The sequence below is a fragment of the Vibrio tarriae genome (assembly GCF_002216685.1).
Lineage (GTDB): Bacteria > Pseudomonadota > Gammaproteobacteria > Enterobacterales > Vibrionaceae > Vibrio > Vibrio tarriae.
The window spans coordinates 1,211,103-1,441,788 of the sequence record NZ_CP022353.1 but is presented as its reverse complement, the minus strand read 5'-3'; the positions used below and the strand labels follow the sequence as shown (position 1 = coordinate 1,441,788).

The 230,686-nt window shown below is 46.9% G+C and carries 190 protein-coding genes, 5 pseudogenes and 1 riboswitch (2 of these 196 only partly in view); of the genes and pseudogenes, 95 read left to right on the top strand and 100 right to left on the bottom strand.

The window, feature by feature from the left end; translation table 11 throughout:
* Nucleotides 1-235, bottom strand: partial view of a CoA pyrophosphatase gene (locus tag CEQ48_RS12215; protein ID WP_089071433.1) — the beginning only. The gene continues 380 nt to the left of window position 1, outside the view; the window shows 235 of its 615 coding nt (coding positions 1-235); the start codon lies at nucleotides 233-235; the stop codon falls past the left edge of the window.
* Nucleotides 236-555: 320 nt separating this feature from the next.
* Complete coding sequence (gene pabB, locus CEQ48_RS12210; protein WP_089071432.1) at nucleotides 556-1,932, bottom strand: aminodeoxychorismate synthase component 1; 1,377 nt, start codon at nucleotides 1,930-1,932, stop codon at nucleotides 556-558.
* A gap of 175 nt (nucleotides 1,933-2,107) precedes the next feature.
* Here pabB and CEQ48_RS12205 point away from each other — a divergent pair, with 175 nt between their 5' ends.
* The 8 genes from CEQ48_RS12205 (at nucleotide 2,108) to CEQ48_RS12170 (ending at nucleotide 9,886) form a co-directional block, all read left to right on the top strand.
* Nucleotides 2,108-3,625: a fumarate hydratase gene (locus tag CEQ48_RS12205; RefSeq protein WP_000216111.1), complete on the top strand. Its 1,518-nt coding sequence runs from the start codon at nucleotides 2,108-2,110 to the stop codon at nucleotides 3,623-3,625.
* 154 nt (nucleotides 3,626-3,779) lie between these two features.
* A complete protein-coding gene (locus CEQ48_RS12200) occupies nucleotides 3,780-3,965 on the top strand; it encodes a hypothetical protein (protein WP_001137099.1) in 186 nt (61 codons plus the stop codon).
* A gap of 225 nt (nucleotides 3,966-4,190) precedes the next feature.
* Nucleotides 4,191-5,564, top strand: a complete 1,374-nt coding sequence (locus tag CEQ48_RS12195; protein WP_089071431.1) for a YcjX family GTP-binding protein — start codon at nucleotides 4,191-4,193, stop codon at nucleotides 5,562-5,564.
* A complete protein-coding gene (locus CEQ48_RS12190) occupies nucleotides 5,561-6,580 on the top strand; it encodes a YcjF family protein (RefSeq protein WP_089071430.1) in 1,020 nt (339 codons plus the stop codon). Before CEQ48_RS12195 ends, CEQ48_RS12190 begins: the two co-directional genes overlap by 4 nt.
* 113 nt (nucleotides 6,581-6,693) lie before the next feature.
* Nucleotides 6,694-8,235 (top strand): transcriptional regulator TyrR, encoded by a 1,542-nt coding sequence (tyrR, locus tag CEQ48_RS12185; RefSeq protein WP_001888682.1) that lies wholly within the window; start codon nucleotides 6,694-6,696, stop codon nucleotides 8,233-8,235.
* Nucleotides 8,235-8,810 carry a ribosomal protein S5-alanine N-acetyltransferase gene (rimJ, locus tag CEQ48_RS12180; protein ID WP_001013815.1) on the top strand — a complete coding sequence of 192 codons (576 nt, stop codon included), beginning with the start codon at nucleotides 8,235-8,237 and terminating at the stop codon, nucleotides 8,808-8,810. Before tyrR ends, rimJ begins: the two co-directional genes overlap by 1 nt.
* A 2-nt stretch (nucleotides 8,811-8,812) precedes the next feature.
* The gene (locus CEQ48_RS12175; RefSeq protein ID WP_089071429.1) at nucleotides 8,813-9,403 is read left to right on the top strand and encodes an HD domain-containing protein; all 591 of its coding nucleotides are present in this window, start codon (nucleotides 8,813-8,815) and stop codon (nucleotides 9,401-9,403) included.
* A 9-nt stretch (nucleotides 9,404-9,412) separates the two neighbouring features.
* The gene (locus CEQ48_RS12170; protein ID WP_000121069.1) at nucleotides 9,413-9,886 is read left to right on the top strand and encodes a DUF2947 domain-containing protein; all 474 of its coding nucleotides are present in this window, start codon (nucleotides 9,413-9,415) and stop codon (nucleotides 9,884-9,886) included.
* Nucleotides 9,887-9,953: 67 nt separating this feature from the next.
* On the opposite strand, the gene CEQ48_RS12165 is transcribed toward CEQ48_RS12170, so the two are convergent.
* The 3 genes from CEQ48_RS12165 to CEQ48_RS12150 form a co-directional block, all read right to left on the bottom strand.
* The gene (locus CEQ48_RS12165) at nucleotides 9,954-10,832 is read right to left on the bottom strand and encodes an EamA family transporter (protein WP_089071428.1); all 879 of its coding nucleotides are present in this window, start codon (nucleotides 10,830-10,832) and stop codon (nucleotides 9,954-9,956) included.
* A 255-nt stretch (nucleotides 10,833-11,087) separates the two neighbouring features.
* Entirely contained in the window at nucleotides 11,088-12,311 is a 1,224-nt protein-coding gene (gene alr, locus CEQ48_RS12155) for an alanine racemase (RefSeq protein WP_089071427.1), read from the bottom strand.
* Between the two features lie 64 nt (nucleotides 12,312-12,375).
* The gene (locus CEQ48_RS12150) at nucleotides 12,376-14,007 is read right to left on the bottom strand and encodes a methyl-accepting chemotaxis protein (RefSeq protein ID WP_089071426.1); all 1,632 of its coding nucleotides are present in this window, start codon (nucleotides 14,005-14,007) and stop codon (nucleotides 12,376-12,378) included.
* 382 nt (nucleotides 14,008-14,389) lie between these two features.
* Between CEQ48_RS12150 and CEQ48_RS12145 the strand changes: the two genes are divergently transcribed.
* From CEQ48_RS12145 to CEQ48_RS12130, 4 genes are all read left to right on the top strand, one after another.
* Nucleotides 14,390-15,802, top strand: a complete 1,413-nt coding sequence (locus CEQ48_RS12145; RefSeq protein ID WP_181712791.1) for an SLC13 family permease — start codon at nucleotides 14,390-14,392, stop codon at nucleotides 15,800-15,802.
* A gap of 9 nt (nucleotides 15,803-15,811) precedes the next feature.
* Nucleotides 15,812-17,161, top strand: coding sequence for an ATP-binding protein (locus tag CEQ48_RS12140; protein ID WP_089071424.1), 1,350 nt, complete (start codon nucleotides 15,812-15,814; stop codon nucleotides 17,159-17,161).
* A complete protein-coding gene (locus CEQ48_RS12135) occupies nucleotides 17,130-17,606 on the top strand; it encodes a response regulator (RefSeq protein ID WP_089071423.1) in 477 nt (158 codons plus the stop codon). Before CEQ48_RS12140 ends, CEQ48_RS12135 begins: the two co-directional genes overlap by 32 nt.
* 498 nt (nucleotides 17,607-18,104) lie before the next feature.
* A complete protein-coding gene (locus CEQ48_RS12130; protein WP_089071422.1) occupies nucleotides 18,105-21,176 on the top strand; it encodes a transglycosylase domain-containing protein in 3,072 nt (1,023 codons plus the stop codon).
* A 78-nt stretch (nucleotides 21,177-21,254) separates the two neighbouring features.
* Here the strand turns inward: CEQ48_RS12130 and nqrM are convergent, their stop codons facing one another.
* Complete coding sequence (gene nqrM, locus CEQ48_RS12125; RefSeq protein ID WP_181710875.1) at nucleotides 21,255-21,452, bottom strand: (Na+)-NQR maturation NqrM; 198 nt, start codon at nucleotides 21,450-21,452, stop codon at nucleotides 21,255-21,257.
* Nucleotides 21,449-21,931 (bottom strand): NifB/NifX family molybdenum-iron cluster-binding protein, encoded by a 483-nt coding sequence (locus tag CEQ48_RS12120; RefSeq protein WP_089071420.1) that lies wholly within the window; start codon nucleotides 21,929-21,931, stop codon nucleotides 21,449-21,451. The genes nqrM and CEQ48_RS12120 overlap by 4 nt, the downstream gene beginning before the upstream one ends.
* Nucleotides 21,932-22,427: 496 nt before the next feature.
* On the opposite strand from CEQ48_RS12120, the gene mglB reads away from it, so the two are divergent.
* The 3 genes from mglB to mglC all read left to right on the top strand — a co-directional run bounded on the left by mglB (nucleotide 22,428) and on the right by mglC (nucleotide 26,133).
* Nucleotides 22,428-23,402: a galactose/glucose ABC transporter substrate-binding protein MglB gene (gene mglB, locus CEQ48_RS12110; RefSeq protein ID WP_001891852.1), complete on the top strand. Its 975-nt coding sequence runs from the start codon at nucleotides 22,428-22,430 to the stop codon at nucleotides 23,400-23,402.
* A 204-nt stretch (nucleotides 23,403-23,606) separates the two neighbouring features.
* The gene (gene mglA, locus CEQ48_RS12105; RefSeq protein WP_089071419.1) at nucleotides 23,607-25,115 is read left to right on the top strand and encodes a galactose/methyl galactoside ABC transporter ATP-binding protein MglA; all 1,509 of its coding nucleotides are present in this window, start codon (nucleotides 23,607-23,609) and stop codon (nucleotides 25,113-25,115) included.
* 10 nt (nucleotides 25,116-25,125) lie between these two features.
* Nucleotides 25,126-26,133, top strand: a complete 1,008-nt coding sequence (gene mglC / locus CEQ48_RS12100) for a galactose/methyl galactoside ABC transporter permease MglC (protein WP_000340252.1) — start codon at nucleotides 25,126-25,128, stop codon at nucleotides 26,131-26,133.
* Nucleotides 26,134-26,416: 283 nt separating this feature from the next.
* Here the strand turns inward: mglC and CEQ48_RS12095 are convergent, their stop codons facing one another.
* The 5 genes from CEQ48_RS12095 to CEQ48_RS12075 all read right to left on the bottom strand — a co-directional run bounded on the left by CEQ48_RS12095 (nucleotide 26,417) and on the right by CEQ48_RS12075 (nucleotide 30,993).
* Complete coding sequence (locus CEQ48_RS12095) at nucleotides 26,417-27,265, bottom strand: hypothetical protein (RefSeq protein ID WP_089071418.1); 849 nt, start codon at nucleotides 27,263-27,265, stop codon at nucleotides 26,417-26,419.
* Nucleotides 27,262-27,450 (bottom strand): hypothetical protein, encoded by a 189-nt coding sequence (locus tag CEQ48_RS12090; protein ID WP_055027135.1) that lies wholly within the window; start codon nucleotides 27,448-27,450, stop codon nucleotides 27,262-27,264. The genes CEQ48_RS12095 and CEQ48_RS12090 overlap by 4 nt, the downstream gene beginning before the upstream one ends.
* Before the next feature lie 289 nt (nucleotides 27,451-27,739).
* Nucleotides 27,740-29,269: a tripartite tricarboxylate transporter permease gene (locus CEQ48_RS12085; protein WP_089071417.1), complete on the bottom strand. Its 1,530-nt coding sequence runs from the start codon at nucleotides 29,267-29,269 to the stop codon at nucleotides 27,740-27,742.
* 9 nt (nucleotides 29,270-29,278) lie between these two features.
* A complete protein-coding gene (locus CEQ48_RS12080; protein ID WP_181712782.1) occupies nucleotides 29,279-29,776 on the bottom strand; it encodes a tripartite tricarboxylate transporter TctB family protein in 498 nt (165 codons plus the stop codon).
* 245 nt (nucleotides 29,777-30,021) lie between these two features.
* Nucleotides 30,022-30,993 (bottom strand): tripartite tricarboxylate transporter substrate binding protein, encoded by a 972-nt coding sequence (locus CEQ48_RS12075; RefSeq protein WP_089071415.1) that lies wholly within the window; start codon nucleotides 30,991-30,993, stop codon nucleotides 30,022-30,024.
* A 514-nt stretch (nucleotides 30,994-31,507) separates the two neighbouring features.
* Here CEQ48_RS12075 and CEQ48_RS12070 point away from each other — a divergent pair.
* The 9 genes and pseudogenes from CEQ48_RS12070 (at nucleotide 31,508) to CEQ48_RS12030 (ending at nucleotide 45,600) form a co-directional block, all read left to right on the top strand.
* Entirely contained in the window at nucleotides 31,508-34,612 is a 3,105-nt protein-coding gene (locus CEQ48_RS12070) for an HD domain-containing phosphohydrolase (protein ID WP_373419685.1), read from the top strand.
* Nucleotides 34,613-34,775: 163 nt separating this feature from the next.
* Nucleotides 34,776-35,480, top strand: a complete 705-nt coding sequence (locus tag CEQ48_RS12065) for a GntR family transcriptional regulator (protein ID WP_198301277.1) — start codon at nucleotides 34,776-34,778, stop codon at nucleotides 35,478-35,480.
* 10 nt (nucleotides 35,481-35,490) lie between these two features.
* Nucleotides 35,491-36,387, top strand: coding sequence for a methylisocitrate lyase (gene prpB, locus CEQ48_RS12060; RefSeq protein WP_000059217.1), 897 nt, complete (start codon nucleotides 35,491-35,493; stop codon nucleotides 36,385-36,387).
* A gap of 175 nt (nucleotides 36,388-36,562) precedes the next feature.
* Nucleotides 36,563-37,696 carry a bifunctional 2-methylcitrate synthase/citrate synthase gene (gene prpC, locus CEQ48_RS12055; RefSeq protein ID WP_089071412.1) on the top strand — a complete coding sequence of 378 codons (1,134 nt, stop codon included), beginning with the start codon at nucleotides 36,563-36,565 and terminating at the stop codon, nucleotides 37,694-37,696.
* 77 nt (nucleotides 37,697-37,773) lie between these two features.
* On the top strand, nucleotides 37,774-40,380 hold the full coding sequence (acnD, locus tag CEQ48_RS12050; protein WP_089072373.1) for a Fe/S-dependent 2-methylisocitrate dehydratase AcnD: 2,607 nt from the start codon (nucleotides 37,774-37,776) through the stop codon (nucleotides 40,378-40,380).
* An 8-nt stretch (nucleotides 40,381-40,388) separates the two neighbouring features.
* Nucleotides 40,389-41,591, top strand: coding sequence for a 2-methylaconitate cis-trans isomerase PrpF (prpF, locus tag CEQ48_RS12045; protein WP_089071411.1), 1,203 nt, complete (start codon nucleotides 40,389-40,391; stop codon nucleotides 41,589-41,591).
* Nucleotides 41,592-41,595: 4 nt separating this feature from the next.
* Nucleotides 41,596-43,473, top strand: a pseudogene (locus CEQ48_RS12040) (propionyl-CoA synthetase).
* A 173-nt stretch (nucleotides 43,474-43,646) separates the two neighbouring features.
* A complete protein-coding gene (locus CEQ48_RS12035) occupies nucleotides 43,647-44,123 on the top strand; it encodes a GNAT family N-acetyltransferase (RefSeq protein WP_089071410.1) in 477 nt (158 codons plus the stop codon).
* Nucleotides 44,124-44,202: 79 nt separating this feature from the next.
* Entirely contained in the window at nucleotides 44,203-45,600 is a 1,398-nt protein-coding gene (locus CEQ48_RS12030) for a bifunctional NUDIX hydrolase/phosphatase PAP2 family protein (RefSeq protein WP_089072372.1), read from the top strand.
* A gap of 65 nt (nucleotides 45,601-45,665) precedes the next feature.
* Here the strand turns inward: CEQ48_RS12030 and CEQ48_RS12025 are convergent, their stop codons facing one another.
* Nucleotides 45,666-46,772 (bottom strand): tripeptidase T, encoded by a 1,107-nt coding sequence (locus CEQ48_RS12025; RefSeq protein ID WP_089071409.1) that lies wholly within the window; start codon nucleotides 46,770-46,772, stop codon nucleotides 45,666-45,668.
* A 459-nt stretch (nucleotides 46,773-47,231) separates the two neighbouring features.
* On the opposite strand from CEQ48_RS12025, the gene hppD reads away from it, so the two are divergent.
* From hppD to maiA, 4 genes are read left to right on the top strand one after another with little or no spacing between them, the layout of a single operon-like run.
* Nucleotides 47,232-48,305 carry a 4-hydroxyphenylpyruvate dioxygenase gene (gene hppD, locus CEQ48_RS12020; protein ID WP_089071408.1) on the top strand — a complete coding sequence of 358 codons (1,074 nt, stop codon included), beginning with the start codon at nucleotides 47,232-47,234 and terminating at the stop codon, nucleotides 48,303-48,305.
* A complete protein-coding gene (locus tag CEQ48_RS12015) occupies nucleotides 48,298-49,434 on the top strand; it encodes a homogentisate 1,2-dioxygenase (protein ID WP_089071407.1) in 1,137 nt (378 codons plus the stop codon). Before hppD ends, CEQ48_RS12015 begins: the two co-directional genes overlap by 8 nt.
* Before the next feature lie 6 nt (nucleotides 49,435-49,440).
* A complete protein-coding gene (locus CEQ48_RS12010; protein ID WP_089071406.1) occupies nucleotides 49,441-50,460 on the top strand; it encodes a fumarylacetoacetate hydrolase family protein in 1,020 nt (339 codons plus the stop codon).
* Nucleotides 50,460-51,104, top strand: a complete 645-nt coding sequence (gene maiA / locus CEQ48_RS12005) for a maleylacetoacetate isomerase (RefSeq protein WP_181712785.1) — start codon at nucleotides 50,460-50,462, stop codon at nucleotides 51,102-51,104. The genes CEQ48_RS12010 and maiA overlap by 1 nt, the downstream gene beginning before the upstream one ends.
* On the opposite strand, the gene CEQ48_RS12000 is transcribed toward maiA, so the two are convergent.
* Entirely contained in the window at nucleotides 51,086-52,225 is a 1,140-nt protein-coding gene (locus CEQ48_RS12000; RefSeq protein ID WP_089071404.1) for a response regulator, read from the bottom strand. The two genes, maiA and CEQ48_RS12000, sit on opposite strands and share 19 nt — an antisense overlap.
* 120 nt (nucleotides 52,226-52,345) lie before the next feature.
* Here CEQ48_RS12000 and CEQ48_RS11995 point away from each other — a divergent pair, with 120 nt between their 5' ends.
* Nucleotides 52,346-56,332 carry a PAS domain-containing hybrid sensor histidine kinase/response regulator gene (locus CEQ48_RS11995; RefSeq protein ID WP_089071403.1) on the top strand — a complete coding sequence of 1,329 codons (3,987 nt, stop codon included), beginning with the start codon at nucleotides 52,346-52,348 and terminating at the stop codon, nucleotides 56,330-56,332.
* 93 nt (nucleotides 56,333-56,425) lie between these two features.
* Here the strand turns inward: CEQ48_RS11995 and CEQ48_RS11990 are convergent, their stop codons facing one another.
* Nucleotides 56,426-56,899 carry a peroxiredoxin gene (locus CEQ48_RS11990; protein WP_089071402.1) on the bottom strand — a complete coding sequence of 158 codons (474 nt, stop codon included), beginning with the start codon at nucleotides 56,897-56,899 and terminating at the stop codon, nucleotides 56,426-56,428.
* A 599-nt stretch (nucleotides 56,900-57,498) separates the two neighbouring features.
* Here CEQ48_RS11990 and CEQ48_RS11980 point away from each other — a divergent pair.
* Nucleotides 57,499-60,429, top strand: coding sequence for a diguanylate cyclase (locus tag CEQ48_RS11980; RefSeq protein ID WP_089071401.1), 2,931 nt, complete (start codon nucleotides 57,499-57,501; stop codon nucleotides 60,427-60,429).
* 42 nt (nucleotides 60,430-60,471) lie between these two features.
* Here the strand turns inward: CEQ48_RS11980 and CEQ48_RS11975 are convergent, their stop codons facing one another.
* Nucleotides 60,472-61,665: a class I SAM-dependent methyltransferase gene (locus CEQ48_RS11975; protein WP_089071400.1), complete on the bottom strand. Its 1,194-nt coding sequence runs from the start codon at nucleotides 61,663-61,665 to the stop codon at nucleotides 60,472-60,474.
* A gap of 224 nt (nucleotides 61,666-61,889) precedes the next feature.
* Between CEQ48_RS11975 and yccX the strand changes: the two genes are divergently transcribed.
* Nucleotides 61,890-62,165, top strand: a complete 276-nt coding sequence (gene yccX / locus CEQ48_RS11970; RefSeq protein ID WP_089071399.1) for an acylphosphatase — start codon at nucleotides 61,890-61,892, stop codon at nucleotides 62,163-62,165.
* Between the two features lie 65 nt (nucleotides 62,166-62,230).
* Here the strand turns inward: yccX and CEQ48_RS11965 are convergent, their stop codons facing one another.
* From CEQ48_RS11965 to CEQ48_RS11940, 6 genes are all read right to left on the bottom strand, one after another.
* Nucleotides 62,231-62,560, bottom strand: a complete 330-nt coding sequence (locus CEQ48_RS11965; protein ID WP_000895407.1) for a TusE/DsrC/DsvC family sulfur relay protein — start codon at nucleotides 62,558-62,560, stop codon at nucleotides 62,231-62,233.
* Nucleotides 62,561-62,673: 113 nt separating this feature from the next.
* The gene (locus tag CEQ48_RS11960; protein WP_089071398.1) at nucleotides 62,674-63,345 is read right to left on the bottom strand and encodes a Bax inhibitor-1/YccA family protein; all 672 of its coding nucleotides are present in this window, start codon (nucleotides 63,343-63,345) and stop codon (nucleotides 62,674-62,676) included.
* A 244-nt stretch (nucleotides 63,346-63,589) separates the two neighbouring features.
* Nucleotides 63,590-64,345 carry an amino acid ABC transporter ATP-binding protein gene (locus CEQ48_RS11955; RefSeq protein ID WP_089071397.1) on the bottom strand — a complete coding sequence of 252 codons (756 nt, stop codon included), beginning with the start codon at nucleotides 64,343-64,345 and terminating at the stop codon, nucleotides 63,590-63,592.
* A gap of 22 nt (nucleotides 64,346-64,367) precedes the next feature.
* Nucleotides 64,368-65,465 (bottom strand): amino acid ABC transporter permease, encoded by a 1,098-nt coding sequence (locus CEQ48_RS11950; RefSeq protein ID WP_000190762.1) that lies wholly within the window; start codon nucleotides 65,463-65,465, stop codon nucleotides 64,368-64,370.
* 2 nt (nucleotides 65,466-65,467) lie between these two features.
* Nucleotides 65,468-66,673, bottom strand: a complete 1,206-nt coding sequence (locus CEQ48_RS11945; RefSeq protein ID WP_089071396.1) for an amino acid ABC transporter permease — start codon at nucleotides 66,671-66,673, stop codon at nucleotides 65,468-65,470.
* Nucleotides 66,674-66,798: 125 nt separating this feature from the next.
* Nucleotides 66,799-67,827, bottom strand: a complete 1,029-nt coding sequence (locus CEQ48_RS11940; protein ID WP_001284567.1) for an amino acid ABC transporter substrate-binding protein — start codon at nucleotides 67,825-67,827, stop codon at nucleotides 66,799-66,801.
* A gap of 455 nt (nucleotides 67,828-68,282) precedes the next feature.
* On the opposite strand from CEQ48_RS11940, the gene CEQ48_RS11935 reads away from it, so the two are divergent.
* Nucleotides 68,283-69,221 carry a precorrin-2 dehydrogenase/sirohydrochlorin ferrochelatase family protein gene (locus CEQ48_RS11935; protein WP_032474670.1) on the top strand — a complete coding sequence of 313 codons (939 nt, stop codon included), beginning with the start codon at nucleotides 68,283-68,285 and terminating at the stop codon, nucleotides 69,219-69,221.
* 126 nt (nucleotides 69,222-69,347) lie between these two features.
* On the opposite strand, the gene CEQ48_RS11930 is transcribed toward CEQ48_RS11935, so the two are convergent.
* Nucleotides 69,348-70,169 carry a Cof-type HAD-IIB family hydrolase gene (locus CEQ48_RS11930; RefSeq protein ID WP_089071395.1) on the bottom strand — a complete coding sequence of 274 codons (822 nt, stop codon included), beginning with the start codon at nucleotides 70,167-70,169 and terminating at the stop codon, nucleotides 69,348-69,350.
* A 362-nt stretch (nucleotides 70,170-70,531) separates the two neighbouring features.
* On the opposite strand from CEQ48_RS11930, the gene queE reads away from it, so the two are divergent.
* Together queE and queC are read left to right on the top strand one after the other, a co-directional pair.
* A complete protein-coding gene (queE, locus tag CEQ48_RS11925; protein ID WP_000464250.1) occupies nucleotides 70,532-71,182 on the top strand; it encodes a 7-carboxy-7-deazaguanine synthase QueE in 651 nt (216 codons plus the stop codon).
* 12 nt (nucleotides 71,183-71,194) lie between these two features.
* Nucleotides 71,195-71,890, top strand: coding sequence for a 7-cyano-7-deazaguanine synthase QueC (queC, locus tag CEQ48_RS11920; protein WP_089071394.1), 696 nt, complete (start codon nucleotides 71,195-71,197; stop codon nucleotides 71,888-71,890).
* Here the strand turns inward: queC and CEQ48_RS11915 are convergent.
* Entirely contained in the window at nucleotides 71,862-73,808 is a 1,947-nt protein-coding gene (locus CEQ48_RS11915; RefSeq protein ID WP_089071393.1) for a tetratricopeptide repeat-containing diguanylate cyclase, read from the bottom strand. The two genes, queC and CEQ48_RS11915, sit on opposite strands and share 29 nt — an antisense overlap.
* Nucleotides 73,809-74,059: 251 nt before the next feature.
* On the opposite strand from CEQ48_RS11915, the gene CEQ48_RS11910 reads away from it, so the two are divergent.
* The 3 genes from CEQ48_RS11910 to CEQ48_RS11900 all read left to right on the top strand — a co-directional run bounded on the left by CEQ48_RS11910 (nucleotide 74,060) and on the right by CEQ48_RS11900 (nucleotide 76,785).
* Complete coding sequence (locus tag CEQ48_RS11910) at nucleotides 74,060-74,284, top strand: hypothetical protein (RefSeq protein WP_181710871.1); 225 nt, start codon at nucleotides 74,060-74,062, stop codon at nucleotides 74,282-74,284.
* A gap of 156 nt (nucleotides 74,285-74,440) precedes the next feature.
* On the top strand, nucleotides 74,441-75,457 hold the full coding sequence (locus CEQ48_RS11905; protein WP_089071391.1) for an ABC transporter substrate-binding protein: 1,017 nt from the start codon (nucleotides 74,441-74,443) through the stop codon (nucleotides 75,455-75,457).
* A complete protein-coding gene (locus CEQ48_RS11900) occupies nucleotides 75,454-76,785 on the top strand; it encodes a GGDEF domain-containing protein (protein WP_089071390.1) in 1,332 nt (443 codons plus the stop codon). Before CEQ48_RS11905 ends, CEQ48_RS11900 begins: the two co-directional genes overlap by 4 nt.
* A gap of 50 nt (nucleotides 76,786-76,835) precedes the next feature.
* Here CEQ48_RS11900 and CEQ48_RS11895 read toward each other — a convergent pair whose 3' ends face one another.
* Nucleotides 76,836-77,516, bottom strand: coding sequence for an MSHA operon transcriptional regulator (locus CEQ48_RS11895; RefSeq protein WP_089071389.1), 681 nt, complete (start codon nucleotides 77,514-77,516; stop codon nucleotides 76,836-76,838).
* 472 nt (nucleotides 77,517-77,988) lie between these two features.
* On the opposite strand from CEQ48_RS11895, the gene CEQ48_RS11890 reads away from it, so the two are divergent.
* Complete coding sequence (locus CEQ48_RS11890) at nucleotides 77,989-79,065, top strand: GGDEF domain-containing protein (protein WP_181712786.1); 1,077 nt, start codon at nucleotides 77,989-77,991, stop codon at nucleotides 79,063-79,065.
* 146 nt (nucleotides 79,066-79,211) lie between these two features.
* Here the strand turns inward: CEQ48_RS11890 and CEQ48_RS11885 are convergent, their stop codons facing one another.
* The 3 genes from CEQ48_RS11885 to CEQ48_RS11875 are packed head-to-tail and all read right to left on the bottom strand — an operon-like array spanning nucleotide 79,212 to nucleotide 84,624.
* Nucleotides 79,212-82,031, bottom strand: coding sequence for an Hsp70 family protein (locus CEQ48_RS11885; protein WP_198301276.1), 2,820 nt, complete (start codon nucleotides 82,029-82,031; stop codon nucleotides 79,212-79,214).
* Between the two features lie 59 nt (nucleotides 82,032-82,090).
* A complete protein-coding gene (locus CEQ48_RS11880; RefSeq protein WP_089071386.1) occupies nucleotides 82,091-83,992 on the bottom strand; it encodes an Hsp70 family protein in 1,902 nt (633 codons plus the stop codon).
* Complete coding sequence (locus CEQ48_RS11875) at nucleotides 83,992-84,624, bottom strand: DUF2760 domain-containing protein (protein ID WP_053034045.1); 633 nt, start codon at nucleotides 84,622-84,624, stop codon at nucleotides 83,992-83,994. Before CEQ48_RS11875 ends, CEQ48_RS11880 begins: the two co-directional genes overlap by 1 nt.
* Before the next feature lie 392 nt (nucleotides 84,625-85,016).
* On the opposite strand from CEQ48_RS11875, the gene CEQ48_RS11865 reads away from it, so the two are divergent.
* Both CEQ48_RS11865 and CEQ48_RS11860 read left to right on the top strand, forming a co-directional pair.
* Nucleotides 85,017-86,600: a sensor domain-containing diguanylate cyclase gene (locus tag CEQ48_RS11865; RefSeq protein ID WP_181710868.1), complete on the top strand. Its 1,584-nt coding sequence runs from the start codon at nucleotides 85,017-85,019 to the stop codon at nucleotides 86,598-86,600.
* 17 nt (nucleotides 86,601-86,617) lie between these two features.
* Nucleotides 86,618-87,148, top strand: coding sequence for a 3'-5' exonuclease (locus CEQ48_RS11860; RefSeq protein ID WP_001108807.1), 531 nt, complete (start codon nucleotides 86,618-86,620; stop codon nucleotides 87,146-87,148).
* A 283-nt stretch (nucleotides 87,149-87,431) separates the two neighbouring features.
* On the opposite strand, the gene CEQ48_RS11855 is transcribed toward CEQ48_RS11860, so the two are convergent.
* Both CEQ48_RS11855 and CEQ48_RS11850 read right to left on the bottom strand, forming a co-directional pair.
* Entirely contained in the window at nucleotides 87,432-87,890 is a 459-nt protein-coding gene (locus CEQ48_RS11855) for a tellurite resistance TerB family protein (RefSeq protein WP_181710867.1), read from the bottom strand.
* A gap of 52 nt (nucleotides 87,891-87,942) precedes the next feature.
* The gene (locus tag CEQ48_RS11850) at nucleotides 87,943-88,293 is read right to left on the bottom strand and encodes a VC1380 family protein (RefSeq protein ID WP_000647616.1); all 351 of its coding nucleotides are present in this window, start codon (nucleotides 88,291-88,293) and stop codon (nucleotides 87,943-87,945) included.
* Between the two features lie 202 nt (nucleotides 88,294-88,495).
* On the opposite strand from CEQ48_RS11850, the gene hrpA reads away from it, so the two are divergent.
* The 6 genes from hrpA (at nucleotide 88,496) to CEQ48_RS11820 (ending at nucleotide 97,815) form a co-directional block, all read left to right on the top strand.
* The gene (gene hrpA / locus CEQ48_RS11845) at nucleotides 88,496-92,419 is read left to right on the top strand and encodes an ATP-dependent RNA helicase HrpA (protein WP_089071383.1); all 3,924 of its coding nucleotides are present in this window, start codon (nucleotides 88,496-88,498) and stop codon (nucleotides 92,417-92,419) included.
* 139 nt (nucleotides 92,420-92,558) lie between these two features.
* Entirely contained in the window at nucleotides 92,559-93,041 is a 483-nt protein-coding gene (locus CEQ48_RS11840) for an outer membrane beta-barrel protein (RefSeq protein ID WP_089071382.1), read from the top strand.
* 216 nt (nucleotides 93,042-93,257) lie between these two features.
* A complete protein-coding gene (gene yegD / locus CEQ48_RS11835) occupies nucleotides 93,258-94,610 on the top strand; it encodes a molecular chaperone (RefSeq protein ID WP_089071381.1) in 1,353 nt (450 codons plus the stop codon).
* A gap of 124 nt (nucleotides 94,611-94,734) precedes the next feature.
* The gene (gene lplA, locus CEQ48_RS11830; RefSeq protein WP_089071380.1) at nucleotides 94,735-95,751 is read left to right on the top strand and encodes a lipoate--protein ligase; all 1,017 of its coding nucleotides are present in this window, start codon (nucleotides 94,735-94,737) and stop codon (nucleotides 95,749-95,751) included.
* Nucleotides 95,752-96,063: 312 nt separating this feature from the next.
* On the top strand, nucleotides 96,064-97,470 hold the full coding sequence (locus tag CEQ48_RS11825) for an amidohydrolase (protein WP_089071379.1): 1,407 nt from the start codon (nucleotides 96,064-96,066) through the stop codon (nucleotides 97,468-97,470).
* Nucleotides 97,471-97,653: 183 nt separating this feature from the next.
* Complete coding sequence (locus tag CEQ48_RS11820) at nucleotides 97,654-97,815, top strand: DUF2256 domain-containing protein (protein ID WP_080285733.1); 162 nt, start codon at nucleotides 97,654-97,656, stop codon at nucleotides 97,813-97,815.
* Here CEQ48_RS11820 and CEQ48_RS11815 read toward each other — a convergent pair.
* Nucleotides 97,812-98,762 carry a LysR family transcriptional regulator gene (locus CEQ48_RS11815; protein WP_042989568.1) on the bottom strand — a complete coding sequence of 317 codons (951 nt, stop codon included), beginning with the start codon at nucleotides 98,760-98,762 and terminating at the stop codon, nucleotides 97,812-97,814. The two genes, CEQ48_RS11820 and CEQ48_RS11815, sit on opposite strands and share 4 nt — an antisense overlap.
* 86 nt (nucleotides 98,763-98,848) lie before the next feature.
* On the opposite strand from CEQ48_RS11815, the gene CEQ48_RS11810 reads away from it, so the two are divergent.
* Nucleotides 98,849-100,255: an MDR family MFS transporter gene (locus tag CEQ48_RS11810; protein ID WP_089071378.1), complete on the top strand. Its 1,407-nt coding sequence runs from the start codon at nucleotides 98,849-98,851 to the stop codon at nucleotides 100,253-100,255.
* A gap of 121 nt (nucleotides 100,256-100,376) precedes the next feature.
* Entirely contained in the window at nucleotides 100,377-100,691 is a 315-nt protein-coding gene (locus CEQ48_RS11805; RefSeq protein WP_089071377.1) for a DMT family transporter, read from the top strand.
* Nucleotides 100,692-100,745: 54 nt separating this feature from the next.
* Here CEQ48_RS11805 and CEQ48_RS19970 read toward each other — a convergent pair.
* Nucleotides 100,746-100,904 (bottom strand): annotated as a pseudogene (locus CEQ48_RS19970) (methyl-accepting chemotaxis protein); the annotation flags it as partial.
* Nucleotides 100,905-101,212: 308 nt separating this feature from the next.
* Here CEQ48_RS19970 and CEQ48_RS11800 point away from each other — a divergent pair.
* From CEQ48_RS11800 to CEQ48_RS11790, 3 genes are all read left to right on the top strand, one after another.
* A complete protein-coding gene (locus tag CEQ48_RS11800; RefSeq protein ID WP_089071376.1) occupies nucleotides 101,213-102,904 on the top strand; it encodes a methyl-accepting chemotaxis protein in 1,692 nt (563 codons plus the stop codon).
* Nucleotides 102,905-102,999: 95 nt separating this feature from the next.
* Nucleotides 103,000-104,298, top strand: coding sequence for a methyl-accepting chemotaxis protein (locus tag CEQ48_RS11795; RefSeq protein ID WP_198301275.1), 1,299 nt, complete (start codon nucleotides 103,000-103,002; stop codon nucleotides 104,296-104,298).
* Nucleotides 104,299-104,479: 181 nt separating this feature from the next.
* Nucleotides 104,480-105,676, top strand: coding sequence for a DEAD/DEAH box helicase (locus tag CEQ48_RS11790; RefSeq protein ID WP_089071374.1), 1,197 nt, complete (start codon nucleotides 104,480-104,482; stop codon nucleotides 105,674-105,676).
* A gap of 122 nt (nucleotides 105,677-105,798) precedes the next feature.
* On the opposite strand, the gene CEQ48_RS11785 is transcribed toward CEQ48_RS11790, so the two are convergent.
* Nucleotides 105,799-107,283: a carboxypeptidase M32 gene (locus CEQ48_RS11785; protein ID WP_198301274.1), complete on the bottom strand. Its 1,485-nt coding sequence runs from the start codon at nucleotides 107,281-107,283 to the stop codon at nucleotides 105,799-105,801.
* 287 nt (nucleotides 107,284-107,570) lie between these two features.
* Here CEQ48_RS11785 and hcp-2 point away from each other — a divergent pair, with 287 nt between their 5' ends.
* From hcp-2 to CEQ48_RS11755, 6 genes are all read left to right on the top strand, one after another.
* Nucleotides 107,571-108,089, top strand: coding sequence for a type VI secretion system effector Hcp-2 (gene hcp-2, locus CEQ48_RS11780; RefSeq protein ID WP_001142947.1), 519 nt, complete (start codon nucleotides 107,571-107,573; stop codon nucleotides 108,087-108,089).
* A 127-nt stretch (nucleotides 108,090-108,216) separates the two neighbouring features.
* A complete protein-coding gene (locus CEQ48_RS11775; protein WP_089071372.1) occupies nucleotides 108,217-110,268 on the top strand; it encodes a type VI secretion system Vgr family protein in 2,052 nt (683 codons plus the stop codon).
* Nucleotides 110,265-111,053, top strand: a complete 789-nt coding sequence (locus CEQ48_RS11770; protein ID WP_089071371.1) for a DUF4123 domain-containing protein — start codon at nucleotides 110,265-110,267, stop codon at nucleotides 111,051-111,053. The genes CEQ48_RS11775 and CEQ48_RS11770 overlap by 4 nt, the downstream gene beginning before the upstream one ends.
* Nucleotides 111,050-113,179 (top strand): phospholipase effector Tle1 domain-containing protein, encoded by a 2,130-nt coding sequence (locus CEQ48_RS11765; RefSeq protein ID WP_089071370.1) that lies wholly within the window; start codon nucleotides 111,050-111,052, stop codon nucleotides 113,177-113,179. Before CEQ48_RS11770 ends, CEQ48_RS11765 begins: the two co-directional genes overlap by 4 nt.
* On the top strand, nucleotides 113,176-113,907 hold the full coding sequence (locus tag CEQ48_RS11760) for a DUF2931 family protein (RefSeq protein WP_089071369.1): 732 nt from the start codon (nucleotides 113,176-113,178) through the stop codon (nucleotides 113,905-113,907). Before CEQ48_RS11765 ends, CEQ48_RS11760 begins: the two co-directional genes overlap by 4 nt.
* An 87-nt stretch (nucleotides 113,908-113,994) precedes the next feature.
* Complete coding sequence (locus CEQ48_RS11755) at nucleotides 113,995-114,633, top strand: LysE family translocator (RefSeq protein ID WP_000236673.1); 639 nt, start codon at nucleotides 113,995-113,997, stop codon at nucleotides 114,631-114,633.
* 71 nt (nucleotides 114,634-114,704) lie between these two features.
* Here the strand turns inward: CEQ48_RS11755 and CEQ48_RS11750 are convergent, their stop codons facing one another.
* The gene (locus CEQ48_RS11750) at nucleotides 114,705-116,081 is read right to left on the bottom strand and encodes an alanine/glycine:cation symporter family protein (protein ID WP_089071368.1); all 1,377 of its coding nucleotides are present in this window, start codon (nucleotides 116,079-116,081) and stop codon (nucleotides 114,705-114,707) included.
* 92 nt (nucleotides 116,082-116,173) lie between these two features.
* Nucleotides 116,174-116,273, bottom strand: a riboswitch (glycine riboswitch).
* Between the two features lie 310 nt (nucleotides 116,274-116,583).
* Here CEQ48_RS11750 and CEQ48_RS11745 point away from each other — a divergent pair.
* Both CEQ48_RS11745 and CEQ48_RS11740 read left to right on the top strand, forming a co-directional pair.
* A complete protein-coding gene (locus CEQ48_RS11745) occupies nucleotides 116,584-116,742 on the top strand; it encodes a hypothetical protein (protein ID WP_089071367.1) in 159 nt (52 codons plus the stop codon).
* A 16-nt stretch (nucleotides 116,743-116,758) separates the two neighbouring features.
* Nucleotides 116,759-117,493 carry a chromosome partitioning protein ParA gene (locus CEQ48_RS11740; RefSeq protein ID WP_071186828.1) on the top strand — a complete coding sequence of 245 codons (735 nt, stop codon included), beginning with the start codon at nucleotides 116,759-116,761 and terminating at the stop codon, nucleotides 117,491-117,493.
* A 148-nt stretch (nucleotides 117,494-117,641) separates the two neighbouring features.
* Here the strand turns inward: CEQ48_RS11740 and CEQ48_RS11735 are convergent, their stop codons facing one another.
* From CEQ48_RS11735 to potA, 5 genes are all read right to left on the bottom strand, one after another.
* Nucleotides 117,642-118,679, bottom strand: coding sequence for an extracellular solute-binding protein (locus CEQ48_RS11735; RefSeq protein ID WP_089071366.1), 1,038 nt, complete (start codon nucleotides 118,677-118,679; stop codon nucleotides 117,642-117,644).
* Between the two features lie 111 nt (nucleotides 118,680-118,790).
* Nucleotides 118,791-119,822 carry an extracellular solute-binding protein gene (locus tag CEQ48_RS11730; protein WP_089071365.1) on the bottom strand — a complete coding sequence of 344 codons (1,032 nt, stop codon included), beginning with the start codon at nucleotides 119,820-119,822 and terminating at the stop codon, nucleotides 118,791-118,793.
* A 102-nt stretch (nucleotides 119,823-119,924) separates the two neighbouring features.
* Nucleotides 119,925-120,695 carry a spermidine/putrescine ABC transporter permease PotC gene (potC, locus tag CEQ48_RS11725; RefSeq protein ID WP_089071364.1) on the bottom strand — a complete coding sequence of 257 codons (771 nt, stop codon included), beginning with the start codon at nucleotides 120,693-120,695 and terminating at the stop codon, nucleotides 119,925-119,927.
* The gene (gene potB / locus CEQ48_RS11720; RefSeq protein ID WP_198301296.1) at nucleotides 120,695-121,552 is read right to left on the bottom strand and encodes a spermidine/putrescine ABC transporter permease PotB; all 858 of its coding nucleotides are present in this window, start codon (nucleotides 121,550-121,552) and stop codon (nucleotides 120,695-120,697) included. The genes potC and potB overlap by 1 nt, the downstream gene beginning before the upstream one ends.
* Complete coding sequence (gene potA / locus CEQ48_RS11715) at nucleotides 121,536-122,669, bottom strand: spermidine/putrescine ABC transporter ATP-binding protein PotA (protein ID WP_089071362.1); 1,134 nt, start codon at nucleotides 122,667-122,669, stop codon at nucleotides 121,536-121,538. The genes potB and potA overlap by 17 nt, the downstream gene beginning before the upstream one ends.
* 324 nt (nucleotides 122,670-122,993) lie before the next feature.
* Between potA and CEQ48_RS11710 the strand changes: the two genes are divergently transcribed.
* Genes CEQ48_RS11710 through CEQ48_RS11700 form a run of 3 tightly spaced genes read left to right on the top strand, consistent with a single transcriptional unit; the run spans nucleotide 122,994 to nucleotide 125,254 of the window.
* Entirely contained in the window at nucleotides 122,994-123,800 is an 807-nt protein-coding gene (locus CEQ48_RS11710; protein WP_001058050.1) for a DUF2189 domain-containing protein, read from the top strand.
* On the top strand, nucleotides 123,793-124,593 hold the full coding sequence (locus CEQ48_RS11705; RefSeq protein WP_198301272.1) for a glucosaminidase domain-containing protein: 801 nt from the start codon (nucleotides 123,793-123,795) through the stop codon (nucleotides 124,591-124,593). Before CEQ48_RS11710 ends, CEQ48_RS11705 begins: the two co-directional genes overlap by 8 nt.
* 1 nt (nucleotide 124,594) lies before the next feature.
* Nucleotides 124,595-125,254 (top strand): DUF2987 domain-containing protein, encoded by a 660-nt coding sequence (locus tag CEQ48_RS11700; protein ID WP_089071360.1) that lies wholly within the window; start codon nucleotides 124,595-124,597, stop codon nucleotides 125,252-125,254.
* 76 nt (nucleotides 125,255-125,330) lie between these two features.
* Here the strand turns inward: CEQ48_RS11700 and ttcA are convergent, their stop codons facing one another.
* From ttcA to ccoN, 11 genes are all read right to left on the bottom strand, one after another.
* Nucleotides 125,331-126,263, bottom strand: a complete 933-nt coding sequence (ttcA, locus tag CEQ48_RS11695; RefSeq protein ID WP_089071359.1) for a tRNA 2-thiocytidine(32) synthetase TtcA — start codon at nucleotides 126,261-126,263, stop codon at nucleotides 125,331-125,333.
* A 126-nt stretch (nucleotides 126,264-126,389) separates the two neighbouring features.
* Complete coding sequence (gene uspE / locus CEQ48_RS11690; RefSeq protein ID WP_089071358.1) at nucleotides 126,390-127,337, bottom strand: universal stress protein UspE; 948 nt, start codon at nucleotides 127,335-127,337, stop codon at nucleotides 126,390-126,392.
* 129 nt (nucleotides 127,338-127,466) lie between these two features.
* Entirely contained in the window at nucleotides 127,467-128,219 is a 753-nt protein-coding gene (fnr, locus tag CEQ48_RS11685; RefSeq protein WP_000622582.1) for a fumarate/nitrate reduction transcriptional regulator Fnr, read from the bottom strand.
* An 89-nt stretch (nucleotides 128,220-128,308) separates the two neighbouring features.
* Nucleotides 128,309-128,983 carry a sulfite exporter TauE/SafE family protein gene (locus CEQ48_RS11680; RefSeq protein ID WP_089071357.1) on the bottom strand — a complete coding sequence of 225 codons (675 nt, stop codon included), beginning with the start codon at nucleotides 128,981-128,983 and terminating at the stop codon, nucleotides 128,309-128,311.
* On the bottom strand, nucleotides 128,980-129,144 hold the full coding sequence (gene ccoS, locus CEQ48_RS11675) for a cbb3-type cytochrome oxidase assembly protein CcoS (RefSeq protein ID WP_089071356.1): 165 nt from the start codon (nucleotides 129,142-129,144) through the stop codon (nucleotides 128,980-128,982). The genes CEQ48_RS11680 and ccoS overlap by 4 nt, the downstream gene beginning before the upstream one ends.
* A 3-nt stretch (nucleotides 129,145-129,147) precedes the next feature.
* On the bottom strand, nucleotides 129,148-131,520 hold the full coding sequence (locus CEQ48_RS11670) for a heavy metal translocating P-type ATPase (RefSeq protein WP_089071355.1): 2,373 nt from the start codon (nucleotides 131,518-131,520) through the stop codon (nucleotides 129,148-129,150).
* A gap of 4 nt (nucleotides 131,521-131,524) precedes the next feature.
* Nucleotides 131,525-132,001, bottom strand: coding sequence for a FixH family protein (locus CEQ48_RS11665; RefSeq protein ID WP_000240593.1), 477 nt, complete (start codon nucleotides 131,999-132,001; stop codon nucleotides 131,525-131,527).
* A 78-nt stretch (nucleotides 132,002-132,079) separates the two neighbouring features.
* The gene (gene ccoP, locus CEQ48_RS11660) at nucleotides 132,080-133,060 is read right to left on the bottom strand and encodes a cytochrome-c oxidase, cbb3-type subunit III (RefSeq protein ID WP_069731313.1); all 981 of its coding nucleotides are present in this window, start codon (nucleotides 133,058-133,060) and stop codon (nucleotides 132,080-132,082) included.
* Between the two features lie 7 nt (nucleotides 133,061-133,067).
* Nucleotides 133,068-133,232, bottom strand: coding sequence for a CcoQ/FixQ family Cbb3-type cytochrome c oxidase assembly chaperone (locus tag CEQ48_RS11655; RefSeq protein ID WP_000351118.1), 165 nt, complete (start codon nucleotides 133,230-133,232; stop codon nucleotides 133,068-133,070).
* Nucleotides 133,233-133,243: 11 nt separating this feature from the next.
* Complete coding sequence (gene ccoO / locus CEQ48_RS11650; RefSeq protein WP_000097777.1) at nucleotides 133,244-133,864, bottom strand: cytochrome-c oxidase, cbb3-type subunit II; 621 nt, start codon at nucleotides 133,862-133,864, stop codon at nucleotides 133,244-133,246.
* Nucleotides 133,865-133,877: 13 nt separating this feature from the next.
* A complete protein-coding gene (gene ccoN, locus CEQ48_RS11645; RefSeq protein WP_000076726.1) occupies nucleotides 133,878-135,305 on the bottom strand; it encodes a cytochrome-c oxidase, cbb3-type subunit I in 1,428 nt (475 codons plus the stop codon).
* A gap of 258 nt (nucleotides 135,306-135,563) precedes the next feature.
* Here ccoN and CEQ48_RS11640 point away from each other — a divergent pair, with 258 nt between their 5' ends.
* The 3 genes from CEQ48_RS11640 (at nucleotide 135,564) to CEQ48_RS11630 (ending at nucleotide 138,918) form a co-directional block, all read left to right on the top strand.
* Nucleotides 135,564-135,920, top strand: a complete 357-nt coding sequence (locus CEQ48_RS11640; protein ID WP_198301271.1) for a hypothetical protein — start codon at nucleotides 135,564-135,566, stop codon at nucleotides 135,918-135,920.
* A 239-nt stretch (nucleotides 135,921-136,159) separates the two neighbouring features.
* Nucleotides 136,160-137,206 carry an FIST signal transduction protein gene (locus CEQ48_RS11635; protein ID WP_232477897.1) on the top strand — a complete coding sequence of 349 codons (1,047 nt, stop codon included), beginning with the start codon at nucleotides 136,160-136,162 and terminating at the stop codon, nucleotides 137,204-137,206.
* A gap of 2 nt (nucleotides 137,207-137,208) precedes the next feature.
* Entirely contained in the window at nucleotides 137,209-138,918 is a 1,710-nt protein-coding gene (locus CEQ48_RS11630) for an ATP-binding protein (protein ID WP_181712647.1), read from the top strand.
* A gap of 302 nt (nucleotides 138,919-139,220) precedes the next feature.
* Here CEQ48_RS11630 and CEQ48_RS11625 read toward each other — a convergent pair whose 3' ends face one another.
* From CEQ48_RS11625 to matP, 3 genes are all read right to left on the bottom strand, one after another.
* Entirely contained in the window at nucleotides 139,221-139,532 is a 312-nt protein-coding gene (locus tag CEQ48_RS11625; RefSeq protein ID WP_089071351.1) for a hypothetical protein, read from the bottom strand.
* A gap of 158 nt (nucleotides 139,533-139,690) precedes the next feature.
* Entirely contained in the window at nucleotides 139,691-140,008 is a 318-nt protein-coding gene (locus CEQ48_RS11620) for a DUF3634 family protein (RefSeq protein ID WP_181714731.1), read from the bottom strand.
* Between the two features lie 19 nt (nucleotides 140,009-140,027).
* Nucleotides 140,028-140,477, bottom strand: a complete 450-nt coding sequence (gene matP, locus CEQ48_RS11615) for a macrodomain Ter protein MatP (protein WP_029627503.1) — start codon at nucleotides 140,475-140,477, stop codon at nucleotides 140,028-140,030.
* A 163-nt stretch (nucleotides 140,478-140,640) separates the two neighbouring features.
* Here matP and CEQ48_RS11610 point away from each other — a divergent pair, with 163 nt between their 5' ends.
* Both CEQ48_RS11610 and fabA read left to right on the top strand, forming a co-directional pair.
* Complete coding sequence (locus CEQ48_RS11610) at nucleotides 140,641-142,290, top strand: S16 family serine protease (protein ID WP_089071348.1); 1,650 nt, start codon at nucleotides 140,641-140,643, stop codon at nucleotides 142,288-142,290.
* 64 nt (nucleotides 142,291-142,354) lie between these two features.
* Nucleotides 142,355-142,873, top strand: coding sequence for a bifunctional 3-hydroxydecanoyl-ACP dehydratase/trans-2-decenoyl-ACP isomerase (fabA, locus tag CEQ48_RS11605; RefSeq protein WP_001180252.1), 519 nt, complete (start codon nucleotides 142,355-142,357; stop codon nucleotides 142,871-142,873).
* Nucleotides 142,874-142,956: 83 nt separating this feature from the next.
* Here fabA and rmf read toward each other — a convergent pair whose 3' ends face one another.
* From rmf to msrC, 14 genes are all read right to left on the bottom strand, one after another.
* Nucleotides 142,957-143,130 carry a ribosome modulation factor gene (gene rmf, locus CEQ48_RS11600; RefSeq protein ID WP_001881287.1) on the bottom strand — a complete coding sequence of 58 codons (174 nt, stop codon included), beginning with the start codon at nucleotides 143,128-143,130 and terminating at the stop codon, nucleotides 142,957-142,959.
* A gap of 166 nt (nucleotides 143,131-143,296) precedes the next feature.
* Nucleotides 143,297-145,018, bottom strand: coding sequence for a DUF3466 family protein (locus tag CEQ48_RS11595; protein ID WP_089071347.1), 1,722 nt, complete (start codon nucleotides 145,016-145,018; stop codon nucleotides 143,297-143,299).
* Between the two features lie 5 nt (nucleotides 145,019-145,023).
* Entirely contained in the window at nucleotides 145,024-146,943 is a 1,920-nt protein-coding gene (locus tag CEQ48_RS11590) for an ABC transporter ATP-binding protein (protein WP_089071346.1), read from the bottom strand.
* The gene (locus tag CEQ48_RS11585) at nucleotides 146,921-147,163 is read right to left on the bottom strand and encodes a glutaredoxin family protein (protein ID WP_089071345.1); all 243 of its coding nucleotides are present in this window, start codon (nucleotides 147,161-147,163) and stop codon (nucleotides 146,921-146,923) included. Before CEQ48_RS11585 ends, CEQ48_RS11590 begins: the two co-directional genes overlap by 23 nt.
* 8 nt (nucleotides 147,164-147,171) lie before the next feature.
* Complete coding sequence (rlmKL, locus tag CEQ48_RS11580; protein WP_089071344.1) at nucleotides 147,172-149,298, bottom strand: bifunctional 23S rRNA (guanine(2069)-N(7))-methyltransferase RlmK/23S rRNA (guanine(2445)-N(2))-methyltransferase RlmL; 2,127 nt, start codon at nucleotides 149,296-149,298, stop codon at nucleotides 147,172-147,174.
* Nucleotides 149,299-149,757: 459 nt separating this feature from the next.
* The gene (locus tag CEQ48_RS11570) at nucleotides 149,758-150,303 is read right to left on the bottom strand and encodes a cell division protein ZapC (RefSeq protein WP_089071342.1); all 546 of its coding nucleotides are present in this window, start codon (nucleotides 150,301-150,303) and stop codon (nucleotides 149,758-149,760) included.
* A 154-nt stretch (nucleotides 150,304-150,457) separates the two neighbouring features.
* Complete coding sequence (gene pyrD, locus CEQ48_RS11565; RefSeq protein WP_069216594.1) at nucleotides 150,458-151,468, bottom strand: quinone-dependent dihydroorotate dehydrogenase; 1,011 nt, start codon at nucleotides 151,466-151,468, stop codon at nucleotides 150,458-150,460.
* 73 nt (nucleotides 151,469-151,541) lie between these two features.
* Complete coding sequence (locus CEQ48_RS11560; protein WP_089071341.1) at nucleotides 151,542-156,383, bottom strand: NAD-glutamate dehydrogenase; 4,842 nt, start codon at nucleotides 156,381-156,383, stop codon at nucleotides 151,542-151,544.
* Between the two features lie 188 nt (nucleotides 156,384-156,571).
* Nucleotides 156,572-156,790 (bottom strand): DUF2835 domain-containing protein, encoded by a 219-nt coding sequence (locus CEQ48_RS11555; RefSeq protein ID WP_001110339.1) that lies wholly within the window; start codon nucleotides 156,788-156,790, stop codon nucleotides 156,572-156,574.
* A gap of 51 nt (nucleotides 156,791-156,841) precedes the next feature.
* Entirely contained in the window at nucleotides 156,842-159,448 is a 2,607-nt protein-coding gene (pepN, locus tag CEQ48_RS11550) for an aminopeptidase N (RefSeq protein ID WP_089071340.1), read from the bottom strand.
* A 198-nt stretch (nucleotides 159,449-159,646) separates the two neighbouring features.
* Nucleotides 159,647-160,318, bottom strand: a complete 672-nt coding sequence (locus CEQ48_RS11545) for a hypothetical protein (protein ID WP_000871123.1) — start codon at nucleotides 160,316-160,318, stop codon at nucleotides 159,647-159,649.
* A gap of 153 nt (nucleotides 160,319-160,471) precedes the next feature.
* Complete coding sequence (gene prc / locus CEQ48_RS11540) at nucleotides 160,472-162,469, bottom strand: carboxy terminal-processing peptidase (RefSeq protein ID WP_089071339.1); 1,998 nt, start codon at nucleotides 162,467-162,469, stop codon at nucleotides 160,472-160,474.
* Between the two features lie 17 nt (nucleotides 162,470-162,486).
* Nucleotides 162,487-163,113 (bottom strand): RNA chaperone ProQ, encoded by a 627-nt coding sequence (gene proQ / locus CEQ48_RS11535; RefSeq protein WP_000432038.1) that lies wholly within the window; start codon nucleotides 163,111-163,113, stop codon nucleotides 162,487-162,489.
* A 100-nt stretch (nucleotides 163,114-163,213) separates the two neighbouring features.
* A complete protein-coding gene (msrC, locus tag CEQ48_RS11530) occupies nucleotides 163,214-163,687 on the bottom strand; it encodes a free L-methionine (R)-S-oxide reductase MsrC (protein WP_001911403.1) in 474 nt (157 codons plus the stop codon).
* An 85-nt stretch (nucleotides 163,688-163,772) separates the two neighbouring features.
* On the opposite strand from msrC, the gene CEQ48_RS11525 reads away from it, so the two are divergent.
* The 4 genes from CEQ48_RS11525 to rsmF all read left to right on the top strand — a co-directional run bounded on the left by CEQ48_RS11525 (nucleotide 163,773) and on the right by rsmF (nucleotide 171,053).
* Nucleotides 163,773-165,569, top strand: coding sequence for an ABC transporter ATP-binding protein (locus CEQ48_RS11525; protein ID WP_001913555.1), 1,797 nt, complete (start codon nucleotides 163,773-163,775; stop codon nucleotides 165,567-165,569).
* 48 nt (nucleotides 165,570-165,617) lie between these two features.
* Complete coding sequence (locus tag CEQ48_RS11520; RefSeq protein WP_046126737.1) at nucleotides 165,618-166,862, top strand: paraquat-inducible protein A; 1,245 nt, start codon at nucleotides 165,618-165,620, stop codon at nucleotides 166,860-166,862.
* 9 nt (nucleotides 166,863-166,871) lie between these two features.
* On the top strand, nucleotides 166,872-169,511 hold the full coding sequence (locus CEQ48_RS11515) for a PqiB family protein (protein WP_069503002.1): 2,640 nt from the start codon (nucleotides 166,872-166,874) through the stop codon (nucleotides 169,509-169,511).
* 120 nt (nucleotides 169,512-169,631) lie between these two features.
* A complete protein-coding gene (gene rsmF, locus CEQ48_RS11510) occupies nucleotides 169,632-171,053 on the top strand; it encodes a 16S rRNA (cytosine(1407)-C(5))-methyltransferase RsmF (RefSeq protein ID WP_198301269.1) in 1,422 nt (473 codons plus the stop codon).
* 181 nt (nucleotides 171,054-171,234) lie between these two features.
* Here rsmF and CEQ48_RS11505 read toward each other — a convergent pair whose 3' ends face one another.
* Nucleotides 171,235-172,068: a CvfB family protein gene (locus CEQ48_RS11505; RefSeq protein ID WP_000608142.1), complete on the bottom strand. Its 834-nt coding sequence runs from the start codon at nucleotides 172,066-172,068 to the stop codon at nucleotides 171,235-171,237.
* A 101-nt stretch (nucleotides 172,069-172,169) separates the two neighbouring features.
* Here CEQ48_RS11505 and CEQ48_RS11500 point away from each other — a divergent pair, with 101 nt between their 5' ends.
* Nucleotides 172,170-173,519, top strand: coding sequence for a hypothetical protein (locus tag CEQ48_RS11500; protein WP_000633837.1), 1,350 nt, complete (start codon nucleotides 172,170-172,172; stop codon nucleotides 173,517-173,519).
* Here the strand turns inward: CEQ48_RS11500 and CEQ48_RS11495 are convergent.
* Nucleotides 173,512-173,988 carry a PaaI family thioesterase gene (locus CEQ48_RS11495; RefSeq protein WP_089071337.1) on the bottom strand — a complete coding sequence of 159 codons (477 nt, stop codon included), beginning with the start codon at nucleotides 173,986-173,988 and terminating at the stop codon, nucleotides 173,512-173,514. The two genes, CEQ48_RS11500 and CEQ48_RS11495, sit on opposite strands and share 8 nt — an antisense overlap.
* 275 nt (nucleotides 173,989-174,263) lie before the next feature.
* Between CEQ48_RS11495 and CEQ48_RS11490 the strand changes: the two genes are divergently transcribed.
* Nucleotides 174,264-175,325, top strand: a complete 1,062-nt coding sequence (locus CEQ48_RS11490) for a 3-deoxy-7-phosphoheptulonate synthase (RefSeq protein WP_089071336.1) — start codon at nucleotides 174,264-174,266, stop codon at nucleotides 175,323-175,325.
* An 11-nt stretch (nucleotides 175,326-175,336) separates the two neighbouring features.
* Nucleotides 175,337-175,819, top strand: a complete 483-nt coding sequence (locus CEQ48_RS11485) for a YajQ family cyclic di-GMP-binding protein (protein WP_089071335.1) — start codon at nucleotides 175,337-175,339, stop codon at nucleotides 175,817-175,819.
* Nucleotides 175,820-175,906: 87 nt separating this feature from the next.
* On the opposite strand, the gene cobB is transcribed toward CEQ48_RS11485, so the two are convergent.
* From cobB to CEQ48_RS11430, 11 genes and pseudogenes are all read right to left on the bottom strand, one after another.
* Nucleotides 175,907-176,668, bottom strand: coding sequence for a Sir2 family NAD+-dependent deacetylase (cobB, locus tag CEQ48_RS11480; protein ID WP_198301268.1), 762 nt, complete (start codon nucleotides 176,666-176,668; stop codon nucleotides 175,907-175,909).
* Between the two features lie 180 nt (nucleotides 176,669-176,848).
* Nucleotides 176,849-178,069 carry an ammonium transporter gene (locus tag CEQ48_RS11475; protein WP_089071333.1) on the bottom strand — a complete coding sequence of 407 codons (1,221 nt, stop codon included), beginning with the start codon at nucleotides 178,067-178,069 and terminating at the stop codon, nucleotides 176,849-176,851.
* A gap of 322 nt (nucleotides 178,070-178,391) precedes the next feature.
* Complete coding sequence (locus tag CEQ48_RS11470; RefSeq protein ID WP_089071332.1) at nucleotides 178,392-178,814, bottom strand: hypothetical protein; 423 nt, start codon at nucleotides 178,812-178,814, stop codon at nucleotides 178,392-178,394.
* A complete protein-coding gene (locus tag CEQ48_RS11465; RefSeq protein WP_055034086.1) occupies nucleotides 178,801-179,868 on the bottom strand; it encodes a formate dehydrogenase subunit gamma in 1,068 nt (355 codons plus the stop codon). Before CEQ48_RS11465 ends, CEQ48_RS11470 begins: the two co-directional genes overlap by 14 nt.
* A gap of 6 nt (nucleotides 179,869-179,874) precedes the next feature.
* Complete coding sequence (fdh3B, locus tag CEQ48_RS11460) at nucleotides 179,875-180,483, bottom strand: formate dehydrogenase FDH3 subunit beta (protein WP_000113430.1); 609 nt, start codon at nucleotides 180,481-180,483, stop codon at nucleotides 179,875-179,877.
* Nucleotides 180,484-180,494: 11 nt separating this feature from the next.
* Nucleotides 180,495-183,351 (bottom strand): annotated as a pseudogene (locus CEQ48_RS11455) (formate dehydrogenase subunit alpha).
* Between the two features lie 11 nt (nucleotides 183,352-183,362).
* A complete protein-coding gene (locus CEQ48_RS11450; protein ID WP_000711979.1) occupies nucleotides 183,363-183,560 on the bottom strand; it encodes a twin-arginine translocation signal domain-containing protein in 198 nt (65 codons plus the stop codon).
* A 77-nt stretch (nucleotides 183,561-183,637) separates the two neighbouring features.
* A complete protein-coding gene (locus tag CEQ48_RS11445; protein ID WP_089071331.1) occupies nucleotides 183,638-184,294 on the bottom strand; it encodes a TorD/DmsD family molecular chaperone in 657 nt (218 codons plus the stop codon).
* Between the two features lie 10 nt (nucleotides 184,295-184,304).
* Entirely contained in the window at nucleotides 184,305-185,966 is a 1,662-nt protein-coding gene (locus CEQ48_RS11440) for a 4Fe-4S binding protein (protein ID WP_089071330.1), read from the bottom strand.
* A gap of 198 nt (nucleotides 185,967-186,164) precedes the next feature.
* On the bottom strand, nucleotides 186,165-186,830 hold the full coding sequence (locus CEQ48_RS11435; RefSeq protein ID WP_089071329.1) for a DUF3306 domain-containing protein: 666 nt from the start codon (nucleotides 186,828-186,830) through the stop codon (nucleotides 186,165-186,167).
* The gene (locus CEQ48_RS11430; RefSeq protein ID WP_089071328.1) at nucleotides 186,757-187,233 is read right to left on the bottom strand and encodes a DUF3305 domain-containing protein; all 477 of its coding nucleotides are present in this window, start codon (nucleotides 187,231-187,233) and stop codon (nucleotides 186,757-186,759) included. The genes CEQ48_RS11435 and CEQ48_RS11430 overlap by 74 nt, the downstream gene beginning before the upstream one ends.
* A gap of 225 nt (nucleotides 187,234-187,458) precedes the next feature.
* Here CEQ48_RS11430 and fdhD point away from each other — a divergent pair, with 225 nt between their 5' ends.
* Entirely contained in the window at nucleotides 187,459-188,295 is an 837-nt protein-coding gene (fdhD, locus tag CEQ48_RS11425) for a formate dehydrogenase accessory sulfurtransferase FdhD (RefSeq protein WP_089071327.1), read from the top strand.
* A 580-nt stretch (nucleotides 188,296-188,875) separates the two neighbouring features.
* Nucleotides 188,876-190,693, top strand: a complete 1,818-nt coding sequence (locus tag CEQ48_RS11415; RefSeq protein ID WP_232477886.1) for a hypothetical protein — start codon at nucleotides 188,876-188,878, stop codon at nucleotides 190,691-190,693.
* Nucleotides 190,694-190,832: 139 nt separating this feature from the next.
* On the opposite strand, the gene CEQ48_RS11410 is transcribed toward CEQ48_RS11415, so the two are convergent.
* From CEQ48_RS11410 to CEQ48_RS11400, 3 genes are all read right to left on the bottom strand, one after another.
* Nucleotides 190,833-192,425 (bottom strand): ABC-F family ATPase, encoded by a 1,593-nt coding sequence (locus CEQ48_RS11410; protein WP_000625975.1) that lies wholly within the window; start codon nucleotides 192,423-192,425, stop codon nucleotides 190,833-190,835.
* 210 nt (nucleotides 192,426-192,635) lie between these two features.
* Nucleotides 192,636-194,669, bottom strand: coding sequence for a sensor histidine kinase (locus CEQ48_RS11405; protein ID WP_089071325.1), 2,034 nt, complete (start codon nucleotides 194,667-194,669; stop codon nucleotides 192,636-192,638).
* On the bottom strand, nucleotides 194,659-196,113 hold the full coding sequence (locus CEQ48_RS11400) for a sigma-54-dependent transcriptional regulator (protein ID WP_089071324.1): 1,455 nt from the start codon (nucleotides 196,111-196,113) through the stop codon (nucleotides 194,659-194,661). Before CEQ48_RS11400 ends, CEQ48_RS11405 begins: the two co-directional genes overlap by 11 nt.
* A 303-nt stretch (nucleotides 196,114-196,416) precedes the next feature.
* Between CEQ48_RS11400 and CEQ48_RS11395 the strand changes: the two genes are divergently transcribed.
* The 6 genes from CEQ48_RS11395 to CEQ48_RS11370 are packed head-to-tail and all read left to right on the top strand — an operon-like array spanning nucleotide 196,417 to nucleotide 201,354.
* On the top strand, nucleotides 196,417-197,232 hold the full coding sequence (locus tag CEQ48_RS11395) for an ABC transporter substrate-binding protein (protein ID WP_181716701.1): 816 nt from the start codon (nucleotides 196,417-196,419) through the stop codon (nucleotides 197,230-197,232).
* Nucleotides 197,233-197,238: 6 nt separating this feature from the next.
* Complete coding sequence (locus CEQ48_RS11390) at nucleotides 197,239-197,937, top strand: ABC transporter permease (RefSeq protein WP_000061031.1); 699 nt, start codon at nucleotides 197,239-197,241, stop codon at nucleotides 197,935-197,937.
* An 8-nt stretch (nucleotides 197,938-197,945) separates the two neighbouring features.
* A complete protein-coding gene (locus tag CEQ48_RS11385; protein ID WP_089071322.1) occupies nucleotides 197,946-198,668 on the top strand; it encodes an energy-coupling factor ABC transporter ATP-binding protein in 723 nt (240 codons plus the stop codon).
* Nucleotides 198,622-199,233 carry a molybdenum cofactor guanylyltransferase MobA gene (mobA, locus tag CEQ48_RS11380; RefSeq protein WP_089071321.1) on the top strand — a complete coding sequence of 204 codons (612 nt, stop codon included), beginning with the start codon at nucleotides 198,622-198,624 and terminating at the stop codon, nucleotides 199,231-199,233. Before CEQ48_RS11385 ends, mobA begins: the two co-directional genes overlap by 47 nt.
* Complete coding sequence (locus tag CEQ48_RS11375) at nucleotides 199,230-201,050, top strand: bifunctional molybdopterin-guanine dinucleotide biosynthesis adaptor protein MobB/molybdopterin molybdotransferase MoeA (RefSeq protein ID WP_089071320.1); 1,821 nt, start codon at nucleotides 199,230-199,232, stop codon at nucleotides 201,048-201,050. The genes mobA and CEQ48_RS11375 overlap by 4 nt, the downstream gene beginning before the upstream one ends.
* Before the next feature lie 28 nt (nucleotides 201,051-201,078).
* Nucleotides 201,079-201,354 carry a DUF2960 domain-containing protein gene (locus CEQ48_RS11370; protein WP_000124575.1) on the top strand — a complete coding sequence of 92 codons (276 nt, stop codon included), beginning with the start codon at nucleotides 201,079-201,081 and terminating at the stop codon, nucleotides 201,352-201,354.
* A gap of 78 nt (nucleotides 201,355-201,432) precedes the next feature.
* Here the strand turns inward: CEQ48_RS11370 and nagK are convergent, their stop codons facing one another.
* Nucleotides 201,433-202,341 carry an N-acetylglucosamine kinase gene (gene nagK / locus CEQ48_RS11365; RefSeq protein ID WP_089071319.1) on the bottom strand — a complete coding sequence of 303 codons (909 nt, stop codon included), beginning with the start codon at nucleotides 202,339-202,341 and terminating at the stop codon, nucleotides 201,433-201,435.
* A gap of 163 nt (nucleotides 202,342-202,504) precedes the next feature.
* A pseudogene (locus CEQ48_RS11360) lies at nucleotides 202,505-203,043 on the bottom strand (DTW domain-containing protein).
* A gap of 99 nt (nucleotides 203,044-203,142) precedes the next feature.
* On the opposite strand from CEQ48_RS11360, the gene CEQ48_RS11355 reads away from it, so the two are divergent.
* A complete protein-coding gene (locus CEQ48_RS11355; protein WP_089071318.1) occupies nucleotides 203,143-203,934 on the top strand; it encodes a sterol desaturase family protein in 792 nt (263 codons plus the stop codon).
* A 1-nt stretch (nucleotide 203,935) separates the two neighbouring features.
* Here CEQ48_RS11355 and CEQ48_RS11350 read toward each other — a convergent pair whose 3' ends face one another.
* Nucleotides 203,936-205,957 (bottom strand): methyl-accepting chemotaxis protein, encoded by a 2,022-nt coding sequence (locus CEQ48_RS11350; protein ID WP_089071317.1) that lies wholly within the window; start codon nucleotides 205,955-205,957, stop codon nucleotides 203,936-203,938.
* Between the two features lie 88 nt (nucleotides 205,958-206,045).
* Between CEQ48_RS11350 and CEQ48_RS11345 the strand changes: the two genes are divergently transcribed.
* The gene (locus tag CEQ48_RS11345) at nucleotides 206,046-206,546 is read left to right on the top strand and encodes a C40 family peptidase (protein WP_000958712.1); all 501 of its coding nucleotides are present in this window, start codon (nucleotides 206,046-206,048) and stop codon (nucleotides 206,544-206,546) included.
* 10 nt (nucleotides 206,547-206,556) lie between these two features.
* Here the strand turns inward: CEQ48_RS11345 and CEQ48_RS11340 are convergent, their stop codons facing one another.
* Entirely contained in the window at nucleotides 206,557-206,898 is a 342-nt protein-coding gene (locus tag CEQ48_RS11340; RefSeq protein ID WP_089071316.1) for a DUF3802 family protein, read from the bottom strand.
* Between the two features lie 404 nt (nucleotides 206,899-207,302).
* On the opposite strand from CEQ48_RS11340, the gene CEQ48_RS11335 reads away from it, so the two are divergent.
* The 3 genes from CEQ48_RS11335 to vcmA all read left to right on the top strand — a co-directional run bounded on the left by CEQ48_RS11335 (nucleotide 207,303) and on the right by vcmA (nucleotide 210,169).
* On the top strand, nucleotides 207,303-208,169 hold the full coding sequence (locus CEQ48_RS11335; protein ID WP_089071315.1) for a fructosamine kinase family protein: 867 nt from the start codon (nucleotides 207,303-207,305) through the stop codon (nucleotides 208,167-208,169).
* A 157-nt stretch (nucleotides 208,170-208,326) separates the two neighbouring features.
* On the top strand, nucleotides 208,327-208,530 hold the full coding sequence (locus CEQ48_RS11330; RefSeq protein WP_089071314.1) for a CPXCG motif-containing cysteine-rich protein: 204 nt from the start codon (nucleotides 208,327-208,329) through the stop codon (nucleotides 208,528-208,530).
* Between the two features lie 265 nt (nucleotides 208,531-208,795).
* Entirely contained in the window at nucleotides 208,796-210,169 is a 1,374-nt protein-coding gene (gene vcmA / locus CEQ48_RS11325; protein WP_000555127.1) for a sodium-coupled multidrug efflux MATE transporter VcmA, read from the top strand.
* Nucleotides 210,170-210,311: 142 nt separating this feature from the next.
* Here the strand turns inward: vcmA and CEQ48_RS11320 are convergent, their stop codons facing one another.
* The gene (locus tag CEQ48_RS11320; RefSeq protein WP_089069862.1) at nucleotides 210,312-211,163 is read right to left on the bottom strand and encodes an IS3 family transposase; all 852 of its coding nucleotides are present in this window, start codon (nucleotides 211,161-211,163) and stop codon (nucleotides 210,312-210,314) included.
* Nucleotides 211,160-211,468 carry a transposase gene (locus CEQ48_RS11315; RefSeq protein ID WP_004413754.1) on the bottom strand — a complete coding sequence of 103 codons (309 nt, stop codon included), beginning with the start codon at nucleotides 211,466-211,468 and terminating at the stop codon, nucleotides 211,160-211,162. Before CEQ48_RS11315 ends, CEQ48_RS11320 begins: the two co-directional genes overlap by 4 nt.
* Before the next feature lie 263 nt (nucleotides 211,469-211,731).
* Between CEQ48_RS11315 and CEQ48_RS11310 the strand changes: the two genes are divergently transcribed.
* On the top strand, nucleotides 211,732-212,715 hold the full coding sequence (locus CEQ48_RS11310; RefSeq protein ID WP_089071313.1) for a DUF3080 domain-containing protein: 984 nt from the start codon (nucleotides 211,732-211,734) through the stop codon (nucleotides 212,713-212,715).
* 6 nt (nucleotides 212,716-212,721) lie between these two features.
* On the opposite strand, the gene CEQ48_RS11305 is transcribed toward CEQ48_RS11310, so the two are convergent.
* From CEQ48_RS11305 to CEQ48_RS11270, 7 genes are all read right to left on the bottom strand, one after another.
* Nucleotides 212,722-213,570: a DNA ligase gene (locus tag CEQ48_RS11305; protein WP_089071312.1), complete on the bottom strand. Its 849-nt coding sequence runs from the start codon at nucleotides 213,568-213,570 to the stop codon at nucleotides 212,722-212,724.
* A 306-nt stretch (nucleotides 213,571-213,876) separates the two neighbouring features.
* Nucleotides 213,877-215,055 carry a tetratricopeptide repeat protein gene (locus tag CEQ48_RS11295; RefSeq protein ID WP_089071310.1) on the bottom strand — a complete coding sequence of 393 codons (1,179 nt, stop codon included), beginning with the start codon at nucleotides 215,053-215,055 and terminating at the stop codon, nucleotides 213,877-213,879.
* The gene (locus tag CEQ48_RS11290; protein ID WP_000533089.1) at nucleotides 215,052-215,672 is read right to left on the bottom strand and encodes an energy transducer TonB; all 621 of its coding nucleotides are present in this window, start codon (nucleotides 215,670-215,672) and stop codon (nucleotides 215,052-215,054) included. Before CEQ48_RS11290 ends, CEQ48_RS11295 begins: the two co-directional genes overlap by 4 nt.
* Nucleotides 215,672-216,076, bottom strand: a complete 405-nt coding sequence (locus CEQ48_RS11285) for an ExbD/TolR family protein (protein WP_001236425.1) — start codon at nucleotides 216,074-216,076, stop codon at nucleotides 215,672-215,674. The genes CEQ48_RS11290 and CEQ48_RS11285 overlap by 1 nt, the downstream gene beginning before the upstream one ends.
* Nucleotides 216,073-216,612 (bottom strand): MotA/TolQ/ExbB proton channel family protein, encoded by a 540-nt coding sequence (locus tag CEQ48_RS11280; protein WP_001083290.1) that lies wholly within the window; start codon nucleotides 216,610-216,612, stop codon nucleotides 216,073-216,075. The genes CEQ48_RS11285 and CEQ48_RS11280 overlap by 4 nt, the downstream gene beginning before the upstream one ends.
* Before the next feature lie 9 nt (nucleotides 216,613-216,621).
* On the bottom strand, nucleotides 216,622-217,998 hold the full coding sequence (locus CEQ48_RS11275) for a MotA/TolQ/ExbB proton channel family protein (RefSeq protein WP_089071309.1): 1,377 nt from the start codon (nucleotides 217,996-217,998) through the stop codon (nucleotides 216,622-216,624).
* A complete protein-coding gene (locus CEQ48_RS11270; protein WP_089071308.1) occupies nucleotides 217,998-218,756 on the bottom strand; it encodes a DUF3450 domain-containing protein in 759 nt (252 codons plus the stop codon). The genes CEQ48_RS11275 and CEQ48_RS11270 overlap by 1 nt, the downstream gene beginning before the upstream one ends.
* A gap of 316 nt (nucleotides 218,757-219,072) precedes the next feature.
* On the opposite strand from CEQ48_RS11270, the gene CEQ48_RS11265 reads away from it, so the two are divergent.
* The 6 genes from CEQ48_RS11265 (at nucleotide 219,073) to CEQ48_RS11240 (ending at nucleotide 224,871) form a co-directional block, all read left to right on the top strand.
* On the top strand, nucleotides 219,073-220,377 hold the full coding sequence (locus CEQ48_RS11265) for an extracellular solute-binding protein (RefSeq protein ID WP_001045557.1): 1,305 nt from the start codon (nucleotides 219,073-219,075) through the stop codon (nucleotides 220,375-220,377).
* A 75-nt stretch (nucleotides 220,378-220,452) separates the two neighbouring features.
* Nucleotides 220,453-221,334: an ABC transporter permease subunit gene (locus CEQ48_RS11260; protein ID WP_089071307.1), complete on the top strand. Its 882-nt coding sequence runs from the start codon at nucleotides 220,453-220,455 to the stop codon at nucleotides 221,332-221,334.
* A 9-nt stretch (nucleotides 221,335-221,343) separates the two neighbouring features.
* A complete protein-coding gene (ugpE, locus tag CEQ48_RS11255; RefSeq protein ID WP_000841539.1) occupies nucleotides 221,344-222,186 on the top strand; it encodes a sn-glycerol-3-phosphate ABC transporter permease UgpE in 843 nt (280 codons plus the stop codon).
* Nucleotides 222,176-223,348 carry a sn-glycerol-3-phosphate import ATP-binding protein UgpC gene (locus CEQ48_RS11250; protein WP_089071306.1) on the top strand — a complete coding sequence of 391 codons (1,173 nt, stop codon included), beginning with the start codon at nucleotides 222,176-222,178 and terminating at the stop codon, nucleotides 223,346-223,348. Before ugpE ends, CEQ48_RS11250 begins: the two co-directional genes overlap by 11 nt.
* A gap of 20 nt (nucleotides 223,349-223,368) precedes the next feature.
* On the top strand, nucleotides 223,369-224,130 hold the full coding sequence (locus CEQ48_RS11245; RefSeq protein WP_089071305.1) for a DeoR/GlpR family DNA-binding transcription regulator: 762 nt from the start codon (nucleotides 223,369-223,371) through the stop codon (nucleotides 224,128-224,130).
* 30 nt (nucleotides 224,131-224,160) lie between these two features.
* The gene (locus CEQ48_RS11240; protein WP_181715149.1) at nucleotides 224,161-224,871 is read left to right on the top strand and encodes a glycerophosphoryl diester phosphodiesterase; all 711 of its coding nucleotides are present in this window, start codon (nucleotides 224,161-224,163) and stop codon (nucleotides 224,869-224,871) included.
* A gap of 75 nt (nucleotides 224,872-224,946) precedes the next feature.
* Here the strand turns inward: CEQ48_RS11240 and CEQ48_RS11235 are convergent, their stop codons facing one another.
* From CEQ48_RS11235 to CEQ48_RS11220, 4 genes and pseudogenes are all read right to left on the bottom strand, one after another.
* Entirely contained in the window at nucleotides 224,947-225,417 is a 471-nt protein-coding gene (locus CEQ48_RS11235) for a NanQ anomerase/TabA/YiaL family protein (protein ID WP_198301267.1), read from the bottom strand.
* Between the two features lie 10 nt (nucleotides 225,418-225,427).
* Nucleotides 225,428-225,790, bottom strand: a complete 363-nt coding sequence (locus CEQ48_RS11230; protein ID WP_000152367.1) for a RidA family protein — start codon at nucleotides 225,788-225,790, stop codon at nucleotides 225,428-225,430.
* 134 nt (nucleotides 225,791-225,924) lie between these two features.
* Nucleotides 225,925-226,933, bottom strand: a pseudogene (locus tag CEQ48_RS11225) (LacI family DNA-binding transcriptional regulator).
* A 62-nt stretch (nucleotides 226,934-226,995) separates the two neighbouring features.
* Nucleotides 226,996-228,432 (bottom strand): 6-phospho-beta-glucosidase, encoded by a 1,437-nt coding sequence (locus CEQ48_RS11220; protein WP_089071302.1) that lies wholly within the window; start codon nucleotides 228,430-228,432, stop codon nucleotides 226,996-226,998.
* Between the two features lie 289 nt (nucleotides 228,433-228,721).
* On the opposite strand from CEQ48_RS11220, the gene katG reads away from it, so the two are divergent.
* Nucleotides 228,722-230,686: the 5' portion of a catalase/peroxidase HPI gene (katG, locus tag CEQ48_RS11215; protein WP_089071301.1), read on the top strand. 210 nt of this gene lie beyond the right edge of the window; only the first 1,965 of its 2,175 coding nucleotides appear in the window; its start codon is at nucleotides 228,722-228,724; the stop codon falls past the right edge of the window.

Sequence of the window (230,686 nt, the reverse complement as noted above, 5' to 3'; positions counted from 1 at the left end):
CGTACTTTCCGCCGGGAAAACTGATTTGCCCGGGGTGATGCCTCAAATGTGCTGCGCGCTTGGTCATGATCACTTGTAGGCCTTGCGGACGCTCTACCACGCCAATCAATACCGACGCTTTGCGTAGCTTCTCTGGCGCTAAATGCGCGACGCGCCGCAAGCTTTCCTGGGGATAGGCAGCGGGTAAATGGAGCTGAAACTGCTGGATAAACTCATGACGGCTAATGTTTTGCAAAGCAGACCTCTATACCGTGATTAACGTATAACACCTGTTATATACCCTTCCTACTTGAAGTTGCAGCGGTGTTGGCTACGTTCGTTCACCCCAATCACATAGTGTATCTATGCTCATGGGGATTCACTCACTTGCCGCCTACCTGCAACTCCAAGTTGTTTGGGTATAGCGTATTTCATAACAATGCGCTGTCGGTTACTGCACATTTGCCGGATATGATCCCTTTTATACCTGCTTGACGCTGCAAGTAGTTAGGGGGAGGTTTGTCAAGCAAACCGCCAGCGAGCATAGGCTGTGCTGACGGTGGGTCAAACTGAGGGTTAGGATTCTAGGGTTGGAAGAATTCGGCTTAATTTATCCAGTGTTTCTTGATACTCCGCAGCTCCTTCGCTGTCAGCCACCAAGCCGCCACCCGCCCAAGCGTAAAGCTGCTTCTGATAGGCCACTAAAGTGCGGATCGTGATGCTGGTATCCATTTTTCCATGACGGCTGAGATAGCCAATTGAGCCACAATAAGCGCTACGGCGATGCGGCTCGAGCTCTTCAATGATTTCCATTGCCCGCACTTTGGGCGCTCCCGTAATCGAACCGCCGGGAAAACAGGCGCGTAACAGATCTGCGGCTTGGTATTGCTCATCCAGTGTTGCGCGAATCGTGCTCACCAGATGGTGCACGGCGGGAAAGCTCTCCACATCAAACAACTTAGGTACATGCACGCTACCCGGCTTTGCCACACGACCAATATCATTACGCAGCAGATCGACAATCATTAAATTCTCGGCCTGATCTTTTTCTGCGCTGACTAAATCTTGCTTGAGTAGGGCATCTTGTTGCTTGTCGGCATGGCGTGGACGTGTGCCTTTGATCGGTTTGGTTTCAATCACTCGATCGCAGACTTGCAGAAAACGTTCTGGAGATACACTCAAAATTGCGCCTTGCGGCAAACGCAAAAAGGCGGAGAAGGGCGCTTGGTTACCTTTTTCCAGCTTCAAATACGCTTGCCATTCACTACCGGTGTAGTGAGCCTGAAAACGCTGCGCGAGGTTGATCTGGTAACAGTCTCCCGAGCGTAAATAGTCCTGCACACGAGCAAATTTATCTTGATAGGCGGTATAGCTCATATTGGAGCGCCAAGGCGACGTGAGAGCAAAGTCAGTTACTTCGCTTGGCTTTATCGCCTCTTGTTGGTTTAACCAACCCCAAGCGTCTTCAACATTTTGTCCGACCAATTGCGCGGTGTGCTGTTGGTGATCGACCACGAGCGCCCAAGAATAGATGCCCACGGCCATATCGGGCATAGCAATGTCTTGTTCTGCCAAACTAGGGAGGACTTCGACTCGGCGTCCTAAATCATAGGCAAAATACCCCAGAGCACCGCCAACAAAAGGTAACTCAGACGCATCAGTCACTTGAGGAAGATACTGCTCTTGGATGTCAGCAAGAAGCGCAAAAGGATCTTCTCGTGACAATGTCACGCCGTTCTGGGTGTGAATTTCAGTTTCATCACCAAAACTCACTAAAGTGGCGAAAGGATTGGCGACCAGAATATCAAAGCGGCTATCCATATGGGTGGTAGACGCGGAGCGTAGCAGCATTGCCCAAGGTTGCTGCTCAATAGATGTGAAAAATTGTTTAGCAATATCAGGATGATAAGTTAATTTTTTGTGTTCAATTGACAAGATTTGGTTGTTATTCATTTGTGTAATTTGTGACAGAGAAACCGTTCATTGCGTAGCATCGCAGGGAAAGCAAGAGTATCATAAAAATCTCATACAAAGCTGCTACTTAAAGAGTGAGCGTCTCCTTCGGTTTTGGAAGCAGTAATTCACCCAAGTCGCAGTACACGGAAGCATAACAATAACGAGGCGAGCAATGACGGTAATACGCAAGCAAGATGTGATCAGCAGTGTCGCTGATGCGCTGCAGTACATCTCCTACTACCACCCATTAGACTTTGTAAAAGCCCTAGAAAAAGCCTACCAACGTGAAGAAAGCCAAGCGGCAAAAGATTCGATAGCCCAAATCCTGATCAACTCGCGTATGTCCGCTGAAGGACACCGCCCAATCTGCCAAGACACAGGTATTGTCACGTGTTTTGTGAACATCGGGATGGGAGTGCAATGGGACTCGACCGATATGACAGTGCAGCAGATGGTAGATGAAGGCGTGCGCCAAGCGTACACCAACCCAGATAATCCACTGCGTGCTTCAGTATTGATGGATCCTGCGGGCAAGCGCATCAATACCAAAGACAATACCCCAGCTGTGGTGCACATCAATATGGTGCCTGGCGATAAAGTGGATATTCAAATTGCGGCCAAAGGTGGCGGCAGTGAAAACAAAACCAAGATGGTGATGCTAAACCCGTCCGATGATATTGCTGAATGGGTAGAAAAAACCGTACCCTTGATGGGCGCGGGCTGGTGTCCACCGGGCATGCTCGGCATTGGCATTGGCGGTACGGCGGAAAAAGCGGCCGTCCTTGCCAAAGAAGCCTTGATGGAACACATTGATATTCATGAGCTTATCGAGCGTGGTCCGCAAAATGCGGAAGAAGAGCTGCGTTTAGACATTTTCAACCGTGTGAATAAGCTCGGTATTGGCGCGCAAGGTCTTGGCGGTTTAACTACAGTGGTGGATGTGAAAATCAAATCGGCACCGACACATGCCGCTTCTAAGCCTGTCTGCATGATCCCCAACTGTGCGGCGACACGCCACGTACATTTCACACTCGATGGCAGCGGCCCTGCGCAGTTAACGCCGCCTAAGTTAGAAGATTGGCCACAAATCACTTGGGAAGCGGGCGCGAATACGCGTCGTGTCAATCTTGATAATATCACCCGTGAAGAGATCCAAACCTGGAAAACCGGTGAAACGGTTCTGCTGTCTGGCAAGATCCTCACCGGTCGTGATGCGGCCCATAAACGCATTCAAACCATGCTGCAAAAAGGCGAAAAATTGCCTGACGGTGTCGATTTGAAAGACAAGTTCATTTACTACGTAGGTCCTGTGGACGCAGTAGGCGATGAAGTGGTTGGCCCTGCAGGCCCTACAACTTCAACTCGTATGGACAAGTTTACCGACATGATGCTGGAAGAGGTCGGCGTCATGGGCATGATTGGTAAAGCTGAGCGCGGCCCAGCTACCGTTGAATCGATCAAAAAACACAAAGCCGTTTATTTGATGGCAGTCGGTGGTGCGGCTTACTTAGTGGCGAAAGCGATCAAGAAAGCTCGCGTAGTCGCGTTTGAAGACTTAGGCATGGAGGCAATCTACGAATTTGAAGTCGAAGATATGCCAGTCACTGTTGCTGTGGATTCAACTGGCGCGAATGCGCACCAAATCGGCCCAGATACTTGGCGGGTCAAAATCGCTGAAGCGGCCAAGTAAAGGCTTGCCTCTTCTCTTCTCAGCGAGGAACTTGGCAAAAAAATGACAAAGGTGCACGTAAGTTGCACCTTTTTAATAGGATACCCTTCCTACTCGAAGCTGTAGTTTTGGTATACAATTCATTTCGTTATCGATAGGTTAGGAGTTAGTAAGCATGCCTCGTTTTATTCAGATTCTACAAATCATTATTGCTGTGGTGATCGGTGCTGTGGTCGGTTACGACCTTATTTTGAACGGTATCAGCATTTTTAATGATAAATACGTCACCATCACCTGCGGTTTATTTGTGCTGCTTGAGATCGCACTGTTTGTCATCTACAAACTGATCGAAGAAGATTAATCCCTCTTATCGCTCCTGTGACTTGAATGGCTTATAGGCAGGAGCGAGCCATTACCCATTGTGATTTTGCTCTGTGCCTAGTACTCAGCTGAGCAAAAGCGATACCCGAATGACTTAGCGTTTCAGGTAGTCAGCACTGCTGCCACTTTAAGTAGGAAGGGTATATTCATCTCACATTAAGCTTGAGCTTATTAAGCTGTGCGAAATCCTGATTTGGAGTGAACAATGCAGCGAATTCGTCAAGAAATGAGCGATTTTATCCATCGTGGCCTCGATTCCCATGTCCGTCTTGCGGTGACGGGACTTTCGCGCGCAGGTAAAACGGCGTTTATTACCTCTCTCGTCAATCAACTGCTGCATACGTCCAGCCATCATAATCTCCCTCTGTTAGCGGCGGATCGTGAGCAGCGCTTGATTGGCGCAAAGCGTGTACCGCAAAGCAACATGATGGTGCCACGCTTTGCCTATGATGAAGCGTTAACCGAGTTGCAAAGCAGCCCTGCAAACTGGCCAGTGCCAACCCGAGATGTAAGCGAAATTCGTTTGGCGATCAAATACAAGCCGAAAAAACGGAGCAAAAAGCTACTCACCAGTAGTGCAACTCTCTATCTCGACATTATCGACTATCCCGGAGAGTGGTTGCTCGATTTACCGCTATTAGAGATGGATTACGCCACTTGGTCAGCACAGCAATTTCATGCTCTGCATGGGTTACGCAAAGAGCTCGCTAAGTCTTGGTGTGACGCTGTGGAGCAGCTTGATCTTCACCAAGAAGCCAATGAGCAAACCTTGGCGGCGATTGCCGCGAGCTACACCGACTATCTGCATCAATGTAAAGCCAGTGGACTGCATTGGGTTCAGCCGGGACGATTTGTGTTGCCAGGGGAGCTGGAAGGTGCGCCTGTGCTGCAATTTTTCCCATGTCATCCGCCGCAGGGCTCAGTGAGCAAACAGAGCTATTACGCTTTGCTGCAAGCGCGCTATCAGGAGTACCAAAACAAGGTGGTAAAAGCCTTTTATAAGGAATATTTCGCGACGTTTGATCGCCAGATAGTGTTGGTGGATTGCCTATCGCCGCTCAATGTTGGGCACGAATCGTTTTTGGATATGCGCAGCGCGCTGGAGCAAATCATGCACAGTTTCCGCTATGGGCGCAGTGGTTTGCTCAGCCGTTTATTTGCACCCAAAATCGATAAAGTCGTCTTTGCGGCCACTAAGGCTGACCATGTGACACCGGAGCAGCATGTCAATATGGTTTCTCTATTGCAGCAGATGATCCATCCGGCTTGGCAGCATGCAGCCTATGAAAATATTGAAATGAACTGCATCAGCATGGCTTCGGTGCGCGCCACACAATCGGGTTACATCATGCAGGGAGAGCAGAAGGTGGCGGCGATTCAAGGTGTCACACTGGAAGGTGAATCCATCACGCTCTTTCCCGGTGAGGTGCCGCGCAAACTGCCAGATCCCGATTATTGGCAGCGTCAGGCGTTTGATTTTACGGCGTTTCGTCCACTGCCCACGGCGATGGATGAGCCATGCCAGCACATTCGAGTCGATAAAGCCCTCGACATTCTGATTGGAGATAAACTGCGATGAGCGATCTTAAAACCAAACAGATTTTTAGCGAGCCACTGCAAGGTAGTTTAGAAACGCCGAGCTTGACGGCCCAGCAGCAGTTTAGCGCACAAGAAAAGTTTGTGCCCATGAACATGGAAGAGCCAGCAGAAGAGGCATTGGAAGCAGAGCTCGACACCATCATTCGACCCAGCAAAGGGCGCAAGTGGTTTGCGGGCGGTTTGTTTGCGGCATTCAGTGGTTTGGTGGCATGGCAGGCTGTCGATAGCGTAGTACAAGCCATTCAAAGCGCAGACTGGCTCAGCCTTGGTTGGGCCGGCTTTGTGAGTGCTTTGGCGACATTAGGCCTAGGTGCCATCGGCAAAGAGTTGTGGAAACTGCGTCGTCTACGTCAGCATTTTAGTGTTCAAGAACAAGCGCAAATCTTGATGGAGAATGATGTAGTTGGCCAAGGTCAAGCGTTCTGTGAGCAGATAGCCAAACAAGGTAAAGTGGATAAGCAGGGCTACCAACGTTGGCTATCGGCACTCAATAGTAGCCACAGTGATGCAGAAATCCTCGATTTGTATGATGCGTTGGTGGTGGGTGAGCAAGACAAACAAGCCAGCCAAATTGTCACTCGTTATGCGACTGAAGCGGCCGCATTAGTGGCGATTAGCCCACTCGCGATTGCTGATATGTTGCTGGTGGCTTGGCGTAACTTTTCCATGGTGGATCAACTGGCAAAAGTGTATGGCGTTGAACTCGGTTACTGGTCACGCATAAAACTGTTTAAAGCCGTATTGCTCAACATGGCGTTAGCGGGGGCGAGTGAATTGGCTGTCGATGCCAGCGTGGATCTGTTTTCCATGGACTTGGCCGGACGCCTTTCTGCTCGTGCAGGGCAGGGGGTAGGCGTGGGTATTCTGACGGCGCGTTTGGGCATTAAAGCGGTAGGGTTGCTGCGTCCACTGCCATGGCACCCCGATCGTCAACTCAAACTGAGTGCGGTTCGTAAGCAAGTCGTGAGTAAAGTGGCTGCTTTGCTCGCCAAATAACCTTTCATTCTCGGAAACTGCGATCCGTTATCACGGATCGCTTGACGCCGATCTGGGCTTGGGCGAAACTACTGTCAACTTTTCGTGACACTTTCAAACAGGATCCTATTAAAGTGCGTCTTGAAGTCCTCTGTGAAGACCGATTAGGTCTGACTCGCGAGTTACTGGATATTCTCGCCTCCAAAAGCATCGATCTGCGAGGGATCGAAATCGATGTGATCGGTATTATTTACCTCAATTGTCCTGATATTGATTTTGAAACCTTCAGTGAACTGATGGCGGAAATTCGCCGCATTCCCGGGGTAAAAGATGTCCGTAAAATCCAGTTTATGCCGATTGAACGGCACAACACCGAATTGATTTCTCTGCTCAATAACTTGCCTGATGCGGTATTGGCGATCAACCTCAAAGGCGCGGTGGATATGGCTAACCACGCTGCGGCTGCATTGTTCAATCGTGAAGAATCCAGCATGATCGGCCAGCAAATTTCAGCCTTGATGCCCGTCTTCAACTTCACACGTTGGCTGGAAGGCAGTAAGTCTCGTCTGCGTGAAGATGTGGTCTTGGATGGACTGGATTATGTGATGGAAATCATGCCCGTCTATATTTCGAGCGATGCCAAACAATCCACCTTAGCCAGTGCGATGATGATGTTACGTGCTGCGAATGCGGGATTGACTAGCACAACTCAAATCCCACTACAGAGCAACTTAGGCTTTGAACATTTTGTGGGTGTCTCGAATCGACACAAAAGCCTGATGAGCCAAGCGAAAAAATTGGCCATGCTTGATCAACCTCTGCTGATTGAAGGGGAAACCGGCACAGGTAAAGAGATGCTCGCTAAAGCGTGCCATAACCGTTCGGATCGTTCTTCTGCACCCTTTTTGGTCCTGAGCTGCGCGTCCATGCCAGATGATGTGGCTGAGACTGAGCTGTTTGGCCATGCGCCGGGCTCTTTTAACCATCAGCAAGGCCATAAAGGCATCTTTGAACAAGCCAATGGTGGCACTGTATTTCTGGATGAAATTGGTGAAATGAGTCCACATTTGCAAATTAAGCTGCTGCGCTTTTTGCAAGATGGCACTTTCCGCCGTGTCGGGGAGGAGCATGAAATCCACGTGGATGTGCGTGTGATAGCCTCCACGCGTCATAACTTAGCGGATTTGGCCGAGTCGCGCCGTTTTCGAGAGGACCTGTTTTACCGCCTCAATGTCTTGACGCTGCGTATTCCACCTCTGCGTGAACGCCCAAGTGATGTACAGCCGCTGCTTGAACTCTTCATCACCAAACACTGTAACAAGTTGGGCATGCTCAAACCTAAGTTGACCGACGATCTGCTGGATAAACTCAGTCAGTATCAGTGGCCGGGCAATATGCGCCAACTGGACAATATGGTGCTGCGCGCCTTAACTGAAATTGAAGGGGATGTGCTGGGTATTGAACCGTTCCACCTACCGCAAGTGGACAGCGTAAGTTCTGCGCCTAGTATCAACCTCGATGGTTCGCTCGACGACATCATGAAGGAGTACGAATCGCAAGTGTTGGATCGTCTGTTCCAATCTTTTCCTTCCAGTCGTAAGTTGGCGAAAAGACTCAATGTTTCTCACACGTCGATCGCGAATAAGCTGAGGGATTATGGAATAAGGAAGCGCTGATGAATGGATTAAACAGCGAATGCCATTTCTATCAAACCGATGGTGACATTGTTGTACGCTGCGCGCAAATCAACGACGCCGAGCGTTTAAGCCAGTATTTTGTGGATAACCGAAGCCACTTGATTGAGTGGGAGCCAAGGCGTGAAGCTGAGTTTTTTACTGAGTCCGGCTGGCTGCAAAGGCTAATTAAGCTCAATGAATTGCACAAAATGAAGCTCGGTTACTATCTACTGATTTTGGATGCGCAAAATGATGCCATGTTAGGCACCATCTCGTTTAGCAATATTATCCGCTTCCCATTCCATGCGTGTAATGTCGGTTACTCGCTGGCCTATGAGGCGCAAGGCAAAGGGATAATGACGCGTGCTTTGACGATGGCTTGTCAGTACATGTTTAGCGAGCACAACATGCATCGCATAATGGCTTCTTACATTCCGCACAATAAACGTAGTGAAAATGTGCTCAAGCGCGTGGGTTTCGTGCTTGAGGGCCATGCTAAAGATTACTTACTGATCAACGGTAAATGGGAAGACCATAACCTGACTTCGCTGATCAATCCCAATTGGAAGGAATAACCATGTCAGAACGTTTAGCCCAACAGATGGCACTGTTGATGGAGCTTGATCGCCTTAAATCAGTGTTGCGCCGCACGCGAGTGAAAAGTGCTGATGGACGTTTAGAAAACAGTGCTGAACATAGCTGGCATGTCGCGTTGATGGCGATTTTGCTACAAGAGTACGCAAACGAAGCAGTCGATATACAAAAAGTTCTAACGATGCTTTTGCTGCATGATGTAGTGGAAATTGATGCCGGCGATACCTTCGTGTACGATTCCGTCGCTTCTGCTGAGCAGGAAGAGAAAGAGTGGCAAGCAGCCCTCCGCTTGTTCGGCCTGCTGCCGAAAGAGCAAGGCGACGCCTTATTGGCGATTTGGCAAGAATTTGAAGCGGCACAGAGTGCCGAAGCCCGCTTTGCGAAAGCGTTGGATCGCCTCATTCCCATGTTGTTGAACTATCATAACCAAGGCCAAAGTTGGCAAGAACATGGTGTTACTCGTGAGCAAGCGCTGACGGTGAATCGCAAAATTGAAGATGGCTCCCAAACCCTTTGGGAGTATGCAAAACATATTATTGAACAAGCGAGCCAAAACGGCTGGCTGAAAGTTTAAGGAAACTCAATGTCTTATTTGCCTTTGGAGCAATACCAAAGAAAATGGATTTTTACCCATGCGTCGATGCCAGTGCCTGAAGCTGATCTGGCACAGATCAAACCGATGGAACCACTGCGCGCGGCGCAATTTTGGAAAGAGAACATCAGTGACATGAGCCCTGATGCTGAGCGTTTGAGTTCTCACGACTGGCCACGCAAAGCCAATAGCTGGTCTGGTGAAACAGGCTGGATGGCGGAGTGGGAGAGCGATGAACCAGAACTGCCGGAAGCACTGGCCGCTCACCTACCATGGCAAGATGATGTGACGGTATATTTCTGTTACGAGAAATACAACGTACTGGAAACCAAATGGTCAGTATTTAAGCGCCATTGGAAAAACTTCCTGTTTTACGATGATGGCCCATTTTTGCTTGGCCGCCGGCGTAAAGAAGCGCTCTGGTTTAGTAGCGAAGGCAAAGTAAAATTCGGGCAGCGCCCATAAAAAATCCGGCCGAGGCCGGATTTTTCTCTTCTTATCTCTTTCTTTCCTATGACTGACCGCGGTGGTTTTACTCTTGAGTCACTTTAGTCGGTGATTTCGCCGCGGACAGGGTAGAGCCCATCGACGCGGTAATGATCATAAAAATCGCCAGCCACTGGCTCCATTGTAGAGTTTCACCCAAAATGGCTAACCCCGCCATCGCGGCAATCGCAGGCTCTAAGCTCATTAACACACTGAAATGCTGGGTAGAGAGTCGGCTGAGTGCCACCATCTCAAGGCTATAAGGTAGGGCACTCGACATTACGGCGACCAGCAGTGCCATCGGCAGAATCGACCAGCTAAAAATCGAGGCTTCGGCCAATTGAGTGGCGATTGGGAAATAGATGACTGCGGCAACCAGCATCCCAATCGAAACCGTCATACCGCCTGAGCCTACGCTGCCAGCACGTTGTCCGAACCAGATGTAGCCAGCCCAAAAACCGCCAGCAATTAATGCGAGCGCAACGCCAATTGGATCTAACGCATCAACGCCGTTCATATCCGGTAATAAAAACACAATACCGAGAATGGCCAACGCAACCCATATCAGATCTTTCTTACGCTTAGAGGAGAGTAAGGCGAGCAGTAGTGGGCCTGAAAATTCTAACGCTACCCCAATACCCAGTGGAATACGTTCGATAGCGAAGTAAAAACTCAGCTGCATCCCACCCAAACTGGCACCATAAATGCACATAGAGCGCCATTGTGGCCAACTGAGGCGTGCACGCCAAGGGCGGAAAATAAGCATTAAAATCAGCGCAGAGAGGCTGATGCGTAGCGCTACTGTACCGCCCGGACCGACCAGAGGAAACAACTGTTTTGCAATCGATGCTCCGGATTGGATGGTGATCATAGCGGCAAGCAAGCTAAGAATAGCAATGAATAGAGGCGATTTTATTGTTGGCATAAATAATGAAAAACTCGGCAGAAAGTGCGCAGAGATTATGCCGCAAAAAGGTCTGTGGAGATAGGTGGGCGTATGCGCCCACCTCGATTGGGTGGTTTCTTTTCAGAAGCCACACCGAGTCGCATTATCCCCTTCCTACTTGAAGTTGCAGCGGTGTTGGCTACGTTCGTTCACCCCAATCACATAGTCTATCTATGCTCATGGGGACTCACTCACTTGCCGCCTACCTGCAACTCCAAGTTGTTTGGGTATAGCTTATTTCACGTAGAAACGTGGGTTACTGGTTCCCCACAGCGTATACAATTCAGGGAAAATCAGCTCAGCGTTATTTTCCATCTCACTGACCGCGATGCTTTGTTTCTGTTGTTGGCCAAACAGCGCCACTTCTTGACCGGGGAGTACGCCTTTAATCTCGGTCACATCAACCACAGTCGTGTTCATCGATGTCACTCCCACGACTTTGGCGCGTTGACCATTGATCAGCACTTCGGCTTTATTGCCCATTTTGCGCGGATAACCATCAGAATAACCCACAGGCAGGTTGGCCAACACACTGTCACGGCTGGTGGTAAACGTACTGTCATAACCTACAGTTGAGCCTTTTGGCACATGGTGCAACGAAGAGACGCGTGTTTTGAAAGAAACAATCGATGGGTATTCCGGATTGGTTGGCAAATCACCAAACAACACGCCACCCGGACGAACCATGTCCAGCTGGGCTTCTGGCACATTGAGAGCGGTGTAAGAGTTGGCGACATGCAGTGTGATCTCTTCACGTTTCAACTTGGCTTGTTGCATTAGCCAAGTTGAGCTCTCTTTGAATTGAGCCAGTTTCGCGCGAACTTCATCCGCATTGTAATTCGGGAAGTGGGTCATAATGCCAACGACACTCAACGAAGGTTGCGTCACAATAGAGACGGCTTCTTTCTTACCCGCATCCGTGGTCATATCAATGCCGTTACGGGCCATGCCACCGTCATTCAGTGCAATGTGCACTTTGATGGTTTTACCACTTTGTTTGGCAAGTTCGGCCAGATCCATCGCTTGTTGGTGGCTACCAATCAGCTCTTCGATATTGAGATCAAGCACCGCTGACATTTCACTTAAGCTGGCAGAGCGAACGCGGATCAGTTCACCTTTAAAGCCACTTTCACGCACCGCGCGCGCTTCAGCATTACTTGCTACGCCCACACATGGAATGCCTTGCGCGATAATGGTCGGCATTAAACCACGAATGCCGTTACCGTAAGCGTCTGCTTTCATGATGGCGCAAATTTTGGTGTCGCCGTTCATGTGTGATTTGAATTGTTCAATGTTGCTTTGGAATTGACCTAAGCTAATCTCCAGCCAGGAATTACTTTGTTGAATTTGGGCTGCATCCGGTAAAACGGTATCGATTTGCAACGGCGCAGCAGAGAGAGAGAAAGAAGGCAAAGTCGCCGCGATAGAGAGAGAAAGCAGCGTGGCTTTAAAATACATAGTATCTCCTGTTGTTATCATTGGTGGATCAATAGAAAAACGCCCCGATGTCGGGGCGTAGGGCTTAACGAATCTTAAATCGGCGTAGCGTATCTTGTAGAGAAACGGCGAGTTGACTGAGTTCACGACAAGCTTGAGCTGTCTGTTGTGAGCCTTGCGCGACTTCTTGTGACGCCAAGTGAATGTTTTCCACATTGCGGCTTAGTTCATCCGCGACCGAATCTTGTTCACTACATGCGCTGGCGATTTGTGTACCCACATCCGCGATATTGGCAATCGACTCTTCGATCGAAATCATCAAAGACTGAGAGTGGTTACCTTGTTCAACACACTTATCGATACTAGAGCGTGAGCGTTCTGTGGCATCTTTGGCTTGCTTAGCCATGACTTGCAGTTTTTCAATAATGGTCGTGATTTCACCCGTTGAATCTTGGGTACGACCCGCCAGAGTCCGAACTTCATCCGCAACCACCGCAAAACCTCGACCAGATTCACCGGCACGTGCCGCTTCGATAGCTGCGTTGAGTGCGAGTAGGTTGGTTTGGTCGGCAATGCTGCGGATCACATCAACCACGACGTTGATCTGGCTAGATTGCTGCTCAAGTTCACTTACCGTTTGTCCCGCCTCACCAATGATATCGGCTACTTGCTGGATCGAGTTAACCATGGAGGCATTTTCTCGAGCCCCTTCTTGTGACTTGTGATTTGCCGCCATCGCTTGGCTGGCTGAATCTTCGGTATTACGTGCAACATCTGCCACTGCCGCTTTCATTTGCGTCATTGCCGTTGCCACTTGAGTGATTTGGTATTGCTGCTCTTTCATGCCGTCGGCAGATTGGTTAGAAATCTGCGTCATCTCTTCTACTGCACTACTGAGTTGAGTTACGGCTGAAATGATCTCATCAATCAGTTGTCGCAGATTTTGCTGCATCTGTTCAGAAGCATTAGCCAACGTCCCTAATTCATCGTTACCAATCGAGGAGCGATCCATGTTTTGTGACAGATCGCCTTTGGCAATCGCATTAGATTGCTTCATCACAATAGCCAGTGGGCCGCAAATTAAACGGGTTAGCAGCCATGTCATAAATATCATGATGGCTAAAATAGTGATATTGCTGATTGCCGAAGTTGAATTAAGCGTTTTTACTGAACTTAAAATCTGGGATTTGTTGCTATCCATCGCTTGGTGCAAAATGCCAATCAGGATGGCTAAATCGCTCTCTAATGCTTCGAACGTTGTGAGTGAATTGGCTAAAATTGGGTAAGCGTCATCGGCACCTTGGGTCAAAAGGGTTTGGTTAAATTGGTCTGTGACAGCGATGTAGGCATTCCAATTGTTTATTAGACGTTTGAAGGTTTGTTCTTCTTCTCCCGGCCATACGGTTTTACCGTAAGCCGCCAAAGAATCATTAATTTCCGCTTGAACACGATTATTACGCTCGATAGTTTGGCGAATTTGCGCTTCATCTTTCACTGGTAGCACCGCAAACTGGGTACGCCGCCAGTAAGACATCTTGTCTTTTATCGCATCGACATTTTCCATTGCCGGTAAAGTGTCATCAGTGTAATTGAGTAGTTCAGATTGAATTTTACCCAACTCAGAGATGAGGTAGATGGCGAATCCTAGGCTAATGATTGCAATGACTGAAAAAGAGACTGCAATTTTTTTGCCTATCGACAAGTTTTTTAGAAACATGAATGTTTTACCTTTGATTATGTCACTCAAAGTCGCGTGAATAACAACATCCTTATCTGCGACAAAGTTATGTATGTCCCAAAGTTGGGGCATACTATCATTTCAATTGTCAATTGACGACTCTTATAGATAAAGTTAGCAAATGCCACAGAAAGCGCAGATAAATTTATTTATGTTTTTCTTATTCCTGTTTTAAGTCCCTTTTCTAGTGAGCTATTTGTTAACTGTGACTCACTTTTGTGTATTTGCCTGTTAAGAAACTTTAATCATTGATCTAACACCAAACATTTCTTTTTTAAGCATCAATAATGGCGATTGCCGCTCCGATAGCGTGCATTCTCCTCGCCAAACACATAATCGATTCTCAGGAAGAGTGAATATGATGCGCCCTTATCTTAAATATATTATTCCGTTGCTGATCCCATTCTTGGTGCTGATGCTGCCCACCACAGCTTTTCCGTTTGATGGCTTGACTGTGATACAGCAAAGGGTGATCGCGATTTTCCTGTTAGCCGCGCTATTGTGGGTGTTTGAGCCGATTCCCATTTATTCCACGTCGGTGGTGATCATCGTGCTCGAAGTGCTGATGCTGTCTGATAAAGGCTTTATTCTGTTCAGATTGGGCGAGGGGACAAGCGAATTTGGTGCTTTGCTGAAATCGACAGAAATCATGGCAACCTTTGCCAACCCTATTATCATGCTGTTTTTAGGCGGTTTTTTCCTCGCGATGGCCGCAACTAAATACCGGCTGGATGTCAACTTAGCCCGCGTACTGCTCAAACCATTTGGCAATAATCCGAAGTACGTGATGTTGGGCTTAATGATGATCACTGCGGTGTTCTCGATGTTTATGTCTAACACCGCGACTACTGCCATGATGCTCTCTATTTTAACGCCAGTGATTGCTGTTTTTGGCCCCAAAGATCCGGGGCGGGTTGCGTTCGCGCTTTGTATTCCTGTTGCGGCAAATATTGGTGGTATTGGCACACCTATCGGCACGCCACCCAATGCTATCGCGTTGAAATATTTGGTGGGAGACAACTTAATTACTTTTGCTGAATGGATGGCGTTTGGGATCCCGTTTGTGGTGATTTTAATGGCGCTGGCTTGGTTATTAATCGAGTATATGTATCGAGCAGAACAAAAAACTATTGAATTAACCATCAAAGGTAAGTTTTTAAAAACGCCAAAAGCGATCATTGTTTACATTACATTTGCTTCAACCATTTTATTGTGGATGCTCGGCTCACTGCACGGCATGAACTCTTATTCTGTTGCATTAATTCCTGTCGCGGTATTTTCGGTGACCGGTATTATTGGCAAAGAAGATTTAAAAATGATCTCTTGGGACGTGTTGTGGCTGGTTTCCGGTGGTATTGCCTTAGGTTTAGCCTTAGATAAAACCGGTCTCGCAGAACTGGTCGTTCACAGCATTCCGTTTGATCAATATTCGCCCTATGTCGTGATTCTCGGTGCCGCCATACTCTGTTTGCTAATGGCGAATTTTATGTCACATACGGCGACCGCTAACTTGCTGATGCCAATCATGGCCGCGTTAGGGGCATCCATGACTTCACTGAATCCTTTGGGCGGTGAAGTTACGCTGATTCTGGTGGTGACTTTTGCGGCGTCTTTAGGGATGTCATTGCCGATCAGTACCCCACCGAATGCGCTGGCCCATGCGACTGGCAATGTACAGAGTCAGCAAATGGCAAAAGTGGGGGTTGTCTTAGGTATTTTAGGGGTGTTGATGAGCTTTGTGATGGTGTGGATCCTCAACATGGTCGGCCATTAAGGAAAAGTTATGACCAATTTAGCGGCCGTTATTGAGCGCTATTTCAACCATACCGATCGCTGTATTACCTTGCCTGCAGGGTCAATTTTGCTTGCCCAAAATGGTTATAACGATCGGCTCTACTATCTACGAAGTGGTCACGTTTCTGGCTATTTTGCGGAAAAAGGTGAGCGGCGAATTAAAGTGTTTTCCGCCGCTTCTGGCGCATTTATTGGTGTGCACAGCTTTTTCTCCGGCTTGTGGACGGCTTCATCCACTGTGATTGCCGATAGTGAGGTCGAGTTAGCGTGGATCGACCGTGATACGCCAGTGCAGGATATGGAGCAGTATGGTTCACTCAGCACTCAATTCATGCCTGTGATTGTGGCTGAGTTATCTCAACGGCAGCGAAGAGCCACTCAAGAAGCGGTTGCCAAAGAACGCGCTTTAGAGCGGCTATATTCTGCGGAGCAGATGACGACGCTGGGCCAGCTCGCGGCGGGCATTGCTCATGAGCTCAACAATGCCATTGGGGTGGTCAGCAGTAAAACAGAACGCCTAGAAGCCTTGTTTATGGAGTTACTGGAGGAAGTACACCCAGAAGCGAGTCAGTTTTTCGATTTTGGCTTGCTGTTTGGGCAGAAAGTGTCGTCCAGTGAAGCGCGTGAACGCGGCGCTGTGTTTGAAAAGCAGTATCAGCTACCCAAAGATATCGCCCGCGAGTTAGCCCGCGCGGTTCCCGCTAATGAGCTTTCCGCTCACTGGCTGAAAAAACCGCATTTAGCGATTCGCTATTGGCAGATGGGGCGAGATTTGCATGACTTGCGATTGGCCGCAAAACATTCAGTTGGGATAGTCAAATCAGTTAAGCAGCTCGGTCGAGCGGATATTCGCTTGGATGAAGAAGTGGATTTGAACAGCACCATCAATCGCGCTTTAGCCCTGTTACAAAGTGACTTACGTCGTGTGTCCGTGCGGATGCGTCCGGGCAGTTTACCCATCATCAAAGGCTCGCAAACCGAGTGGGTACAGGTGTGGATCAATTTAATTAAAAACGCTTGTGACGCGATGGCGCAAACCGCGGAACCTACCATTGATATTCAAACCCGCTGTTCTCGCCAGCGTCTATACGTTACGGTCGCCAATAATGGACCGGAAATTGATGAGGCCACGCGGCGAAAGATTTTCCAACCCAGTTTTACCACCAAGAAAGAGGGGCTCTCGTTTGGGCTTGGGCTGGGGCTGGCGATTATCAAACGTATTGTCTCTGGCTATGGCGGAACCGTTGCGGTGAAAAGCGATCAGGACAAAACTATTTTTAGGATTAAATTACCAGTTGAGGGATACCATGGAGAAACTGAACATCATTTGCGTGGATGACCAACGCGAAGTACTGAGTGCGGTGTTACAGGATTTAGAACCCTTGAGCCGATGGATCAATATTGAAGATTGCGAATCGGCAGACGAAGCTTTGGATCTGATGGATGACCTTGATGCCCAAGGAGAATGGGTGGCAGTTGTGATTTCAGATCACGTAATGCCGGGTAAAAGTGGCGTCGAGTTGCTCAGTGAAATCAGCGCCGATCCTCGTTTCCTGCATACCAAAAAGGTTTTGCTCACCGGGCAAGCCACTCACACCGACACCATTAATGCTATCAACACGGCTGGGATTCATCACTACTTTGACAAACCGTGGAGTGCTAAAACTTTGGTGGACAGTGTACGCAGTTTAGTGACTCACTATGTGTTTGATCAGCGTTTAGACTACACCGAATGGCAAAGTGAGTTGGATAATGCCATTGTACTTTCCCGACTACGAGGGTGAGATCGGGAAAGGCAATCTGTAGCGAATTTAGTGATGTTACAGTTAAGAAGAGCGGCCATCGGCATGATAGCCTTACGTTGCGTGGTCATTTCTTCTTTGTATGTCGACTTTGATAAAATTTCCTTCCTACTGAAGCTGCAGTCGTGTTGGGTGAATTTGTTCACCCCAATCACAGAGCACTTGTCTACGCTCATGAGAATGAACTCGCTTGCTGCTTACTTGCAGCTCCAAATAGTTTTGGTATAGGGTTCTGTATATGTGGCACGATGAGCATTTTTTCTTTTCATAAGTACTGTTCACACGATCGGCATTATGCAATGATGTGCGCCATGCATAGTGTTCGAAAAATACATCAGGTACGATTTTAACCAGATAAGAAAATGCTGTTCGCTAAACTCAGTAACTTCTCTACACTTCTACACTATTATCATCGGTTATCGATGAGTTCTTCTTGTTGCTTTATGGCTACACTCTCAGTGATTAAACGGATTCAATTAAGTGGCTTCTGACTCTATTCCTCGCCGTGTGTTAAAAAAGCGTCGACGCGCACAAAAAAATAAACCTCGATACTGGCTAATTGCGGTACTGCTCATCGGTACAGCAGGTGGTGCCGCTTTGTTCCATGAAATGGAAACCTCAACACTGCAATCGCGTGAAATCAGTCGTTATGCGGCTGGTTTGACTTATCAAGTCGAGCCAGGAGCCAGTGATAAAATCGCGTTTCCGAGTTACGGGCCTTTCGATCAACGTTTAGGCTATGTGGCTTTGCCCGGAATTCAAGAACGCTTATTGCAGCGCGGGTTTACGATTCGCCAGCAAGTGCGTTTCTCCGATGAGCTTCAGCGTTATGCGCAATATGGGCTGTATGTGCCTTACACGGAAAAAGTGCAAGCTGGGCTTACCTTATTTGATTGTCGTACTGAACCCGTTTATCAATTCCGTTATCCTGGCAATCACTATGCTGATTTTAACGCGATCCCCGATTTGATTGTGCAGTCGCTACTGTTCATCGAAAACCGAGACTTGTTGAGCGATAAAAATCCGCTGGTGAACCCTGCTGTAGATTGGCCACGCTTTTTTAAAGCAGCCTTGACTCAGGTCGGTAAAGCGCTGGATTTGGATGGGCAATCTGCGGGCGGAAGTACGCTAGCTACCCAAGTTGAGAAATACCGTCACTCAGAAGATGGGTTGACTTACAGCCCACAAGAGAAAATCCGCCAAATGGTTTCGGCGAGCGTACGTGCCTATCGACTAGGGGCCAATACCCTAGAGGCACGTAAGTTGGTGGTTTGGGCTTATTTAAACTCAGTGCCGCTATCGGCTGCGCCCGGTTATGGTGAAGTGCATGGTTTAGGTGATGGTTTGTGGGTATGGTTTGCGGCGGATCCAGAGCGTGTAAATCAACTGCTGGATACTCGACTCAATCAGTCTGTCGATCTCGCCGAACAAGGTTTGGCATTGCGTCAAGTAGTAGCGTTGATGATTGCTCATCGTCGTCCTTCATATTACTTAGCCGTCTCGGGTCGTTCGGATTTAAATACCTTAACCGACAGTCACATACGACTTTTCTACCGTGAAAAAATGATTTCAAAATCATTAATGGATGCTGCACTGAACTCGACATTACAGTTCCGCGATTTTGTGCGACAACCGGCGATGACACGAATTAATACCAATAAAGGTTTATTGGCCGCCCGTACTCATTTAAGCCGTCAGCTTGGGGTGAGTTTGTATGATCTTGACCGAATGGATCTTAGCGCCTCAACCACGCTGAACTTTGAATTACAAAGTGAAGTCACTCGTTATTTGCAGAAATTGGCGAACCCTGAGTATGCGGCGGAAGTTGGCATTCTTGGTTTCCGTTTATTGGCGGCAGAAAAAACGGCGGATGTGCGTTATAGCTTCACACTGTTTGAACGAACGGATGAAGGTTTCAAAGTGCGTGTGCAAACCGACAATACCAACCAACCGTTCGACCTCAATGAAGGCAGTAAGTTGGAGTTGGGTTCTACCGCTAAGCTGCGTGTATTAACGACTTATCTTGAGATTATCGCCAAACTGCACAGTAAATATCATGACTTGTCGGTGATGGAACTTCGTCGCCATCTGGTAGAGGCACAAGACACCTTGAGCGTCTGGTCACTGGAATGGTTACTGACGAGTCCAAAACGCGATTTGGCGACCATGTTGGAAGCGGCATTGGAACGTGAATATTCCGCAGATCCGAAAGAGCGCTTTTTTACTGGGGGAGGTATCCACACTTTCAACAACTTCCGTAAAGAAGATGATGAACGTATCGTGACCCTGCGTGATTCATTGCGTGAATCGATCAACTTGCCTTTCGTACGTCTGATGAAAGATATTGAGCGCTACACCTTGTACAGTGAAGGGTATCGAGCTCAATTGATGAAGGATGATAAAGATCCACGCCGTACCGAATACTTGCGTCAGTTTGCCGATAAAGAGGGCAGAGCCTATCTGCTACGCTTCTGGCGTAAATACAAAGACAAAACAACAGATGAGCGCATGGCGACGCTACTCGAAGGTTTAAAACCGAGTGCCGAACGCCTAGCGGCTTTGCATCGCTACTTACTGCCAGACGCATCTGTCAGCGAGTTTGTGCGCTTTATGGACGATAAATTACCGCCGATAACACGCGATAAGCTCACTAATAAACAGCTTGAGAAGCTGTATAACAAGTATGGTCGCGGAAAATATTCATTGCCCGATCAAGGTTACATCGCTCGTGTACACCCACTTGAATTGTGGCTACTGGGTTACCTCAATGAACACAGTCAGACATCATTTAGTGATGTGGTTGCAGCCAGCAGTGATAAACGCCAAGAAGTGTACAGTTGGTTGTTTAAAACACGTCACCGCAATGCGCGTGACAGTCGAGTGCGTACCATGCTGGAAGTCGAAGCCTTCACGGATATTCACCAAAGTTGGCAACGCTTAGGCTATCCGTTTGATCACCTTGTGCCTTCTCTTGCTACTGCATTGGGTAGCTCGGGTGATAGACCCGCAGCTTTGTCTGAATTAATGGGCATTATTTTGAACGATGGTGTACGTGTACCGACGAAACGGATTAACCATCTGCATTTTGCGCAAGATACACCGTTTGAAACCGAGTTCACGCCTGTTGAAACTCAAGGCGTGCGTGTATTGCCTGTCGAAGTCGCAAGAGCGTTGCGCGGTGCGTTATCTCAGGTGGTGGACAGCGGTACGGCAAGGCGGATCTCAGGCGTGTTTAAACTGCCAGATGGTACGCCGATTATATTGGGCGGCAAAACCGGAACGGGTGATAACCGCTTACAAACGGTAAACCGCGATGGCACCGTGGTGCAATCTCTGGCGCGTAACCGAACCGCGACCTTCGTATTCTATTTGGGAGAACGTCACTTTGGAACATTAACCGCATACGTTGCGGGTAGTGATTCTGAGAAATTTACCTTTACCTCGGCACTGCCGGTGCAGGTATTAAAAGGTATGGCACCGATTCTATCGCCTTATCTGGCTCCGAATGAACAAGAGTGTCGACCTACGATGAAGCTCTCAAGCACTCAGTAAAATATAAACGCACGATAAGATTAAGGCAGGAGAATTCCTGCCTTAATCCTTTACACCTTTCCCACTTGAAGCTGCAGTTTATTTTTGGGGTTCGGATATTTGATACAGCTTGCGCTGATGAGCATCGCAAGTGGTTTCACAATTACACTCTTTATCAATCCCCACATTGGCAAGCCCACCGCAACTGCCCTGAATCGGTTTGCGTTTAGCCATCACCCCTAAGGTCATTAAAACTGCAAAGAGTACAAAGGCACCGAAAGCCAGTAGATACGTCATCTCTCTTCTCCTTTCCATAACCGTTTGATGGAAAAACCACGTTGAAGCGGGCGCGTCGATGGCGAAACGAATGTGCTACGCGAGCCTGACGGATTGCTACTGTGCTTACCACATTTTCGTTCACCATGGGCTTTATTTGGTGAGGTTTTGCCATAACTTAAATCCGTGATCGGCTGTAACTGCGTTAACACCAGATCGGTTAAAGCCGCTCCTCTAGGTAAAGCATAGACGCGGATCCCAGCGTTAAACAAGGCTTGCAGCATGGATTGTCCGATTTGGCGAACCGCAACTGCTTCGACTTGATAGTGGCGGAGCTGGCGTAAAATCGCAGATTTCTTGCCACAAGATTTTGATAAATCCTGTTCAATATTAAATTCAGTTTGCAGCTTTTGAGTATTGGAGTCGATGACGGAAAACGAGGGCGCTTTAGCAAAATGGTTAAACGGCATACCTTGGCGGCTAGGAACGGCTAGAATCATTTTAGTTCTCCTGAATAAGATTACGCTGCCATTTTGCGCCAATTAATAGCATATGCCAATAATGAAATCAGCAAACTTATCTGCCATCTCTGTGGATAGCTAGCAATGAATGAGTCGGTTTTTTAATCATCATGTTAAAACACCGTCTATACTTCAATCACTTCATAAGCAGTTCAATTCTTATCATCACCATTGGCTTGGTGTAAACGTTATCACATTTTATTTTTTGAGATGCAGCGTTATGCCACTGAATGAGCACGGGAGATGTCACCATATCAGGGCTAAATTGTTATTGAGTTCAAACTATTTAAACAAATGGTTACAGTTTGGCGGTTTGAAGAACAATTTTTTAACTGGTTCACATTAATTGCGTTTTTTAAAACTATACTCTTGAGTAAACGTTTTCACTGATTGTGCAAGTGGGTTTTTGTGCAAAAGGTCGAGGAAGCGTTGTTCCCTACACACGTAATACAAAACAACAAATAGGACTTGTTCAATGAGAAAGTTAACTGTTTTAGCAATGCTTTCTGCTGGTATGGGTTTTGGTACACAAGCTCTGGCAGATACCACCATTGGCTTTACCATCTACAAATACGATGACAACTTTATGTCGGTTGTTCGCCAAGCGATTGAAAAAGAAGCCGCGGCGGATAGCAACACGCGTATCCTCATGAATGACTCGCAAAATAGCCAGTCGATGCAAAATGACCAAGTCGATGTAATGTTGGCGCGTGGCGTACAAGCGCTCGCGATCAACCTTGTTGACCCCGCGGCGGCACCCACCATCATCCAGAAAGCCAAAATCGACGACGTTCCTGTGGTGTTTTACAACAAAGAACCGTCCGCTGAAGCGATGGCCAGTTATGACAAAGCTTTTTACGTCGGAACTGACTCTAAAGAGTCTGGCATCATTCAAGGTGATTTGATTTCTGCGCAGTGGAAAGCAAACCCTACGTGGGATAAAAACGGCGATGGCGTGCTGCAATACGTGATGCTCAAAGGTGAGCCTGGCCACCCAGATGCGGAAGCGCGTACTACTTATGCAGTGAAAACCATCAACGATAACGGCATCAAAACCCAAGAGCTGCACATGGATACAGGCATGTGGGATACCGCGATGGCCAAAGACAAAATGGACGCGTGGCTCTCTGGCCCGAATGGCAGCAAAATCGAAGTCGTGATCGCCAACAACGACGGTATGGCGATGGGCGCGATTGAAGCTCTGCGCGGTGCTGGCCAAAAAATCCCAGTATTTGGTGTAGATGCTCTGGCAGAAGCCTTAGCACTCATTAAATCCGGCGACATGGCGGGTACGGTGCTGAATGATGCGCAAAACCAAGCCAAAGCGACCTTTGAATTGGCGCGTAACCTAGCCAATGGCAAGCCTGCTGCCGAAGGCACTCAGTGGACGATTGAGAATAAAGTCGTTCGCGTACCTTACGTAGGCGTTGACATCAATAACGTCGAATAACCTTGGCGAGAAGAGGGGAAGGAGACTTCCCCTCTTCACAATCCCTTCTTAGTTGAAGCTGCAACGCTAAGTAATTTGGATATATTTTTGCAACATCGAAAGATTCAGCGACAGATCAACGGATTTGCCGCACAGAGATATCACGCCGTGTGTACCACGCATTGATATGGGTTGTCTGAATTTTTGCATAATAAAAGTGATGCCATGGTCAATCAAACACATGAATTCCTGTTGGAAATGACAGGGGTGAGTAAAGAGTTCCCCGGAGTGAAAGCTCTGGATAAGGTGAATTTAAAAGTGCGTCCGCATTCCGTTCATGCCTTGATGGGTGAAAATGGCGCAGGCAAATCCACCTTGTTGAAATGCTTATTTGGTATTTATGAGAAAGATGAAGGCGATATCATTTTTCTTGGCCAGCATGTGAACTTTTCCTCATCAAAAGAGGCGCTGGAATCCGGTGTCTCTATGGTTCACCAAGAGTTGAACCAAGTAAAACAGTGCTCGGTGATGGATAATATTTGGCTTGGCCGTTATCCCACCAAAGGATTTTTTGTTGATCACGACAAAATGTATCGGGATACCAAAGCGATTTTTGCCGAACTCGATATTGATATCGATCCGAAGGTCAAAGTCACGACCTTGTCGGTTTCACAGATGCAGATGCTCGAGATCGCCAAAGCGTTTTCCTATGATGCCAAAGTGGTGATCATGGATGAACCTACCTCATCCTTGACCGAAAAAGAGGTAAACCATCTTTTTACCATCATCAAAAAGCTCAAAGAGAAAGGCTGCGGGGTGGTGTACATCTCACACAAAATGGAAGAGATCTTCTCTATCTGTGATGAAATCACCATTTTGCGTGATGGCCAGTGGGTCGATACGCGTCCGTTGAAAGGGTTGGACATGGACAAAATCATTTCGATGATGGTTGGCCGTGAACTGACCCAGCGTTTCCCTGAAAAAAGCAACGAACCGAAGAATGTCATTCTTGAGGTGAAGAATCTCACTGCACTCAATCAACCCTCGATTCAAGATATTTCGTTTGAACTACGAGCAGGGGAGATTTTGGGCGTGGCGGGTCTCGTCGGTTCGCGTCGTACCGATATTGTGGAAACCATTTTCGGTGTGCGTGAACGCAGTGCCGGACATATTCTGCTCCATGGTCGTGAAATGAAAAATCATGATGCTCATGAAGCGATCAGAAACGGCTTTGCACTCGTGACCGAAGAGCGCCGCTCGACGGGGATTTACTCCAATCTCGATATCACCTTTAACTCTCTCGTTGCCAACGTCGATGAGTACAAAACGCCTTACGGTCTCCTCAGTGACAAGAAGATGAAAAGTGATACGCAATGGGTGATTGATTCTATGCGGGTGAAAACCCCGTCGCATCAAACTCATATCGGTTCGCTTTCCGGTGGTAACCAGCAAAAAGTCATCATCGGGCGCTGGCTGCTGACTCAACCGGAGATTTTGATGTTGGATGAACCCACACGCGGTATTGATGTGGGCGCAAAGTACGAAATTTACCAGCTGATTTTAGAGCTGGCCAAGAAAGACAAAGGCATCATCATTATTTCCTCTGAGATGCCGGAACTGCTCGGTATTACCGACCGGATCATGGTGATGAGCAACGGCCGCAATGCGGGCATTGTGAATACCAAACAAACTTCTCAGAACGAAATTCTAGAACTGGCCTCTCGATACCTCTAAGGAAATGACTATGGATGCTGTCAAATCATTTGCAATTAAACATTTAAAAGAGGGCGCAATCTACGCAGTGCTATTTATTCTGCTGGCGATTATTGTGATTCAAGAGCCCTCATTTCTAAGCTTACGTAACCTCAGTAATATCCTGACTCAATCCTCCGTGCGCGTGATTATTGCATTGGGGGTAGCAGGTTTGATCGTGACCCAAGGCACCGACTTATCGGCTGGTCGCCAAGTGGGGTTAGCGGCTGTGATCTCGGCCACTTTGCTGCAATCAATGGATAACGTGAACAAAGTATTCCCAAGCTTGGGCGAAATTCCCATTCTGGCGGTGATCATCAGTGTCTGCTTGATTGGTGCGATTATTGGCTTGGTGAACGGTGTGATTGTGGCTTACCTCAAAGTAACGCCATTCATTGCGACCTTAGGCACGATGATCATCGTCTACGGCATTAACTCGCTGTACTACGATTCGGTCGGTGCTTCACCGATTGCTGGCTTTGATGAACGCTTTACTACTTTCACTCAAGGTTTTATCCGGATTGGGGATTTCCGGTTCTCCTACATCACCTTCTACGCGATTATCGCGATCATTTTTATGTGGGTGCTGTGGAATAAAACCGTGTTCGGCAAAAACATTTTTGCAGTTGGTGGAAACCCAGAAGCGGCGAAAGTGTCGGGTGTTAACGTGCCTTTGACCCTGCTTAAAGTGTATGCGCTTTCCGGGGTGTTCTATGCGTTTGGCGGTATGCTCGAAGCGGGACGAATTGGTAGTGCCACCAACAACTTAGGCTTCTTATATGAGTTGGATGCGATTGCGGCGTGTGTGGTGGGCGGTGTCTCATTCGCTGGTGGTGTGGGGAGTATCGCTGGGGTAGTGACTGGGGTACTGATCTTCACCGTAATCAACTACGGTATGACCTACATCGGCGTTAGCCCTTACTGGCAGTACATCATTAAAGGCTCAATCATCATCTTCGCCGTCGCGCTAGATTCAATGAAATACGCGAATAAGAAATGAGCGATTTTTCGATTTAACACTATAAAAGCCTGACGATGATCAGGCTTTTTTGGGGGGAGAGATTTGTAGAAGCAATGGGCGTGCTCGCTTTCTTTGAGTCAATTTCTTCCCTCCCCCTTTTTTTTCGGAGAAGGATTGATTTTGCACAGTTCAACAGTTTTGTGGACATTGTGAGTAAGAGGAGCTTTCGACATATCTGAGGAGCCGAATAAGCTAACTGTAGGCGAACTCTACCAGCGAGGTTTTTAACTGTAGGTATATCGTAGAATGAGAATGTCAACGCTTACCCACTAGATGTCGAGTTGAAATCTCGATAGCTCTCTTGTACTGAGCTTGCACTGAACTCAGAGTTGGGTATACCTATACCGTTGTCAGCACCATTTTTATCACACTTTTTTTCTACTTCTTTAAACTGCTTGAAAGTAGCAATATCGAAAAACGAGTAAATTTCCACTTCCGATTTTGGAATGATCACCCTAAATTGATCTAATGTTAGATTGTCGTGTGTGCCGTCATAGAGGTCATTATCTTCATAATGAATATGATAGTTAGTAAGGATGTTGAGCGATAACTTATCTTTGTCTCGATATCCACTAAGCAGAGGTAATAGTGATATATGTTCTGAACCACCGTCATCAAAGCCTGCTTCGCCGAAGCAAATGCCAACATAGCACTTTCGGGATCCAAGAGTAACCAGTATAGGTATTTGAGTTGCAGAGGCTTCTAAGATGAATGTGTCCAAATGATCATTTTTAGCTATTTTCGCTATGTGTTTCAGTTTTTTGTCTGGGAATAAAGTGAAGTACAGTCTTGATAAAAGACCACAGATAAGCGCGATAGAAACCGATACAAAAGCAAAAGCAATAGTTCGAATATCGTCGAACTTAATGGATAGTTTTGAGACATCTTTAAGGTTGTAACCTAAATACTCTATAGTCAAAGCAACACAATTAAAGAAGTCAATTAACACACAGATGATTGCAGCAATGAAGCCCCATAGAGTTCCCCAAGCAACCACATAAAAATAAGAATCCCAGCCAGTTGTTCGCTTCTGCTTAAACCTTGCTGGGATATGTAAACTTGTAAAGACAAAACCTGATACAAGTATTAGTAGAATTAAAACTGCACTCATGCTTTAACAGCAATATCCTCAATTTTATCCACTTGCTCTCTGATGGCTTTGAGCGCATCTTTGGATGCAAGATCTATGGATATGAAACCATCACGATTAACTTTGAACTTACTTTTATTGTCTTTAAGCACTTGTTCAAGAGAGCTGTTTTTAGAGTTGTCTTTGGGTTTTGTGTTCCAGAACATAAACACCTCCATACTCCGCTTGTTTAGTGAGAGAAAAGCACACGCGGATAGCCGAATGTGCTTGGACTTTTACCAAAAGTTTAACTGCCTAGGTATAAAAGACAAGTTATTTGTTCGCAAATGCGACCAGCTTGTAACACAGCAATCAAAGGTTGCTCACAAAAGTTATAGAACAAAATGAGCAGTTGAACGATTCATTCACAACACAAAACAACTTCGAATTTCTATCTACTAAAAAGCGCCACCTAAATGGTGGCGCTCTCATCTTTTCGTAAAGAATAAGATTTAATTAGTGGGGCAGTTTGACACCAGCTGGGCGTTTTTTACGCTCCATCAAGCGGCCAAACAGTGGGCTGAGTAGCGTTACAATCGCCAATGCCGTAAAGGCTAAAGTGATTGGGCGTTCCCACAGGAAGCTGATTTCACCATCGGTAATGATCAACGCACGGCGTAAGTTTTCTTCCATCAAGCCGCCCAAAATAAAGCCGAGCAGTAGGGGAGCGAGTGGGAAGTTGGCCAGACGCAAAGCAATTGCGCCCATCGCGACCAAAATCATCACATACACATCCATCGTATTGAACGACACCAAATACACGCCGGTGATCGAGAAGAACAGAATCATCGGCAGCAATACAGTGCGTGGTACTGCTAACAGTTTGGAGATGTACGGAATCAACGGTAAGTTCAGGATCAACAGTACGATGTTACCGACGTACATAGAGATGATCACTGACCAGAAAATATCGGGATGCTCAACAAACAGACGTGGCCCTGGTTGAATACCGTAAGCGATCAGTGCACCCAACATAATGGCGGTGGTGCCAGAACCTGGAATGCCCAGCGTTAAGAGAGGGACGAATGAGCCGCTCGATGCTGCGTTGTTGGCCGACTCTGGCGCAACCAGACCACGAATAGAACCTTGGCCGAACTCTTCTTTCTTATCTTTTGGGGCGAGATTACGCTCCATGCCGTAAGCCAAGAAAGCCGCAATGGTTGCGCCTGCGCCGGGCAGAACGCCAGTGAAGAAACCAAGAATTGAGGAGCGCAGTGAAACTGGCGCGGCTTCTCTTACTTCTTCTCTGGTTAGCTTCATGCTGCCGATGTTTTTCATCTGCTCTTGTTCGTTGGCGCTGTTGTCGCCGTCCGGTTTTAAAATACCCATCAAGGTTTCGCCAAGGGCAAAAGTTGCCATGGCTAAGAGTAGGAAGCTAAAACCATCCATCAAATCGGTCAGGCCGAAGGTGAAGCGTTCGACACCAATGCCTTTATCAATTCCGACGGTGGAAAGCATTAAGCCGAGTACGGTCATCATCCATGCCTTGATTACTTGACCTTTACCAGCAAAGGCGGCCACGGCTGAAAGGCCGACCAGCATCAGTGCGAAATAGTCTGACGATTGAAAACTGAGTGATACTTTGGCCAGTGCTGGTGCGGCAAACAGCAACATAATGGCTGAGAGTGTACCGCCGGTGAAGGAAGCGTAAGCTGCTAGTGCCAGAGCTTTACCCGCTTGGCCTTTTTGCGCCATTGGGTAGCCGTCAAACGCAGTCACTACCGTTGAAGAACACCCCGGTGCGTTGATCAGAATGGAAGAGGTTGAACCGCCAAAAATAGCGCCGTAATAAACGCCGGCCATCAGAATCAGGCCAGAGGCGGGTTCCAAACCGTAAGTAATTGGGATCATCAGCGCAATGGCTGAAATTGGGCCTAAACCTGGGAGCATGCCGATGAAGGTGCCTACGAAGCAGCCGATCATCACCATCATCAGGTTGGTCGGCATTACTGCCGTTGCCAGCCCTTGTAAAATTCCGTCTAACATGATGATTTCCTATCCGAAAGTAAACAGATGACCTGGTTCAAGATACACATCAAGCCCTTTGGTCAGTAATAAGTAAAATGCGAGAACGAAGGGGAACGAAGCACCGAACAAAATGCTTTTACGTCGCTCGCCCAACAGGTAAAAACCCGCCATGAGGAACAGAGAAGTGGCAATCACAAAGCCGAGATAAGTCAAGCCAAGGCCGTACAACGCCATCAGCACCAAAAAGCCGATCAGCAATTTCCAGTTAAACTCGAGCACCGCACCACTTTTTTTATCCGGCTGACCGACCACGAGCAGCAACAAGGATAAACCGATACCGACATAAGTCAGAATCGTCGGCAAAGTTCGGGCGTTAAAAGGTTCCAGTTCATCGCCCGGAAACATGGTAATGAGCGAGGTTTGATAGCCATAACCAAGGCTGAACAGCAGGAATAGCATGGCTCCCACTCGGTCACGGCAGAGTAAGTTTTCTTTGGTGAAAATTTTGGTTGGCAGATCCGACATATCCAACTCCATTGGGTTTGTGAACGGTGTGCAAGAAAAGAGCCGAGTAAACACAAGTTAATAAATGGGGATTAACCAAACCTGTCACACTGCCAGCAAAAATGCAGGCAGCATTAAGGTATTTGGGTATTACTGCAAGTCAAAGGAGTTACCCATAACCTTTACCCATAAACAAAGGAGTGACGGTGTGTACGTTTACTCGGCAAACAGTGTGATAGAAGCGGATTGCTCCGCTTCTACTGTAATTACTTCAGGAAGCCGAGTTCACGCATTAGGTCGCCCATTTGCTTCTCTTGTTCTTCGAGGAAAGCGTAAAAATCTTTGTCGCCTTTGTAGCTGTCAATCCAGCCGTTACGATCACGAATTACTTTCCACTCTTCGCTGGCAAACATCTTCTTAAACACTTCGTTCCACTCTGCAACTTTTTCTGCGCTCACGCCTGGTGCTGCAAAATAGCCACGCCAGTTAACGAAGGTGGTTGGGTTGCCATAGTCTGCAAGTGTTGGGATATCGGGTGCGATGTCCAAACGTTTTGGAGAAGTAATCGCCAGAACGCGCACTTGACCGGATTTCGACATCTCGAGAACTTCACCCAGGCCTGTAGAAAGCACTTGAGTTTCGCCAGAGAGCAGGGCAGTCATGGCTGAGCCACCCGCATCATAAGCGACATAGCGAACTTCTTTCGGGTCTAAGCCTTGCCCTTTAAAGGCAGCCGCAGCCACTAAGTGGTCCATACTGCCGCGCGCAGAGCCGCCCGCGATTTTGATTTGCTTAGGGTTGGCTTTGAAATCTGCAACCACTTGTTCCCAAGAGGTATATTTTGAATCACCTGCCACCACAAACGCGCCGTAGTCAGAAACGATTTCCGCAACTGGCGTCATATCACGAAACGATTGAGGAAACACACCAGAGAGTGAACGGATCACAATCGGGGTAGAGTTAATCATCAGCGTATCTTGTTGGCGATCAGCGGTTTCAATCAGGTGTGCAATTGCTTTACCGCCACCGCCACCAGATAGATTTTGGTAGGAGGCATTTTCGATCAGTTTAGCTTTGATTAGCGCATCGCCAGTGGCGCGTGCAGTCATATCCCAGCCACCACCTGCACCACCGGGTACGATAAAGTGGATTTTTTCAATGTCAGCCGCGAGAGAAGAGAAAGAAAAAGTAGCGGCCAGCATGGCGGCGGTGAGTGAGGGTTTAAAAAACTTCAACATGTTTCACGTTCCTTATGTCGGCACATCATACAGCTCGTTGATGCTTATTGTTTTGTTTTATCCCTTGCTATTGTGATGTCAGCGTTTACAGCACCACAAAGCTTGGTGAAAAGTGGAAAGCACCATCGGCTTACCACGGCTACCAGTGATTTGGTATGGGTTAAGGTTAAAAAGCTGTTAATGAAATGTCTCCAATCCGTCAATAAAAACAATATTGAGCATTAAGTGGATTTTGTTCATAAAGTTCACATAAAGAATGTAGAAATATTTTTTAAAGATAGAGGTTATATGAAACACTGTAGATACTTTTTCTTTGCAATCCATGGATAAGTAGTCCCCTTCCTATTTTAAGGCGCACATATGTTGGCCGCCCCTAATAACGGCGTTTATTGGTGCTCAATGGAGTGAGTAGATTGATGAAGGGCTCATGACTTTCAATCGTTTGGATAGTGAAGTTTTATTGCTCAAATAAAGCAATATTCTGATTATGGCACTTGTCATGGGAGGACAAGTTATGAGTGTTAAACGCCAGATTAAAAAGATCTCTATAAAATATAAAGTCGGGTCACTGTTTTTGATTGCAACGACATTAACGGCGCTAGTGGCGATCTCTTTGCAGTTTTACTTTGGTAAACAAGAATCACAAGAGAAAGTCTTAAGTAAGCTGACTATGGCTTCGACGGTAATTGGCGAACATGTCAATGAGATTGCTCTGCGTGCGTCGAATAATGTGCGAATTCTAAATAACATTTCTATTGTCGATGGCCAGAAATTTTCGCAAAACCAAGTGCTTGAAATATTTGTAGAAATTCTACGCCATAATCCGCTCTTTTATAGCATCTACTATGGAAAGGAAAATGAAGATTTCTATCAAATCATTAATTTAGATTCATTCGCGAATATTCGCCAAAGTATGAATGCTTCAGAAGATGAACGTTGGGTTGTGGTCAATATTCATGGTTATGGCGATAAACGAACACGAATGACACATTATTTTAATGAGCAGTTGGTGTTGACACGTAGCATGTCCGAGCCAAGTGGATATTTTCCTACTCAGCGTCCTTGGTATGTGATGGCAAAAGCTAATGAAGTCAATAAAACTGAACCTTACTTATTTCAGCATCTCAAGGTTACCGGACAAACGTATTCAATGATGAGCAAAGATGCCGTGATTGGCATCGATATTGTACTTTCATCAATGGCTTCAAAATTGGGTGTAGAAGCGCTTGGCTTAGGACACAAAAAAGATATAGAAGCGTATTTGATCAACCGAGAGGGAGAAATTATCGCTTCTAACCGTCATCAGCTATTCAAAAATAGCGAATTACCTGAAGTTACTCCCTTACCTCTTTCTCCTGCTCAGCAACAGCTCGTGAATCAAGCCGGTTCACTCAAAGTTTCCAATCAAACCGATTGGTTTCCTTATGATTTTGCCAATGCTGGTGAGCCCCAAGGTTATACGATTGACCTTCTGAATATGGTTGCCCAAATGACAGGGTTGAAACTGGAATATATGAATGGTTTCAATATTGATGACCTTTCACAACGATTCCAGCAGGGTGACCTAGACATTCTCAATGGGGTGTCGGTAGAAAGTAATGAACATGTTTTATTTAGTGCTCCGTTAGTCTCTGATCGTCCGGCATTACTAAAAGAACAGAATAGGGCTGAGTGGCCAGAAATAGTGGGTGTGGTGCGTGGCCAGCAGTGGCATATTCAGGCGACCCCACAAGTGAAATGGGTGGAATTTGATGACATCAATCAAGCGGTAGAAGCTTTTCGTTCTGGGGTTGTCGATGGCATCTACAATACGTATTGGGTACTTAATAGTCTCAATTTGACTGGCGTTCAGCGCAAAACGGAAATTCAGATTTTAGATAACCTCCCCCAGATACCCATCGCATTAGCAATGAAGTCAGAAAATGTGGAATTGTTAAAGCTCATCAATCAAGCATTCGCCAGCATTACACCGGAACAACACACTTGGCTGCAAAATAAATGGTTCAGTAGACAATCGATAGTTTCTCGATGGGTTCCTTATTCGGTGTTGTATGAAGCAAGCCAACAGCCAGCATACCAAGGCCGCATGTTGCCAATTACCGTGTTGGATAAAAAACGCTATTTGTATGTAGTGCCTGTCAGTAATCAGCAAGAGTATTTTGCGGTTTTGATCCCGCAACAATTAGTGACTGAACAAGTGCTCACACAGCTTTGGAAATCTCTTTCTATCACAGTCGGGGTGATGCTGATTTTATTACCCATAGCATGGTGGTTCGGCACTCCGATTGTTAAGCCAATTATCCAACTCATTCACGAAACAAACAAAATCAAGCGTCGTGAGTTTGATGACGTTCAATGGGTGGATAGTCAGATTAAAGAAATTTCAGAACTTTCTACCGCAATGACCGACATGGTGAAAGAGATCATTCGTCATGAAAAAGCGCAAGAAGAGTTTGTTGAGGCCTTTATCCAACTGATTGCTGGAGCGATCGACGATAAATCTTCGTACACCGCAGGACATTGTAACCGAGTCCCTGAGTTAGGGATGATGCTTGCCAAAGCGGTGGAAGAAGCCGGTGATGGGAAGTTTAAAGATTTCCGCTTTGCCGATGCGAAAGAGTGGCGCGAGTTCCGCATCGCGGCTTGGTTGCATGATTGCGGGAAAATCACCACGCCAGAGCACATTGTCGATAAAGGCAGTAAATTGGAAGCCAACTACAATCGGATACATGAAATCCGAACTCGTTTTGAGGTGTTATGGCGTGATGCGCAAATCGAGGCTCTCCAAAGCCAGCTAAACGGGACTTCTAAAGTGCAAGCTGAAGAAGCATGCAAGCAGCGTCAGGAGAAATTACAAGAGGAGTTTGCCTTTATCGCCAATGCTAACGTAGGTTCAGAGTTTATGAGCGAAGAGTCACTATTGCGTATTCGAGAAATTGCCGCTCAAACATGGGTACGTCATTTCGATGATCGGCTTGGTTTGTCGCCAGTGGAGGAAATGAATAAACCTGCTAACACAGCAACGTTGCCAACGACTGAGCAACTCTTAATGGATCGACCAGAACACGTTATTCATCGTGAGCGAGCCGCAAATTTTGATCCTAAATTTGGTATAAAAATAGATGTGCCTGAGCATCTCTATAATTTGGGTGAGATCTATAACCTTTCTATCCGTGCAGGCACCTTAACTGCGGAAGATCGTTACAAGATTAATGAACATATGATTAGCGGAATCAAAATGCTGGAATCGCTACCATTCCCTAAAGAGTTAAGTCGAGTTCCTCGATATGCTTCCACACACCACGAGACACTGAAAGGTACCGGTTACCCGCGTAAACTGAGTGCCGAAGAGCTTTCCATCCCCGAGCGAATTTTAGTGATCGCCGATATTTTTGAAGCGTTAACGGCGGCGGATCGCCCGTACAAGAAAGCCAAACCGTTAAGTGTTGCTGTCGACATCATGTATAAAATGGCGTGTGATCAACACATCGATAAAGATCTTTTCTTGCTGTTTTTGAAACAGGGTGTACACCTTGAATATGCGCGTATATTTTTGCCAGAAAAACAGATAGATGAAGTCAATATTGAGCAGTACTTTCAGCAGGAAATAGTCGCGTAATTTCAATTTAGAATACCATTCATTCTTATCATACCTTAGTCTAAAGTGTCGACAATTCTCTTGATTGTCGACACTTTGTTGGGCTACTTTTTCATCAGACCGAATTGTTATTAATAAGTGCCTAGGTACATAGAGCTAGGTGCGAACATAAGAATTACGATTGATGAAAAGCAGTACCTTATCTCGTCAGCCGAGCACAGAAAAAGAGAGCACCAAATCAGAGAATCTCACTGAGTATCTGATTGACGCCATTGTTGAAGGTCAGCTCGCGCCGGGCAGTAAAATCTCTGAACCTGAGCTCGCCAAACAGTTTCAAGTCAGCCGTGGCCCACTGCGTGAAGCGTTAATGCGAGTGGAAGGGCTTGGGTTGATTGAACGTATTCCGCACATCGGTGCGCGAGTGATTCAGCTTTCACCCACCAAATTGGTCGAGTTGTATGCAGTGCGTGAAGCACTGGAAGGCATGGCTGCAAGGCTGGCGGCACGCAATATTACCGAAATCGAACTGGCAGGCTTAGAAAGCCTATTGTCGACACATTCCACTCATATCGATCAGGTCGAGGGCGCTTCTTACTTTCACCAGCAGGGCGATTTCGATTTCCACTACCGAATTATTCAAGCCAGCCGCAATCAGCAGCTGATTGGCTTGCTGTGTGATGAGCTTTACCACTTATTGCGCATGTATCGTTACCAATCGCCGCGCTCACATTCGCGTCCGGTAGAGGCTTTGGAAGAGCATAAATTTATTCTGCGTGCGATCCGCCAACGAGACGAAGAGTTGGCCGAAATGCTGATGCGTCGCCACATCTCGCGCAGTCGCCAATTGATCGAACAACAAATAATGCTGGATGCCCAACAACAAGGTTAAGGAGAATCCCATGAGCTTAAGCCCAGGAGCCAAATTCAGGCTGGCAGTGAAAACCCATCATCCACTGCAAATCGTCGGCACCATCAACCCTTACTGCGCCATGATGGCGAAAAGTATCGGCCATCAAGCGATTTATCTCTCTGGCGGTGGTATTGCCAATGCCTCGTACGGCTTGCCAGATTTGGGCATTACCACGCTCAATGATGTGTTGGTGGATGTGGAACGCATCACCAACGCCTGCGATTTGCCTTTGCTCGTAGATATTGATACCGGATTTGGCGGCGCATTTAACATTGCTCGCACCATCAAAGCGATGGAGAAAGCCGGAGCCGCGGCGGTGCACATGGAAGATCAGGTGGCGCAAAAACGCTGTGGCCATCGTCCGAATAAAGCGATTGTTAGCCAGCAAGAGATGGTGGATCGCGTCAAAGCGGCAGTGGATGCGCGCATCAATCCTGAGTTTGTGATCATGGCGCGCACCGATGCGCTAGCGGTAGAAGGCATGGACAGCGCGATTGAGCGTGCGATTGCTTGTGTGGAAGCGGGCGCGGACATGATTTTCCCCGAAGCCATGACCGAGCTGAAACAGTACGAGCAGTTCTCGACGGCACTGCGCAGTGCCACAGGTAAACCTGTGCCGATTTTAGCCAATATTACCGAGTTTGGTCAGACTCCCCTTTACAGCGGTGAGCAATTGGCGGCGGTGAATGTGGATATGGTGCTGTACCCCCTCAGCGCTTTCCGCGCCATGAATAAGGCGGCAGAAAATGTGTATCGCCACTTGCTGGAACACGGTAATCAGGAAGCGCTGCTCGATCAAATGCAAACGCGCAAAGAGCTTTACGCCTACCTGCATTACCACGAATACGAAGACAAGCTGGATCAGCTGTTTTCACAACCCTCTTAAGTCGAGGGAAGCCCAAGGAAAACAACCCTCTCTTAGGTTTGACAGCCAATGTGGCTGCGTGAGTAAGAGAACATTAAATCCAATAACGTGAAATTGCTCTTCTAAAACACCCGAAGGTGGACACTAAGAGGTCGGTGCGCTAGCACCAAAAGGAGAGCCAGAAAAGGAGTTCGACATGTCTGCTGCAAAAGAGTTAGGCGGAGCAGGGCTGCGCGGCCAAAGCGCGGGAAGCACCGCTTTGTGTACTGTGGGAAAAACGGGGACCGGGTTAACCTACCGTGGTTACGACATTACCGATTTGGCCCATCATGCTCAATTTGAAGAGGTCGCGCACCTGCTATTGGTGGGGCATCTACCAACGCAAGCGGAGCTGGATCAGTACAAAACTCGTTTGATTGGCCTGCGCGGTTTACCCGAAAAACTCAAACAAGCGCTGGAATTGATCCCTGCTGAGGCGCATCCGATGGATGTGATGCGCACGGGCTGCTCTATTCTTGGCAACCTTGAGCCTGAACATACCTTCGCTGAGCAACAAGCGGCGACCGAGCGTATGTTGGCGCTGTTTCCGGCGATCATCTGTTACTGGTATCGCTTCAGTCATGACGGGGTGCGTATTGATACCGCCGATCAAAGTGAAGATTCGATCGGCGGCTATTTCCTCAAAATGCTCACTGGCCAAGCGCCGATCGAGCTGTTCAAAAAAGTGATGCACTGCTCGCTCACTCTGTACGCTGAGCACGAATTCAATGCTTCTACCTTTGCGGCAAGAGTCTGCGCCTCAACCTTGTCGGATATTCACTCTTGTGTGACAGGCGCGATTGGTACGCTACGTGGGCCTTTACATGGCGGAGCGAATGAAGCCGCGATGGCGATGATTGAGCAGTGGCAAAGCGCTGATGAAGCGGAAGCGGGCATTATGCGCATGTTGGCGAACAAAGAGAAAATCATGGGCTTTGGCCACGCGATTTATCGTGAGAGTGACCCACGCAACGCCTTAATCAAAGAGTGGTCGAAGGCGCTTTCTGAAGCGGTGGGGGATACTCATCTCTACGCTGTTTCTGAGCGTGTGGAAGCAGTGATGAAGCGCGAGAAAGATCTGTTCTGTAATGCGGACTTCTTCCACGCCTCGGCCTATCACTTTATGGGCATTCCAACCAAATTGTTCACGCCAATCTTTGTGATGAGCCGTTTGAGCGGCTGGGCGGCGCATGTTTATGAGCAGCGTGCCAATAACCGAATTATTCGTCCAAGCGCCGATTATGTGGGGCCTGAGCATCAAACTTGGTTGCCGATTGAACAGCGTGGCTAACACTGAACAAGTACAACGAACCCTTCAGTGGAGGGTTCAGAGCCATTTGAATGGCCAGCAGCAATGGAAGCAAAAACATGAACAGTCTGTATCGTAAAGCCTTATCGCCAAGCCCTGCGCAATCTCAGGTCGATTTTTTTGATACGCGCGCGGCGGTTGAGGCGTTAAAACCGGGCGCGTACCAAACTTTGCCTTATACGGCGCGTATTTTGGCCGAAAACTTAGTGCGCCGCTGCCCACCGGAACAATTGAGCGACAGTCTGCTGCAAATTATCGAGCGTAAACGCGATCTTGATTTCCCTTGGTATCCCGCGCGCGTGGTGTGCCACGATATTCTCGGCCAAACCGCGCTGGTCGATTTAGCGGGCTTGCGTGATGCGATTGCCGATCAAGGTGGCGACCCAGCGCAAGTTAATCCTGTGGTGGAGACTCAGTTGATTGTTGATCATTCGCTGGCGGTGGAATATTCCGGCTGCGATCCTGATGCGTTTGAGAAAAATCGCGCAGTGGAAGACAGACGCAACGAAGATCGCTTCCATTTTATCGAGTGGTGTAAAACCGCGTTTAAAAACGTCAGCGTGATCCCCGCTGGTAACGGCATCATGCACCAGATCAACCTCGAAAAAATGTCGCCGGTGATACAAGTGAAAGAGGGGGTGGCTTTCCCTGATTCTTGCGTAGGCACGGATAGCCATACGCCGCACGTCGATGCACTCGGTGTGCTGGCAATTGGTGTGGGCGGTCTTGAAGCGGAAACTGTAATGCTTGGTCGTCCTTCCATGATGCGCTTGCCAGATATTGTCGGTGTGAAACTGACTGGAGCGCGTCAACCGGGCATTACCGCAACCGATATTGTGTTGGCTTTAACTGAATTTCTGCGCCGCGAGCGCGTGGTTTCGGCCTATCTGGAATTTTTTGGCGAAGGGGCGAAAGCGCTGACCATCGGCGATCGCGCAACCATCTCCAACATGACGCCGGAATACGGCGCGACCGCTGGCATGTTCTACATTGATGAACAGACCATTCAATATTTAAAACTGACTGGCCGCGAGCCAGAGCAAGTCGTCTTGGTCGAAAGCTATGCCAAAGCCGCAGGTTTATGGGCGGACAGCTTAGAGCACGCGGAATACGAACGTGTGCTGGAGTTTGATCTCTCTAGTGTTGAGCGCAATTTGGCGGGTCCTTCCAATCCACATCGCCGTTTACCGACCAAAGAACTGAGCGCGCGTGGTATTGCCATTCCTGCTCAGCAACGAGAAGCACAACAAGCAGAGGGCTTGATGCCCGATGGCGCGGTAATCATCGCCGCCATCACTTCCTGCACCAACACCAGTAACCCGCGTAACGTGGTTGCGGCAGGGCTACTCGCCAAAAAAGCCAATCAGTTAGGCCTTAAACGCCAGCCTTGGGTCAAAACCTCTTTCGCGCCCGGCTCGAAAGTCGCCAAATTGTACTTGGAAGAGGCTGGGCTGCTCTCTGAACTTGAACAACTTGGCTTTGGTATTGTGGCGTATGCCTGTACCACCTGTAACGGCATGAGTGGCGCGCTCGATCCCGCGATTCAACAAGAAATTATTGAACGCGATCTCTACGCTACGGCGGTGCTGTCTGGCAACCGCAACTTTGATGGCCGTATCCATCCGTATGCCAAGCAAGCGTTTTTGGCTTCGCCGCCACTGGTCGTGGCTTACGCGATAGCAGGCACGATGCGCTTTGATATTGAGCGTGACGCGCTGGGTCACGATGCGCAAGGCAAGCCGATTTATCTCAATGACTTATGGCCAAGTGATGAAGAGATTGATGCCGTCGTCGGCCGCGCGGTGAAACCGGAGCAGTTCAAGCAGATCTATATCCAGATGTTTAAACTCGATGAGACACAAAGCGCGAGCTCACCGCTGTATGACTGGCGGCCGATGAGCACGTATATTCGCCGCCCACCGTATTGGGAAGGAGCGCTCGCTGCACCGCGCACCTTGAAAGCGATGCGACCACTGGCGATTTTGGGTGACAACATCACCACGGATCATTTATCGCCCTCCAATGCCATCTTGGCGAGCAGTGCGGCTGGAGAATACCTGACCAAAATGGGTGTGCCGGAGGAAGATTTTAACTCTTATGCTACCCACCGCGGCGATCACCTGACTGCGCAGCGCGCCACGTTTGCCAACCCGAAACTGTTTAACGAAATGGTCAAAGAAAACGGGCAGATCAAACAAGGTTCTCTCGCGCGTATTGAGCCGGAAGGCAAAGTAACCCGCATGTGGGAAGCGATTGAAACCTACATGAACCGCAAACAACCGCTGATTGTGATCGCGGGAGCGGATTATGGGCAAGGTTCATCACGCGACTGGGCGGCCAAAGGTGTGCGTTTAGCCGGCGTTGAGGCGATCGTGGCCGAAGGCTTTGAGCGCATTCACCGCACCAACTTGGTTGGGATGGGCGTACTGCCGCTAGAGTTTAAGCCGGGCGTCAATCGCCACTCGCTAGCGCTCGATGGCACTGAGCTGTTTGATGTGGTGGGGGAGATCAGGCCCGGTGCAGATTTAGCCCTAGTCGTGACCAGACAAAACGGTGAGAAGATCGATGTGGCGGTGACGTGTCGTTTGGACACAGCCGATGAAGTACATGTATATCAAGCGGGTGGCGTGTTGCAACGCTTCGCGCAAGACTTTTTGGCGCAGTAGGAGGCAGCATGAACGAGACAGTGTCACAAATTCGCATTCCTGCCACCTACATGCGCGGCGGAACTAGCAAAGGGGTGTTTTTCCGTCTGAACGATTTGCCGGTTGAAGCGCAGCTTCCCGGTGCGGCTCGTGACGCCTTGTTGCTACGAGTGATTGGTAGCCCAGATCCTTACGGTAAACAGATTGATGGCATGGGCGGTGCGACATCAAGCACCAGCAAAACGGTGATTGTCAGTGCCAGTTCGCGCACTGATCACGATGTGGATTATCTGTTCGGGCAAGTGGCGATAGATAAACCGTTTGTCGATTGGAGCGGAAACTGCGGCAACCTTTCCGCTGCGGTGGGGCCGTTTGCGATCCATGCTGGGCTGATTCCTGCTGAGCGTATTCCGTACAATGGTGTGTTGGCGGTGAAAGTGTGGCAAGTCAATATCAGCAAAACCATTGTAGTGCATGTGCCGATAGTCAATGGCGCAGTGCAGGAGTGCGGTGAGTTTGAACTCGATGGCGTGACTTTTCCGGCGGCCGAAGTGCAGGTGGATTTTGTGGATCCTGCTGATGACAGCGGCGCTATGTTCCCAACTGGTAACGTGATGGATGATTTGCAAGTGCCGGGTATCGGCACGTTCAACGCGACTTTCATCAACTCGGGCATACCGACCATTTTTGTCGATGCCGAAGCGCTCGGCTATCAAGGCACTGAGTTGCAAGAGGCCATCAACAGTGATCCACAAGCCTTGGCGAAGTTTGAAACGCTACGCGCTTATGGCGCACTGAAAATGGGGCTGATTGAGCGCATTGAAGAAGCGCAAAACCGTCAGCACACTCCGAAAATTGCTTTTGTCAGTGGCGCGAAAAGTTACTTAGCTTCAAGCGGTAAGCCAGTAGAAGCGGATTCGGTGGATCTGCTGGTGCGCGCGCTCTCGATGGGCAAACTGCATCACGCCATGATGGGCACGGCCGCGGTGGCGATTGCTTCTGCCGCCGCCGTTCCGGGCACGTTGGTCAATTTGGCTGCGGGGGGCGGTGAGCGTACATCGGTCACCTTTGGTCATCCCTCCGGCACGTTAAAAGTCGGAGCGAAAGCCAAGCAAGGCGAGCAAGGGTGGCAAATTGAGCGCGCGATCATGAGTCGCAGCGCCAGAATTCTAATGGAAGGATGGGTACGCGTTCCCGCAAATTACGCTGCCCTCAGTGAGAGCAAGGAGTAATGCGATGTCTGCCTATCAAGAGCAATATCAATGGGCGAAAGAGCAGCCCGAGGCCTTCTGGCGTAAACAAGCGCAGCAGATCGACTGGTTTCAACCGCCGCAAACCATTTTGGCCAATGACGAGCACGGTATTGAGCGCTGGTTTCCTGATGGTGTACTCAATACCTGTTGGTTAGCGCTCGATTATCACTGCGAGCAAGGCCGTGGTGATCACACGGCGCTAATTTACGATTCGCCCGTGACGGGTAAAAAGCAGCGCTACAGTTACTCGGCATTGCGTGACAGTGTCGCGAAAATTGCTGGCATGCTGGCCGCACAAGGGGTGAGCAAGGGTGATCGCGTGATCATCTACATGCCGATGATCCCAGAAGCGGCGATGGCGATGCTGGCTTGTGCGCGCTTGGGCGCGATTCACTCGGTGGTGTTTGGCGGATTTGCCCCCAATGAACTGGCGGTGCGGATTGAAGATGCGGAGCCGAAAGTGATCATGACCGCCTCGTGTGGCGTGGAAATCAATAAGGTGATTCCCTACAAGCCCATGGTCGATAAAGCCATTATGGATAGTCGCTGGAAACCCGAAAAAGTCTTGGTTTATCAGCGTAGCGAATGCCGCGCCGAGCTCACTCATGCGCGTGATTTGTAATGGAACACGGTTGTGCAATCGGCCACGCCACACGGTTGCGTGCCTGTGCTCGCCACTGATCCGCTGTATATCCTTTACACCTCAGGCACTACAGGTAAACCGAAAGGCGTGGTGCGCGATAATGGCGGCCACGCGGTCGCGCTTAAGTATTCAATGCAGATCATCTACAACATGCCGCAAGATGGGGTGTTTTGGGCGGCTTCGGATGTGGGCTGGGTAGTCGGTCACTCCTACATTGTGTATGCGCCGCTCATTCACGGTTGCACCACTATTTTGTATGAAGGCAAGCCAGTACGCACACCCGATCCCGGCGCGTTTTGGCGAGTGTGTCAGGAGTATCAAGTGACCGCGCTGTTTTCTGCGCCGACCGCGTTTCGTGCCATCAAAAAAGAAGATCCAAATGGCGATTATTTAAAACAGTACGATTTGTCGGCGTTAACCACCATTTTTATGGCCGGAGAGCGGCTTGACCCGCCGACCTTGGAATGGGTACAAGCCAAAACCGGCAAGCCAGTGATAGATCACTGGTGGCAGACTGAAACGGGGTGGGCGATTGCTGGAAATCCCACCGGTCTTGAATCTATGCCCATCAAAGCGGGCTCGGCAACCAAACCGATCCCCGGTTATCAGGTGGAGATTCTTAATGAGCTTGGCGAAAACATGCCTGCCAATCAGCAAGGTTTTGTCGCACTGAAACGGCCACTGCCACCAAGCTGCCTGCCAACCGTGTGGCGCAACCATGACCGTTTTGAGTCGGGCTATTTGGCGCAATTCCCCGGTTACTACGTGTCCGGTGATGGAGGTTATCTCGATGAAGATGGATATCTTTTCATCATGGGGCGCATCGATGATGTGATCAACGTTGCGGGGCATCGACTATCGACAGGTGAGATGGAAGAGATCGTCGGTGCGCATCCGGCTGTCGCGGAATGCGCGGTGATTGGCATTCATGATGAGCTGAAAGGGCAGTTGCCACTGGGTTTAGTGGTGCTCAAAGATGGGGTGAAGATTGATGCTCAAACGCTGGAGCAAGAGTTGGTCGCCAGTGTGCGCAATCAAATTGGTGCGGTGGCTTGCTTTAAGCATGCCATAGTGGTCGAACGCTTACCCAAAACACGCTCCGGCAAAATTTTGCGGCGTATCATCCGCCAAATCGCCGATGGCGAGAGTTACACCATTCCGTCGACCATTGACGATCCCATGAGCCTCAATGAGCTGGAAAACCTGTTTCAGCACTGAAAATGGAATGAACGATACATAAAGTGCTCCTGCTGGAGCACTTTTTAATGACCCATCTCATCTCTGTGACACAGATAACAGCCTGATTGCACAAAATCCCTCCAGCGAAAGCTGATTTTTTTTCGCGCTTCCTATACAATTTCGCCCCACTATAAATTGATAAAAATCACAAAATGACCAATATCTCAATCTCACCGGCAAGTAGTGCAGATTTAGAACAACTCAATCAGTTGATGTTTGAGCTGCATGATGAACACCATCAGCAGTGCCCTGAACATTTCAAAGCTGCGGAAGAGATTGAGCAAGAGAAGAGTATTGCCCGTTATTTGGATGATCCGCAGTGTTTGGTGTATGTCGCCAAACAAGGTGAGCAGGTGGCGGGGTTTATTACCGGGCATTTTTGTGAGCTGGTTTCAACCGTCAGTCAGGCGGTTGCCATGGGAAGTGTCGATGAGTTGTATGTGCTTCCTGCATTTCGTGGCCAAGGGATTGCCAATCAGCTATGCCATAAATTAGAGCGGGTTTTCAAAGATTACGGGGTGAAACAGATGTTTGTTGAAGTTTGGGACTTTAATCAGTCGGCTCAAAGTTTTTATCAATGCGCTGGCTTTGTTCAGCACATCCACTGGTTACGTAAACCGCTGGTTTAGGTCTGTTCGTTTTTTAAAGGAAACAATCTTGTTGGCACATGTTCGCGCATTTTGGTTAGTGTTGGGTTTCACATTCTGCATAGGGCTTTCTTTTTCGGCGTTGTCTAGCCAAGAAGAAGAGGCGGCTTATCGCGGCGCTTTATGTTTGATTCGTGGCGATAATAAATTGGTGATGACCAAAGAAGTTCTCACCGGAAAACTCTCATTGCCCGGCGGTACGATTGAAGCCAGTGAAACACCCCAAATGACAGCTCAACGTGAAACATGGGAAGAGACGGGCATGGTGGTTTCTGTTGGACGCTTGATTGGCCAGACATCGACCGCGGTAGTCTATGAGTGTGTTAGTGAATCTCAGGTGATCGCTTACTCTTACCAAAATGCTCTAGGTGGATATGAATTGCCGATCTGGTTTGCGCCAGATTATGGAGTGGAAACCGTCTCTGCCATGTTGGTCAACCCAAGACACATCAAAGCTGAGCAATATCGTTATCCAGAGCAGTGGCCATTAATTACGGACTTGTTCAAAGTAAGCCAAGAGCAAGCCGTTGATTATGTTGCTGAACTGAGTAAGGCCGCTCCTCAATTTCAGCAAGTAGAATTAGAGTGGCTAGCGCAATTACAACATGGTGTCGCTCAGCTCAAAAAGAGTATGCCTTGGCTGCAAAATCTGATCTTAAGCGGGATGATTTTTAATCTTCCAGTGATGGGTTTAGTGCTATTTCCATTGCTCTATTGGCAGCTTGGCAAATCCTATTGTTACAAGATTCTGTTTGCTATGTCGGTCACGTCCTTGCTTTGCCTCGTCGCTCAGCAGGGGTTCGCGTTACCAAGGCCACATGTTTACCAACCCACATTAGAGCTGTTTCCAAGCTACGGCTTTGCCTTCCCGAATTTGCCTATCGCGCTTTGGAGCTGCTTGGGCGTTTTGCTGTGGCATGTACAGCAAGAGTTGACTCAGCGTTGGGTGATACGGGGTTGGGCTGGTTTGTTTGTATGGCTCTCGTTTGCTTCATTCTATTCAGGTAGCGCCTTCCTCAGTGATCTTGCTATTGGAGCACTGTTTGGAGCCTTAGTGGCTTGGCATATTATTCGTCTCGATTTAAAACCGGGTGTGAATGTAGATGGTTTACTCTGTTCGAAGCCGGTTTGGTGGGGACTGACATTGGCTTGCGTGCTTCTCTCTATCATCTGGCCGCAACCGATTTTTACTCAATGGCTCGCGTTATTAGTGACGATTTCTGGCTTAGTGACCTTGTTGAAACCAGTATCTTCGACTCTTTCACTGCGTGGCGTGTTGTTGATGATCGTACTGTTGCTATTAGCCGATCAGGGGATTTCGTTGTTGATTGAACCTGTCAACTACAGTTCACTCTATGTATTAATTGGTGAAGCCCTGCGCTATCCCGTGCTGATTTTACTGTTTGTGTTACTGGCTCGCCGCGGCTTAAAAGCGCCGATAGTAAGTTCCACATATTAAAATCAGTTTAAATAAAAACCGGAAGCCATTTGCTTCCGGTTTTTATTGATGACTCAAGTACTTGATTAGGCGGTAGTGTAAGCGCAGACGAATTCGGCAATTTTCACCATATCCGCAATCGCGATGTACTCTTCAGTGGTATGCACTTTAGCCATGCCCGTTGATAGGTTGACCGTAGTTAATCCTTTGGCATTGAAGTTATTGGCATCGCTGCCGCCGCCACTGAGCTTGGTTTTGGGCTCAATACCAATTGCCTCAAAGCTTGCTTTGATCGTTTGGATATGCGCGTTATCTTCTTCCAACTTAAAGGCGTTGTAAGCACGGGTCGATTCAATCTCAACGGTTGCGCCATGTTTTTCCGCGGTGCGTTCAAAAGTTTCAATCATGTGCCGAACTTGCGCTTCGAGTTTGGCATCGTTGAGTGAACGCGCTTCAGCGACAATTTTCAGCTCAGGCATCACAATGTTCGTCGCTTGACCGCCTTGCACGATACCGATGTTGGCTGTGGTTTCTTCATCAATACGCAGTAGTTTCATTTGGGTAATTGCATCTGCCGCAACAGAGATGGCGCTGATCCCATCTTCCGGAACCAAACCAGCATGAGCGGGTTTACCTTTGATCAGTGCAACGATTTTTTGCTGACCCGGCGCTGCGCGTACGATAGTGCCGATTGGGCCGCCCGTGTCGAGAACAATCGCTTTCTCTGCTTGCACCTTACTCATATCAAAATGCTCAGAACCTTTCAGGCCGCCTTCTTCATGTACAGTGAAAGCAATCTCAATGGTTTTGTGCGCTTGCTGGCTATCGCGCAGAACACGTACCGCTTCAAGGATCGCGGCAATGCCAGATTTGTCATCGCCACCCAAAATCGTGTTGCCTTTGGAGCGGATAATGCCATCTTCAATCACAGGCTCAATGCCGATACCCGGTTTAACCGTATCCATGTGGCAACTAAACAGAATACTGTCATTGAGTGTGCCTTCTAGGCGGGCATACAGGTTAAATCCGTTTGATACCTCTGCCGGAACAGGGAGTTTATGCACAGTGAATCCAAGTGCACCCAGTTGCTCCGCGAGCGTTTCAGCAATCTTTTTTTCATTGCCCGATTCGCTATCGATTTGAATCAGTTGTAGGAAGTGGTCAACAAGGCGTTGGGTATTAATCAGACTCATGGGAATACCTCATAGGGAACAGAAGTTGTTACCATGCCCGCAATTGACTTGACTGATGATGCGTTAAATCAAAAAAAGCCTGAAAACCAGAGGGAAATAGAAGCTAGAGCGCTGCAAGGCTTAATGGTGTCAATAGAGAGGCTCCAGCTACGTCTGGCATGAATCAAAAGTAACAATATCGTTACATTGTAAGCCTGGCTTTACTCCCCTTAGATGAGGGTAAACTCACGAATTGTAGACATGATTTTTTAACTATTGATTAATATTCAATGGGTTGTGTTTTATTTTTGTTGGATGAGGGCAAAGGTTTTTGTGGTGTTGCTCTTGGATGTTCTAAATGTAATAAAATTGTTACCGTTTGGTGGGTGTGCGTGAGCTAAACCATTTGCAAGACTGGGATTTTCTTTATAGAACAATTCAGCCATGGTTAGTTCAACGTAACACACCAAGGAAACGATGATGATGGAAAGCGTAAATCCACTCGGTACAGATGGCTTTGAATTTGTCGAATATACTGCCACTGATGAGCAGGGCATTGCCAGCCTCAAACAGCTCTTCACCTCTCTGGGCTTTGCCGAAGTTGCTAAACACCGTTCTAAGGAAGCTTGGCTGTATCGTCAAGGTGACATCAACTTTATTGTCAACGCGCAACCACGTAGCCAAGCTGAAGCGTTTGCTAAGCAGCATGGCCCTTCGGTGTGCGGGATGGCGTTTCGCGTGCAAGACGCGGCAATTGCTCTCAAGCATGCGCAGGCCAATGGTGCCGTCGAGTACAAAACCGAAATTGGGCCTATGGAGTTAAGCATTCCGGCGGTGATCGGGATTGGTGATAGCCTGCTCTATTTTGTGGATCGTTATGGCGATCGCAGCATCTATGATGTCGATTTTCATTTTTACCCTGACAGCAAAGAGCGCCTAGCCAAAGCGCAAGTGGGTTTGTATGAAATTGACCACCTCACCCACAACGTGAAACGCGGCAATATGAACCTGTGGGCCGGGTTTTATGAGCGGATTGGTAACTTCCGTGAAATTCGCTACTTTGATATCGAGGGCAAACTGACGGGTTTGGTGAGCCGAGCCATGACCGCGCCCTGTGGCAAAATCCGCATTCCGATCAACGAGTCCTCTGACGATAAATCGCAAATCGAAGAGTTTATTCGTGAGTACAAAGGCGAAGGTATCCAGCATATCGCGCTCAGTACCGAGGATATTTACCACACTGTGAAAACCTTGCGTGAACGTGGCATGGACTTTATGCCCACGCCGGACACCTATTACGACAAGGTGAATCAGCGAGTGGCTGGACATCAAGAAGATGTGCAAGCCCTGCGTGACTTACGTATTTTGATTGATGGTGCACCGATGAAAGATGGCATTTTGCTGCAAATTTTCACTCAAACTGTGATTGGGCCTGTGTTCTTTGAAATCATTCAGCGCAAAGGTAATCAAGGATTTGGTGAAGGTAACTTCAAAGCGCTGTTTGAATCGATTGAAGAAGATCAGATCCGCCGTGGAGTATTGACTGATGCATAAATGGATCACTTTTCCGCATCGTGAAGGCACTTGTTCAAGGCAGGCGCATGCGGATTTCCCTGAGCAGGCGATTTACGAACGTGAAGCGGGGCGCAGTGGCTTTTTTGGCCCCGCGGCGCATTTTCATCATCAACATGCACCGACAGGTTGGAGCGAGTGGGAAGGCGAATTGCGTCCACGCGCCTTCAACTTCAATCATGTGCAAGGGATCCATGCTTTGTCCCCTTGGCAAGTGCCCCTGTTACTGCACAACCATGAAGTGAAAGTGCGGGTGTGGAAGCTGGAACAAGCTATGCCAGCGTTGGCGCGCAATGCCGATGGTGATGAGTTGCTGTTTATCCATCAAGGTAAAGCGGATCTCTATTGTGACTATGGCCATATGGTCGTCAGTGATGGCGACTATGTGCTGATCCCGCGCTCGACCAACTGGCGTCTAGAGCCGATTGAGCCCTTGTTTATCTTGATGATTGAAAACACCGATGCCGCTTATGCGTTACCGGAAAAAGGTTTAGTCGGCAATCACGCGGTGTTTGATCCTGCGGTGTTGGACGTGCCTTCGATCAACGATCAATTCCGCGCACAATACTCTGAGCAGCAGACGCAAGTGCAGGTGAAACGTCATGGACAGCTAAGCACCATCACCTTCCCGTTTAATCCTTTGGATGCGGTGGGTTGGCATGGTGATCTCTCTGTCGTGCGCCTCAACTGGCGTGATATTCGCCCGCTGATGTCGCATCGCTACCATCTTCCGCCTTCGGCACATACCACCTTTGTCGGTCAAGGTTTTGTGGTGTGTACTTTTGTTCCTCGCCCGATTGAAAGTGATCCAGGCGCACTCAAAGTGCCGTTTTATCACAACAATGATGATTATGATGAAGTGCTGTTTTACCACGCTGGCGATTTTTTCAGCCGCGATAATATTGAAGCGGGCATGGTGACCTTCCACCCAGCCGGGTTTACTCACGGGCCGCATCCGAAAGCGTTTCAAGCAGGCTTGGAATATCGCAAAAAATTCACTGATGAAGTGGCGGTCATGATTGATACCCGCCATGCGCTACAGTTTAGTGAAGCGGCGCAGCAGGTGGAAAATCGCCAGTATGTGTACAGTTGGCAGAGCAAAAAGGAGTAGGGCGATATGAAGTTAGCGACCCTGAATAATGGCGCGCGAGATGGTCAGTTGGTGGTCGTCAGCCGTGACTTAACCCTGTGCGTTGCAGTACCTGAGATTGCCAGTACTTTACAGCAGGCGTTGGATAATTGGGACGCGGTGGTGGACTCGCTGCAAGATGTCTATTGCGCACTGAATGAGCGCACGATTACTGCGCGCTTATTTGATGCTGAACAGTGTCTATCGCCATTGCCTCGAGCCTATCACTGGGCGGATGGTTCGGCTTACGTTAACCATGTTGAGTTGGTGCGCAAAGCGCGTGGCGCAGAAATGCCCGCCAGTTTCTGGACCGATCCTCTGATGTATCAAGGTGGCTCAGATACGTTTTTAGCCCCGCGGGATCTGATCCTGATGGCGGATGAAGCGTGGGGGATCGATTTTGAAGCAGAAGTGGCGGTGGTAACTGCCGATGTGGCGATGGGAAGCTCAGTGCAAGAAGCGGCGCAGGCCATTCGGCTACTGATGCTGGTCAATGATGTATCACTGCGTGGTCTGATACCCAACGAGCTCGCTAAAGGGTTTGGTTTCTATCAATCTAAACCTTCTTCGGCCTTTTCACCTGTCGCGGTGACTCCGGATGAGCTTGGTGAAGCGTGGGATGGCGCGCGTCTTGCTCTCCCATTACGCACCACCTATAACCACGAGCTATTTGGCTGTCCCAATGCTGGCGTGGATATGACGTTTTCATTCCCAGAGTTAATCGCCCATGCAGCGAAAACACGAGCACTGTGTGCGGGCTCCATCATAGGTTCGGGCACCGTTTCCAATAAACAGGGAACCGATTATGGCAGCGCGATCCGTGAAGGTGGCGTAGGGTATTCATGCATTGCTGAGCTGCGGATGATAGAAACGCTGCGTGATGGTGAGCCCAAAACAGCCTTCATGCGCTTTGGTGATACGGTGCGAATTGAGATGCTCAATGCAGAGCAACAGAGTATTTTTGGTGCGATTGAGCAACGAGTGGTGCAGTACAACAAGGAAGTATGATGAGTTTAGTTCTCTATGGTTATTGGCGTTCGTCTGCCGCGTATCGGGTACGTATTGCCCTCAATATTAAACAGTTGGCTTATGAGTCACGCACCGTGCATTTGAATAAAAACGGGGGGCAGCAGCATCATGCTGATTTTCATCGCCTCAATCCTAGTGAGTTGATCCCAGTGCTCATCGATGGTGAGCTCTGCTTGAATCAGTCGCTGGCGATTATTGAGTATTTGGATGAAACTTATCCCGAACCCCGTTTGATTCCAGAGCGAGGTGCCGAGCGTTATCAAGTGAAAGCGTTAGCGTTAGACATCGCAGCGGATATCCATCCGATCAATAATTTGCGGATTTTGCAGTATCTTACCGCCAAGCTTGGGGTGGCCGATGAAGAAAAAAACCGTTGGTATCGTCACTGGATTGATAAAGGCTTTCAAGGCTTGGAAGAGAAATTGCGCTACACGGCAGGTGAATATTGTGTAGGCAATCGTTTGTCTCTAGTCGATGTCTGTTTAGTGCCTCAAGTCTATAATGCTGAGCGGTTTGATCTCGATATGAGTCGTTATCCCACCTTACAACATATCGCTGCAAGGTTACACGCTTTGCCTGCGTTTGCGCAGGCCGCTCCAGAAAATCAACCGGACGCTTGCTGAGCGAGTTGAGTGGGTAAATAAGCGGATTCTTCATCGGCAAACTGCTGTGCAATGTCGATGAAGTTCTGCTCTTCCTGTAAAAAAGCATCAATCACCATAGGATCAAAATGCGAACCTCGGCCTTGTAAAATGATCGCTTTGGCCTCTTCATGACTCATTGGTGCTTTATACACACGTCGGCAAATCAAAGCGTCATACACATCGGCGAGTGCCATTAAACGGGCGCTAAGTGGAATGGCTTCACCTCTCAAACCCATTGGATAACCAGAACCATCCCATTTCTCGTGATGACCAATCACGATCTCTTTGGCGGCATTGATGAGCGCTGTGCAGGCACCAGAAAGCTTCTCCGCTTTTTCCAGAGCAAGCTTACCCAACAAGGCGTGATTACGCATGATGGTGAACTCATCTTGGGTCAATTTCCCCGGTTTGAGCAGAATATTGTCGGGGATACCAACTTTACCTATGTCATGTAAGGGTGCCGCTTTAAAGTAAGTATCAATCACGGTCGGGCTCAATACATCACGGTATTTTTCCGTGGTGGCGAGGCGCTGTGCCAACACTTTCACGTAATGTTGAGTGCGCAGTAGGTGGTTACCTGTCTCCGGGTCGCGTGTTTCTGCAAGGCTTGCTAATGCAAACACCACCGCATCTTGCATGCGATCCAACTCTCCGGATCGGCGCAATACTTCATTTTCCAGATAATCGTTCTGATTCAATAGAATGTCTTTGGAGCGCTTATTTTGTAAGTGAGTGTGAACGCGCGATTTAAGCAGTGGAATACTGACTGGTTTAAAAACGTAATCGACTGCGCCGAGCTCAAAGCCTAATTGCTCATCTTCGGGACTACTTTTACCTGTAAGAAAAATCACCGGAATATGCTCGGTATGCGGGTTATGTTTGATTTGATTAATTACCTCATAGCCCGACATTTCTGGCATAACGATATCGAGCAGAACCAGATCAACCGGATATTGTGCCAAGATCTCAAGCGCTAATTTCCCTGAGCGCGCCGCCTTGATTCGATAGTACTGTGCTAGCCCTTGCGACATAAAGGCGATATTGTCTGGCGAATCATCGACGATCAGTATCGTACATTGGCTAAGGTCTTCCATTGACATGTGAAACATCCTATTCATCACAAAGTTTAGGTATTTATGATTAAACTGACACCGGTTGATTAAACTATAGCTAAACTTCGGGAATAAGCTGCATAAATACAATGTGTAGAAGGAGAGAACATGCGCTCGATAAAAGCGATGTTTGTACTACTGTTTTGCTTGATGGCGATATTGGCTATTGCCATGTTTAAAGTGACTCGGCAAGTCGCAGATCTCAGACTAGAGAGTCATCAGTATAGTGAACAGCTTTTTCACTTCTATCGCCTGTCTCAAGAATTAAAACAAAGCTCAGACCATTTGACTAAGTTTGCCCGAGCGTATGCTAGCACAGGCAATGAGCGCTGGTTGCGTATGTTTAACCAGGTTTTGGATGTACGCAGTGGCAAATTGCCAGCGCCAACCAACAATGATTACGAGTTTTGGGATGTGGTTGTTCTTAACGATTCGAGTGAGCTGACTCCAAATGCCAATCAGCGCTATCCCTCTTTAATTGAGCGCATTCGTCAATCTGGCATTGGGTCAGTAGAGTTTCTCGAATTACAAAATGCCTTGTCGTTATCGGATCAGCTAGTGGCATTGGAGCGTGAAGCCTTCATGGCAGTGAAGGGATGGAAAAAAGAGTTTGCGGGGGAATACCGCTACACCGGAGAATCTGATCTTAACTTTGCGCGTTCTTTGCTCTATAGCGAAAAATATTTTTTGGAGAAAGCCAAAATCATGGCGGCCATCGGTTCTGCGCACTCCAATATCGTAGGGCGTATTGAATCTCAAGTGAGAGCGGCCGATGAAAAAGCACAATATTATGAGCAAGTTAACTCAGTATTGGTCAGTTTGTCTCTGTTGGTGATCATTGTGTCTTTTGCGCTTCTTTGGGTTGTTTACGTTGCTCCGTTAAGCATTTTATTGAAAACGGTGGTTAAGCAAGTACGCAGTGAAGATTATGAGTTTACCTTGACTCAAAAAGCGTATGGAGAATTGCAACGCTTTATCGACAGTTTAAATGTGGTATTTCACCATATTGCCGAACAGTTAAGCTTTAATACCTTGGTGAAAGATTTCAACATCATCATTCGCAATCACCCGACCACGGAAGCTTTGTGCAACCAAGTTACACAGTTTTTGTTGCACCATTTTCCGGTTGAACTGATTGGCCTCTACATCTATCAAAATGGGTTACTGACCCGGATTGCAGGAGTAGGGCAGGCCGAATCCGCACAACGTGACTACAGTGATCCAACGACGACACATTTTAGTGTGCTGCGTTCGGGTAAGCCTTATGCGATGAAGTCACTCAATGGCAACTTCCAAGTGGTTTCTACCTCAGGGGTTATCACACTGAATGAGGTGTATTACCTGCCTCTGCAAGTCAACAATCAACCTATTGCGCTACTTGAGTTGGGTACTGTCGGCATGTTGACAATACAGCAATATCACTGGCTGTCGCAGATGCTCGATGATCTTTCTGTCGCGATTCAACTTAGCCAAAATGCGGAGCAGCAACGGCTAGCGGAGAGAAAAGTGCTGGAGCAATCGCAGCTCAATCAAGAGATCCTCGATGCAACTCCCAATCCGATGTACTGCTTGAGTGCGGATGGTAAATTCCTCACAGTGAATGCTAAGTTCTTAGATTTAATGGGTTTGCATAATAGCGAAGTGATTAATAAACAGCCGCAAGATATTTTCCCATCTGCAGTGGCTGATCGCTTTGCCACGGCGCACCAAGTGTTGACTCAGCAACAAAGTAGCCAAAATTACGAAGTTTCTCTGGTCGATTACACCGGTGTTCAGCGTGAGATGCTGGTATATGAAGCGTCCTTTAGCGATCGAGCAGACAAGATCAATGGCATCGTCGGTATTTTGCTGGATATGACCGAGCGCAAAGAGATGGAATACGAGCTCCGCAAGGCCAAAGAGGCGGCTGATGCGATGAGTCAGGCCAAAGGCGACTTTTTAGCAAACATGAGCCATGAGATCCGTACCCCTATGAATGCGATTTTGGGCATGGCCCATTTGGCATTGAACACCCAACTCGATACCACTCAACGTAAATACGTGACTCGGATTAATGAATCCGCCAAAAACTTACTCGGCATCATCAATGATATTCTGGATTTTTCCAAAATGGAGGCCGGCAAACTCAATGTGGAACGGATCGATTTCAATCTTGATGATGTGCTGGATAATGTGACGGCCGTCGTTTCGTTGAAAGCACAAGAAAAGGGCATTGAGTTTTTGATGGATATTGATCCACACATCCCATTAGGACTGATTGGCGATCCGCTACGACTCGGCCAAGTGATGGTGAACCTGTGTGGCAATGCGGTGAAATTTACCTCTCAAGGCGAAATTGTATTGTCTGCCCGAGTTAGCCAATTGGATGAACAGCAAGTGACGCTGCGTTTTGCGGTCAAAGATACGGGAATTGGTATCGCCCAAGACAAGCTCGACGATTTGTTCGATGCTTTCTCACAAGCAGATAGCAGCATTACTCGTCAATATGGTGGTACTGGCCTTGGTTTGAGCATTAGTAAGCAACTGGTCGAGCTGATGGGAGGACAGATTGCCGTTCATAGCGAAGAGGGCAAAGGTTCAACCTTTGAGTTCTCGGTAGTGTGTGGTCTGCAAGACGCCAAAATGCGCGATATTTCCCAACCTGTGCATGGCCTAGCGGATAAACGAGTGTTAGTGGTGGATGATAATGATTCTGCTCGTCATATCCTTGACTCTTTACTGACCGCAATGCGTTTTAATGTCGTTACTGTGAGTAATGGGTTTGAGGCGCTGTCAGAAATTCAGCAAAAACCGTTTGATATGTTGTTTGTTGACTGGAACATGCCAGGAATGAATGGCATCGAGTTACTGACTCGGGTGAAAACCCTCGGCCTTCGTGGCCACATGAAAAGCTTTTTAGTCACCGCTTATGGCCGTGAAATTAACCTTGAAGGTGAGAACAGCAAGCTGGTTGACGCTTTAATTGTCAAACCGGTTAATCCGTCGAATCTGCTGGATGCGATTGTGACCAGCTATGGTATTGAGCATGTGCGCCACAAGACGAACGAAGCGCTGCAAAACAGTCGCCCCAATTTTGTCGGGCAGAGTCTGTTGCTAGTGGAAGATAATGAGGTTAACCAAGAAGTTGCGCTTGGGCTACTGCAAGACACTGGTCTTAACGTTGTGGTCGCCAATCATGGTCAAGAAGCGCTAGATAGGCTAGAGCAGGCCGATTTTGATCTGGTGTTAATGGATATGCAGATGCCGGTCATGGATGGGATCACTGCGACTGAGCATATTCGAGCCAATCCGCGTTGGCAGAACTTACCTATCGTTGCCATGACCGCCAATGCAATGGCGATAGATATTGAACGTTGCTTGCAAGCGGGCATGAATGATCATCTCTCCAAACCGATTGAAGTGGATAAGTTTTATCAGGTACTTAGGCAATTTCTTAAAGCGGGTGATGTACAGAACTCTTCATCGTACTCCCTAGACAAACCAAGCGTATCGAAAGTCGCGAGTAGCACATTGTTTGATCTACCTCAGCTGACCGGTGTGGATCTGGAACAAGCCATCTTTCGGATCGGGGGCAATCAACAACGCTTTTTTGAAATTCTGCGCCACTTTATTGATAGTCAAACAATTGATTTACAAAGTTTAGCTGGATTAATCGAAGCGCAAGACTGGAGCTCTGCGACTCGAGTGGCTCACACTCTGAAAGGTTCTGCTGCGAATTTAGGATTGGATACCTTAGCTCAGTTAGCAGCAGAGATGGAACAGTGTTTAGAGCAACAAGTGTGCCCATCCGTTGAACAGATTCAACAGGCTCAAAGCGTACTTGCTCAAGTCGATGATGAGCTCTCAGCATGGGAAAATCAGCATAAGGGGCCGCAGCTAGCGGCAAACGTAGATTGGGGATTGTGGTATCAACAATTGCAACAGGCGATCAATGATTATGATGTCACCGCATTGAATCTGAGCAAGTCGATTCGACAAGTCACTCAGTGGAATTCAACGCAGCAAGCTGCGCTGATCTCAGCAATTGAGAATTTTGATTTTGAGCACGCAAAGCAGTTATTAGAAAGTTATCCGCGTTTAAATCATCGCTTTTAGAGCATGCATGTTTGAAAGGGTGAGTGGATCAATAAACAACATCAACCCCGGCACTTAGCCAAAAGGCAAGGTATCGGGGTTTCTTGACTAGAATTACAAACTGGCTAGCACAGTTTCCGCTTTGCTCAGTTCGAAGGTTTTTGGTGGTTCAACATTGAGTAGAGTGACTACGTTGTTTTCAATCACCATGGCGTAGCGTTGAGAGCGCACACCACCAAAGTTACCTGTGTCCATTTCGAGACCTAAGGCTTTAGTAAAGCTCGCATCGCCATCAGCCAGCATGAAAATTTCGCTCGCATTTTGCGCTTCGCCCCACGCTTTCATCACGAAAGCATCGTTAACCGAAACGCAAGCGATCATGTCTATGCCTTTCTCTTTAAATTTGTCTGCCAGTACTACATAACCAGGTAAATGCGCTTCTGAGCAGGTCGGAGTATAGGCACCCGGCACGGCAAACAGTACGACTTTTTTGTTAGCAAACAAAGTGTTCACAGAGTGAGTCAGCGTACCCTCACTGGTTCTTTGGCTCAGTTGAACATTTGGCAAGGTTTGTCCGATTTGAATCATTATTTTTTCCTTATTGAAGAGATATGCCTGTGCGATTCCGAGCTATAGCTCAGAATAGATCTAGTGGTAGTGTAGACCTTTATTAACCAAACAAATACGGAGTGTTTTTAAGGGTATATTCTAATACGCAGATAATCGACAAACGGTTTCAATATAGAATGCTTACGTTCACTCTTTCGGCTGAAATTTTGGCAAAATTCAGCAGAAAAGTTTATTTTTTATAATGAATTGTGTGCGACAAAAATGAGAGAAACATGGTGATTAGTGTGATCAGAAATTAGATAATCCATCACTTCAATTGACGACGAAAGAAAAAGTAATGAAACCTTGGCGGACAATAAAAAGGAAGAGTATAGCCAAGCATCTTGAACGGATATCGTTGTCGTCTTGCAATGTCAGTAAAACCTGAGTCACTTGTTATGACAAGTGAGTAAAGGAAAGCTAGGCTTCAAAATCAAAAAACGCTTATCATCCTCGGTGATTTGGTGTTTTGTATTACGCCCAAATGATCAGCGAATAATAAAATTATCCAGCTTAATGCTAGAAAACATTGAGACCCAGAATGGGGCGGTTTTCCAGTGTAAAGGACCATTAGAATAATGACAGGAATTAGGCTTTTAGCTTGCTGCGGGGGGCGGATTTGTTCAGTGATTTTACTGATCATCAGTTCATCTGTTTATGCCGTAGTCGAACATATTTCAGACTATTTTGTGGAGACTTGGACCTCCACTGATGGCTTACCTCACAACAGTATTAATAGTATTGCCCAGACACGAGACGGTTATTTGTGGTTTGCCACTTGGGAAGGTGTGGTGCGATATAACGGCATCAATTTTCAGGTGTTTGATCGTAGTCCGCAAACAGGAATGGCAGATTCAGGTACTCGCACCTTACTACCAATGTATAACAATGGGTTGTTGGTGGCAGGTGCTCGAGGAAGTATCACTCAAAGGCAGAGTTATGGCTGGCAATCTTTTCCCTCTGCGCCTAGCCTAGTCAATAGTGCATTGATTGATGATGCGCAAAACTTATGGCTAGCGGTTGAAGGTCTTGGTGTAATGGTTCGGCCATATTTGGGCGATAATCGTTATGGCGAAGATCGATGGCTACTGACCGATGTCAGCGCTTATCGCTTAGTCAAAAATCAACAAGGTGTAGTATTTGCGGCCACCGACAAAGGGTTGTATCGCTTTAATAATTGGCAATCGTCAGTTATGGAACTTCCTATAGGGCGCTATGAGCGAATTAACTATATTTCCATCAGTTTGAATCAAGAGCTTGTCGTGGCAACCGATCATGGAGTTTGGATCAATACTGAAGAAAGCTTTCAATCTCTGTTTTCACCGTTAGAAAAAGACATGGTGACTCTGGTTGAGCAAGATCGCGCGGGAAACTGGTGGATTGGTACTGTCAATCGCGGTATTGCTCGCCTGAAAAATCAGCAACTGCAATTCTTAGAGCCGAGCCGTGGTTTACCCGATAGCCGAGTTCTCTCTTGGTATCAAGATATCGAAGGCAGTGTATGGGTGGGTACCAACGCTGGCATCATGCGGTTGCGTGATGCGCCCTTCATCAACATCAACAGTGATAAAGGATTAGTGGGTGATTATGTCCGTACCTTGTTGCCATTAGATGAGCGACGAGTCATGGTCGGTACTAGCCGTGGATTAAGTATTATTGAAGACGGATTGGCGCATAGCGCGCTGACTCCAGATGTTACTATTCATCCATCCATATTAAGCCTGGCGAAAGCGGATCAGCAAAACGAGAGTGTTTGGATAGGTTCTGTACAAAAGGGATTACTCCTTTGGCAGAATGGCCAGTTGCGCTCTGTTCTGGATGAAAATAACGGTTTACCCAGTAATGAAGTTAGAGCCATAGTCACCGACGCAAAAGATAACCTGTGGATTGGTACGCAAAATGGCATCGTTAAGCGAACGCCTAAAGGTATGCTAACGACTTACAATAAGAAGAATTCACCACTCCCAGACGACTACATTATGGCACTTGCCATGGATGCGAAAGGCCAGCTCTGGATTGGTACAGCGGTTGGCGTTGCCTATTTTGATACTGAAGGCAAGATCCGGCCGATTGATTTAACAGCACTGGAGCAAGCACAGTATGTGTTTGGTTTCTATATGGAGCCAGACTATGTTTGGATGGCAACTGATCGAGGCATTGTTCGTTATCGATTGAGTGATGGCAGTCTATCTTTAGTGGGTCGAGCAGCAGGCTTACCGATTGATAAGTTCTTTCAAATGCTACGTGATAGTGAGGGACATGTTTGGCTGTCGAGTAACCGCGGGGTGTGGAAGCTCAACTATGATCAGATGTTAGCAGTCGCTGATGGTATGAACACGCAGCTTGAATTTGAGCATTTTGATGAAGGTGACGGAATGGCAACCAGTCAGGCAAATGGAGGTACCAACCCTGCGTCTGCAAGTTTGCCGAATGGTGAGCTTCTTTTTGCGACCGCAAAAGGCGTTTCAAGTATAAAGGTGCAACGTCTTCGGCAACTGAGTGAATTGCGTTTACCTGTGGTTTTGGAATCTGTCAGTTTTGACAGCGAAAGCATTAATCCTGATCAGCAACACCTTGCCGCGGCGGGCACAAACCGGGTGAGCTTTGGATATGTGGGGCTAGGTTTTGTGATGTCAGAGCGATTGCAATATCGAACAAAACTCGAAGGGTTTGATCGGGGCTGGTCATATCGAGGTCATAACACCCAAGCGGAATACACCAATTTAGCACCAGGTAAATATCGATTTTTTGTGAGTGCCCGTTATCCGTATGGTGAGTGGAATGATGCCACTTTTAGTTACGTGTTTACTATTGAACCTCATTTGTGGCAGCGCAAAGAAGTAATTTTTATGGCTGGCATGTTGCTGTTAGCGTTGGCGGCCTCACTTGTCATGTGGCGTATTCGAATGCTAAAACGGCGCGAACTTTACCTTGTGGAGCAGGTTGCTCTACAAACCCAAAAGTTGCGTCTGCAAGCGGAAAAGTTTGAAAGGTTATCAAAAGAAGATGCTTTAACTGGGCTTGCCAATCGCCGCGCGTTTGACATGTATCTCAAACAAGCCTTTTTACGTCTTCAATATCCAGAACATCAAGTCAGTATTGCGCTGCTGGATATTGATCACTTCAAGCAGATTAATGACCGTTATTCGCACATTATCGGCGACCAAGCCATTGTAGCGGTATCACAAGAGTTACTTGGGTATGTTGGCGACAAAACCCGAGTGGCGAGATGGGGCGGTGAAGAGTTCACCATCTTATACCTAGGGGATCCTAAGCAAGCTTGGGGCTATTTTGAAAAGCTGCGTTGTAAGATTGAGCAGGTTGATCTGTCTGCAGTAGCACCGGGATTAAATGTGACAGTGAGTATTGGGTTTGCCGATGCGCAGCAGGCGGAGAGTTATGAAACCGTTTTGAAGCTGGCGGATCATGCATTATTGACGGCGAAGAAACTCGGGCGTAACCGCGTGGTGAAAAGTGAAGAGTGGCAAGTAAAAAGCGGCCTCCATTGAGACCGCTTTTCTATGCTTGCTAACGTTCGCTCACGCCATCGCTTATAAAACCTTACAAGCAAAGCCTTTGAGATAAAAACCTTCAGGATAAGCGGTATCTGTTGGGTGATCGGCCGCTTGTTCAAAACGCTCAACAAACTTTACATCGCGTCCAGCATCGAGAGCCGCATCGGCAATGATTTTCTGAAATAGCACTTGATCCATTAACCCGGAACAAGAGTAGGTGAGCAGGGTGCCACCAGGGTTTAAGATTTGCATTGCCAGCATGTTGATGTCTTTATAGCCGCGGCATGCACCATCCAGTTGGGCTTTGGATTCGGCAAATTTAGGTGGATCCATGACAACAACATCAAAACGTGTACCTTGGTCGCGGTATTCACGCAGCAGTTTAAACACATCGGCATTCAAGAACACCGCCCGCTTTTTACTGATATCGAAACCGTTCAATTCGGCATTGAATTTGGCTGTATCTAAAGCTGGCTGAGAGACATCCGTGTTGATAACACGCTTAGCTCCGCCTTTCAGCGCATATAAACCAAAACCACCCGTATAAGAGAAGCAGTTCAGCACTTCTTTATCTTTAACGTATTTCATGGATTGGAAGCGACTATCGCGTTGATCCAGATAGAAACCCGTTTTATGTCCACCGACAATATCGACGCTGATCTTAACGCCATTTTCTTCAATCACGACCGATTTAGGTGGTAATTCACCGTGCAGTACACCTACGCGCTCTTCCAGCCCTTCTTTTTTACGCACCGCAACATCGGAACGCTCATAGATGTTGCACTCAGGGAAGCAATGTAATAATGCCTCGACCAGAGTTTGTTTTTGATACTCGGCACCGGCACTCAGTAGTTGGCAGACCAAATAGTCTTGATATTTGTCGATAGTAATACCAGGTAAGCCGTCTGATTCTGCGGCAATTAAACGGTAACCGGTTAAGCCATCACGTTCGATAATATCGTTGCGCAACAATTGTGCTTGTTCGATGCGTTTAATGAAGAAATTGCGATCAATTGGCTCTTGTTCAAAGCTCCAGACGCGAGCGGTAATTTGTGAATGCGGTGAGTAGGCCGCTTTGGCTAACCATTTGCCTTCAAAGGAGTAAACATCGACAGTTTCTCCCAGTTCAGGGGCCCCTTCGACTTTGCTGATCCCACGAGAAAAAATCCACGGATGTTTACGACGCAAAGATTTGTCTCGACCTTTGACCAAATAAATTGCAGGAGTCATTACGCTACTCAGATGGAAATAGAAATGGGCGGCTATTGTCGTGGAACTGATGAAGAAAAGCAAAAGAAAAGCCCCTTCCTTGCGGTGTGAGGGTTGGGATAACGTGGATATCGGCTATGCTTGAACCAGTTTCATTAAAGTCGTATCGATGAATATGGCTTTCTTATGCCACAGGAAAGAAAGCATTCTGTGGTCTGAACATCGGCATGAATCAGGATGAAAAGATGGAAAAACAATGCAGTAAGTTTATCGTATCAGGCCATGTGCAAGGTGTGGGATTTCGCTATCACACGTCTCATCAAGGTCTGAAGTTGGGTTTAACGGGTTACGCGAAAAATCTCAATAACGGAGATGTAGAAGTTGTGGCTTGTGGTTCACCTGACAGATTAGATGAATTATATCTATGGTTGCAGGAAGGACCTAAAACCGCCAGCGTTCGACAAGTGCGCCGCTTAAGCAGTGATACAGGTCATGACTATCAAGGGTTTGAAATTTTGTAGCATTAAGTAGGAAGAGTGTAAGAGCGAAGCCGAATACGATGACTTCGCTATGGAGTTTTTAAATCTTATAAGCACTTCGCCGGTTTTGGTAAGCCAGCCAGTTTTGTCGCTTGTTTGGCGGGGCCTTTCGGAAAGAGTTTAAACAGGTACTTACTGTTGCCTTTTTCTGGGCCGTGCTCTTTTTCCATCGCTTTGACCAACATACGAATGGCAGGGGAAGTTTTAAACTCCTCATAGAAACGACGGACAAAATGAACCACTTCTAAATGGGCATCCGTCAGTTCAATCCCTTCTTGCTCTGCTAAAAGAGCGATCATCCCTTCTTCCCATTGTGTAAAGTCAAGAAGATAACCTTGAGCGTCGGTGTCGATAGTTTTGCCTTGATATTCAAGCATGGTGAGTTTCTGTGGTTGTCAATTTGCGCATAGGGTAGCGAAGCTCAAAGTGTGGCTCAAGCATAAAAAAGCCCGATGAGTTCATCGGGCTTAACATGAAACGATCTAAGCGATTAATCGTTGTTGTTCATGATACCCAGAATGCTCAACAAGCTAGTGAACAGGTTCAGGATATTCAAGTACATAGAAATCGTTGCAGAGATATAGTTGGTTTCTTCACCACGCACAATACGGCTGGTATCAAATAGAATGAAACCCGAAAACACCAGTGCAGAAACACTGCTGATAGCCAGATGAGCCACCGTTGAGCCAACAAAGATGTTAATCAATGCAGCAACAATCACAATGATCAAGCCAGCGAATAGGAAATTACGCATGAAAGAGAAATCTTTCTTGCTGGTAATTGTATAAGCTGAGAGACCTAAAAACACCATACCAGTCAGGCCTAGTGCTTGCGCAATGACGATCGGGCCATTTGGCATCGCCGCATAGAAATTAAGCATTGGACCAAGAGCACCACCCATCAGTCCAGTAAAGGCAAAAGTCCATACTACGCCTGACGATGAGTTAATCGCTTTTGGCATCACGAAAAACAGAATGCCAATGGCAGCCAACTGCATCACTAAAGCAACGATAGGCGAAATGCCGATAGCCATAGTCGCCATTGCGGCAATCGCACTGGTGACAAGGGTCATAGAAAGCAGGAAGTAGGTATTCTTCAAAACCTTGTTGGTTTCAAGAGTACGTTCCAAGCTGGAAGTTCTGGTAAACATTGGCGTATTCATACTTTTCCTCTATTAAAAGTACTGATTGCTACAGGGACAGTTATGAGGCTCAATGCCATAAATTTCAAGCCCCTTGTGCTGTCTAACTCAATAATAATCAAAATCGGTGGTTAAGGTTATGTGCAGTTGTAACACGATGTTTCATCTCATTCACCGATTGCATTCATTTTATTTGCATGATTTTAAAAGAATTCAGAAGCGATTAACGCTTCTGAATCAATGACGATGAAGTGAGTACCGCGGATTAGTGATGCAGGATCTGTGCAAGGAAGTTCTGTGTACGATCCGATTGCGGGTTTTCAAAGAATTCTTTAGGGTTATTTTCCTCAATGATTTCTCCTGCATCCATGAAAATAACTCGGTCTGCCACTTCTTTCGCAAAGCCCATTTCGTGGGTCACACATAGCATGGTCATACCTTCTTCTGCAAGTTCAACCATGACATCCAGCACTTCACGCACCATTTCGGGGTCGAGTGCTGATGTGGGCTCATCAAACAGCATAATTTGCGGGTTCATACAGAGTGATCGAGCAATGGCAACCCGTTGCTGTTGACCACCGGAGAGCTGACCTGGATATTTATCCGCTTGCTCTGGAATACGCACCCGAGTGAGATATTTCATGGCAATTTCTTCCGCCTTATCTTTGGGCATTTTCTTGACCCAAATCGGCGCGAGCGTGCAATTTTCCAAAACTGTCAGATGAGGGAAAAGATTGAAATGTTGAAAACACATGCCGACTTCACGGCGTACTAGTTCGATATCTTTCAAATCTTCGGTTAGCTCATTCCCCGCTACCATGATTTGCCCTTTTTGGTGCTCTTCAAGACGGTTAATACAGCGGATCATGGTCGATTTTCCTGAGCCGGATGGCCCGCAAATCACGATACGTTCGCCTTTTTTGACATTCAGATTGATGTTTTTCAGCACGTGAAATTCACCATACCATTTATTCATGTCTTTAATTTGAATCATAAAATCTTGGTTGAGTTGTTGCGTCATAATACGTTCCTTGCAAAGTGACTTATCGTTTGTGACCGGTATGGAGCTTGCCTTCGAGCCAAATCGAGTATCTCGACATGCCAAAGCAGAAGATCCAGAACACTAACGCGACAAAAACATAACTTTCTGTAGCAAAACCGAGCCAATTAGGGTCGGTATTGGCGGATTGTCCGATGCCGAGCACATCAAACATGCCGATAATCAACACCAGACTGGTGTCTTTAAATAAACCAATAAAGGTATTTACAATCGATGGAATGGTGATTTTCAGCGCTTGCGGCAGAATAATCAGCCCCATTTTTTTCCAGTAACTTAGACCTAGCGCATCGGCCGCCTCATACTGACCTTTGGGAATCGCTTGCAAACCACCACGGATCACTTCCGCCATGTACGCGGCACTGAACATCACCACGCCAATCAAGGCACGCAGTAGTTTATCTATCTCACTGCCTTGAGATAAAAAGAGTGGCAGCATTACCGAAGCCATGAAAAGTACGGTAATTAAAGGCACCCCACGCCATACCTCAATGTAGACGGTACATAAGCTGCGAATAATGGGCATGTCGGAGCGACGTCCTAAAGCCAGTGCAACGCCAATTGGTAGTGAAGCGATGATGCCGACTAAAGCGATGATCAAAGTGACTAACAATCCACCCCATTTATGGGTTTCGACCACTTCCAGCCCGAAGACACCACCATAAAGAAGTAGGGCAGCGAAGAAGGGATAGAGGTTAACGAAAACCAGCCAAATCCAACCTCGCTTTGGTGTCTTTTCATAAGCCAGTAGTGCGACAAAAAGAGCCAGAGTGAAGAAGAATAGCCTTGGTCTCCATAGTTCTGCAGCGGGGTAGAAGCCGTACATGAACTGCTCCCAGCGGACACTGATGAATACCCAGCAAGCGCCCTCAAGGGTGCAGTCGTTACGCGTGGTTCCGCTCCAGTTGGCGTTAAAAATCGCCCAATCGAGGATGTTTAAGAGGCCTTGAATAGCTAAGTAACCTAACACCAAGGTTGCGATTGAGTTAAACACGCCATTAAATAAATTTTTCCGTAACCAACCGACGACCCCTGTTGTGTTGGATGGCGGCGGTAGGCTAGGTTGAAATTGATGTGTTGCCATAATTATCTCTCCACCAGTGCCACTTTACGGTTATACAGGTTCATTAAGGCTGAAGTTAATAAACTCAGCGTGAGATAGACCAACATGGTCATCGAAATGATCTCAATCGCTTGTCCTGTTTGGTTGAGGGTTGTGCCCGCAAATACAGAAACCAAGTCTGGGTAGCCAATAGCCATGGCCAGTGAGGAGTTTTTGGTTAGATTCAGATATTGGCTAGTCAGCGGTGGAATGATGATCCTGAGTGCTTGAGGAATAATGACCAGTTTTAAGGTTTTCGTACGAGTTAAACCGAGAGACATTGCTGCTTCCGTTTGCCCGTGGCTGACCGCATTAATCCCTGAGCGCACAATCTCTGCGATGAAAGATGCGGTATAGATGGTCAAGGCGACCAGTAATGCCGCCAGTTCAGGCAGTACCGAGATCCCGCCTTGGAAGTTAAATCCGCGTAGTACGGGATATTCCGTACTGATTGGCTGACCGAGTAGAAAATAAACCAAAACTGGGAAAGCAACACACAGTAAGAGTATGTATCGTCCCATCGGGGTTTGTTGTCCCGTTAAACGTTGGCGATTTCTGGCCCAAATGCTCAATACCCAACAAGCGGTAACACCAGCAATGAGAGCGATAAACACCCACATGCTGTTGGCTTCAAAAATCGGTTTAACCAAGTAAAGACCTTTAACATTTAAATAGACCCACTCACCTAAATGCATACTCTGCTTCGCCGAAGGTAAGGCTTGTAAGACAACGAAGTACCAGAAGAAGATTTGTAGCAGCAAGGGAATGTTACGAAAGGTCTCAATGTATACAGCGGCAAGACGACTAATCAACCAGTTGCTTGATAAACGTGCAATACCTAATACGAATCCCAGTAGTGTGGCGAGAATAATACCCAATAAAGAAACCAGAGCTGTATTGAGTAAGCCGACTATGAAGGTTCGACCGTAACTGTAAGTCTCATCATACTCTATCAGTGATTGGCTGATACCGAAGCCAGCCGGTTGATCTAAGAACGCGAATCCGGTGGCGATACCCCTAGACTCGAGGTTGGTTAGCGTATTGTTTACTATGGTGTAGAGAAAAAATGCTAGTACACAAACGGCGAGAAGTTGGAACACAACCGAACGGAAGGTTGGGTTATAAAGCAAATTGGTATGCTTGGAATGCGCGTCAGAATTCTCTGGCGTCGCTTTATTTGTGGGTTTCATACAACAATAACCTCTTATCCATTTTTGTGCTCGGAGCTAAGCCAAGCGCAGATTCCTTTTACTTAAAGCCGCAGTACGCACGTCTCGTACTGCAGCTTTAAGGTGGTCGGGATTATAGTTATCAATTAACGGATAGGTGGTGCGTACATAAAGCCGCCCGCATTCCAGAGTGCATTCACACCTCGGTCAATTTTTAGTGGTGAGCCAGAGCCGACCGTGCGATCGAAGCTTTCGCCGTAGTTACCCACTTGCTTAACAATTTGGTAACTCCAGTCATCACGAATGCCAAGACCCGTTCCTTTCGGACCATCAAGACCAAGGATACGTTTTACTTCTGGGTTGTCTGACTTCATCATCTCATCGACGTTTTTCGATGTGATACCGTACTCTTCAGCATTGACCATGGCGTACAGTACCCATTTAGCGACGTTGAACCACTTATCATCATCCTGACGAACCACAGGGCCTAGAGGCTCTTTAGAGATGATTTCAGGTAGAACGACCGCAGAGTCTGGTTTTTCTAAATTGAGGCGCAGTGCATACAGACCCGATTGGTCAGTCGTCAGAACATCACAACGACCGGCATCAAAGCCTTTTGAAGTTTGAGCTGCAGTATCAAATACCACAGGTTTGTAAGTCATACCGCTATTGCGGAAGTAGTCTGCCAAGTTGAGTTCTGTTGTGGTGCCCGATTGAACACAGACTGACGCGCCATTCAGTTCTTTGGCGCTTTTCACACCCAAATCTTTTTTCACCATGAAACCTTGGCCGTCGTAGTAGTTCACGCCGACAAAGTTAAGACCCAAGGCGCTATCACGTTGCAGAGTCCATGTTGTGTTACGAGACAGAACATCAATTTCACCGGATTGCAGCGCAGTGAAACGCTCTTTCGCGGTGAGTGGTACAAATTTAACTTTGGTTTTATCCCCAAGAACAGCTGCTGCCATTGCTTGACAATATTCAACGTCGATCCCTTCCCATTCCCCTTTTGCATTTGGGTTAGAAAAACCCGGTAAGCCTGTACTGACGCCACAAGTAATAAAACCTTGAGATAACACTTTGTCTAGAGTGCTTTCTGCGGCTGATGCCGAGAGGCTCAGCATTGCAGACGAGGCTGCGACGACAGAAGCAAGAACAGTGAGTTTATTCGCCATTTGTATCCTTCCTGTTTGATCCGTTTTTGACCAGGTGACACCTGATACAAGAGTTCAGCTATGTTGTGTTTCTTCAGTTATAGGTTGATGCCTATGTGGTTGCACATTGACAAATCAACCAGTTGTAAGCGTAGGTAAGGATGTCAGATTTCTCAAACAACGAGTGAAAAGAGTTGCTTAATTCCCCCATTCCTTAACTGCGCCAAGAATGGCGAAGTGTTAAATAAATGTAAATAGTGCAACTGAGTGACAGAGTGGTGCAACAGGATGGCGTGGCGGTGAGTGAACCAAGTTCTAATTAATAGTTCTATTAATTTGTTAAGGATTAGTCGGATTCACTGATTTATGGGTGAAATTTGCACAGATTTTATTTCATTCTGGTTATTAGATGCTTTTCTTGCCCCATTTTTGGTAGCATGAGTGCCAGTTAAGGATGGACAACCATAAGATGTACTATGCGCTATTTTCCTCTGTTTTTGGATTTGACCAATAAACCCGTTTTGGTCGTCGGGGGCGGCGAAGTGGCCTGCCGAAAGATTGATGCGCTATTGAGAGCGGACGCTAAAGTCACTGTGATTTCGCCGCAAGTTGCCCCCGCTTTACAGGCTTGGATTGAACAGGGGAAATGTCACTGGATTCAGCATTTTTATTCATCACACTGGTTAGATAAGCGTTATGTTCAAGTATGGGCAACCACAGATAATCCAGAATTGAATCATCAGGTGTACAAGGATGCGAAAGAGCAGGGCATATTAGTCAATGTGGTGGATGATCAGCCATACTGCGATTTCATTACCCCCTCAATGATTGAAAGAGGCCGCATTCAGCTCGCCATTTCCAGCGGCGGCGCATCTCCAGTGTTGATTCGTAATATTCGTGAAACCTTGGAAGCTGTTTTAGCGCAAAATCTTGCACTTTTGGCGGATTTCGGTGCATCAAAGCGTAATTCGATCAAAGATTTCTTACCGAGTGTTGATCTACGTCGTCAGTTTTGGGAGCGATTTTTTGCCCATCCGGAAGTCAAAAATGCTCAAGATAGAGAGTCATTAGAACGCATATATATTCATCTGCTTACTCAATCTACGGACAAGGTTTCTGCAACGACGTGGATCGAGTTTGGAGCGGATGTTGAGTTGTTGTCACTGAAAGCGCTGCGTTATATGCAACAAGCTGAGTTGGTGCTGCATACCCAAGATTGTCCATTTGCGTTTGTGGATTTGTGTCGTCGAGATGCACAGCGGCAGAGCTTCAACTCGTCGGTTGAATTGAGCACTTTACTCTTACAAGCTCAGCAAGAAACACAAAACGTGTGTGTGTTGATCCCTTCCGGAAGTAGTGAATACGCCTTGCTACAAGGCAAAGCCACAGTACTCAAAATGGCTCAGCAAGGTTAAGAGACAAGGAAAAAGAGAGCAATGGGTAAGGCATAATACGCCTTACCCATTAAAGCTTACCCATTAAAGCTTACCCATTAAAGCTTACCCATCAAAGCTTACCCATCAAAGCTTACCTATCAAAGCTTAAGCTTCGCTGAAACAGCCTAGCGCAAAGCGTTCTATCGCCACGGCCACGCCATCTTGATCGTTGCTTAGCGTAATGTGATCCGCAATGTGTTTGGTCTCTTCCATGGCATTCGCCATCGCGATACCGAGGCCTGCGTATTGCAGCATGTGGTGATCGTTTTCCGCATCTCCCATACAAATCACTTCACTGGCTTGAATGCCTAAATGCTCTGCAATCGCTTGTACGCCGATGCCTTTATTACTGCCCGTGTTAAGGAATTCTAAAAAGAAGGGTGCACTTTGTACCACAGTAAATTCTTCACGCCATTGCGCTGGTAATTGAGCGATGGCTTGAGTGAGTTTTTCTGGCTCTCCGACGATCATAGCCTTAATGATCGGGTGGTCATCTGCCAATTGTGCAAAATCCATTTCGGTAATATTGAGGCCATTTATGCTGGCTTCCACTTCGGTATATTGGCTGGTTTTAGGGGTGATCAAACCGTGAAATTGGCTAAAGGCATGGGTATTGAGCCCAAACTCTTGCGCGAGTGTTGCCACACGCTTAGCCGCTTTGCCATCAATGATTTGCTGATGAATAATCTCCCCAGTACCGACATTCGCGACCATAGAGCCGTTGTAATAGAGTACATAGTCATTTTCCGTGGTCAGATGTAACTCTTCCAATTTACTGCGCATGCCATCAAGAGGGCGGCCAGAAGCCAAAACCACTTGAATGCCTTGCTGACGAGCTTGAGCAATAGCCTGCTTGGTGCGAGGAGAGATCTGTTTTTGGCTATTGAGCAGTGTGCCATCCATATCGAGCGCAATCAGTTTGTACATCGGGTACCTACATAAAGTGGAAAAAGAGAACGAGCTCGATTATATACAGATCGTGCTTAAACTGTGAGCCACAGTAATAAAAAATGAAAATTAGAGCAATTTTACGCTTTCCATTCGCAGCAATTTGTCGCTCTAAGTCGTCTGGTCATACCCCAATGACTTGGAGTTGTAGGTAGGCGGTATATGACGAACCTAGATGCTCTATGCAATTAGGGTGAACAAAGGTCGCCAATATCGCTGAAGCTTGAACTTAGAAGGGGATAGACGCATTTAATTTGACCTCGATCGCTATCTCCATTATGGTCTGCCACCTGCAACTGTTTATCCATGTTAGGTCGTTCATCTTGTACCGAATTAATGAAATGTTTGAGACTATCCAAGGCGAAGGCGTGTTTACTGGGGTGCCCGCAGTCTTTGTGCGCTTGCAAGGCTGCCCAGTCGGTTGTGCTTGGTGTGATACTAAGCAGACTTGGGAAACATTAGACTCAGACCAAACCTCATTCTCACAAATTTTGCTCAAAACCAGTGACGCGCCAACTTGGTGTCAGGCCACTGCGCAAGAGGTGGTTCAACGCTATCAAGCTCAAGGTTATCAGGCAAAACATATCGTCATTACGGGCGGTGAGCCCTGCATTTACGATTTGACTGAGTTAACTCAAGCGTTTGAGGCAATGGGTTGCCGATGTCAAATTGAAACCAGTGGTACTTACGAAGTCTGTGCGACCGAGAACACCTGGGTGACAGTGTCACCCAAAGTCGCGATGAAAGGGAAGTTACCGATTCTGGATTCAGCCTTGCAACGTGCCAACGAAATTAAACATCCCGTGGCGACTGAGAAAGATATCGACAATCTTGATGAGTTGCTTGCACGAGCTCAGGTCAGTGCTCAAACCGCAATCGCTTTGCAGCCGATTAGCCAAAAGCCGCGTGCGACAGAGTTGTGCATCCGCACCTGTATTGCTCGCAATTGGCGTTTATCTATCCAAACCCATAAATATCTCAACATTGCTTAAAGGGAGCGCCTCATGAAAAAAGCCGTCGTCGTGTTCAGTGGTGGGCAAGATTCAACCACCTGTTTAGTTCAGGCGTTAAAAGAGTTTGATGAAGTGCATGCGATCACCTTTGATTATGGCCAGCGCCATAAATTAGAGATAGAAGTGGCACAGCAACTGGCGAAGCAGCTTGGCGTGACTGCGCATAAAGTCATGGACGTGAGTTTACTCAATGAGCTGGCCATCAGCTCGCTGACGCGTGATGACATTCCGGTTTCTCATGAGCTACAAGCCAATGGGTTGCCGAATTCTTTTGTTCCGGGACGCAATATTCTGTTTTTAACTTTAGCGGGTATCTATGCTTACCAAATCGGCGCGACCACGGTCATTACTGGGGTTTGTGAGACTGATTTTTCCGGTTATCCCGATTGCCGTCATGAATTCGTACAAGCGATGAACCAAGCGCTCGCGAAAGGCATGGATCTGCCTTTAATGATTCGCACTCCATTGATGTGGTTGAATAAAGCAGAGACGTGGGCATTGGCAGATCAACTGGGAGCACTGGATCTGGTTCGTCACCAAACGCTCACTTGTTATAACGGGTTGATAGGTGATGGCTGTGGTGAATGCCCAGCCTGTGGTTTACGTCAGGCCGGGCTTAAAGCGTATCTCGATAATCGCGATGTGATAATAAGTGCGCTTAAGAGCAAGCAGTCATCAGCGCATTAGTGGGGTCGGCGGCATCGATTAAGCCGCCATTGCCGCTCTGTTTGGCGATGCTCAAGGCGCTATCTAGCTTTGGATAAAAGTGCGTAAAACTCGCCAAACTACTCTCTACGGTTAAATAGCTTATGGTGACACTCAATCCTGCTGCTGAGTTCGAGTCGCCTTGCGTTTTACCATTTAATGCGTGATGAAGAGCATACAGCCGCGTTTCCAACAGAGTACGTCTGCAGTTTGGCATAACAACCAAGAATTCATCATCACCCAAGCGACACACAAACTCCTTGGTACGCAATTGCTGCAGCAAGATATTGATTGCGTTTTGTAAAGCAAAGTCACCACGTTCATAGCCGTAACGCTCATTAAACTGCCTCAGTTGATCAAAATCCAACAAGGCAAGCAGATGAATATTTTTCGCTTGCTGACAAGCTTCAATACGAGTTAATCGTTCTAACCCGCTGGTTCGGTTTAGCACACCATGCAGACTATCTTGCTGAGCCTGCTTACGCTCTTTTCTGCGGCTATAATGTGCAAAGGGCAGAGTCAACGCGAATAAAATAATCAACAATGAAAGTGAAACACGTTGCCACTTCAACATTTCATATTTTTCGGTTAGGGCTTCGTAACTTTCTCGCCAAAAATTGACGCCGCGCTTCTGTTCTAATTCTGCTTTAGTCAGATCTAACGCTTCAAAAGCTTTACGCTGCTCAGTGTTGCGCAGCAACAACTCACTTTCTGCATATTGACGATACCAGCTTAATGCCTGTTGGTACTGCTGTTGATCTTCTGCAATCGTGGCTAACTGTAGATAGGCTTGTGCTTTAATGCGTGGCAGAGAAGCGTTCTCGCTGATCGCTACTGCTTGATTGGCAAAATCAATCGCTTGCGGGTATTTCTGCTCTTTGAAATGGGCTTGCGCAAGTGATAAATAAATTAGTCCCTGTAAATGCTGATCTTTATGCTGACTGACATACTCCAGAGCCTGAAGTAGTTGCTGGTCGCCCTCATCAAAGTTGTTGAGTTCAGTGTACGCCTTGCCTAAACCAAGGTGAACGTAAGCCAATCCAAACAGATGATTAGCAGGTGTAAGGTGGGCTTTTGCTTGCTCAAAAAATTGGATGCTTTCTTTATATCGACCTTGCTTGAAATAAGTATCGCCTAAGCTGTGCTCCACTTGCGCGATCAGCAATGGATTGCCTTGCTCAAACCGATACTCCAATGCTTTGTTAAGATAGTCTAATGCTGATTCATGCTGGCCTAATGTGGACATCAAAAGCCCTACATCGTTATAAATACCGGATGGATCAACATAATCGGGCAGCATACTAAGTAGCAGATCGTATGTTTCTAGCGCTTCTTCATATTCTCCCAGAAACTCCAAATTATTGGCGACGAGGTGTAGGCCGCGATAGCGAGGAAATAGGGGATCGTCTGCATTGAGAAGGCGCTGATCCATCTGCGAGCAATAGAAACGAGCTTGGTAAGGACGGCCATGCCGCTGGAAAAGACGACAAAGATGATATTCAAACAGCACCATTCCATCTTGATCATTTTTTTGTTTCATCTCTGAATAAAACGTTAAGTAGATCTTCTCAGCGGACTGATAATTGAGGCTTTCTTCATGATTAAGCGCTTCTAAGAAGTGTTGCTCGATCACCGCATACGCATCTTGAGAATGGCCCAATTCACCATAATAAGGCTGACCCTTGAGAACGAAATAACCGTGTAATTTAGACGTCAAATAGAGTTTCTCTGCCCCTTCAGGAAGAGAATGGTAGCGATCCCGTAAAAGCTTTAGGGCGGTATCTGCCTGTTTATGTTGAGATTTTGCGTAAACTTCTTCCCATGCAGATCGTTCAGAGGCGATGCAGAATGAAGATATTAAGCTAAGTACAATCAGCGAGTGTTTAAAATAGAATTTCATGATTTAAATGTGTGATATTGGTTCGGAAAATATATTCCTCATTCACTTGATAAACAATGAGTTATTCTGATTACTATCACATTTTGTGATAATCGCTGCATGCAGATGCATCAATCGTGTGATTGAAACGTACATCATTTCCTTATCTATCATTTGACGTCCTATAGAACTGTATGAAAAAACAGTGTTCCGGTTGACAAGAGTACAAAGTTGACTATGCTGTAATTATGTACAGTGAAGGAGGGCATAATATGTTTTGGGACACACTCGAACGTGTTAATCGTCTGCGTCAGCAAGCGCTGAATAACCCTGAATTTCTTCAATCTGCAAAACAGCATGAGGAAACTTTGCAGCACGTAGAGCAATACTTTGAACCGAAGAAATATCGCAGAAGTACACAACCCCCCAAAAAAACCTTGGCGGATATCTATGATCAAGCCGATTTTGGTGGACGTACTGATGATGTCACTCATTAGTTAAACCTGTAAATGACCGACGAATCATCAGGTAGACACACAATCTTTTCTCAATTCAAACGCTGAGTGTTGTCCATGTGCGGCAACACTCGCGAATCACCGATTAGCAACTACACTAAACTTTAGAACAATATTCATATAGGTTCAGAGGTTGGCATGTTTTTGGCTCGGCAATCCCGGAGATGGATAGTTTACCTATCGATCCTCGCCATCGCTTTTGTAGCGTGGCGATGGCTGACTCCTTTGGCAACCGCCATTAGCGTTAGCCCTAATGCTGCACCAATCAAAATAGCGGTATCACAAACACCTCTTTCTTCCCCTTTTTATCTGGCTGATCAACTGGGCTTTTTTAAGCAGCAGGGGATTGATGTTGAGCTCGTGGCGTGCAGTGGTGGAGTGCAATGCAGTCAAGCGTTGTTTCAAGGGGAGGTTAGTTATGCCACGGCGTCAGAATCCGTGGCAATGTTTAGCAGCTTCGAGCGTCAGGATTTTCTTATTCTTGCTAGCTTTGTGCAATCAGATAACGATTTGAAGCTCCTTGCGTTAAAAAGCGAGACGATTCGCTCGGTCGCGGATTTACACAACAAACGCGTCGGTATGATCAGAGCGAGCGCCAGTGAGTTTTATTTTGATTCATTACTTTTGGCTAATAACTTGAAAGGTATTCCAATCGATAAAGTGTATGGCTCTGCGGATCAGCTTTATCAGCAGTTGTTTGATAAACAGCTGGATGCCATTTCGATTTGGGAGCCTTGGGGATACAAAATTGGGGTTGCTGCGGAATCGAAAGTGACCAACCTGAGTTTGCCGGGAATTTACACTTTATCGTTCAATTTATTAACCATGAAACCGACGACGGAAGAAGAAAAGCAACGTAGTTTTGCGATTTTAAAAGCCCTAAAACAAGCCATTGATTGGATCCATCAAAACCCAGAGCGCACTCGATACCGAGTGGCAGGGGTGTTGAATATTGACGAAAAACAGCTGAGATGGTCATGGCAAGACTATTCGTTTCGCCTTTCGCTCGGCAATACCTTATTGACTAACTTACAACTTCAAGGGCGCTGGGCATTAGAGAACAAGTTGGTGCATGGTCAATTACCCGATTATCGACAATTAATGGCTGACGACCTGTTGAGCGAAGCGGTGAAAATCGAAGGAGGTCAGCCTTGATCAACTCATTAAATCGCAAAATAACGTTACTGTTTATTGCATCTCTGCTGTTGGTGGGGTTCATTGCTTTCTCATTACTTAACTTAGATCAGCGGCAGCAGCAAACCAATGCCGAGCTGGATACGATTTTGGAAATCCAGAACAGCATTGCTATGTTACGTAGTCAACTTTGGGTCTTTCTGCAATACAACGATGCTCATAGCCTAGAGCAGGTCTATCGCGCTCAGCAGGTTTTGGCTGCACAACTAGAGATGGAGACGGCATTTGGGCAACATCTAGCTAGTATCCAAAGAATGAATAGCAGTTTAGCGGGGTTGCTAGAGCAAGAGCGCTATATGGCTGAGGAGTCAGGTATTACCAAGTTGGTTGATGGTATAGGGACTTATGAGTTACTTCATTCTCGGTACAATATTTTGGTGCAAAACATGAATGAGGAGCTGGTCTATTTTCAGCGTCAAATCATGGAAGAGAGTACCAATAATCAACGTTACGTATTGTTAACCACCATGGCGCACTTACTGATTTTTTCTTCGGTTGTCTGTGGCATCGCGTTAGTGGTGTTACGTCGTTTCCGGCATGGCTGTAAAACTCTCCAAGAAGGGATTGAGCAAATGGCGAAAGGGGATTTCACCAGTCGAATTGCCAACCAAAACAATGAACAAGAATTTGTTCAATTAACTCAGTTTTTCAATCAAATGAAGGCTTCACTGCAAAGCACAACAGTCACCAAAGATGAGTTACAAGCCGAAGTAGCGAGAAAAACTGCCAAGTTAGAGCGCCAAAAAGCAGAGTTACGCTTCTTATCAGAAAGAGATTCATTGACAGGCATTTTGAATCGCCGTGCGTTTAAACAGCAGCTTAGCCACGCGTTAATTAAAGCGAAGCGCTCAAACATGAAGTTGGCATTGCTGTTTTTTGACTTAGATAAATTTAAAGAAATCAATGACACCAAAGGACACGAAGTGGGAGATCTTGTTTTACAAGAAATCGCTCGACGGCTCAAAGGCTCAATACGAGAATCCGATTTTTGTGGACGTTTAGGTGGCGATGAATTTGTGGTGTGCCTAGATCTTCTGCAGGATCACAGTGGCGTTATTAATAAGGCTTATCAGATGTTAGATAAGCTACAGAAACCGCTCCAATTTAATCAAGACAGCTTAGACATTGGGGTGAGTATTGGCGTCGCCTTATACCCAGAACAAGCCACACAACTCCCAGAGTTATTGCGTATTGCTGATGAGGCGATGTACACCGCGAAACATCAATCTGGCAATACTGTGTATTGCGCCCATCAAGATAAGCACGATCAAACCAGTTTAGTGAGCTGATGAAAAAACGGCAGCAGCAACGGGATCATAGACCCGTTGCTGCGGTTTTGTCATGATGATGAGTAGCGAGCGTTTTTTGGCGCTGCGTGCTTAGCGTGAAATGGCTTATTTGGATTCGTTTTACGATGATAGGCAAATTTTTCGGGCTTATGCTGTGATTTTTTCTGCTCGACGGCTTTTTTTGCCGTGACATTTTCTACGACAAAATAGGGGTCTTCGTAATGCTCGGCTGGGCCAAACTCTTGTTTAACTAGGCGATTCCATAACTCACGATCAAAACCTTGTTCAGGAATTGCAGGGTAGAGTGTCTCAATTTCTTCTTGAGCATAAATCAGAAATGCAGTTTTTTGGATTTGATTAAAGCGCTGAGCAACCGCGTTATGTTTTTTAATCCACACTATTTTGAATTGACGCAATTCTGCTTCTGCCTGCTCCAAAGGTAAACGAGACAGATAAATACGCTTATAGGAAACCTTTCTATCGACCATAGTGCGCATTGCGGTTTGAATATAGTCACCGTGGTGAGTAATCGAAATGTCATCAGGATCGAATAAATTGACGCACCAACCTTTAGGTAAAAAGTCGGTTTGCTGATATTGATGATTGCGAGCCACCAATGCTTGATGGAGCACTAAATCAGACTTACCTCGAAATGTTTGCTGCCATTTGGCAATACGCACTTGGATTGAACCTGGCAAACGAAAAATATGTGTAAATTTATCTTGTTCCATTGGCTTATTTGCAACCTGAGCTTGTATACCCGGCCTATATCGGTTGCTGATGAGTGAGACATCTCAAACTATCTCGCTTATCGGCAACGTTAGGTTATCTGGGTATAGCGTCTATGTTTTATTGATACCTCGATTTTCTGTATATGAAGCCCATGCACGAAAACCGAAATTAAGCAAAAGAGCTAACTGTCACAGCAGTTACTAACCAACGACGCGAGTCTAATGTCTTTAATAAGACTATAGTTTTGTTTGGGAGGCGAATTCTACACCCGTTCAGGTCGTTAATGCGAGCTTAAGTTGTTAGATAATTTATATTTTAGTAGTTATTTCGGGAGAAGGGCGCCAAAATGTTGTTTAAGTTGAATTTTTTGTGCATTCAGGATAACCAAGCATGATGGATATTTCTTTCTTGGAAATTGCAAATACAATCAATAATATAGCTTTCAGTGCAATTGCGGCACTGTTCCTTTATATGCTGAGAAGTAAACTTTCTGAGCATAAGTTGGATACCGCGACTTGGTTTGTCCTGCTGTTTTTGGCCAGTGGACTAGGTTACACCGCCTCCTCCTTACGTTTTATCCTACCCATGGGATTTGCTATTTTTACGAATAACTTACTGTATCAACTCGGTTGTTACTGCATGTTATTTGCTGTGTTGCGTTGGTATCAAAAGCCGATAAAAGTGAGCTTATATCTCATAGCATTAGGACACTCACTGCTATTTACCTTTCTGCAATACGCCTTATATAAAATAGATCCAGAGTCTATGGGATTGCGGACTCTGATTGCATCGGTAAGTTTTTCATTAATCTATCTGGCTGCCGCTTTGATTGCTGCAAAAAATGGTCAACGTAACCGACCAGAACAAACTTTGTTAGCCACGGTATTAGCTCTCATGATGGTATTGCTCTATGTCCCGTTTGTTGCTTTTCAAACGTTACCCTTGATGAGTGTGTTTCGAGCTTCGGCGATCGTGGTACAAAGCCTCTTCTCCTTTATTACATTAGGCACCATGTTGACGCTGTTTTTATTTGAAGAAATTGAATGGCATCGCTTACGTTCTATTCACGATGAACTGACGGGCGCTTTTAATCGTCGTTATTTTAAAGAGCAAGTACAGCACAAATTGAAGCAATCTAAGCAGACGTACATGTTGGCTTTAGTTGATATTGACCATTTCAAACAGATCAACGATTCCTATGGACATGATATTGGTGATTCGGTGATCACGTATGTGGTTCGCCATTTAGAGTCATTGGCCTTAACGGAATGCTTGGTCGCTCGATATGGTGGTGAAGAGTTTGCGGTCTTTGCCCTTGAAAATGACCTAGTTCGAGTATCACAAGCCCTTGATTCGGTTCGTGATGTTATTTCATTAGGTTTTAATGTTGAACAGCAGCAGCTCAAGGTATCGGTCAGTATCGGCGCGGTGATTTTCGAAAGTTCACATGAATATGGCGAAGTATTACGCCAAGCGGATAAAGCGCTATACCAAGCGAAGCAACAAGGACGAAACCGAATTATGCTGCAAGACGTAAGCGCGAGTTAACTCAGATTGTTTATAGGATGGGAGCCGATGACTATTGAGATTAACGGCTCCTATACCTCAATACCTTCTTGCTTGAAGCTGCAGCAGCGCTGGACGCCTACCTGCAACTTCAAGTTGTTTAGGTCTATGATTGTTGTCCCTCTGGCTCAGTGAGCCAGCAAAATCAACCCGCTGGGTAAGCTTTCCCCAAACGCGCGTTGGGTTTCCGCTTCATCCAGTTCGACCACTTCGCTGACCAAATTAATCCATGAATCGGCCACGCGGCTCTGTTTGAGCTTATCCAACACCTGCGTACGCCAGTCTTCAGCAATATCTCGGCTGCGATCGCCCGTTTTGCGACACATCATCACGGTGGCGAAAGCACACATGGGTTCTTTTGACCAATCTTGCTCTAAGAGCTTAGGTAGCCATTGTTGGATTTGTTCTTTCGAAAGTGTGGCGTGCAGGCTGCCATAAAATGGCGTGCGAGCGGCCAATCGTCCTAATGCCCACCAATGCGCTTGTTGATATTGATTGTGGTTCAGTGCTTTATTCAAAAACCAAGTGGCGAGCAGTGTTTTATCTTCCACCTGTAAATGCTCTAACGAAGCGGCTAATCGTACCATGGCTTCATAGCCTTTCTCTTGCGCTTCTTTGCATGAGGCAGGAGTACGCATGGCGCTGGGGTGCAGATATTTAGCAATATCTGCCAGCAAGGTTTCTTGCTGTTCTTGATTTAAACCACCGGCAACTCGACGCCAGAATACCCACCAATCCGTCCAACCTTGAGTGTTAGCAAACTGAATGCCTTGTTGGTAAAGCGCCCAAATTTGTTCAATCCGCCAGCTGTCGGTGGCATCGCCAAAACCGGGTCGCAAGCTGAAACCCGCCAGTCGCAGCCAATTTTTTTCATGCTGTTCTGAACGGCGACGGCGCTTGCGACCAAGCGCTAGGCTGTCAAATAGGCTACGCAGAGTCGCGAAATCCCACTCCTCCCGTTTCCCTAAGCGTCTTTCTAACTCTTTGGTTAGTGTTTTGATGGCTTGCTGATCGGCATTGGTTTTGTTGGCGCTGTAGATTTTGCTGATCAGCGCTTTGGCTTCCTGCAACTTGGGAGAAATCGACGAGTTCTCACTCAATCCGTCTTGATTCGACAAGTTCTGGCGAATTTCAAACTCTACTTGCCAACGCTGATTTTCATCCTCTGGGTTCACACACACCATTTGCAGAGTACCGACTTCGGTCAATTGGCAGGCCAATTGCACTTCTACGCGCTGCTTTTGGTTAGCGGCGAGTAGAGTTTCATCCAGAGCGGGTAAAGTAACAATATAAGGCGGCAGGGGCTGAAACTTATCGGGATCGATAGGCAGTAGTGCACCATTTTGTACCTTCTGTTCGGGAACGATGTGATCGTGAGTTGAAGTTAGCAGATTAAAACGAACAGGCTCACCCACCGTGAGGGCAAAGCGGCGGCTGGTTAAACGAATTTCTTGTCCTTCTTCACTGCCTTTGGCGAGCAAACATAAGGCTTTGCCGAGTTTATTTTTTTCTTGTAGATGAAGGAAATAAGAGCGCGCTGCGCCACCACCAATTTTAAGCTGAGCACCGCGTCTTGCTTTAGCATAAGCCACTGCGCCCAAAGCGACAGACCAGTCTGGATGAGGGTTATCGAGCAAAGTAATAGGGCGTCCTAACCAGTTGCTCAGCAGCGTGATGAGCCGTTGAGTAATCAATTCACTGTTAAACACACCACCATTGAGCAGCAAACCCGTCGGTAATGCTGAGTTATTTTTTTCAGTAGCTAACGAATCTTGTTCAACCCCTTGGTGATGGCTGAGAAATTCTGCAATGTGCTTGCTGACGGCAGGATCGGCCGCATAAGGCAAGCCAAACTCCACAACTGCACTACGGCGTTTCTCTGGCAGCACGTCTTGTTCTGACAGTGGGAAAAATCCGTCAAGTGCAATGCGGTGTACTTCATCACGATGTAACGCCACACTTTGGGTTCCACCCAGTAACTTCGAGCCACTGCCCAACAAGGTGATTTTCATCTGTTCAGGTGCATTTGCCGAAAGCAGACTCTCTTTGGCTTGGCGAGTTTGTTGGATGAGCTTGGATAAACCCGCAGCGCTGAGTTTTTTATTTTGATGGAAACGGCTTTCGGCTACGTGAGCCAAGGCAAGGTCAATGTTGTCGCCACCCAGCATAAGATGATCGCCCACGCCAATCCGGTTGAGTTGCAGCGTTTCTTGTTCATCAAATTGTGCCGCAATCAGGCTTAAATCCGTGGTACCCCCACCGACATCACACACCAGAATTAGAGGGGAAGCATGCAGGATCGCGTTGGCTTGGGTGTGGTGGCGATGATGCCAGTCATAACATACCGCTTGCGGCTCTTCGAGCAGCATGATTTTCGGTAATCCGGCCAGCTGAGCGGCTTCAAGAGTCAGTTTACGCGCACCTTCATCAAATGAAGCAGGAACGGTGACAACCACTTCTTGTTGTTCTAACGGGTTTAAAGGATGGCGATGATTCCACGCTTGGCGAATATGGTTGAGGTAGCTGGCGCTGGCGACAATAGGTGATACTTTTTCAACATCGCTGGCACCTGCCCAAGGCAAAATCGGCTGAGTACGATCGACATTAGGGTGTGACAGCCAGCTTTTGGCACTGGAGACTTGCCGGCCTTCGACTTTTGCGCCCAACTCGCGTGCCCATTCGCCAATAATCACTTGCGGCAGATCGCCATTCACCAGCTGTGATTCCCAAGGCAGGGTTAAATCAGAATCGGTGAATTGCCCGTGTGAAGGGTGGTAGCGGAAAGAAGGAAGAAGCGGACGGCGAATTACTTCACCTGGACCAACCAATTGATCGATAGGAAAAATCTCGATAGGCGCTTGTTCTAGAGCATCGTTGAGTTCACAAAAAGCGACCACCGTATTGGTCGTGCCCAAATCAATGCCAACCAGAAAACGTGGTGATGACATGCGATACCTCGTATTCATAAAGGATGAGCGGCACCCCGAAGGATGCCGCTGTAGTCTTTCTAATGTTGCTGTGGTGCAGGCTCGTCTTGTGGGTTGTCACGCACATCAAATTCCACATGCCATTTCTGACCATTATCGGCGGCGATCGCTTCGAGATAGAGCGTACCGAGCTCTGTCACTCTTGATGCCAGCGTAACAGGAACCACTTCACCCGCACGGCGACCTTCAGAAACCGGCAAGGTGATCTGAATGGTCGGCAGGTCGTCGAGCTCATCATTGGCCCAATCGACAAGGTGAGTTCCTGCGACATCATCCCGGCGTACGGTGGAACCATAGAATTGGAAATGCACAGGCTCACCAATCACTAGGCCAAACTGACGATCCGCGACTTGCGCGCTTGAGCCTTCTTCCATACCAAATGGAGCAACACAGAGCGCTTCCATCGGCGGCGACATGCCCGGAATGGCAGGCATCGCACTTTCAATCCCGACATAGTAAGCCGAAGCTATACCACCACGGATGCGTACCCCTTGGCCTTGGCGCACAACGCCGTAGTAAGCCGCACCGCGTGCTACTGCCAGATCCAAATCCACTCCGGCAAGGAGTTTGGCAGGAGCCGCATTGGCCTGAGTTAACCAAGCATTGATGGTGTCGAGTAAACGATCGGCAAGCAAAGTGGATTTCAGCACACCGCCGTTAAGCAAAATGGCACTTGGCTTAATGAAATCGGCTTGTGGAGCGGCTATGCCCGGAATTCCTGCCATCGCGAAAGGCATGCTTTCTGCGTGGTTCTGACCTTGAGCATTCGCTTGCTTACTTAAAAATGCTGCGATGTGGCGAGTAATGCCGGCATCTTGCGCGTAGGGCAAGCTCATCTGAGTCAAAGCACCGCGCATCTTTTGCTGTGGATGTTCGTTGATAGAAACTGCAGGGAAGAAACCATCGACCAGCGTTTGCTGCACTTCTTCACGAGTCAGTTCGGTTTTCAATGTTGCGCCGAGCAGTTTAGAACCACGGCTTGGCACCACAATCGGCACTGCGGCCAAATCCGGTTGGCTGAGGAGTGCTTCTTTGGCATCACGGCATGCGTGTGTCATGGCTTGCACTTGCCACATTTGCAGCTCTTTACCTTCCTGCGTCAACTTCATTTTCAGACGATAGGCGAGGGCGAGATCCATGTTATCGCCACCGAGCAGAATATGTTCGCCAACGGCAATGCGCTTGAGGGCGAGGTTGCCTTCTTCTTCGGTCACTTCGACCAGTGAAAGGTCAGTGGTACCGCCGCCGATATCGATCACTAACACCACATCGCCAACACTCACTTCACTGCGCCACTGTTCGTGGCGGTTATCAATCCAGCTGTAGAGTGCCGCTTGTGGTTCTTCTAGCAACGTGAATTGCTGTAAACCGACATTGCGCGCCGCTTCTGCGGTTAAATCACGGGCGGCAGGATCAAACGAAGCAGGAACGGTAATGGTGACATCTTGCTCAGCTAATGGGGCATCAGGATGGGCGTGATCCCATGCGGCTTGCAAGTGCTCTAAATAAAGTTCAGTGGCACGCAGAGGGGAAATTTTGCTGACATCTTCAGGGCTGCCCGAAGGTAAAAAGGCTTCGCGGCGATTAACGCCGGCATGGCATAACCATGATTTCGCGCTTGCGACTAAACGAATCGGGGTTTTTGAGCCCAAATTGCGCGCAATTGCACCGACCAAGGCAGTCGGCTCACTGCTCCAAGGTAAACGGCGTGAAGCGGCAGCCATTTCATGTTCATGGGGCTGATAAACGAATGAACCGAGCTGGTTGAGGTTTTCTACTGTGCCCGGCGCTGTCATTTGCGCAATCGACATCACTTCAACACGGCTCTCTTCGCTCAGCACATCTTGATAAGCGAGTACGCAGTGGGTTGTACCAAGGTCGATGCCTACACTGTATTTGGCGGAATGAATTGGCCTCTCCATTACAGTTCTACCTCCGCAGGCGCGAGGATCGAAGTGTCGTAATTGTCCGCCAGTTTTGGCAGGGTGATGGAATCTGCGCGCCAACCTTTGTGAATCAGAGTGCCAACGAATGGCGCTTGGCCAGTGACTTGACCGGTTAGGCGAATTTCTTGCGTATTGAAGCCCGCTTCGACGCTGATGCGGCTCTCTTCTTGTTCGCTACGAATAGGTGATAGCGTGAGGTATTCGCGCAGCACTTTTTGGCCGCCGCTATGAATCACGCGAGCGGCTGCGCCCACTTCTTCATCCGAAAACTGGCTCACTTCTTCTTGTAAGAAGTCAATCAGGCGAGCTTCTTTTTGCAACAGTGCGAGAAGTTGCAGTGCTGAATCGGTTGAGGCGGTCGCGAGTTTGGATTCCACTTCAACGACTCGTTCTACGACTTTTTCAACTTCGACGAGCTTTTCCACTTCGATGATTTTTTCTACCGGCTTTTCAACCGTCACAATCTTTTCGACGGGTTTTTCTACGATCTTTTCTGTCACTTTGCCTTTACGAGCAATGGCAACAATCAATAGCAGTACTGACGAAGCTGCTAGCCCAGCATGGAGCATATCAAAAGTGGTTGGGATCAGGTTTAGGTCGATATTCATCGTGAATTCTCTTTTGCAGACTCTGTGCTCAAGGCACAACAAGTTTCAGGTGCACATTGCCTGAATGTTCCAGTGTTAACTCAGGCTTTTTTCACTAAGCAGCGTTATAGACTAAGCTCAAAATAGGGGCGGATAGTACCATATTCAAGGTAAAAGGCAGTGATGAATCCTGATTTACAGGCTGGGACAAGGTTTGATTGGTGGCTTTGTGAACAATGAATGTGATTGATTTTGCTCCGTCATCCCTACATTTCGTGAGTAAGCGCTCGGTTTATCACTGAATGGCCTGAAAATAACTTGAACCAAGCGCCTCAAGTGAAGTAATGATATTGATATATCACACATCTTCATCATGATTTTTTATGATAGATAACATAGTAAGGAAGAGGTGGATGCTCAGATGTGCGCGCGTGATAGTGCCCCTGTTAACGCTGTTGTTTTCTCTGCTTCTGACTGGGTTTGTCGTTTACACCGCATACTCATTACAGCTGCGCCATAATCGTACTCTGCTGGAAAATCTCGCGGATCGACAAACTATGGCACTACAACAGTTCATCAATAGTGACATCCATTTTATTGGCTCTGTCGCCAACTTTTTTCGTTCAAGTTCAATCGATGACTGGACCCGTTTCTACACCTTTGCTGAAGAGACTTTAAAAGGCTCACAGAGCCTTATCGCGTTACAATGGCTGGTGAAAGTTGAGCCGCCTCAAGCCGATGCTTTTGCTGCGCAAATGCAACAACGATTTCCTGAATTCACTTTGTACACGGTGCCGAACACGGGAGAGATCAAATACGGCCTCGGTTCTGATGACCAAGCGAAATACGTGTTATCCGATGTCTATCCACTCGATTATGACAATCGAAAACTATTAGGTTTCTATTCCGAACGCGAGCGATTCAAACTAATACTTACGGACATCTTTGCTAATCGTCGGCCGAATGTTTCGGATAAAGTACGCCTTCTGCAAGATGGGATTGATAAGTCGATTGCGAAAGATGGAATCCTAGTGTACCACCCGGTTTTCTCTTCAGAAGATGAGAGCAGTTTGCTTGGGGTGATGGTCGGGGTGGTTCGTTTATCAACCTACTTCGATAAGTTGGTTCAGCTCAGTCTGATGGAGCAAGATCTCTACATGCGTGTGAGCGATACTGGATTTGATTCTGAAGACAGTCCTATCCTTTACCAGAGCCCGATGTGGCGTGCCGATGAAGGACTCAAAATCGAGCGTAAATTAGTGCTGCCGAATCGTGATTGGGTTCTGGAGTTCGAGTTGCACCAGCCCATTAACCATAGCGAACAGTGGGTTTTGCTTGGCTTAGGGCTTGGTGGAGTCATCATCTCTTTCTTGCTTAGTTACATCATGCGTATGCAACTAGAAGAGAAACAACGGCTGACGGATATGATTGATGAGCGTACCGCAGAGTTACGTTATCTGGTTGAACATGATGGTTTGACTAATATCTATAATCGCCACTTTTTCAGCCAGCACATGTGCAAAATGTTAGATGAAAAACAATCCTTTACCTTGATTTCATTTGATATAGATCGCTTTAAGCAAATCAACGATAGTTATGGGCATTTAGCGGGGGATTGCGCATTAACGCATGTGGTTAATGTGGTGAAAAAAGAACTGGCTGAATCGGATATTTTTGCACGCTTTGGTGGTGATGAATTTGCTATCTTGTCATCGGTCACGGATAAAGCTGCCCTCATCTCCTACCTAGAGCGGATCCGTAAAGTGGTGGAAACAGAGCCTTTGATGCTCAATGCCGAGACGCAATTGACCTTAACCATTAGTATTGGCGCAAGTATTAACTGTGATTACAGTGAGCCGGAGATTTTGCAAAGCGTCGATGATCAGCTTTACCTGAGTAAATCGAAAGGCCGGAATCGCGTATCGATTGCACAGCAATGCAGCAAGGTAGAATCGAATTATGCCTTCATTTCAGGTAGGATGTCGGACTTTATGTAACAGAGAAAGAGCCAAGAATGAATTACAACCGTGTTGTGTGCTTCGATTTAGAAATGTGTTGTTGGAACGAAAACGGAGTGGGAACCACGGGTGAAATCATTGAAATTGGTCTAGCAGAAATCGATCTCGCGGCGGGAGAAATCGTCAAGCGCGCGCAGTACTTTGTCAAACCGGAAAAAGATGAAATCTCGCTGTTTTGCGCCGAACTTACTGGGATCACACCGCGCAAAATCGAAAAGCAGGGTCGGCCTTTAGCTGAGGTGATCCAGTCTATGGTCAAAAACTTCGGTGGTTCGAATAAAATTTACGCCTCATGGGGGCGCGATGACCTCATTTTGCTTAACGAGTGTCGAGAAAAGGGCCTTTCTGTCCCGTTCCAAGAGTTTCTGAACCTTGCCACCCTGTATCGTATTCAGCATCGTTTGAAAGACAAACGCATTGGTCATCGCGCGGCTCAGGAATCGCAAGGTATTGAATGGGAAGGGCGTCAGCACTCAGGCTATGTTGATGCCTACAACTTGGCAAAGTTAGCGTTAACCATGCTGTAATGTGATATTCAGCAAATTGTTATGCAACGCATCAGATCTTGTTCTAGGCTTTTGTATGGTTGTCCACAAAGCCGAGTACAAGAATGGAAAATACACTCTACGTCTGCTGGCTGGTGAATGCTCTAAGTTGTATCGCTGTGATGCTCTATTGGCGAATGACACCACCACTCTAGCGATTTTTTATGTAAGAAGTCCTAGATGAAAGCCCAAGTTCAAAAGCGCGAATTTCGCGCTTTTTGTCTTTCAGAAAAGGGGGACGTGTCTGAGCCGATAACGCGCGGTGTTATTCTGGTGATTGATTTTTGTCTGCGGCCATCAGTTTGGCGCGAATAAACTGACTGTGATCGACATACAGCAGCTCAGCGGCCTTACGAATCACCGCATCTTCAAGCGGATCAATCGTGCCATCGGCATTTGCCACTTCCCACATCGCTTTGATCAGCTCAAACCGTTGTGTTTGGGAGAGGCTACGTAGCTGGGAAGTAAAATCGTACAGTGACGCAGATTGTTTGACTTCTTGCTCTGCACGCATGAGTAAATCGCTGGCTTGCTCAGCCGTACATTGGAGTAAATGCTGCAACAGTGCCAGCTTAGCTTGTTGTTCGGGCGCTGAAATTTGTTGATCTGCGCCAGCCACTTCGCTGAGCAGACAAGCGATGGCCAGCTCCGGTGTGGCAGAGTGTTGAGCTAAGTCTTGGCCTTCAAGAAGCTGCTTAAACAGGGAGGTGAGTGCATTAAACATAGGCAAGCCTTGGAGATTGGGAGTCGTGGGTTAAACAATGTGGCCTTGAGCGTCACTCTTCAAGCATAGCACCTAAAATTTCGATAAATTCTGAGCTAGTGCGTTCGTGGGCAAGAGTAATCAACGCCAGTAGCGCTTCGGCTTTGGTTTTGGGGCCGCTGTCCTCAGCCAAAATCGTCATGAGCTGTGAGCGGATCAATTCCATCTCATGCTCGACAAAGCCTCGACCTTCCTCTTCACCTTCTCCTTCTTCCGGCGCGTTATCAAAGGTGAGAAACAGCATGTCGTCATCAAGCTGCGCTTCAATTAAGCGCTCTGGAAGCCACACTTCCCCCATCACCACATCAGGATCAAGGTCATCGGGGAGCTGGTTTAAAATCGTTTTCAGTTCAGAGGCTTTCACAGTCGCTTCGTTTCCTTAAGGTTCTGTCTTCATTTTAGCGGCCAATTGCGCTGAAAACGAAGCATCTTTTGATTTCAAACGCAGCAATTGCTGTTTCTGTAGACAGGTAACAGTGGCTAAAGCGTGGGATCATGGGCGTGTTGCTAAAACTCTGTGGTACAATCCGCGCAGTTTTTTTGGAAAGATAACAATAGGAAATGCTTTGACTTCGTCACAGCCCACACCCGATTCGGCAGCTCAGCCAAAAGCCAATAGTGCTGCCAGTTTAAAAAAGGCGCTCGGAGAGTGCCTGATCAAAGACCGTTTTCGTTTTAGTAAACGCATTGATGGTGCCAGCAAAATCAAAAATGAATCGGCACGCAACGCGGTATTTGACGAAATCGCGCTCGATATTGCTCAATCCATGATGGTGGTCGAGCAGCGTAAACAGCAGATGCCCAAAATCGAGTATCCTGCGCTGCTGCCAGTTAGCCAAAAACGTGATGATATTGCGCAGGCGATTGCTCATCATCAAGTGGTGATTGTGGCCGGTGAAACTGGTTCAGGCAAAACCACTCAGCTACCGAAAATTTGTGCAGAATTAGGCCGTGGTAAATACGGTTTGATTGGCCACACTCAGCCGCGCCGTCTTGCTGCGCGTTCAGTGGCAAACCGCATTGCCGAAGAGATGGAAACCGAACTCGGTGGCTTTGTTGGGTATAAAGTTCGCTTTACCGATCAAATCTCGGATCAGACTCAAATCAAATTGATGACTGATGGTATCTTGCTGGCGGAGATCCAAAACGATCGTTTCCTCAACCAGTACGACACCATCATTATTGATGAAGCGCACGAGCGCAGTCTCAACATCGACTTTATCTTGGGCTATCTCAAGCAGCTTTTGCCGCGTCGTCCGGATCTCAAAGTCATCATCACCTCGGCGACCATCGATCCTGAGCGCTTCTCGAAGCATTTTAGCAATGCGCCGATCATCGAAGTCTCAGGCCGTACTTATCCGGTGGAAGTGCGCTATCGTCCACTGGCGGGGGATGACGAAAGCGATCGCGACCAACTGGAAGGCATTTTCCAAGCTGTGGATGAGCTGTGCGATGAAGGGTTGGGCGATATTCTGATCTTCATGAACGGTGAGCGCGAAATTCGTGATACCGCGGATGCGCTTTCAAAGCGCAACCTGCGTGATACGGAAATTGTGCCACTGTATGCGCGTTTGTCAGCCGGTGAGCAGAACAAGATTTTCCAACCTCATGCGGGTCGTCGCATTGTGCTGGCCACCAACGTGGCGGAAACCTCGCTAACGGTTCCGGGCATCAAATACGTTATCGACCCAGGTACCGCGCGGATCAGCCGTTACAGCTATCGCACCAAAGTGCAGCGTTTGCCGATTGAGCCGATTTCCCAAGCCAGCGCTAACCAGCGTAAAGGCCGCTGTGGGCGTACCGAAGAGGGGATCTGTATCCGTCTCTATTCGGAAGAGGATTTCTTGTCACGCCCTGAGTTTACTGACCCTGAGATTCTGCGCACCAACTTGGCCTCGGTTATTTTGCAGATGACGGCATTGGGGCTAGGCGATATTGAAGCCTTCCCCTTTGTGGAAGCGCCAGATAAGCGCAACATTCAAGATGGTGTGCGTCTGCTTGAAGAGCTGGGTGCTATCAACGATCAAATCAAAGACCCGAAAAAACGCCTCACCGAAAGTGGTAAGCAGCTAGCGCGTTTGCCCATTGATCCACGTTTGGCTCGCATGGTGCTCGAAGCGTCGAAATTAGGCTGTTTGAAAGAAGTGATGATTATTGCTTCCGCGTTGTCGATTCAAGATCCGCGTGAAAGACCGAGTGATAAGCAGCAAGCATCGGATGAGAAACATCGCCGCTTTAACCATGAAGATTCCGATTTCCTGACGTTAGTGAACCTGTGGCATTACATCGGCGAGCAGCAAAAAGCGTTGACCAGTAACCAGTTCCGCCGTCAGTGTAAGCTTGATTACCTCAACTATTTGCGTGTGCGTGAATGGCAGGATGTGTACACCCAACTGCACCAATCGACCCGTGAAATGGGTTTCAAGCTCAATGATGAACCGGGCAGTTACCATGCGGTGCACAGTGCGATTTTGGTCGGTTTGCTGTCGCACATCGGTATGAAAGATCAGGAAAAGAACGAGTACCATGGCGCACGTAACGCGCGTTTCAACATTTTCCCTGCCTCTGGTTTATTTAAGAAGCAACCGAAGTGGGTGATGTCGGCTGAGCTGGTGGAAACCTCCAAGCTTTGGGCACGTGTAGTCGCAAAAATCGAACCGGATTGGATTGAGCCACTGGCGAAGCATCTGATCAAACGCAGCTACAGCGAACCGCATTGGTCGAAGAAAAATGCGGCGGTGATGGCGTATGAAAAGGTGATGCTGTATGGCATCCCGATTGTGCCGAAACGCTTGGTCAACTACGGCAATATTGATCCTGTGCTCAGCCGCGAAATTTTCATTCGCAGCGCGCTGGTTGAAGGGGATTGGGAAACCAAACACGCCTTCTTCAAACAAAACCGCGCTCTGCTCGCCGAAGTAGAAGAGTTAGAACACAAATCGCGTCGCCGCGATATTCTGGTTGATGACGAAGAACTGTTCCAATTCTACGACCAACGTGTTGGCACCGAAGTGGTGTCTGGTCGTCATTTTGATGCGTGGTGGAAAACCGCCAGTCGTAAAACGCCAGATCTGCTCAGCTTTGAAAAAGAGATGCTGTTCAAAGGCGATGCCAGCCACATTACCGATTTGGATTACCCGAACTTCTGGCATCAAGGCAATCTGAAACTCAAACTCAGTTACCAGTTTGAGCCGGGCGAGAACAGTGACGGTGTGACGGTACACATTCCGCTGCCAATCTTAAACCAAGTTGAGCCACATGGCTTTGACTGGCAGATTCCCGGTTTGCGCCATGAGTTGGTGGTGAGCTTAATTAAATCGCTGCCGAAAACGCTGCGTAAAAACTTTGTGCCAGCCCCCAATTACGCTGACGCTTTTTTGGCGCGTGCAACAGCATTTGAAATGCCGCTGCTCGATGCAATGGAAAAAGAGCTGCGCCGCATGACGGGTGTGACGGTGCTGCGTGAAGATTGGAAACTCGATCAACTGCCTGCGCATTTAAAAATTACTTATCGCGCGGTGGATCATCGCAATCGCAAGCTCAATGAAAGCTGCGATCTGCATGAGCTGAAAGAGAGCTTGAAAGAGAAAGTGCAAGAGACACTTTCACAAGTGGCTGATGATGATATCGAGCAGCGCGATCTGCATACGTGGTCGTTTGGTGAGCTACCGAAAGTGTACCAGCAAAAGCGTGGTGGCTTTGAAGTCAGAGCTTATCCGGCGTTAGTCGATAAGAAAGACAGTGTTGAAATCAAACTGTTTGAGACTGAGCAAGAGCAACTTGGCGCAATGCGTGCTGGTCAGCGTCGTTTGATTTTGCTTAACGTCCCTTCACCAATCAAATATCTGCACGCCAATCTGCCGAACAAATCTAAACTTGGCTTGTACTTTAACCCGTATGGCAAGGTGCTCGATTTGATTGATGACTGCATTGCCTGCGGCGTTGATAAGCTGATTGAAGAGCGCGGCGGCATGGTGTGGGAGCCACAAGCATTTGAAGCGCTCAAAGAGCATGTGCGTGCCGAGCTTGGCGATACGGTAGTTGAGATTGCCAAGCAGGTAGAAACTATTTTGACTACGGCTTACAACATCAATAAACGTTTGAAAGGTAAGGTGGATTTCACGATGGCCTTTGCGCTTTCGGATGTCAAAGCACAAATCGAAGGGCTGATTTTCAGCGGCTTTGCGACTGAGTGTGGTTGGAAACGTCTGCCGGACATTCTGCGTTACATGCGCGCGATTGAACGCCGGATGGAAAAACTGCCGGTCGATCCCAACAAAGATCGTCTGCATATGCTGAAAATTGAATCAGTAGCCAACAAGTATAAAGAGCTGCTGAACAAGATCCCGAAAGGGATGGCGATTCCCGATAATGTGCGAGAAATCCGCTGGATGCTCGAAGAGTTACGCGTGAGTTATTTTGCTCAGCAGTTGGGTACGCCGTATCCGGTTTCGGATAAGCGGGTCATCAACGCGATTGAGGCTTGTTAGTCATGAAGGCGAATTTCGTGGCACTCGATAAGAAATAGGTACGAAATTTGCTTAACAAGCTGAGATGACGGAATTTGCACTCAATGTGGCAACGACTGGCCGCCGTCAACGTTGCCCCACTATTTAAAGAAGGTTAATTATGAAAAAGACATTACTTGCTCTGGCATTACTGGGTGCCTCTTCAACCGCGATGGCGGATTCATGGATCTATGGCGGTGCGTCAGTAGGTCAATCGGATTATGAAGGCAAACATGGTACGGCTTACGCTGTACATGCTGGCACAGGTATTCTGCCATTCATTGGTTTAGAAGCGGGTTACGTGAACCACGGTGACTTTGAAATCAATGCAACTCAAGAGCTGTCAGCCTCTTCTCTTTACTTTGCAGTGAAACCAAGCATGGATTTCGGTCCTCTGCACGTTTACGCTAAAGGCGGCCTGCACTCATGGGATAAAGACATCAACGGTGGCAAAATCGATGATGGTATCGACGTGATGTACGGCATCGGTGCTGAATACTTCATCATGGGGCCATTCTCAGTAGGCGCAAGCTACATGAACTACACCATGGATAGCACAGATGTTGGCACGCTGTCATTCAATGCGACGTTCCACTTCTTGTAAGATTTGCTTTAATCGCAATGCTAAAGCCAGCGTCATGCTGGCTTTTTCATGTCTGCTGTTCCAAGTAAGGGCATAGCGATGACCTGAATCTGGGAAGGGGCTTTAGGAGAGGGCGCGCCGTGGGTGAGTATCAAAAACAACAATTTCTGCTAGAGATAAGAGAAGGCTTGCGATAGGATCGCCGGCCTTTTTTCGCTTAAGAGTAGGAGTGGGTAGATGTTTATTGGATTTGACTATGGTACGGCCAACTGCTCGGTGGCGAGTATGCAGGATGGCAATCCTGTGCTGATCCCACTTGAAGGTGACAGCCTCTATATTCCTTCGACACTTGCTGCGCCCACGCGTGAGTCGGTGTCTGAACATCTATTTCGTCATCGTCAAATTGCCCCTGCGGATGCACTCGGTGAGCAACTTCTGCGTCGTTCGGTGGCGTCAAATCGTGAAGAAGGCATCGATTTACAGTTTGCTGATGTGGTGTTTGGTCAGGCGGCGCTTGATCTCTACCTCTCCGATCCCCATGAAGTGTATTACGTGAAATCGCCCAAATCCTTTTTGGGGGCGATGGGGTTACACAACATTCAACTGAGCTTTTTTGAAGATCTGGTGTGCGCCATGATGGCCAACATCAAAGCACAAGCAGAAGCTCGTTCTAATGCAGTGATTCAGGATGCGGTGATTGGTCGTCCGGTCAATTTTCATGGTCGAGGCGGCGAAGACTCTAACCAGCAAGCGGAAAATATTTTGCGCCGTGCGGCCACTCGCGCTGGTTTTCGTCATCTTGAGTTTCAGTTTGAGCCTGTCGCTGCTGGGCTAGAATACGAAGCCACACTGACCGAAGACAAAACCGTGTTAGTGGTGGACATTGGCGGCGGTACGACTGACTGCTCGCTTATTCAAATGGGGCCATCATGGCGCGGCAAAGCGGATCGCACGCAAAGTCTGATTGCGCATACAGGTCAGCGCGTAGGCGGTAACGATCTCGATATTCATCTCGCTTTCAAAGCCCTGATGACGCCCTTTGGTTTTGGCAGTCAAACGCAAAGCGGGCTAGACATGCCGATCACCCAATTTTGGAATCCGATTGCGATTAACGATGTGAGTGCGCAAGCCAAATTCTTTTCCCGTGAAAATTTGGCCGATTTAAAACGTCTGCACAAAGAGGCGCGTGAGCCGGAAAAACTGGCGCGACTTCTGGCGGTCTATCACGATACTTTGGGTTACAGCCTTGTCAAAAAAGCCGAAGAGGCGAAGATTGCGCTCTCTGACACGGCGCGAGCGATTGCGCAAATCAAAGTGCTATCCGAACTGCTAGAAGTTGAAATTCAACGCGAAGCGATGATCGAAGCAATTGACGTGCCCAAGACCAAAATGATTGAGTTGGTGACAGAAGCGGTGACGCTCGGCGGCGTGACGCCGGATGTGATCTTTATGACCGGCGGTAGCGCGCGTTCACCGATTTTACGGGCTGGCGTTGAGCAAGCTCTGCCTAACGTGCCTGTCGTCAGTGGTAACTACTTTGGTTCGGTTACGGCAGGTCTGGCGCGCTGGGCACAGGTCTGTTTTCGCTGATGATCTTAAGCCTTCTTCGGAAGGCTTTTTTGTGTGGCGAATATATTGAAAGCAAGGCGTTTGGCTATCTGCGCAGAATTGCGTAACATGGCGCATCTTTTCTATTGCTTGGTACGCAACAACCATGACTAAGACTCGCATTCTGCTCTCTGACTCCACGGACCCTTGGTTTAACCTTGCCGTCGAAGACACGATTTTTCGTTCTATGCCCGCCGATCAGCGTGTGCTGTTTTTGTGGCGTAACGCCGATACCGTCGTGATTGGTCGTGCACAAAACCCGTGGCGCGAATGCAAAACGGATCGCATGGAGCAGGACAAAGTGAAACTCGCACGTCGTCAGACTGGGGGCGGGGCAGTCTTCCATGATTTAGGCAATACCAACTTCACCTTTATGGCGGGTAAACCGGAGTACGATAAAGAGGTGTCAACCAAGATTGTGTTGGCGGGGCTGCAAAAGTTGGGGATTCATGGAGTCGCCAACGGGCGCAATGATCTGGTACTGGAAGATGAACAGGGTATTCGTAAGTTTTCCGGTTCGGCTTATCGCGAAACGCTGGATCGCGGATTTCACCACGGCACACTGCTGCTGAGTGCCGATCTCAACCGTTTAGCCGATTACCTCAATCCCGATCTTAAAAAGCTGCAAGCGAAAGGCATTACCTCGGTGAAATCGCGAGTCATCAACCTCAACACGGTAAAAGCGGATATTGAGCACCAACAAGTGTGTGAAGCGATCATGCAAGCCTATTGCGAACATTACCAACAGCAGGTTGAGCCTGAGTTGATCTCGCCGCAGTCGTTTTTTGATTTGCCGGGATTTGAGCAAAAATTCGCTCAGCAAAGCAGTTGGGATTGGAACTTCGGACAAACGCCACCTTTTACTCACCACATGGATGAACGATTTAGCTGGGGTGGCGTCGAGGTGTATCTTGAAGTTGAGCGCGGCACGATTGTGCAAGCCACGATTTTCAGCGACATGCTGGACCCTTATCCGATGGAGCAATTGGCGCAGCGTTTAAGCGGGCTCACCTACAACAAAACGGCGCTTGAGCCGTGCCTTGCACAATTGATGCAGGAATTGCCACAATACCAATTGCCTCTAGAAGAGTTTCAGCGCTGGTTCATCAACCAGATTGATTGAGTCTCTCCGACACGTCTTTTAACCGCGATCCTATTTATCATTTCCTATTCTCGATTCCCTCCTCTGTCAGAGGAGGGGCTCACCAAGCATGTCTACTTTGTTGCTTGAGATCCTTTTTATCTACTGCCGAATGAGCATTCGCCAAATCAATTAATTTGGCGCATTTATTTTTTCGAAGGGCATCTGATCTCCGTTTATTTACATCGCTGTGCCGAGATCACAGAAGCGTGCAAACATCGGAGCAATCGTTTGCATTTGTGGGGCATTCTCTTACTATCGCGGCGACACTGATGCCTGTTCCGAGGAAAGAAAATGCGAAAACAAAATTTAATCGTTGCGGCGATGGCCAGCTTAAGCTTGTTCTCTGCCATGAGCCATGCTCAATCCGATGCGGATTTGATGATCACTGATGCCATGGTACTGACGATGAATGGTGATAAAACCGTGTATCAAAATGGTACGGTGGTGGTGAAAGAGAACAAGATCATTGCGGTGGGAGGTGCAGAATTAGCCAAGCAGTATCAAGCGAAACAAGTGCTGGATGTGGATGGTGATATTCTGATGCCGGGGTTGATTAATACCCATACTCACGTTTCGATGACTGTCTTTCGCTCGTTGGGGGATGACGTGCCCGATCGGCTGCATCGTTATATTTTTCCGCTAGAGTCGAAACTGGTATCACGCGATATGGTGCGCATCGGTGCCAATTTAGGTAACGTTGAGATGCTCAAAGGTGGCGTTACTACTTATGCGGACATGTACTACTTTGAAGATGAAGTGGCGAAGACCGTAGACAAGATTGGAATGCGTGCGGTGCTAGGCCAAAGCGTGATTCAATTTCCGGTCGCTGATGCGAAAAATGCCGATGAAGGCATTCAGTATGCGCTGAACTTTATCGAGCAATATAAAAATCACCCCCGAATTACGCCTGCATTTGCTCCTCACGCGCCATATACCAATACCACGGAGACGTTGCAAAAAATCGCTAAGCTCTCTTTAGAGAAGCATGTGCCCGTGTTGATCCACTTAGCGGAATCTGACCGTGAGCAAGAGAAAATTGCCGAGCGAGCTAACGGCTTATCTCCTGTGCAGTATATGCATCAGATTGGCGCGTTGAACGCCAACTTGGTGGGGGCGCACATGATTTTGGTCGATGACAAAGATATCGAGCTGGTGAAAGCATCGGATATGGGTGTTGCCCACAACATGAGTGCAAACATTAAAGCGGCGAAAGGCGTTTCGCCGGCCCTGAAAATGTACGATCAGGGTGTACGCATTGGTCTGGGGACGGATGGCCCGATGTCGGGCAACACGCTGAGTACCATTGATGAATTCAACCAAGTTGCCAAGGTGCACAAACTGGTCAATCACGATCGTGCGGCAATGCCTCCTTTAAAAGTGATCGATATGGCGACCATGGGCGCGGCTAAAGCGCTGCATATGGAAGAGAAAATCGGCTCGTTAGAAGTAGGCAAGCTTGCCGATATGATTGTGATTGATACCAAGGCTCCCAACATGGTACCGATTTACAACCCGTACTCGGCACTGGTTTACTCGGCCAACAGCGGCAATGTGCGCCATGCCATTATTGATGGCAAGTTGGTGATGCAAGATCGCCAAATCTATACCGTTGATGAAGAGCAAATCCGTCAAGAAGCGTTAGCCTTTACTGACATTGTGCGTAAGAGCGTTTTGGAATCAGGTGAAGAGATCCGCTAATCCACGCTCAATTCTGTCGTACAACATTCATCGTTTCAGGGCAACAAAGTATGTTGCCCAGATTTCTTTCTTGTTCTCTTTTGCTCTCTCTTACGATTCCCAAGCCCTGACAAGCGGTGAGCCAATCAGACGCAACGTTCGTATATCTTCAAATTAAATAACTAACGTGATACTCGGTGTAGGGTGACTTCGCATAAAAAAGCCTATTTGGCGCAGAAAATCTGTCCTGTCTGTCAGAGACCTTTTGCTTGGCGTAAAAAATGGCAGCAGTGTTGGGATGAAGTCAAATATTGTTCGGAGCGCTGTCGGCGTCATCGTTCATCGCAGCCGCTCGGCGTTGCTTAAGGCTGATGCCAATAACTGAATGCGACACGTGACCAGTGCGTCATGATGTAATCAATCAGGGCTTGAGTGCGCTCAGGTAAAAAACGGCGCTGCGGATGGAGCAGATACACATCTGCGCCTTCAATTTCCCACTCGGGGAGCAGCTCGATGAGCTGACCGCTACGCAGGAGTGGCTCCATTAATCCTCTTGGTAAGCGGGCGATGCCCATGCCTTGCAAGGTGGCTTGCACTATCGTATCCAATTCGTCGGAGCACAAACGCGCAGTCGGAATAAATTGCACTTTTTGCGCGACGTTGTGGTGATGAAAAATCCACGGCAGCTTGTGGTTGAGACTGAGTAGGGGATGCTCTTTTAACTGCTCGGGATGCGCTAAGGCAGGCGTTACTGTGCTGAGTTTAGCGGCAAGCTCTGCACTGGCACAGAGTACGGAAGGGTTACGCGCCAGTTTACGCGCTACCCAGTCGGACTCCGGCTGCGGGCCAAAACGCAGCGCGATATCCAGATCCCGCTGGCTGAAATAGTCGAGCCCTGAGCCAACTTGCATGCGCAGTGTGACATTCGGATGCAGCTCGGCAAACTCCAGCGCTAAAGGGGTTAATTGATGGCGCAGAGGTAACACGGGGGCACTTATCGCGATTTCGCCGCGGTAATCGCGCTTCGCTTGCTCGACCTCTTCTTGTTTGCGCTCTATTTGGGCAAACAGCTCGGCGTAGCTGTGAAATAGCTGTTCACCTTCTTTAGTCAGTACCAACTCTTTACTGTTGCGGATCAGCAAAATACTGCCCGTATCTTGTTCAAGTTGCTGAATACGGCGGCTCAATGTGCTGGTGGACATCGATTTCTGTTTCGCTGCTAGCGCAAAACTGCCGCAGCGCACTACGGTTAAAAACAGCGCCAGATCATCAAGTTTCATGATTAATCCCATTTTTGCAATTTCGCGTCCCATTCTATCCTATTTTCGGATGGCTGTGATTTGGTTATCTTGTGCCACAGCAAATCCATTCCCTTTGACTTTATCTTGAAAGAGAGCTCATGCATTCCGATCCTATTCCCGCTGCCGATGCCCCTCATCCGCGAATTATTTTTGCTAGCGTTGCGCTAGTGATTGCCCTTGGTTCACTAGAAAAAAGCATCGTGACCACACCGCTGGCCTTGATTGGGCAAGAGCTCTCGGCGGGAAGCGCCTTAACTTGGGTGATCACCGCCTACTTACTCGCTGCCACCGCCGTATTGCCTGTGTATGGCAAATTGAGTGATCTGTTTGGCCGTGTACGCATGCTCAATATCAGCATCGGCATTTTTATTGTTGGCTCAGCGATGTGTACCTTTGCCGTTGACTTACCAACCCTGATTGGGGCGCGAGTGGTGCAGGGAATTGGCGGCGGCGGTTTGATTGCTTTGGCGTTCACCGTGATTGCCGATTCCATTCCGGCGCGTGAAGTCGGCAAATACCAAGGCTATATCTCGGCGGTGTATGCGGTTTCCAGTGTCGCTGGCCCTTTATTGGGCGGCTATTTTGCCGATCATCTTAGCTGGCGCTGGGTGTTTGGCATTAATTTACCGCTGGGAATGGTGGCTCTGTATATGGTCAACCGCCATCTCAAACACCTTAACCAAAAACGTCACAGTCGATTTGACTGGCTGGGCGCTGGGCTTTTAATGCTCACCACCACCTTGTTGCTGCTTCAACTTTCCTCACACTCCTTTTTGCCTGCGGGGTGGGGAGCCTTTGCTCTGTTACTCTGCTTGGTGCTGTTAATCCTTGTGGAAAGACAGGTGAGTGACCCGATTTTGCCTGCGCGTTTGGCTCGTTTACCCAGTTACCTGACCGCGATTGGTCTAATCATGGCCTCACAAATGTTGATGTTCGCGCTTTTGGTTTATATGCCGCTGCAATTGCAGTGGCAGAAAGGCTTTTCACCGTCGCAAAGTGGCACCGTGATGGTGATTTTCATGTTCAGTATCACTACCGGAGCTTATCTTGGTGGCAAATGGGTGGCTCGCTCAGGGCGATACAAAGCGCTGGTGGTGAGCGGTTTTCTGCTTGCTGCCGTCGCCATCTGGCAGATTCACTACGATTTGTGGGTTCATCTCTCGCTAGGTATTGGCGGTCTTGGGCTTGGTTTCACTCTGCCTTCTCTTAATGTGGTGGTACAGAGTGTGTTGCCTGCCCGTGATAGGGGTATTGGCATGTCACTGTTTAACTTTGGTCGTGAGCTTGGTGGTGCGCTTGGGGTGGCGTTCTGTTCTGCGCTGTTTTATCTGCGTGTGTCGCAAAGTGTCACGGTAAGTGAGCATGGCAGCCAAGCCTCATCAGTAACGCCTGACGTGCTCGCTCAAGGTTTTAGTTTGGTGTACATCGGCATGAGTGCGTTGGCGGTTGTGGCGATGGTACTGACCGCTTGGCGTCTACGTAAAGATGCGCTGAAAGCCGAGTAACTGGTTCGTTAAGTAGCCAAGCGCATCTGACTTAGGTAGGATGCGCTTTACATCAGGAAGTGAGGACGACCTCACCACTCCATCTTTTCTTCGGGGACGACCCCATATATGAGGTGTATATATGGCGTGGTTAATCCTCTTTCTCGCCGGCATTTGTGAAATCGCTTGGGCTATTGGCCTCAAATACAGTGAAGGTTTTAGCAAACCGCTGGCTTCTGTCGCTACCTTATCGGCGCTGGTCATTAGTTTTGTGTTACTCGGGATCGCGTTGCGCACTCTGCCTCTTGGCGTGGCTTACGGCATTTGGGTGGGAATTGGCGCAGTAGGAACGGCACTGGCTGCCGCATTTTTATTTGGCGAAACCTTAACCTTGATTAAGCTGATCAGTTTATTTCTGATCGTCGCGGGTATCTCTGGACTCAAAATGAGTGCTTAACGGCAGAAGTTAGTATAAAGCCAGAGCCGTGAGTTTCGGCTCTGGCTAGTTAGGCTAAAATAGCTCAATTTTCGGTAATGGATTTGAAGTGGATAACGTCGATTGCTTTGTGCTGTTCATATCTGTATCGCGATAATTACAGTGTCTTTCAAAGTCGTGCCTATACTCCAACGACAGGCGGCGCAGGGTTTCTGTGTATTCTAGTTCCCGATGACCTGCACTAGATGCAAAGCTTTACATGTTCATTAAAATAAAGTGGTAACTTATTTATATTCTTATTAAACAATGAATTAGATTAATTGTGGTGAACGGGTTTAAGCATTCTTAGTTTCATAATCTAAAATACTTAAGCAAAGGCTTAAATTTAAAACAAACAAAAAGAAAAATTTGTACTAGAGGTTAGTACCTCGCGTCGGCTAGCGGTTTTTTCTATCTACTTAAAGGCTTTGATGCCGAGTAGGTTGAGACTCTTTTGGAGCCATATTTTATGGCATGTGACATGGAACGTGAGGCGCACTGTGATGAAAGGGTTTAATAATTTATCGATTACCCAAAAAATGATTGCTCTGGTTGGGTGCTTACTTGCTCTAACGTTAATGGTTTCCACTTATTCTATTACTAAGATGAAACGAGTAGCGGTTGAGATAGAGGCGATAGCTCACGATAACTTACCTTTGGCCAAATTGATGACCGACATGACCGTTCATCAACTCGAAGGGGCGATTACTCTTGAGCGAGTCTTCCGCGCAGCAGGCATCGAAAGTAGTCAAGGCAAGCAGCAGCAAAATCAGTATCAAGCGCAGCTCATGGAGTTAGTGAATAAATTCAAGCAAGAATTTAACCAATCTCGTCAACTACTTGAATCTTCTATAGAACATGCGATTTCCCCCTCAATACGTAGCTATCTGGCTAATCTAGAGCAAGACCTTGACTCATTAGGTCGTGAACATGAAGAATTTGAAAGAAAGCTCAACGACTTGCTGAATGAACTTCGTTCTGGCCGAGAGGTTAAATTATTAGTAGCAGATGCCGAGCAGATTGAACAATTACAAATCAATCTAGATCAACATTTAATCGATATTCTGCGTAAAATCGAGCAAGCAACTGAGCAATCTGTCTTAGTGACAGAGCAAGAAGAACGTGAGGCGCTATGGGGAATGATTTATTTAAGCGCCTTTGCGATTTTATTCGGGTTAATTCTCGGGTTTGCGTTTAGTAAACAAATCGTTATGGCGATTGCTAGAGCCCGTAAGTTTGCCAATGAAATGGCTGAAGGAAATTTTAGCAAGCGAGCTAAAGTCACTACAGGTGACGAAATTGGCCAGCTCATTACCAGTATGAATACCATGGCTCAATCTCTGAGCCACATCGTCGGTGAGGTAATAGACAGAGCAAATACGATTGCCTCAACCGTGACACAACTTGCTTCTTCGGCAGAAAGCAATAAGAAGTCAGTACAACAGCAGCAAGCCAATACAGAACAAGTCACCAGCGCAATGGCGCAAATGGCAATCACGATTACGGAAGTGGCGAGCAGTGCGGAAGAGTCCTCCGCTGCGACAGCAAGGGCACAGGAAAATGCACGCTACAGCTGCGATGTCTTGGGTAAAACTGAGACGGTTTCTAGTCAACTGGTTGCTAATGCCCAGCAATCACAGCAAATGATTGTTGAGTTAGAGGCCAGTACTCGGCAGATCGAAAGTTTTGTGTTAGTCGTAGAAGGAATTTCGGAACAAACTAACCTACTGGCTTTAAATGCAGCGATCGAAGCGGCTCGTGCCGGTGAACAAGGCCGTGGATTTGCTGTGGTTGCGGATGAGGTGCGAGCTCTGGCATCTCGCAGCCAACAGGCAACACATGAAATTAAGGGCTTGATCCAGACCTTAGTGGAACGTGCGCAATCGGCAACTAAGATGATTGACTCAAGCGATCGTCAGATAGAAGAAAGCTTTTCATCGATTACCGCCGCAAAAAAACAGCTCGATTCGATTAATCTTGCTCTTCTAGAACTCACATCAGCCAATACCCAAGTAGCGGCAGCCAGTGAGGAACAATCGGTTGCCGCAGATGAGATTAGCCACAACATGACGGATATTCGTGATGCAGGGGAAACCATCATGCTCAGTGCACAAGAAACGGCTCAAGCGAGTGAAGAGTTGGCACAACAAGCACAAGGATTAAAATTATTGATGGGACGTTTTGTTATTTTGTAACAGTGTGTTGTCACTAAACGAGTAGAGTATTACAACATAAAAGATAAGGCTCTTTACTATAATGAGTTTGAGAGTCATTGATTTGGAAGCCATTTATGCCATTTTGGAAAAAAGCTGCCGCCCAATCAGAGGCGGAACAACACAATCATGACAGCGACATTGTCTCTGCACTTAAAAAGAACCTTGCGTATATCGAGTTTGATCCGCAAGGCAAAATTTTAGATGCAAACGCACTTTTTTTGAGCGCAATGGGGTACACCAAAGAAGAAGTGATTGGTCAACATCACAAAATTTTTTGTGATCCCGAGACTGTTAACTCCTTGGAATATGCACAATTTTGGAAAAGCCTAGCCCAAGGACAAGCGCAACGAAAAATGTTTCACCGACTCAGGAAAGATGGTTCGAGTATCTGGATAGAGGCAACGTATATGCCAGTACGTAATCGTGCGGGCGATGTATATAAGGTGACCAAAGTTGCCCATGATGTGACGAAAGCCAAAATTACGGCGGACAAACAGGCTGCGGTATTTCATGCTCTGGATCGTTCATCAGCCATGATTCAGTTTAATCCGGATGGAACCATCAAAGAGGCGAATGAAAACTTTCTCAAAGCCACGGGTTATCGGCTGAAAGAGATTGTTGGCAAACATCACCGTATGTTTTGTGATGACCGTTTCTATAAAGAAAATCCAAACTTTTGGCGTGAGCTCGCAAAAGGGGAGTTTAAATCCGGTTTATTCCATCGGCGCACTCGCCACGGTCAAGATCTTTGGCTAGAGGCGACGTATAACCCGATTTTTAATGATGCCGGTGTCGTGACTCAAGTTGTTAAATTTGCTTCAGACGTTACAGATCAAGTGTTAAAAGCTCATGCAACCAAAGAAGCGTCGCAAATGGCTCAGCAAACGTCTGCAGAAACGGTTCGTGTGGCAGAGTCGGGGCGCGAGATGATTGATGTTGCGGCAACGATAGCGAGTGGTATTACAGAGTCAATTGTAGGTGCAAATGCATTGATGACGGATCTCTCATCTCAATCTCAGCGAATCACGCAAATAGTCACAACCATCAACAAAATTGCTGAGCAGACCAATTTGTTAGCTTTAAATGCCGCCATTGAGGCCGCTCGAGCAGGTGAATATGGACGTGGCTTTGCTGTAGTGGCTGATGAGGTGCGCAGTTTAGCGTCGAATACCAGTCAAGCGACTAGCGAAATTGACAACATTGTCAAACGCAACAGCCAACTCACCGAACAGTCAGGGCAAACCATGGAGCAGATCCAAGCCAAAGTCACTGAATTCAATCATATGCTGCAACAAACCCAGTCTTTGATTGAGCAAATTCAGCATGCAGCGGAAAATGTACAAAAAACGGTGAGTGATATTGTGGATGAATAAGATGAGCCGAAAAGCCATCCAGTAGTGAGCCTAAACCATGGCTTCATTCATCATCTCATGTTGAAACAATAGCGTTGTAAGAAGAAAAAACACAGCGGTTGCTTGGGTTAGTGTTAGAATCTGACCCTTCTATATTTAGGCTAGGCCTCTGTTAGGTCTGGCAGTAAGCTCGAGTAAATTCATGTCTTTTTCTCAACTTGGATTAAGTGACGTTCTGGTACAAACCGTAGCGCAACTTGGTTACCAAAAACCGACCCATATTCAAACCCAAGCGATTCCAGTGATTTTGCAGGGACGTGATCTGATTGCCGCTGCGCAAACGGGCACGGGTAAAACCGCCAGTTTCGTACTGCCTATTTTGGAAAAACTGCGCCAAGGGCAAACGCAACGTAAAAAACGTGTCCGCGCCTTGATTTTAGTGCCAACCCGCGAGCTTGCGATGCAAGTGGCGGAAAAAGTAGAGCAATACGGTAAAGACACGGGCTTAAAGAGCCTCGCGGTGTTTGGTGGCGTCGATGAACAAGCACAGAAGCAGCGCTTGATTGATGGCTTGGATGTGCTGGTGGCAACACCGGGGCGTTTGATGGATCTCTATGGGCAACGCGCCGTCTATTTCGAAGAGATAGAAATGGTGGTACTTGACGAAGCCGACCGCATGCTCGATTTGGGCTTTATTGAGTCGATCAACAAAATCATTGACTGCCTGCCGAGTGAAGTACAGTTTCTGCTTTTTTCCGCGACACTGTCACGTAAAGTGCGTGAGTTAGCGAAAACCGCAGTACGCGATCCGCATGAAATCAGTATTGCCGCCAACCAAGCCTCAAAAAGCAATATTAGCCAATGGCTGATCACCGTTGATAAAGAGACCAAATCCGCATTGTTGAGCCATTTAATCAATGAGCAGCAGTGGGATCAGGCATTGATTTTTATTGAAACCAAACATGGTGCAGCCAAGCTCGTCTCTCAACTTGAAAAGCGGGGCATCCATGCGGAAGCGTTTCATAGCGGCCGTAGCCAAGCCATTCGTGCCCAGCTGCTTGAAGATTTTAAGTCAGGAAAAATCAAATACTTGGTTGCGACAGGTGTCGCAGCACGCGGTATTGATATTGACCAGCTATCGCGCGTAGTGAACTACGATTTGCCCTTCCCAGCCGATGAATATGTCCACCGGATCGGTCGAACAGGGCGTGCAGAGGCGGTCGGCGAAGCCATTTCGTTTGTCTCAAAAGACAACTTCAAAAATCTGTGCATGATTGAAAGCCGCTTAGGCCATTTGATTGAGCGTCGCGTGGTAGAAGGCTTTGAGCCGAAAAAGCCCGTACCGATTTCGATTTTGAACTATGTGCCCAAACACAAGCGTGCGGTGCAAGAGCAGTAAGTTAGGTGTTCTTCGGATCCGATGATGCTCAATGCAGAACTGTGATACAGAATTCAGTCGCTGATGTGCTTCTTGCTGTTCACAATAAAAGGAACCCCACATTTCGTGGGGTTCGTGAAAGATTACTTCAGATAGCGCTGACTCAAATGAGCTTTAAAATGCTCTGGATTAAGGGTTTCCCCCGTTGCTTGTTTAACCAATTCATCGGTACTGAATAAGCTGCCCTTGCTCCAAATATTCTCAGACAACCAAGTAAAAATCGGTGAGAGATCGCCGCGGCGAATCGCGCCATCCACATCCACGGTTTTCTTCATGGCCGCCATAAATTGCGCTGCATACATGGCACCTAAGGTGTAGCTTGGGAAGTAACCAAAGCTGCCATCGGTCCAGTGAATATCCTGCATACACCCATTTTGATCGTTGCCTTTGGTGCTTAGGCCTAAGTAAGCCTGCATCTTTTGATCCCAAAGTTCTGGCACATAAGTGTGTTTGATTTTGCCGTTCATCAAATCTCGTTCGATTTCAAAACGCAGGATCACATGGGCTGGGTAGGTGAGCTCATCCGCATCGACGCGGATAAAATCTTTCTGCACGCGCGTGTAAAGTTTTTGAATGTTTTCCACTCGGAAGACCGGATCATTCATCGCCGAAAAATGTTTGCCTGCCAGTTCAGCGAGATGGGCAATAAACGCAGGGCTACGACCCACTTGCATCTCAAAGAACAGAGATTGTGATTCATGAATGCCCATCGAACGCGCTTCGCCAGCCGGAGTGCCGGCCAAATGCTTAGGTAAACCTTGCTCGTAACGCGCATGGCCAGTTTCATGCACAATGCCCATTAGCGATTGTACAAACTCGCTTTCGTTGTAGCGTGTAGTAATGCGCACATCACTCGGTACGCCGCCACAGAAGGGGTGCACACTTTCATCAAGTCGGCCGTGGTTAAAATCAAACTGAAGTAGCTTCATCACATCCAGCCCCAGCGCTTTTTGGCTTTCAGCAGGATAGTGACCTTTAGGTGCGATAAAGCTTTCTCTACTCTGCTTTTCAATCACCACATCAATTAAGCTTGGTAGCCAAGTTTTCACATCACTAAATACGCGATTGAGCTGTTCGGTTGTTGTGCCGGGCTCATAAAGCTCCAGCATCGCATCGTAAGGGGTTTTCCCAGTTGCTTCGGCACGAATTTGCGCTTCTTCTTGAGAAAGCTTGACCACTTCCGCCCAGTTTTTCTCAAAACCTGCCCAATCGTTATTTTTGCGTTGGCTGCGCCAAGCGTGCTCACATTTGGAGCCAGCCAGGGATTGCGCTTCGACTAAGGCTTCAGGCAGAACCGTCGCTTGTTGCCATTGGCGTTTCATTTCACGCAGGGTGGCTTGCTGCTCGGTATTGAGCGTTTCACCTTCTGCCTCGGCAAACCAATCAGCCAATTGTGGCTGGGTCATCAGGCCATGGATATGCACAGAAAGCTCAGCCACAGCTTGCGAGCGTGCTTCAGCGCCGCCACTGGGCATAACGGCGGCTTGGTCCCAACCCACGATGGACGACAAATGATTAAAGTTAGAAATCTTTTTAGAATGTTTTACTAATTTATTGAACGCATTCATGGAAATAGCCTTCCGTGACGATAAACGAAAGCGAAGTGTATCAATCAAGGTGCAGATAACCAAGTGATGAGAAGCGCGTTTTTTCATCAAGAGGATTTTTGCCCGCCAAGCAAGATCTTGCTCAGCGTTGGGCAGTTTTTTGCTTTGTTGACGGGATTGTTTCTATAACTTATTGATTTTGAATGGTGTGAAAGTTGGCATCCCACTTGCTCTTTGTATCGCGACGGTGCGCAGAGCGCGTTAACTCATTCATTGACTTAAAAATGATTTATTGAAAGGAAATAGCCATGCCAACTCCATGTTATATCTCTATCGAAGGCCAAACTCAGGGTCTTATCACTGCAGGTGCATGTACTGCTGACTCTATCGGCGATTCATTCGTTGAAGGCCACGAAGATGAGATGCTGGTTCAGCAGTTTGACCACGTCGTAACCGTACCGACTGACCCACAATCTGGTCAGCCTTCAGGCCAACGTGTGCACAAGCCATTCAAATTCACGGTTGCGCTGAACAAAGCGGTTCCTCTGCTGTACAACGCGCTCTCTTCAGGTGAGAAGCTGAAAACCGTTGAGCTGAAATGGTACCGTACCTCTATCGAAGGTAAACAAGAAAACTTCTTCACCACTAAGCTGGAAAACGCGTCTATCGTTGATATCCACTGTGAAATGCCACACTGCCAAGACCCAGCAAAATCTGATTTTACTCAGAATGTGACTGTGTCTCTGTCTTACCGCAAAATCACTTGGGACCACGTTAACGCGGGCACCTCAGGCTCTGATGACTGGCGTAAGCCAATCGAAGCGTAATTTACGCTGCGAGAATGTCGCTCACCTTCGGGTGGGCGGCTGTGAACCTTAAACCCAGAGTATCGTTTGGCGCGGTATTGTGGGTTTAAGGTTTTGCCATTTTTAATGTAGGGGAAGGAAAGGCAGGATGGCGACATTAGCGTACAGCATTGAGGTGGAAGGGCTGGAAGATGAGACTCTGGTGGTCAGAGGCTTCCACGGGCAGGAGTCACTCTCTAATAGTGTTTTTTTAGGGCAAGCCTGTTACGGGTTTCGCTACGAAGTGCAACTGGCGAGTCGGTTATCCAATCTGACTGCCGAGCAGATGGTCGATAAGCGTGCTGAGCTCAAGCTTTACCGCAATTCAGAATTGGTGCAGCGCGTGCACGGCATTGTACGTGCTTTCAGCCAAGGCGATATCGGCCATCACCACACCTTCTACGAACTCACCTTAGTGCCTGCCTTAGAGCGCTTATCCCTGCGCCACAATAGCCGCATTTTCCAAAAGCAGACTGTCCCTGAGATTCTCTCTATCTTGCTGCAAGAGATGGGCATCAACGATTACGCTTTTGCGCTCAAACGTGATTGCGTGCAGCGTGAGTTTTGTATGCAGTATCGTGAAAGTGATATCGACTTTCTGCACCGCCTCGCTGCTGAAGAAGGCTTGGTGTACAGCTTTGTCCATGAAGCGGGCAAACATACCCTCTATTTCAGTGATGCCAGTGACAGCTTAAGCAAACTGCCGGAGCCCATCCCGTACAACGCCTTAGCGGGCGGTACGATGGATACGCCGTACATCCATGGCTTAACCTATCGCACCCAAGCAGAAGTGAGCGAAGTTCAGCTCAAAGACTACAGCTTCAAAAAGCCAGCCTACTCCTTTTTACAAACCGTGCAGGGTACTGAGCTGGATTATCAGCAAACCCGCTACCAACATTTTGATGCACCGGGGCGCTATAAAGATGATGTGAACGGCGCCGCCTTTAGCCAAATCCGTTTAGATTACCTGCGCCGCCATGCTCACACCGCGACAGGGCAGAGCAACGAGCCGCTCTTGCGTGCCGGCTATAAGTTCGACCTGCAAGAGCACCTTGACCCCGCGATGAACCGCGATTGGGTGGTGGTGTCGATTAACCATCAAGGTGAGCAGCCGCAGGCGCTACAAGAAGACGGTGGCAGCGGCGCCACTACTTACAGTAACCAATTTAGTTTAATTCCGGGGCATCTTCACTGGCGCGCCGAGCCACAACCTAAACCGCAAGTCGATGGCCCAATGATAGCGACGGTCGTCGGTCCTGAAGGGGAAGAAATCTTCTGTGATGAACACGGGCGCGTGAAAATCCATTTCCCGTGGGACCGCTACTCGAACGGTAACGAGCAAAGCTCCTGTTGGGTACGGGTGTCGCAAGGTTGGGCGGGCAGCCAATATGGTTTTATCGCTATTCCGCGCATCGGTCATGAAGTGATTGTAGAGTTTTTAAACGGTGACCCTGACCAACCGATTATCACCGGACGTACTTATCATGCGACCAACACGCCACCATACAGCTTGCCAGAGCACAAAACCAAAACCGTGCTGCGCACCGAGACGCACCAAGGGCAAGGGTTTAACGAGCTCAGTTTTGAAGACCAAGCGGGCAAAGAGCAAATCTACCTGCATGCGCAGAAAGACTTCGATGGTTTGATTGAAAACGACCACACCACGGTCATTCGCCATGACCAACACCTGACCGTTGAAAACGACCAGTTCACCCAGATTAAGCACAACCAACACCTGACGGTGGAAGGGGAGAGTCGAGAGGCAGTAACTGGCGAGCAAGTGCTGAGTATTGAAGGCTCGCTGCATGTGAAAACAGGCAAAGTTTGGGTCAATGAAGCGGGTACAGAGATCCATGTGAAAGCGGGACAGAAAGTCGTGATTGAAGCGGGCTCCGAGATTACCGTTAAAGCGGGCGGCAGCTTTGTTAAAGTCGATCCTGCGGGTGTGCATCTGTCCGGTGCTTTGGTCAATCTCAACTCTGGCGGCAGTGCCGGAAGTGGTAGCGGCTTTGGCGGTGCAATGCCCACCTTACCGGGCGGCTTAGAGCCCGCCGTGACACTGGCTCCACCGCAAACCATCTCTTATCAAGCGTTGCTACAGGCCGAGCAAGCGAATGTGCCTGCGGTGAAGGTGTGTCCGTTACCGAGAGAAAACTCATGATTAAGCAGTGGTTAATGGAACAACAAGTACCCATCTTCTGGTTATTAGATCAACAAGCTTTTAAATGCGTCATCGCAGCGAATAACGGAATAGGGTTTGACGGCACTCAGATTCTATTTCACGGCGAAACATTTGCTCCTGTGATGAGTTTGTCTCCCTGGTTAATTCCTGTCTCCGACAAGGTGCTGGAATTGCCCGATGAGCTGTTACAGCAAGGCATTTTCTTAACCAGTCATAGTTCTACAAGTGAATTATTAAGCCATCTCCAAAGCCTTTTAATAGCCGCACTAGAAGGCGAAGAAGTACTGTTTCGTTTTTATGATAGGCAGGTCATTTTGCTTATGTTGGATGCGATGCGAGATCTGGAACGCAACGATTTTTTAGGGCCGGTAGAGAAATTAGCCATCGTTAAACAAGGAATATTTCAAGAATGGGTAAATACGCGTAGTTCCGAGTTTATCTATCAGCCTGCACCTTGGTGGAAAATACAGCCTTATCATTTGATGCCTCTGTATCGAACCGAAGTGCATGCCCAAGTTTTAGAACGACGTTTTTGGGAAAAGCTTCCTTACGTAATGGAACAGCTTGACGACCCACATCAATGGATTAAAACCATTTTAGATGAAGCTAAGCAGGCTAATTTGGGGCACGATAATGCAGAGTACTTAGTTTTAAATCACTTGTGGAAAGCCTCATTTACCACTCTAGAGCAGTTGAGTGATGCACTTCAGCTTAATCAACAAGAACTTCAGGAAATAATGCAAATTCGGGAGAAATTAGCATGAGTAGCACAGGTGCCCATCCACATTGTCAACCTTGTGAGAATCTCAAACATTGGATTGAAATTATTGTGCGGGATGAACATAACCAGCCCTTTGAAGGTGTGAGTGGTGTTTTGATTGACGCAATGAAAAATAAGCATCCAATTGAACTTAATGCTTCACCTATCCTGATTGAAAATCTTGCGCCCGGTCCTGTTGAAATTGAGTTGGATTACGATCAGTGGTTAAAAGCTGCGCAAGATAAAAGTCACCCAAGAAATGAAGAGAAAGCTAAACCGGTTGAAGAGTTTTCTAGCAGTTACAGTGCCCACAAGAGTGGCCCGGTGGTTTATCAAGAAATTACGACGGGTGATTTGACCAAATTACCGAAAGAGATCGTATTGCCAACTAACCATCAAAAAGGCAAAGCCGGAACGTTAAAACTCTTTACAGATAAAACCTATATTCTTCAAGTCAGAGCATACAAGTTTATTACTCTTCGAGTCGGAATGTTCTTTGATGGTACCGCTAACAATACCTACAGCGCCCAATGGGGAAAACAACAATTAGAAAATTATTATCGTAAATGGAAAGCAAAGTACGATGCTGAATGCGAGGTTAATTCCAAAAACGGTAATGGAACAAAAAAAGAAGTTCCAATTACGACACTTTCTAATGATTGTTTTACCTATCCGAAAAAAGACAATTTTATTCTCTTCTTATTTAAAAATGATGAGGGAGAAATGGAAACGGTTGCGGGTAGTGCAAGTAATGAATTAACCAATGTTCAAAAACTGTTCGATTTATACTCTCAAGACAAATTTTTTAAAGAAAAAAATATGTTTAGCCATGCTGAGTATATCACTGGGATTGGTACGGGAAATAGTACCGCGATTGCTCCTGCAGATGAGTCGAACGTTGTCGGGCAAGGCTTAGGAATTGGTAAGTATGGAGTAACGGCTAAAGTTACAACGGGAATTGAAGCTCTTTCTAAGAATATGGATAAAGTAGCGACTATAGTCAAAGATGGGCTCGGAATAAAAGCAGATGGAATCGAAAAGCTTCAACTCGATGTGTTTGGTTTTAGTCGAGGAGCTGCCGCAGCAAGGCATTTTGTTAATGTGGTGCTGGATGGTGAAAAGGGTGAATTTTCGACTACGTTTTCAAAAGCATGTCAGGAAGCTAAATTTCCGCTAGTGTATGGTTTCGATTGGAATGAATCGAATGAATTAAAAGCCAATTGTGAAATTACCTTTGCTGGTTTGTTTGATACAGTGGCTTCAGTAGTCAATATTTTCTCTAAAAACTCCTCTTTTGGCCTAGATCTCAATACGCATACGGACAATGGTGATGTAAGACTATGGATTGATCCTAGGCGGGTGAGGCGTGCCGTACATTTAACTGCGGATCCGACCATTGAATGCCGAGATAATTTTAGTTTGAACCATCTCAATTCTACGGATGAAGAACATTTTCATGAATTTGTTTTGCCAGGCGCTCACTCAGATATTGGGGGCGGCTATCACTCTAGGCTCAGTTTTGACAATCCAGACTATTTGTTACCTGTTTTAGAGAAGAAGCTTGTTAAGCGTGTGAGTCGTACGTTTTCCGATCGCTGGGACGAAGAGAAAACTAAGCAGTATGTGTTAAATGAGCTAGAAAAATATAAAGTACGAGATAGGCTTACGGGGTGGCAAGAAGAGGATTACGTGATTGAGCCGTTGGACGTTCGCCAAGAAGGTAAGAACGATGGTGGGCGAGTGACAGGCAAACTTTATATTCAACGTCAAGTAGAAGGTGACCTCTCACGTTTATACTTACGTTTAATGTACGGTTTGGCAGAGTTTCATGGAGTTCCCATGTCCGACGAAAATTCCGAAGTCTGGGATAATAAAGATATGCGTCACTACAACATCGAAGATTATGGTAGCGGCTTTGCCAAGATCAATCAAAGCGTACTAGAACTAGCTAAAAATGGGCAATATTCAGAGTTGAAGCAGAAACTCTCAACCCCAGAGCTAAAGAGAAGTTTCATGGCGTTAAATCTTTTTCACCATTCATCGGGTGATGATATTGGAATGTCTCCGTTGTGGGACAAAAAAGAACATTGTTATAAAAGAGCTAGCTATTTATGTGAGGAAGGAAAATGAAAAGGTCGTTTCTAATACTATCCATTGTCTTATTGAGTGCTTGCTCGTCTAATGCGGCTTCTGTTCCCGGTAAAGCTTGGTATGTAGGTGTAACAATGCCTTCGTTTTATCCAGTAAAAATTACCCAAATATATGGTGTTAATGAAAAAGAAAACTGGACTGTATTAATTCATAATATTATCCCCCGTATGAGTGATAGCGATATTGAGTATATACGTAATAGATTTCCAGAGTATGACGGATTTGGGCTTCCACATGCATTAGGTATTACAAGCAGAAACCAAATTGGTATTGGTACTAATCATCTTCCTGATACGCTCTACGTACATTGGGTTTCTTTATTTGATACTAAGTTTTACGTCACTAAGTATGATATTCCTGAAAATGTAAAACAGTTGAGTGCTACAGAGGTCAGTTACACTCGAAGCGATGGAGCTGTCTTTGAATCTTGTTATCGTACTCAATTTGTTTTTGGTTTATTGCCCAATGGGCGAGCGAAGGTATGGTTGAGTGATTGCGGAGAGACTATTTATCTTACGGAGTTAGCTCCTGACCAAACTCCTGATCGTGATAGCAATGGGTTTAAAGCCGATACATATAAAGAATCTTCTTATCTTAGAAATATCCAACAACGCGCTAAGGATGCAGGTGTTGAGCTAGAGCCGATCCCTTGGGATAAAGTGAATAAAGTCTATTCCATCAATGAGATTAAAACGCTTGGCGAGTAACTTAGCGTGAGTTGAAAAATCTTCATAAGACACATGAGAGGCTTTGCGGTATAAGAAAGGCTTGCTGATTTTCCGTCAAGGATTGATATGGTTATCCAGAATTTCGAAGCTTTTCTTATCGCTATTACTATTTTGACTTTAACACCGGGGCTAGATACTGCTTTGGTGATCCGTAACACTTCGCGGGCTGGGTTTGCCGATGGATGCACGACCAGCTTGGGTATCTGTTTTGGCTTATTCGTTCACGCCACTTTTTCTGCTATTGGTATCTCTGCGATTCTTGCTCAATCAGCTGAGCTATTTCAAATCGTTAAAATGGTGGGAGCGGCTTATCTGATTTGGTTGGGCATTTCGAGCTTGCGATCATTAATGAAAACAGGGCAGGGCATTGAGGTTGCGAGCCTAGCTCATGCACAATTTCGTTTAACCCGATCGCTGCGTGAAGGTTTCCTCTCGAATGTGCTGAACCCGAAAACTGCCGTCTTTTACTTAGCTTTTTTGCCTCAATTCATTAATCCTGACTATTCACCGTTAGCGCAATCTTTGTTGATGGCGTTGATTCATTTTGCGATTGCGATGGTATGGCAATGTGGTTTAGCCGGTGCTTTGAGTAGCGCTAAAAACCTTCTGAAAAACGCTTCTTTTATGCGTTGGATGGAAGGTACAACGGGAGTTGTTTTGGTCGCATTAGGTATCAAACTGCTCTTAGAGAAACCTCAAGCCTAGCTTGTAATAAAGGTTTAAAAGTAGAAAAGCGCCGTTGGGCGCTTTTTCTTTGTGCTTAGACCGACTAGGTATTATTGAACTTGGGCTTCGGCTTCGGTGTATTGATAACGCGCGGCAAAATATTGCTTCGTTTCTTCCACGACCACATGGCGTAAGGCAACAAGGCCAATAAGGTTCGGAATGGCCATTAAACCATTTACAATGTCGGCGATAATCCAAATCAAATCGAGGTGCAGGAATGCGCCTGAGGCAATCAAGCCAATAAAGACGATTTTATAAGGCAGTACCGCTTTGGTTCCGAATAAGAACACCATGCAGCGTTCGCCGTAGTAGTTCCAACCCAGAATGGTCGTAAAGGCAAAGAACATCAAACCAATGGAAACCAGCATCGGACCGATAGTTTGTGCATTTAAGCCTGTGGCAAAGGCGTAGGTGGTCATCGCTGCACCGGAAAGATCGTTTTGCCAAGCGCCCGTTAGAATGAGAGCCAAGCCAGTCATCGTACAGATGATGATGGTATCGAAGAAGGTCCCCGTCATAGAGATAAGACCTTGTTCAACGCAGGAGTCAGTTTTCGCCGCCGCCGCCGCCATAGGCGCACTGCCTAAGCCAGATTCATTGGAGAACACGCCGCGAGCAATACCCGATTGAATCGCGAGCATAATGCTCGCACCTAAGAATCCACCTGTCGCAGCAGTCGAGGTGAACGCGGATACCAGCACCAATTCCACTGCCTCTGCGAGTTTGTCCGCATTGGTAACAATCACACTTAAGCAGGCGACGATGTAAAACAGCGCCATCGCAGGAACCATTTTTCCTGCCACTTTAGCGATGGATTGAATACCACCGATAGTGACAATGGCAACCAGTACGGTCAGTACCACCGCAGAGGCTTCACGAGGGACGCCAAAAGAGATTTGAGTGGCATCTAAGATCGCGTTCACTTGTGGGAAAGTACCAATACCGAAGCAGGCAACCCCTACGGCAAACACAGCAAATAATACTGCCAGTGTTTTTGAACCCACACCATCACGCAGGTAGTACATTGGCCCGCCGACCATTTGCCCTTTGTCATCGATTTGGCGATATTTCACCGCGAGTAAGCATTCTGCGTATTTGGTTGCCATGCCAAACAGGGCGGCGAGCCACATCCAGAACAGGGCACCTGGGCCGCCGAGCTTGATTGCGGTCGCAACACCCACGATGTTTCCTGTACCAATGGTGGCAGAAAGAGCAGTACACAATGCGGCGAAGCTTGATACATCACCTTGTTTGTCTGAAGATTTTTCGCGGCCAAATACCATAGCTAAAGCCGTCGGCAGGCGTCGAAATTGCAGTAAGCCCAAGCGGAAGGTGAAATAGACACCGGTGCCGACCAGAAGAATTAACAGTGGTGGACCCCACACTAAACTATCAACAGTTTGCAGAAAAGATTGCAGGTTATTCATGATTTCCCCTTAAAAAATAAACATAAGGAGAAGAGAGAAAGGGTGCGAAAAATGCACAGCAGAGCTCTAGCGAGCTCACTAAAAGATTGGCCTTTCACTCCTCTGTCCTTTTGCCTGAGAGTTTCACTCTACATATGCGCAGAGCTTGCTCCTTCGGCGACCGATTAAACGGTTCTCTCCAGAGGTTCCTCCAACTACAGTCCTCGCTTATTCGTTGCCAATAAATGGCTAAGAATAATGCACCTGAAAGATTTACTTCTTCGGCGGGTTATTTGGCTCAGATGTTAAAATCTGGTTAACAACCACTCTCCTGCAGTCTTCAACGGAACAATCGTCTTGAATAAAACGATTTGCAAGGCGGATACTAGCGGAAAGAAAATGTGATGTCACCTACAAAAGAAATCAACTGATGAAATGTTGCGCAAGTCTTTTGCTAATCCACTTTTCTCTGACGTTAAACTACGTATAAGTGTTATAAGATAATCGCGCTTGGAGGCGGGAGATGGTGAGATTAATTGCAATAGCCTTATTGATAGCATTAGCGTTTGTGTTGATTCGCTACCATACCAATGAAAAATTGCAGAAGGGGGTCGTTATCGTTATTTTGGCGACCTTTGTCACCTATACGGCCTTCTTGATGATTTCTGAACTGATTCGCTGACGCAAGAGGAGCGAGCGTGAATAAACATAATGAGTTTGACGACAACGAAGAAGTTGTTGTTATCGAACGAAGAGATAAACAGAGCTATCTCTATATCGCGATTGCTGCAGTATTAGGTATTGCCTTGGGTGGTCTGATTGGTTCCTCTGTCACCACCAGTCGTTGGGAGACGTCTTACCAAGCACTGCAAAACCAGCTTGAACAACTCAATAATGCGAAAGCAGAAGTTTCTAAAGCGGCTGAGCTTTCTGAGAAAAATCAAGAGGATGTGTGGCAACATAAAATGGATCAGGCTTTAGAGAAGCAAAGAGAAGAGTGGCAGGCAGAGGCTGTACAGCGTGATAAATACGTCGCTGAACTCGAAAAGCAAAATCTTAATTTAGAACAGCAACTGAACGAGCAGAAAATGGCATTGGAACTGGCCAATACACAAAATAATCAGCTTAATCGTCAAGCCGATATGCAAGTGACCATGCTTGAGCGTTCTCGAGAGTTGTTCCAACGTGAACTAAAAATCAAACAAGAACTCGAGGGATTACAAAAAGAACGCGATTCTCTGGTTCCAAAGCTCAAAGTACTGAAAAAAGAGTGTGATATTTATCTTGAAGGGAAATCTTGGGATGCGAAGTCGGATGCCTGTGATAAACAAGATGAAGCGAATTCACGAGTAAGCCAAATTGATCAGATGATCCGTGTGCATCAAATGGATCTGGAAGAGATTAAGGCGCTCTCAGAAGAGATAGGTTTATAAGTGATTTAATCTATCAGGCTGAATTAAATCGATTATTTTCGTCACATGACTTGAGCGTTCGCTTTTTCACTCTCTAGAGTGAATCGCATTCTGAAGATACAAAAAAGCCACCGTCGTCGGTGGCTTTTTAATGGGTGATAGAAAAGGCTTAATCGTTCACTTTTAGCTTTTGGAAATATTCATCGTAAAGCACGCTAGCCTCTCCAACTTCATTTTGCCACTCGCCATTGTCTATCACCGATTGTGGTGGGTAGATGCTTGGGTCATTAGCAAACTCTTTGGGCAGTAGGTCATGCGCGGTTTTGACTGGTGTTGGATATCCGATTTCTAAGGCGATTTTTGCAGCATTTTCTGGACGCAGTAAGAAATCAATCATCTTGTGGGCGGCCTCGATATTTTTGGCTCCGGTAGGAATCGAGATGCTGTCCATCCAAAAAATGGTGCCTTTTTCAGGCCAGATAATCTGGATTGGTGCGCCTTCTTGGCGGGCCATATACGCTGAGCCATTCCATAACATACCTAGTGACACTTCACCAGCGAGGTAAGGGTTGGCTGGGAAGTCAGAGTTAAACACTAAGACATTTGGCATCAGCTTTTTCAGCTCACGGTAAGCGGCTTTAATCTCTTTGGGATTGGTCGTGTTAGGCGAGTATCCCAGCTTACTCAGAGCGATATGGAAGACTTCACGAGCGTCATCCATCAGCATTAATTGCCCTGCCCATTTGGCATCCCACAGATCGCCCCAGTTTTTGAGTGATTTTTTATCCAGCATATCGGTGTTAATGCCGATACCCGTCGCTCCCCAGATATAAGGGATAGAGAATTTATTGCCTGGATCAAAAGGCTTATTGAGATAGTTTGGATCCAAGTCTTTGAAATGTGAAAGTTTTGAATGGTCAATCTCTTGCAGCATGCCTTCTTTGCGCATCTTAGAGACAAAATAAGTGGAAGGAACCACAAGATCATAACCAGCGCCTTGCGTTTTGAGCTTGGCATACATGCTTTCATTGGATTCGTAGGTAGAGTAGATAACCTTGATTCCGGTTTCTTTGGTAAAGTCTTCTAGGACTTCGCTCGGGATATATTCAGACCAGTTGTAGAAATAAAGTTCTTGGTCTTTAGCCATTGCATTGGTGGTGAACAATGCTGCTGCGCACAGAGCACTCGCAAACAGTTTATTTTTCATTACGTTCCCATAGTGTATAGAAAGAACCTAACTAGGCGTTGGAGAGGAGAGTATAACAAGATAAAAAAAAATAGGCAGCAATGGCTGCCTATTTGATGCTTTTCTTAGACCTTATTGGCCAGCTTTCAACTTCATGAAGTACTCTTCGTACTTCACTGTCTTATCGCCAACGGCAGATTGCCACTCAACACGGTCCAGATCTTCTTGAGACGGGAACAGTGGTGCGACATCTTGGAATTTGTCGTTTGAGGCTTTAACGCCAGTCAGATAACCTGTGTCGCGTGAAATTTGCTCTGCAATTTCAGGGCGTAACAAGAAATCGATCATCTTGTGTGCTGCATCGACGTTTTTGGCACCAGAAGAGATGGCGAAGTTATCAACCCAACCAATACCGCCTTCTTTCGGGAAGACTAACTTGATTGGTAAACCTTCTTTCTGTGCCGCCGCTGCTGAGCCGTTCCACAGCATACCAAGACCTACTTCACCTGAAAGGTAAGGAGCTGCAGGGTTATCAGAGTTGAAAACCAGTACGTTTGGCATCAGCTTTTGTAGCTCGGCATACGCTTCATCGATCTGCTTGTCGTCCGTTGAGTTACCTGAGTAACCCAGTTTGCGCAGAGCGATATGGAAGACTTCACGCGTATCATCCATCAACATCAGTTGACCTTTTAGCTCAGGCTTCCATAGGTCGCCCCAGCTTTGGAAGTCATTAGGATCATACATGTCGGTGTTAACCGCGAGACCGGTAATCGCTACAACGTGTGGAATTGAGTAGTCGTTGTTTGGGTCGTAAGGTTTGTCTAGGTAGTTGGAATCTAGGTTTTTGAAGTTGCTCAGCTTAGATTTGTCAATCTTTTGCAGCATCCCTTCATCACGCATTTTTGCCACGAAGTAGGTAGAAGGAACTACCAGATCATAACCTTGATTGTGCGTTTTGAGTTTTGCATACAAAGTTTCATTTGACTCATAAGTTGAGTAAATCACTTTGATTCCCGTTTCCTTGGTGAACTGTTCTAGGATGCTGCTATTGATATACGGCCCCCAGTTCATAAACACCAGTTCCTTATCTTCCGCTGCCGCTGTGCCAGACAACAGAGAAAGCGCACATGCGCTACCTGCTAAAAGAGTAGCCAGTTTTTTCATCGACGTTAGCTCCAAACTAAACGTTGCCCTTTTGGGCGTTGCAAAGAAAAACAGAATGACTTCCGTCATTCTGTTTCGCGTGTTTCCAAACGGACGTGGATTCTACTTCACTTTTTCTCTTGCTAACAACTGTGAAGCGATAACAAGCACTAAAGAAACCACAAGCATGACGGTTGCCAGTGCGTTTACTTCAGGTGAAATACCCACTTTCACCATTGAGTATATCTTCAATGGCAGAATTTCGTAGGTTGGCCCAGTCACAAATGAACTGATGATCACATCATCCAGAGATAGGGTGAAGCTCAGTAACCAACCTGCGGCTACGGCAGGTTTCGCCAGTGGCAGGATAATTTTCTTTAAAATGACCCATTCACCAGCTCCAAGGTCCTTTGCTGCTTCAAGCATCTTAACGTCAAAGCCGTTGAGTCGTGTGTAAACCGTCACCACAACGAAAGGCAGACAGAAAGTGATGTGCGCAATCAACAAGGTAAAGAAGCCCAGTTGTGCACCCAGCACTAAGAATAGGGCAAGCAGTGCAATAGCCATCACGATATCGGGTGACATCATCACGACAAACAGCATGCCACTCACCACTTTCTTACCTTTAAACTGGTAGCGGAACAGGGCGACCGCTGTCAAACTACCGATCAAGGTTGCTGCAGTAGCAGAAAATACGGCTACGTTGATGGAGTGCCAAGCGGCTTGCACTAAGCTGTCGTTATTCATCAGTGCGTGGTACCACTTGGTGGTAACCCCCCCCCATTTGATACCAAACTTGTTTTCGTTAAATGAGTTTGCAATCAGAACAATGATTGGTAGGTACAAAAATAAGTACACCAAACTCATAAAGCTAAATCTAATTGAACGTCCCATTAGTCTAGCTCCACCTTCTTATTCAAAAGTTTACCTGCACGATAGTAGGCGTACAGCATGATCGCCATGGCCAGAGTCAGGGCAATACTGGTTGCGGCACCAAATGGCCAGTCACGGGCGTTGAGCACTTGGCTCTTAATCACGTTACCGATCAGTAGGTTTTTCGCACCGCCAAGTAGGTCTGCGATGTAGAACATACCGAGGGCTGGGAGTAGAACCAACAGACAACCACCAATAATGCCAGGCATAGTCAGAGGTAAAATCACGCGAACCAAGGTTTGAAACTTGTTGGCACCGAGATCGCGCGCCGCTTCAATATAAGTGCCATCCAACTTTTCGATAGCCGAATAGAGCGGAAGGATCATAAACGGCAACAAAATGTATACCAGACCGATCATGACGGCTGTTTCGGTAAACATAATGCGCAGGGGGGCATCAATCAGGCCCAGCGACATCAGTGCTTGATTAAGAATGCCTTGCGTGCCGAGTACGATTTTTAAACCATAGGTGCGGATTAGTGAGTTGGTCCAGAAAGGAACAATGATCAAAAACAGCATAAATGGACGCCATTTTTCAGGCATTTTCGCCACTATGTACGCAAAAGGATAGCCAATCACTAGACAGATTAACGTTGCAACAATCGCCATGTAGAACGAGTGCAGCATGACTTTTCCGTACAGAGGATCAAGCAGACGCGTGTAGTTTTCAAAGGTGAGCACGAACTTAATCAAGTTCGCTTCATCACGAGTCAGAAAACTGGTACCAATAATCATCAGGTTGGGGAAGAGTACAAACAGCACTAACCAACCTACGATTAAGGTAACAATCGCATTTTGTAGATTAAGCTTTTTGCTCATCATTGAGGACTACCTCCCAGCTTTCAACCCAAGTGACGGCAACTTTCTGTCCGATAGAGTGATCAACATCTGGATCATCTTCGTTAAAGAATTCGCTAACCATCACACACATACCGGATTCCAGTTCTACCACTGATTCCAGAGTCATGCCTTTGTAAGTCCGGTCAGTCACGTGACCTACAATGCCTTTTTCTTCTGACTCTTTAATTTCTTCGATACGTAAGTCTTCAGGACGGAGGAGCACTTGCAGCTTGTCACCAGCCTTCACTTCATCGTCATAGTAAACAATCGACTCGATACCCTCGATGTCAACACGGATGCGTTTTTCATCGATACGATCTATGGTCGTTGCTTGGAATACGTTGATTTCGCCGATAAAACGAGCAACAAAGAGATTTTTTGGATCTTCGTAGATTTCACGAGGAGAGCCGTCTTGTTCAATTTTGCCTGAACGCATAACGATGATGCGATCTGACATAGACAGCGCTTCTTCTTGATCGTGAGTAACGAAGATAAAGGTAATGCCTAATTGACGTTGTAGTTGTTTGAGCTCGCTCTGCATTTGTTTACGCAATTTGTAATCCAAAGCGGAGAGCGATTCGTCAAGTAGCAGTACTTTAGGTTTGTTAACCACTGCGCGCGCAATAGCAATACGCTGCTGCTGGCCACCAGAAAGTTGATGCGGTTTACGCTGTGCCATTTCGGCAAGGCGCACCATGCGTAGTGCTTCCATCACACGAGGTTCGATTTCGCTTTGAGGGACTTTTTGCATGCGCAAACCAAAAGCGACGTTTTCGAACACTGTCATGTGGGGGAATAGAGCATAGCTTTGGAAGACCGTATTGACGTGTCGTTGTTCAGCAGGAACTTGAGTAACGTCTTGACCATCTAGCAGAATCTCACCTTGATCTGCAGTTTCAAAACCAGCAATCATTCTTAACACCGTCGTTTTACCACAGCCCGATGGACCTAGGATGGTTAAGAACTCGCCATGATTCACATCAAGATTTAGGTTACCAATGATTTCCTTACCATCGAAACTTTTGCTAATGCCAGATAAACGAATGACTGGCTTTCCTACTGAATGTTGTTCGTTCAACGTCTGTATTTCTCCCACCTCGGCCTGTAGAAAATCCTACTTGTTGGACCTGTAGTTAAACAAAAATAAGGGGCGCATCATAAACACCAAGAGCACGATTTCAAAGTCTTTTTCTCACCTTGAAACAGAAAAATTTTTGCCAGTTTGAATAGAGTTTGTCTAGCATACTGATTTTGCTTAACTCTTAATGCTATCAAGCGGTTAATTATCAATCATATCGACAATAAAGCAAGATGATATTGGTAATCAGATTTTAGCCTGAGCAGCATTTCAGTATAATGAACACAATTTTCACGTTGAAGCGTGACGTTATCCGCGCATTCGACCGAACTAGGGCATTTTATGAATAACGATATCGAAAGAGAGTTCAATCTTGGCGGCTCGGTAGAGAAAGCGCTATCGGGAAGTTATGAATTAAAAGTGGGTGATGTACTCAAGGAAGCTTGGGGTATTACAGTCAAGCACTTTATTAATTTCACGCCTGCCATTTTTGCGCTGATTTTGGTGCAGTTGGCGATTTTTTATTTTGCGTTCAAATTGCAGATCGGCGATCTCTCCGTGATTCTGTCTGTGTTTCAGGAGGGCGGTGCGCTGCCCGAAGGCCTAGTCCAAGCCATGTTTATTGCTAACTTTAGCTATGAAGTGATCAGCGCGCCGATTTATGCAGGCATCAGTTTAATGGCGATGAGTCACGCGGCAGGGCTAAAAACCCAAACTCGGCATATCACGAAAGGATTACAGTTTACGATCCCTGTTATCCTCGCCACTCTGTTCAGTTTATTGTTACAAGGTGTGGCAGGGATGATTTTGCCATTCCTTTCTATGTATCTCTCAGTGGCTTTCAGTAACTCATTACTACTGATTTGTGAAAAGAAAGTCCCACCTATGCAATCTTTGTTATTGTCATTGCGAGCAGTGAATAAAAAGATTTTCCCGTTAATCGCTATCTATTCGATCTTGATGGTGCTGTTCATGATGGCCGTACTTCTGTACGGTATTGGTTTAGTGTTGTTCTTGCCTTTCTTCTTTCATGTAAAAGGCATCATTTATCGCAACATGTTTGGCATTCGCTTGAAAATCATCGCAACGGATCAAGCTCAGCCTGACCAACCTGATAGCAACAACTCTTCTGGAATTTTTGATGCATAAGCGAATAACCATTACCCTGGTTTGGCTAATCATTGTCGTTATCGCCATGTTTGGCGTGTATCGATTTGAGAAACCGAAGAAGTTCAAGTTACCTTTGCTCAGAGGAGAAGTGGTCGGTGCAGCCCCTGATTTCTCTGCAATCCACGACATTGCTGAGCGGAAAGAGGCTTTTTTTAATTACTTAAAACCCGGTGTGAGGTATGAAAATTCGCGGATTCTTCAAGAGCGAACACTGTTGAAGCGAATAAAAAAGGATTTTGCTGACGGTCAGCTCTCATCTCACAATCTGGCACAAGCACAACATTTAGCCACTGCGTATTCTGTGGCACTGATAGAAAACAACGTTGATAACGCTTGGTTACAGGAAATGTTTCATCGCGTCGATGTGATACCTGAAGCCTTAGTCTTAACTCAAGCTGCGAATGAGTCGGCATGGGGAACCTCAAGATTTGCCAAAGAAGCCAACAACTATTTTGGTCAATGGTGTTATAGCGTGGGATGTGGCTTAGTACCGTTAGCGAGAGCGGAGGGAGCGTTCCATGAAGTGGCTAAATTTGACAGCGTTCAAGACTCAATTCAAAGCTATTTTATGAATGTCAATCGTAATCCGGCTTATCGAGAATTACGTGAAATACGCTTTCAGCTTCGCCAGCAGAAAATCAATCCCAACAGCGATGAAAGTGCTAAAGCGATGAGCAATGGCCTTTTAAAATATTCCGAGCGTGGTGAAGCCTATGTGCGTGATTTACAAGCCATGATGTTAGCGAATCAAGAATATTGGAACGATAATTAGAATGAAGTCAAAATCTTACCTCCTACTTGCCCCTTTGTTTTTAAGCCTAAGTGCTCCAGCTTTGGCGCAGCAATATATGTTTACCTACAGCAAGTTGTTCTCTCAAATGAAAAGCAACACAAAAGAAGATCATCCTGATGTAAAAATGGGGATTTTCTTTGTTGATGCACAGAGTAAACAAAACTGCGTGATAGAAAAAGCGTGGATGGAAAAGGAAGAACACTACGAAGAGTTACCCATTGGCCCTAGTAATGAGCTGGTGATCCCACTCGATAACAATCTGAGACAGGCGAATCCACTGGTTTTTGTGAATACACCGCAAGATAAACGCTGTGATTATTCTATGGTGGTGATGGCGAAAAAGTCGTTTGAGGGTAAGGTGACTTATCAGGAAGTTGAGGTCTTGTTGCCGCAGATGCAGGTAATGCTTGAACAGCTTGGCGGTATGTTCGCCAGTTGGTTTACGCCCGCGGTTGAAGGCGTCACCTTAGAATTCGCCCCAGAGACAGAGGGCATGATTACGTTCAGTAATGGCCAATCGATTGCTATTGTGAATCACAAGGCGCAAGTAGCGCTAACGCAAATTGGTAAAGAAGGGTGGATGCAACTGCCGGCTCCAGCTTTGCGAGTTTTACCTTACTTACCTTCTGCAAAAAAGTAAGCTTTAGCGATTGAAAGACATAAAACAAAGGCTGTCAGTAGACAGCCTTTGTTTATTTTTATGCTTTTGAAGCCACCTAGATATTGGTGACATTTAACTGGAGTGATGGATCAAACTCCATCACTAAGTCTTCATCTTCCACGACTTGCGGTGCAATTTCTTCTTTATCAAAGCCAATATCACCACCATTAATGACGCCAGAGTTTTTATCAATCGATTTAAAATCGAACAAAGAGAAGTCCGCAAGGTGGCTTGGTACCACGTTTTGCATGGCTCTAAACATGGTTTCAATACGACCAGGGAAGCGCTTATCCCAGTCATTAAGCATCTGTTTTACCGCTTGGCGCTGTAAGTTAGGCTGTGAGCCACACAAGTTACATGGAATGATCGGGTAGCCGCGCATATCTGAATATTTGATGATGTCTTTTTCACGGCAGTAGGCCAACGGGCGAATAACCACATGTTCGCCGTTGTCTGATACTAGCTTAGGTGGCATACCTTTCATTTTGCCGCCGTAGAACATATTCAAGAACAGAGTTTCTAAGATGTCATCACGATGGTGACCTAAAGCAATCTTGGTTGCTCCTAATTCTTTGGCGGTACGGTATAAGATACCGCGACGCAGGCGAGAGCATAGTGCACAGGTGGTTTTGCCTTCAGGGACTTTATCTTGCACGATGGAGTAGGTGTCTTCTTCTACGATCTTGTACTGAACCCCCAGACTCTCTAAGTATTCAGGCAAGACATGCGCAGGAAATCCCGGTTGTTTTTGGTCGAGATTGACAGCAACCAATTCAAAAGAAATAGGCGCACTTTTCTGCAGGCTCATCAAAATATCCAGCATGGTAAAGCTGTCTTTACCGCCAGATAGACATACCATAATCCGGTCGCCATCTTCGATCATATTGAAGTCTGCAATTGCTTGACCAGTATTACGACGAATACGTTTTTGCAACTTATTGAAATTGTATTGTTGAGCTTTGGTCAACTCTTGAGTTTGCGCTGTCATTGCTTGCTATCTTAAATCTCAGAACAAAATGAAGTGCGTATGATACGGATAAATAGAAGAGATGCTAGATCTATAGCATGAAGAGATAAAAAATCCCTGCCATACGGCAGGGATTACTGAGGAGAATTAAATGGCTGTTTGTGGATCGAGGGGGCTTACGTAGCCATTGGGTTTGAGGGCAAGGACATCACAGTTAATTTTATCGATGACATGTTCTGCGGTGTTGCCGATAAATACCGCTGAAAGTCCCGTTCTACCTGTCGTGCCCAGAATCACCATGGCTGCATTAAGCTGTTTGGCCGCTTCTGGGATCACATCTTCGGGCAATCCTTGTTGAACAAGTGTTTGCTCTTCACTTAAGCCATGTTTTTGGCGAAGAGCCTTCATCGCCGTAAGGTGATGTCCTCGAACCGCATCGGTATAGGTGGTTGGATCAAACTCCGGCAGCTCAATAGTGATGTTGGCTGGAGTGACTGGATAAGCGTTGACAAGATAAGGACTCGCTCCTAAGCGTTTGCTCAAATTAAGGAGCTGTTCGACCATACGATCATTCAAATCAATATGGGTTTCTAGCTCAGAGCCAACATGCACAGAAGCAATGATATTGGCATTTTCTGGCCAGTCAGCATTTTTGACTAACAAGACTGGTGTCGGACACTTACGCATCAAGTGCCAATCGGTTGGAGTGAAAATAACGGACTCTAGCATGTCGTGTTTGCGGGTCGCTTTGATCAGGATATCGTGTTCACCCGCAAATATTTCACCAATAATCGCTTCGTAAGGGCGGTTATGCCACACCACTTTAATGTCAAACTGAACGGATTTATCTAGATAAGGCTCTGCAATAGAGCGCATCCACTGTTCTCGTTGATGGATCACTCCCTTGCGCATGGCATCACGCTCTTCGAGAGAAAGCATGGAGGTCATGTCATAAGAAAAATCGTAAATCGATAGGAAGAAAGTGATATGGCTGACGGAGGTGCTTTTTTGCGCCAGTTGCATTGCCCGAGCCAAAGCAGGTTGTTCATCATGGTTGATATCAGCCACGACAAGAATTTTACTGTAAATGCTCATGAGAAACTCCTTGTTCAGTGAGGAGGTTTGTTAGCTTCACTTTAGCTTAGTTATGAGCAGAGTTTTAGTAAAAAGAAGAGGTATTTGGAAGAAATATGATGTAGCTCATTAAGAGCTACATCATTGAAGTTATTTAGATTCTTTAGAGACGCCAGCCAATTCCATCAATTCTGCATGGTTGAGAATAGTGATGTATTTGCCTTTAACACTTAGGATTTCTGATTTTTGGAAACGACCGAGCAAGCGGCTGATGGTTTCAACAGTAAGACCAAGGTAGTTACCAATATCACCACGTGTCATGGTGAGACGAAACTCTCTTGGGCTAAAACCGCGTTGAGAGAAACGAGTAGAAAGGTTGTACAAGAAGGCCGCTAAACGTTCTTCAGCGTTCTTCTTTGAAAGCAGCAGGATCATCTCCTGATCGCCTTTAATTTCGTTACTCATTAAACGCATGATTTGTTGACGCAGTTTCGGCATTTTGCCAGACAGGTCATCCAAGATTTCATACGGGATTTCACAAACCATGGAGGTCTCAAGCGCTTGAGCAAAGCTTGGGTGCTGATCTCCAGTAATTGCATCAAAACCAACTAAATCACCAGCCAGATGAAAGGCTGTGATCTGCTCATCACCTTGTTCAGTGATGGTGTAGCTTTTAATCGTACCAGAACGAATTGCGTATAAAGATCTCAGTTCGTCACCCGCTTTAAACAGCTCCTGACCTTTCTGGATCGGTTTTTTACGCTCAATGATCTGGTCAAGCTGATCAAGCTCAGACTCATTCAAGGTAAAAGGGATACAGAGTTGGCTAATACTGCAATCTTGACAGTGAATAGCACAACCACCCGATTGAATGCGCTTCGCAGCAGGCTTTTCAGAAATCATAACAACCTTTCACTAATTGATGTACGTCAATATTTTAGCATCGCTTAACCCTAAAGGGTAGTTAAAATACATCAGCGACCTCTAAACAATTAACCCAGATTAATCATCAGCTTTACTGCGTCGTAGGCAGTGAAGAGCCCATACCCAATCACCAGTATTGCCGCACATTGACGAAATAAATGCGAATTTTGCCAATGCATTAATTTATTGGCTCCCCAGCCACTGGCTAGCATGGCGGGTAGGGTGCCGAACCCAAATGACAACATAATAAGTGCCCCTTGTGAGAAACTGCCTGCCACGGCAGACCAAGTCAACATAGAGTAGACCAAACCACAAGGAAGCCAGCCCCACACAAGGCCGAAGGGTAGTGCATGCCACTGTTTTTTTAGCGGTAAAAGAGTTTTGCCTAGCGGTGAAATCCATGGCCAGATTTTCTGGCCGACTTTTTCAAGCCACAGTAGTCCAAACCACCAGCGTCCGATGTAAAGGCCTAATACAATCATCAACACAGCTGCGAAAATTCGAAGCCATACTAAAGCGGATTGAACATCAATGAGCTCTGTCAGTGAAGCGGTGATGCCACCGACAATACCGCCGATTAAGGCGTAGCTCAGCAGGCGACCTAGATTGTAATAAAGTAGCAGTACTGGTGAGCTTTTAGACGGATCAAGGGTGAGCAAAGCGCTAATGCCGCCGCACATGCCCAAACAGTGACCTGCTCCCAGCAGGCCTACCACCCAAGCCCCCAAATAATCAGGACTCACCGTTTATCCTTATCTTGGATCTCTTCATCTTCAAATAAGATGTTGTGGCCTTGGCGCTCAAGATCTTCGAATTGCTCACTTTTGACTGCCCACAAAAAAATACCGACCGCGACACAAACTAACACAATCGCAATTGGAATGAGCAAATATAAGCTTTCCACCGGTTATCTCCCTTGCTTTTTTAGCAGACGAAGTGAGTTGGTCACGACAATAATCGAACTTCCCGACATCCCTACCACTGCAATATAGGGTGCGACTAATCCTGCCACGGCAAGAGGTAAAATCAGTAAATTGTAACCCAACGACCAAGCGAGGTTTTCGCGAATGATTTTACGCGTTTTCAGCGCGAGCTCTCTTGCCTCAAGTAATTTATCTAAGCGATCACCAATGAGTACCATATCTGCTGAGGCTTTAGCGACATCCGTACCTCCGCCCATCGCAACAGAAATATGAGCACCAGCTAGTGTTGGAGCATCGTTAATACCATCGCCAACCATCATAGTCACGTCGGTTTTATTCAATTCTCGTAGATAGGTAAGCTTGTCTTCGGGTTTAGCTTGGGCGACTACCTTATCGATTTGCATCTCATTAGCAACGCTTTGTGCATTGGTTTGTGAGTCTCCTGTCAATAAAGTGATTTTGATTCCTGCGGCATGGAATTTCTCTATAAACGCTTTAGCTTCTTTACGAATTGGATCTCGGTAGTGGAAGGTGGCAATATGTCGTCCATCCAGTGATAAGAAAACACAATTGTGAGCGGAGTCTAGTGAATTGCCTAACACAAATTCTGCGCTGCCAATTTTGACTTTTTGTCCTGCAAAGACACCTTCAATCCCGCTTCCGATGATATTTCTTACTTCGCTCACCGTGACATTTTCTGCCTTATAAGGACGAAAGGCTTTGGCTATTGGGTGGTTGGCATGGCTCTCAAGCTCAGCCGCTATCGCTAGACAAGATTCTTTCGTTAATGAGTCCAGTGTTTCGACAGTGCTAATTTCAATATTGCCATGGGTGAGGGTACCCGTTTTGTCGATAACTAAATGATTCACTTTACAAAGCGTTTCGAACACGTGATTTTTGCGTAACATTACCCCAACGCTACCCATACTGGAGGTCGCGCAGGTCAAGGCGGTCGGTGTTGCGAGAGAAAGTGCGCAAGGGCAGGTGGCGACTAATACCGAAAGCATAATCCAAAACGCATCTTCAGGTCGTACCTGATGCCAGAAAAACCATGTGCCTGCAGCAATAACTAATATGATGGCAACAAAGTAACGCGCCACAATATCGGCAATTTCCGCAATTTTTGGCTTGGAGGATTGAGCGTCATCTTGCAGTCTCACAATATTGGAAATGACTGAATCGGCTTTTGAAGCGGTGACACGCAGATCAAACGACTCATCACCATTCAGTGTTCCAGCAAAGACGTGATCCCCTGTCGCTTTTACAACGGGTAAAGACTCACCCGTTAACATAGATTCATCAATATGAACTCGGTTATTAATGATTTCACCATCTGCTGGAATGTGTTCACCAGGCAAAACTCGTACACAGTCGCCGGGCTTGAGCGTTTTTACCGGTACTTGTTGACCGTCTAACGTTGTTGCAATCGAGGGAATGAGTTTCAATAGGTTACCACTTGCGGCAGCCGCCTTACGTCTCGCTCTCATCTCTAAAAAACGGCCTACCAATAAGAAGAAGGTAAACATGGAGATCGATTCGAAGAACACTTCACCTTGTTCGGTAATGGTTGCGACTAAGCTTGCTATATAAGCAAAGATGAGTGCGAGAGAGACGGGGACATCCATGCCTAAAGTGCGGCCACGAATACTGCGCCATGCATTTAGGTAAAATGGCAGTGCCGAGTAGAGTAAGACAGGAGTAGCAAAAATTAAGCTCACCCAGCGGAAATAGTTTTTAAACTCAGCATCCAGATCGCCAAACGCCTCGAGATAAAGTGCGACAGCCAGCATCATCACCTGCATGCTCGCCAATCCCGCGATACCAAGACGATACAAGTATGTTTTCATGGCATCGTGGTATTGCGCTTCATGTTTGTCAGCTTCAAAAGGCGCGGCTTTATAACCCAGTTTATGAATTTGAGCTAATACATGGCTGAGCTGGGTTTGGGTTCGGTCCCAGCTGAGGAGTGCTCGATTAGTTGTAGTATTGACTCGAATAGAGACGACGCCCGGCTCGGTGTGTAGCTGTTTTTCAATTAACCACGCACAGGCGGCACATGAAACACCATCGAGTGACAATGTCACCTCAGAATGGTCATCTTTGTTACGCACAAACTCGGCTTGGACATCACTATTGTCGTAGTGAATCAAAGCTTTCAATTGCTCGGGAACCAATTCCACTTTTTCAGCTGGCGCGGTGCGGAATTGGTAGTAAGAAACGAGGCCACTATCGACAATGGTTTGAGCAACCGTTTGGCAGCCGGGGCAGCACATATCACGTTGTTCACCCAAAATATCAACGTGGAAATTTGTGCCGGCAGGTACATCCTCACCGCAGTGATAACACGTTTTGTCCATGATCTTAATTCATTAATGCCGTTGGAGAAGAGGGGAAGGTGACGCGACCTTGGACAAGCCATTGGCCATCATGTGGAGTCAGTTCGATAAACCAAGGGCCTTGCAGTTCATTCTCCAGATTTAAGCGATAAATTCCTTTTGCATCTGCCGTTATCAGCTGAGAAAAATCGCGATCAGGTAGTGTGCGATGAGCAAACATGGCTTGAATAGCAGGGAAGTGAGCAAGTTGACCTTTGTCGAATTCAATGATGACCGTACTACCTTCAGAGTGAACGGTAGCGTTCAATCCCAACTCTTTGGCGACATTGATTTTAGTAAGATCAATATTAATGCCTTTACCTTTTTTATAGTAATCCTCAGTGACTAATGAAACGGAGTTATTTGCAAAAACAATAACGGTGACGACCGTCCAGATCACTACAGTGAGAGGTAGTATGATCAGGAACCAAGGCCAAAATTGTTTATACCAAGGCTTTACCATAAGAAAGTTCTCTACAACGAAAAGAGGCTAAAAAATATAAGAAAGACAGCCCCTTGAAAAGGGGCTGTTATTAGAATGTTACTTATTCTCTGAGTTGCTTAAACTCCATACGTAGGCAGAGACTAATTGCACTTTGTCTTCACCTAAGATATCGATCCAAGCAGGCATTACGCCAGAACGGCCATTCATCACAGTTTCTGTTACATCTGCACGTGAATCACCAAATAACCAGTCATTATCCGTTAGGTTGGGTGCCCCAAAGGCTGGGTTACCTTTACCGTCTGTACCATGACACGCAGAGCAAACGGCAAAACGAGCTTTACCTGCTTCTGCTTCTTTAGCATTCACAGAACGACCCGACAGGCTTAAGGTGTAACTAACGACTTCCTTCACACCTTGTTCACCTAAAATGTCTTTCCATGCTGGCATTTGGCCAATACGGCCATGGCGAATGGTGGTCACAATCGCTTGTGGTTCGCCACCGTACAGCCATGCATCATCAGTCAAGTTAGGAAAGCCTTTTTGGCCGCGAGCATCTGAGCCGTGACATTGAGAGCAGTTTTGTAAAAATAGGCGCTGACCCACTTTTAAAGCATCACTATCGGCAGCGATATCGGGGATTTCGCGTAAGTTAGTGGTGCCGTCTTGATAAGCCAAACGTTTAAAAGCTTCACCATAGTAGGCTTCAGCGTCGTCCAGTTCTTTTGAATACTGAATCAGTTGCTTGTTTTGCTGTGCGGCAGCAATCGAAGCACGTGATTCTTCAAGAGAACGTATGGTCTGGTCTGAACTTTGCCAGCCGAGAATGCCTTTAAAGCTGCCTAAACCTGGGTAAAGGGTTAAATAAATGGCTGCAAAAATGAAAGTACCAATAAATAGATAGGTCCACCATTTTGGCAACGGGTTGTTCAACTCGCGAATGCCATCGTACTCATGGCCCATGTCAACGCCTTCTTCAACACCCATTTTGTCTTTCAGACACCAAACGAGCAGAATAGCGCAACCGAGCAAAGTACCCACAGTAATCACGATGATCCAAAGACTCCAGAATGTAGTCATTACTTAGTCACTCCTTGTTTTTCGAGGTATTTTGCTCTTCATCGGCGAAGATGAGGTTTGCAGCTTCATCAAAACGCGCTTTACGCTTTTTGCCATAAGCCCACCAAACCACGCCTATAAAGCATACGAACAGCACTATGGTCCAAATACTGTGAATAGTACCGATATCCATAATTACCTCTGCTATTTCATTGCATGACCAAGAGATTGAAGATAAGCAATGATGGCATCCATCTCTGTTTTACCTTCTACATCTTTTGTCGCATTTGCGATTTGTTCATCTGTGTACGGAACACCAAACTTGTCACGGAACAAGGTCATCTTTTGTTGCGTGTATTTACCGTCCAGAGTGTTTTTTGCCAGCCATGGGAATGCAGGCATATTTGACTCAGGAACCAGTTCACGTGGGTTCAATAGGTGAACACGATGCCATTCATCAGAATAACGACCACCCACACGTGCTAAGTCAGGACCAGTACGCTTAGAGCCCCATAAAAATGGGTGTTCCCAAACACTTTCACCTGCCACAGAGTAATGGCCATAACGCTCGGTTTCAGAACGGAATGGACGCACCATCTGGCTGTGACAAACGTTACAACCTTCACGGATGTAAATGTCGCGACCTTCGAGTTGCAACGCAGTATAAGGTTTGAGGTTCTGTACTTCTTCCGTGGTCTGTTTTTGGAAAATCAATGGAGTAATCTCAACCAGAGCCCCCCAACTGATGGCAAAAACAATGAAAATAGCCAGTAAGCCGACATTACGCTCAAGTAGTTCATGGCGATTATTAGAATTAGAACTCATTGCTTAATTCTCCTTATGCCGGTTGCACAATAGCTTTTAGGCTATTTTTAGGTGCAGAAATGGTCTTATAGGCGTTGTAAGCCATCAGGAACATCCCAGACAAGAAGATGAAACCACCGATGAAACGCACGGTATAGAACGGATATGACGCTTGCACTGACTCGACAAAGCTGTATGTCAGTGTGCCGTCAGAGTTCACTGCACGCCACATCAAACCTTGCATTACGCCGGAGATCCACATTGCAACGATGTACAGAACTGTACCAATCGTGGCTAACCAGAAGTGAGCATTGATCAGACTGACAGAGTACATGCGCTCTTGTCCAAAAAGACGTGGGATCAGATGGTATACAGAACCAATCGACACCATTGCTACCCAACCAAGCGCACCAGAGTGAACGTGACCAATCGTCCAGTCGGTGTAGTGGGATAGAGCATTGACGGTCTTGATTGACATCATCGGTCCTTCAAACGTAGACATGCCGTAGAAAGACAGAGAAACGATCAAGAAACGAAGAATCGGATCATAGCGCAGCTTATGCCATGCACCAGAAAGAGTCATGATACCGTTGATCATCCCACCCCAAGAGGGTGCGAACAGCACGAGAGACATTACCATACCCAAAGACTGAGTCCAGTCAGGTAGTGCGGTGTAATGCAAATGGTGCGGACCTGCCCAAATGTAGAGAGAAATCAGAGCCCAAAAGTGAACGATAGACAGACGGTAAGAGTAGACTGGGCGTTCAGCTTGTTTAGGAACAAAGTAGTACATCATGCCGAGGAAGCCAGCCGTGAGCAGGAAACCTACAGCGTTGTGACCATACCACCATTGCACCATGGCATCGACGGCACCAGCGTAGATTGAGTAAGACTTACCCATCGAAACGGGGAGCGCCATACTGTTTACAATGTGCAATACCGCAACGGTAATAATAAAGGCACCGAAGAACCAGTTAGCCACGTAAATATGAGATGTTTTACGTTTTACTAGGGTTCCAAAGAACACAACCGCATAAGCGACCCAAACCGCTGCGATGGCGATGTCGATTGGCCATTCCAGTTCTGCGTACTCTTTACCTGAGGTGTAACCCAAAGGTAAGGTGATTGCAGCGGAAACGATAATCGCTTGCCATCCCCAAAAGGTAAAGGGAACTAACGGTCCACCGAACAGACGAGTTTGGCAAGTACGCTGCACAACATAATATGATGTTGCAAACAGGGCACTTGTACCAAACGCAAAAATTACCGCATTAGTATGCAGAGGACGTAAGCGACTGTACGTCAACCACGGCGTATCAAAGTTTAGCTGTGGCCAAACTAATTGAGCGGCAATCAAAACCCCTACAGCCATACCGACGATACCCCAGAGAATTGTTACCAGGGTAAATTGGCGGACCACGGTATAGTTGTAGTTTTGTTCAAGCTGCTTTTCTTGGCTCATTTGCATGCTTCCAATGTTTAATTAACTACACTTTTACTTCCAACACGACTTTCGTCGTAACACCACCCAAATCCACAACAAAAACAATGACATCTAAACTGTTAATTTTTGTTGCTGACTTTATGAAAAAGTGGCATTTTCAACGTCTAACTATACTTCAATTAACAATTCAATGACAGTGTAGTAACCTTACACTCCATCAGGTTTTGGCCTTTTATTTCAAAAATTTGAAGTTTGTTACACGAGGAACCCGCGTTCATGGCAGCCGAAAAACTTACAAAAGCCAGACTTGCTCAAATCCTAATCACCTTGCAGGTGTTGATTAGTGCTTTTCTATGGCGAACCTTCTCACATGAAAGTGGTACGCTCATCACCTGTGGGATGGAGAAACCTTGCCAATTCTATATAGAGGGTAAGCGTATTACTGTTTCTCAGCTCGAGTCCCAAGACGCCCCAAAGTATTCCTTGTCACCATGGGATGAGCGATGGTCACTCCAAGTAAATGGAGTGGCTGAATATCAGTCGGGAGTGTTGTTACTTTCCCCAAAAAATCAAGAAAACATTGAGCTTAAAATTAACCATGGCATCACACTAAAACTGCGTTACCTACCGTAAAATCATCACTCAAAGCCTCAACCATAGATTGGCGCTATTTAAACAATCCGATGTATCAGGTATAAACAGTGTCATCTTAGGTATACAAAACTCATTCAATGCGGCTAAAAACAACCGTTTCTACTCAAATTGATGTCTATTCTTGTATCCATGAACTTCAACAGTCTATGGATGGTGAAGGGTTATCGAATTTAATCTGCTATTTCACCGAAGAATTTGATGCTCAACATCTTTCATCTGTGTTAAAAGCTGCTTTTCCCAATATCCCCATTATCGGGTGTTCTTCCTTTCGTGGTGTGATGACGCAGGATGGCTATTTTCCCAATCCGGCAGTGGGATTAATGGGGATTTATGACCATTCCCAAGCAGCCTATGGCACTGCTTTGATCTCTCTGTCTGATAACAGCCCGATCTCTGAGTTAGTTGATCAGGCAATTGATAATGCACTAGAAAATGCTAATAGAGCGGGAGAATTACCTAGTCTTGTGCTTTTGCATGCCACACCTGGCATTGAAGAAGCATTAATTGAAAGTATTGATAATAAGTTTGGTTCTCAAGTCCCAATTATTGGAGGGAGCGCTGCGGATAATTTTATCAGTCAAAATTGGTCTATCTTTACGCAGGAAGGCGCAACCGATAAAGGCATTGCATTGCAAATGATGTTTCCATCACAGCCTGTTTTTAGTGGATTTAGTGCCGGATACTCTCCAACAGAATTTTCTGGTGTCATTACTAAAGCTAAAGGCAGGGTGATTGAGGAGATCGATAACGAAACTGCGAGTCGGCTATATAAAGAGTGGGTCGGCGATCACTCGGGAATTCAAATTACTGAACAATATCTATTCGAACATGTAACTCGTTTCCCTCTGGGAAGAGTTGTTGGAAAAGGGGAGACTTGTTCAACGCAATATAAGCTTACCCACCCGGTTAGAAAAACTGAAAATGGTGGGCTTGAAATGTTTGCTAATGTGGAAGTCGGAGAGCAAGTCTGTTTGATGACGGGATCGCAAAATCAACTCATTGAACGTGTGACCCGTGTTATTCAGGAAGCAAGTTATAAAAGTTACCAAGATAAAGCTTTATTTGGGTCTCTAACTATATTCTGTGCAGGATCCATGTTAAGGCTGGGGCAAGACATACATAAGGTTCAACTAAAAATAATGGAGCAACTAAATGGTTGCGCTTTTATTTGCCCATTTACATTTGGAGAGCAAGGCCGTTTTATCAATGGTGAAAATGCGCATGGTAACTTAATGATTTCATCTGTTGTATTTTATGAGGCATGAAAATGGATTCTGAATACACAGAAAAAGTGAATGAACTTACTCTTGAGTTACAAAGAAGCATTGAGCGAGGAAAGCAGCTTGCGGAGGAAAATAGGGTAATTCTAGCTGCCATCTCTGCATTCAGTGTCGCTACCAACAAAAATCACATCTTTGAAGAATTAAAAACATTGTTGAATCGATATATTAAGTTTGATGATTTTATTGTTATTTCCAAAGATAAAAATTGCTATCATTTCCATACAACTATCGCCTCAAATTCAACATTTAACAATGTGCTTTGGCCAAATGGAACTAAATTTCAGCGTGTGCTTAATGGTGAATGTATTCTGTTATTTGAACCTTGTAAGTTAGATGAGTTTTCGTGTTTAGTTGAGTCTATTGATAGGCCGATTTATTCCGCTTTGATTACAGGAATTCAAGCTCAAATCAGCGATTCTGTTCTGATTTTATTAGGGAATAATAAAGGTCAATTTTCTTTAGAAGCAAAAGAGACGTTGTCACGTTTTAGACCGTTGTTAGAAAGGGCTATTTCAGATATTGAACATAAAGAAGAGCTGCAAAAGCTCGTGGAAATAAGAACTCGCGAATTACGCTTGGCGCAAAAATTAGCTGAACAAGCGAATCAATCTAAGTCAAACTTCCTTGCAATGATGAGCCATGAATTAAGAACACCTTTGAATGCCGTTCTTGGTTTGATTGATATATTGAGAGTAGAGTCAACAAGTTATCAAATTGAGTTGCTTGAACAGATGGAGAATTCTGCTGAGCTACTTCTCATTATTATCAATGATATTCTAGATTTAAGCCGAATCGAGTCTGGGCACTTTTCATTACACTGTCACTGGTTGGATCTGGAAAAGAAACTAGACCAATCTTTGGTTTATCACAGACAGATTGCGCAAGATAAAGGTGTGCACTTTTATGTTCAATCTAATAAGAATCCAACATTAGAGTACTACACCGACTCGGCAAGACTCACTCAAATATTGTTTAATATTGTTGGTAATGCCATTAAGTTCACCAAACAAGGTCGAGTAGACATTGTATTAGACTACACCATGGATGGGGTTATATTCCAAGTCAAAGACACAGGGATTGGCATTGAAAGAAAACGAGTCAACCAATTATTCACTCCTTTTATTCAAGCTGATAATTCAATTACAAGAAATTATGGTGGAACGGGATTAGGCCTTGCGATTACCAAGCATTTAGTTGAATTGATGGGAGGCACAATCCAAGTTGAAAGTGAAATCAGTGTAGGCACGACTTTTACTTTAAATATTCCACTTCAATCTCGCTTAAAATGTATTAAACAGAATGATCTTACATTACAACAAAGTGTTCATTTGAAAAATCATCACATTCTTGTTGTTGAAGATACTAAAACCAATCAAATGGTCATTCAACTTTTGCTTAATAAGGTAGGTTATGATGTGACGATTGCTGAAAATGGGTTGCAAGCCGTGGATCTTTTAGAAAAAAAACATGGGTTTGATCTTGTGTTAATGGATATATCGATGCCTATTATGGATGGTATTGCCGCGACGAAGATAATTCGAGATAAGAATATTGACATCCCAATCATCGCACTTACTGCCCATACTGCAGGAAGTGATAAACAAAGCTGTATAGATGCAGGGATGAATGACATTGTGCTAAAGCCAATCCGAAGCAAAGACATCATGCATGTCGTTAAACGCTTCTTAAGCTAAAGCTAATAATTATACTTAACATTGGCAAATGATAAATATAGTTATTAGGTATTTTATGGTAAATGCAGTTATGTTTAATGCCTGATGAAAAAGAGGGAGCTGATTGGGGTTATCAACTCGTTCTGATGTCGTATTTAACATAATGCACGTAATACGCAGTTAAATATAGCCTCACTATGGGCGCCATGGCTTAACACCAATGCACTACATTTATTGACAATGTCCGTAAAATGATATCCAGGCATGCATTTTTTGATGTGTTCTCAGTTACACAGAATTATTTATATAGCCTCGGTCTTGAGCTATTTTGAAACAAGCTGAACCCTTATGTATTTCTCAGGCCAATCATAAACATACTTATTGCCCACCTTGATAGTTTTCTTGGCAATTAAGCAAAGCTCGTTGTCACCTAATGTGGAAACTTTCTTTACGACAGCATTTTTCGGATGTGTGTAATCTAAATCAACAAAAACATCACAGTAACCTTCAAGTGGTTTTTTGCTCTTTTTGATCGACTTTTCAATTTGAGTCTTGATTTTCTTTGCCACTCGATTCAATTCCGCATCGTCTGCAATCGTTGATTGACTAAAAATTGTGAGGAAAATGCTCAACATTACTCGCCTCAAAAACTTCATCAAATTCATCTCACCAAGATTAAGCTAGGAGGAAAATGTAACCGAAATATCTTCTTGGCGAGTTTGAACTTGTGCTGTTTGGAGCTTAACCAGCTTTTTCTTGCAATGACGATGTCGAGCAAGGATGATTAATACGCTTAGCGACCTTTCTTTAATGTCGAGCTTTGGCGTGTAAAGCCTTGGTGTGGGAATACGTTGCGGATTCTTTGCTGGATCTTTTTCGGGACTTGCTTCGAAAACGCCAGCTTGGCTCCAGTCCTTTTTTGATACACCTTAATTTCCCCTGAAAAAGGTTCATGTTGAGCGATATCGATAAGGTTATGTTTGAATGTTGGCGGAAAATGTCCCTTGCTACGAACAAGATGACCTTCTTTGAAGCTGACCACCAAGATGGGTCTATCGATCGCGACTAGCCAGAAGATAATTATCGCCGCAACAAGTATTACATACAGCATATCCATAAGAGACATCTCCTTATTCTGCTAATAACCGACTGAGATCTTCTTTTAAACTGTTGACGGTTTTGCTTGCCTTTTCACTTCTTGAAGCCTCGCTGAGTAGATACTCAATCGCATCGGATAATGTACAACCTAACTCATTGGCTTTTAGGGATAACTTTTCCCAAACTCGGTAATCTAAATCAATAGATTTCTTGCGTGTATGGATTTGTTCTGCATTAAAGTGGCGCTTACGCTTGGCTCTGATCGCTTGTTTAAGTTTGTTATCGAGCTCGGAAGACATATGTTCTTCAATCCAAGACAGTACATGAGTCGGTTCATGTTCTATCGCCTTGAGCTTCTGTACCGCAGCTTCAATTTCACTTTTATCAATATAGCGAGTAACGGGCTCTCCATCCTTCCATTTATTGATGAGATACTGCCATTTCCAACCACATTCTAAATTTTCAAGTTGTTGATATTTCATCTTCGGCCACTTTCCATTGTTATACAGTGACAGCGTAACCCACTGTCTGTAGACTTGCAATTCTCCCTATCAAAAAAGCGAGAAAGATCATCGTCGACTTTCACTGTTCGCTGCTCGGCTTTTTCTATATAATTTGGCTCTTTTCAATCAGTTCGATATCTCAATGACCCAAAGCATCTGGCGCAGTGTAACGCCTCAATTTGAGCAGTTTAACAAAGTCTTTGAAAACTACCCTAACCTAGCTCCCATTTCACTGATCGAGATTCAGCCTCGTTTAACCAGCGCGCTTGAACAGTTTGTTCACCTTAAAGGGTTTAGTCGAATCCTCTTGATTAATGCTCCCGATAACTCGATTTATCGCTCTCTCTTTAAAGACGCATTACTTGAGCAGGAGCTTGATGTTCCTGTCGTAAGCACAGAGACGTTAGATATCTCAGAGATTCTAGGCCAAGTCAAAGTTGAACATGGTGGTCTAGTTCATAAAACGTCAGGATATCTCGAACAAGCGAATGGCGGTTATTTGATTGTTTCAGCGAATTTATTGCTAGCTAATCCACGCTATTGGCCAACAGTAAAAGCCGCCGTTTTGGGTGAAACTGTCTCTCCTATCAATTGCGATCCAAAGTCTCCGCTCCCTAGCCGTTTAGGTTCAAGTTACGACGTTAAACTCATTGTTGTCGGTGATCGCACGCAACTTGGCGATCTGGATTTTTTAGATGCTGACATTCATTCAGGTTTGTGTTTGTTTTCAGAGCTCGAATTAGATCTCAAGATAGAAGAGGAAACGATTGAAGATTACCTCGGCTACCTACGCTGGTTGTGTGAACAGTACAATTTGCCTTCATTAACCTGCTCTGCCATCCAGTCTCTAATGACGGCAGGTGCTCGTTATACTGAAGATCAACATTACGCTCCCCTTTGTTTAATGTGGCACCGAGCGTTACTTGAAGAAGCTCGCCTTGAGTCTGAAGGAGCGTTAATTGACGCTGAACATATTGAAATTGCTCTAGATAAACGCTATCTGCGCGAGTCTTATTTACCCGAAAGAGCTCTAGACGACATTCTTGACGGTCAAGTGATCATCGAAACCCAGGGTGAACAAGTCGGGCAAGTTAATGGCTTGACAGTCATCGAAGTAACTGGGCACCCAATGCCTTACGGTGAGCCTGCTCGTATTTCCTGCGTGATCCATTTTGGTGATGGTGACATTGCGGATGTAGAGAGAAAAGTTGAGCTAGGCGGCAACCTGCATGCTAAAGGCATGATGATTATGCAAGCTTTTGTGAGTAGCGCCTTGAATCTTGATGGTTCTCTGCCCTTTTCTGCTTCGATTGTTTTTGAGCAGTCTTATAGTGAAGTTGATGGTGATAGCGCTTCACTGGCGGAATTATGTTCATTAGTGAGTGCGCTTTCTGAGTATCCGATTGACCAACAGATTGCCGTTACTGGCGCTGTTGACCAATTTGGACGAGTTCAAGCGGTCGGTGGTCTGAATGAAAAAATTGAAGGATTTTATCGCGTCTGTTGTCACCAAGGCTTAACTGGAGAACAGGGTGTGATTTTGCCAAGTTCGAACCTGAAACACTTGGCGCTTCATAAATCAGTTGTAGAAAGCATTAAGAATGGTGAATTCAACATCTGGCCTGTTTCGACGGTGGATGAAGCGATTCCTCTTCTCATGGGTAAACCTTTCCGTGGAGAAGATGAAGACAGCGTGATCGCAAAGATCGCTGAAAGAATTGATAATTTTGAAAAACTTGTGCAACCGCACGGAATTGTGGAACGGATCAAAAACTGGCTTAGCTGGCACTGATCGGAGTTGTTTGGCGTACACGTGTTCACTAACATGCACCCAACAAAAAATGGAGTAATCAATAATGCAGAACAAACGTGATTCGTATAATCGAGAAGATCTTTTAGCGTCAAGCCAAGGTGAGTTGTTTGGTGAGGGCTATCCTCAACTTCCAGCGCCAAATATGTTGATGATGGATCGCATTACCAAGATGTCAGAAACTGAAGGTGAATTTGGTAAAGGTTTGATCTTAGCTGAGCTCGATATCACGCCTGATTTATGGTTTTTTGATTGCCATTTCCCAGGAGACCCAGTGATGCCGGGATGCTTGGGCTTAGATGCCATGTGGCAACTGGTGGGTTTTTTCCTTGGCTGGGTTGGCGGTAAAGGTAAAGGTCGCGCGCTTGGCGTTGGCGAAGTGAAATTTACAGGACAAATTTTACCAACCGCTAAAAAAGTCACCTACGAAATTAACATGAAACGTGTGGTGAACCGTAAGTTAGTGATGGGTTTAGCCGATGGTCGCGTACTTGTTGATGGCAAAGAAATCTACGTAGCCAAAGATCTTAAAGTTGGCTTGTTCCAAGATACGTCTGCGTTTTAAAGATAGAATCTCTAAACGAATAACAGCCCGTTTCGGGCTGTTTTCCTAGCGATAAGCCTTTTCAAGCTTTGTTGTATGGGAAATTATTTGCAGAGACCAGAAAGTTTATCGTTTCTAGCATCACGCCAACCACCTAACCAATAAGAGCGTACTTCCGTCTGTTGATAGGGACATTCGTCATGGGATCGACCGTTTAGACCGGCTTTGTATCCTTGCGATTGAGCTCTTTCTAGGCGATCACGCTTTTGTCTCTTCATAGTTCTGTCCTCATACGGTAACTTTGGTGTAACGTACAACTATTAAACTTGTGTGGATCTTTTATGACCACACCAATACAGAATCGATCAATTATTCGCCTTTCTCAAGCAATAAAAAAGGCACAAACCCAAATCTGTGAGCTTGTGCCCTTCCTGACAAAAATCTCTATTTTCTACGGAACCCTAGTGCACTAAGCACTATCAAAAGCCCTAATCCGAAGCTTCCCCCTTTACGTTCAGAGGCTTGCTCTTCAGTTGAGCGCTGTTGAATCTTTGCAACTGAAGGATCTGATATTGGAATCAACTTCACGGCAACGACGGTTTCTTCGCGGTTACTGCACAATGAATTATGTGCCGTCGTATCGTATCCACCTGAACATTTCAGCGCGGTTGCAGAGATAACGCCAGCATCATTAATATCAGTAGCGTCAATAATACGGAACTGGTTGTTGTTGCTTGTCGCTGCATCATCGTTAGTGAGATCATCTAACCACCAAGCTTTATTGGCAAAAATAGCCATGCGACTAGGGTCACTACCATTGGTACTGTATGGATAAATAAATCCTCTTTTGCGGCGTGGCTTTCCATCATTCTCACGAGTGTCGTTCGCGTCAACTTGACCGACAATCTCGTTATAGTTGTTAATTGCCCCAGCCTTACCGCCAGCTCCTGTGAAGAAGATGCCACCTGTTAAGAAGTTGGCTGTCGGAATGTTGGCAGAAACATCTTCGATAACAAATAATCGATTGCCTGCTGCTCCATTCTCTGGTCGGCTACCAGCGCGTTTAGCGGAACCTAACGCGACGAGGTTTTTGTTTACATCGGTGACTACCGAATTACTGTGAATATAATCGCCACCAATTTTAACTTCAGCACCTGAAACCGCTTTGGTTACCCAGCTCGCAGCATTAGAAAAATTACTGGTGTCATCCAGTAGGAAAACAGAGGCTTGCATGTAATTATTGTCAGGGTCATAGGTGCTATACCCAACAGCATATAGCTTGCCACCACTTTCAAGCACATCTCGCATGCTACCTTGTGCTAGCCGATTGTCTTTATTTTCAAGGTTGCTTGGCCAGTTAAGTTCGACAGCGGTTCCATCATTTTTCCATATAGCGGGTTTTGAAGAGAAATAATCACCTTCATTACTTCTAAAAGGACGAGATACACTGCCCACTGTATAACTTCTATCAGGAGAAGTGTATTCACGGTTTTTCCAAGCGCGAGTATAAAGAAAGCCTGTTGTTAAATTAGGAGCAGTTCCAGTACTAACAGCGGTAATAGTACCAGCGTTTCGACGATACGTTGTCACTTCGCCTGTTTTAATTCGTATACCAATCGCATCAGAAGTCGATGGGCCGATAAGACTATTAATTACAATATTTTCATTTTGAGCATTGGGAATTGTAGCCCCTGTAGTGTCGGTACCAACAAAAGCAATTGAGTTCACTTCTCTGCCGCCAATCTCTGCTTCCCAACGATTCCAATGAGGGTCTGCCCAGGTATTACATGTCGAATACAAAAGCTCGCTGTAACAGTAGCGTTCAAAGTCGTCTCGATCCTGTACATATAAGAACGCATTATCAATCCCGAAAGCAACTTCATCACGGTAACTTAAACCATCCACTGCTTTACCTGTGCTGGCTTTTTCAATGCGGGTCTCACCTGCCAAAGCAAAGTTTTGACAATTCACACCACCGACGGTTGAACTGGTAAAACAGCTATCATTGCCTGTACTTGGTTGGATTGCCACACCCCATGCACTACCGTAGCTTTGCCCTGTACTTGGGGTCACTTCCATCACTTGGTAGAGTGCCGCGTTGGCAGTATGGGTAGCAAGCAATACTGCGCTGGCTAAAATCGAACGTTTAAAAGTAATACGACTCATGTTTTCTATTCACTTTCCTGTTGCATCGCTTCAAGCTCTTCCCAACGCTCAAAAGCAATTTCGAGTTCCTGCTCTGTTGCAGTTAACTTGTCTAAAATGGGTTGCGTTTTATCGACAGGCTGACTGAAAAAGTCTGGATTATTGACGATGTCTTGTAACGCTGCGATCTCAACTTCCAGCTCTTCTAATCTTTGCGGAAGAGCTTCAAGTTCGCGTTGCAGTTTATAAGATAACTTCTTCTGCTTAGTTTTCGATGGTGCGGATTTGGGAGACTCCTCAACCACTTTTTCTTTTTTGACGATATTTTCAGCAGCTCTGCTTTGTAAAACTTGGGCACGCTGTTGCTGAGCGTCATGGTAGCCACCGACAAATTCTTCAATCTTGCCGTCACCTTCAAAAATCCAACTTGAGGTGACGGTGTTATCGACAAATTCACGATCGTGGCTGACCAGCAATAAAGTGCCTTGGTAATTGGCAAGCAATTCTTCCAAAAGTTCCAAAGTTTCGATATCTAAATCGTTGGTTGGTTCATCAAGCACTAATAGGTTGTTGGCTTTAAGCAAAATTCGCGCAAGCAGCAAACGGTTCTTTTCTCCGCCAGATAACGCTTTTACTGGGGTTCTTGCCCGCTTGGGTGAGAATAAAAAGTCCTGTAGATAGCTTAACGCGTGGCGAAGACGCCCGCCTACCATCACTTCTTGTTTACCATCCGCTAAGTTATCGATAACGGTTTTTTCAGGATCAAGTAACTCGCGGTATTGATCAAAGTAGGCGACCTCAAGCTTAGTACCACAGTGTACTTTGCCGCTATCGGGCTGTAAGTCACCTAGCAAAATTTTGAGTAAGGTACTTTTGCCACAACCATTAGGACCAATTAACGCAATTCGGTCACCGCGCATAATGTTGAAGCTGAAACCATCAACAATGGTTTTGCCACCGATCGAGTAATGAAGATTTTCGGCTTCAAAAACGATTTTCCCTGAGCGGTTGGAATCATCGATTTGCAGGTTGACTTTACCCTGTACTTCACGACGTTCACTTCGTTCTTGACGAAGACGTTTCAGTGCCCGAACTCGCCCTTCATTACGAGTTCTTCGTGCTTTAATACCTTGACGGATCCAAACCTCTTCCTGAGCGAGCTTTTTATCAAACTCGGCATTTTGCAGCTCTTCAACCCGCAGCATCTCTTCTTTTTCAGTAAGGTAATTTTCATAATCTCCTGGGAAAGAGCTGAGTTGACCGCGATCGAGATCCACAATGCGGGTTGCCATAGACTTAATAAAAGCACGGTCATGGGAAATGAAAATGATAGAACCTCGGAAATCTTTCAGAAAACCTTCTAACCATTCAATCGTTGTTACATCGAGGTGGTTGGTTGGTTCGTCAAGAAGCAGGACATCGGGATCACACGCCAGTGCACGCGCTAATGCGGCTTTACGCTGCCAACCACCAGACAGGTCGGTTAATTTGGTGTGTCCATCTAGTTTTAAGGAACCCAGCACATTTTTGATTCGATCTTCAAAGCGCCAAGCACCAGAAACTTCAAGCTGCTCTTGAATATGTGCAAGCTTATTAATGTTGGATTCTGTTGGGTCTGTTGCTACGAGATCTAATTGATCTTGATAGATCTTGAGTTGTTCGCCAATGCCTTGCAGACCACCTGAAACATAATCAAATACAGTACCCTCTTGATTGCGAGGCGGATCTTGCTCTAAACGGGATACGACGACATCTTGCATGACTTGCATCTTGCCATCATCCAGCAGAATCTCGCCTGCGAGTACTTTCATCAGTGTGGATTTTCCGGCGCCATTACGCCCAACCAGACACACTCTTTCATTTTCTTGTAAGGCGAAATCAGCGTGATCCAGTAATGGGTGATCGCCAAAGGCCAGCAAACCGTTATGGATGGTAATTAATGCCATTATGTTTTAACCACTCTCTTAATTCTTGTATGTCAAAAGGCCAATTCAGTTCATTACCTTGGTAAGCGACAACCGGTATAGTGACCGCGTAACGAGAAAATAGCTCGTCATTAAAGGCAATCTCTACCACGTTAACTTGTTTGGTGAGCCCTACTTCATTGAGTAACGCATAGGCCATCTCACAGAGATGGCATCCTTCAGTGCTGTACAAGGTTATCATTGAATTTCCTAACTCTGATGGGTGATCAGCCAGCAGTTATGAATTTGTTTATTTCGCTCAAAATCCAGCGGTAAGGTTTGATGCGAGATATTTTGAGCGTTGAGCCCCAAAGCGTGTAGCGCTTCCATATCCATCTTGAAATAGCGCTTGTTATTAGAGAAAACAATTGTCCCTTCTGGGCGCAGCAATCGTTTAAGATTGGTCATAAGCGTGACGTGGTCACGTTGCACATCAAAAGTTTGATCCATACGTTTAGAATTGGAAAACGTTGGCGGATCAATAAAGATAAGGTCGTACTGGCTTTGGGCATTCGTGAGCCACTGTAGACAGTCGGCCTGAACGTACTGGTGCTGACGCCCAACCTGCCCGTTTAGCTGCATATTCTCTTTGGCCCATTCAAGATAAGTTTTCGACATATCGACGGTCGTCGTCGATTTTGCACCGCCACAAGCAGCATGTACTGTCGCAGAGCCGGTATAGGCAAATAAATTGAGAAAATCTTTGCCTTGTGCCATTTGCCCTAAACGACGACGAGTAATTTTGTGGTCAAGGAATAAGCCAGTATCGAGATAATCGTATAGGTTGACGATCAACTTCACGCCATACTCGGTAATTTGCATGGTCTGTGCTTGCTGGCCGAGTTTCTCGTATTGCGAAGTGCCTTTTTGTCTTTCGCGAACTTTAAGCACGACGTTATTCGCATCGACATCCAACACTTGAATGGCAGCGCGAATAATATCGGTTAAGCGACGCTTCGCTTTCTCTTCAGGAATATCCTTTGGCGCTGCATATTCTTGGATCATGAGATGATCTTGGTAGACATCAATAGCCACATTGTATTCGGGAAGATCCGCATCATAGAGGCGGAAGCAATCGAGCCCTTCACGCTTAGCCCACTTGCCAATCTTGTTGAAGTTTTTCTTCAAACGGTTGGCAAAATCTGGGGCAATAAAGATTTCTTGAGTGCCTTCATTGCTGACGCTGTTTTGCTCTCGTACGGCTATGGTGTAATTTTTTTGGTGACATGGTAACGCACCATTATTCAGTTTGAATTGTTTGTCCGCACGCATGCGCAAACAACTGAGTAATTCGTCAGAACTCGAGAAAATAGAAGCGTGGCAACCACCAAACTCAGCTTTAAGCTGTGCACCAAATGCAGTGTACAGGGCGATCAAACCGGGATGAGTACCTAGGCGCTCACCGTACGGCGGGTTACAAATCACAATGCCTTCAGCGAAGTTTTCTGGACGTTTTACCTTTGCCGCATCGCCCAAAGTAAAGCTGATTAACTCTTCTACTCCGGCACGACGGGCGTTATCTTTAGCCGTCTGCAATACGCGGTTATCGTTATCTACGCCGTAGAAATGAGTTTCTACCTTTTTGACTCCACGTTTACCTTGAACGCTGGCTTCTGATTTCACACTTGCCCAGAGTTCTGGTTCGAAATCTTCTAATGCTTCGAAGCCCCACTTTTTACGTTGTAAGCCTGGAGCAATATTGGCAGCCATCATCGCCGCTTCAATCAGTAAGGTACCGGAGCCACACATAGGATCGAGAAGCGGTTTACTGGCATCCCAACCACTGCGCAGAATGATTGCGGCGGCTAATGTTTCACGTAATGGCGCTTTACCTGCCTCAGTTCGGTAGCCGCGAGCATGCAAGCCTGAACCCACCATATCGATACCCAGCAGAGCATTCTCTTTGTGTAAGCGAACATGGATATGAAGATCCGCAAGATCTTTGCTGATCGATGGACGAGGCAGATTTTTCTTAGTGAAGCAATCTACGATAGCGTCTTTGACTTTCATCGCACCGTATTGGCTATTACGAATTTCTCGGTTCGTGCCATTGAAATCAACAACGAGCTTTTTAGAACTGTGGAAATAGTTGACCCAGTTGACTGAAGTTGTTGAAAGATAGAGATCTAAGTCATTCTGACACTTAAATTCAGCCACAATACGAACAAATCTTGATGCGAGACGACTCCATAGACAGCAGCGATAGATCTGTTCATTGGTTGCTTTAAATTTAACCCCGGCCTGAACGGGTTTGGCATCGTTAATACCCAGTTGGGTTAATTCTTCAACTAATAGATTCTCAAGGCCGTTAGACGTCACCGCTAGATACTGATTCATAGTGTTCTTTTGCTGATAAAAATGGTCTCAGATTATAACTGACAATGTGAACCATACCTAAAGCTAACTCATCACCAAGCCAAAAAATCTCGCTTTTACCCATTCGATCCTCTCTATGCCGATCATATCGGTCAGTGTGTACACACTCCTGTTCTATCGCTTGCTAACTAAGCATTTATTCTCGTTAGTGACTACTTATGCATGCTTGTTTTGGACTATACCAGATGTATTTTTACACTGTAAATAAGTTACAAAAGGCCATAAAACGGGAATTTTTGACTTAAAATGACAAAGTGAATGCCTTGTTTCGTTGTGTTTAAGTAAAAAATAGATGTCTAAATTTTGTACCGAGCTCACATTGCCTAACGGATTAGCTCGATTTAAAGGCAAAAAAAATCGGCTTACGCCGATAAGAAATGAAGGAACGAAATAGGAAAGGAACGAATATTGAATATAAAATTAACTGACCATGGCCATTTGGGGTGTATACAAAAGTGTATTCACATCCGACATTCTGTCGTGCATCACTTTAATTACTTGACCAAATTCCAGTGTTTTGCTGCCGTTTAAAGCAAAAGAAACCAAATCACTGTACGCGCAAAGAGTGGCGTTCTCCCCCACTTCTAACGCAATAAAAATACCGCTGTTAAGGGAGTTTCGTAGAGATATCAGCTGACCTTGTTGTGGGGTATAACCGGTGGTTCCCTGTACATCAAAAAACCAGCTTTTAGGCTGTACGGGTTTGTGGAAGCGTTTTGCGGCCACACAGTACAGCGCCAACTCCGCTTTACGAGGCTCACTCAGAGGTAGACAGGCAATGTGTTCTTTGTACAACTGAAAATCAGAAGCGTCATCTACGGTGAAGGGGTTCTCGATGAATGCACAATCCACCAAAAGATTGCGACTGAGATTGGTACGAAACAGCATATCGTCACCAAGGTTGAGCATCAGATAACCTTCGCTATCTGAGAAGTACCAACTCCATTTGTCACTTGGTTTAAGCATTGTTCCACTCTCAACGATACATTTGGGAGGATGAGGTAAGCTATGTGACCTACCCTTGCCTATGAATATCGGTAATTCTATGAAGGTGCAGAGAAAAAAAAAGAGGAAATGCGTTAGACATTTCCTCAGTAATTCCGCTGATAAATCGGGGAGCTTACAGGTTCTTGACGATATCAGCGACCAACCCTGGCCCTTGATAAATAAAGCCGCTATAGACCTGAACTAATTTTGCTCCTGCTAAGAGCTTTTCTTTGGCGGAGATGTAGGAATCGATACCACCGACCCCGATGATCGGAATTTCTTCACCGAGTTCTTTATACAGACACTTAATAACTTCTGTACTGCGGTTTTGCAAAGGTCGTCCACTGAGGCCGCCAGCTTCGTTGGCAAACTTCATCCCTTCAACCAATGAACGATCTAAGGTGGTGTTTGTCGCGATGACACCATCGATTTTGTTTTTCAAAAGTGATTGGCAGATTTGCTGAATTTCATCGTCACTTAAATCTGGTGCAATCTTAAGTGCAAGCGGGACATATTTATCGTGTTTCGCTGCTAATTCAGCTTGGCGAGTTTTCAATGCAGCAAGCAGTTCATCCAGCGCTTCACCGTATTGTAGAGAGCGAAGTCCTGGTGTGTTCGGAGAAGAGATATTTACGGCGATGTAACCTGCGTAAGGATAAACTTTATCCATACAGATCAAATAGTCCTCTGCCCCTTTCTCAATCGGAGTATCTTTGTTTTTACCGATGTTGATCCCGATGATCCCATCGTATTGGGCTCGCTTAACATTCTCAACCAAGTGATCAACACCCAGATTGTTAAAGCCCATTCGATTGATGATGCCTTCAGCATGCACTAAACGAAACAGGCGTGGTTTGTCGTTACCTGCTTGTGGTCTTGGTGTGACCGTGCCTACTTCAACAAATCCGAAGCCCATCGCGCCAAACGCTTCGATGCACTCACCGTTTTTGTCGAGCCCTGCTGCTAAACCGACTGGATTTTTAAAGGTTAAGCCCATGCATTGAACTGGACGATGAGGAAGTTGTTGACGATAGAAGAGATCGAAAGGAGTGCCAGTGAAACGTTTGAAATTAGAGATGGCCAGATCGTGTGCCTTTTCGGCATCCAATTGGAAAAAGCCAGCTCTGGCTAAGCGGTAAAGCATAATGCCTCCGAAAGAAAAAAGCCCCGAATAAACGGGGCGTTATTATTGACTCATTCGTCAGGCAATTCAATGCTTATTCTACAGTGAGACAATTTAAGTTGAGCAAGGTCAACTCTCGCAATGCCACTGAGAATTTGGCAAATTCATGAACGGTACCGACTTTAAACTCGCTGAGGATGTTCTCCCAGCGGCTGATTGAGACTTGGTTACGCTCTAACCATTTATCAAGTGCCAGTTCAATTTCCTGTTGAGCATCACTCAAATTGCTACTGAGCACTTGAGCCGTCAACTGGCGTTGCTGCCAATCGAGATCCTCACGGAAAGAGGCTCTTGCTAATGCTTGCCAATGGTTATCCACGGCCTGATGGTTGATTTGTTTCAAGAACCAGTGCAGAGATAATCGATCGCCGAGATGGTAATAAAGCTTCGCCGTTTGAGTAACAGCCATGCTTTTCTCTTTTGCCACTGCTGAAATATCCAGTGCAGAATAGAGGCTAGAAAGGCGCGCCACATAATGCGCAAGTTCTTTCTCGATGCCCTTCTCTATCCAGTTTTCAGCCATAGAATTATGCTCAACAATCTCCTCTTTCACCAAAACCTTATCCAATTGTTCGGTGATAGCTTTGACATCCTCTTGATAGCGTTCGACCATTGCTATCACGGATGGCTTACCTGTACGGTTGCGCAGTAACCAGCGAGTCAGGCGACGCAAAGTGCGGCGCACGAGGAACATCACATCATATTGGGCGCTACTTTGCGCTATGTTGTCCAGTTTGCGTACTTTTTCGAGCACGGTACCTAAACCGTAAATCTCCCGCGCGGCCGCATACGCATTCGCAATATCGACCACGCTAGAGCCGGTCTCTTCTTGTAAACGCGTAACGAAGTTGCAGCCCATTTCGTTAACCATTTGGTTTGCTAAGGCTGTCGCGATGATTTCTACTCGTAGCGGATGGTTCACCATCTGCTGTACATAGTGACCGCGTAACTCAGTTGGGAAGTAGTTAACCAATTGTTTGGCATGGAATTCATCTTGCGCAATCTCTTCACTGGCCAGCTCTTCTTTCAACGCCATTTTGCCGTAGGCCGTCAACACCGAAAGTTCAGGACGTGTTAATCCCATGCCCTGTCTTTCACGCTCAAGTAGAGTTTCATCATCCGGAATATGCTCTAAAGCTCGATCCAAATACCCCGCTTTTTCCATGTGATGGATAAAGCGGATCTGCTCTTTCATGAGTGATACGCCCTGCGCTTCGGTCACGGAAATCGATTCAGATTGTCCATAAGCATCTTCAATCACGATGCTTCCTACTTCATCTTTCATCGACTCAAGGATCTGGTTGCGCTGTTTGAGTGTTAAATCACCATTAGCCACCAAGCCATTGAGGAAGATCTTGATGTTCACTTCGTTATCGGAACAGTCTACGCCACCGACGTTATCCACGAAGTCCGTGTTAACGCGTCCACCTTTGAGTGCAAACTCGATACGACCGCGCTGAGTCATACCAAGGTTGCCGCCTTCGCCGATGATTTTAGCGTTTACTTCACGTCCATCGACACGTAATCCGTCATTGGCTCGGTCACCGACATCGGTATGTGTTTCAATGGATGATTTCACATAGGTACCGATACCACCATTCCAGAGGAGATCGACTTCCATTTTCAGGATCATCTTGATCAACTCATTGGGTGCCAACGTGGTTTTTTTAGTGTTGAGCATCTTCTGCATTTCAGGTGTCAGCGTAATCGCTTTTGCTTTACGCGAGAAGACGCCACCACCTTTAGAAATCAGCTTCGGATTGTAATCTTCCCAACTTGAACGAGGCAGATTAAACAAGCGATTACGCTCTTCCCAACTGCTCGCAGAATCCGGGGTGGGATCAATGAAGATATGAATATGGTTAAAGGCCGCCAGTAAGCGAATATGTTTTGATAACAACATACCGTTACCAAACACGTCGCCGGCCATGTCACCGATGCCAATCGCGGTAAAATCGGTGGTTTGACAATCAATGCCCATTTCACGGAAATGACGTTTTACCGATTCCCAACCCCCTTTGGCGGTAATGCCCATCGCTTTGTGGTCATAACCGTTTGACCCCCCTGAAGCAAAAGCATCACCGAGCCAGAATTGGTATTCCGCCGACACTGAGTTTGCTAAATCAGAAAAGGTTGCGGTGCCTTTATCCGCAGCCACCACCAAATAAGGGTCATCTTCATCATGACGAACCACGTTCTTAGGCGGAACCACTTGCCCTTCAATAATGTTATCCGTTACGTCGAGTAAAGCGCGAATAAAGCGTTTGTAGCAGCGTTGACCTTCTGCAAAAATCTCATCGCGTGTGGTGTAGAGATACTGTTTCTTACAAACAAAGCCACCTTTTGCACCAACAGGCACGATGACCGTATTTTTCACTTGTTGTGCTTTGACCAAGCCTAAAATTTCAGTACGGAAATCTTCTTGGCGATCAGACCAACGCAGCCCACCACGAGCGACTTTACCACCGCGTAAATGCACCCCTTCAATGTCTGGGGCATACACGAAGATTTCGAACGCAGGCACAGGTGCAGGAATTTCAGGGATCTCACTTGGCTTCATTTTGAGAGATAACCAAGGTTTGTTCTGCTTGTTCTCATCCAACTGGTAGTAGTTGGTGCGCAGCGTTGCTGTGATCATCTCCATATAACGACGGATAATTCGATCGTCGTCGAGACTCTGTACTTGATCTAATTGCTCTGTCAGAGATTTGATGATCTCAGCTTGGCCCTTTTCTCCGCCTTTGTATTTCGGATCGAAACGACGCAGGAAAAGATCCACTAATCCTTGTGCAAGATCGGGATGGTGGCTGAGCGTATCTTCAATATAGTGCTGGCTAAATGGGAAACCGACTTGACGCATATAACGCGCATAAGCACGCAGGATCGAAACTTCACGACCGGATAGTGATGCACCTAAAATCAAACGGTTAAAGCCATCACTCTCTAGCTCTCCTGCCCAGATTGCGGCAAACGCTTGTTGGAATCGATCGCGAGCTTCACGCAGATCCACCTGCTTATCACTCTTATGCAGCATAGAGAAATCAAGGATCCAGTACACTTGGCCATTAGCTTTCACTACTTCATAAGGCGATTCACCAATCACGCGTAAGCCGAGGTTTTCTAGCATCGGCATAACGTCTGATAGATGGATGGGTTCGTCTTTGTGATAGAGCTTTAAGCGTACCGCTTTGGAATCTTTGGCGCTCTCTTGTAAACGATAGAACAGCATGCCGAGTTTATTATGCTCATCTAACGCTTCAAGATGCTCAATATCGGCCAATGCAGAGCCTGGTAATACGTCTTCTTTGTAAGAACGTGGGAAGGCACGTTGATACTCTTTTGACAGCGGTAATCCACGGCTTTCACCGAAATTGGCGACGATGGCTTCTGCGAGACGATCATCCCACGAGGTTGAGGCTTCCATTAAATTCTGCTCTATCTTTTTCACATCTACGTTGATGTTGTTATTGTCGACACGCACAATGTAGTGAGTTCTCGCCAGTGGGCTTTCTGAGAAATAGGTTGTAAATTCAACATCTTGCTCACAACCAAAATACTGTTTGAACACTTGTTGGGTCTTACGACGCAGCTCAGTGTTGTAACGTTCCTTGGTTACATACACCATGCAACTGAAGAAACGTCCGAATGGATCTTTACGTACAAATAGGCGCAGTAAATCACGATCTTGCATCTGTACAACGCCCATGCCTACTTCAAGCAGCTCTTCTTCACGGGCTTGTAACAGCTCATCGCGTGGGTAGTTTTCAAGAATATTGTGCAGAGCTTTGTAGGCGTAAGAGCCTTGGCGGTAGCCGCTGGCGGCAAGAATGCGCCCTACTTTTTCGCGGATCAGCGGGATGCCTTCAACACTTTGGTTGTACACAGCGGAAGTGTATAAGCCAGTAAAGCGATGCTCACCGATCACCTTGCCTTTCGCGTCAAACTTTTTGATCCCGATATAGTCGGTATAAGCAGGACGATGGATTCGCGATTGCTTGTTGCCTTTGGTTAAGATCAACAGGAATGGCTTTTTGGCTTCGAGCCTTGCCGAATCTGGGAATTGAGAGAGTTTAACGCTGCGTACTCGCTCGTTGTCAGAGAACAAGCCAAGTCCATTATCATCGGTCGGAGTCAGTTCGGTATCGCCATTTTTCTCTACCAAATCAAACTCTTTGTAACCCATAAAGGTGAAGTTATGGTTACCCAGCCAGCGTAAGAACTGAATGGTTTCTTGCAGGCGTTCGGCTTCAACGGGGATCTGTTTTTTATCCACTTCCAGCTGATTGATCACTTGTTCAAGCTTGGTCACCATTGGTTTCCAATCTTTCACAACCAGAGCGGTGTCATGCAGAATATCCAGCAATTCGTTTTTCAGCTCTGTCATCTCTTCCTTGCTGCTTAGGCGATCAACTTCAATGTGGAACATTGAGGTCAGTTGCCCTTCTCCTTGATTAATGCTTTTGATCGAACCATCGTCGTGACGTGCAATATGAGCAGGTCCGTTGAGCATTAAGTGCGATGCCAGTCCTAGGCGGCTTAATGCCATTTTGATTGAATCAACCAGAAAGGGACTATCTGGTAAAACAATCTCAACAATAGTGTGGGTCGATTGCCAACCTTGGCGACTTACCGTTGGGTTAAATACTCGTACTGAGCGTTCATCGGCTTTTTTCTCATTGATGTGGTGCCATAAACTGAGCACTGCACCATAAAGATCCGATTCGTTACGCTCCACTAGGTCGTCTTGTGAAATGTTACTGAACAGGTGTTGTCCAAGTTGAGTCACTAAGGGTTGTTGAGCAAGCTCTAGTTTGTCTTGAATCAGTTGATAGACTTTTTCAAGCAAAACCGGCATCAAAGTTTCACGCGCAGTCATGGTCGACTCCAGAATTTGATTCTTATTTTTGTAGGGGGTGTGCAGTAAGCATAGCGCTTACTGATGGTAATGCAGGGCGTATTGTAAGAGTTTTATTTATAAATAGTTAATTGTTTTGGGGTTGTTATGGGGTAAAAGTGTGAGATTGTGACTAAAGTACCTATTTAAACCACTACAAAATAATGCTTTTACAGAACTTCTAACTTAACGAAACGATTATTTTGGTCAGTTGTTAATCGAAATCGACCTTTTACTCCAATTTGGCTTAAAAATGGACGCAAACGTGTTGCAGGGAGTTGTAAACGCAAACCTTGCTCGGTGGTGACCATGACATGACTTGCTACGCCCGAGTAATGCGTAACAAAGGTTTGATAAGAAATGTTTAGCGAGAAAAAATAATAGTTCATTGGAAAATAAGGTGGCACAGAGTGCCACCGAGTTTACCTATTGAGTTTGGTTTATGCTTCCAGCGCTTTGCTGACTTTTTCAAACAGATCACGCGCGAGGTTATCCATCGCTTTTAATTGCTCCAGCTCTTGTTTAATCAGTGCTTGGCGCTGTTCATCGTAGAGTCGGAATTTAAGTAATGGGTCAATCAAACGTGAAGCCACTTGTGGGTTACTACTGTTAAGTTCACGCAGAATGTGTCCAGCAAAGCGATAGCCTTCCCCAGTTTTCGCGTGGAAATTGACTGGATTGGCATTTAAAAATGCCCCAATCAGACTGCGAGTACGGTTCGGGTTTTTCAAGCTAAACGCTTCATGTTGCATGGCTTGCTGGATCACATCTAATACTTGTGGTGATGGGTTTGAGCCTTGCAGCGTGAACCACTTATCCATTACCAAGCCATCGTGTTTCCACTTCTCGCTGTAGTCTTGCATCAAGCTTTCACGGCACGCCAACTGCGCTTGGTTAGCCGCCGTCATGGCCGCAATGGTGTCGGTTATGTTGTTCGCTTGAGCGTACTGTTTTTGTACCAACGCGTTACCTTGAGCAGTGTAGGCAAGATAGCTCAAACACACGTTGCGCAGCGTACGTTTACCAATCGCCGCATGTTCAATCGAGTAAGTATCTTGTTTTAACGTATGGTAGGTTGCACTGAGCTCATCTTCTAGCTCGGTCGCCAAAATGGTTTTGAGTGAGGTGAGCACCTGGGCAATCGCATCAACATCCACACGCTTATACCAGCCTGACACTTCGTTATGGCTTGGTAACGAGAGCATTTCGGCCACAAATTCAGCGTCGAGGTTGTCACTGAGTAACACGCCGCGGAACGCGTCAATCACCGACTCTGCCAATTCGACAGGTTGACCTTGTTGGACTCGTTCTACGTTGGTACGAATGTATTTAGCAAGTAACATCTGCCCTGCATCCCAACGTGCAAATTCGTTACGAGCATGCACCATCAGGAAAATCAGCTCTTCATCACTGTAGGCGTATTCCAATTTCACAGGCGCAGAAAACTCACGCAACAGTGACGGAATCGGCGGCTGTTTGACCTGTTCAAAGCGGAAGGTTTGCTTAGCTTGTTTCACATCCAACACGTTAGAAACAGATTTTCCGTTACACTGTAGCGCAATCACATCGCCGTTTGGCGCATACAGTTCAATATCCAGCGGGATATGCAGTGGTTGTTTTTCTTTCTGCTCGTGAGTGGGCTCGGTATGCTGTTCTACAGTTAACTCATAAGTTTGGCTTGCGGCATGATAAGTACTGCTGACTTTAAGCGTCGGAGTACCGGACTGGCTATACCATAAACGGAACTGTTGTAAGTCGATGCCAGAAGCTTCTTCCATGGCTGCCACGAAATCTTCGCAAGTGGCTGCGGTGCCATCATGACGTTTAAAGTACAGCTTCATGCCACATTGGAATTTTTCTTCACCTAGCAAGGTGTGCATCATTCGAATCACTTCGCTGCCCTTTTCATAAACGGTCAGGGTATAGAAGTTATTCATTTCAATCACTTTATCCGGACGGATTGGATGCGACATTGGGCTAGCATCTTCAGCAAATTGCGGGCCTCGAATGATGCGCACATTTCCAATTCGGTTGACGGCTCGTGAGCCTAAGTCTGAAGAGAACTCTTGATCGCGGAATACGGTTAAGCCCTCTTTCAAGCTTAATTGGAACCAATCACGGCATGTCACACGGTTACCCGTCCAGTTATGGAAGTATTCGTGACCAATCACGGCTTCAATCCCGAGGTAATCGGTGTCGGTGGCGGTTTTCTCATTGGCTAGTACAAACTTGGAGTTAAAGATATTCAACCCTTTGTTTTCCATAGCGCCCATATTGAAGAAATCCACCGCCACGATCATGTAAATGTCGAGGTCATATTCAAGGCCAAAACGTTGCTCGTCCCAACGCATAGAGTTGATGAGTGACGTCATGGCATGACCAGCGCGATCCAAATTGCCTTTATCGACAAAAATTTCTAGCGCAACTTGGCGGCCCGATTGTGTGACGTACTGATCGCGCAGCACATCAAAATCCCCAGCCACCAAAGCAAACAGATACGCAGGTTTGGGATGAGGATCTTGCCATTTCATCCAATGACGCCCCGCTTCCTGCTCGCCTTGTGCAATCTTGTTACCATTGCTCAGTAAGTAAGGATATTGCGCTTTATCGGCAATAACCGTTGTGGTGTAACGCGCCAGAACATCCGGACGATCCAAATAATAAGTAATGCGGCGAAAGCCTTCGGCTTCACACTGGGTACAAAATGCACCACCTGATTTGTAAAGACCTTCTAAAGCGGTGTTGGCTTGCGGATTGATCTTTGTCACGACGGTGAGAGTAAACTCACTCGGCAAACCACGAATTTCAAGGGAAGCTTCACCTACGCTGTAGTCTTGCCAATCCTGGCCATCGACTTTGAGCGCTTTCAGTTCAAGCGTTTCACCATCAAGAATTAAGGTATTGCTCTCCTGCTGCTGTTTTACTTGAGAGACAGCGGTGACCAGAGTCGCATCATCGTATAGATCAAACACCAAATCGATATCGGTGATGGTGTGTGAAGGCGGTTGGTAATCAAGGCGGTATTTGGCTTGAGGTGTGTGAGCCATTGTCGTGATCCTTTTGACTTTATGTTCTGTGACGTTAATGAATACAGGAAGAAAAGCGTTATTGAAGCAAGATCTTAGGCCGCAGTGAATGAATAACAAGCCCTGAACGCAAAAAAACAGGGAGTTTATCTGTAAACTCCCTGCCACTTTTGCTTTTTGGCCGCCCATTATCAAAACAGGTGGCATACCGCATGAGTGTTATTGCACGCGGTTCATGACGACCGTCATGCTGTCATCAATTTCCAAGGTGAGTCTATCTTGATCGAGCACATAACGGGTATCGTGCTCACCTTCCGAATAGAGCAAAACCAAGCGATTACCTTCAGTGTAATAGACGCCGCGATGGGTAGCCTCGTTACCATCTTGATTAGTGATGTGGAAAGAGAAGATAAAATCTGGCTGTAAGGTTAATTGGATCAGGCTTTGATCAAGGCTTTCGCCATCAAGATCTTTGATATGTGCACTGCTCCAGCTACCGGCCAAGGTATTGGGTAAACCTTTAGTGAAGGTTACACCATTCAATGTCAGCAAATGATGGTTATTTTCATACTGGTAAGTTTGGGGATCTGAACTATCTAGGCCGAGAATAAGGGTTTTCTCATCTGCAGAATAAGCGCCATTCCAGTGGTCAACACTGAAATCTTTCTTTTGGATATCAATCGAGAAATGGTAGTCCGAAGCCAAACTGAGCTTAATGACTCGAAAGTTTTCGCTAGATTGCTCTGGGTTGGGATTGAGCAAATACCAGTCGCCGAGCAATAAAGGTTGATCAAATTGAGTTAAGTCGGCACGGCTAAGATTATTTGCACTGAGAAACGGTGATGAGGCGGTAAAAAGTAAGCTCATCACGCAAGTAAATATCCATTTCATGTCACTTCTCCTCACATTTTTTGTAAGCGTAGGCATTGAGTGCATGAAATGCGAAATTATTTGATGTTCATCACATTAATTTTACGAATTAAAAAAGTGTAAAAAAACGGACCATGAGGTCCGTTTTGATTAAAGATAAAGTAAATCAATGAATTAGCGGGATATCATGTCAAGCATAATGTTAACCGATTCATCGAGATAAGCATCCGGTGCTTCATAATCTTTCGGTATATCTTGCAAGCTCGCATAGGTCGATTTACCTAACGCTTTTTGGCGTTGATTGATGCGAGCTAAGCGCTCTTCATCAGCCTTAGCACTCTCTTCTTTGCGTACTTTTTCATTCAGCGAAAGTAGGTTGTCATCTTTCTCTGCACGGTATTTCGCAATATCTTGCTCGATAAAACCAAATTCTAAATCATTCGCGACACGTTGTTGGTGTTTAGCTTCCAAGCTAGCAATGATGGTGTTGAAGTTATTCAAACGCTCATATTTTGCTTTATCAATGCTGTCCCACGGTAGTGCGTTATCTTCAACACTTTCCCCTGTTTCGGAAGGGTCAATCGCGGTTGGATACGCGATATCAGGAACGACACCTTTGTTTTGGGTACTACCACCATCAATACGGTAAAATTTTTGAATCGTGTATTGTACGTAGCCAAGCTCTTTATCAAACAAATCATAGATATGATTGAGAGAGCGATGCTGCTGTACGGTACCTTTACCAAATGAGTTTTCACCGAGAATGATCGCGCGGCCATAGTCTTGCATTGCGGCAGCAAAGATTTCTGAAGCCGATGCACTGTAGCGGTTAATCAGCACGGTCATTGGTCCGCTATAGCTAATGCTACCATCGGTATCCGAGTTAACGTTGACTCGACCATAGCTATCACGCACCTGAACTACAGGGCCACTGGTAATGAACAAACCAGAAAGCGCGGTAGCTTCGGTTAATGCACCACCACCGTTATTGCGTAAATCAACAATGATGCCGTCGACTTTTTTCGCTTTTAGCTCCGCCAGTAGTTTTTCCGTGTCTTGAGCTAAGCCAACGTAGAAACTCGGTACTTCTAGTACACCAATTTTCTTCCCTGCTTTTTCAATCACTTCAGATTTTACGGCGCGATCTTCTAAGCGAATTTTGTCTCGCACAATAGTGACAACGTGACTTTTTGCGTCTTTGCCTTCAGGTAACACGAGCAGTTTCACCTTGCTACCTTTAGGTCCTTTAATCAGTTGAACGACATCGTCTAAGCGCCAACCGACTACATCAACCACGTCTTCGCCTTCTTGACCGACACCGATAATGCGGTCACCCTCACCCAATTGTTTGCTCAATGCTGCAGGACCACCTGCAACCAATGAGCGGATGATGGTGTAATCGTCGGTCATTTGTAACACGGCACCAATCCCTTCCAACGAGAGATTCATTTCAGATTGGAATTGTTCTGCGTTACGCGGTGACAAATAGCTGGTATGCGGATCAACTTCACGAGCAAACGCATTCATGTAAGTTTGAAATACGTCTTCACTTTTTGTCTGAGTGAGGCGCTTGATGGCATTGTTGTAGCGTTTATCGAGCGTTTCTTTGATTTCTGGCCACTCTTTACCTGCCAGTTTCAAGCTTAACGCATCGTATTTAACTCGTTGTCTCCAAAGCTCGTTAATCTCTTTAAGATCTTTCGGCCAAGGCGATTTCGTGCGATCAAGCTCAATAGACTCATCAGCATCAAACGTCATCTCTTGATCAAGCAGAGAAAGTGCGTATTGAAAGCGCTCAAAACGTTTTTCCATTGACAGGTTATACAGATCGTAAGCGATTTGATTATCACCCGCTTTTAATTGGTCATCCAATTGCAAAGAACGAGCTTTGAAGCTGTCTATGTCCGCTTGAGTAAAGATATTTCGACTGTAATCCAGCATCTCAAGGTAGCGTTCAAGCATGGCTTGAGAAAACTGATCGTCTAAATTGAATTGTTTGTAATGAGAACGGGTAAAACGTGAGGTAACACGTTTCGCTGCCGTTGCGTGTTGAGCTTCAGGAACAAGAAGAGGGAGATCTTCTGGTTTGAGTTTGGCTTCTAGAGCCTGAGCTGAAAAGGCTGCCAGCCATAGGCTAGCAGCAATCAGAGATATTTTTGAACGGCATTTCATGCGTAGGAGTATCTCCTTTATGCGCGCAAGTGCTCCGCTTTCACAACCATTTGTAGGCCGTTGGCAAGTTGAACACGCACATCTTCCTTATTGACTTCAACGATGGTCGCAGCCATGTTGCCTTTACCCATATTCACATTGACTTGATTGCCAACGTTAAGCTCAGACGCAGCCAGTGCGCGAGTTTCTACAGGCTTTTTCTCCACTTTCGGTGCGTTTTGCGGACGGCGAGCTTGCTGTGGCTTTTTCGCCTTTGGCTTGTTCGCTTTCGCTTCTTCACGCACTTTCTTTACTTGTTCTTTACGACGAGCTTCTACGCGAGCTTTGCTCTCCGCTAGTGCCGCTTGTGCGTGTTCTACGTGCTGTTCTTCCAGCTCACCACAAGGGTTGCCGTCCAGATCAACACGAGTTGCGCCAGGTTTTACACCATGTAAATAACGCCAAGAAGAGGTGTATTGTCTTAACGCGGCACGAAGCTGAGTTTTGCTTACTTTAGGGTCGTCATTCAAGCGATCAGCAAGATCCTGAAAAATACCAATTTTCAGAGGCTTTGCTTCACCTTCTAAAGTAAAGCAGTTAGGGAAACATTCAGCAATGTACGCGATCACTTCTTTGCTGTTTTTTAACTTTTCAGTGTTTTCCATGAGGATTCCTGGTTATTGCGGCTGCCCGCCAAACATTGATGTGTAAATATGTGCGGTATTATAAAGACCTGCAAAGGAAAAACCACAGGCAAAGGGCAATTTATGCCTTATTAGCCTGTGAATTGAGCAGCTTTTCTACTTCGCTCATCAAATAGGTTAGGCCTTGCTCGTCAATTTCACTGAAACGACCAATGTTTGGACTGTCAATGTCCAACACTCCGGCGACTTTTCCGTTAATCGAGAATGGGATAACGATTTCTGAGTTACTCGCGGCATCACAAGCAATATGACCTTCGAATTGATGAACGTCGTATACACGTTGAACCTTATTTTCTGCAACTGCAGTACCACAAACTCCCCTGCCTACGGGAATGCGCACGCAAGCGGGTTTGCCCTGAAATGGGCCCAACACCAACTCGTTCTCTTGCATTAAATAAAAACCCACCCAGTTGAGCTCGGTGAGTTCCATATTCAGTAACGCACTTAAGTTGGCAAGATTTGCGATGAGATTGGTTTCACCTTCTAATAAAGCGACCGCTTGCTTGGTGAGGCGTTGGTACTGTTCTAGGTTCATAATAACTTCCATTTGAAAAATAAAGACTTCACTTCGCGAACTACGTACAATGCGCATCACTAAAATAGGATGCATTCTCATTAATATGACGTATTTCAACGACACTATTAGCCGCTCTTGGCTGATAACTCAAGTAAAAAAACATCGCGCCAAACTGTTGTTTGCTAACTTTATTGCCGTCGTCGCGACGCTAATCAGTGTTCCTATCCCACTGCTCATGCCGTTAATGGTGGATGAAGTGCTGCTCAATCATCCGGCAAAAGGTGTGGAGGTGATGAACCAGTTCCTGCCACAAGGGTGGCAGACCGCAACGGGTTACATCATGCTGACTTTGCTGATGGTGGTGGTGATGCGTATTGCCAGTCAGTTGTTGAATATCCTACAAAGTCGTCAGTTTACCTTGGTTTCCAAAACCATCACTTACGAAATGCGCCGTAAGATGATTGAAAAGCTGGGGCGGATCAGTATTCGTCAGTATGAAACGCGCGGCAGTGGCGGGATTAACGCTCACCTCATCACAGATATTGAAACTATCGACCAGTTTATTGGCTCGACACTGAGTAAGTTTTTGATTTCTTTGCTTACTGTGATTGGTACCGCCATTGTATTGCTTTGGTTGGAGTGGCGACTTGGCCTGTTTATTCTGTTAGTGAACCCCATTGTTATCTACTTTTCTCGAATGCTGGGCAGCCAAGTTAAACATTTGAAAAAACGCGAAAACCAAGCGTTTGAGCGTTTTCAAAACCGCTTAGTGGAAACGTTAGATGGTATCTATCAGTTGCGTGCCGCAAACAAGGAGCGCGAGTTCCTCAACCGCCTTATCAGCGATGCTGACGCAGTACGCGAAAATGCTGACAAATACGCATGGCAATCTGAAGCCGCTGGTCGCCTCTCCTTCTTACTGTTTTTACTCGGTTTTGAGCTGTTTCGTGCCGTAGCCATGTTAATGGTGGTGTTCAGTGACCTCACCATAGGCCAGATTTTTGCGGTGTTTGGCTACTTGTGGTTTATGCTCAGCCCAGTGCAAGAGCTGTTGGGTATCCAGTTTTCTTGGTATGCCGCTAAGGCCGCTTTAAAAAGAATCAATAGCTTATTAGAGCTAGAAGAAGAGTACCGACCCATCAGCAAAGTCAATCCCTTTACTCAGCCGGGAGAAGTCGATATTGAGATCAACAATATCCATTTCTCCTACGATGGTGAAAGCCAAGTACTGAATGATTTGTCACTTCATATCCCAGCGGGGAAAAAGGTGGCGTTAGTCGGAGCCAGTGGCGGAGGGAAATCGACGCTGATTCAGCTCTTAATTGGCGTTTATCGCGCGCAAAGTGGCGCAATCCGCTTTAATGGACAACACTGTGATGACATTAGCTTTGATGTGATTCGCGATCAAATTGCCGTTGTTTTACAACAACCTATACTGTTTAATGACACTTTGCGGCATAATCTGACCCTTGGTGGTCAATTTAGCGATGATGCCTTGTGGCAAGCGTTGGACATCGCCCAACTGCAAGATGTGATCACCAAACTCGACCAAGGGTTAGAGAGCCAAATTGGTCGTAATGGCATTCGATTGTCAGGCGGACAAAGACAGCGGCTAGCGATTGCGCGCATGGTGCTGAGTAATCCAAAATTCGTTATTTTGGATGAAGCCACTTCCGCCTTGGATACGGCTACTGAAGCCGCATTGCACCTTGCGTTGTCAAAGTTTTTGCATGGTCGAACTACCTTGATTGTTGCCCATCGCCTCTCTGCGGTGAAACAAGCGGACTTAATTTATGTATTGGAAGATGGACATGTCAGCCAGTCAGGAACTCACCACGAGTTACTCGAACAAGAAGGCTTGTACCAAACCCTTTATGGGAGTATTCAGTCGCAGCACTAATGGTGTTACTAATGGTGTTAATGGCGGCTCCTATGGTGTTGTCCGCCTATGACCTCCTCATCCTCTTTATCTCATCATGCATCGCAGTCGGGTCAAGTTCGTTTGTGCCCTGGCTGCGAACTGCCTATTGATGCGATTACGGTTGACCAAGCCCACAGCGCTCATTGCCCCCGTTGTGGCACGCTACTCTATCGTGGCGGTAGCCCTTCTCTCTCCGGCGATCTTGCTCTTGCGGTCACTTGTTTGCTGCTGTTTATTCCTTCCCACTTTTTCAGTTACATCGATATTCGACTGTTTGGTGTGATGATCCCAGCCACGTTGCCGCAAGGCGTATTCGCCTTGTGGAATGAAGGTTACATCGCCTTGGCGTTATTGGTGCTGTTTTGTAGCTCGATTGCGCCACTGGTTTTATGTTTGAGTGTGGTCAGTGCTCATCTTGCCCTGCGTTTTCGCTACTTTCAGACGCTGCGTTACTCACTGCTCTTTATTCATCATCTCAAAGTCTGGGTTATGATCGATGTGTTTCTGGTTAGCGTGGCCGTGTCCTGCTTTAAGCTAAAAGATTACTCAGATATTTTTATCGGTCCCGGATTGTTAGGGTTGGTGCTTCTACAACTGTTTACGGTCTTACTGCTCAGTCGTATCAGTACTCGCCGCTATTGGGAAACCTGGCAAGCTGAAACGGAATATGATTTGCCCGTCAAGCAGGTGCATTGCCATAACTGCCATCTTTCACAGCCAGAAAATGGTCACTGTGTTCGCTGTCAGCACAAGCTTTACCACAGAAAACCTAACTCTATAGAACGAACATGGGCTTATGTTTTAGCAGCTACGGTGGCGATTTTTCCTGCTAACTTGATCCCTATTTCTATTTTGATCACCAATGGTCAGCGCTTGGAAGATACGATTTTTTCTGGTGTGGCTTCGCTTGTGAAAAATGGCATGTGGGGTATTGCGCTGATCATTTTTGTTGCCAGTATTGTGGTTCCCGTGATCAAAATTATTGGCCTCGCCTATCTCTTAATGGCCATCAAACTGAAACGCCACATGCATCAGCGCCAACGTATGATGATTTATCGTGGCATCAAATGGATTGGTAAATGGTCGGTGATGGATCTGTTTGTCATCTCTATCATGCTGACATTGGTTGACCGAGGTCAGATCCTCGATTTTACTCCCGGTTACGGGGCTGTCGCTTTTGGTATGGTCGTGGTGCTCACCATGTTAGCCGCGGAAAGTTTAGATCCGCGCTTACTGTGGGATGAGCCCGACTCCACTCGTACTCAACAATAGGTTGTTTGAATGAGTCAAGAAAATACAACGCAAACGTCATACACACCGGAAATTCGCAAACGTCGGGGCATCTCTCCGTTGTGGATTTTACCCATAGTGACCATGATTTTAGCGGGTTGGCTGGTGTTTAAAGCGGTGCATGATGCGGGAGTGCGGATTCAAATCCATTTTGAAAACGCGCAAGGCTTAATCGCAGGACGTACCACCATTCGCTATCAAGGATTGGAAGTGGGGATGGTGCGCGACATCAAACTCTCCGAAGGATTGGATAGTATCTACGTCGAGGCGGATATTTATCCGGAAGCCACCAAGCTTCTCTCCAATGAAACGCGTTTTTGGATGGTCAAACCGACGGCAAGTTTATCCGGCGTTTCTGGGCTAGATGCCCTTGTGTCGGGAAACTATATTGCGATCCAACCGGGTTCAACGCATCAAGCGGATTATCCAACACAATATCAAGCGCTGGACTCAGCCCCCTCGGATCTGCTGGCACAACGCGGCTTGACCATTTCTCTCAAAGCTCGCGATTTGGGTGGCATCTCGGTCGGCTCGCAGATTGTGTATAAAAAAATCCCGATTGGTGAAGTGTTTAGCTATCAGTTGGATGATGATGCGCAGTCGGTGATTATCCAAGCCTCGATCAAAGAGGAGTACCAACACATCATTAATACGGAAAGCCGTTTTTGGAACGTGAGTGGTATTGGTGCCAGTATCGGCTTTGAAGGAGTCGATGTTCGTCTAGAAAGCTTAAGCGCGCTGATTGGCGGCTCGATTGCGGTCGACTCACCTGATGAAGGCAAACCCGTAGAACAAAATGCGCAGTTTCGTCTCTATCGCGATTTAAAAACCGCGGGGCGCGGTATTGCGGTATCGATCACTTTACCGGATGACAATAACATCTCGGCGTCCGGCGCCCCCATCATGTATCGTGGTATTGAAATTGGCCAAATTACTGATTTGCAGCTGGCCGAAAACCGCAAAAGTATCGTGGCCTCTGCTGCGATTCAGCCTGCGTTTAGCGATATGCTGAATCGCGGCAGCCAGTTTGTCCTTGAAGAAGCACAAGTCTCTTTAACTGGGGTAGAAAACCTGACCAATCTTGTGAAGGGTAACTACCTCACCCTGATCCCCGGAGCCGGAGAGCGCACGCGTAACTTTCAGGCCGTACGCAAAAATGAGTTTAAGTATGCTCGCTCCAACAGCATCCGCTTCAATCTCGTGGCAGATAACGCATTTGGTTTAGAAGCGGGTACCCCGATTTTGTATCGCGGCGTAGCGGTAGGTAGCGTCACAGCTGTGAATCTCAAACTCGATTATGTTGAGTTTAACGTATTGATTGATGAGCAATATGGCGCGTTGATCCGCTCCCAAAACCGTTTCTATGTCACTGGCAGTGCGGCGGCTGAGCTTACGGAGTCGGGGCTTTCTGTTTCTATTCCACCTGCGAAACAACTGTTGCTTGGGTCGATCAGTTTTGCCAGTGAAGGCAGTAGCACACCGCTTGAACAGTATCGACTCTACTCGAGTCAGTCTCTGGCTGAATTGGCGAAATACAATCAGTCTGGCTCTCGCTCATTAACGCTGTTTGCTCATGAACTGCCTTCAATCAATGCTGGCTCTCCCCTTTTGTATCGCAATTTGAAAGTCGGCAGTATCTCGGGCTTTACTCTTACGCCTAAAGGCGTACAGATTGAAGCGACCATCGAAAAGCAGTATCAGCATTTATTGACGCCAGATACGGTCTTTTGGAACCGCTCAGGCGTAGAAATCAAAGCGTCGATGGATGGCGTAGATGTAAAAGCCGCACCATTACAAACTCTGATCCGCGGTGGCATCGCCTTTGATAATCTGCCCGGAATTGAAAACAAAGTCGGTTCGATGTGGAAACTCTACAGCGACTATGATCATGCACGTCGTTATGGTGAGAAAATCACGCTGACCGCACTTGGCACATTGGGAGTCAAAGTGGGCACGCCAGTGCAATACCAAGGCGTACAAATTGGCGAGGTATTTGAAATCATTCCTGATTTTGAATCGGATTTCGTCAAACTCGCCGCGCGCATCGAGCCACAATACGCCCCGAAAATTGCCAAGCAGAATTCACAATTCTGGCTTTCGCAAGCCAAAATTGGCCTAAGCGGTATTGAAAACGTGCAGAACCTGTTGGGACAAAGCATTGAAGTACAACCTGGCAATGGTGAAAGTCGTTTTGAGTTTGAACTGCACAAAGAGGCGCGCCATGGTGGTGCTGGCAATACTTACACTTTGCAGAGTGAAAAACGCGGCTCGGTGAGTGTGGGTACCCCGATTCTGTATCGTGATATTGAAGTGGGCAAAGTGATTGATGTGCGTTTAGGTGAATTTGCCGACCGCGTGATCACCACCATTCGTATTGCTCCGCAGTACACCTATTTGCTGCGTCAAAACAGCGTATTCTGGAATGTCTCTGGGCTCGATATGTCGATTGGTATTACTGGTGCGAATGTGAAAGCCGGTACTTTTGACAGCATGTTGCGCGGCGGGATCACCTTCGCGACGCCAGAGCAGAAACAGCTAACGCCGGCGGCGCCTGAAGGGCATACTTTCTACCTCTACCCTCAAGCCCAAGAGGAATGGACCAAGTGGCGCACACCTATCCCTAAGCCTTAGTCGCAAAAGATAAAGTGAAGAAAAGCAGCCTTGTGCTGCTTTTCTACTTTTCAGCTAACCTTTATGTCACCGCCTTATCTGGTTATAATCGCCGCCCTTATTCATCTACGGAACTCGCTTGTGCATCCGAACATTTCCCTTCCCGAACCATTCATCGCGTCGATGGCGAAAATACTGCCAGATCCCACTCAGCTTGCTGATTTTATTGCAGCTTGCCAAAGGCCTCTGCGCAAAAGTATTCGCGTTAATACACTCAAAATTTCTGTCGCAGAGTTTTGTCAGCGCGCCGCTGAGAAAGAGTGGCAACTGACGTCAGTACCTTGGTGTGAGAATGGGTTTTGGATTGATGCCGATGAAAGCTTAGTCCCGCTAGGTAATACCGCTGAGCATATGGCTGGGCTGTTTTATATCCAAGAAGCCAGTTCGATGATGCCTGTTTCTGCCCTGTTTATGGGGAATGCGCACTATGACTCTGTGTTGGATATGGCGGCGGCTCCGGGCTCGAAAACCACGCAAATGGCAGCCTTGATGGACAACCAAGGCGTGTTGGTTGCCAATGAATTTTCCGCAAGCCGAGTGAAAGTGCTGCACGCCAACATTGAGCGCTGTGGGATTCGTAATACCGCACTGAGTAATTTTGATGGTTGTGTGTTTGGAGGTTGGTTGCCTGAGCGTTTTGATGCGGTGTTGATCGACGCGCCCTGCTCTGGTGAAGGTACGATTCGCAAAGATCCTGATGCGATGAAAAACTGGAGCCTTGAGTCGATTCAAAGTATTGCCAACACTCAAAAAGCCTTAATTGAAAGCGCATTTCAGGCGCTCAAAGTGGGCGGCACGCTGGTGTATTCAACCTGTACTTTGAGCCGTGAAGAGAATCAGCAAGTGTGCTGGCACTTAAAGCAGACATATGGTGATGCGGTTAGCTTTGAATCACTGGGGAATTTGTTTGAGCACGCATCGCTCGCCCTTACCGAAGAAGGCTTCCTGCACATTTTTCCGCAAATGTACGATTGTGAAGGCTTTTTTGTCGCGAAAATTCGTAAACTAGCCTCCGTGCCAACGCCAGAGGTCAACAAGCGATTAGGCAAGTTTCCGTTTAACAAAGCAAGCCATAAGCAGCAAGCTGAGATTGCTCAGCAACTTCAAAAGTCTCTTGGCGTAGAGCTGCCCTCAGATTCACAGGTCTGGCTGCGCGATAACGATGTGTGGCTATTCCCCGAAGCTTTAGAGCCCTTATTGGGTGAGCTGCGCTTTTCTCGTATGGGAATCAAAATTGCTGAAGCACATAAATCGGGTTATCGATGGCAGCATCAAGTGGCGACTTGTCTTGCATCCTCAAGTGCGAGTCACAGTGTCGAACTGGATACCACGCAAGCACGAGAATGGTTTATGGGCAGAGATGTCAGACCAGAAGGACAAAGTGGTCAAGGTGAAGTGATTGTCCGTTACGCTAACGATGTGATTGGGTTAGGAAAATGGGTAGGCAATCGCGTGAAGAATGGACTGCCAAGAGAGCTAGTTAGAGACAAAAATCTATTTTGATTGGCTGAACTATAGTATGAAATTCTAAAAACCTGTCGCTAATTTCAGTATCTGTACTAGGCTTAGAACTAAGCAACTGACTAGATTTTCCATTAGCGTAGGCTCTTTGGAGCCATTCCCCTAGGCCCTAAAACCTTACGTTTTGGGCCTTTTTTTCGGGTTCTTTTTATGAAAGAGAGGGTTAGGCTAAACGAATTCCATCATTTTCAATGACGATTTTGCCTTGCTTATACAAACCGCCGATGGTCTTTTTGAACGTGCCTTTACTGGTGCGAAAAGTGGCAAAAATGGCTTCAGGTGTCGATTTATCGCTCAGCGGTAAGAAACCTCCTTTCTTCTCTAAGGTTTCTAAGATCTTAGTACTGAGCTCATCCATTTTTTCTACCCCTACTTTTTGCAGGGACAGGTCGATTTTGCCATCTTCGCGTACACTCTTGATGTAGCCCTTGAGCTTCTTACCGATGAACAGTTTGCCAAAGACATCTGAGGAGAAGATCATGCCCCAGTGTGTGCCATTCACAATCGCTTTGAAGCCAAGTTCAGAACGTTCCGCAATCAGTAAATCAACTTGTTGGTTTGGCGTGTATTTCGCTGGTGTTTTATCAAGCCACTTGTTGAACTTGGTTGTGCCGACAATACGCCCCGATGCTTTATCGGTGTAGACGTAAACTAAGACGGTTTGGCCAGCGGTAAAACGGGCACGCTGCTCACTGTATGGAATAAGCAGATCTTTGTTTTTGATGCCCCAGTTGGCAAACGCCCCAGTGCTATTTACTCCCTCGATCTTCATTAAGCCCCACTCGCCGACTTGCGCGATTGGCGTTTCAGTTGTGGCCGCGAGTTGGTTTTCAGAGTCAAAATACAAGAAAACGTCAATAAACTGCCCAATTTCAATACCTTCTGGCACGAAACGCTTAGGCAGCAAGGTAGTTCCGTATTCTCCTGCATCCAAAAAAACACCAAATTCGGCGAATTTCACCACTTCTAAACTATTAATTTGACCAATGTTAATCATATAAAACTGTCTCACAGCAAATTTGCAGAGATTATACGTTATCTCTGTTATGCTTTCTCGCATTCGAGCAATAAATCGGGCAATTTTTACAGGAGTTTTCGTTGATTACCGTACAGCAGCAAGATGCGGCAACCTTGACGATTGTCAGCCAGATGACGGGCAGTAAAGAGCTCGATCTTCATTTTTATCTCTTTATTCCTGGTGAGTTGGATATTTCACCCGAAGTGATTTCGGAGTCGGAGTTTTTCTACAGTTCAATCCACCAGCAACGTGCCTATTACAGCGACCAGATCCTTTTACCTCTGGTTCACAGCCGCCTTGCCCAACGTGGCCATCTCTCCACAACCCAATATCGGGTGAGCTTGAGCTTGTTTGCTTATCAGTATGTGATTGCGTTGGATAAAGCGGTTTCTCAGCTCAACAACACCAGCGATACGGTGACGGCAGAAGAAGTCGATAGCGTGATTGAGCTGTCGCTGGATATTTTGCGTCGCCTGCGCCGCAGTATTCCTTACGAAGAGCAACTCAAGCGTTACTACGCCAACATTGATAACTACCTCTCTTGGTACACTGAGCAGAGCTTCTTATCCATGATTGCGCACATGACCCGTGATAATGAATACAAAACCATTAAAGACCGGTTGATAACGCTGGTTGAGAAAGAGCAAGCACATCGCACCCTTAACCAGTACAACTCAGATAAGGCCAACCAAGATATTACTCGTCTCAGTAATAAAATGCGTTTACTGCGCCGCCTGATTGAGCACCCGGTCATCCTCAATGAAAAAGTGTCATCGCTGGGGAATAACACCAAACGTGCGGTGAAAGGTTTAGCCACAGGTTTAGTGATGGTGGCAGTGACCATTACCGCCATTTCCGCGCGTGATTACTGGGGAGAAATTACCGCCTCATTCATCATTGCTATGTCCTTTATCTATGCTCTTCGGGAAATCTTTAAAGACGACCTGCGCGATATGCTGTGGCGCTGGATAAGCAAAGGAAAAGCAAAATGGCGACGTCACTACTTCGACCCGACGACCGGTAAGCAAGTGGGCGACAAAGAAGAGTGGCTGGATTACAAAAAGCTAAGTGAGCTGCCGGATCGCATTCAAGCGATTCGGAAAAAACGTATTGTGCAGCGTGAAGAGCAGATCCTGCATTATCGTTCTCATACGGAAATGTCGACATCCCGTTTTATGAGTGGCTATGAAGAGACACGAGAAACCATGATGATTGATTTGCGCGCCATCATGCGCCAGATGGATAAAGGCTCAAATCATATTTATCAGCTCAACAACGGACAAGTCAGTCGCGAATCGGTGGAAAAACGCCATCTGTTAAATCTGATCGTGAAAGAAAAACACCATAAAGGTGAGCCGACTTACTACCGCTGGAAAATCGTGTTGAACCGTAGTCGAATTGTGGATATCGAATCTATCCCCCTTACTTAGCGATTTTCAGTGAAAGGGTTAACCAAAACTCCGCCATTGGCTCATCACCATGCAGCGTAGGACAGGTAGCAATAATGTGTACTTCTTGGTTAACCCGCTCTCCGGTGCGCGCGGTTTCGTCTAGCATACGATCAATCTTCTCACCTTCCACACAATGAAAATGCACCGCCGCTTCTGGGCGTTTGTGAAATTCGCCTCTCACCGATTTGAACGCCAAGGAAACCGATTTACCACGTTGATTGGCTTTGTGCATCGCCATGTAACCGCCCGCGACATCGGCGCCCACCGAAAGTACACCGAAATACATACTATTGAGGTGATTTTTATTGCGTCTTTTCAGAGGGATACGCACCTCAACCGCTTGATCGTTTAGCGAAAGAATTTTCGGACGACACGCCCAGATCAAAGGAACTTTGAAAAAGCCGAACAGATTAAGATAGAGGTTGGCTTTTGCTAAGGGTGACAGCATAAAAACTCCGCAATAGTAAGTTGTCCGACCACTTCAATCGATCGCTGAATAAATGTCAAATAAATGTTAACAAAATGCAGAATCAAGACGATTTCTGAGCAAAGTGAAGGAATAAGTCTGCTTGGTTGTGATGGGGTTACGCAGGTGGTTTGGTCAAATGCTCGATTTTTACTTCAATTTACACCCCTTTCCTCAGCTGTTTTCGGCGTAATGGTTTATTCTCGTTGACAAATTCGTTATCTTTAGCGCTTCGCAATAAAAGGACAGGCGCTCCTATGCCACTGAAAACCGATGAATTAAGAACCCAAGCATTGGGACCTATGCCTACTCCGGCAGAATTAAGTCACGCACATCCAATTACTGATGAAGTTGCGCTACGGATTGCGCAGTCTCGTCGCCAAATTGAAAGCATTCTTACCGGTGAAGATGATCGCCTATTAGTGATAGTGGGGCCTTGTTCGGTGCATGATACCGATGCCGCACTCGACTACGCTCGCCGCCTTGCTGCGCTACAAGAAAACTATACTGATGAGCTTTTTGTGGTGATGCGGACCTATTTCGAAAAACCACGTACTGTGGTGGGTTGGAAAGGACTGATCACCGATCCAAATCTAGATGGCTCTTACGCTTTAGAAACCGGTCTCAATAAAGCGCGAAAATTGCTGCTTGATGTAAACAAGCTCGGATTGGCTACCGCGACCGAGTTTCTTGATATGATCACAGGCCAATACATCGCTGACCTCATCACGTGGGGCGCAATTGGTGCGCGTACCACTGAGTCGCAAATTCACCGTGAGATGGCCTCTGCGCTCTCCTGCCCTGTGGGTTTTAAAAATGGCACTAACGGTAATGTGAAAATCGCGATTGATGCGATCCGCGCGGCCAAAGCGTCACATTACTTCTATTCGCCAGATAAGAATGGTCGTATGACGGTTTACCGTACCAGTGGTAACCCATTTGGTCATATTATTCTGCGTGGTGGTGACAGCGGACCGAACTTTGATGCGGTTTCGATAAATGAAGCTTGCCAGCAGTTGGCGCAATTCAACTTACCAGAGCGTTTAGTGGTGGATTTCAGCCACGCGAACTGTCAAAAACAACACCGGAAACAAGTGGATGTCGCGCGCGATATTTGCCAGCAAATTGAAGCTGGCAGCCACAAAATTGCGGGCATCATGGCGGAAAGCTTCCTTGTGGAAGGCAATCAACCAATGCACGATCTCAATAACCTGACTTATGGACTTTCAATCACAGATCCTTGCTTAGGCTGGGATGATACCGCCATGATGCTCGACATGCTGGCACAATCCATCAAAGTCCGTCGTTCTCGTCACTAAGGAAATACCTCATGCCTTCTTTTGATATTGTTTCAGAAATTGATGCGGTTGAGCTGCGTAACGCAGTCGAAAACTCAACGCGTGAACTCGCTAGCCGATTTGATTTTCGTAACGTAGATGCCAGTTTTGAGCTGAAAGAAGAGACCGTAAAACTGGCCGCCGAAGATGATTTCCAACTCGGTCAGATGATGGACATTTTGCGCGGTAACCTCGCCAAACGCGGTGTGGATGCTCGTGCGATGAAAGCCAAAGATTCTGTGCATATCGGTAAAAACTGGTATAAAGAAGCAGAATTCAAGCAAGGTTTGGAAGCCCTACTGGCAAAGAAGATCGTGAAATTGATTAAAGATGCCAAAATCAAAGTGCAAGCCTCAATTCAAGGCGACAAAGTGCGCGTGACGGGTAAAAAGCGTGATGATTTGCAAGAAGTGATGGCAATGCTGCGCGAAGCGAATTTGGAACAACCGCTGCAGTACAACAACTTCCGCGATTAATCTTGTCGTTGGAATGCCAATACTAGGATAAAAAAAGCCCCGTTTAGCGGGGCTTTTTTTATCGGTTCACGTACTCACTCATCGCCATTAAGCATGTTTGTACTGTTTACTGGCAGAGTGATGCATAGCACGTTTTTGCGACGCCAAAATTTCTTCCACTAACCTTGGCACTTCAATACTCGCTTTGCCATAGCGCTTCTCAGCAAACTCGCTTTCCACCGCACTAGGTTCTAAATTGATTTCTATCGTATGTGCACCATGCATGCGTGCATCATGCACAAAGCCCGCTGCGGGATAAACCACCCCTGATGTACCAATAGAAACAAACAGATCCGCTTGCTCAAGCGCGGCATAAATATCCCCCATGCGCAGCGGCATTTCACCAAACCAAACAATGTGTGGACGCATTTGTGCAGGCATTTGGCAGCAGTGGCATAAATCGCCGTTACGGATATCCTCTTTTTGCTCCACTGTTTGATTGGATTCAGGACAACGCGCTCTCAGCAATTCACCATGCATATGAATAATATTCTGGCTGCCGCCACGTTCGTGCAGGTTATCGATGTTTTGAGTAATCACCGTGACACTGCCCTGCAACTCTTTTTCCAGTTTACCTAGGGCAAGATGTGCCGGATTAGGCTGAATCGCATCAGAGAGCAGCTTACGGCGGCGTTGGTTATAAAACTCCAGCACCATATCTGGATCGCGTTGAAACCCTTCTGGTGTCGCCACATCTTCAATACGATGATTTTCCCATAGCCCATCCTGAGCGCGGAAAGTTTGAATACCAGACTCCGCAGAGATGCCTGCTCCAGTCAGTATCACAATATGTCGATACGGTAAGCTCATAACCCATTCCTTTTTTCGGCTTTTGTTTAAGCTTAACACCGAAGCGTTATCAACCCTAGAAAACGCAGATTAGACCATAGTAGTAACAAGGCTATTGATGGGAAGAAAGAGAGAGCGTTGCAGAATGAGTCATAGTGGAATTGAGGGCTTCTCGAACCGAGAAGCCCATCCAAATCGGAATTACTCTTCGCTGGTTGCGGAGATTTTGTGAATGGCTAAATCTGCGCCATTAAACTCATCTTCTTGTGATAAACGTAACCCCATCACTTTATGCAAGATGCCATAAACCATCAGTGCGCCACTTAACGCAATCGCGATGCCCATTAAGGTTCCAACAATCTGTGTGCTGAAGCTTACGCCCCCTAAGCCACCGAAAGCCGTTTGGCCAAAAATGCCTGCGGCAATGCCACCCCACGCCCCACACACGCCATGCAGCGGCCATACACCGAGCACATCATCAATTTTGGTTTTATTTTGTAATTGAGTGAACAGCCAAACAAATACGGCACCCGCAATCACCCCTGTGACCAATGCACCTAAAGGATGCATTAAATCCGATCCTGCACACACGGCGACCAAACCCGCTAATGGACCGTTATGGATAAAACCTGGGTCATTTTTCCCAACAATTAACGCGGCGAGAATACCGCCCGTCATTGCCATTAAAGAGTTCATCGCCACTAATCCGCTGATGCCATTCAAAGTTTGTGCTGACATCACGTTAAAGCCGAACCAACCGACACTTAGAATCCATGCACCAAGCGCTAAAAAGGGAATGTTGGAGGGAGCAAAGTTGGTGTGCTTGCCAGCGCGCACGCGGCCACGACGCATGCCTAAGAAAGCAACGGCAACCAGCGCAATCCAGCCACCGACGGCGTGAACAACCACTGAGCCTGCAAAGTCGTGAAATGGTGCGCCTAAATTGGCGGTAAACCAGTCTTGTACACCAAAGTTACTATTCCAAATGATCCCTTCAAAGAAAGGGTAAACCAGCCCGACCGAAAAAAATGTCGCTAAAAGAATAGGATAGAATCGGGCGCGTTCAGCAATACCGCCAGACACAATCGCAGGAATGGCCGCCGCAAAGGTAAGTAGGAAAAAGAACTTAACTAAATCATAACCATTGCCTTGTGAGAGTGTTGCGGCATCAGCAAAGAAATGATGCCCATACGCAACCCAATAACCAATAAAGAAATAGGCAATCGTAGAAACCCCGAAATCTGCCAAAATTTTCACCAGCGCGTTAACCTGATTTTTCTTCCGAACCGTGCCGACTTCAAGAAAAGCAAAGCCTGCATGCATCAAAAACACCATGATGGCGCCGAGCAGCAAAAATAAAGTGTCTGAACTTTGGGTCAGGGTTTGAACGGCACCTTGAACCTGACTTACGCTATCGCTCATCGATATGATACTCCATCGTCTGTTATGCACTTTTCCTGTGCTTTGTTGCTATTTTCACCAAGTTGGTGAGAAAGAAGATTTAAGCTCGACTGAGCAAAAGCTGTTCCAGTTTTTGCGCTGATGATGAAATAGAGAATAATTTTTCTAATATATTGATAAATAAGGTAGTTAGTCGGGGAATTCCCGAGCAAGCAGAAGTTGGTTGTTACATTTAGCAACAGAATTGCACCAATTTGGCGCTTTAGCACCAAAACAACGCGCACAAGAACTCAGCAAAATGTTGCAGGGTAAAAAATACCCGGCTGTTTGGCCGGGTATGGAATTACAGATTAGGCCCTTTGGAGGGAGAATGCGGTAAGTTATTTTGATACTGTTGCATGCCTTGGATTATACGCCAGATCCAGATCGAGATGGCTCCGACGGCAATGATTGCGCCCACATAAGGAATGCCATGTCCAAGCTTGGCAAGCCAAGACTCCGGCATCCAGTAGCGATTCACGCCCATGATAATGCCGTTCGTGGTCGCTACCGTGACAATCAGTACCACAAAGAACGTGAGATAGAGGAAGAAACTGCGAATGAGCCCATAGTAGTGGGAATTCGCGACTTCACCATCTTGGTTTTTGTCCAAGCGATAACCCGCATAGATAATGCCGATCATGCCCGATAGCAAACAGGTAAATGGCGTCAGCAAGCTTGCAATGTAGACAAACCACACGGACTTGTGCGCTCTATCTTGATTCATGGCTCACCTCTCCTTTCACTTGATTCAATGCCGTCGTTTCAGATTCGGCACTGGCATCTTCAATTTCACCGCGGCGTTTTACTTCTTCATACCACAGGTCATGATGCTCTTTCGCCCACGTTTCATCCACTTTGCCTGTCACCATGCCTTCTAATGCGCCTTCCATCCCAAACAGACCAATATAGATATGAAAGATAAAGCCACAGATTAAGATCAGGGCTGAAAACATATGAATCAGATTAGACAATTCCATGTGGCGACGCGTCTGGTCGAAAATCGGAAAATCGAGCACCAAGCCACTAATGGCCGCAAAGGTTCCAAACACAATCAGTAACCAGTAAATAGCTTTCTCCCCAGCATTAGAAAAGCCCGCTGAAGGGTGTGTGCCTTTGTGTTTACCAACCATGCCACCGAGTTTCATAAACCATTGCACATCCACTTTATTGAAAATGGATTTGCGCCACCACTTGAGCAGCACAAACATCAGCAGAATGAAAAACAGTGGCCCCATGTAGTTGTGATACTGCTTCGCGGCATAGATGATCCAGCCCCACAGCTCACTCGGGATATACGGTTTTAAGAAGTGCTTGCCATACACCAGCATCAGCCCGCTGAACGCCAAGGTCAGGAAAGTAAACGCCATGCTCCAGTGCAGCGCCCTATCTGAGCGTGACCAGCGATTGAGCTTACGTCCGGTGCGCGGCTTACTCAGCATCAGCGGACCGACTGCGATATACGCTAGCACGACCATTGCTATGCTGCCGAAAATCGCCACCGCACCAGCCGGAGACATCCATTTCTCTTTAAGGATAAACCAAGTTTCACCCGGTTTACTGATCAACACGCCATGTTCAGGAGACTGAGAAGTGGTATAACCCGCTTCGCCTTGCCGTACCTGACGCCAAAAGTCTGCGCCTGCCAGTTGGGTCATCTCTTTTTGCACCACATCCGGTTTTGCGTTCTCTTCTGCCATCACTGGTTGAGCCAACCAGCACAGCAGTGCTGCCAATAAAGGCAGCACAAAACGAGTGGCGCGAGAAAGTTTTTGTCTCATAGCCACTTAACTCCGAGTTGCGTCATACGCGAGATCTTCACCGTTAGTCCAACCGGCACCTTTCGCACCACGTTCAACCACGCGCTGACGGAAAATATCAGAGATTTTCTCCGCATCACCCGCCAGCAGCGCTTTGGTAGAACAGAGAGAAGCGCACATGGGCAGTTTACCTTCCGCAATACGGTTGGCTCCGTATTTACGACGTTCCTCTTCTGAACCCGGCTCTGTTTCAGGGCCGCCAGCACAGAAGGTGCATTTGTCCATCTTACCGCGTTCACCAAACGCCGCCTGTTTCGGAAACTGCGGCGCACCAAACGGGCAAGCAAACAAGCAGTAACCACAACCGATACAGAGATCTTTGTTGTGCAGTACGATGCCATCTTCGGTATGCACAAAGCAGTCTGCCGGACACACCGCCATACAAGGTGCATCGGTGCAGTGCATGCAAGCCACGGAAATCGAGTTTTCACCCGGTTCACCATCGTTGAGCGTAACTACGCGGCGACGCTGGATGCCCCATTCCAGCGCATCATCGTTTTCATTTTTACAGGCCGTGACACAGCCGTTACATTCGATACAGCGTTTGGTGTCACACAGGAATTTCATTCTTGCCATGGGTAAGCTCCTTACGCTTTACGAATGTTACAGAGGGTGACTTTGGTTTCCTGCATCAAGGTGACAGGATCGTAGCCGTAGGTCGTGGCGGTGTTTGCCGCTTCCCCAACCACGTAAGGCTGTGTCCCTTCTGGGTATTTTGGACGCAGATCTTCACCTTGGAATTTGCCACCAAAGTGGAATGGTAAGAACGCCATGCCCGGTTTCACGCGACGTGTCACCATAGCTTTGACTTTGATGCGGCCTTTCTCTGCACCTTCAACCCAAACCATATCGCCATCCATAAAGCCTAAATCGTTGGCATCTTTCGGGTTCACTTCAACAAACATCTCTTGTTGTAGCTCTGCTAGCCAAGGGTTAGAACGGGTTTCTTCACCACCGCCTTCGTACTCCACTAAGCGACCGGAGGTAAGAATGATCGGGTATTCCACTGATTTATCTTGCGCTTGAATCGATTTGTACAGGGTTGGCACACGGAAGATGAATGCTTGGTCGTCCCACGTGGGGTAATCAGCCAGCAGATCACGGCGTGGTGTATACAGCGGTTCACGGTGCAGCGGTACGCGATCTGGGAATGTCCACACAATCGCACGCGCTTTCGCGTTACCGAATGGAATACAGCCGTGTTTGATCGCGACACGCTGAATACCGCCAGAAAGGTCAGTTTTCCAGTTTTTGCCTTCTGCAGCCGCTTTCTCTTCCGCGGTTAAATCATCCCACCATCCGAGTTGTTTCAGTAGCTTATCGCTAAATTCTGGATAGCCGTCTTGCAGCTCACATCCTTTCGAGTAGCTGTCTTCAGCCAGCAGGCTCTTACCTTCAAACTCCACACCAAAACGGGTACGGAAATTACCGCCACCTTCAGCGACCGTTTTCGAGGTATCGTAAAGAATGTGCGTGCCGGGGTGTTTCATCTCTGGCGTTCCCCAACATGGCCAAGGCATACCGTAAGTATCGCCATTCGCAGGGCCACCTTCGGCAGCAAGCGTGGTTTTGTGGAAGGTGTGCCAGTTCTGTTGGTGCGTTTTCAAACGCTCTGGGCTTTGTCCGGTGTAACCAATCGTCCACATACCGCGGTTAAATTCGCGCGTAATGTCTTCAATCAGTGGCTGATTGTTCTCAACACGAATGTTTTTTACACAGTTGATCGACGATCCCCAGTTTTTGGCTGAGCAGATACATGATTTCGTGGTCAGGTTTGGATTCAAACAGCGGCTCAATCACCTGATCACGCCACTGAATAGAGCGGTTAGACGCCGTCACACTGCCATACGTTTCAAACTGAGTGGTCGCAGGAAGTAGATACACTCCATCCGTGCGATCGTTCATTACCGCCGCAACCGTTGGGTATGGGTCAACAATCACCATCATATCCAGCTTTTGCATCGCTTTTTTCATTTCCACGCCGCGGGTTTGCGAGTTCACCGCATGACCCCAATAGAACATGGCGCGAATGTTTTCACGTTGCTGCAGGTTGTCTTTGTTTTCCAATACACCATCGATCCAGCGAGATACAGGGATCCCCGGAGTTTCCATTGGCAACGCGCCATTGTAGGTACCTTGGTCAAAGCGGTTTTTGATCCACTCAAAATCCACACCCCAAACGCTTGCCCAGTGTTTCCATGAACCTTCGGTCAAACCGTAGTAACCCGGCAGCGTATCGGAAAGCACGCCTAAGTCGGTTGCGCCTTGCACGTTATCGTGACCACGGAAAATGTTGGCGCCGCCGCCCGATTTGCCGATGTTACCCAGTGCCAGCTCAAGGATGCAGTACGCACGAGTATTGTTGTTACCTGTGGTGTGTTGAGTACCACCCATACACCAAACCACACAACCCGGACGGTTTTCCGCAAGGATTTTCGCTGTGTTATAGACTTCTTCTTCGCTTACGCCAGTGACACGCTCAACTTCTGCTGGCGTCCATTTGGCCACTTCAGCGCGGATTTCATCCATACCGAATACACGTTGACGGATGTACTCTTTGTCTTCCCAGTTATTTTTGAACACGTGCCACAGCACGCCCCAAATAAAGGCAACATCACTACCGGGACGCAGTGAGACAAAGTAATCCGCTTTTGCGGCAGTACGGGTACGACGAGGATCGGCAACCACGATTTTGCAGCTGTTTTTCTCTTTCGCGATCAAAATATGCTGCATCGCAACTGGGTGAGCTTCTGCAGGGTTAGAACCAATGAACAGCATCGACTTACAGTTGTGCATGTCATTGAATGAGTTGGTCATTGCACCATAACCCCAAGTGTTTGCTACACCCGCAACCGTGGTGGAGTGGCAAATACGTGCTTGGTGGTCAACGTTGTTGGTGCCCCACAGAGAAGCCATTTTGCGGAACAAATAGGCCTGCTCGTTGCTGTGCTTAGCACTGCCGAGGAAGTAAACTGAATCTGGGCCTGACTCTTCACGGATCTTCAGCGCTTTGTCACCAATTTCATTGATGGCTTGTTCCCAAGAGATCTTCTTCCACTTGCCGCCTTCTAACTTCATTGGGTATTTCAGGCGACGTTCGCCGTGGCCGTGTTCGCGTAATGCTGCGCCTTTTGCACAGTGACCGCCTGCGTTAAATGGGTGATCAAAAGCCGGCTCTTGGCCAGTCCATACACCGTTTTGTACTTCAGCGTAGATACCGCAACCGACGGAACAGTGTGAACAGATGGTACGCTTTACTTCCGTTTTTGCGCTGCGATCCACGTCGCTGGCCTGAGCTTTACGAATCATGCCCGGCGTAAACAAAGAGGCACCTACCGCCGCTCCGCCCGCTGCCAGTGACGTGTTTTTCATAAAGGCACGACGACTAATACCGAGCTGATTTTGCTCTTTGGTCACGCTGTCTGAACGTTTGATGAGTCTCATCGGGTTGGCTCCTATAGCGTGTTGTAGTAATCACGAATGTGTTGAGTTTCGTGATAGCCTTTTTTCAGCGGCTCTTTGCTCTCGGTGCTTGATTCACTGGCGACCGTTTGAGTGCTGACCCCCGCTACGACAGCGCCAGCGACAGCCGCTGTGCCTAACCCTTTAAGCAGATCGCGTCTGCTTTGGTTTACTTGGTTCTCTTTTTTCATCGATTGCTTCCTTATTGCTTAAGTTTTAGCAACTTAGCTGTGCGTCTTAAGACGTCTGTTTTCTAATTCCGGTTTGTTCACTGCTCAGCTTTATCAGTCAGGTTTTTCACCTCGATCCGATATCGATTCTTGCGACTGCTTGGTGCTTGTGTCATCGCCACTTGTTCTAAACTCAAAAAAGCGTCCAGAAGCTGTGCGACGGCTAAATAAAATTGGGCATGAGGAGCCTGACGAATTTGGCTCACCAGCTTGCCAAACCACGGTGCGATATGACGGTTGAAGAACGCTTGTTGCGTCTGCGCATCCGCATTTTCGTCATCACCTTGCTCACATAAATAAGCCATGGTTTCGCACAGCGCCGAGATATGATCTTCTGGTTCACGCACTTGCTCATCACGCTCTAGCCCTAAGCGGCTCAAATCATCACGAATCTCAGCCAGCGGCTTTTCCATCAATGAACCAGTTAGATGCCATGAGGCAAAAGGCACGACTTCACCACGACCGATACCAATAAACAGCTCTTGATACTCGTCAGCCAAAGAGTCAGCTTGAGCGTTTTGTGCGGCGGCGGACATCGCCTGCCACGCTTTCGCCATTTCGGTGCCATTGGTTTCAAAGTCCAATTCGGCTAGAAAGCTGCACAGCTCTGCTGAGGGCACATCGCGCAGCAGTGTGGCGAGCAGCAGGTAAATGTCTGAACGCATAGATTGTGAACCTATGGATTGCTCTTGCATTGCTTTCTCCTTAATACTTGAGCTGCTGCTCAGGGTCATGTGCCATGGCTTCAAACATGTCGACTACCCGACAGTCTTCGCACATCGCAATCCGATTGAGCGCTTCCGGCGTGGCGAAATGCGAGTGACCGCGTAACTTGGCTTGCAACATGGTAATCATGGATTGTGGCGCGAAAGGCTTATGGCAGCGCAGGCACTTAGCGGGTTCTTCTTGATGCAAGGTCACCACACCTTGGCGTGCCGCTTGGTTCCAGTTGAGTTGTGGCGTCGCGCTAAGCGCTTGTTCAGGGCAAGCTTTGACACACAAACCACACTGCACACAATCTTGCTCAATAAAGCGTAGTGCTGGGCTATCACCCACCGGATGCAGTGCACGCGTTGGGCAAACCGCAACACAGCTCATGCATAAAGTACAATCGCTTGCTTGGCATTCAATGGTGCCGTAAGGCGCGCTAATACTGAGTGGTTGAACGCTCGACTGTGCATTGAGTGTTTCTGCTAACGCATCCAGCGCGGTAAACAGACGTTCGCGCTTATTACCGATTAAGTCACCCAACTTAAGCCCAAGCGGCTGTTCACACAGTACCGGCATCCCCTCGCGTAGCGATTCGAGATAAAGAATATCAATCGTCTCTTTGGGCAAACCCAAGTGAGTCAGCAAGCTCTGCGCCATGCTCACTTCTTGGTTGAGAATACGCTGGATAGTGGGCGGCATATGACGGCTCGCTGCAAACAGCACTTGAGTTGCACCGTTAACTAAAGCAGCAAACCAGCTGTCGATGCCGACGGAAGGCAGCTCTTCTACCACCACAGGAATCACGTTATCTGGCAATACCTTAAGTGCCATGACGTTGTAACTTTCATGTCGAGAGCTGCAGATCAGCACTATAGGTTTTTCACCACCAGCTTGATGGTAATTCGCCAGTAATCGCTCAATAAATTTTTGCGTATCGGTAGGATTAGGCAGTGCGTAGTGAATTGCTTCCGTCGGGCAAGCCGTCGCGCAGGTTCCGACGCCCTGACACAGATAAGGGTTAATTTGAATGCGATGGCCTGTTTGATCAGAGCCTTCACTGGACAGTGCGCCAGCAGGACACGCATCCACACAGCGTTCACACCCTTTCACTCCACGTGAGCTGTGCGCGCACAAGTCTGTATCCAGACGGAAATACTTAGGTTTATCGAAGGTACCCATCAGAGTTGGGATCTCTTCCAGCGCATCCGCCAGCTTTGGATAACCGCGTCCTACTGGGAAATAACCGGGCACAGGAACCTCTTCACTCATTAAACCGTTGAGTGACATATCCAATACGATATCAAAGGTGTTTCCATCTATCGCGGCTTGCGCCAAATTGGCTCGTTTACCGTGGTTTTCTACGTTCACCGAGAATGCGCCGAGGAAACCGCTGATTTCTACCGTATCGGCATAGTACAAATTGCTTTGTGTGCCAGGCTCACCATCCACAGAAAGGAGCGTGATTGAAGCCATACTGCTTAGTGGCTCGGTAATACGCTCAATGAGCATCGTGGGTCCAATAATTAAGGTATGGCCGCCACTTTCGTAACTTACGGTAGGAGGAATAAGATTGGTCAACTCAACCGTATGCTCAATCGCATACTGTCTCGCCCGACCGTTTGGAGACGTCGCTTGTTGTAGTAGGTTGTTTAACATTGCTTGCTTCCGCTTATAAGAATCACGAGCGTGTTGGCTCGTTTTACATAAGCTAAAGCAAATAGCGTTCCAAATTTATTTTATTGAAAAATCAGAGAATTTATCGATAACGGGGATGAGAAATGAAAAGCCACAATAAGAGTGAGACATTATGTCTCACTCTACCTATTGAGTAGTAAGTCAAAATGTCCCTAATCTCTATGCGGTATATTTTGTCTCACTATTCAGTGTGTCAGATGCCGCAGTATCGCAAGAAGAAAGCGTATTGTGATCAGAAAGTCGCGCAGAATCCTCAGCGAATTCGAGCGCAGAAGCTGTCGTTTCATCAGGCATACTTTGATCAGGCATCGTTTGTTCAGACATAGCTTTTTCCGGTATAGCTTGTTCAGACTTAACCTCTGGCGTCGTTTCTAGCTCATTACACCATTGGCGTAATGTTTGTGCGACTTGCGTGGTGAGGGTTGCTGTGTTGCTGTAATCCGCGTTGTAATCATCCAGCATACACACTTCACTAAACTCGCCGCTTAAAAACAGCTTACGCAATGCGGCTTTCTTCAGTTCTTGCGAAGCACCGGATACCAACAAACTCGCTACGCTGGGTTCATTATTCTCGGCTGAATGAGGTTGTTCGACCGCATCACTCACCAAACCACTTTTAGTTTCTACCGAAGATTGATTAGCAATCGACTCTGCCTGCACAGGCTCAGAGTTCAAACTCTTTGTGGTATCAAGCGCTTGGTCTGATTCTGCGGTTAATTTACGTTGTGACCAACGAGAGAAAAACGTGTTTTCAGTTGCCACAAGACCTCCCCGCGCCTTCACGTTTCTTGCGGCGAATTTCCAGTAGCTCTCCGTGACGACCAATATAGGCTTCCATCCACGCCTGAACGGGTAGCGGCATATCGGCCGACAGCACCAGATAATCGCTGTCCATATAACGGCTGGCGACGGCTTGCGATGCGCTCAATTGCACGATTTTAAGCGGCTGATCTTCAATCGGATCTTCGGCAACCAAGAACAGTTTTGGCGCTTGTGAGCTCAGATTGAAGCGATAGTCAGTACGCTCGTCACGATACAAGTGTAAGGTTGCGACATATTGACTCTGTGCCTCTGGTGTTAAACTGAAACCGTGCAACATCCACTGCGTGGTTTGCCAACGGCCACGCGAGACCAAACGCGGCTCAAGGTTGCAAGCGAGCGGCCAAGCGCTGTCGGTTTTACTATGAGCGGCATCCGTTAAGGATTCAGGAGAAGTTTGTTCAGTCATAACCCATACTAAATTAACAATCAGAGTAGAAATTAAAGCAATAATTGCGCCATTGGGTACCAGTACCTTGCTTTAAGTAGAGCGACATCATCACTTTTGTTCAGTTTGTTTTTGATTCGGCACCCTTTTTGCTACATTGACGGCACTTTTTCTTATTCGCTCTACCCCAAGATCTGCACTGACAGATCGGCGGTGAATAAAGCGAGCATCACACAGGAATCCAGCGTGGCTAAACCTTCCATCATCAAAACCAGCGAAAATCCTCTGCAAACCATTGAAGTTGAAGTGTATGACGAATACGGCGAAAAACTGGTGAAATCGATCGCTTGCGAACGCCCTCTCACTGTCCTGCTCAACTGGAAAGAGATTGTGACCTTGATGACGCTCGGTTCGCGGCCAGAAGCTTTAGTGCTGGGTTATTTGAAGAACCAAAGTTTTATTTCCGATCCGGAAGCGCTCGATTCCATCATCATTGATTGGGAAACCCATTCGGCCGCGGTGGTCACCCGTGAAAACATTGACCATTTAGAGCCTGCGCTGAAGAAAAAAACCGTCACCTCCGGCTGTGGCCAAGGCACCATGTATGGCAACGTGATGAAGCAGCTTGAGAGTTACCAAGTGCCACAGCAGCCAATTAAACAGTCACAAATTTACGCTGCTCTGGAAGCATTGACTCACTACAACGATACTTACAAAAAAGCCGGCGCGGTGCATGGCTGTGCAATTTGCCAAGAGGATCGGGTGATCTCTTTTGTGGAAGATGTCGGTCGCCACAATGCAGTGGATACTTTGGCCGGTGAAATGTGGCTCAATGGCATGCGTGGGGATGACAAAATTTTCTACACCACAGGCCGTTTAACCTCCGAGATGGTGATTAAAGTGGCGCAAATGGGGATTCCTGTGCTGCTATCGCGCTCGGGTGTGACTCAAATGGGGCTTGAGCTTGCGCAACGTTTTGGTATTACCACGATTGCTCGCGCTTCCGGTCGTCGCTTCCATGTGTACAGTGGCGCAAACAAAGTAGTGTTTGATGTAAAAGGGCAAGCAGAGCACCTGGACTGACTTGTAAATCTCCTCCTATAAGCTATTAGTTGAATGTTGTGGCAATAAAATGAAACAAAAATGCAACATGCAAAACACTCAGTTATCAACGTCATAGGCTTATGGGAGGTGTCCATGTCCGGATCACCTGTAAAAAAAGATCGTATTTTTTCTCTATCGATCAGAGCAAAACTTTTTTAATTAACTTCACATTGCTACTCGGGGTCGGTTTTTACTCATTCTATGAAAATGTCAGTGCTAATCGGCTCACCACTCTCGAAAATGCCGCTACTGAGAATTTATTGAGTGCGATTGATCTCCTCATGCTTCGTCGGCATGAAAAAGATTATTTTGCTCGGCGAAATGAACAGTACATTGAGATATTCGATAAAACCTATCAGCAACTGCAATCTAGGCTAAGTGATTTAGCCAAAACACTATCGGCCGAGTTCCTTTCTACTAACATCTTCTTGGTTCTTTACACCAAATTCACAATGAATAAAAAAGTCAGAGTTGTGTGAATACTCATACAATAAGATCGAATTATAGATTCACCATGTTAATATAAATGTCAACTTTGATATTTACAGGATTATATATTGTGAAATTAAGACCTCTTGCTATTTTTGTTGCACTGGCAACCGTCTCTAGTCATGCGGTCGCAAACCAAGCGATCCTATTTCCAACAGATTCTGCTCAATATGAGAGCTCTACCTTCCGTGTTGGTTCGCAATCCACTAGCAACACTCTCAACCTCGCGGTCGATGATCTGAGTAATAGAGTTAAGACCGTTGTCATACCAGAGCATTATCAGATACAACCAGAATTAGTTGCCGAATTGACAGAAGTTGGTATTCAACAGGGATTTACCGTACTAACCCAAAGCCCAATGTATTTGTGGACGGAAGATAATATGTGGCTGTCTAGAGACGGTGCAAAAGTTTTTCGGCCAACTGCATCATTAGGCTATTCGAAAGATGAGTTTCATAATTTTATTGGTGGATTGGATAAAACTTCACCGTTGGCAATCCTTGAAGGGCATCACAGCAATGGCTCTTTAGATACTCAGGGATTATACGACAGTATGTATAGCCTAGCAGATAGTTATGCTGAAAGATCTGGTGCAGAGCTTGTTAAAACTTTCTCAATCATCGATGGTGGCAACATGCTTGTTGGACATAGAGAGAATGGTTCGCAATACGTACTTGTCGGACGTGATTCTGTTCTGCAAACGGCTTTGTTGTACACCAGATATGACAATGAAAGAGTGGAAGCTAAGAAGCAACAAATGGAACAAACCGGTGGTTTTACCCTCAGCATTGCTAAGCCCAAGATTCATAATATAGAACTAGATCACTATATTCAGTCAAACAATGATCCTGAAATAGATCGACTGATGCTTGATGCACTAGGCTTGCTTCCATCCAATCTCGATTCATTGGAAAAACAAATTGAGTATGCCAAATTTGTACGAGCTAAATATAAGCTTCTCCCCTACTCTCAAGATGAGTCAAAGATCATTATTGATGAATCAAAGTTAAATATTGTTCGTGCGAAAATAAAGTCTCGCTACGAGCAGGTATTGGGGAGAACACTGCCAAAAGAGTTTAATTGGGAACATGAAGTTACAGATGCATATAAACAGCTAACCTACGCAGCGAATCATGCTCAGGACTTTGATCTTTCACTGATTGATGACAAGATTAGAACAATAGCAAGTGATCCAGCTTTGGAAAAACATTATGTGGCAATGTTAGAGGCTGGAGGGCAAATGCGTAAAGGACTTCCTGACTCAGAAGCTCGAACAATAGCAAAGCGTTTTATCGCAATGACCGAAATTGTTGAAGAGAAAATGGCAGAGGAACTGGGAGTAACACGAGATAATCTAATTATACTCACACAGCCAGGCTTCCATATTGATATGCAACTTCGTCCGCTAGAGAAAGGCAAAGTATTAATTAATGATCATGAGTACAACAAAGCCATTGTTAAGTATGCGGCGAATAGTCCGTCTATCACTGAAGAAGAACGAGTCGAGTTGCAAAAAGCACTGACTGATCTCGATAATCAAGCGAAAGATTACAATGAAATACATAAAAAAATTCGCCAACAACTTACTGAGGCCGGTCTAACTCCGGTAAGAACAGCAGGTGCATTCCGTTATGGTAATAAAGATGTCAATTGGATGAATGGCATTATGGGAACTGGTAACTCTAAGTTTTACATTACCAATGCATCCAGCATTTCTGTTTTGAATGATGCTTTTCAACAATGGATCCAACATACTGTACCAGGAATCTCGGTATACTTTGTTGGTAAAGAAGCTGCACCTGATAGCTTCCGAGGAAAGCTAAATCAAGCTGAAAGACTACTCGCAGCACAAGGAGGGCTTGACTGCGTTACTATTCACTTTGAATAAAACTTCACATAGTGGTTTTAAGAGCAGGTCATTAAAAATGAGCGCCCTCATTATAAAAAACGGCCCCACATAGGGGCCGTTCATATTAGTAAACGTGCTATTTAGTTCACTATTTTTATAAAGCACAATGTAATGACAATTAACCCTCAACACCACGTGAACGCAGGAACTCAGCGTAAGTGCCTTTGAAGTCAGTGATTTTACCATCACGAATTTCGATGATGCGGGTTGCCAGTGAGTCTACGAATACGCGGTCATGCGATACAAAGAACAGCGTGCCTTTATATTGCTCTAAGGCGTTGTTCAAAGACTCGATCGATTCCATATCCATGTGGTTGGTTGGCTCATCGAGCAGCAGCATGTTTGGCTTGTGCATCATCAGTTTGCCAAGCAACATACGACCTTGCTCACCACCCGACAGCACTTTCACGGATTTCTTGATGTCATCTTGGCCAAACAGCATACGACCCAAGAAGCTGCGCACCACTTGCTCGTCATCTCCCTCTTGACGCCACTGACCCATCCACTCCATCAAGTTCATGTCTTCGGCGAACTCATGAGCGTGGTCTTGCGCGTAGTAACCAATGTTGGCATTTTCAGACCATTTGTAGCTGCCGCTGCGCGGCTCAAGTACACCCGCTAGTGTGTTCAGCAGTGTCGTTTTACCCGCACCGTTCTCACCGATAATAGCGACACGCTCACCCACTTCAAAAATCGCGTTGAAGTTGCTGAACAGGTCATGATCAAAACCTTGGCTGAGGTTTTCAACAATCAGGGCGTTACGGAACAGCTCTTTCGATTGTTCAAAACGAATGAACGGGTTTTGGCGGCTAGATGCCTTCACTTCATCCAGTTTGATCTTATCAATCTGTCTTGCGCGAGAAGTCGCTTGTTTTGCTTTCGATGCGTTCGCCGAGAAGCGCGCTACGAAGGTTTGCAGTTCAGCAATTTGCGCTTTCTTCTTCGCGTTATCAGACAACAGACGCTCACGCGCTTGAGTTGCCGCGGTCATGTATTCGTCGTAGTTGCCTGGGTAAATACGCAGCTCGCCGTAATCCAAGTCCGCCATGTGGGTACACACTGAGTTTAAGAAGTGGCGGTCATGCGAGATGATGATCATGGTGCAGTTACGCGCATTCAGCGTATCTTCCAACCAGCGAATGGTGTCGATGTCCAAGTTGTTGGTCGGTTCGTCAAGCAGCATGATATCTGGGTCTGCAAACAGGATTTGCGCTAGCAGCACACGCAGTTTCCAACCCGGAGCCACACTGCTCATCAGGCCGTAATGTTGCTCAAGAGGAATACCTACCGCCAGCAGCAGTTCACCCGCTTTGGATTCCGCCATGTAGCCATCCATCTCGGCGAATTCCACTTCGAGATCGGCAACACGCATACCATCTTCTTCGGTCATTTCTGGCAGCGCATAAATACGGTCGCGCTCTTGTTTTACCTTCCACAACTCTTTGTGACCCATGATAACGGTGTCGATGACCGTGAACTCTTCGTACGCAAACTGATCCTGATTCAGTTTAGCGACGCGCTCGTTTGGATCGTAGCTCACGTTACCGCCACTTGGTTCGAGCTCACCACTGAGGATTTTCATGAAGGTGGATTTACCACAGCCATTTGCCCCGATTAGACCGTAGCGATTACCTTCGCCAAACTTAACTGAAATGTTTTCAAACAGTGGCTTAGCGCCAAATTGTTGAGTGATATTCGCTGTAGAAATCAAAGCCTGTACCTTAGTGCGTTAACATTCCCGCCACTTAAAACGGCGCACTTTGAGTGGCTAAATTAAGCTGACAGGGATCACAAATAGAAAAATCTGCGCAACGTTACTTGTTCAGCGCCCAGACTACAAGCCCTGATTTACATAACGCGCATGAAAGTCGGTCATCTCAAGTGAAATGACCGATAAAATAGAACATTTTTCGGATGACTATTATTGAATCAGCAAGGTCTCGCGAAGTTTTGCTTCATTTTTGGAAGGCAGGAAGATACTGAAAGTGCTACCCACACCCAATTCAGACTGCACTTTAATTTCTCCGCCAGATTGGCTAAGCAGACTTTGTGATACAGAAAGTCCAAGCCCCGTACCCTCACGCTTGGTGGTGTAAAACGGATCGAAAATACGTTTGAGGTTTTCCGGCTTAATGCCACAACCTTGATCTTCAATATGGATGACCGCACCGCGACTTTGTCCCTCTTCAACCCAATCTTCGCTACGAATAGTGATACGACCTTTGCCGTTCATGGCATGAATCGCGTTCATCTGTAGGTTAACCAGAATTTGCAGCAGTTGATGGCGATTGACCTCCACCGAATTATGCGCTTTCAGTTCCAGCACAAATTCAATATCGCGCTTTTTCGAACCGGTTTTGACTAAGGTAATACTCTCATCAATGATCGGATTGACGTGCTGCCACGTGATTTCGTCCTGCACTCCGCCTTGGCGACTGTATTGCAACAAGCTGCGGGTGATGTTTCGGATCCGCTCGATTTGCAGCAAGATGGCATCAATTTCCTCTTCGACTCTGCTCGCATCAGCACCAAGCTCAAAACGAATTAGCTCGGTATTACCGAGAATCACGGCGGTAGGGTTATTGATTTCATGGGCAATCCCAGCGGTTAGCTCACCAAGTGCCGCCAGTTTTTCATGCACCACTAACTTATTGCGCGTTTGGTTAAGCAAGGCAATGTGGTGCTCAAGCTGCGCAGTTTTCTCTTGCAAACTGGCGGTGCGCGATTGCACTTTTTCTTCTAACTCATGCGCGGCTTGCACGATTTCTTCATTCCGTTGCTGCAATTGATCCAACATATTGTCGAACTGTTTGGCAAGCTGTGCGAGTTCATGTTTGTCATCAAGCCCAATTTGACCAATACGCTGGTTTTTACCAAGTTGCACCATTTTCACTACACGGTGAATGCGCTCGATTGGACGAAACAGATCGCGTGAGCCGCGGTACACAAACAGGCCTGAAATCACCAGCAGGAAAAGCGTGATGATCCCTACTTCTAAAATATTGGTCACGTAAGCTTTTAAAAACGGCCACATTAAGTAGCCGGTGTACAGCATGCCAATTTCGTTGTGGTATTGATCGCGAATCGGCTCATACGCGGTGATGTACCAAGCATCATACACATACGCCAGATTAACCCACTGCTGACCACCTTTGAGCACTTGATTAAACACTTCGGATGACACCCGTGTGCCTATCGCGCGCCCAGCGTGAATTGTGCTATCCAGTGGCACATTAGTACTGACGCGTAAGTCATCCAAAAACAGGGTTAAAGTGCCCGTTGGGCGAAGCTGGTCTTGATGGCTTGGGTAGATGAGATCTCGAATTTGATCGACTAAGGTTGTGCTGTTATTGAGCAGTAAACCACCATCCAAAAAACCTATGATCTCACCGAACTCATTGTGCACTGGAATCACGGTACGACTGACTAATCCCCGAGTCTCGATCTGTTGAGCATTAAGAATCGGGATTTGCGCTTGCTTGGCTAAATCGGGATCGAGCTTTTCTAGCTCATCAGCATTAAGTACATCAAAGAAAGATTCACGCTTGGTGAGATCGAGATAGCGAAACTTCTGCTCTAAACTATCCACGCGCTCAAAACTTAAGAAATCTAAGCCATAGCGATTTTTTTGATTTTGCACCCAACGCGGCAAGGTACTGAGGGTTTCCGGCTCTTGTAGACGCTTGCGGAAATCGTACGATTCTGCAAAGGCTCGCACGTGATTGGCTTGTTTCTGTTGCAGCAGAGTTACACTGTTTTGCGCCACGCCTAACCGCTCAGACACATCAATTAAAGCGCTGTTCCAGGTGTAGTGCAGTGACCAGTAAATGGTGATCGCAATCAGCGCCAGCAGTGTGAGAAAAATTGGCGCTGAGGTCAGAATCCACAGCCGATAGCGTACGGTGGTTTGAAAACGGTGTCGCCATTTTTGCCACCAAGCCCATCTAGCTTTCATGGCTGAGATCCTCGCTTTCCCACTCTTTGTATTTACGCTCTAGCGTTTTACGTGCCACGCCTAAATCGCGGGCGGCAGCCGATTTATTGCCGTCATACAAGGCCACAATTTGCTGAATATGCGCTTTTTCTACGGAACGCAGAGGCCAATCATTGGGGTATCCAAAGCTAGATTTCGTGACATTGTCACCAGAAGAAACTTTGGCACTGACACTTGGTGACATTGTCACTTCAGGTTCTGCATGAATAGGCAGACCATTGAGCTCTCGCCAATAATGCGCAGGCGGTTTGCCCAATAACAAGCAGCGCTCAATTAAGTTTTTCAACTCGCGAATATTGCCCGGCCAATCATAGTCTTGCATCGAAGAGATATCTTCATACGCCCATTTAGGCATTGGCATCCCCAGTTCCGCACAGAGCATTTTGGTGAAAAACGGCAGCAGTTCGTGCAGATCTTGTTTGCGCTCACGCAGTGGGCTCACTTCGATTTTCAACACATTAAGCCGGTAGTAAAGATCGCCGCGGAAACGCCCATTTTCGACTTCTTGTTGCAAATTGCGGTTGGTGGCGGCCACCACTCGCACGTCCACACTCACCTCTTTTTCCGATCCAACCGGACGAACAGTACGCTGTTCTAACACTCGTAATAAGGAAGCTTGCATGGTCAGTGGCATTTCGCCAATTTCATCCAAAAACAAGGTGCCACCGTTGGCAACGCGAAACAATCCTTCACGACTCTTCTTCGCGCCGGTAAATGCCCCAGAGGTGTGCCCAAACAGTTCACTTTCCAGCAGTTCTGGCGCAATCGCGCCGCAGTTGATCGGCACAAAAGGACCTTGGCGACCACTTGCTTCATGGATGCCACGCGCAACTAACTCTTTACCGGTACCCGATTCCCCTTCAATCAGCACCGAAGCGCGTGACGGAGCAAATTGAACAATGCGCTGCTTGAGCAATTCGGTTTGTACTGAGCTACCGATGATTTGTGTTGTGCAGTGGCGCTGAAAATCACGCTGCAAGGCGTACTGCAAACGCTCATTGAGGCGTTTATTCATACAGCGTTGCACCGCTTGCAGCATTTGTTCGAGGTTAAATGGCTTGAGGATAAAATCGCTTGCCCCCAGTTTGAGAGCACTGATGGCGGTCTCAAGATCCGCGTATCCGGTCATAAAAATCACATCCGCGCGGTGATCCGGATCGGTAAACGCTTCTTCCCATTCAATCCCTGAGCGTCCCGGTAGGTTGATGTCTAAAATCAGCAAGTCGTAGTGATGCTCACTACGCAGCACCTCGGCGTCTTCAATGCTGCCTGCCAAATCGACGCGCGAAAACCATTTACTCAGCGCTTTTTTCAGTACCAGTTGCATACCGACTTCGTCATCAACAACTAAAACAGAGAAAGCTTGATATAAATGGGTTTGATTGAGATCCAAAACTGGTGACATAGAGGGATTCCATAACGTATTGAGACAGAACGACTCAATTAACCTTACATTGGCTAGGCGTAATTTGCGACATTTTGTCCCACACTGTTTAAAGTGTCACTATCTTTAGGTCAGATTTGCCACAAATCACCGACTTTTTGCAGGGAAAATAGCCCTCAATGAGTAAGAATGACGTTGGCATCCCATTTGCTATACCTCTGTTTCGTATAAACTCATCAGCAATTGATTTCATTCAGTGTTATCAGTGTATTAGCTGATCTAGATCGCTGACTTAACCTCCAACGTACCGTCATGGAATTCACAATGAAAAAAACGACCTTTACTCTCGCAGCAGCTTCGTTAATTTTGGTCAGTTACTCGGCTTCCAGTGCCGATGACACTCGTATTCGTCTTGCGACCACCACCAGTACTTACGATTCTGGCTTGCTTGATTACCTCCTGCCAAAATTTGAGCAAGATACGGGCTATAAAGTGGATGTGATCGCCACTGGCACGGGTAAAGCGCTGAAAATGGGCGAAAATGGCGATGTGGATTTGGTGATGACCCATGCACCGAAAGCGGAAGCCAGCTTTGTTGAGGCAGGTTTCGGTGTTTTACCACGTAAACTGATGTACAACGACTTTGTGGTGGTTGGGCCAGACAGTGATCCTGCCAAAATCGCCGATGAAAAGAACATCGCGAAAGTGTTTGAAAATATCGCTAAGAGCGGCGCGGTGTTCATTTCTCGCGGTGATGATTCAGGCACACACAAGAAAGAACTCGGTATTTGGGCACAAAACAAAATTGAACCGAACTTCGGTGGCTACCGTTCTATTGGTCAAGGCATGGGGCCAACGCTGAACATGGCGTCTGAAATGCAAGCGTATACCCTCACAGACCGCGGGACTTGGCTGGCTTACAACAATAAGCTGGATCTCAAAGTGCTGTTTGAAGGCGATGAACAACTGTTTAACCCTTACCAAGTGATTATTGTCAATCCTGAGCGTTACCCTACAACTCAATACCAAGCCGCTAAAGTATTTAGTGATTGGCTGGTGAACCCTAAAGGTCAGCAATTGATTAACGATTACAAAGTGAATGGCCAGCAACTCTTTGTTGCCAATGCGGATAAACAGTAATCACTCATGAGTCTTTGGCAAACAACTCTTGATGCTTTACATCTGTTGGTGAGCCTAGACGCTAAGCTATGGGAGATCGTTGCGGTCTCCTTTAGTGTTTCGCTAACGGCCATTGCTCTGGTGCTCATCCCCTCTGTGGTGCTCTCTTTTGTGCTGGCGTACACCAACTTTCGCGGTAAATGGACTCTGCTGTCGCTGATCAATACCTTGCAAGCGGTTCCGACTGTGGTGATCGGCTTGTTGTTGTATATGTTGCTCTCACGCGCAGGCCCGCTGGGTGATTGGCAGATGCTGTTTACCCAGCAAGCGATGGTTTTAGGTCAAGCACTGATCTGTTTTCCGATTCTGGTTGCCATGATGCATGGTGCGTTGCAATCGACCGATCGCCGCTCGCTAGAAACTTCAATGACCCTAGGAGCTTCCGTACCTAGGCTCTTTGCAACCTTAGTCTGGGAAGCGCGCTTTCCTTTAATGGCCGCCACCATCGCCGGTTTTTCCCGTATTGTGACCGAAGTCGGCTGCTCAATGATGGTCGGTGGTAATATCATGGGTTTGACCCGCAATATCCCAACCGCTATTTCATTAGAAAGCAATAAAGGGGCATTTGCTCAAGGCGTCGCGCTTGGCATGGTGCTGCTCGCATTGGCACTAGGGCTAAACTTTCTGCTTTCTTCCCTACGGGGCAAAGGCTATTTGAGAACATAAGGCCAATCATGACGATCAAACTTACCGCACAGCAGCTTTCCATGCGTTTTAAAGATCGCGTGTTATTTCATATTCCAGAGATCGCCATCGGCCCTAATGATGCCATTTACCTTAAAGGCGACAATGGTGTGGGTAAAACCACCTTATTGAAAATTCTCGCGGGCTTGTTAGAGCCGAGCAATGGTAGAGTGCTTGGCCGTAAACCTTGGTGGCAGCGCTTATTTTTGACCTCTGCGACATCTGAAGTTGTCTATCTTCATCAAAGCCCCTACCTGTTTGATGACACGGTTTATCAAAATGTGGTGTACGGCATCCGTTTCAGTGGCTTGTCTGCGCATGAAAAACGCGCGCAAGTGATCACGGCCTTGCGTATGGTCGGGCTAGAAACGCTGGCCGATGAGCATATTTCTGTGCTTTCCGGCGGAGAAAAACAGCGCGTGGCGATGGCGCGAGCGTGGATCCTCAAACCTTCTATTTTGTTGATGGATGAGCCGAGTGCGTCATTGGATCAAGAATCTATCGAGAGATTGGTTATAATGGCGCGAGATTTATTAGAGCGCGGCTCCAGTCTTGTGATCACTAGCCACCAAACCAATGCCCTCACGGCGCTGTGTAAAAAGCAGTGGTGGATTAAAAATCGTCAACTGATTGAGTCGCCTTTGCTGCAAATTGTGAAAGAAAAAAATGACAACCACACAAACACTTCCCACTCTTCAAACCTCGGACACTAGCTGGGTTATTCTCGCTGGCGGACAAGCCAGCCGTATGGGAGGACAAGACAAAGGCCTGATCCTGCTAAATGGTCAGCCCCTGATTCAACATGTGATCGATAAGTTGGCCCCACAAACGCCGACTTTGCTCATCAACGCCAATCGCAACCAAAGCCAATACCAACAATTTGCGCCGGTGATCAGTGATGAGTTTCCAGATTATCCGGGCCCTTTAGGCGGCATTCATGCAGGTTTAAGCCATGCTCCAACCGATTGGGTCGGTTTTGTCCCTTGTGATAGCCCGTTAATTTGCGATGATTTAGTCGCCCGTTTCTGTCAGGCTGTCAAACCCGAGAGCGATATCTTAGTGGCTCATGATGGTGAACATCAGCAACCTGTGTTTACCCTATTTCATAAACGCGTGTTACCCAAACTCAGCGCCTTTTTAGCCCGTGGCGATCGCAAAATCATCTTGCTTTACGATGAATGCCATACTTCTTACGTCGATTTTAGCGATGCACCGAGCTGCTTTTTTAATTTGAATACGCCACAAGAGTTGGCGCAATTTGGAGCGTTACATCCATGATTGCTTCTGTACACCAGAATCCTCAACGCCCTAACCTGCCACTACTCGGTTTCGCCGCCTATTCTGGCACCGGAAAAACCACGTTGCTAGAAGCCCTGCTGCCTAAGCTGACGGCGGCTGGTTTGCGCATTGGCCTGCTGAAACACGCGCACCACGATTTTGATGTCGATAAGCCGGGCAAAGACAGCTACCGCTTACGTAAAGCGGGAGCCTCTCAAATGCTGATTGCGTCGCGTAACCGTCATGCGCTAATGACCGAAACCCCCGATGCCGAAGCGGAGTTTGATTATCTGTTGACTCGATTTGATGCTGAAAAGCTCGATGTGATTTTGGTTGAAGGCTGTAAAAATATCGCTTTTCCAAAAATTGAACTGCACCGCGCGGAAGTCGGCAAGCCTTGGCTTTACCCTCATGATGAAAACATCATGGCGATTGCTGTGGATGAGACGGTCGAAACGGCTCTGCCGCAAATGCACATTAATGCTCTCGATGCGATCGCTGATTTCGTTTTGGATTATGTTGAGAAGTGGAATGAACAGAAAACGCAGCAATCTGTAGGTTCAGATTCAAAAAACAGTGCGGCGGCATGCTGCGACACCTTATCCCCTGCTTTTCTTTCTGTGGAGCAAGGCCGCGAGAAGATCCTTTCGCTCATTTCGCCTTTGGCAGAGACAGAATCGGTAGCGATTCAAGAGTGCTATCAACGCGTACTGGCGCGTGAAGTTTTCTCTCCGATCAATGTCCCCGCCTATCGCAACTCAGCGATGGATGGTTATGCACTGCGCAGTGATGATCTTGAAAGAGACAGCTACCGTGTGGTGGCAGAAGTGCTCGCAGGCAGTCATTACGCAAAAACGGTTGAACTGGGCGAAGCAGTTAAGATTATGACTGGCGCGCCAATGCCGCAAGGTGCCGATACAGTGGTCATGCGTGAGCAAGCCACGCAAAACGGCGATGTGGTCAGTTTTGCGGGTGTAAAAATCAAAGCAGGACAAAACGTGCGCCAAGCGGGTGAAGATTTGGCGCAAGGCCAAGCGGTGTTTAACTCTGGCCAGCGTTTACTTTCTCCAGAAATGGGCATGTTGGCGTCACTGGGTTTCGCGCACACAGACGTATTTCGCTCGCTTAAAGTCGCGATTTTCTCGACTGGCGATGAAGTACAAGCGCCCGGCGGTGAAATTGAGCCCAACTCTATTTTTGATTCCAACCGTTTCACCCTGACGGGGTTACTCAAACAGTTCGGTTGCCAAGTGATCGATCTCGGCATCATCGAAGATGATGAAGCTAAAATGATGCAAGTGCTTGAGCAAGCGGCTGAACAAGCCGATGTGGTGATCACCTCTGGCGGTGTTTCTGTGGGCGATGCGGATTTCATCAAATCCGCGCTAGAGAAGCTGGGGCAAATTGATTTTTGGCGTATCAATATGCGTCCGGGACGCCCGCTGGCGTTTGGTCAGATTGCTGGAAAACCTTTCTTCGGGCTACCGGGCAACCCTGTCGCAGTAATGGTTTCTTTCATCAACTTTGTGGAACCTGCTCTGCGTAAAATGCAAGGTGAACAAGGTTGGCAACCTCTGAAAGTCAATGCGATTGCGTTGGAAGATCTGCGCTCTCGCCAAGGCAGAACTGAGTTCAGCCGTGGGGTTTATGCGTTCAATGCGCAAGGACAACTGACGGTGCGCACCACAGGCAAGCAAGGTTCGGGGATTTTGCGCTCAATGAGTGAAGCGAACTGCTTAATTGAGATTGCTCCGGCGATTGATACGGTAAAAGTCGGCGAAAGCGTGACAATTATCCCACTTCAAGGCAGAATCTAGCCCGTTTATTTAGCGTTGAGAGAGAAACATGGCTCGTACCATCATCTATACCTACAAAAACCAAGAGAAAACGCTGACTTTCTCATACGAAAAGCATCACAACATTCATGAAGCGGTAGCCGAAGCGGAAGGCATTGATTTGACCGAATTTTTGAAGATGGAGATGCAGCTGGAAGCGATTTCCGATACCAAATCGGTACGCAACTTCCGTGATAACCACTTTAAAAAGCTCGGTTTCGGCATCATCACGCTACAACCTAAAGAGAATTTTGGTGTAGGCAAAAAACCAAAAGCGACTCGCTAAGCACCAAAACACAGTTGCGACTTGAATAGTAAAAGGGCTTGCACTGCAAGCCCTTAATTTATTCTGTTTATCTTCAACTTATTTAATGTTGAGGAAAGCCGCTCCGCGCACACCGCCGGAGTCGCCATGTTTGGCTTTAACGATTTTCGGGCATTTCGCAACAGAGAGCAGATGCTTAGGCACACGCTTTGGCATCTCTTCATAAATCAGATCGTAGTTTGACAAACCACCACCTAACACAACGACATGCGGATCGTTCGCGGTAAAAATGTTACCGAAACAGATCGCCAACAGCTCCATAAAGCGCTCAACGTGCTCAACTGCTTTGGCTTCACCCTCTTTCTGTGCGTTGATGATCTCAATCGCCTTTTTCTTTTCGCCGTAGTAGTGCTCATACAACAGCTCAAAACCACGGCCAGAGAGATAGTTATCCATACAACCTTTGTTACCACAACCACAGCTGAGCAATGGCGCTTTTTCACCAAGATGGAACCAGGCATCAATCGGTAGGCGCATGTGACCAATTTCGCCAGCAACGTGGTTACGACCTGAGAACACTTTACCTTCGTAGACCAGTCCGCCACCAAAACCGGTACCTAGAATCAGTCCCATCACGGAAGCCGCTTCTTTTAGCTCATCATCCCAAGCTTCAGAGAGCGCAAAACAGTTCGCATCATTTTCCACTTTCACTGCGCGGCCGAGTTTGGTTTCCAGATCGGCACGCAGCGGTTTGCCTTTGGCTGCAGGCACGTTAACGGTCAATACGCAGCCATTATCGGCATCTTCCATGCCCGGAATACCCAGACCAACCGTGCCTTCGACGCCAAATTGCGCATCGTATTTATGGACTAACCCGGCAATAGTCTCCACCAATTTGGCATAGTCATCCGTTGGTGTCGCGACGCGTTCCGTGGCAACGCGTTCTAACTGTTCATTGAACGCACCAAATTCAATTTTGGTTCCGCCCACATCAAAGCCGTAATACATGGCCTTCTCTCCTCAATTTCCTATCCCAGCCTTGGGGAAAAAATAAAAACACAAAAGTGAGGCGTATTATCCACAAGCTACCCTCAACAGTCCGTGACAAAGCACTTATTTATCTGGCCAATGGCACTGATTGCACAATAAGCGACCAAGGTCACACGCAAGTTTAGAGGCAGTTCGCGTTTTGTTGATGTGCTATCCATCGTTGCAATGCGGGTTTAGTAATACTCGGCTTATTGCGCGATTTGCAGGTCAGGTAAGTTTCTTTAAATGCCTCGAACCACAGCGATAAAGTCATTGCGGAGTGTCGATCACCGAACATGTCCAACACCAAGCTAGCCACTTCTGCCGTTGCCAAGTGCTGTTCGTTTTCCGATTTACGCATGATGTATTGCGATAAGCGTTCCGGCTCCACCGATACCAAAGGCAATGATGCAAGATACGGAGATTTGCGAAAGATGCGTTTCGCTTCACGCCAACTGCCATCAATCAATACCAATAATGGTTTTTTGCCTGCAAACTCAGTGGGGATTGGGCTTAACACGCGAGTTTTGTCCTAATATCAGGCTGATGAGCACACAAGCAGTGCGTCAACTCAACCAGGCAGTACAAGCAGCGTTTAATCTTGCCACCCCGCGCCAAAAATGGCTTGGTTGAACGTTCTAGGCGATATTGATATAAGTGATGGAAAGCGTGAATTCTCATGGCTCGGGCTACTGGCGGAAAAATGGCTGCGATTTTACTGACCACAGGGCTTTTGCGCCAGTAAAGATTCTCGACGTGGCCCAAATCAAGGAGAACCCAATGAGTGAACCAATTGAGCTGATCCGCTTAGCGATTTTTTTCTCTGTATTAGTGATTTGTGCCTTGTGGGAATCGAATCGTCCACGCAAAACCTTGTCACAAAGTAAGCGGGTTCGCTGGCTGAATAACCTCGGATTGGTTGGCTTTAATAGCCTTTTGATCACCGCGCTGATGCCAATTTTAGCCTTCAGTGCCGCACAATGGGCACAAAGCCAACAGTTTGGCTTGCTGTATTGGTTGGAGATCCCACCTTTCATCGCGCTCTTCGTTGCGGTGGTATTACTGGATGCGGTGATTTATTGGCAGCACCTGTTGTTTCACCGTATTCCTTGGTTGTGGCGGCTACACCGCATGCACCATGCGGATCAAGATATTGACGTCACCACTGGCAGCCGCTTTCATCCGCTCGAAATAATGATTTCTGTGTGGATAAAAATCGGCGCAGTGACGCTATTAGGGGTATCACCGCTGGCCGTCGTGGTGTTTGAAATTTTGCTCAATGCCAGCGCGATGTTTAATCACAGCAATGCTAAGCTGCCCTATAAAATCGACCAGTGGCTGCGTTTACTGGTCGTTACACCGGACATGCACCGAGTCCACCACTCCGTTTTAGTACACGAGACCCACTCCAACTTCGGCTTTTTTCTTTCGATATGGGACAAGATGTTTCATACCTATATTGCGCAGCCAGAAATGGGTCATGAGCGAATGAAAATCGGCTTGCCACTGTTTCGTCAAGCACGAGAACAGTGGCTGGATAAAATGCTGACTCAACCGTTTCGCGAACGTTAAATCAGTTCAACTCGTACTTATGCAACATCGCTTGTTGATGGCCGGCAATCTCTGCGACCTGTTCAGCGCTTTCCAACATGGCATCCAACTGACGTTTGGTTTCTTGCCCTTGTTCGGAAATTTGCGCTACCGCTTTGTTTACATCTGCCGTGGCTCGTTTTTGTTCTTCGGTCGCTTGAGTGATCTGCTCTACTCGAGTGCGAATATGCGCCACTGCACGCTCAATCTGCATAAAGGTGCTTTTTACTTCTTCACTCGATTGCAGGGCGGTGACCATCTCTTTACGCGACTCATCCACCGCTTGGCGTGATTTACTGGCCGCAGTCACCAACTCATTCATCATGTCACGAATATTGGTGGTCTGTTTGCTGGTATCACTGGCCAATTTACGAACTTCGTCAGCCACTACGGCAAAACCGCGGCCTTGCTCTCCGGCGCGAGCGGCTTCAATCGCCGCATTCAGCGCTAACAAATTGGTGCTATCGGCAATGCCACTGATCATATCCACCATCTCACGAATACTGCTTACGCGCTGATTGAGTTCAGACATCGCCGCATCATTAACCGCTAAGGTGGTTTCTAATGCTTGTAAACGCTGTTGATTCTGCCCTATCACCATCACACCTTGCGCGGAATGTTCCGCCGCTTCCACAGAATCCGTGTACGAGTCGTGACTCACTCCGGCGATTTCGCGAATTGATGCGTCCAGTTGATTAATGGTTGCAGCCATGGTCAACAAGGCTTGATTTTGCGCCGCTAAGCTTTGGTTTGATTGTTCTGCGGAACCATGGCTCAGCTCAGCCGTTTGGTAGAGCGTTTCGCAGTTGCGCGTGACTAATGCGAGTGACTCATGCGTTGATACGATCACTTGATTGAGTTGCGCTGCGACATTTTGAAAATCTTGCGGCCCGACTAAATCTAATCTGTGGTTAAGCTTATGTTGTGTTAACTGCGCGAGATGACGAGTGATGTTGTTCAGCGCTCGCCCTATCCAACGGCGCAAGCCAAACCACACCGCCAAAATCGCCAACACCAAGAGAGTGCCGCTGATTTGCTGTGTGAGGGTGACGGCAGAAATGGTTGATGTCACCTCTTGCTTACCCTGCACAATGTGTTGTTGAGCCAATGTTGACCACTGATTGAGCTGCGTGACAAGTTGCTGCGCAACCTCTGCAGCGCTTGCAAAATTCTTATTTTGTTGTTGCGCGTCTTCCAGTTTATTAATGATCTGCTCTATCACGGCTTGCGCTTGAAAGCCGGCTAACACCATTTCATAGGGGGCAGTTAAGCTCGCGTAATCTTTAATTTCTGGGTACCACTCTTTGAAGTCATCAAACGCCAGTTCCAATCCCGCTACCCGATTTTTTAACTCTTGGCGGTATTTTTGCGCTGCTGACATCTCTTCTTCGATAAACAGCAATAAAAAAGCACTTTCCATTGCGCTGGCACTGGCAGTAAATCGGTTCGCTGCATCCATGGCTTCTGGGTTATCCACCGCTAAAAACGAGGCGATACGGCCCATTTCAGGTCCGATTGAACTCAAGCCATAACGAAATTGTTTCGCTTGCTCACTGATTTGTGCCGTTTTACTCAATTGCAGTTGTTGAAGCTTGAGAATCGATTGGGCTAACTGTTGAAAATGAAGGATCTCTCGCTGTAACTGCTCGGCTTGTTGAACCGCTTCAGCGCTAGAGAGCAATTGTACGTTCTGCTGCAATCTTGTTACTTCATCTCCCGCTTGAGCATCCAGCTTTTGCCATTCATCGAGCACTTGATTGAGCTCTTGCTCAGATTGGCTACGAGTGCCATAACCTAGGTACTTCACTTGTTCGAGAAAATTTTGCGTTAACGCTGCATTATTGAGCGCAAAGGGCAAAGCTTGTTCAGACAGTTGATTAAACTGAGCGCCAACCCGCTCTATGCCACGTAAACTGGTGACAGATAAGCTAATCATCAGTATGGTTATGCATAGAAACACCGCACCGAGTGTTTGGGTTAAGGATAAATTTTTTGTCAAAGCCATGTAAATGCGTCTTAGGTTTGAGAGTCGATGCCATGGTAGGTAGTGGCTGTTTCAGTTTTATTTCATTTTTTTGTCAATAAGGTGACTCATGTTGACGGTCAAGCAAACGTTTTCTCTGCTTATTCTAGGATTCCTTGTCGGGTGTACAGCCACTCCGCCTTCAGAACCAGATACTTCTGTATCCGAACCGAATTCGAGTAACCTACCATTGGCGAACTTTTCGAGTGTATTCACAGAGTGGCGCGGCGTACCCTATCGTTTAGGCGGGAATAGCAAAAACGGCATTGATTGCTCAGCTTTCGTACAAATTGCTTACCGCGACGCATGGCAACGAGATTTACCGCGCACCACACAGTCTCAAGCGCAAACGGGTCAGAAAATCGCGTATGAACATGCTCAATATGGGGATCTGGTATTTTTTAAGACATCCCGCACCAATATTCACGTCGGTGTCTATTTAGGTGATAAGCAGTTTATGCACGCTTCAACGTCGAAAGGCGTGATCATTTCGAGGATGGATAACCCTTACTGGGCTTCAAAATTTTGGCATTTTAGGCGGATTGAGAATCCGCCTTTGTTGTCAAACTAATGAATGGGGGTTAGTCGTATTTCGCAACGGCTGAGTCAAACAGGTTTTTCACTAGGGCGATGTATTCATCCAAAAAGGCGATCTGCTCATTAGTCGCTGGGCGATACCAAACCCCCGCTAACACTTCGCCTAAGTCTTCGACCACCGAATCGGCTTCTTTCAGTAATTGGAAGCGAACACTAGAATGAAGCTCAGGGTTTTGTTCAAAAATAGCCATGATGTTGCTTGCCACCATATCTGTGATGACATCTTCAACACTTTCAGTTCCCGTATCCCCTTCCTGAGTGAAAACATCTATATTGAATGACAGATGTTCAATCAGGGCTAGGTATCCATCGGTTTCTACAACCACATTCTTTCTCCGCTTTACTGCTGCTAATCGCCAGTTAGTTTGTATCTTGTTTAATACTAAGACATGAATAGCCATTTTCACAGATGGCAAATGCTAGTTGCTGCACTTTCCACCAAGAGTTCGATAAATTCGCTCAGTACGGCTTAATTATGAGCTAAAACTGGCTGACTGAGAGGAGTTTTATCCCATTATTCGAAAAATTGTTTGCAGTGCCATCTCATGCCGCACGCTGTGAACGATACTATGAGAGCGAACATAATGATTTTATGAGTTAAATCACATTTAGATATTTCTGTTTCTGCAATGTTTACTCAAGTTCGATTTATGTGCACTCATAAACTTTCATATTGGTGAGCTTGGCATAAACTTGCCAGTAAGCAGACAAACAACCGAGAGCTTGAATTATGTGGCCAGCAATTATTCAACAATTGTCCGAACAGTTGGGCAAAGATTTTCACTTAGTTGAAAAAGAAAAAGTGCATGGAGGTGACATTAATGAATGCTTTATGGTCAGCGATGGGATAGATCGTTATTTTGTGAAAACAAACCAACGCGAGTATCTGGCCAAATTTACCTCCGAAGTGGAAAACTTACGCGTGATGCGCGAATCCAATACTGTTCAAGTACCGGATTACATTCTGCAGGGTACTAGCAAAACGCACGCTTATCTGGTACTTAACTATTTAGCGATTAAGCCATTGGATGACGCGGAGCGAAGTTACGAGTTTGGGGTACAACTGGCTAATCTGCATCGCTGGGGAGAACAAAAAGAGTTTGGTTTCGATATTGATAATTACATCGGTTCAACAGTTCAACCTAACCCTTGGCACAAAAAATGGGCGTTATTTTTTGCAGAGCAACGCATCGGTTGGCAATTACAGTTGATACAAGAAAAAGGAGTCAATCTCATCGATATCGATGAGTTTGTTGAGATGATCAAAACTCGTTTGGCCAACCACTCTCCGCGCCCTTCTCTACTGCATGGCGATCTCTGGTTTGGCAATGTCGCCAACACCGTTAATGGCCCCTTGTGCTTTGACCCTGCTTGTTATTGGGGAGATCGCGAGTGTGATATTGCTCTCGCTGAATGGTTTGGTGGTTTTCAACCTGAGTTCTTCCAAGGTTATGAAAGCGTGTGGCCACTCGATTGGGGCTATGAAGAACGAAAAGATATCTACAACCTTTATCATGTACTAAACCACTATAACCAGTTTGGTGGACATTACTTAGATGAAGCACAGAAATTAATTGAGAAGGTATTATCCTACTGAATGGAATGCATGCTACCCATTGATTTCATTAAGATCATAGCCAATTAACTTAATTGTTAATTTTATGTTCACCTTCAAACTTTAGACTTAATTTTGCGCTTTAAGAAACTTACCTGCTTAGTATTACTGTATCTCAAAGGACGTAAGGAAGAGAGATATGAGAAACTTCACGGAAAAGTCTGTTACCTGCCCACATTGTGGCCATGGCATTCGCTTGACTCTCGATGCATCGAACGGAAGTCAGGATTTTTATGATGACTGCCCAGCCTGCTGTCACGCAATCCATCTCAATATGACGGTTGATGAGCTGCACGACACCATTGAACTATATGTCGATGCAGACGATGAACAAATCTTCTAATGGATTCGATTTTTGGATTCGATTTTGTACAGAGCGCCCATCGCGGTGCTCTTTTTACAAGCTTGAAAATATAGGCTTAGAACCGAAAGCCCCCACTCTAGTCCTCATCGTCTTATCATCAATCCCCCGACAATCTGTGATTTAAATCAGTTTTTCGTGGAGCTTAATGCGACATTTCATTATCATGCCATCCATTGCCATAAGTTGAGTATCCCGCGACTCACTGTTTAGGCTCCTCTTTGCTTGTCCCTCTTTGGAGAACTCTGTGCATCGTTACAAAAAAGAAGCATCAAATTTAATTAAACTCGCGACACCCGTACTGATTGCCTCAGTCGCGCAAACGGGTATGGGCTTTGTCGATACCATCATGGCGGGTGGTGTCAGTGCTATAGACATGGCCGCGGTATCGATCGCAGCCAGTATTTGGCTACCTTCCATTTTGTTTGGCGTGGGTTTGCTGATGGCTTTAGTGCCGGTCGTTGCCCAGCTCAATGGCGCGGGTCGCCAACACAAGATTCCGTTTGAAGTTCATCAGGGGTTGATCCTCGCGTTATTGGTTTCGATCCCGATCATTGCGGTACTCTTTCAAACCCAATTCATCATTCGGTTTATGGATGTAGAAGAGGCAATGGCGACCAAAACCGTCGGTTATATGCACGCCGTCATTTTTGCGGTTCCCGCTTACTTACTGTTTCAGGCACTGCGCAGTTTTACCGATGGTATGTCACTGACCAAACCTGCGATGGTGATTGGTTTTATTGGGTTATTGCTCAATATTCCTCTCAACTGGATTTTCGTTTACGGGAAATTTGGCGCACCAGAGCTAGGCGGTGTGGGTTGTGGTGTTGCAACCGCGATTGTGTATTGGATCATGTTGCTGCTGCTACTGTTTTACATCGTGACCTCTAAGCGTCTGGCACATGTAAAAGTGTTTGAGACTTTCCATAAACCACAGCCAAAAGAGTTGATCCGTCTATTTCGCTTAGGTTTTCCTGTTGCAGCCGCCCTCTTTTTTGAAGTGACTCTTTTTGCTGTGGTCGCACTTTTAGTGGCACCATTAGGGTCAACTGTCGTGGCGGCGCACCAAGTGGCGCTCAATTTCTCTTCTTTGGTGTTTATGTTCCCAATGAGTATTGGTGCCGCAGTCTCCATTCGTGTTGGCCATAAGTTAGGTGAGCAAGATACGAAAGGCGCTGCGATTGCAGCCAATGTCGGTTTAATGACTGGCCTTGCTACCGCTTGTATTACCGCGTTGCTCACCGTGTTGTTTCGTGAACAGATCGCGCTGCTGTATACCGAAAACCAAGTGGTGGTAGCGTTAGCGATGCAGCTCTTACTGTTTGCAGCAATCTATCAATGTATGGATGCGGTACAAGTTGTCGCCGCAGGATCACTGCGTGGCTATAAAGATATGACAGCGATTTTCCACCGTACATTTATCTCCTACTGGGTACTTGGCTTACCCACCGGTTATATCCTGGGGATGACCAACTGGCTGACGGAGCAACCCTTAGGTGCTAAAGGTTTCTGGCTCGGATTTATCATCGGACTCTCGGCGGCCGCACTGATGCTAGGGCAGCGTTTGTACTGGCTGCAAAAACAGAGTGATGACGTGCAGTTACACCTTGCAGCAAAATAATCGAGAGAAAATCCCATCAAGGCCAGCCAATCTATGCTGGCCTTTTTATTGATGGAGAAGAACCATAAACGCAGTATTACGTATATCTAAAGGACTTGGCGTTATAGGTTGGTGTACCCCACAAAAAGTAGACAGCACATAACTACCTACTTTCGTACTCAACTGGGCTGACATACCCCAACGCTGAGTGTCTTCTTCTGCGATTGTAAAATACCTCGATGTATTCGAAGATGCCCATCCGAGCTTCTTCAACAGTTTGATAGTCTTCTGCGTATATCAGTTCGACTTTCAGTCGACTGTAGAACGACTCCATCACCGCATTATCCCAACAGTTGCCCTGTCGACTCATGCTCGGTACACCTCCATGCTTGCGCATGAAGTCTTGATATTTATAGGCCCTGTATTGTACACCTCGGTCCGAGTGAATAATGACTCCCTTAGGCGGCTTACGTGACTCGAACGCCATTTTTAGAGCATTGGTGATGAGCTCGACTGTCATCGTTGTTTCTAGCGACCAACCCACAATGCGTCTTGAATGCAAGTCCATCACTGTCGCCAAGAAGAGCCAACGACTCTTCACCCAGATATACGTAATGTCCGTGACCCACTTCTGATTGGGTGTCTCTGATTCAAAGTCTCTTCGCAGTAAATTGTCGGCAACATTCGTCATAGCCGCTACATCCTTGCTGTATTTAAACCCTTTACCATTACGTGCCATGATACCTTTTTCCTTCATGATATCAGCCACATAGTTCACGCAGCAGGCATAGCCTGCTTCGTTTAGCTCTTCGGCTATGCGCACTGAACCGTAACGCGCCCGATATTGGGCAAAGGTACACATCACTAGCTGTTCAAAGCGCTCTCGCCGCTTTGAACGCTCACTCGGCGTATGATGACACCATTTATAGTAACCGCCTCGACTCACTTCTAAGGTGCGGCACATTAAGCTAATCGAGTACTCGCCGGTGTAGCTTTCAATGAACTCGTACTTCACTCTTGCTGCTTCGCGAAGTACGCCGAGACCTTTTTTAGGAATTCCATTTCATCTTTGAGCCGCTTGTTCTCGCGCCTTAGCGCTCGAAGCTCTTCGGACTCTTTCTTCGAATAATCGACACCATCTAAGGTGTTAAACTGTTTATCAGATAGGCGTGTGAACTGGCGCTTCCAGTTCCGGATCTGCTGGGCACTGATACCCAGCTCTTTAGCAACAGAGACGGCAGTTCGGCCGGGAAGGCTGGCCAGCCGAACTGCTTCTTTGCGAAACTCTTCGGTGTACGCTGGATTACGATGTTTAGCCATAAATCACCTCTCAATTAGACCCTAGATCTAACTTAGTAAAGTGTCTACTAAACGTGGGGTACTCGGAGGTAGACGGTCTGTGACTGACAAATTAATCGGGAACAAACTTTCACCGCCATCAGTCAGCCTTTAGTGAGCGCCAAGAATGCATGTCATCCCCATGGATAGAGACAGACGATGTGATTGGGGTGAGCCAACGTAGCTAACACCGCTGCAGCTTCAATTAAGAAAGGGATAGTAAAAGGAACAATTGAGAGGGAAATATGCGTTTAAGCGTTTTACTGACTGCACTTTTGCTGCTTACTGGATGCGAACCACGTCTAGCAATAGACGCGGATTTTGATCGCTACTTATCGCGTATCGCTAGTGTTCAGCAGCGCGATGCCGTATCACCGCCGGCGATGGCCGCTCAATCGCTTCCCGAAAAACGTGAGTTGTTGATAGCTATAGACCCCGTAACCATTAGCTTGCTCGACAGTTACGAACTGCGTCAATGCGACTTATTTGAGCTGATTGCGGAGCGTAATTCGATTTTAGGTAAAGTGCAGGACGAATTTCGCGAGTGGGATTACCAGGTTGCTTTATTAAATGGCATTCAAGGCTGTTTAACCTCACCGCAACTTAGCCAATCCTTAAAAGCACAGTTGCTCGATATACAAAACATCAAACAGCAGGAGCTGGCTTCACGTTGGCATAACTTGCTATACACCAGTGATACCATGCGTACTCAACTCAGCGGTTCGCAGTGGTACGATGAACAATGGAGCCACAGTGAGCTGCTGTTAGCACTAGAGCAACTCAACACGATTCAACACCAACTCCTTTCAGAGCAACCCATAGCTTCCGAACCATTAGTCACTCAGCAAGAAGTGCTAGAGAAACAGCGCTTATTAGGTCACTTAAAATTTTCCTTGGATCGCGCGAGCGTCTGGCTAAAGGTCGTGACGCAGCAGTTAGAGAACAATGATGATGCGATTGTCTGTGGGCCTCATCGTGATAACACCAAGCTCAACTACTTACGCAATGTATTTCAAAGCCAATACGTTGAAAAAATACAACCTTATCTCGCTTCACTGGATAAAACCTACTACCAGTTATCAGCACAACTTGGCCTGTTTGAGCAACCTCACTCACCGTTTCCGATTCAAGCTAGCCATCAAACTTTCCGTCTTACGACTCAACAGCATGCTCAATATTGGCAGCGGCTGTTTGCGCGTTGCCGTATTGCGGTTGGGCAAGCTCAATAGCTTGCCTCAATAGTTTTCTCTGACTCGAACAAAACGGGCAAATCTTGGTTTGCCTTCCGTCGTGAGTCCGTTGTAGCGGTAGGTGATTAAACTACCAATCTCGGGCGGATCTGCGCGCTCGACATCGCTAAATCCACTGCCGATATAAAATTCCAGCCCCTCCGAGGTGCGCACCAGTATCGAGCCCATTTTACCTTTGTATTTTCCCATCCCAAGTCGATAACCAATCACAGTTGCTTCCGCATCTTGGTGCCTTTTCAGCTTCAACAGATCATTGCTTCGCCCAGCCTGATAGCGAGCGCTGATTTTGCGCAGCATTACCCCTTCTCCCGATTTATCACTAATGTTATCGAGGTAGGAAAGCAGTTCCGCCTCAGATTTTATCGGGGTGTGTTCGACATATCGGATGTGCTTGAGATCAAGGCTGTTCACCAAATGGATTAGGTTGTAATAGCGCTTGCTGTAATCGCCTGCCGCATCAGGCATATCGAACAGCATTAGGCTGATTTTGCGCCATGCGGACTCGGCAGGTTGGCTATCTAAAACCGTTTGCTGTACCAGTGAGAAGTTGCCACGCCCTGCCCACAGCTCACCTTCGAGTGAATAAGGCGGTAGGGACTCCGTAAACCAAGCGGGTGCAGAGATAGGATTACCATTACGTGTGACCAATTGCTTCCCCGTCCAAATCGCGCGGACACCGTCAAGCTTCTCACTTTTCCAGTAATCGAAAATATCAATGCCGTGTTGGTAGTTGTTGGCGTAAGTAATTGGAATAAAAGCCAGCGGCCCATCATTGGCCAGCGTTTGCTGGGCCAGCATGATCGCGGCAGCGGTGAGCGTCAGTCGTATCAGCATGGTCACGTCCCTAATGAGAATGCGCAAACATTGTCATTAGGGACGCTGATGTGTGGAAGGGTGAAGCATTCACGATGCGAAACAGTTCATTAAATCTCGTTATTGAGCAAACAGAGAATTACATAGCAAAGCTGACTGCATCACTTGTTTTTTGCCTCTATACCCAAACGACTTGGAGTTGCAGGTAGGCGGCAAGTAAGTGAATCCCCATGAGCATAGGCAAACTATGTAATTGGGGTGAACGAACGTAGCCAACACCGCTGCAACTTCAAGTAGAAAGGGTATATCTCGAACTCTAGAACATCGCTACGAGTCTTGGGTGGATTGAGTGTGACGCTGCTGCGACAAATATTTGATCCACTGTTTGGCGCTTTCTGATGATTGGAGGCTGTCTGCTCGTTTAGCTTGCACCAATGCGGCCTCAAATTGATTGAGCTTATACAAAGCACGCGTTTTCGCTAAAGCGACTTGCGCTTGTTTATCACGCTCTTTGACCTGATCCAGTTCAGAAAGTGCTTGTTGATAATGGCCCTCTTGCAGCAATAACTGTGCGACATGCCAGTGATATTTAGCATCTTTTGTCGCCGCTAAACGCCACGTAGCGATCGCTTTATCCCACTCTTTCGCACGTTGCCAGTAGATGGCTCGCTCCGTAATGAGCTGCTGATTGCTCTGTGCCTCATCTAGGCTTTCCATCACTTGTGCTGCACGCTCTGGAATGCCATTTTGTGCATAGAGCTGAGCAAGCAAACGCAAATCTTGTTGGTTAAGTGCCACTTTTTGCATCTTCGCCAATGCCAGTGTGCTGAGCGCCTCTTTCTTCTGGCCAACTCGCAGCTCTAGGCTCACTAACTGACGCCACCACTCGGTTTTCTGTGGCTCCAACACCAATAAGCGTTGTAGGGTGCGAATTCCCGGCTTCCACTGTTCCAAATTAAGCTGTGCGCCTAATTGTAGTGAAAGTGGCAATACCGCATCCTTGGTTTGGAACTGAGCATACTGTTGCAGCCCATTCAGTACCGCCTTCCACTCTTGCATTTGGAAGTGCAACTGACTAATGCGCAACCAGAGTTCATCCCCTTTTTGATCGGCAGGAATGGCTTGCGCTAGCGTGTAGTAATGTTTGAGTGCTGAACGATACTCTTGTTGGCTTATCAAAAGATCCGCCAACATTTTGCGTGTTGTCCACGCTTGATCGTCTTGTAACTCGTTGCTCTCTACCGCCAACTTCAAGGATGCTATCGCCGCAGGGATTTGCTCATTCTGCCAATAAAACACCCCAAGCATACGCGCCACATAAGCGCGATCATAACTGCGGCTGAGTTCTGCTTGTTTTAGGATCTGAATCGCTTCTTTCACCTTATTCTCTTGTGCTAGCTGATTCGCTTTCACCACTTTACTGACCGTGTACGGTGTCAGCTCCGCGGCGTAAGTCGTCACGGATAGGCAAGACAGCAAGAGATAACTTAAGATTCGTCGTTTCATTTGTTCAGTTTAAACTCCAGTCGAACCGTTTGTCCGGGTTGGCTTACGGGTTGACCATCCACTATCTTAGGCTGGTATTTCCAGTTACGCAGAGCCAGCATCGCCTCACGCTCAAAATAGCGTTTCGGGTTAGCATCCACCACTTCGATATCGCGCGTTTTTCCCAACTCATCGATGGTAAAACGCAAGATCACGTAACCCTCCACTCCCCGTTGCAGAGCTTTCGCTGGATAGTTGGGCTCAACCCTGTGTAGCGGCATCACCTGCTGGTTAACCGCGAAATCACCAAACTGAGGCGCGTTAACGGCAACTCCTTCCATAGCGGTACTGAGGTTTAAGTCCATCACCGGATTGAGGTCTGAAACATCGAGTGCCGCCGTTTGTTCAGCTTTTGCAGGCGCTTGTGTCGGCACCTGCGGGACTTGTGGCTGTTCTGGTACGCTACGTTGTCTGCGTTGTACATCTTGCTCCTGCTCAGCCATAACCATGGTAAAGCTGAGCGCAGCGGTCGGTTTAGGAATGCTCTTTCCGCCGTTATCCACCATCCAAGCCATCAAGCTAAACAGCGCCAGTGTCACTAACAACGCAATCGGGCTGGCTAAGATCAAGCGTCCCATTAGGGTTTCTCCGCCGCTAATGCAATGCTTTTTACTCCTGCGCCTTTCGCCGCATCCATCACTTTGACCACGGTGCCGTTAAAGGCATGCTCATCAGCTTGAATCACTAAGGAAGCATCCGGTTGGTCTAACAACAGATGCTCTAAAGTCGCTTGCACTCGCTCCACGTCTACCTGACGTTTATCAATGTAGATGTCGTTGGCCGCGGTAATCGCCACAAAAATCCCAGCCTGTTTTTGGCTTACGGCATGCGCCGCTGTCGGGCGATTGACTTCCACACCCGATTCGCGCACAAACGAGCTGGTCACAATGAAGAAAATTAACATGATAAAGACGATGTCGAGCATCGAAGTCAGATCGATCTGCGCTTCTTCTTGCTTTGACGTTCTGCGCCCTAGCCTCATGATTGGCTCCTTAACGCTTGTTCTAATTTCATTTCAAGTCCACGACAGGTTTTGCTCAAACGTGCGTGGACGAAGAGTCCCGCTAATGCGGCCACCATGCCCGCCATGGTGGGTAAGGTGGCGAGTGAAATGCCCGAAGCCATCAATTTAGGATCACTACTGCCTTGTGTGGCCATCACATCAAACACGGAAATCATTCCGGTGACGGTTCCAAGTAAGCCAAGCATAGGACAAATGGCTACCAGAACCTTAATTAAGTTGAGATTCTGATTGAGCGCATTGTGCGCTTCGCCTAGCCATTGTTCACGAATGGAGCGAGCAAACCAGCTGTGTTGATCCGCACGTTGCAACCAGAGGTCAACCCAATGTTGGCGCTGTTTAGGAAAGGTCACGCTCAAAAACAACAGACGCTCAATCACTAACAGCCAACAGAGTAAAACAACCACCGCTAACCACCAGAGCACAGCGCCGCCTTGAGCCATAAACTCATCCAGCGGTTGCCAGTAATCCAGTAGGAAAGAGAATGCTGAATTCATCACTCGCCCTTATGCTGCTTGTTCAACACGAGATTGAGTAACCGCGGCACCACAATCACGTTCTGCTTGCTGTGCCACAAGACCAATCCCTTGTTTCTCAAGGATGTTGCGGATCGCTTCCGCTTGCGCGCTCAAAATATTATGCGCCAGTAGCAGTGGGATCGCCGCAATCAAGCCTTCCACGGTAGTGACTAGGGCCATCGAGATCCCCCCCGCCATTACTTTCGGGTCGCCATTACCAAACTGGGTGATCACTTGGAAGGTTTCAATCATCCCGGTCACGGTGCCGAGTAATCCAAGCATAGGAGCCAGCGCAGCCAGCAATTTCAGCATCGACAGACCCGTCTCAAGATGATTTTGCTCATCCACAACAGCTTCCAGCAAACGCAGCTCAAGCGCTTCGACACTGCGTTGCTGCTCTTTGTTGTAAACCGCCAAAATGCGTCCGAGTGGGTTATTCCCCGGCTGCTCTGGGTTTTTGAGTTGCGCTTTGATCTTTTGACGCAGAGTGGCCAATATCGCGCCACGGTACAAAGCAATAATTAATCCCACACCCAGTAACACGAGGATCACGTTACCAATCACACCACCCGCTTGTAGGCGTTGGCTAAGTGTTGGGGTGAGCGCCAGTTGCTCGAGCAACACACCGCGTGCTGGGTCGACTTTCATAGTGACAACGTCACCATCAACTAAAGTGCGGATATGACTGAAGGTTGGGAAATCGGATGGTAACTGCTGATAGCTCAATGCTTGCTGACGTGCATTATCCCACTTCACATAGCCTTGCTCGGAAATTAATCCAAGCGAACCTAAACGTAACGCGGGTACGGTCTGCGTTTCACCCTGCCCGTTGAGCCACTGAATTTCGGTGGTTTGGATTTGTCCACTCGCACGGATCTCTTCACTCATGGCTTGCCATAAACCACGCAGTTGAGCCATTGACGGTAAGGTTTTGGCGGCCACCACGTCATCAATGCTCTGCTGATGAGCACGAGGCTCAACGCCAGTCACTGATTGATCCAGTTCACTTTGCAGCTCTTTCGCGTTTTGACGTACTACGCCAAACATCTCACCTAAGCTACCGGTTTCCAAACGCAGTGTTTCTTCAAGACGCGCGAGCGTATTTTCGTTATCACTGAACTGGCTAGATAGCTGATCCGCCTCTTTCTGTAAGCGATTACGCTCAGCCAGTAACTCGGCTTTCGCGGCTTGTAGTTCTTGCGCCGTTTGTACAAAACCCGCTTCACGCTGCTGGTTGTGTTGTTGCTGTTGCGCTTTTTCCTGCGTCGCTTGTTGAACGAGGCTATTCGTCGAAGCGTTAGCAACACTTGCAAAGGCGAATGGCAGACTTAATGCCAGTGCTAAGGTGGTCTTTCTAAGTGTCATTATTTAGCCTCCGCAGCGGTCAACGAAACAGGCAAGTTCAGCAGGGTCGGTGCAATCTGTTGCTTAGCCAATTGGTAAGCGGCAGTGAGATCGCTTTTGTTGGCATCCGTGATTGCTTGCCATGCGTTCTGCTTGGAATTCCAAGTCCAGAACTGCTCGCCATCCAAACTGCGTGCTAATAGCGACAGACGACCTAAATAGAGCACATCCGCTTCCACTTCTTGTGCAGAAGGAAGAGTGATTTTGGCTTGATAGGTACCAAGCTTATTGCCGTAGTCGAGTTCAATCTGATATGCCTCGAGAATACGACGGTACTTTTCAGCATCACTGACATCTGCCCGAGGCATCAGTTCTTTGAGTTTCTCAATGCGTTCTTGACGTGCCGCAAGACGAATCGGTTTATCTTGCGCAACCCACTCCTCCAGCCCTTCAATCATGTCATACATCAAAGGAACTATGCCTTGGCGCGTGCGTTTGATCTCTTCGGTTTGCTGTTCAAGACTGGCCATCTCTTGCTGTTGATTAGCCACCAAAGATTGTAAGTGATTACGGTACACCTGAAGATTTTTGACTTCTTCGTTCAACTGTTCGATTTCCGCACGCAGTAACAAACTCTGCTCGGCACTGCGGTCAATTTTTTGCTGGCTCTGTGCAGAAGCTTGGTTAGTACTGTTTTGAATCGCTTGCGCTTGATCGAGCGAAGCGGCATGCGCTGGCAAAAGTGCCGAAACGCAAAGAAGTAAGAGACATCTTTTCATGGGTTGTGATTAGCCGTTTAAGGAATGGTTGGGATTCTATTGAGAAACGCTCTCATTATCAACCAAGTTCAATCATCGTTTTTTCTATCCTACCTTTTAATTCGCGCTCCGTACTCCTCTTAAGTCAATTATGACTGCTGAGTCGAGAACGCCATCGCCTTATTCGCGGTGCCCCCCACATCGGACTGTCATACCTTTTCCATATATCTTTCATATTTTTGCCATTTTTCAGCCACGGCGCTGTAACTTTTGCTCGCCAGTATACCTTCTAACGAAACACAAACAGTCTCGTTCGAAACTTACAAGGAATGAATCAATGAATAAGGTATGGTTAACCGGTTTGCTGACAGCAACCGCTTCTGGCGTTTTTTCAGCCTCAACATTAGCGGCAACCGAAATTACTTGGTGGCATGCCATGGGTGGTCAACTGGGTGAAACGGTCAATCAGTTGGCAACTGACTTTAATGCCTCACAAAGCGACTATAAGCTCACTCCCGTTTATAAAGGTTCGTACACAGAAACACTGACCGCAGGAATTGCGGCGTTTCGTGCTGGCCAAGCACCCAATATTTTGCAAGTGTTTGATGCTGGTGCCGCCACCATTATGAGCAGCAAAGGCGTTGCCAAACCCATGCAAGATCTGATGATCGAGTCAGGCTATCCGTTCACCGCACAAGATTACATTGCTGGGGTACGTAACTTTTATGCCGATAACACGGGAAAAATGGTCGGCATGCCATTCAACAGCTCAACGCCTGTGCTGTACTACAACAAAGACATGTTGGCTTCCGTTAACGCGCAAGCGCCACAAACTTATGAGCAGCTAGAGCAAGTCGCTGCTAAGTTAGCCGAAAAAGGTCAAGCGGGATTTGCCCAATCCTTAACGCCGTGGATCATGTTTGAGAACTTCAAATCTCGCCACAACCTACCGCTTTCTGATAAGCAAAATGGCTATCAAGATCTCTCGACGAAAATCATGTTTAACTCTGACGATATGCTGATGCATGTGAAAAAACTCAAAGAGTGGTCAGATAAAGGTTATTACAAGTATTACGGCAGTGATTGGGATGCCAACCAAACGCCATTCGAACGTGGCGAAGTGGCAATGTGGATGGGATCTTCTGGCTCATTCGGTGGCCTACGTAACCGCGTGAAATTCAATCTCGGTACGACCTACCTGCCTTACTGGGAATCGGTCACCAAAAACCCAACCCATACCTTTATTGGTGGTGCCGCGCTGTTTGCACTGCAGGGTCACACTCCAGCGCAGGATAAAGGTGTCGCGGCTTTCTTCGCTTACCTGACCAAGCCCGAAACGCAAATGAATTGGCATAAAACCACAGGTTATGTGCCCGTCACCAATGCAGCCTACGACCTGACCAAACAATCGGGCTACTACCAAGAAAACCCGGATGCAGAAGTGGGCGTAAAGCAGCTTAGCTTGCCTGATGGTGAATGGACCAAAGGCTATCGCCTCGGCTACTACCCACAAGTGCGTGAAGTCATGCATCGCGAGTTCGATAACATTTTCTCTGGCCGCTCAACTGTCGAGAGCAGCTTGAATAAAGTAGAAGATGAAAGCGCTAAGTTACTGAATCGCTTTGCTCGTACCGTGCAATAACCCCAAACGCCGCCAGCATTATCCTGATATTTTGCTGGCGGCTTGTTATTTTTACTGTCTAATTTGAGTTTTCCTGTGCAACGTCGACAACATTTCGCTCACACTCCGCTGCCCTATTTGCTGCTTGCGCCGCAAATCGTGATCATCGCGGTGTTCTTTATTTATCCTGCCGCACAAGCGATTTATCTCTCTTTTATGTTGGAAGATCCTTGGGGGCTCTCCTCGACTTTTGTTTGGTTTGAAAACTATCAGGTACTGTTTAGCTCAGCCGACTATCTTGACTCACTGGGCTTTACTCTGCTGTTTTCGGTGATTGTCTCTTTTCTTTCGCTGGCGCTTGCGCTGTTGCTCGCGGTAAAAGCCGACAACATCATTCATGGCCAAGGTTCGTATCGTGTCACGCTAACGTGGGTGTATGCCGTCGCGCCGGCCGTCGCGGGCATCATTGGCGGTTTTCTGTTTAATCCGCACATTGGTGTCCTGACCGACTTTTTCCAATACATCGGCTGGCAATTTAGCTTTCAGACCGACCCTGTGGATGCCACGGTTGCGCTGATTTTGGTCTCAGTCTGGAAACAGGTTTCGGTCAACTTCCTCTATTTTTTGGCCGGTTTACAGTCAATTTCCTACGCGGTACGCGAAGCGGCACTGCTCGATTGCCAAAGCGACAGCAAACGTTTTTGGAGCATCACCTTTCCTCTGCTTGCCCCGACTGGTTTTTTCCTGCTGGTGATCAACCTTACTTACGCTTTTTTCGACACTTTCGGCGTGATTGACACCATGACCAATGGCGGCCCCGGCGGCAGTACCACCTCACTGGTGTACAAGGTGTATCGCGATGGTTTTGTTGGTGCAGACCTTGGCGGCAGCTCAGCGCAATCGGTGGTGTTACTCGTGTTGGTGCTGGCGCTGACTTGGTTGCAGTTCCGTTTTGTTGAAAAACGTGTTCATTACTAAGGAGTTACGATGAAAAGTAATCGACTCTCCGATCATTTGATCCTTATCGCTGGCGCACTGTTTATGCTAGTGCCGCTGTGGCTGATTTTCGCGAGTTCAACCCATCAGCCAAACACCATTGTCTCGGAAGGTTTGCAATGGACTCTTGGCGATAACCTCAGCGCAGTTTATCAAGAAGCATGGAATAAAAGCCTCGGTTTTGCCGGTAATGTCACCGCGCAAACCATGATCGTCAACTCGATGATCATGGGCTTGGGTTTTGCGATTGGCAAAATCGTAATTTCGATGATGGCCGCTTACGCTTTGGTCTACTTTCGTTTGCCTTATGCCAGCGCGTGGTTTTGGCTGATTTTCATTACCCTACTGCTGCCGCTTGAAGTGCGGATCATTCCCTCTTATGAAGTGGTGTCCAATTTAGGCATGCTCAATAGCTACACAGGCTTAGTGCTGCCACTCATCGCCTCAGCTACCGCGACGTTTTTCTTCCGTCAGTTTTTTAAAACCATACCGGATGAACTGTTGGAAGCGGCTCAGCTTGATAACGCAGGCCCTATACGTTTTTTTATCGATATTTTATTTCCCCTCTCGAAAACCATGATGGCCGCGATTTTCATCATCATGTTTGTGGTGGGTTGGAACCAATACCTGTGGCCGATCATGATGACCACGGATGAGCAATACAACACCATAGTGATGGGCATAAAACAGATTCTCAATAACATCAATGAAACCAGCTTGCCGCGTTATGACTACGCGTTTGCCATGGTGATCCTCGCCATGCTGCCACCGGTTTTGGTGGTGGTGATTTTCCAACGTTGGTTTGTAAAAGGATTAGTCGAAAGTGAAAAATAATCAGAACTCCAATATCCATCTGCTACGCAGCGCCAAACACGCGGAGCCTGTTATGTTAGACATCAAACAGTTAGTCAAAACTTACGATAACGGCCATCAAGCGGTGAAAGGCGTGGATCTGTCGATTCATCAAGGGGAATTTATCGTTTTAGTCGGCCCATCGGGCTGCGGCAAATCCTCCATTCTGCGCTCCATCGCAGGCTTAGAGAGCATTACTTCCGGCGAAATTCATCTCGCGGGACGCCGCGTCGATAACGAAAAACCGGCCAATCGCGACATCGCTATGGTGTTCCAAAACTATGCCTTGTACCCACACATGAGTGTCTACGATAACCTTGCCTACGGCCTTAAAAACCGTGGTGTGGATAAACAAACTATCGCAGAAAAAATTGCTAAGGTCGCGAAAACCCTAAAAATTGAAGAGTACTTAGACAGAAAACCGGCCAAGCTTTCCGGCGGACAACGCCAGCGAGTGGCGATGGGACGAGCGATTGTGCGCGATCCGCAGCTGTTTTTGTTTGATGAGCCGCTCTCAAACTTGGATGCGGCGCTGCGTGCGCACATGCGCTTAGAAATCAAAAAACTACAGCGTGAACTTGGCGTAACCAGTGTTTACGTAACCCATGACCAGGTGGAAGCGATGACGCTTGCGGACCGAATTGTCGTGGTTAAACAGGGAGAAATTGAGCAAGTCGGCACACCCGCCGAAGTTTACCATCAGCCAGCCAGTACCTTTGTCGCGAGCTTTATCGGCAGCCCTGCCATGAATTTCCTTCCTGCTTGCATCAAGCAAGGTCGATTGCACATCGCTGGCAAGTACTGTGACTTGCCACAGTTCGACGCCATAAGTTCCGAAAACATCACGTTAGGTATTCGCCCCGAACACGCCTCGCTGCAACCGCTAGCCAATGCCATTGAATTAAAACTGGATATTCAAGTGGTAGAGCCGCTAGGCCCGAATCAGCTCGTGCATGGCAAGATTTTAGGCCTAGGGAGCGAACAGGATTTCATCGCGGTGACCGCAGAAATTCCGCTCGATGTGCATCAAACATTGCCGATTTGGGTTGCATTTGATCAGCTGCATCTTTTTGATCAACAAGGAAAAAGGCTTGCTACTCAGCCACATGCTTGTTCTTTAAACAGTAAAATCGCTACACGTTAATAGCGACAATAAGGAAAGTTGTGAGCCTATTATCATCCCGCCAAAAACAGATCTTGGAATATTTACAACAAACCCACGGGGTGCTTTCGAGCGCCCTACTCTCTGAACGCTTTGAGGTGTCGGTACAAACCATTCGCAAAGACATGAACGATTTGAGCGACAAAGGTATGGTACGCCGCGTACATGGCGGCATTTCTCTGCCCAGTCCGAATGATAATTTATCGTTCAGTAATCGCGATCTGATCAATCTCTCCGCAAAACAGCGAATCGCGCAGAGGGTGGCGCAAGAATTACCGGAAGGATGCAGTATCTTTCTGGGTATCGGGACAACCCCAAAACAAGTGGCGCAAGCGCTGCTCGATCATCCCGGTTTGACTGTGGTGACCAACAACCTCAATGCCGCACTGACCTTAAGCCGTAACCCCAACATCAATTTGCACCTCGCGGGTGGATTGGTTCGCCACTCCGATGAAGATACCGTCGGCGAAGCGACAACCCGCTTTTATCGTAGCTTTAATATTAAGGTTGGGGTTTTTGGTGTAGGCGGGCTCAATTCTCGCGGTCAATTGCTTGATTTTACGCCAGAAGAAGCCAATTTAACCCGCGCCATCATAGAACATAGCGAACAGTGTTGGTTAGTTGCAGACAAAAGCAAATTAGAGCGCTATGCTCCCGTGGTCAGTGGTGAACTGTCTGAAATGCATCGCCTCTTCGTCGATAAAAGTACGCCTGCTTTTCAACAGTTGTCCCTTTTGCACCACGTCGAACTTATTGAATCGTGATTTGAGTGTGATTCTCACTAAGGAAGCATGATGCCTTCAATCATCGTCGGCCACCGTGGGGTGGCTGGAACGTATCCAGAAAATACCCGTGTCAGTGTACAAGCCGCTATCAACCTTGGTTTATCTTGGGTGGAAGTGGATGTGCAGCCGACCAAAGACAATGTACTGGTTGTGTGTCATGACCATACGATTGACCGTTGCAGTAATGGCAAAGGTCGCATTGATGAGTACACACTCGCCGAACTCAAGCAGCTTGATTTCGGTGCTTGGTTTGATCCTCGTTTTGCGGGCGAAACCATCATGACGCTGGAAGAGCTGCTTGAGCTTGCGGCAGAGCACGATTTAGGGCTGAATATCGAAATTAAAGTCGACAAGCACGATGTGGCCAGTGTCGTACAAAACTTAAAAGAACAGCTAGACCAGAGCCCACTGGTTGCCGAAAAAATCTTACTGTCGAGCTTTAGCCACGACATTATTTTGCAACTGCACCAGCATTGTCCGGGTTACAAATTGGGCATTTTGAGTGAGCGTTTGACTCAGCGGGATCGCCAAGTGCTTAAACAGGTGAATGCGTTTAGCTGTCACCTCAATTATCGCTGGATCACAGAAAAACACGTCCGCGATTTGAAAAATGGCGGCTACCAGATTTGGTGTTACACCCTCAATCAAGTGGATAAATTCCGCTATTTAGACAAAGTCGATGCCATTTTCTCCGACTTCCCAGAGCGCTTTATCAGCTAATTTCTTCTTTCGGACTTCAGCAAAACGCCCATATAAATGGGCGTTTTTTATGGTTTCACTTCAGCAACTCAGTTTTTACTCAAAAAAAGCTTTATCAACCTTGATCACCACTTTACGTACAGGCTCACCCTCACCTTCTACCGCAATCAGTGGACGATGCGGTTGACCGGGATAGAACACAATGAAATCTCCCGCCGCCAAATCGACAAAGCGCTCTTCGACAAGTTGTGCACTGAACGCCACATCGCGTGTTGCCAGCAAATCTTCGTCCAAGCCATTGAACGGCGCTAGGCTGTAACCAAAGCGCTCACGCCCTTGCAGTAAAATCTGCACATCCAAATAACGAGCATGGCACTCGCTACGACGCAGAGCGAGCGGTTGGGTATGATCTTCCATCACCAGAAAAAACGCCGAATCACCCTGCAACTCGTGTTTACCCGTCGGTAACGGTGTCGCGACACGCTCTAATACTTTATCAATCAGCCGTTGTAACTGAGGTGACAGTGCAGCGCAAAACTGGCGCTGCGTGATATGACCAATAAACATCGGTGTTTCCTTATTGATACTGCTCGCCCGCAGCCGCCACAAAAGCCATTTCCACTTTATAATCTGGGTCAGCCAGCTCCGCTTTCACGCACGCTCGGCTTGGGGCGCAGCCTTCTGGAAACCAAGCATCCCAAATTTGGTTAAGCACTGGGAGGTCGGCAAAATCCGTGACATAAATCGTCACCGATAAGATGCGTGAACGATCGCTGCCAATCTTCGCCAATTGGCGCTCTGCTTGCGCGAGAACCTGCTCAACTTGGCCTTGCATATCGGCCGACGTGTCGCTATCGGCGACTTCAACAAAATGGGCAATGCCGTTAAACACGGTGATATCAGACCAACGAGTGCCTGGATTAATACGATGTATCGTCATAGTGTTCTCTTTTACGTTATTCGCTAAGAAGCATGTTGCCTCTTCACTTATCTATATCGGGGAGCAGGATAGCCAAGATGAAGCGTAAAATCGCGCTCTGTCCCCGCAATTTTACTGACAAGTTGCTGTTTTACTCATAGTTTGAGCGCTATGGTGGATTCACGGGCGATCAAACTCCCTTGATAGAGCCTGTGCTGTGCATCTTGTGGTTTTTTATTAGCAATCTCGACAGCCAAACTGATTGCTTGCTGAGTTAACTCGCCGATCGGTAGACTCACGCTCGATAAACTCGGGATAGCAAAAGCCGCCGCGGGTTCATTATCAATCCCGATTATGGAAACTTGCTTGGGTACATGAATGCCATGTTCATGCATGGCACGCATTGCGCCGAGCGCCATATCATCGTTACAGGCAAAAACCGCCGTCATGGAAATGCCTTGTTGCAGCAGTTGTTGCATTGCCTGATAACCACCAAGCAGCGTGTTATCCCCTTCAATGACCAAGGACGAGTTCAACTCAACCCCTTGTTCATGTAACGCTTGTTGATACACCTGATAACGAATTTTTCCCGTCTCGCTCACCAGCGGCGATGTAATACAGGCGATATGACGATGCCCTAAATTCAACAAATGCTGCATCGCTAACTGAGCAATTTGCGTTTGATCGAGACCAAAGCTGTGTAATTGCGGATGATGTAAACGGCGATTGAGGATCACTAAGGGAGACGGATATTGCTGCTGTAATTCAAGTAATTGCACTTCACCCAAATGACGACTGTACAGCAAGATCGCATCACAACGCTGCGCCGCTAATGTGGCGACCGCTTCTTTTTCGCCTTGCTCACTGTTTTTGCTGTTCACAACCAGCAGTTTTTTTCCCAGCTTTCTGCGCGCCTTGTTCGGCTTCAAACAAAATCGAACCAAAATAGCTGCTCTCAAAATGCGGCAGCACCAAGCCAATCGAATTGGTAGTATTGGTGGCGAGCGCCTGCGCCAAACTGTTAGGCTGATAACCGAGCTGCTGCATGGCGGCAAGTATCGCTTCACGCGTTTGTGCTTTGACTTGACCTGTCTCATTCAGCACTCGTGATACCGTGGCTTTGGAGACACCCGCCAATTTACACACATCGTTTATGGTTACCATCAACAATCCTTCAAACTGAATCCGCAAAAATTAAGCGGCGACCCAAAGGCCGCCGACACGATTTAAAGCTTTTCACCGTTACTGGCGATCACTTGTTGATACCAGTAGAAGCTCTTTTTCTTAGCGCGCGCCATGGTGCCACTGCCATCATCGTGCTTATCCACATAGATAAAGCCGTAGCGTTTTTTGTACTCGCCAGTGGTGAACGATACACAGTCGATACAGCCCCAAGGGGTGTAACCCATCACTTCAACCCCGTCGTAGTCGATCGCTTGTTTGACTGCCGCGATATGCTCAGAGAGGTAGCGAATTCGGTAATCATCGTTGATTGAACCATCCGCTTCGACGGTGTCCAGCGCGCCGAGGCCATTTTCTACCACAAAAATCGGTTTTTGGTAACGCTCATACAGCTCAGAAAGCGCATAACGTAAACCTTGTGGATCAATCTGCCATCCCCAATCGGACGCAGGAAGATACGGGTTTAAGCGGCTGGTTTCAAACAAAGAAGTGGTTTCACCCTCTTGCTCTGGCGCGGCAGAGACAATATTGGTCATGTAGTAGCTGATGGCGAGGTAATCGGCGCAGCCTTGGCGCAGGATCTGCTCATCACCAGCTTGCATCTCAATCTCGATGCCTTTACGTTGCCACTCTTTGCGCAGATAACTGGGGTAATAGCCACGAACCTGTACATCACTGAACAGATATTTCTCACGCATCAACTCTTGTGCCAACAACACATCTTCCGGACGTGAGGTGGCAGGATACAGCGGCATCATATGGATCATGCTGCCAATTTTAAAATCCGGATTGATCTCGTGCCCCAGTTTCACCACTAATGCGCTGGCAATAAATTGGTGATGTAGCACTTGGTACATGGCTTGTTCTGGGTGGTCTTGCTCAGCGTAAAGCATACCTGAGTTGCAATAACCAAAGATCGGCAGCTTCCAGTTGCGTTGGTTATTGATTTCATTAAAGGTGATCCAATATTTCACCTTATGCTGGTAACGGGTCATCACCACTTGCGCAAATTTGGTGAAGTGATCAATCAAATCGCGGTTGAGCCAACTGCCATACTGCTTTACCAGATGCAGTGGCATTTCGAAATGTGACAACGTAATGACAGGTTCGATCTTATGCTTTAACAGCTCATCAAACAGATCATCATAAAACTGTAATCCGGCTTCATTGGGCTCGGCTTCATCGCCATTCGGGAAAATCCGTGTCCACGCAATAGATGTACGGAAACACTTAAAACCCATTTCAGCAAACAGCGCGATATCTTCTTTATAGTAATGATAAAAATCGACCGCTTGATGGTTTGGGTAAAATTCGCCTTCCATAACCCCATCGGTAATACGGCGTGGCACTTCGTGCGCACCGCGAGTCAGCACATCAACAATGCTCACGCCTTTACCACCTTGATCCCAACCGCCTTCCACTTGATGCGCCGCTACCGCACCACCCCACAAAAAATCGTTAGGAAAAACAGACTTACTCATTGATGACCCCTATCACAAAATTAGAAATTCATTCTCAGATCGATAAAACTCCCGACACTATAACTTAAACTTTCTTACAATGTAACCGGTTTCAGAAATCGGTTACTGAGTGAAATATCCTCATTATGAGAACGGTCAATATTACCTATCACAAGTATCGGCAATTCTAATTAGTCTTAGTGGGGATCCGTGTCTAGACTCTAAACGTCAACACAGTATCTCAACTCATTCGAATACAAGCTGATTTTCTGCTTTCGAGTGATCATACAATTAGGCAAGGAGCAATATAATGGATAACCATAAAACAGGTTCTAGTGGCCAATGTCCTGTGATGCACGGCGGTGCAACTTCGGCAGGCATCTCTAATATGGATTGGTGGCCGAAAGCGCTAAACCTCGACATCCTTCATCAGCATGACAGCAAAACCAATCCACTTGGTGCTGATTTTAATTATCGCGAAGAGCTGAAAAAGCTTGATGTAGAAGCGCTAAAGCGCGATCTGAAAGCGTTAATGACCAATAGCCAAGAGTGGTGGCCAGCTGACTGGGGACACTATGGCGGTTTGATGATTCGTATGGCATGGCACTCTGCGGGCACTTACCGTATTGCCGATGGTCGTGGCGGCGGCGGTACCGGTAACCAACGTTTTGCCCCACTTAACTCATGGCCCGATAACGCCAACTTAGATAAAGCACGCCGTTTGCTGTGGCCTATCAAACAAAAGTACGGTAACAAAATCAGCTGGGCGGATTTGATGATCCTCGCGGGGAACATGGCTTATGAATCGATGGGCCTCAAAACCTTTGGTTTTGCCTTTGGCCGCGAAGACATCTGGCATCCAGAAAAAGACATCTACTGGGGTTCTGAAAAAGAGTGGCTTGCCAAATCTGGCGGTGAAAATAGCCGTTATTCCGGCCAGCGCGATCTCGAAAACCCACTCGCGGCCGTCATGATGGGGCTTATCTACGTCAACCCAGAAGGTGTGGATGGAAACCCAGATCCACTCAAAACCGCGCAAGATATGCGTGTCACTTTTGCTCGCATGGCAATGAATGACGAAGAGACCGTTGCTCTGACGGCGGGCGGCCATACCGTCGGTAAAGCGCACGGTAATGGTAACGCTTCTAACCTTGGCCCTGATCCTGAAGGCGCTGAACTGCACGAACAAGGCTTAGGTTGGAACAACCACACCAGCCGTGGGATTGGTCGAAACACCGTCACCAGTGGTATCGAAGGTGCGTGGACCACTCACCCAACCAAATGGGATAACGGTTTCTTCTACCTACTGTTCACTTATGAGTGGCAGCTCACTAAGAGCCCTGCGGGCGCATGGCAATGGGAACCTGTCAACATCAAAGAGGAAGACAAACCGGTTGATGTGGAAGACCCAAGTATTCGCTACAACCCTATGATGACCGATGCCGATATGGCTCTGAAAATGGATCCTGAATATCGCAAGATTTCAGAGCGCTTCTACAAAGACCCTGCTTACTTCTCAGAAGTGTTTGCGCGAGCTTGGTTTAAGCTCACTCACCGCGATATGGGACCGAAAGCGCGCTACTTCGGCCCAGATGTTCCGGCAGAAGAGTTGATCTGGCAAGACCCTGTTCCAGCAGGTCGTAAAGACTATGATGTCAATGCGGTCAAAGCAAAAATCGCGGCGAGCGGTCTAAGCATCAGTGAAATGGTCAGCACTGCTTGGGATAGCGCTCGTACTTTCCGTGGTTCCGATAAACGTGGTGGTGCCAACGGGGCGCGTATTCGCCTCGCTCCGCAAAAAGATTGGGAAGGTAACGAACCTGCGCGTCTTGGCAAAGTGCTGGCGGTGTTAGAGAAAATTGCCGCTGAATCAGGCATCAGTATCGCCGATACGATTGTTCTGGCTGGTAACGTAGGTATTGAACAAGCGGCCAAAGCCGCGGGCGTGAATGTGACCGTACCGTTCGCACCGGGACGTGGCGATGCGACAATCGAACAAACCGATGTTGAGTCGTTTGAAGTACTTGAGCCTCTCGCGGATGGCTTCCGTAACTGGCAGAAAAAGCATTATGTGGTCACACCGGAAGAAATGTTGCTCGACAAAGCGCAACTGCTGCGCCTCACCGCTCCAGAAATGACGGTGCTAATTGGCGGCATGCGTGTGCTTGGCACTAACTACGGTGGCAGCCAACACGGCGTGTTTACCGACCGCGTGGGTGCGTTGACCAACGATTTCTTCGTTAACCTAACCGACATGAGTTACACCTGGAAACCA

Excerpts from the sequence above, each read along its gene's own strand:
- CEQ48_RS12175 (WP_089071429.1), top strand. The coding sequence starts at position 8,813 with ATGTCAGAACGTTTAGCCCAACAGATGGCACTGTTGATGGAGCTTGAT.
- CEQ48_RS11840 (WP_089071382.1), top strand. The coding sequence starts at position 92,559 with ATGAAAAAGACATTACTTGCTCTGGCATTACTGGGTGCCTCTTCAACC.
- CEQ48_RS11265 (WP_001045557.1), top strand. The coding sequence starts at position 219,073 with ATGAATAAGGTATGGTTAACCGGTTTGCTGACAGCAACCGCTTCTGGC.
- pyrD (WP_069216594.1), bottom strand. The coding sequence starts at position 151,468 with ATGCTTTACCGCTTAGCCAGAGCTGGCTTTTTCCAATTGGATGCCGAA.
- CEQ48_RS11980 (WP_089071401.1), top strand. The coding sequence starts at position 57,499 with ATGACAGGAATTAGGCTTTTAGCTTGCTGCGGGGGGCGGATTTGTTCA.
- yegD (WP_089071381.1), top strand. The coding sequence starts at position 93,258 with ATGTTTATTGGATTTGACTATGGTACGGCCAACTGCTCGGTGGCGAGT.
- pepN (WP_089071340.1), bottom strand. The coding sequence starts at position 159,448 with ATGGCTCACACACCTCAAGCCAAATACCGCCTTGATTACCAACCGCCT.
- CEQ48_RS11390 (WP_000061031.1), top strand. The coding sequence starts at position 197,239 with ATGAGTCTTTGGCAAACAACTCTTGATGCTTTACATCTGTTGGTGAGC.
- CEQ48_RS11700 (WP_089071360.1), top strand. The coding sequence starts at position 124,595 with ATGAAGTCAAAATCTTACCTCCTACTTGCCCCTTTGTTTTTAAGCCTA.
- CEQ48_RS11315 (WP_004413754.1), bottom strand. The coding sequence starts at position 211,468 with ATGGCTAAACATCGTAATCCAGCGTACACCGAAGAGTTTCGCAAAGAA.
- CEQ48_RS11595 (WP_089071347.1), bottom strand. The coding sequence starts at position 145,018 with ATGAGTCGTATTACTTTTAAACGTTCGATTTTAGCCAGCGCAGTATTG.
- CEQ48_RS11655 (WP_000351118.1), bottom strand. The coding sequence starts at position 133,232 with ATGGATATCGGTACTATTCACAGTATTTGGACCATAGTGCTGTTCGTA.
- CEQ48_RS11490 (WP_089071336.1), top strand. The coding sequence starts at position 174,264 with ATGCCACTGAAAACCGATGAATTAAGAACCCAAGCATTGGGACCTATG.
- CEQ48_RS11525 (WP_001913555.1), top strand. The coding sequence starts at position 163,773 with ATGACGTATTTCAACGACACTATTAGCCGCTCTTGGCTGATAACTCAA.
- CEQ48_RS12090 (WP_055027135.1), bottom strand. The coding sequence starts at position 27,450 with ATGTTCTGGAACACAAAACCCAAAGACAACTCTAAAAACAGCTCTCTT.
- ccoO (WP_000097777.1), bottom strand. The coding sequence starts at position 133,864 with ATGAGTTCTAATTCTAATAATCGCCATGAACTACTTGAGCGTAATGTC.
- CEQ48_RS11355 (WP_089071318.1), top strand. The coding sequence starts at position 203,143 with ATGAGTGAACCAATTGAGCTGATCCGCTTAGCGATTTTTTTCTCTGTA.
- CEQ48_RS11670 (WP_089071355.1), bottom strand. The coding sequence starts at position 131,520 with ATGGACAAAACGTGTTATCACTGCGGTGAGGATGTACCTGCCGGCACA.
- CEQ48_RS12145 (WP_181712791.1), top strand. The coding sequence starts at position 14,390 with ATGCGCCCTTATCTTAAATATATTATTCCGTTGCTGATCCCATTCTTG.
- queE (WP_000464250.1), top strand. The coding sequence starts at position 70,532 with ATGTTTGAGACTATCCAAGGCGAAGGCGTGTTTACTGGGGTGCCCGCA.
- CEQ48_RS11475 (WP_089071333.1), bottom strand. The coding sequence starts at position 178,069 with ATGAGCGATAGCGTAAGTCAGGTTCAAGGTGCCGTTCAAACCCTGACC.
- CEQ48_RS11730 (WP_089071365.1), bottom strand. The coding sequence starts at position 119,822 with ATGAAAAAACTGGCTACTCTTTTAGCAGGTAGCGCATGTGCGCTTTCT.
- rmf (WP_001881287.1), bottom strand. The coding sequence starts at position 143,130 with ATGAAGAGACAAAAGCGTGATCGCCTAGAAAGAGCTCAATCGCAAGGA.
- CEQ48_RS11345 (WP_000958712.1), top strand. The coding sequence starts at position 206,046 with ATGTTGACGGTCAAGCAAACGTTTTCTCTGCTTATTCTAGGATTCCTT.
- CEQ48_RS12200 (WP_001137099.1), top strand. The coding sequence starts at position 3,780 with ATGCCTCGTTTTATTCAGATTCTACAAATCATTATTGCTGTGGTGATC.
- rlmKL (WP_089071344.1), bottom strand. The coding sequence starts at position 149,298 with ATGAATCAGTATCTAGCGGTGACGTCTAACGGCCTTGAGAATCTATTA.
- CEQ48_RS11470 (WP_089071332.1), bottom strand. The coding sequence starts at position 178,814 with ATGAATCAAGATAGAGCGCACAAGTCCGTGTGGTTTGTCTACATTGCA.
- maiA (WP_181712785.1), top strand. The coding sequence starts at position 50,460 with ATGAGTTTAGTTCTCTATGGTTATTGGCGTTCGTCTGCCGCGTATCGG.
- queC (WP_089071394.1), top strand. The coding sequence starts at position 71,195 with ATGAAAAAAGCCGTCGTCGTGTTCAGTGGTGGGCAAGATTCAACCACC.
- CEQ48_RS11895 (WP_089071389.1), bottom strand. The coding sequence starts at position 77,516 with ATGGAACAAGATAAATTTACACATATTTTTCGTTTGCCAGGTTCAATC.
- CEQ48_RS11735 (WP_089071366.1), bottom strand. The coding sequence starts at position 118,679 with ATGAAAAATAAACTGTTTGCGAGTGCTCTGTGCGCAGCAGCATTGTTC.
- CEQ48_RS11965 (WP_000895407.1), bottom strand. The coding sequence starts at position 62,560 with ATGCTTGAATATCAAGGCAAAACTATCGACACCGACGCTCAAGGTTAT.
- CEQ48_RS11760 (WP_089071369.1), top strand. The coding sequence starts at position 113,176 with ATGAAAAGGTCGTTTCTAATACTATCCATTGTCTTATTGAGTGCTTGC.
- CEQ48_RS12150 (WP_089071426.1), bottom strand. The coding sequence starts at position 14,007 with ATGTTTCTAAAAAACTTGTCGATAGGCAAAAAAATTGCAGTCTCTTTT.
- matP (WP_029627503.1), bottom strand. The coding sequence starts at position 140,477 with ATGAAATATCAACAACTTGAAAATTTAGAATGTGGTTGGAAATGGCAG.
- CEQ48_RS11230 (WP_000152367.1), bottom strand. The coding sequence starts at position 225,790 with ATGACGATACATCGTATTAATCCAGGCACTCGTTGGTCTGATATCACC.
- CEQ48_RS11960 (WP_089071398.1), bottom strand. The coding sequence starts at position 63,345 with ATGAATACGCCAATGTTTACCAGAACTTCCAGCTTGGAACGTACTCTT.
- CEQ48_RS12195 (WP_089071431.1), top strand. The coding sequence starts at position 4,191 with ATGCAGCGAATTCGTCAAGAAATGAGCGATTTTATCCATCGTGGCCTC.
- CEQ48_RS12140 (WP_089071424.1), top strand. The coding sequence starts at position 15,812 with ATGACCAATTTAGCGGCCGTTATTGAGCGCTATTTCAACCATACCGAT.
- CEQ48_RS11995 (WP_089071403.1), top strand. The coding sequence starts at position 52,346 with ATGCGCTCGATAAAAGCGATGTTTGTACTACTGTTTTGCTTGATGGCG.
- CEQ48_RS11405 (WP_089071325.1), bottom strand. The coding sequence starts at position 194,669 with ATGAAAGCTAGATGGGCTTGGTGGCAAAAATGGCGACACCGTTTTCAA.
- mglB (WP_001891852.1), top strand. The coding sequence starts at position 22,428 with ATGAGAAAGTTAACTGTTTTAGCAATGCTTTCTGCTGGTATGGGTTTT.
- CEQ48_RS11950 (WP_000190762.1), bottom strand. The coding sequence starts at position 65,465 with ATGGCAACACATCAATTTCAACCTAGCCTACCGCCGCCATCCAACACA.
- CEQ48_RS12120 (WP_089071420.1), bottom strand. The coding sequence starts at position 21,931 with ATGATTCTAGCCGTTCCTAGCCGCCAAGGTATGCCGTTTAACCATTTT.
- nagK (WP_089071319.1), bottom strand. The coding sequence starts at position 202,341 with ATGTATTACGGCTTTGATGTGGGCGGAACCAAAATTGAATTTGGTGCG.
- CEQ48_RS11860 (WP_001108807.1), top strand. The coding sequence starts at position 86,618 with ATGAATTACAACCGTGTTGTGTGCTTCGATTTAGAAATGTGTTGTTGG.
- CEQ48_RS11880 (WP_089071386.1), bottom strand. The coding sequence starts at position 83,992 with ATGGAGAGGCCAATTCATTCCGCCAAATACAGTGTAGGCATCGACCTT.
- CEQ48_RS11975 (WP_089071400.1), bottom strand. The coding sequence starts at position 61,665 with ATGACTCCTGCAATTTATTTGGTCAAAGGTCGAGACAAATCTTTGCGT.
- CEQ48_RS12165 (WP_089071428.1), bottom strand. The coding sequence starts at position 10,832 with ATGCCAACAATAAAATCGCCTCTATTCATTGCTATTCTTAGCTTGCTT.
- CEQ48_RS11295 (WP_089071310.1), bottom strand. The coding sequence starts at position 215,055 with ATGAAACGACGAATCTTAAGTTATCTCTTGCTGTCTTGCCTATCCGTG.
- lplA (WP_089071380.1), top strand. The coding sequence starts at position 94,735 with ATGACTAAGACTCGCATTCTGCTCTCTGACTCCACGGACCCTTGGTTT.
- CEQ48_RS11310 (WP_089071313.1), top strand. The coding sequence starts at position 211,732 with ATGCGTTTAAGCGTTTTACTGACTGCACTTTTGCTGCTTACTGGATGC.
- CEQ48_RS11610 (WP_089071348.1), top strand. The coding sequence starts at position 140,641 with ATGACCCAAAGCATCTGGCGCAGTGTAACGCCTCAATTTGAGCAGTTT.
- nqrM (WP_181710875.1), bottom strand. The coding sequence starts at position 21,452 with ATGACGTATCTACTGGCTTTCGGTGCCTTTGTACTCTTTGCAGTTTTA.
- CEQ48_RS11630 (WP_181712647.1), top strand. The coding sequence starts at position 137,209 with ATGGATTCTGAATACACAGAAAAAGTGAATGAACTTACTCTTGAGTTA.
- CEQ48_RS11885 (WP_198301276.1), bottom strand. The coding sequence starts at position 82,031 with ATGTCATCACCACGTTTTCTGGTTGGCATTGATTTGGGCACGACCAAT.
- CEQ48_RS11855 (WP_181710867.1), bottom strand. The coding sequence starts at position 87,890 with ATGTTTAATGCACTCACCTCCCTGTTTAAGCAGCTTCTTGAAGGCCAA.
- CEQ48_RS12135 (WP_089071423.1), top strand. The coding sequence starts at position 17,130 with ATGGAGAAACTGAACATCATTTGCGTGGATGACCAACGCGAAGTACTG.
- ccoP (WP_069731313.1), bottom strand. The coding sequence starts at position 133,060 with ATGACTACATTCTGGAGTCTTTGGATCATCGTGATTACTGTGGGTACT.
- yccX (WP_089071399.1), top strand. The coding sequence starts at position 61,890 with ATGGAAAAACAATGCAGTAAGTTTATCGTATCAGGCCATGTGCAAGGT.
- CEQ48_RS11795 (WP_198301275.1), top strand. The coding sequence starts at position 103,000 with ATGCCATTTTGGAAAAAAGCTGCCGCCCAATCAGAGGCGGAACAACAC.
- potB (WP_198301296.1), bottom strand. The coding sequence starts at position 121,552 with ATGAGCAAAAAGCTTAATCTACAAAATGCGATTGTTACCTTAATCGTA.
- CEQ48_RS11905 (WP_089071391.1), top strand. The coding sequence starts at position 74,441 with ATGTTTTTGGCTCGGCAATCCCGGAGATGGATAGTTTACCTATCGATC.
- fdh3B (WP_000113430.1), bottom strand. The coding sequence starts at position 180,483 with ATGGCAAGAATGAAATTCCTGTGTGACACCAAACGCTGTATCGAATGT.
- CEQ48_RS11910 (WP_181710871.1), top strand. The coding sequence starts at position 74,060 with ATGTTTTGGGACACACTCGAACGTGTTAATCGTCTGCGTCAGCAAGCG.
- proQ (WP_000432038.1), bottom strand. The coding sequence starts at position 163,113 with ATGGAAAACACTGAAAAGTTAAAAAACAGCAAAGAAGTGATCGCGTAC.
- CEQ48_RS11395 (WP_181716701.1), top strand. The coding sequence starts at position 196,417 with ATGAAAAAAACGACCTTTACTCTCGCAGCAGCTTCGTTAATTTTGGTC.
- CEQ48_RS11765 (WP_089071370.1), top strand. The coding sequence starts at position 111,050 with ATGAGTAGCACAGGTGCCCATCCACATTGTCAACCTTGTGAGAATCTC.
- prpF (WP_089071411.1), top strand. The coding sequence starts at position 40,389 with ATGAACGAGACAGTGTCACAAATTCGCATTCCTGCCACCTACATGCGC.
- CEQ48_RS11590 (WP_089071346.1), bottom strand. The coding sequence starts at position 146,943 with ATGGCATTAATTACCATCCATAACGGTTTGCTGGCCTTTGGCGATCAC.
- potC (WP_089071364.1), bottom strand. The coding sequence starts at position 120,695 with ATGGGACGTTCAATTAGATTTAGCTTTATGAGTTTGGTGTACTTATTT.
- CEQ48_RS11290 (WP_000533089.1), bottom strand. The coding sequence starts at position 215,672 with ATGGGACGCTTGATCTTAGCCAGCCCGATTGCGTTGTTAGTGACACTG.
- fnr (WP_000622582.1), bottom strand. The coding sequence starts at position 128,219 with ATGATTTCTGAAAAGCCTGCTGCGAAGCGCATTCAATCGGGTGGTTGT.
- CEQ48_RS12080 (WP_181712782.1), bottom strand. The coding sequence starts at position 29,776 with ATGTCGGATCTGCCAACCAAAATTTTCACCAAAGAAAACTTACTCTGC.
- CEQ48_RS12000 (WP_089071404.1), bottom strand. The coding sequence starts at position 52,225 with ATGTCAATGGAAGACCTTAGCCAATGTACGATACTGATCGTCGATGAT.
- CEQ48_RS11745 (WP_089071367.1), top strand. The coding sequence starts at position 116,584 with ATGGTGAGATTAATTGCAATAGCCTTATTGATAGCATTAGCGTTTGTG.
- CEQ48_RS11450 (WP_000711979.1), bottom strand. The coding sequence starts at position 183,560 with ATGAAAAAAGAGAACCAAGTAAACCAAAGCAGACGCGATCTGCTTAAA.
- CEQ48_RS12095 (WP_089071418.1), bottom strand. The coding sequence starts at position 27,265 with ATGAGTGCAGTTTTAATTCTACTAATACTTGTATCAGGTTTTGTCTTT.
- CEQ48_RS11930 (WP_089071395.1), bottom strand. The coding sequence starts at position 70,169 with ATGTACAAACTGATTGCGCTCGATATGGATGGCACACTGCTCAATAGC.
- hppD (WP_089071408.1), top strand. The coding sequence starts at position 47,232 with ATGATGGAAAGCGTAAATCCACTCGGTACAGATGGCTTTGAATTTGTC.
- CEQ48_RS11560 (WP_089071341.1), bottom strand. The coding sequence starts at position 156,383 with ATGACTGCGCGTGAAACTTTGATGCCGGTTTTGCTTGAAAAAGTCTAT.
- uspE (WP_089071358.1), bottom strand. The coding sequence starts at position 127,337 with ATGAGCATTTACAGTAAAATTCTTGTCGTGGCTGATATCAACCATGAT.
- cobB (WP_198301268.1), bottom strand. The coding sequence starts at position 176,668 with ATGAGCTTACCGTATCGACATATTGTGATACTGACTGGAGCAGGCATC.
- CEQ48_RS12205 (WP_000216111.1), top strand. The coding sequence starts at position 2,108 with ATGACGGTAATACGCAAGCAAGATGTGATCAGCAGTGTCGCTGATGCG.
- CEQ48_RS11240 (WP_181715149.1), top strand. The coding sequence starts at position 224,161 with ATGCCTTCAATCATCGTCGGCCACCGTGGGGTGGCTGGAACGTATCCA.
- CEQ48_RS11815 (WP_042989568.1), bottom strand. The coding sequence starts at position 98,762 with ATGGGACGCGAAATTGCAAAAATGGGATTAATCATGAAACTTGATGAT.
- CEQ48_RS11275 (WP_089071309.1), bottom strand. The coding sequence starts at position 217,998 with ATGACACTTAGAAAGACCACCTTAGCACTGGCATTAAGTCTGCCATTC.
- CEQ48_RS11220 (WP_089071302.1), bottom strand. The coding sequence starts at position 228,432 with ATGAGTAAGTCTGTTTTTCCTAACGATTTTTTGTGGGGTGGTGCGGTA.
- msrC (WP_001911403.1), bottom strand. The coding sequence starts at position 163,687 with ATGAACCTAGAACAGTACCAACGCCTCACCAAGCAAGCGGTCGCTTTA.
- CEQ48_RS11375 (WP_089071320.1), top strand. The coding sequence starts at position 199,230 with ATGATTGCTTCTGTACACCAGAATCCTCAACGCCCTAACCTGCCACTA.
- CEQ48_RS12065 (WP_198301277.1), top strand. The coding sequence starts at position 34,776 with ATGAAAAGCAGTACCTTATCTCGTCAGCCGAGCACAGAAAAAGAGAGC.
- mglC (WP_000340252.1), top strand. The coding sequence starts at position 25,126 with ATGGATGCTGTCAAATCATTTGCAATTAAACATTTAAAAGAGGGCGCA.
- CEQ48_RS11775 (WP_089071372.1), top strand. The coding sequence starts at position 108,217 with ATGGCGACATTAGCGTACAGCATTGAGGTGGAAGGGCTGGAAGATGAG.
- prpC (WP_089071412.1), top strand. The coding sequence starts at position 36,563 with ATGTCTGCTGCAAAAGAGTTAGGCGGAGCAGGGCTGCGCGGCCAAAGC.
- ugpE (WP_000841539.1), top strand. The coding sequence starts at position 221,344 with ATGAAAAGTAATCGACTCTCCGATCATTTGATCCTTATCGCTGGCGCA.
- CEQ48_RS11755 (WP_000236673.1), top strand. The coding sequence starts at position 113,995 with ATGGTTATCCAGAATTTCGAAGCTTTTCTTATCGCTATTACTATTTTG.
- CEQ48_RS11330 (WP_089071314.1), top strand. The coding sequence starts at position 208,327 with ATGAGAAACTTCACGGAAAAGTCTGTTACCTGCCCACATTGTGGCCAT.
- CEQ48_RS11625 (WP_089071351.1), bottom strand. The coding sequence starts at position 139,532 with ATGTTGAGCATTTTCCTCACAATTTTTAGTCAATCAACGATTGCAGAC.
- CEQ48_RS11790 (WP_089071374.1), top strand. The coding sequence starts at position 104,480 with ATGTCTTTTTCTCAACTTGGATTAAGTGACGTTCTGGTACAAACCGTA.
- CEQ48_RS11770 (WP_089071371.1), top strand. The coding sequence starts at position 110,265 with ATGATTAAGCAGTGGTTAATGGAACAACAAGTACCCATCTTCTGGTTA.
- fabA (WP_001180252.1), top strand. The coding sequence starts at position 142,355 with ATGCAGAACAAACGTGATTCGTATAATCGAGAAGATCTTTTAGCGTCA.
- CEQ48_RS11640 (WP_198301271.1), top strand. The coding sequence starts at position 135,564 with ATGGCAGCCGAAAAACTTACAAAAGCCAGACTTGCTCAAATCCTAATC.
- CEQ48_RS12035 (WP_089071410.1), top strand. The coding sequence starts at position 43,647 with ATGACCAATATCTCAATCTCACCGGCAAGTAGTGCAGATTTAGAACAA.
- mobA (WP_089071321.1), top strand. The coding sequence starts at position 198,622 with ATGACAACCACACAAACACTTCCCACTCTTCAAACCTCGGACACTAGC.
- CEQ48_RS11385 (WP_089071322.1), top strand. The coding sequence starts at position 197,946 with ATGACGATCAAACTTACCGCACAGCAGCTTTCCATGCGTTTTAAAGAT.
- CEQ48_RS11305 (WP_089071312.1), bottom strand. The coding sequence starts at position 213,570 with ATGCTGATACGACTGACGCTCACCGCTGCCGCGATCATGCTGGCCCAG.
- ttcA (WP_089071359.1), bottom strand. The coding sequence starts at position 126,263 with ATGACAGCGCAAACTCAAGAGTTGACCAAAGCTCAACAATACAATTTC.
- CEQ48_RS11805 (WP_089071377.1), top strand. The coding sequence starts at position 100,377 with ATGGCGTGGTTAATCCTCTTTCTCGCCGGCATTTGTGAAATCGCTTGG.
- CEQ48_RS11990 (WP_089071402.1), bottom strand. The coding sequence starts at position 56,899 with ATGATTCAAATCGGACAAACCTTGCCAAATGTTCAACTGAGCCAAAGA.
- CEQ48_RS11400 (WP_089071324.1), bottom strand. The coding sequence starts at position 196,113 with ATGTCACCAGTTTTGGATCTCAATCAAACCCATTTATATCAAGCTTTC.
- CEQ48_RS11810 (WP_089071378.1), top strand. The coding sequence starts at position 98,849 with ATGCATTCCGATCCTATTCCCGCTGCCGATGCCCCTCATCCGCGAATT.
- CEQ48_RS12170 (WP_000121069.1), top strand. The coding sequence starts at position 9,413 with ATGTCTTATTTGCCTTTGGAGCAATACCAAAGAAAATGGATTTTTACC.
- CEQ48_RS11585 (WP_089071345.1), bottom strand. The coding sequence starts at position 147,163 with ATGATAACCTTGTACAGCACTGAAGGATGCCATCTCTGTGAGATGGCC.
- CEQ48_RS11875 (WP_053034045.1), bottom strand. The coding sequence starts at position 84,624 with ATGAATATCGACCTAAACCTGATCCCAACCACTTTTGATATGCTCCAT.
- CEQ48_RS12070 (WP_373419685.1), top strand. The coding sequence starts at position 31,508 with ATGAGTGTTAAACGCCAGATTAAAAAGATCTCTATAAAATATAAAGTC.
- CEQ48_RS11495 (WP_089071337.1), bottom strand. The coding sequence starts at position 173,988 with ATGCTGTCACCCTTAGCAAAAGCCAACCTCTATCTTAATCTGTTCGGC.
- CEQ48_RS11285 (WP_001236425.1), bottom strand. The coding sequence starts at position 216,076 with ATGAGGCTAGGGCGCAGAACGTCAAAGCAAGAAGAAGCGCAGATCGAT.
- CEQ48_RS11280 (WP_001083290.1), bottom strand. The coding sequence starts at position 216,612 with ATGAATTCAGCATTCTCTTTCCTACTGGATTACTGGCAACCGCTGGAT.
- CEQ48_RS11935 (WP_032474670.1), top strand. The coding sequence starts at position 68,283 with ATGCGCTATTTTCCTCTGTTTTTGGATTTGACCAATAAACCCGTTTTG.
- CEQ48_RS11710 (WP_001058050.1), top strand. The coding sequence starts at position 122,994 with ATGAATAACGATATCGAAAGAGAGTTCAATCTTGGCGGCTCGGTAGAG.
- mglA (WP_089071419.1), top strand. The coding sequence starts at position 23,607 with ATGGTCAATCAAACACATGAATTCCTGTTGGAAATGACAGGGGTGAGT.
- CEQ48_RS11440 (WP_089071330.1), bottom strand. The coding sequence starts at position 185,966 with ATGTTAAACAACCTACTACAACAAGCGACGTCTCCAAACGGTCGGGCG.
- CEQ48_RS11235 (WP_198301267.1), bottom strand. The coding sequence starts at position 225,417 with ATGTTTATTGGTCATATCACGCAGCGCCAGTTTTGCGCTGCACTGTCA.
- CEQ48_RS11800 (WP_089071376.1), top strand. The coding sequence starts at position 101,213 with ATGAAAGGGTTTAATAATTTATCGATTACCCAAAAAATGATTGCTCTG.
- CEQ48_RS12025 (WP_089071409.1), bottom strand. The coding sequence starts at position 46,772 with ATGAGTCTGATTAATACCCAACGCCTTGTTGACCACTTCCTACAACTG.
- CEQ48_RS11485 (WP_089071335.1), top strand. The coding sequence starts at position 175,337 with ATGCCTTCTTTTGATATTGTTTCAGAAATTGATGCGGTTGAGCTGCGT.
- CEQ48_RS11945 (WP_089071396.1), bottom strand. The coding sequence starts at position 66,673 with ATGAAACCCACAAATAAAGCGACGCCAGAGAATTCTGACGCGCATTCC.
- prpB (WP_000059217.1), top strand. The coding sequence starts at position 35,491 with ATGAGCTTAAGCCCAGGAGCCAAATTCAGGCTGGCAGTGAAAACCCAT.
- CEQ48_RS11270 (WP_089071308.1), bottom strand. The coding sequence starts at position 218,756 with ATGAAAAGATGTCTCTTACTTCTTTGCGTTTCGGCACTTTTGCCAGCG.
- CEQ48_RS11665 (WP_000240593.1), bottom strand. The coding sequence starts at position 132,001 with ATGGTAAAGCCTTGGTATAAACAATTTTGGCCTTGGTTCCTGATCATA.
- CEQ48_RS11940 (WP_001284567.1), bottom strand. The coding sequence starts at position 67,827 with ATGGCGAATAAACTCACTGTTCTTGCTTCTGTCGTCGCAGCCTCGTCT.
- CEQ48_RS11430 (WP_089071328.1), bottom strand. The coding sequence starts at position 187,233 with ATGACTGAACAAACTTCTCCTGAATCCTTAACGGATGCCGCTCATAGT.
- CEQ48_RS12085 (WP_089071417.1), bottom strand. The coding sequence starts at position 29,269 with ATGTTAGACGGAATTTTACAAGGGCTGGCAACGGCAGTAATGCCGACC.
- CEQ48_RS11350 (WP_089071317.1), bottom strand. The coding sequence starts at position 205,957 with ATGGCTTTGACAAAAAATTTATCCTTAACCCAAACACTCGGTGCGGTG.
- CEQ48_RS11705 (WP_198301272.1), top strand. The coding sequence starts at position 123,793 with ATGCATAAGCGAATAACCATTACCCTGGTTTGGCTAATCATTGTCGTT.
- pabB (WP_089071432.1), bottom strand. The coding sequence starts at position 1,932 with ATGAATAACAACCAAATCTTGTCAATTGAACACAAAAAATTAACTTAT.
- CEQ48_RS11890 (WP_181712786.1), top strand. The coding sequence starts at position 77,989 with ATGCTGAGAAGTAAACTTTCTGAGCATAAGTTGGATACCGCGACTTGG.
- prc (WP_089071339.1), bottom strand. The coding sequence starts at position 162,469 with ATGAAATGCCGTTCAAAAATATCTCTGATTGCTGCTAGCCTATGGCTG.
- CEQ48_RS12190 (WP_089071430.1), top strand. The coding sequence starts at position 5,561 with ATGAGCGATCTTAAAACCAAACAGATTTTTAGCGAGCCACTGCAAGGT.
- CEQ48_RS12075 (WP_089071415.1), bottom strand. The coding sequence starts at position 30,993 with ATGTTGAAGTTTTTTAAACCCTCACTCACCGCCGCCATGCTGGCCGCT.
- hcp-2 (WP_001142947.1), top strand. The coding sequence starts at position 107,571 with ATGCCAACTCCATGTTATATCTCTATCGAAGGCCAAACTCAGGGTCTT.
- acnD (WP_089072373.1), top strand. The coding sequence starts at position 37,774 with ATGAACAGTCTGTATCGTAAAGCCTTATCGCCAAGCCCTGCGCAATCT.
- CEQ48_RS11555 (WP_001110339.1), bottom strand. The coding sequence starts at position 156,790 with ATGAACTATTATTTTTTCTCGCTAAACATTTCTTATCAAACCTTTGTT.
- CEQ48_RS11520 (WP_046126737.1), top strand. The coding sequence starts at position 165,618 with ATGACCTCCTCATCCTCTTTATCTCATCATGCATCGCAGTCGGGTCAA.
- CEQ48_RS11620 (WP_181714731.1), bottom strand. The coding sequence starts at position 140,008 with ATGCTGTATGTAATACTTGTTGCGGCGATAATTATCTTCTGGCTAGTC.
- CEQ48_RS11915 (WP_089071393.1), bottom strand. The coding sequence starts at position 73,808 with ATGAAATTCTATTTTAAACACTCGCTGATTGTACTTAGCTTAATATCT.
- CEQ48_RS11825 (WP_089071379.1), top strand. The coding sequence starts at position 96,064 with ATGCGAAAACAAAATTTAATCGTTGCGGCGATGGCCAGCTTAAGCTTG.
- CEQ48_RS11570 (WP_089071342.1), bottom strand. The coding sequence starts at position 150,303 with ATGCTTAAACCAAGTGACAAATGGAGTTGGTACTTCTCAGATAGCGAA.
- CEQ48_RS11515 (WP_069503002.1), top strand. The coding sequence starts at position 166,872 with ATGAGTCAAGAAAATACAACGCAAACGTCATACACACCGGAAATTCGC.
- rimJ (WP_001013815.1), top strand. The coding sequence starts at position 8,235 with ATGAATGGATTAAACAGCGAATGCCATTTCTATCAAACCGATGGTGAC.
- CEQ48_RS11955 (WP_089071397.1), bottom strand. The coding sequence starts at position 64,345 with ATGACGCAACAACTCAACCAAGATTTTATGATTCAAATTAAAGACATG.
- ccoN (WP_000076726.1), bottom strand. The coding sequence starts at position 135,305 with ATGAGCCAAGAAAAGCAGCTTGAACAAAACTACAACTATACCGTGGTC.
- CEQ48_RS11445 (WP_089071331.1), bottom strand. The coding sequence starts at position 184,294 with ATGCAAGAGCAATCCATAGGTTCACAATCTATGCGTTCAGACATTTAC.
- CEQ48_RS12015 (WP_089071407.1), top strand. The coding sequence starts at position 48,298 with ATGCATAAATGGATCACTTTTCCGCATCGTGAAGGCACTTGTTCAAGG.
- CEQ48_RS11865 (WP_181710868.1), top strand. The coding sequence starts at position 85,017 with ATGCTCAGATGTGCGCGCGTGATAGTGCCCCTGTTAACGCTGTTGTTT.
- alr (WP_089071427.1), bottom strand. The coding sequence starts at position 12,311 with ATGTATTTTAAAGCCACGCTGCTTTCTCTCTCTATCGCGGCGACTTTG.
- CEQ48_RS11785 (WP_198301274.1), bottom strand. The coding sequence starts at position 107,283 with ATGAATGCGTTCAATAAATTAGTAAAACATTCTAAAAAGATTTCTAAC.
- CEQ48_RS11370 (WP_000124575.1), top strand. The coding sequence starts at position 201,079 with ATGGCTCGTACCATCATCTATACCTACAAAAACCAAGAGAAAACGCTG.
- CEQ48_RS12010 (WP_089071406.1), top strand. The coding sequence starts at position 49,441 with ATGAAGTTAGCGACCCTGAATAATGGCGCGCGAGATGGTCAGTTGGTG.
- CEQ48_RS11335 (WP_089071315.1), top strand. The coding sequence starts at position 207,303 with ATGTGGCCAGCAATTATTCAACAATTGTCCGAACAGTTGGGCAAAGAT.
- CEQ48_RS11545 (WP_000871123.1), bottom strand. The coding sequence starts at position 160,318 with ATGAAATGGATATTTACTTGCGTGATGAGCTTACTTTTTACCGCCTCA.
- CEQ48_RS11750 (WP_089071368.1), bottom strand. The coding sequence starts at position 116,081 with ATGAATAACCTGCAATCTTTTCTGCAAACTGTTGATAGTTTAGTGTGG.
- CEQ48_RS11465 (WP_055034086.1), bottom strand. The coding sequence starts at position 179,868 with ATGAGACAAAAACTTTCTCGCGCCACTCGTTTTGTGCTGCCTTTATTG.
- CEQ48_RS11505 (WP_000608142.1), bottom strand. The coding sequence starts at position 172,068 with ATGATTAACATTGGTCAAATTAATAGTTTAGAAGTGGTGAAATTCGCC.